The following is a 224,665-nucleotide window of genomic DNA, read 5'->3' as shown; positions in this document are numbered from 1 at the left end:
GTTAGGAGGGGCCCCCTGCTATGCAGAATGCGTTAACAGGGGGCCCCTGCTCACAGCAGGACCAGGTCGTCGCGGTGGACGACCTCGCGTTCGTACGCCGGGCCGAGCGCCGCGGCGAGCTCTCCGGTGGAGCGGCCGAGCAGCCCGGGCAGCTCCACCGCGTCGTAGTTGACCAGTCCCCGGGCGACCGGCGCGCCCTGCGCGTCGACCAGGTCGACCGGGTCGCCGGCGGTGAACGCGCCGTCCACGGCGGTGATCCCGGCCGGCAGCAGCGACTTGCGCCGGCCCACCACCGCCTGCACCGCCCCCGGGTCGAGGTGCAGCCGGCCGCGGGGGGCGGTGGCGTGCGCCAGCCAGAAGAGCCGCGCCGCCGGCCGTCGGCTGCTCGGGTGGAAGAACGTGCCGACCGGCTCGCCGGCCAGCGCGCCGCCGGCTAGCGGCGCGGCGGTGAGCACCACCGGGATGCCGAAGCCGGTGGCGATCCGGGCCGCCTCGACCTTGGTGACCATGCCGCCGGTGCCGACCCCGGCCCGGCCGGCGCCGCCGACGTCGACGCCGCTCAGGTCGCCGTCGCCGTGCACCTCGGCGATCCGGGTGCTGCCCGGCCGGGTCGGGTCGCCGGTCCAGAGCGCGTCGACGTCGGAGAGGAGCACCAGCAGGTCGGCGTCGACCAGGGCGGCGACCAGCGCGGCCAGCCGGTCGTTGTCGCCGAACCGGATCTCCTCGGTGGCCACCGTGTCGTTCTCGTTGACGATCGGCACCGCCCGCAGGTCGAGCAGCTTGCGCAGGGTCCGGTACGCGTTGCGGTAGTGCGCGCGGCGGGTCACGTCGTCGACGGTGAGCAGCACCTGCCCGACGGTCAGCCCGTGCCGGGCGAAGGCGGCCGCGTACCGGCCGATCAGCAGGCCTTGGCCGACGCTGGCGGCGGCCTGCTGGGTGGCCAGGTCACGCGGGCGGCGGGACAACCCGAGCGGGGCCAGCCCGGCGGCGATCGCGCCGGAGGAGACCAGCACCACCTCCCGGCCGTCGGCGGCGAGACCGCCGAGCGTGTCGACCAGCCCGTCCACCCGCGCGTCGTCCAGCCCGCCCCCGGCCGTGGTCAGCGAGGACGAGCCGATCTTCACGACGATCCGCCGGGCCGAGGTGACTGGTTCGCGCACCCGACCATTCTGCGCGCTCGGTCCCATCGGGCCCGTCGCCGTTCCCATACTCTGGCAGCTCGTGAGACCTGACGAGTACGTCGAGGCGGTGCTGGAGCTGGTCGAGCGGATCCCGCCCGGCCGGGTGATGTCGTACGGGGCGGTCGCCGACGCGCTGGCCGACCGCTCGGGACGGGCGTCCGCCCGGCTGGTCGGCTCGATCATGGCCCGGCACGGCGGCGGGGTGCCCTGGCACCGGGTGGTGAACGCGGCGGGGCGGCTGCCGCCGGGGCACGAGCGGGAGGCCCGGGCCCGGCTGCTCGCCGAGGGCTGCCCATTGCGGGGCGACCGGGTGGACGTGTCCCGGGCGGGCTGGCACCCAGGGCCCTGACCACGGTTGGGCCGATCTTCCGGTGCCGCCCAACCCGGGCGCGGCCCGAGACCGTCTTCGAGGTGACGGTTCACCGCTCACCCGGAGGAAGATGTGTCGTACCGATCCCGAAGTGCCGTGCTGGTCGCCGTGGCGGCGCTCTGCGCGCTGGTCCCCCCGCTGCTCGGTGGCCGTGGCCTGGCCGCCGCGGTTCCGGCTGCGGCTGCCGACGAGGTGGTCTTCCCGGCGCCCGGCGGTGGGCCGCGGGCGATCCAGTCGTACAGCAGCCTGGGCGGTGACGCGGCCTACCTGCTGGACGCCCGGGCCGGTGTGTACCGGAAGGTGCCGTACGTCAGCGTGCGGGTCTCGCCGGACGGCGCGAGCGTCGCGGTCGAGGACGTCGCCGGCCGGATCGGCGTCGCCCGCCGGGACGCGCTGCGCGGCGGCGGGGTGCGCTGGACCAGCCTGCCGCCCGGCTCGCCGGCCGGTTGGTCGCCGGACGGCACGGCGCTGCTCACCACCACCCTGGACAAGGAGACCCGGAGCTTCACCGCGCACCGGTACGACCTGCCGACCGGCCGGCTCCGGCACACGCCGATCGACCTGGACTGCGACACCTGTACCGCCGGCTGGGCGGCTGACTCGGTCCGCTACGTCGTGCAGGTGCGGGGCGACGACCCGGAACTGCCGACCGGGCCGATGCGCTACCTGAACCCGGACGGCACCCCCGGCCCGCTGGTGGGCGCCGAGGGCCACCTCTGGGACGCGAACGCCTACTCGCCCTCCCGCCGGTACGCGGTGGTCGAGCCGTCGCGGGGCGGCGGGTTCGAGGGAACCGATCCGGGCCGGCTCGCCGACTGGCAGCTGCCCCGGATCCTCGACCTGACCACCGGACGGACCCTCCGGTCGCTGCCCACCTCGTGGCCGGTGCTCGGCTGGTACGACGAGCGGCAGGTGGTCACCGTCGCGGTCGAGGACGGGACGACGGTCCTCCAGGTGGTCGACGTGCACACCGGCGCGGTCGGTAGGCGGGTGCCGGCGCCGGGGCTGCCGCCGGCGATCCTGGAGATCGGCTCGTCGACGTCGCTCACGGGGGAGGCGAGCCGGTTCGGCTTCTGATCACTGTCCGGAGGGTGTGACCGCCCGCACAATATGAGTAGCATTCGTGACCATGGACTCGTCGGGGCTGGCCGGGCCGCTGCCCCGGCGGGTGCACGTCGGCTACGCCACCGGCTCGCTGGTCACCGGCGCGTTCGGCACGGTGCCCGGGCTGCTGCTGCTGCCGTACCTCACCGACACCCTCGGCGTCGCCGCCGGCACGGCCGCCCTGCTGGTGCTCCTGCCGAAGGCGTGGGACGTGCTGGTCAACCCGGTCGCCGGGCGGATCTCCGACCGGACCCGGTCCCGCTGGGGGCCGCGCCGGCCGTACCTGCTCGGCGGCGGGCTGGCCCTCGCCGTGCTCTTCGCCGCCATCTTCGCCGCGCCGTTCGGCGCCGGACCGGCGGCCGGGGCGTACGTGGCGGTGGCGTTCCTGGCCACCGCGACCGCGTTCGCCTTCTTCCAGGTGCCGTACGTGGCGATGCCCGCCGAGCTGACCGGCGACCCGGCGGAGCGTACCCGGATGATGAGCTGGCGGATCGCGGTGCTGGCGCTGGCCATCCTGGTCTCCGGGGCGGTGGCCCCGGCCGTGGTGACCGCGGCCGGGGGCGGCCTGGCCGGGCACCGCTGGATGGGTGTCTTCGTCGCCGCGCTGATCGTGCTCGGCACGGTGGGCGCCTTCCTCGGCACCCGGTCCGCGGCAGCCGGCGCGGTGGGGGAAAGTGAACCGAGCCTGCGGGCGCAGCTCGCGGTGGCCGCCGGCAACCGCCCGTTCCGGGCGCTGCTGGCCTGCTTCGTGGTGCAGTCCGCCGGGGTGGCGACCGTCCTGGCCGGGGTGGCCTACTTCGCCGGCCAGGTGCTGCGCGACCCGGACACCGGGCCGACCCTGCTCTTCGCCTGCTTCGTCGGGCCGGCGCTGCTGGTCATGCCGGTCTGGGTCCGGGTCGGCGCGCGGGTCGGGAAGCGGGCCGCCCTGGTCGCCGCGTCGCTGCTCTTCGCGGCCGGCGCGCTGGCCCTGGTGGCCGCGCCGGCGCTGCCGGCCGCCGCGAGCTACGCGGTGGTCGCCCTGATCGGCGTCGGGTACGCCGGCCAGCAGGTCTTCGCGCTGGCCATGCTCCCCGACTGCATCGCGTACGACACCGCGCGCACCGGCCGGCGGCAGGCCGGCGTCCTCACCGGGCTGTGGACCGCCGGGGAGACCTTCGGGTTGGCGCTGGGTCCCGGCCTGTACGGGTTGGTGCTCCAGCTCAGCGGCTACGTCTCCTCCTCGACCGGCCAGGCGGCGGCGCAGTCGGCGACGGCCCGGCTCGGCGTCCTGCTCGGCTTCACCGTCCTGCCGGCCGTGCTGGTCGCCGCGCCCGTGCTGCTGCTGCGCGGCTACATACTCCCCCCGGCCCACCCGGCGCCCGCCGGTCCGGCCGACCGTCCCGAGAGGAAGCTGCCAGCCCGATGACCGACACGACGGCACCCACGGGCGCGCTGCCCGCCGAGGGGCTGCCCGCCGCGCGGGTGCTCGACGAGATCCGCGCGCTGCGGGCCGCCGACCGGCCCACCCACGGCGGCCGGCTCTTCGCCTACGTCTACGACCCCGGCGTCGCCGGGCTGGACGAGCTGGCGCAGGCCGCGTACGCCGAGTGCGCGCACGTCAACGGCCTCGACCCGACCGCCTTCCCGTCCCTGCTGGCGATGGAGAACGCGCTGGTCGGGGCGGCGGGCCGGCTGCTCGGCGGCGGCCCGGGCAGCGCCGCCCCGGACGTGGTGGGCAGCGTCACCGGCGGCGGCACGGAGTCGCTGATCCTCGCCGTCAAGGCCGCCCGGGACGCCCGGCCCGAGCTGACCGAGCCGCGGATCGTCGTCCCGGTCAGCGGGCACGCCGCCTTCGCCAAGGCCGCGCACTACCTGCGGGTGGCACTCGACCAGGTGCCGGTCGACCCGGAGACCCTGCGGCCCTCGGCCGGTGCCGTGGCCGCCGCGATCCGGCCCGAGACCGTGCTGGTCGCCTGCTCCGCCCCCTCGTACGCGCACGGCGTGGTCGACCCCGTCGCCGAGATCGCTGCGGTGGCGGCGGCGGCCGGGGTGCGCTGCCACGTCGACGCCTGCTTCGGCGGCTGGGCGCTGCCCTGGCTGCGCCGCCTCGGCGCGCCGGTGCCGCCGTTCGACTTCACCGTCGACGGGGTCACCTCCATCTCGGTCGACCTGCACAAGTACGCGTACGCGCCGAAGGGGGTGTCGGTGCTGCTGCACCGGGACGCCGCGCTGCGCGCCCCGCAATACTTCGGGTACGCCGACTGGCCCGGCTACACCATGGTCAACCCGGTGATCGCCTCCACCCGCTCCGGCGGCCCGATCGCCGGCGCGTACGCCACCCTGCGGCACCTCGGCGAGGACGGCTACCTGCGGCTGGCGGCGGCCACCCGGGAGGCGGTGGCCGGACTGGCCGACGCGGTCCGGCACACCGACGGGCTGCGCCTGATGACCGAGCCGGAGTCCACGGTGGTCTGCCTGACCGGGGACGGTGACCCCACGCTCGACCTGTTCGTGCTGGTCGACGAGCTGGCCGCCCGGGGCTGGCACACCCAGCCCCAGTTGTCGTACGCCGGCCTGCCGGCCAGCGTCCACCTGACGGTGACCGCGGCGGTGGCCCCCCGGGTGGCCGAGTTCGGCCCGGACCTGGCCGACGCGGTGGCGGCGGCCCGGGCGGCGGGCCCGGTCCGGCTCCCCGACGAGCTGCTGGCGCTGGCCCGGACGCTGACCCCGGCGGCCCTCACGCCGGAGCTGGTCGCCGGGCTGGCGGCCGGGCTCGGCCTGGCCGGTGGCGACCCGGCGGCGGGTCCGGTGCCCGGGCGGATGGCGGTGGTGAACACCCTGCTCGACGCCGCGCCGGTCGCGCTGCGTGAGCGGCTGCTGGTGGAGTTCGTCGGCCTGCTCCAGCGTCCCGCCTGGTAATCCCTGGGCCGACCGGCGACGCCCCGTCCGGCCCTTGGAGGCCGGGGGGACGTCCCGGCCTCGGAGGGCCGGTCCGACTGGATCAGCCGCCCGTCCGTACCTGCACCTTGTTGTCCACGGGGACCAGGTCCGACCAGCTCCGGTCCTGTGCGTCCCAGTGACCGACGCCGACCGGCGAGAACTCGGCCACGTCCGGGCCGACCAGGAAGGTGAAGGTCAGACTGCGCCGCTCCCCGGCCCGCAGTCCCGGCAGCAGGCAGAAGTACCCCACCGGCCCGTCCGGCAGGGTCCGACACCGGTCGAACTCGCCACCGGACGGCTGGCCGATCTGGCCCAACTCGGGGAAACCGAGCTGGGGTACGTCACCCGGACCCTTGTTGATCACGGTGACGGTCAGCGACCCGGTCCGCTTCCCGTCTGCGTCCGAGGTACCCAGCACGAGGTCGTCGGCGGTCAGAGTGAGGTCGGTACGCCGGTTGTCCGGCCCGAAGGCGACCGGCCCGCCGGTCTGCGTGAACTTCCCGCCGGACCACCGGTACGTCCGCCACTGGTCCCGGACCAGGTAGGTCGGGGTGTCACAGCAGGGCTGGATGTCAGCCACCCGGACCCGGACCGAGCCGGCCGAGGTGACCTGGTACTCCAGCAGGTTGCGCTGCCCCTCACCGGTCCGCACCACCCGACCGAGGGTGACGATCCGCCGGCTGGCGTCCCGGTCGAAGACCACCACCTGCTTGCCGACCGCCTCGCCGTACCGGCAGCCCAACAGGGCCACCGTCTCCTCGGCGCCGTCGCCATCGACGTCGCCGTGGGTGAGGGAGACCAGGGCCGGCTCGCCGACCTCCTTGTCGGACGTCCGCAGCCGCACCCGGCCGTCGGCCTGGCACTCCTCCGAGGACCAGGCCGGCAGTTCGACATCCACGGCGAGCAGCTGGGCCTTGCTGATCCGGCCGTCCGGCGCGGCCGGTGAGCTGCTCGCGCTGCCCGCCGGCTCCGGTGACCCGGTCGGCGTGGCCGTCGCAGTGGCCGGCGTGCTGGGCGTCGGGACCGACGACGGGTTGCCCGACGGAGTCACCGAGGGAGCCGGTTCCACCGACCGGGCCGGGCCCGGCACCGGCGGGCCGGGATCCCGGTCCAGCGCCGCCCGCCCGGCGACCGGTACGGCCACCGCGAGCACGACCGCCGCGGCGGTGACGACGGCCGTACGACGGCGGCGTCGGCGGACGGTGGCCCGGACGGCGCCCGGCCCCGCCGGCCGCACCGCCGGGACGACCGCCTCGCGGTACGCGGCGAGTTCCGCGCCGACGATCAGGTCTTCGGGCTCAATCACGGTGGTTCACCTCACTCGTCGCGGCCAGCTGGGTCGCCAGCGCCGCTCGTCCCCGGTGCAGCCAGGACTTGACCGTGCCCTCTGCGACGTCCTCCTGGGTGGCGATCTGGCTCACCGAGAGGTCCGCCAGGTAGTGCAGCACCACGGCCCGCCGGTGGTTCGGGGGCAGCTGCGCCAGGGCCGCGTCCAGCGCCACCCGGTCCGGCCCCGGACCGGGGACGTGCTCCTCGCGTTGCCGCCGCAAAAAGGACTGGGCGGTACGCAGCCGTCGCCACCTGCTGGAGGCGAGGTTCCACGCCACCCGGCGGACCCAGGCCACCGGGTCGTCGTACCGGGACACCTTCGACCAGCGGGCGAACGCCCGGCAGAACGCCTCCTGGACCAGGTCCTGCGCCTGGGACAGGTCGCCACAGTAGGCGGTGAGCTGGACGGTCAGCGAGCGGAAGTGCGCGTGGTAGAGCTGGTCGAAGTCCGCCCCGTCGCGACCGCCGCCACCCCGGCCGGCCGCCGTCGTCTCGGGTGGCGGCTCGTCGAGCCTCGGTTCCCTGGTCACCGTCACCTCGTCCTCCCCGTTGCGCCCGCGGTCCCCGCCGCGGACGCCGGTACCACGCGTCACCGAGGTCGCCGGTTGCAGCCGTCGGGCGTCCCGAACCCGACGCCCCCACCGGTTGCGCCGGTGGCCGCCGTGGCCCTGTGGTTGACTGTCGGTCGCAGGCAGAGCTGAGGGGGCGCGAGGTGCAGTTGCCGGCAGTGCTCGGCGAGCCGATCAAGTTCGTCCTCAACTGGGGCCGCCGCTACTCGCTCTGGGTGTTCAACTTCGGCCTGGCCTGCTGCGCCATCGAGTTCATCGCCACCAGCATGGGCCGGCACGACTTCATCCGGCTCGGGGTGATCCCGTTCGCCCACGGTCCCCGGCAGGCCGACCTGATGGTGGTCTCCGGCACGGTCACCGACAAGATGGCCCCGGCGATCAAGCGGCTCTACGACCAGATGCCCGAACCGAAGTACGTCATCTCGTTCGGCGCCTGCTCGAACTGCGGCGGCCCGTACTGGGACTCGTACTCGGTGACCAAGGGCGTCGACCAGCTCATCCCGGTCGACGTCTACGTGCCGGGCTGCCCGCCCCGGCCCGAGGCGCTGCTGCACGGAATCCTGCGCCTCCAGGAGAAGATCGCCGCCGAACAGTCCGGCCTCGGTGGGGTGTCCCGCCCGGACCCGCTGGCCCCGCCGGTGGACCCGCCGGCCCCCGCCGCCCGCTCGGTGGCGTCGTTGACCGCGCCGCCGGTCCGCCCACCCGCCAGCTGACCGGGCCGGCCGCGCCGACCGCCGGACCGCCGCGTCGGCGAGCCGACCGGGCAGCGCCGGGCGGTCGGTCGGAGGAGCCCCGCCAGTGGCCGGGGGGAACTAGCCTGCGCTTCATGAGCGACTCCGCGGACCGGCGGTCCGAGCACATCGTCCGCGTCCTCGTCGACGAGTTCGGCGAGTCGATGACGCGCGACCCCGCGGCGTTCCGCCGCAAGTTCCGCAAGATGGCGGCGTCACCGTTCGCCTTCTACCGGGGCAGCGCCTCCCTTTTCTACGCCGACCAGCTCGGCGACTTCGCCGACGACCGGTACCTCGACGAGCGGACCAGCCGGGTCTGGATCCACGGTGACCTGCACGCCGAGAACTTCGGCACCTACATGAACGCCTCCGGCCAGCTGGTGTTCAACGTCAACGACTTCGACGAGGCGTACGTCGGGCCGTTCTCCTGGGACCTGCGGCGCTTCGCCGCCAGCGTGGCCCTGCTCGGCTACGCCAAGGCGCTCTCCGACGCCACGATCAGTGAGCTGGTGGCCACCTTCGCCCGGTCGTACCTGGCCGAGCTGCGGGGCATCGCCGCCGGCGGGGACGACGCGATCGGCTCGATCACCCTGGACACCGCCGACGGGGTGCTGCTCCAGGTGCTCCAGCGGGCCCGGCTGAACACCCGGGTGGAGCTGCTCGCCGCGCAGACCACCGTCGACGACTACGACCGGCGCTTCTCCCGCCGGGACGGGGTCTTCGAGGTCGACGACGCCACCCGGGCGAAGGTCTGCGCCGCCTACCAGGACTACCTGGAGACCCGGCCGGAGTCGGCGCGCAAGCTGCGCCCGGTGGAGGCGCAGATCAAGGACGTGGTGCTGCGCAAGGGGGTGGGCATCGGCTCGGCCGGGCTGCCGTCGTACAACCTCCTCCTCGAGGGGCACACCCAGGCGCTGGAGAACGACGTCGTCCTCTACATGAAGCAGGCCCAGGTGCCGGCCGTGGCACGGCACGTCGACGACGAGCGGGTCCGCGGCTATTTCCGGCACCAGGGGCACCGCACGGCCGAGTCGCAGCGGGCCCTGCAGGCGTACGCCGACCCGTGGCTGGGCTTCACCGAGCTGGACGGGGTGGGGCAGCTCGTCGCCGAGGTCTCCCCGTACGCGGCCGACCTCGACTGGGCGGACGTGGACGAGCCGGTGGAGCTGGCCGGGGTGCTGTCGCACCTGGGCCGGGCGGTGGCCCGGATGCACTCGGTGGCCGACGACGAGTCCAGCCACGACCTGGTCGACTACTCCACCGAGGAGGCGATCGTGGCCGCCGTCGGCGCCGACGAGGAGGGCTTCGTGGCCTTCCTGGTTGACTTCGCCCACGCGTACGGGGTGCGGGCCCGGCACGACCACCAGCTCTTCGTCGACCTGTTCCGCAACGGCCGGCTGCCCGGCATCTGACCGGTCCCGCTCAGAGCTGGAAGTCCAGCACCACCTTGATGTCCTCCGGCCCGGCGGCGTACGCCTCGGCGTACGCCTCCACCGGCACCCGCCGGGTGATCAGCGACTTGAGCCAGTCCTGGTCGGCCCGGGCCAGCGCCTCGGCGGCCAGGTCCCAGTGCCGGCGGTTGGCGTTCACCGAGCCGAAGACGACGTTGTTCTCCAGCACCAGCTCGCGGTTGAGCGCCCCGGCGTCGAAGTCGATGGTCCGACCGCCGCTGGAGACCCCGGTCAGGCAGACGATGCCGGCCGGGCCGGCCTTGCACATGGCGTCGAACACCACCGACGGTGCGCCGGTGCACTCGACCACCACGTCCGGATCGAAGTCCAGCTGCCCCACCGGCACCGAGTGGTAGGTGGCGCCGAGCGCGGCGACCAGCTCCGGCTTCGGGCCACTGGTGGCCAGGTCGAGCACGTGCACCGAGAGGCCGCGCTGGGCGGCGAGGAGCGCGGCCAGCAGGCCGATCGGGCCGGCGCCGGTGACCAGGACGGTCTGCGGCTGCCACTCGGCCCGGCCGCCGATCCGCTCGATGTGGTCCCACGCCTTCGCCACCACGCTGGCCGGTTCCAGCAGCATGCCGACCGGGGCGAGGACCGGGTCCAGGCCGATGGCGAACTTGGGCTGCACCCGCCAGCGGTCCCGGGCGAAACCGGGCAGCGCCTTGATCCCGTGCTCGGTGTACTGCCCGTTGCGGCACATGTCCCACTCGCCGACCGCACAGTTCGGGCAGGGCACCGGGTCGGGGTGCCGGACGATGCCGGCGACCAGGTCGCCCTTCTGGAGGGTGCCGGTCGGGTCCTCCAGCACCCGGCCCAGCGCCTCGTGGCCGAGCACCAGGTCCGGGGTGCCGGGCGGGGCCTCGCCGTACTCGCCGGCGACGATCTCGTGGTCGGTGCCGCAGATGCCCACGGCGAGCGCCTCGACCAGGATCGCCCCCTCGTCGGTGGGTGGCTCCGGATGGTCCGGCACGAGGCGCAGCGAGTCACGGACACCGGGGGTCACAGTCACAGCGCGCACGGCCCTCATCTTTCCCCGCCACCGCGCTCCGCGCTCGTCAAAGCTGTAAGCAGGGGCCTCTTGTTGACAGACGTCCGTTAACAGGGGGCCCCTGCAATCACGCCCGGCGGCCGGCACGCGGGTGGGGCGCCGGGGCCGGGCCATAGGATCAGCGGCATGACTGCGGAAGAGGTCGGCCGGCGGCTGGCGACGCTGCTCGCGCCCGTCGAGGTCACCGCGTCGGTCTCCGGCGGCCAGGCGTACGCCCGGGCCACCGTCGACGTGCCGGCCGCGGCATGGGCCGACGCCCTCCGCGCGGCCCGGGACGACGCCGAGCTGGCCTGCGACTTCTTCGACTGGCTCTCGGCCGTCGACGAGCTGGCCGACGGCTTCGACGTGGTGGCCCACCTCTGGTCCACCACCCGCCGGCACGGCGTCCTGGTCCGCACCCGGATCCCCCGGGCGGCCCCGGTCGTCGCCTCGGTGGTGGCGGTCTACCCCGGGGCGGCCTGGCACGAGCGCGAGACGCACGAGATGTTCGGCATCGACTTCACCGGCCACGGTGAGCTGCGTCCGCTGCTGCTGCCGCCGGAGTTCGAGGGGAACCCGTTGCGCAAGGAGTTCGTGCTCGCCTCCCGGGTCGCCAAGCCGTGGCCGGGCGCCAAGGAACCGGGCGAGTCGGAGGCCGGTGGCGGCCGGCGACCGGTCCGCCCGCCGGGTGTGCCCGCGCCGGGGGAGTGGGGGACCACGCCCACCCCGGCCGGTGCCGGCGGTGTCGGGGAGGGGCCGCGCGGCGGTGTCCCCGCCCGCCCGGCCCGGGAGCGTCCCGCCAGGCCCGCACCGGGGGCCCGTCCGGGGCGTACACCCGGAAGCGCCGGCGGGGCCGACGGCCCGGCGCCGACCGGCGGGCCGTTGCCGGGCGCGACCGGTGGTCCCGGCGACGGGCCGGCGCGTTCCGGTCCGCCGGCCGACCGGCCGGCCGCCGCGGGGCCGGCGGCCACCGAGCGGGCCGACCGCGACCGCGACGGAGGGACGGACTGATGCCGCTCTGGTTGGAGCTGGTGCTCCGGGTCGGCGGGGTGCTGGTCGCCTTCCTCACCCTGCCGCTGATCGTCGGCCAGGCCGAGCACAAGGTGATGGCGCACATGCAGGGCCGGCTCGGCCCGATGTACGCGGGCGGCTTCCACGGTTGGGCGCAGCTCGTCGCCGACGGGGTGAAGTTCGTGCAGAAGGAGGACGTCACCCCGCGTGAGGCGGACCGGGCGGTGTTCCGGCTGGCCCCGGTGGTGGCGCTGGTGCCCTATCTGCTGGCCCTGCTGGTGATCCCGCTCGGGCCGGGCGACCTGGTCGGCCAGCCCCTGGACATCGGGCTGTTCTTCGTGCTGGCCGTGGTCGGCGTCGGTGTGGTGGCGGTGCTGATGTCGGCGTGGGCGTCGGCCAACAAGTACAGCCTGCTCGGCGGGCTGCGCGGCGCGGCCCAGCTGCTCGGCTACGAGCTGCCGCTGGTGCTCGCCGCCGCCTCGGTGGCGATGGCGGCGGGCACGCTGAGCCTCTCCGGGATCGTCGAGGCGTGGCGTCCGTGGTGGCTGCTCTGGCAGGCCCCCGCGATGATCGTCTTCTTCCTGGCCGGGCTGGCCGAGATCCGCCGCCCGCCGTTCGACATGCCGATCGCCGACTCGGAGCTGGTCTTCGGTTACCTGACCGAGTACACCGGCCTGCGGTTCGCGTTCTTCCTGCTCGCCGAGTACGTCGGCATCGTGGTGATCGCCGCGCTGACCACCGTGCTCTTCCTCGGCGGCTGGCAGGGCCCGTTCGCCGACGCGCAGCTCGGCTGGCTCTGGACCCTGGTCAAGGTCTTCGCCGTCTCGTTCGTGATCATCTGGCTGCGGGTGGCGTACCCCCGGCTGCGCGAGGACCAGCTCCAGCGGCTCTGCTGGCTGGTCCTGGTCCCGGTCTCCCTCGGCCAGCTGGTCCTCACCGCCGCCGTGCGGGTGGCGATGTAAGGAGGGGCCCCCTGTTAACGCCTCCGGTATAGCAGGGGCCCCTTTTTAACACCGACGCCTAGCGCAGCGGCGTGTGGGCGGGGTCGACCCGCTCCGCGGGGGACGGGGGCGGCGGGGGAGTGCCGTCGCCGAACGGACGACCGCCCAGCTCCTCGCGGTGGTGCGGGGTGAGCCAGTTCGACAGGTCCGGGCCGAGCGGCACCACGCCGGTCGGGTTGATGTCCCGGTGCACCTCGTAGTAGTGCCGCTTGATGTGATCGAAGTCGATCGTGTCCCCGAAGCCGGGCGTGGTGAACAGGTCCCGGGCGTACGCCCACAGCACCGGCATCTCGGACAGCTTCTGCCGGTTGCACTTGAAGTGGCCGTGGTAGACCGGATCGAAGCGGACCAGCGTGGTGAAGAGCCGCACGTCCGCCTCGGTGATCGTGTCGCCGACCAGGTACCGCTGCCCGGACAGCCGCTCGGTCAGCCAGTCCAGCCGGTCGAAGAGCCGGTGGTACGCCTTGTCGTACGCCTCCTGGCTGCCGGCGAACCCGCACCGGTAGACGCCGTTGTTGACGTCGGCGAAGACCACGGCGTTGACCTCGTCGATCTCGTCGCGCAGCGGCTCCGGGTAGAGCTGCGGCGCCCCCTCCCGGTGGTACGCCGTCCACTCCGTCGACAGGTCCAGGCTCATCTGCGCGTAGTCGTTGGTGACCACCTGCCCGGTCGGCACGTCCACCAGCGCCGGCACGGTGATGCCCCGCTCATAGCCCGGGAACCGCACGAAGTACGCGTCCTGGAGCCGTTCGATGCCGAGCACCGGGTCCCGCCCGTCCGGGTCCAGGTCGAAGGTCCAGCTCCGGGCGTCGTGGGTGGGCCCGGCGACCGCCATCGAGATGACGTCCTCCAGCCCGAGCAGCCGCCGGACGATGATCAGCCGGTTGGCCCACGGGCAGGCCCGGCTGACCGCCAGCCGGTAGCGGCCCGGTTCGACCGGCCAGCCGTCCCGGGCGTCGGCGGTGATCCGGGTGGCGATGTAGCGCTGGTCGCGGGTGAACTCGCCGCCCGACTCGACGTACTTCCCGCCGGTGGTCGTGCCTGCCTTCTCGCCCACGTCCGCCCCTCCCACGTCGCACCCCGTCGTCTCGACCCATCTTGGCCGATCCGACGCCGGTCGGCCCGGTGACTGGCGCTTCCCGCCGGCCGCCGGGCCACCCTCCCGGGGTGCGTCGGGTCCGTGGCTAGGCTGCGCGGATGACCGATCTCGAGGTGGTGGCCCGGCGGTTCGTCGCCGACGTGTGGAACGGCGGGCGCGAGGAATCGGCGTACGACCTGGTCGCGGCGGGCTGCCCGGGGCTGGGCGGCACCGGGCCGGAGGCGACGCTGGCCTGGCACCGGGACCGGCGGTCCGCCTTCCCCGACCTGCGCTACAAGATCGTGGACCTGGTGGCCTCGGCGGACCGGGTGGCGGTGCGCTGGCGGGCCGCCGGCACCCAGGCCGGGCGGTTCGGGCCGGTGCCGCCGACCGGGCAGGTGGCGAGCTGGTCGGGGGCGACGTTCCTGCGCTTCGACGCCGACGGGCTGATCGCCGACGTGTGGAGCGTCAACGAGCTGTTCCAGCTCCTCCAGCAGTTGGGCGTGGAGATGCTGCCGCCGCTCACCGGCCCCGGGGCGTGATCCGGGCCAGTGGGATGTCCATCTCCCACGGCTCCGGCAGCAGGATGCCGTCGGTCATCCGGGCCTGCTCGACGTAGACCTGCTTGACCGGGTCGAGCTTGTGGGCATGCACGACGATGCCCGACTCGGTCTCGATCCGCCAGAAGTAGGGGATGTCCGCCTCGGCGTACAGGGCGGGCTTGAGTACCCGGTCGATGCTCCGCGATCCCTCGGAGACGATCTCCACGACCAGCAGCACCTCGTTCGGCCGGTACTGCGACGGGTTGCGGACGGACGCGTCCAGCTCGGCGACCAGCAGGTCGGGGATGAAGGAGCGGCGGCGGGAGATGCGTACCTCGACGCCCTGGGTGACGTCGAGGTCGGCGGGGCAGGTTTCCTCCAGAGCAGCCATGAGTCGGCCAGCGATGGACTGGTGGAGTCGCGTGGGGGAGGGCGACATGAGCAGATTTCCGTCCAGGAGCTCGGGGCGGCGACGGCCGTCGCCGGGCAGGCGGTCCAGGTCGTCCGTCGTCCACTCGCCCGGCGGCGGAAACTCGTCGTGCAGTGCGGCGGTCATCGACGGGCCCTTTCCGGTGCGTCGTTCTCCCCACGGCCACGATACCGGCGCAATCCGCAGGGTGGTGGTCGCGCACGCCGGGGCCACAGGGCAGGATGAGCGGCATGAGCGAGCGCAGCGAGCGAATCAGCGGGCTCTGCGCGGTGGAGCCTCACGGCGTCGGTGAGCGAAGCGAGGCGACGGCGTGAGCGAGCGCAAAGGAGTGCCCGGCGAGGGGCTGGTGAAGGGGCTGGCGGTCACGCTGAAGACGATGACCCGCCGCTCGACCACCCAGCAGTACCCGGACGTGGCCCCCGAGCTGCCGCCCCGGTCCCGGGGCGTGATCGCCCTGCTGGAGGAGAACTGCACGGTCTGCATGCTCTGCGCCCGGGAGTGTCCGGACTGGTGCATCTACATCGACTCGCACAAGGAGGAGGTGGCGGTGCCCGGCGCCGCCCGCCCCCGGCAGCGCAACGTGCTCGACCGCTTCGACATCGACTTCTCGCTCTGCATGTACTGCGGCATCTGCATCGAGGTCTGCCCCTTCGACGCGCTCTACTGGTCCCCCGAGTTCGAGTACGCCGAGTACGACATCAAGGACCTGCTGCACGACAAGGACCACCTCGGCGAGTGGATGGCCACCGTCCCGCCGCCGCCCGCGCACGACCCGAACGGCGAACCGGCCAAGGAGGAGTCCGTGGCCGCGCGCAAGGCCGCGACCCCGGCGGCCCGCCCGGCCGTACGCCCGGCGCCCGCCGCCCCGGCCGACGGCGGCGAGGGTACGCCCCGATGACCGGTGCGGACGTGCTGCTGCTCGCCCTGGGCACGGTGGCGGTCGGTGCGGGGCTGCTGGTGGTCACCACCCGGCACCTGGTCCGGGCCGGCCTGCACCTGGTGGTCTGCCTCGGCGCGGTGGCCGGCATGTACCTCGTCCTCACCGCCGAGCTGGTGGCCTGGGTGCAGGTGCTGATCTACGTGGGCGCGGTGGTGGTCCTGCTGCTCTTCGCGGTGATGCTGACCCGGGCCCCGATCGGCGCCTCCGACGACCTGGACCGGCCCGGTTGGCCCGCCGTCCTGGTCGGTGGCGGTGCCGGTCTCGGGCTTTCCGCGCTGCTGGTCGACGCGTTCCGCTGGACCCGGGTGGAGCTGCCGGCGGCGGGCACCGCGGAACGCCTCGGCGAGCAGGTGTTCCGGTCCTGGGTGCTGCCGTTCGAGGTGCTCTCGGTGCTGCTGCTGGCCGCCCTGGTCGGGGCGGTGGTGCTGGCCCGGCCGGAGATCGGCCGGCGCGCCGGCCCGGAGCGGGAGGGCCGCCGGTGAGGCCGGTCATCCCGTACGTCACCGCCGCGCTCCTCTTCGGCCTCGGCGCGTACGGCGTGCTGCGCCGCCGCAACGCCGTGCTGGTGCTGATGGCCGTGGAGCTGATGCTCAACGCGGTGAACCTGATCCTGGTCACCGCGGACACCACCGTCCGGGCCCAGCTGCCACACGCCGGTCAGGTCTTCGCGCTCTTCGTGATCGTGCTGGCCGCCGCCGAGGTGGGCGTGGGCCTGGCGATCGTCCTCCAGCTCTACCGGCTGCGGGCCGACGTGGCCGTGGACGAGGTCCCGCTGACCGACGAGCCGGTGCCGGCCCTGGTCGGCGCGGAGACCGGTGCCGGCCGGGCGGGCGGGACCGGTGCTGTCCCGGAACCGGACGCGCCGGAGGGAGACCGGTGAGCGCGACGACGCTGCTCGGCGCGCTGCTGCCCGTGGTGCCGCTGGCCGCCGCACTGGTCGGCCTGCTGCTGCCCCCGGACGGCGGCGTCGGCCGGGAACGGTCCCGGCGGACGGCGGCCGGCCTCGGGGTGGCCGGGGCGGCCGTCGCGCTGCTGGTCGCGGTGGCCCTGCTGGTGACCCTGGACCGGCCGGTCGAGGCGTCCACCACCTGGGTGGACCTGGGCGGGCTGGCGGTCACCCTCGGGGTCCGGCTGGACGGTGCCGCCGCGCTGGTCGCCGTGGCGGTGACCGCGGTGGCCCTCGCCGTGCAGGTCTACTCGATCGGCTACCTGCGGCGCGGCCCGCACGACGACGTGGACGTCGACCACCGCTACCCGCCGTACGCGGCGCAGATCACCCTCTTCACCGCGGCCATGCTGCTGGTGGTGGTCAGCGGTGACCTCATCCTGCTGCTGGTCGGCTGGGAGGTGATGGGCCTCTGCTCCTACCTGCTCATCGCCCACGACCGGCGGCTGCCCGGGGCGCCGGCCGCGGCGATGAAGGCGTTCCTGGTCACCCGGGTGGGTGACGTCGGCTTCCTGCTCGGCATCGCCCTGCTCGGCGTCTCGGCCGGCAGCTTCCGGATCGCCGATGTGCTGGCCCACGACCACTCCACCGGCATGCTCACCGCGGCCTGCCTGCTGCTGCTGGCCGGGGTGGCGGGCAAGAGCGCCCAGTTCCCGCTGCACACCTGGCTGCCGGACGCGATGGCCGGCCCCACTCCGATCTCCGCGCTGATCCACGCCGCGACCATGGTCGCGGCCGGCGTCTACGCGGTGACCCGGCTCTACCCGCTCTTCGTGCAGGCGCCGGTGGCCCTGGCGGTGCTGGGGGTGATGGCCGCGATCACCCTGCTGCTCGGCGCGTTCGCCGCCACCGCCCAGGACGACATCAAGCGGGTGCTGGCCTGGTCGACGGTGTCCCAGATCGGCTACATGACCGGGGCGCTCGCCGTCGGCTCGCCGAGCGCGGCCCTGTTCCACCTGCTCACCCACGCCGCGTTCAAGGCGCTGCTCTTCCTCGCCGCCGGCGCGGTCATCCACGGGGTGGGCACCACGCTGATGTCCCGGATGGGTGGCCTGCGCACCACCATGCCGGTCACCTTCTGGTGCACGGCGGTCGGCCTGGGCGCGCTGGCCGGGGTGCCGCCGCTGGCCGGTTTCTGGAGCAAGGAGGGGGTGCTCGCCGCCGCCGAGTCCGCCGCGCTGGACGGCACCGGCCCCACCCCGGCCTGGGTGGGCTGGCTGGTCTGGCTGGCCGGGCTGCTCGGCGTGGCGGTGACCGCCTGGTACGCCACCCGCCTGCTGCTGCGTACCTTCTTCGGCGCCACCCGCATCCCGCTGGCGCATCCGCACGACCCGCCGGCGGTGATGCGCTGGCCGGTGCTGCTGCTGGCGGTGCCGGCCGCGCTGCTCGGGCTGGCCGGCTTCGACCACGGGTTCGCCCACCGGCTGCTCTTCCCCACCGTGCCGGTGCTGCCGCCGGGCGAGGCGCTGCTGGTGCACCTTGCGCCGGCGCTGCTGGTGCCGGTCGCTCTGCTGCTGCTCGGCGCCGGCCTGGCCTGGGCGGGTTGGCGGCGGGACCCGGCCGCCGACCCGGCCCGGGCGCTGGGCCCGCTGCGGCCGGTGTTCGCCCGCGCGTTCCGGCTCGACGACGTCCAGCACGCCCTGGTCGTACGCCCGGTGACGGCGCTGGCCACGGTCGTCCGGACCGGCGACGAGGTGGTGGTCGACGGGGTGGTCGAGGGCAGTGGGCGGGGCGCGTACCGGCTCGGTGGGGGGCTGGCCGCCCTGCACCGGGCGGCGCTGCCCCGGGCGGCGGTCGCCGTGCTCGCCGGTGCGCTGCTGATCGGCCTGGCCGCCGTGCTGATCGGAGCAGGGGCATGACGTACGGGCAGTTCCTGCTGGTGGCGGTGCTGGCGGTGCCGGCGCTGGGCGCGCTGGCGGTGGCCACCGTCCCCCGGGACCGGGCGGCCCGGCTGGTCGGCACGGTCGCCGCCGGGCTGGCCCTGGTGCCGGCGGTGCTGCTGGGCGTCGGCGACCACAACTGGTTCGGCTACGGGCCGTCGCCGGGTGTGCGGCCCTGGCACCAGCTCGACCTGCCCTGGGTGCCCGGACTGGACCTCCGCTTCCACCTGGGCGTGGACGGCATCTCCTGGCCGCTGGTGGTGCTGACCGCGCTGCTCACGCTGCTCTGCTGCGGTTACACGCTCTGGCGGGTGCCCGCGGGTGGCGGCAGCGGCCGGGCGCTGGTGGCGCTGCTGCTGGTGGTCGAGGTGGGCATCCTGGGCACCTTCCTCGCCCTCGACATGGTGCTGTTCTTCCTCTTCTTCGAGGTCGTCCTCCTCCCGATGTACGCGATCATCGCCGGCTGGGGTGGCGCGGACCGGCGTCGGGCGGCCCGCAAGTTCGCCCTCTACACGCTCTTCGGCTCGGTACTCCTGCTGGTCGGCGTGTACACCGTGGTCGCGGCCGCCGGCACCGCCGACATCGTCGCGCTGACCGGTGGCGCCGGGCTGTCCCGCAACACCCAGCTCGCCGCGTTCACCCTGCTGGCGGTCGCCTTCGCGGTGAAGAGCCCGCTCTGGCCGCTGCACTCCTGGTTGCCGGCCGCGCACACCCAGGCGCCGACGGTGGGCAGCGTCATCCTCGCCGGGGTGCTGCTCAAGATGGGCACCTACGGCCTGATCCGGGTGGCCGTCGGGGTGGCCCCCGAGGGGGCGCGCTGGGCGGCGCCGGTCCTCGGCGTGCTCGCGGTCGCCGCGATCATCGTCGGTTCCCTGGTCTGCCTGGCCCAGGACGAGCTGAAGCGGCTGATCGCGTACTCCAGCGTCGGGCACATGGGCTTCGTGCTGCTCGGGGTGGCCACGCTGACCACCACCGGCCTCCAGGCCGCGCTGATCGGCAACATCGCCCACGGGATCATCACCGGGCTGCTCTTCTTCCTGGCCGGGGCGGTCAAGGACCGGGCCCACACCGGCGCGCTCGACGAGCTGTCCGGGCTGCGGGAGACCGCGCCCCGGCTGGCCGGCCTGCTCGGCTTCGCCGCGGTGGCCTCGCTGGGGCTGCCCGGGCTGGCCGGCTTCTGGGGCGAGGCGTTCGCCGTGGTCGCCGCCGTGCGGCGGGGCGGCCCGCTCTGGACCACGTTGGCCGTGCTGGCCGCCGTCGGCGGGGCGCTGACCGCCGCGTACTTCCTGCGGCTGCTGCGTCGGGTCACCCACGGCCGGCCCAGCCCGGCCGTGGATCGGGTGGGGCCGGGTCTGGCCGCCGCCGAGCTGACCGCCTGGGTGCCGCTGGTGCTGCTGGCGCTGGCGGTGGGCCTGGTGCCGACCCTGGTGCTCGGCTACGCCACCGGCCCGGTCGAGGCCCTGCTGGAGGTGGTCCGGTGAGCGCGAGGAGTGAGCCGGGTCTGCGAGCCCCGCAGTCGCGAGCAGAGGTGGCGGCGTGAGCGTGGTGCAGAGCGTGGACAACGTGGCGCTGCTGCCGGCGTACCTGGCCGCCGGCACCGCGGTGTTCGTCCTCCTGGTCGACCTGGTGCTGGCCCGGGCCGGCGCGACGGTGGCGGCGGCCGGCGTAGGGGCGGTCGCCACGGCGGCCGGTGCGGCGCTGACCGGCGCGGGGGAGACCCGCCGGACGTTCTGCGTGGGCGCCGACTGCTCCTGGCTGGCCGACGACCGGGCGGCCCTGGTCGCGGTGGTCTTCGCGCTGCTCACCCTGGGGGTGCTGGCGATCTCCTGGCCGCTGCTGCGGTCCGGTCCGACGCCGGTGGGGGAGTACTGCTTCCTCCTCGCCTGCTCGATGACCGGTGGCGTGGTGCTGGGCGCCGCCGGTGACCTGATCACCCTGATCGTGGCGTTGGAGACGCTGACCCTCCCGCTCTACGTGCTGGTCGGCCTCCGCCGGGGCAGCGTGGCCAGCGCCGAGGCGGCGGTCACCTTCTTCGTGGTGAGCGTGGTGGCGACCACGCTCACCCTGCTCGGCGCCGCCCTGCTGTACGCGGTCACCGGCGGGGTCCACCTGGGCCGGCTCGGCGCGCTGTTCGGCGAGCGTCCGGAGCTGCTGGACGTGCCGCTGACCACGGCGGCGGTCGCCCTGGTGGTGCTCGGGTTGGCCTTCAAGGTGGCCGCGGTGCCGTTCCACGCCTGGGCGCCGGCCACCTACGACGGCGCCCCGCTGCCGGTGGCGGCCTACCTGTCCACGGCGTCGAAGCTGGGTGGGGTGGTCGCCCTGCTGGCGGTGGTCGAGCGGGCGTTGCCGGCGACCGTCACCGGGCCGGTGCTCGCCCTGCTGGCCGTGCTGACCATGACCGTCGGCAACCTGGTGGCGTTGCGCCAGCGCCGGACGGTCCGCCTGCTGGCCTGGTCCTCCGTCGCCCAGGCCGGCTACATCCTCGCCCCGCTGGGCGCGTTGGCGCTGGCCGCGGGACGCACCGACGAGGCGCGCGCCGCCGCGTACGCCGCCGCCGTCGCGTACGCGGTCTTCTTCGTGCTGCTGGAGCTGGCGGCGTTCGCCGCGGTGGTGACGTTGCGGCCGGCCGGCGCGGACGGCGGCACCCTCGACGACCTGCGCGGCGCGGCCCGCCGCCGGCCGTGGGTGGGGGGTGCGTTCGCGCTGGCCCTGGTCGGGCTGGCCGGGCTGCCGCCCGGGCTGGCCGGGCTCTTCGCCAAGGTGACGGTGGTCCGGTCGCTGCTCGACGGCGGCGCCGGCTGGCTGGCCCTGGTGGTGGCGGTCAACGCGGTGATCGGCCTGGCCTACTACCTGCGGCTGGCGGCGACCCTGTGGGCGGCGCCGACGGCCGACGGCGCGCCGGCGCCGGCCCGGCCGGCCGGCGCCGTGGCCGCGGCGCTGGCCGTCGCGACCGCCCTGGCCGTGCTGGTCGGCTTCGCCCCGCAGCTCGTGCTGGACCTCGCGGCGCGCTGACTCCGGCGGGCCGGTGGGCGGACTGACCGGAATCGGTCCCGGCGTCCGGTCGCTCCAGCCGGCTCACAGGGTTGTCCAGTCAACTCCCAGCCATGAGCAGGATGGTTGAGGGGAACCGGGTTGTTGAACCGGTCAGCGGGTCCCGCGCGACCCGCGCACCGAAGGAGTCATCGTGCATCACAACCGTCTGAAGACCGCAGCGCTGCTCGGCCTCCTGACCTCGCTGATCCTCGCGGTCGGCTACTGGTTCGGCGGCAGTGGCGGCCTCGTCGTCGCCGTCGTCGTCTCGTTGCTGATGAACGGCGTCACCTACTTCTTCTCCGACAAGCTCGCGTTGCGCTCGATGCGGGCGCAACCGGTCACCGAGGCACAGTTCCCCGAGCTGTACCGGATGGTCAGGGAGCTGGCCACCGAGGCGGGGCAGCCGATGCCCCGGCTCTACGTCAGCCCGACCTCCCAGCCGAACGCCTTCGCCACCGGTCGTAACCCGGCCAACGCGGCGGTCTGCGTGACGCAGGGGATCACCGAGATCCTCGACTACCGCGAGCTGCGCGGGGTGATCGGCCACGAGCTGTCGCACGTCTACAACCGGGACATCCTGATCTCCAGCGTGGCGGCCGGCCTGGCCGGCATCATCACCATGCTGGCCAACCTGGCCTGGTTCATCCCGCTGGGCGGTGGCGACGACGAGGACGCCCCGAACCCGGCGGTGTTGCTGCTCACCCTGATCCTCGGCCCGATCGCCGCCACGGTGATCCAGCTGGCGATCAGCCGCAGCCGGGAGTTCCAGGCCGACCAGTCCGGCGCCCAGCTCACCCGGGACCCGCTGGCCCTCGCCAGCGCCCTGCGGAAGATCCACATGGGCACCCAGAGTCGGCCGCTGCCCGCCCAGGGCCAGCTGACCAGCACCGCCCACCTGATGATCGACAACCCGTTCAAGCGGGGCGGCGGCATCGCGGCGATGTTCTCCACCCACCCGCCGATGGAGCAGCGGGTGGCCCGGCTGGAGCAGCTGGCCGCGAACAGCGGCCCGGTGCAGTTCCAGCGCTGACCTCCGCACCACGGACAGCCCCGGTCGCGGTGACCGGGGCTGTCCGCCGTGTCGGGGCTGGTCGCGCCAGCGCCCTGACGTGACCGGTGTGAGGAAGCCGACCGTCGTCGCCGCTCCGCCCCGGCGTTAGGGTCGAAAGGTCTTTGACCCGTTACCCCCAGGAGGTCCACCGGTGGCCGCACTGCGTCAGTACGCGGCCGTCTGGCGGATCCCCGGAGCGCCGATGCTGTTGGTCCTCGGCATCCTGGGCCGGCTCGGGATCGGCATGACGCCGTTGGCCCTGCTGCTGGTCGTCGCGCAGGTCACCGGCCGGTACTCGTTGGCCGCCGTGGCCGGTGGCCTCTACGCCCTGGCGGGAGCGGCGCTCAGCCCGGTCGCCGGGCGGATCGCCGACCGGATCGGCCCCTCGCCGGTGCTGCTGGCCACCGCCGTCGCCCACCCGCTGGCGCTGGCCGGGCTGCTCTGGGCGAGCCGCTCCGCGGACAGCCTGCCCATGATCTACCTGGCCGCCGCCGTCGCCGGTGCCACCTATCCGCCGATGTCCGCCGCCATCCGGGGCGCCTGGAACGACCTGACCGGCCCCGCCACCGGGCGGCAGCACCTGCGCAACACGGCGCTGGCCGCCGAGACCTCCCTGTTCGAGATCGTCTTCGTGCTCGGCCCACTGCTGGTGGCCGGTTTCGTGCTGGTCGCCGACGCCGCCGCCGCGCTGGTCGGCGCGGCGGTGGTGACCTTGGTCGGCACCGCCGGGGTGGCTCTCGGGCGGGTCATGCGGGGCTGGCGTCCGCACCCCCGGGAGCACCACACCCGGGGGCTCGGGCCGCTCGCCCTGGCCGGCTTCCCGGCGCTGCTGGTCTGTGTCGCCGGGCTGGGCATCGCCTTCGGCGCGGCCGGGGTGATCGTGCCCGCCTTCGCCGCCGGCCAGCCGACCGACGACCCGGAGAGCATGGCCGGCGTGCTGCTCGCCGTCTGGGGCGTGGGCAGCGCGATCGGCGGCCTCTGGTTCGGCGTACGCCGGCCCGCGCCGAACATGACCCGGCAGTTCGCCTGGCTGCTCGCGGCGGTCGCCACCAGCCTCGCCGTCTTCGCGCTGATCCCCGACCCGCTGGTGCTCGGTGTCGCGCTGACGGTCGGCGGGGCCACCATCGCGCCGGCGCTCACCCTGGAGAACACGCTGGTCGGGCGGATCACCCCGGGCAGCATGCTGAACGAGGCGTACACCTGGGTGGTCACCACCTCGGTCGGGGCGAGCGCGGCCGGTGGCGCGCTCGCCGGCCTGATCGTCGACCAGACCGGCGGGGTGCCGTGGGCGTTCGTCTTCTCCGGCGCCGCGGTCGCCGTCGGTGCGGTGGTCGCCGCGCTGCCCGCCGGCCCGATCGCCCGCGCCGAGGCCGCGGCGGTACGCGCGGAGCAGCCGGTCTCGGCCTGACCACCGACGCCAGCAGCGCCGCCCACCTGCTTGAACGGGCGGGCGGTGGTCTCAGCGGGCGGGCGGCGGTACCTCGTCGACCCCGGGGAGGGTCCGGACCGCCTCCCGGATCCGCGCGAGGACGGCCGGGTCGGTGCGGCGCAGGTGCACCTCGACGGAGTCGGGGAACTGGTCCGGGCCGATCCGGGCCAGGTCGGGGGAGCCGCAGTGGGTGGCGACGAAGCGTTCCCACCGGTCGACCGGGCTCACGGTCACCGCCCGGTCGATCTGGTGAAACTCCTTGAGCCGCACGAGCACCGCGCGCCGTTGCTCGTCGGTGACCTCCTGCTTGAAGAAGACCATCAGGACCCCTGGCTGCGGCGGCTGCTCCGGCGCGCAGGTCGGGGACGGTCGCGGGTCGCCGGCCACGGCGGTCGGCGGGTCCGCCGGCATCCGCCACACCGGCAGCGCCGCCGCACCGAGCACCACGGCGGTGGCCCCGGCCAACGCGCCGACCCGCCGCCGGGTCCGCGCCCGGCCCCGGGCCCGCACCGCGGCGGGCGGCGCCAGCCGCAGCCCGGACACGTCCCCCTCCAACTCCACCAGCGCCTCACGGATGCGTGACGACATCGGCGTCCTCCCTCTCGTCGTCGCCCAGCAGGGTGGCGAGCGCGGCCCGCGCCCGGGAGAGGTAGACCTTCACGGTCCCGGCCGGCATGCCGGTGCGTCGGGCGATCTCCGCCACCGGCAGGTCCTCGAGGTGGTGCAGGACGACGACCCGGCGCTGCGCCTCGGGCAGCCGGCGCAGCGCGTCCAGCAGGGCCACCCGGTCCGGGTTCGGCCCGGGCACGTCGGCGGTGCGGCCGAGCCGGGACCGCGCGGCGAACCAGCGCAGCAGGCCGCGGTGGCGGTTCGCCGACAACCGCCAGGCGACGGTACGCACCCAGCCCTCCGGGTCCTCGTAGTCGCCGACGGTCGACCACCGCTGCCAGGCCCGGGCGTACGCCTCCTGGGCCACGTCCTGCGCCTCGGCCAGGTTCCCGCAGTACGCGTAGACGTGGTGCACGACCCGTCTGGCCGTCGCCGTGTAGAAGGCGTCGAAGTCGTCCGCCGGGTCCATGCCACCTCGCTCCTGCCGCCGCTCTCTCCACCACCTGACACCCCGCAGGGGCGCGGCGGGTTACACCGGCGGCAGGGACGGGTGGGTCTGAGGATGCTTCAGCGGGGTAGGAGGGCTGTCATGTTCCTCTTCTTCTCGAACCGCATGGGCTGTCTCGGCTCCCTCCTGGTCAGCGCGATCATCACCGTGGTGCTGCTGTTGATCTTCTCGCGCTGACCGTCGGCCGTACGTGGTGAACGGCGGAGGTGCCACGGCGGGCGCCTGTCGCAGGCGACCCCTCAGACCCCCGGGACCACGTACGGCAGGTCCAGCAGGATGCGGTGGCCCACGATCTTCCACTCGCCGTCGATCCTGCGCAGGTCGGTGTCGTAGTACCCGGACTCGATCGGCTGCACGGTGCCCTGGGCGCCGAAGGTGCCGGCCGGCCAGCCGTTGGCCGGGCGGGCGGCGCCCTGGACGCGGAAGACGATGAACTGGGCGTTCATGTGGGCCTGGTCGCCGTCGACCTCGATGATGTGGTCGGTGGTCACGTGGTGACTGGAACCGCCCTCCGGGTGCGGGGCCATGTAGTTGTCGACGGCGTACGCGACGGCTGCCCCGCCGACCAGCGGCGGCGCGACCGGTTCGTAGCTGTCGGGGCCGGTCTTGGAGAGGCTCTGCACCACCGCGTCGTCGGTGAACAGGGCGCCCTGCGTCCTGCCGTCGCGCCGGTCGGTGGCCCGCACGTAGCGGGCCAGGATCTCCTGGATCTTCCGTTCATCGCTCATGACGATTCTCCCTCTTCCAGCACTTCGTAGCGATATGCCGGTGCCACCCTCGCCGCCGGCGAACCGGGGCGACGTGGCCCGGCCGGATTGCTACGCTAGAACCTGACGTTGACGTCAGAGACAAGTGCTTGTGAGTCAGGTCATCGGAGGGCCCATGCGTATCGGCGAGCTCGCCGCCCGTACCGGCGTCAGCGTCCGGGCGCTGCGCTACTACGAGGAGCAGAACCTCCTCGCCTCCGACCGCAGCGCAGGTGGCCAGCGGCGCTACCCCGAGAGCGCGGTCGAACGGGTGCAGTGGATCCAGCGGCTCTACGGGGCGGGCCTGCCGAGCCGAATGGTCCTGGAGCTGCTGCCCTGTGTCTTCACGCCCGGCTCGGACACCGGGCCGAGCATGCTCGGCAAGATGATGGCCGAACGGGATCGCATCGACGGGAAGGTCGCCGACCTGGTGACCACGCGCGACAAGCTGGACGGCCTGATCGCCGCGGCGCGCGAGTACATCGGTGAGGGCTCGGTGGCGGGGCCCAGCCCGGCCGCCGAGTCACGCACCGGTCAGCCGACACGGGCACACGGGGGGCCGTCCGGAGGGGCCGGGCAGCCGTAGAGGCGTCGGGGCCGGCGCCTTGACGGGGTAGGGCGGCGTGCCGCCGCCCTACCCCGGTTCGTGAGGGCCCCGCCAGTGGCACAGGGTGCGACCGCCGGCCGGGCGCTGGAGGCCCGCTTACCGGTAGTTGGTGAACTGGAGGGCGACGCCGAAGTCCTCGCCCTTGAGCAGCGTGATGACCGCCTGGAGGTCGTCCTTCTTCTTGCCGGTCACCCGCAGCTGGTCGCCCTGGATCTGCGCCTGCACGCCCTTCGGGCCCTCGTCGCGGATCTTCTTGCTGATCGCCTTGGCCTTGTCCGAGTCGATGCCCTGGATCACCTTGCAGTCGATCTTGAAGATCTTGCCGGAGGAGCGCGGGTCGCCCGCGTCCAGCGACTTCAGCGAGATGTTCCGCTTGACCAGCTTCTCCTTGAAGACGTCCAGCGCCGCGCTGACCCGCTCCTCGGTTTCCGCCTGGAGGCTGATCGCCTCCTCGCCCGACCAGGAGATCTCGGCGCCCGTGCCGCGGAAGTCGAACCGCTGCGCGAGCTCCTTCTCCGCCTGGCGGAGGGCGTTGTCGACCTCCTGCCGGTCGACCTTGCTCACGATGTCGAACGACGGGTTCGCTGCCATGATCATGCTCCTGCTGTCCGGCGGTCTGTCATGTTCTGTCCTCCGCTGACCAGCGGTGCGACCCCCTGACGGTACCCGGTTGCGCCGGGCCCGGGGGTGACCGCTATCCTTGCTTCCGCTGCCGCGTTGAACGTGGTGGCGATGCCCTGGCGGGTTGCCCGAGCGGCCAATGGGAGCGGACTGTAAATCCGTCGCGAAAGCTTCAGAGGTTCGAATCCTCTACCCGCCACCAGGCGTGAGAACGGCCCCCGAACAGCAGAGATGCTGATCGGGGGCCGTCGTCGTTCGGCGAGAGGCGGCAATCAGCCCTCGACGACCCCCGCAACCGCCGGCATCGGGTGGCCCGAAGTGGCGGTCGGCTGGAGGTGGTTCACCTCGCTCGTCACCCCGGCCTCGGAGAGCCGAGCGGTGATCCGGCGCCACTCCGGTTCGCTCTCGAGTCGGTCCGCGGCGAGGCCCCACCGTTCCCCATCCTCGAACATGGCCAGCGACACCACGAAGCGACCATCGCGTACCGGCAGCCGCGGGAAGGTGTTCTCCGCCGGCTCGGTCCGCCACATGGCCACCGGCACGCCGAAGGCCCGCTGAAGAACCGCGTGACCCGAGGTGGTCAGCCACGCCTCCAGGCCGGCGTCGGCCGGCAGCGCCCACACATGGGCGACGGCCCAGGTCGGGCTCGCCGTCGGTCCGGGCAACCCGGGCGTCGCCGGCGCGGCCGGGTGGTGTGCCGGCTCGGTCGGGCGGAGCAGGAGCACATCGTCGCTGTCGAGCATCGTGGCGTTGGCCGCGTCGCGGTGCGCCTGCCACACCGGCCCGTAGTAGAAGGACTCCAGCGCCTCGCGGCGCTGGTCCATGCCGGCGAAGCCGCGGAACCACACGAAGCGGTCCGGGTCCTCCCGGTCCCGGAACTGTCCACCGAGCCGCATTCCGGCCTGCTCCTGGCTCGCGACGAGCCAGGGCTGGAAGACCCGTTGCAGGTCGTCGAAGTGTCCGGGGCGCAGCGCGTACCGCCGCATCTCCACGACGGCGCAGCTGGCGAAGTCGGAAGGCTGCACATCAACCCCTTTCTGTAACAAACATTGTTACGAATTATCCTGACGGTGATCGAAAGCGCAACCGCCCGGACGGAGAAGCCATGGCCGGCAACAGTCGCCTCACCGTGGCCGTTCATGCCCTGTGCTGGCTCGCGCTGGCGCAGCGGCACGGTCACACCGGGCTGACCAGCGACCAGATCGCGGCCAGCCTGGACAGCAATCCGGCCGCGGTCCGTCGGGCCCTCGGCCCGCTGCGCGACGCCGGCATGGTCGCCGCCGGCCTCGGACCCGGCGGCGGGTGGTCGCTGTGTACGCCGGCCACCGGCATCACCCTCGCCGAGGTGTACGCGGCCGTCGAGCCGGGACCGGTGTTCGCGCTGCACCCGCACCAGCCACGGCAGGACTGCCCGGTCGGCTACGGGATCGCTCCCGTCCTGGACGACATCTACGACCGCGTGGGCCGAGCCGTCGCCGGTGAACTGTCCCGGCGGACGATCGCCGACGTGCTCGACACGGTGCTGCGGCGACACCCGCTGCCCGTGCCGTGGGCCGGTGTGCCGGCGCCGCGCGACTCATGACGCCTGCCCCGGGGGGTCCTCAAAGGACAGGGATGCTTTGCGGTAGCTGGGGAGTATTCGGCTGTTAGTTCGTTAGGTCAGAGTGATCAGCAGCTGAACCGCCCGTGATCGACGCGTGAGGGCGGGTATCACCCCGCCAGTCAAACGGTCCTGCCGATCGGTCGGACTTGCTGGCATCCAGGTGGAGTCAGGGCTGCGAGGGGTTTGTTGACTTCGTGGGTTGTGGCACCATCATGGAATCTTCACCCCCCTCGTGCTTACGTTCCCCGACAGGAGTCACACGATGCCTACTCAAAAGCTGGGTCGGCTGCTCGGCATGACCATGATGCTGCTCGCGCTCTTCGCCGGCGCTGCCGCTGGTGCCGGCCTCTCCGACGCCGGCAACCTCGCCACCCTCGAGTTCGAGTGGCACTAGACGTAGACGCCCTTCGCCGCAGGTGAGTCGAGGGTCTCACCGCTGGACCGAGGTGGTGCGGTCCGACCGCCCCGGAGCAGAGATCGGTGACGTAAGGGAGCGCAATGGCGACCCACACGGCGAAGGTCCGGCGTCCCACTGATCTCGCCTGGCTGATCACCGGGCCACTGACGCTTCTCGCTGTCCTGTGCTGTCTGTTGATGGTGGTCGCGGCGGAGAAGCCTGCCGGTGAGTGGGGGCTGGCCGCCCTTCTGCTCGTCGCCCTCGTGGCGGCGCAGTTCCCGGTGCTCAGCTTCGTGGTCCGTCGCCAGACCCTGGCCGCGACGATCACCGAGATCCCGCTCGTCCTGTCCCTGTTCTACCTACCCCCGCTGACCGTGGTCCTGGTGGCCACGGTCGCAGCCGTGGTGAGTCAGCTCCGCCGGCGACTCGGCACGGCGAAGCTCGCGTTCAACGTGGCTCGCGCCGCGGCCGCGACCTCGGTGGGCGTCCTGGTGCTGCTGGCGCTCCCCGACATCCGGGGCGTCGGCCCGGGCACCTGGGGCATCCTCTTCGCCGCGGTCAGCACCATCACCCTGGTCACCTTGGCGGCCGTCGTCGGTGTCATCACCCTGTTGCAGGGCTGGCAGGCCGGGCTGGAGGTGGTGCGAACGTCCACCGCCCCGTTGGTGGCGGCCGGGGTCAACGCCACGGTCGGCCTGATCATTCTCATCGCGGTCAGCGCCACCCGCTGGTCGCTGCTCCTGCTCGGCGCGCTCGCGCTCATCGTCGCCGTGGTCTACCGGGCGTACGCGAAGTTCCTTCGTCAGCACCGCACGCTCGCCGACATCTACGAACTGACCCAGGCCATGACGCGCAGCGGACAGGACGGGACTCTGCCCGACGCCCTGCTGGGGCGGGTGCGAGCACTCATGCAGGCCGAGTACTCCACGCTCTGGCTGCCGGCCCAGGGCCGTCACCCCGAGGTACTGCTCACCTCCCGGGTGGACGGGCGCGGCCTGCTCGACTTCGCCACCACCCCTGCCGAGCTGCGGGAGCAGGTCGTCAAGGACCGGCGCACATACGTGCTCGGCAGCGACCGCCAACGGCTCGAGGCGGTGCGCCAGACCGGGATCAAGGACGCGATCATCGTGCCGCTCCGATCCGGTGAGGCCGTGATCGGCACCCTGGAGGTGGTCAATCGACTCAGCGACGTCGGCCGGTTCTCGCCCGAGGACAATCCGGTCTTCGAGACGGTCGCCGCGCACGCCGCCGTCGCCCTGGAGAACTCCCGGCTGGTCGACCGGCTGCGCCACGACGCGTACCACGACACGCTCACCAAGCTGCCCAACCGGCGCCGGATCACCGGCGCGCTGGAGGAGGCGGTGAAGATCCGGGCGCCCGGTGAGGTGGTCGCCCTGCTGCTCTTCGACGTCGACGGACTGCGGCAGGTCAACGAGTCCCTTGGTCACGCGGCCGGGGACCGGGTCCTCGCCGAGGTGGCCGAGCGGCTGCGCACCTGCGCTCCCTCCTCGGCGCTGGTGGGGCGGGCCGGCGGGGACGAGTTCCTGGTGACGTTGCGGTGCGAGAGCGCGGACGCGGCCCTGGAACTGGCCGGCCAGCTGCGCGAGCGGATCCGCGGTGAGATGGCCTTCGACGCGCTCACCCTCGACGTGGACACCGCCGTGGGGGTGGCCGTACACCCGGAGCACGGCAGCGACGCGGCCACCCTGTTGCAACGGGTCGACCTGGCCGCCACGGCGGCGAAGTCGGTGCCGGGCAGCGTCCAGCTGTTCAACCCGGCGCTGGAGTCGCGGTCGTTGCGCCGCCTCGGCCTCGCCGGCGACCTGCGCCGGGCGTTGGACGACGGCGAGCTGGAGGTCTACTTCCAACCCAAGGTGACGCTGCGGGACCGTCGGCTGGTCGGCGTCGAGTGCCTGGCCCGCTGGGAGCACCCGGCGCACGGCACGGTGGCCCCCGAGGACTTCGTCGCGGTGGCCGAGCACACCGGACAACTGGGCCGGCTCACCGAGCTGGTCCTCCGGGAGGGGCTGCGGCGCAGTCGGGACTGGACGCACGCCGCGCAGCCGCTCGCCGTCGCGGTCAACCTCTCCGCGCGTACGCTCACCGACCGCGACTTCCCCGACCGGGTCCGGGACCTGCTCACGGAGTACGGCGTGCCCGCGCAGCGGCTCACCTTCGAGATCCGGGAGACCGGGCTGCTGGACGGCACCGACCGGCCGATCCCGACCCTGCGCCGGCTGCGCGACCTCGGCGTACGGCTGTCGGTGGACGACTTCGGCACCGGCTCCTCCTCGCTGGCGTACCTTCGCCGGCTGCCCGTGCACGAGGTGAAGGTCGACCGTTCCTTCGTGCAGGGGATGGCGACCGACCCGGGCGACCTGGCGATCGTCAACGCGGTGGTGACGCTCTCCCAGCAGTTCGGCCTGGCGGTGGTGGCCGAGGGGGTGGAGAGCGAGCTGACCCTGGAGCTGCTCCAGGACATCGGCTGCGAGATCGGCCAGGGCTTCCTGTTCAGCCGCCCGCTGCCGTACGAGCGTCTGGAGGCGTGGTTCGGCGCCCAGGTCGACCCGGAGTCGATCACCGTGGGCGAGCTGCCGCGCCTGCGTGTGGTGCCCTGAGCTGCGCGGATGGCATAGCAGGGGATCCGATTTCACGGCCGCCAGGAGGCCGTGTAATGTATCCCCTGCGCGACGCCCTCCGGGGTGATCGGGTAGGCCCCCTTAGCTCAGTCGGCAGAGCGTCTCCATGGTAAGGAGAAGGTCTACGGTTCGATTCCGTAAGGGGGCTCAAAGGGTCCGGCTGGACCCGCCACGGCGGTGTAGCTCAGATGGTAGAGCAAGCGGCTCATAATCGCTGTGTCGCCGGTTCAAGTCCGGCCACCGCTACTCTCGTCCTCCGGGCTCGTTCCCGGTGGTCGGTGGGACGGGCGCCACAGGCGCCCACTTTGCATGTCCACGTCATCAGCGCGTAGGCTCATGCGTCGTAGTTGTTGTCCGTTAGCGAGGAAGGCACTCCGCCGTGGCGAAGGCGACCGATGTCCGGCCGAAGATCACTTTGGCGTGTGTGGAGTGCAAGGAGCGCAACTACATCACGCGCAAGAACCGTCGTAACGACCCGGACCGCATCGAGCTGAAGAAGTTCTGCCCCCGGGACGGCAAGCACACGATCCACCGCGAGACCCGCTGACCTGCGGCCGGCACTGCCGGCCAGGTCCCCGAAGCAGCATCCGATCGCCGATCCGCACGGCTGACGGCCCCCAACGGCCGGCCTCCGTCCGGATCGGCGATCGTTTTTGCGTGTAGGTTCGGCGGCATGTCCCTGGACCCGTCCTTCGTCGGCCGGAGCTATCCGCCGACCGCCCCCTACCAGGTGGGCCGAGAAAAGATCCGCGAGTTCGCCACCGCGATCGGCGCCACCGACGCGGCGTACCACGACCCGGAGGCGGCCCGCGCGCTCGGCCATCCGGACGTGGTGGCCCCGCCGACCTTCCCCCAGGTGCTCACCATGGCCGCGAACGCCCGGATCGTCGAGGATCCGGCGCTCGGCGTGGACTACAGCCGCGTCGTCCACGGCGACCAGCGGTTCGCGTACACCCGTCCGGTGGTGGCCGGCGACGAGCTGGTCTGCGTGAGCAGCATCGACGAGATCACCAGCCGCGGCGGGCACGGTTTCCTGACCACCCGCACCGAGGTCGCCACGGTGGCCGGCGAGCCGGTGGTCACCGTCTGGTCCAAGATCGTCGTACGCGGGGAGGCCTGACATGGAGCTGCCCACCCAGACCTTCCGGGTGACCCGCGCGGACCTGGTCCGTTACGCCGGCGCCTCCGGTGACTTCAACCCGATCCACTGGAGCGACCGGATCGCCACCGGGGTCGGCCTGCCCGGCGTCATCGCCCACGGGATGTTCACCATGGCGCTGGTGGGCCGCGCGCTGACCGGCTGGGCCGGCGCGTCCGACGCGGTGGTCGACTACAACGTGCGGTTCGCCCGGCCGGTGGTCGTCCCGGACGACGATCAGGGCACCGAGATCGAGGTCTCCGCGGTGGTCCGTGAGGTCACCGAGGAGGGTCTGACCAGGCTCGATGTCACCGCGACCTGCCGGGGCGAGAAGGTCCTGTCGCAGGCTCGGGCGACCGTGCGCACACCGGCCTGACGGGCGTTCCGACGCGCTGGGGGTGGACCGGTTGGGAAAGTCGCACCACTACCCGTACACTGGTCCGCCGTGGGGCAAGTGACCCCTGCGCGGTCGTTCGCGACCGGGTGGGGTGAGAGTTGCCGCACAGGGGTGTAGCTCAATTGGCAGAGCAGCGGTCTCCAAAACCGCAGGCTGCAGGTTCAAGTCCTGTCACCCCTGCGCCTCAGGCCTGACCGTTCCCGTGGGTCGCGCCGCCGCCCGGCGGCGTCCGGCCCGTGGTGGTGGCATCGGCGGGGTGGTTCCGAGGCGATCGGGTCCGCCCTGGTCGATCCGCCGGCCGCGGCCCGTCGCGGGACGGTTGGTCCGGCCGGCGTGACCACACGCCGCGCATACCCCACCGGTGTGCGACCCGAGATCCCGCTACGGAGGGCGAAGTGGCCGAGAGCAAGCGGCGCGGCGAGGACGCCGGCGACGAGCTGCGCGACGAGCGCGACGAGGTCGTCGACGACGTGGCCGACGACGAGGCCACCGCCACCGACGAGCCGGTCTCCCGGGGTGGCACCGCCACCCGGGCCCGGGCCCGGGCCGAGTCGTCCGACGGCCGGAAGACCCGGAGGGACACCGAGCGGATCGGGCTCTTCGCCCGCATCGCGCGGTTCTTCCGCGAGGTCGTGGCCGAGCTGCGTAAGGTCATCTGGCCGACCCGCAAGGAGCTGTTGACCTACACCGCCGTGGTGGTCACCTTCGTCGCCGTGATGCTGACGATCGTCGGACTGCTCGACTTCGCGTTCGCGAAGGGCGTGCTGTGGGTCTTCGGCAACCCCAGCTGACCGGCCTGATGTGCCGATAGTGACGGAAGTGAGCGAGCGTGCCTGAGTACGACGAGACCGCCGAGACCACGGACGAGCAGTCCGCGGTGGCGACGGCGGCTGGTGACGAGTCGGTCGAGGCCGCCAACGAGTCCGAGTTCCCGACCAGTGAGCCGGTGGAGGAGGACTTCGACCCGGTCGCCGAGCTGCGCCAGAAGCTGCGCTACGCCCCCGGTGACTGGTACGTGGTCCACTCGTACGCCGGCTACGAGAACAAGGTCAAGACCAACCTCGAGACCCGGATCACCTCCCTCGACATGGAGGACTTCATCTACCAGGTCGAGGTGCCGACCCGGGAAGAGGTCGAGGTCAAGAACGGCAAGCGCTCCCAGGTGCAGGCCAAGGTCTTCCCGGGCTACATCCTGGTGCGGATGGAGCTGACCGCGGAGTCCTACTCCTGCGTCCGGAACACCCCGGGCGTGACCGGCTTCGTCGGGGCGACCGACCGGGCCGACCGTCCGGCGCCGCTGAGCCTCGACGAGGTGCTGAAGTGGCTGGCCCCGGCGGTCGAGACCGAGCAGAAGAAGGCCAAGCCCGAGGTCAGGGTCCTCGACTTCGAGGTCGGCGACTCGGTCACCGTCACCGACGGCGCGTTCGCCTCGCTGCCGGCGACGATCAGCGAGATCAACGCCGACCAGCAGAAGCTCAAGGTGCTGGTGTCGATCTTCGGCCGGGAGACTCCGGTCGAGCTGAACTTCAACCAGGTAACCAAGATCTGACGTTCCGGTTCGCCGGCGGAGGGCTGTCCAGCCCGCCGCCGGCGTACTCGTTCCGGGCCCGCCGCAGCTTCGACGGGCCTCGGCGGACGGGGCGGCCGGACGCTGCGCTACCCTAGAATGTCGCCGCTGTCGCATCGCGCTGACCGTGCGCGCCCGCGGCCGGCACATATCCCAGTTCCAAGCCCCAGGAAGTGACATGCCTCCGAAGAAGAAGCTCGTCAAGACGTTCACGCTTCAGCTGAAGGCCGGCCAGGCCACCCCGGCTCCGCCGGTCGGCCCGGCGCTCGGTCAGCACGGCGTGAACATCATGGAGTTCTGCAAGTCGTACAACGCGCAGACCGAGTCCCAGCGGGGCGACATCGTCCCCGCCGAGATCAGCGTGTACGAGGACCGGACCTTCACCTTCGTCCTGAAGACCCCGCCCGCCGCCCGGCTGCTGCTCAAGGCCGCCGGCGTGGACAAGGGCTCCGGCGTCCCGCAGAAGGACAAGGTCGGCTCGGTCACCATGACCCAGGTGCGCGAGATCGCCGAGAAGAAGATGGTCGACCTCAACGCCAACGACGTGGACCAGGCTGCGAAGATCATCGCCGGCACCGCCCGGTCGATGGGCATCGTCGTCAACGACTGACGTCGTCCACCTTCCTTCAGATCAGTTCGTGGGAGGGCGCGCGGTCGCCGCGGCCCGCCAGCAACCACAGGAGTATCGAGAAATGCAGCGCAGCAAGAGCTACCGCAAGGCCGCCGACGTCATCGACCGGTCGAAGCTGTACACCCCCGCCGAGGCCGTCAAGCTGGCCAAGGAGACCACCAACGTCAAGTTCGACGCCACGGTCGAGGTCGCGATGCGCCTCGGCGTCGACCCCCGCAAGGCGGACCAGATGGTCCGCGGCGTGGTCAACCTGCCGCACGGCACCGGCAAGACCGCCCGCGTGATCGTGTTCGCCGCCGGCGCGAAGGCCGAGGAGGCCGCCGCCGCCGGTGCCGACGAGGTGGGCACCGACGAGCTGGTCGCCCGGATCCAGGGCGGTTGGCTGGACTTCGACGCGGCGATCGCCACCCCGGACCAGATGGCCAAGATCGGCCGGATCGCGCGGATCCTGGGCCCGCGCGGCCTGATGCCGAACCCGAAGACGGGCACGGTGACCATGGACGTCACCAAGGCCGTTCAGGACATCAAGGGCGGCAAGATCACCTTCCGGGTGGACAAGCACTCCAACCTGCACCTGATCATCGGCAAGGCCTCGTTCGGCGAGACCCAGCTGATCGAGAACTACGCCGCCGTCCTCGACGAGGTGCTCCGCGCCAAGCCGTCGGCGGCCAAGGGCACGTACCTGAAGAAGGTCACCCTGACCACCACCATGGGCCCGGGCGTCCCGGTCGACCCGAAGGTGGTCAAGAACTTCCAGGAGACCGGCGCCGAGGGCTGAGCGCCGCCTCCCGCGAAGGGGCCCCGCCACGGTTGTGGCGGGGCCCCTTCCGTCTGCCGGTTGTGGCACGCTCACGGGATGCGAGTGGAGGACGTCTGGCTCCGGTACCGGCGTGGCGGCCCCTGGGTGCTGCGGGCGGCGGCGGTGTCCATCGACCCGGGCGAGGTGGCGGTGGTGCTGGGCCGGAACGGCGCCGGCAAGTCCACCCTGCTGCAACTCGCCGCCGGCGTGCTCAGCCCGACCCGGGGCCGGGTGCTCGACCGTCCCCGGCGGGTGGGCTGGGTGCCGGAGCGCTTCCCCGCGGACCAGCCGTTCACCGTGACCGCCTATCTCACCGCCATGGGACGGGCTGCCGGCCTGCCGGCGACCGACACGGCCGCGGCGGTGGACCGCTGGACGGAACGGCTGGGCCTGACCCGGTTCCGGGGTGTCCGGCTGGCCGAGCTGTCCAAGGGGACGGCGCAGAAGGTCGGCCTGGCCCAGGCGATGCTCCGCCGCCCCGGCCTGCTGGTGCTCGACGAGCCGTGGGAGGGGCTGGACGCGGCGGCCCGCGAGCTGGTCCCCGGCCTGGTCGACGAGGTGCTCGCGGCGGGCGGCTCGGTGCTGGTCAGCGACCACCGCGGGGAGACGGTCCGACTGCCGGGCGCCGCCCGGTGGACGGTCGCGGACGGCACGGTCGGCACCGAGCCGCCGGCCGTCGCGCCGGCGGCGGCGCACGCGGTGGTCGAGGTCTCGGTGCCGGCAGCGCGGGTGGCGGGCACCGTCGCCCGGTTGCGCGCCGACGGCCACCACGTCCTGCGGGTACGCACCGACTCCTCCCCGCCCGACGCCCCGGCGACCCCAGGTGAGGTGGCGGCCCGGTGAGCGGCCTGGTCCGGATGCGGCTGGCCGGCTTCCTGCGTACCGGCCGGGCGCTGGCCCCGCTCCTCGCCGGCCTGCTCGCCCTCGCCGTGCTGTACGGCGGCGGCCGGGCCCGGCCGGCGGAGGCGTACGGCGTCTCGGCCGTGGTGCTCTTCCCGGTGCTGGCCTGGCAGACCAAGATCCTGCTCGACGTCGAGCCGGACGTGCAGCGCCGGCTGGCCCTGGTGCTGGTCGGCCCGGCCCGGGAACGCGCGGCCGGGCTGCTGGCGGCGGCCCTTGCCGGCGCCGGCACGGTGGCCGTGGCGCTGGTCTTCCCGTGGCTGGTGGGCGGGGTGGTTGCCCCGTCGGGAGCCGGGGAGCAGTCGTTGCCGGTGGGGCTGGCCCTGGGCCTCTGGGCGCACCTGCTCGCCCTGCCGCCCGCGGTGGCGCTCGGCGCCCTGGCCAGCCGGGCCGTGACCGGTTCCGCCGGGTACGGCGTCGCGGTGCTGGCCCTCGGCGCGGTCGGCACCCTGGCGCTGGGGTTGAGCGGCTCGGCGGTGCCCTGGCTGGTGCCGCCGCTGCTGGCGACCGCCCGGGCGCTGGGCGGGGGAGTGGCGCCGGCCACCGGCGGACTCCTGTCGGCGTGGGCGGTGGCCTGGACGGCGGTGGTGCTGGCCGGCTACCTCCGGTGGCGACGGGTTCGTCCCTGACGGCGGCCCGGCGCGGTGACCGGGCGCACTTCGAGGGCGATTTGGCGATCACGCGCCGTGTCGCGTAACCTTCTGCTCGAAGTTCCACCCAGAGACCGCTGGTCACCGTGCTCCGGCACGGTCGAAGGTCCCGCGATGACGGGCGACCCGCGCAGGGCGGTAAGCGAAACTCGGCTGTGTCACCCGCGGTCCACCGACCGCGATGCGACCGGCCGGCCCTCGCCCCGTGCGCCCTGCGCCGGGGCTTTTCTCGTTGTCGCGTCGCCTCCGCCACCGTCGCGAGCCACCGCTCGTCGACGGTGACCAGCCTCGAGCAACGAGAGAGGAGGGACATGGCGGACAAGCCGATCCGGTCCGACAAGGCCACGGCCGTCGCTGAGCTGACCGAGAGCTTCCGTAACTCCGGTGCCACGGTGTTGACCGAGTACCGCGGTCTGACGGTTTCCCAGCTCACCCAGCTGCGGCGCTCGCTCGGCAAGGAGACCAGCTACACCGTCGCGAAGAACACGCTGGCGAAGCGTGCGGCGAGCGACGCGGGCATCTCCGGCCTCGACGAGCTGTTCACCGGTCCTACCGCGCTGACTTTCGTTTCGGGCGACGTCGTCGAGGCGGCGAAGGGCCTTCGCGACTTCGCGAAGGCCAACCCGAAGCTCGTCATCAAGGGCGGCGTCTTCGAGGGCAGGGCCATTTCCGCGGCCGAGGTCACGAAGCTTGCCGACCTGGAGTCCCGTGAGGTGCTGCTGGCCAAGCTGGCCGGCGCCATGAAGGGCAACCTGAGCAAGGCCGCGGCCCTGTTCCAGGCTCCGCTCTCCAAGGCCGCCCGTGCGGCGGCCGCCCTGGCGGACAAGAAGCGCGAGCAGGAGGGCGCCGAGGCGGCCTGAGGCCCCCCGGCGCACCAGATTCTTACCTAACAGTTTCAGGAAAGGACGCCAGACATGGCGAAGCTCAGCACCGACGAGCTGCTCGACGCGTTCAAGGAGATGACGCTGATCGAGCTCTCCGAGTTCGTGAAGCAGTTCGAGGAGACCTTCGAGGTCACCGCGGCCGCTCCGGTCGCCGTTGCCGCCGCCGGCGGCGCCGCCGGCCCGGCCGCCCCGGCCGAGGAGGAGAAGGACGAGTTCGACGTCATCCTCGAGGCTGACGGCGGCAAGAAGATCCAGGTCATCAAGGTCGTGCGTGAGCTGACCGGCCTGGGCCTCAAGGAGGCCAAGGACCTGGTCGAGGCCGCTCCGAAGGCCATCCTGGAGAAGGCCAACAAGGAGACCGCCGACAAGGCCAAGGCCAAGCTCGAGGGCGAGGGCGCCAAGGTCACCCTCAAGTGACCTTGCGTTGACCTGACGCGTGTCCGGCTCACGTGAGTCGGGGCACACCGCGTTCGTGGCGGGCGGTGATCCGGGAACGGGTCACCGCCCGCTGTGGTTGTTACGACACGGTGAGCAACGGCCTGAGCAGGGCGGCTGTCGTCGGCGTGGAGCGGTCGGGGGGCCCGTGGCGGTAGTCCGCCGGAGGGAAAGACCCCGGCGAGCCGAGACCGGCCCTTGACGCGGGAGCACGCTGCCAGGCACGCTGACACCAGCAAGACCTTCCGCGCTTGCAACGGCCACCTCTTGGGTAATGGCAGCGGCACCACGCCGCTTCGCGACCCGAGCGGCCCGACAGGAACGTTGCGTTCCGAGCGGCCCGGCAGGCCCCGTTCTGAGGGGCTCCGAGGCAAGTTCCGCAACGACCTGCGGGGTGGACTGGACAGCGGTTAGCCTCTCGGCTACACTGCTAGTTTGCGCTGCCTTCCGACTTGACCCCTGCTCGGAAATGTCCGTTTACGGATAATTCTGGTGGGGTCATTGGAGTGCACGCGTACCAGCCGTTCTGCAGCACCGGTCCTCGGAAGGACGCATCTTGGCAGCTTCCCGCCCTGCGAAGACCAGTCGTACGTCGAGTGCTTTCGCTCCCCGCCGAGTTTCATTCGGTCGGATCACCGAACATCTCGAGGTCCCCAACCTCCTTGCCATCCAGAACGAGTCCTTCGACTGGCTCGTCGGCAACGAGGCTTGGCAGGGCCGGTCGGCGGACGACCCGCACGCACGATCGGGTCTCGCGGAGATCCTCGACGAGATCAGTCCCATTGAGGACTTCTCCGGCACCATGTCGCTGTCCTTCTCCGCTCCGCGCTTCGACGAGGTCAAGGCCTCGATCGAGGAGTGCAAGGAGAAGGACCTGACCTACTGCGCTCCGCTCTTCGTGACCGCGGAGTTCACCAACAACACCACTGGCGAGATCAAGAGCCAGACGGTGTTCATGGGTGACTTCCCGATGATGACGCCCAAGGGCACCTTCATCATCAACGGCACCGAGCGCGTCGTGGTCAGCCAGCTCGTCCGGTCCCCGGGCGTGTACTTCGACAAGCAGCCGGACAAGACCTCCGACCGCGACCTCTCCAGCGTCAAGGTCATCCCCAGCCGGGGTGCCTGGCTGGAGTTCGACATCGACAAGCGCGACACGGTCGGCGTCCGCATCGACCGCAAGCGCCGCCAGGCCGTCACGGTCCTGCTCAAGGCCATCGGATGGTCGGCCGAGCAGATCCGTGAGAAGTTCGGCTGGTCCGAGCTGATGATGACGACGCTCGAGAAGGACCACATCGCCGGCCAGGACGAGGCGCTACTCGACATCTACCGGAAGCTCCGCCCTGGCGAGCCGCCGACCCGTGAGAACGCCCAGACCCTGCTCGACAACCTCTTCTTCAACCCGAAGCGGTACGACGTCGCCAAGGTCGGGCGTTACAAGTTCAACAAGAAGCTCGAAGTCGACGTGCCGATCACCACCGGCACGCTGACCGAGGACGACATCGTCGCCACGGTGGAGTACCTCTGCCGGCTGCACGCCGGTGAGGACGGCTACGAGGCCGACGACATCGACCACTTCGGCAACCGGCGCCTGCGTACCGTGGGCGAGCTGATCCAGAACCAGGTGCGGGTCGGCCTGTCCCGGATGGAGCGGGTCGTCCGCGAGCGGATGACCACGCAGGACGTCGAGGCGATCACGCCGCAGACCCTGATCAACATCCGCCCGGTGGTGGCGGCGATCAAGGAGTTCTTCGGTACGTCGCAGCTGTCCCAGTTCATGGACCAGACCAACCCGCTGGCGGGCCTGACCCACCGGCGCCGGCTGAGCGCGCTCGGCCCGGGTGGTCTGTCCCGGGAGCGGGCCGGCTTCGAGGTCCGTGACGTGCACCCGTCCCACTACGGCCGGATGTGCCCGATCGAGACGCCGGAAGGCCCGAACATCGGCCTGATCGGCGCGCTCTCCACCTTCGCCCGGGTCAACCCGTTCGGCTTCATCGAGACGCCGTACCGGAAGGTCATCGACGGTCGGGTCACCGACCAGATCGACTACCTGACCGCGGACGAGGAGGACCGGTTCGTCAAGGCGCAGGCCAACGCCCCGCTGAAGTCGGACGGCACCTTCGCCGAGGATCGGGTCCTGTGCCGTCGTAAGGGCGGTGAGACCGAGGACGTCGTCCCCAGCGCCGTCGACTACATGGACGTGTCGCCGCGGCAGATGACCTCGGTCGCGACCGCGATGATCCCGTTCCTCGAGCACGACGACGCCAACCGCGCCCTGATGGGCGCGAACATGCAGCGGCAGGCCGTGCCGCTGGTGAAGGCGGAGTCGCCGCTGGTCGGCACCGGCATGGAATACCGCGCCGCGGTCGACGCCGGTGACGTGGTGGTGGCCGAGGTCGGGGGTCTGATCGAGGACCTCTGCGCCGACTACATCACCATCCACCAGGACGACGGTCACCGCCGGACGTACCTGCTGCACAAGTTCCGCCGCTCCAACGCCGGCTCCTGCGTCAACCAGAAGCCGGTCGTCTTCGAGGGCGACCGCGTCGAGGCCGGTCAGGTCATCGCCGACGGTCCGTGCACCGACGAGGGCGAGATGGCGCTCGGGCGCAACCTGCTCGTGGCGTTCATGTGCTGGGAGGGCCACAACTACGAGGACGCGATCATCCTGTCGCAGCGCCTCGTGCAGCAGGACGTGCTCACCTCGATCCACATCGAGGAGCACGAGGTCGACGCCCGGGACACCAAGCTCGGCCCGGAGGAGATCACCCGCGACATCCCCAACGTCTCCGAGGAGATGCTGGCGGACCTGGACGAGCGGGGCATCATCCGGATCGGCGCCGAGGTCGTCCCCGGCGACATCCTGGTCGGCAAGGTCACGCCCAAGGGCGAGACCGAGCTGACCCCGGAGGAGCGGCTGCTCCGCGCGATCTTCGGTGAGAAGGCGCGTGAGGTCCGGGACACCTCGCTGAAGGTGCCGCACGGCGAGACCGGCACGGTCATCGGTGTGCGTACCTTCTCCCGCGAGGACGGCGACGAGCTGCCCCCGGGCGTCAACGAGCTGGTCCGGGTCTACGTCGCCCAGAAGCGCAAGATCCAGGACGGTGACAAGCTCGCCGGCCGGCACGGCAACAAGGGCGTCATCTCCAAGATCCTGCCCGTCGAGGACATGCCGTTCCTCGAGGACGGGACGCCGGTCGACATCGTGCTCAACCCGCTGGGTGTGCCTTCCCGGATGAACATCGGGCAGGTGCTGGAGACCCACCTCGGCTGGGTGGCCAAGACCGGTTGGAAGGTCGAGGGCGACGACGAGGAGTGGAAGCGTCAGCTTCGCTCGATCGAGGCGCACGAGTCCGAGCCGGACACCAACGTGGCCACCCCGGTCTTCGACGGTGCCCGCGAGGAGGAGATCTCCGGTCTGCTCGCGTCGACCCTGCCCAACCGGGACGGCAAGCAGCTGATCGGGCGTACGGGTAAGGCGCAGCTGTTCGACGGTCGCTCCGGTGAGCCGCTGCCGGACCCGATCGCGGTCGGGTACGTCTACATCCTGAAGCTCAACCACCTGGTCGACGACAAGATCCACGCGCGGTCGACCGGTCCGTACTCGATGATCACGCAGCAGCCGCTGGGCGGTAAGGCCCAGTTCGGTGGCCAGCGCTTCGGTGAGATGGAGTGCTGGGCCATGCAGGCGTACGGCGCCGCCTACGCCCTGCAGGAGCTGCTGACCATCAAGTCCGACGACGTCCTCGGCCGGGTCAAGGTCTACGAGGCCATCGTCAAGGGCGAGAACATTCCCGAGCCGGGCATCCCGGAGTCGTTCAAGGTGCTGCTCAAGGAGCTGCAGTCGCTGTGCCTCAACGTCGAGGTGCTCTCCAGCGACGGTGTGGCCCTGGAGATGCGCGAGACCGACGACGAGGTGTTCCGGGCCGCGGAGGAGCTGGGCATCGACCTGTCCCGGCGCGAGCCGAGCTCGGTCGAAGAGGTGTAAGTGGTGTGGGTTGGGGGCCGGCCGGCCCCCAACCCCGCCCATGATTTAGCTGTAAAGACGACGACATAGGGGACATAGTGCTCGACGTCAACTTCTTCGACGAGCTGCGCATCGGCCTCGCCACCGCCGACGACATCCGTCAGTGGTCGCACGGTGAGGTCAAGAAGCCCGAGACGATCAACTACCGCACACTCAAGCCGGAAAAGGACGGGCTCTTCTGCGAGAAGATCTTCGGTCCGCAGCGGGACTGGGAGTGCTACTGCGGTAAGTACAAGCGGGTCCGCTTCAAGGGCATCATCTGCGAGCGCTGCGGCGTCGAGGTGACCCGTTCCAAGGTCCGTCGTGAGCGGATGGGGCACATTGAGCTGGCCGCTCCGGTGACCCACATCTGGTACTTCAAGGGCGTGCCGAGCCGGCTGGGCTACCTGCTGGACCTCGCCCCCAAGGATCTCGAGAAGATCATCTACTTCGCCTCGTACGTCGTGACGAGCGTGGACGCGGAGTCGCGTCACCGTGATCTCTCGACCATCGAGAACGAGATCCTCGCCGAGAAGCGGCAGTCCGAGAACAGCCGCGACTCGGAGATCGAGAAGCGCGCCGCCAAGCTCGAGGCCGACCTGGCCGAGCTGGAGGCCGAGGGTGCCAAGGCGGACGTCCGGCGCAAGGTCAAGGAGGGCGGAGAGCGCGAGATGCGCCAGATCCGCGACCGGGCCCAGCGCGAGATCGACCGCCTGGACGAGGTGCTCGACACCTTCCGCAAGCTGGAGCCGAAGCAGCTGGTCACCGACGAGCTGCTCTACCGCGAGCTGCGCGACCGGTTCGGCGAGTACTTCACCGGCGGCATGGGCGCCGAGGCCATCAAGGCCCTGGTCCAGAACATGGACCTGGACGCCGAGGCCGAGAGCCTGCGCGAGACCATCCGCTCCGGCAAGGGCCAGCGGAAGATCCGCGCGCTCAAGCGGCTGAAGGTCGTCGCGGCGTTCCTGAACACCCGCAACTCGCCGCTCGGCATGGTGCTGGACTGCGTTCCGGTCATCCCGCCGGACCTGCGCCCGATGGTGCAGCTCGACGGTGGCCGCTTCGCGACCTCCGACCTGAACGACCTGTACCGCCGCGTGATCAACCGGAACAACCGCCTCAAGCGGCTGATCGACCTCGGCGCGCCCGAGATCATCGTCAACAACGAGAAGCGGATGCTCCAGGAGGCCGTCGACGCGCTGTTCGACAACGGCCGTCGCGGCCGGCCGGTCACCGGTCCGGGTAACCGTCCGCTGAAGTCGCTCTCCGACATGCTCAAGGGCAAGCAGGGCCGGTTCCGCCAGAACCTGCTCGGCAAGCGCGTCGACTACTCCGGCCGTTCGGTCATCGTCGTCGGCCCGAAGCTGAAGCTGCACCAGTGCGGCCTGCCCAAGCAGATGGCGCTGGAGCTGTTCAAGCCGTTCGTGATGAAGCGGCTGGTCGACCTCAACCACGCGCAGAACATCAAGTCCGCCAAGCGGATGGTCGAGCGGCAGCGCCCGGTCGTGTGGGACGTGCTGGAAGAGGTCATCGGCGAGCACCCGGTGCTGCTCAACCGCGCGCCGACCCTGCACCGCCTCGGCATCCAGGCCTTCGAGCCGCAGCTGGTCGAGGGCAAGGCGATCCAGATCCACCCGCTGGTCTGCACCGCCTTCAACGCCGACTTCGACGGTGACCAGATGGCGGTCCACGTGCCGCTGTCCGCCGAGGCCCAGGCCGAGGCGCGGATCCTGATGCTGTCGTCGAACAACATCCTCAAGCCGGCCGACGGCAAGCCGGTCACCATGCCCACCCAGGACATGGTCATCGGTCTCTACCACCTCACCCACCTCACCCCCGGTGAGAAGGGCGAGGGCCGGGCGTTCAGCTCGGACGCCGAGGCCCGGATGGCCTTCGACAACGGCGAGCTGAGCCTGGGCGCCACCGTCAAGATCCGTCTGCACGGCGTGGTCGGGGTCGACAACGGCCGCGGCGCCGAGCCGTGGGTCGCGCCGGAGGACTGGGTCGAGGGTCAGCCGCTGACCGTGGAGACCACGCTCGGCCGGGTGCTGTTCAACGAGACGCTGCCGCAGGGCTACCGCTTCGTGAACTACGAGATCCGCAAGGGCCAGCTCTCCGCGATCGTCAACGACCTCGCCGAGCGCTTCCCGAAGGTGGCCCTGGCGGCCACCCTGGACGGCCTCAAGGAGGCCGGCTTCCACTGGGCCACCTGGTCCGGCGTCACCATCGGCATGGAGGACGTCATCGCTCCGCCGCGCAAGCGGGAGATCCTGGAGCGGTACGAGAAGGAAGCCGACCGGATCGACAAGCAGTACCAGCGTGGTCTGATGACCGCCGAGGAGCGTCGCGGCGAGCTGATCGAGATCTGGACCAAGGCGACCAACGAGGTCGCCAAGGAGATGGACACCGCGCTGCCGCAGGAGAACCCGCTGTGGAAGATGATCAACTCGGGTGCCCGCGGTAACCTGCTCCAGCTCCGGCAGATCGCGGCGATCCGTGGTCTGGTGGCCAACCCCAAGGGCGAGATCATCCCGCGACCCATCAAGGCGTCGTACCGGGAGGGTCTGTCCGTGCTGGAGTACTTCATCTCCACGCACGGTGCCCGTAAGGGTCTCGCGGACACCGCCCTGCGTACCGCCGACTCGGGTTACCTGACCCGGCGTCTGGTGGACGTCTCGCAGGACGTCATCATCCGCGAGGAGGACTGCGGCACCGACCGGGCCATCCCGATGCAGATTGGTCAGCGGGTCGACGCGAGCGGTCAGGCGGCCGCCGGAGGCGGCACTCTGGTCGTGCACGAGCACGCCGAGACCAGCGTGCACGCCCGTACCCTGGCCGACGACATCAAGGGGCCGGACGGCACCGTCGTCGCCCACCGGGGCGAGGACATCAACTCCATCGGGGTCGACAAGATCGTCGCCGCCGGGGTGGAGACGGTGCGGGTGCGCAGCGTGCTCACCTGCGAGTCGAAGCTGGGCGTCTGCGGTGCGTGCTACGGCCGCTCGCTGCCGACCGGCAAGACCGTGGACGTCGGCGAGGCGGTCGGCATCATCGCCGCCCAGTCGATCGGTGAGCCGGGTACGCAGCTGACGATGCGTACCTTCCACACCGGTGGTGTCGCGGGTGAGGACATCACCCAGGGTCTGCCCCGTGTCCAGGAGATCTTCGAGGCCCGTATCCCGAAGGGCAAGGCGCCCATCGCCGACACCCCCGGCCGGATCCGGATCGAGGACGGCGAGCGGTCGCGGAAGATCATCGTGGTGCCGGACGACGGCAGCGACGAGATCGTCTACGACAAGATCTCCAAGCGGGTGCGGCTGCGTACCCACGACGGGGACCACGTCGAGGTCGGCGAGAAGCTCACCGAGGGCACCATCGACCCGCACGAGCTGCTGCGCATCCTCGGCCCGCGCGCGGTCCAGGTCCACCTGACCCAGGAGGTCCAGGAGGTCTACCGCTCGCAGGGTGTGCTCATCCACGACAAGCACATCGAGATCATCATCCGCCAGATGCTCAAGCGGGTGACGGTGATCGACTCCGGCTCGACCGAGTTCCTGCCGGGCGTGCTGGTCGACCGGGCGCTCTTCGAGTCGGAGAACCGCCGGCTCGTCGGCGAGGGTGGCGAGCCCGCCGCCGGTCGCCCGGTGCTGATGGGTATCACCAAGGCCTCGCTGGCCACCGACTCCTGGCTCTCGGCGGCCTCCTTCCAGGAGACCACCCGGGTGCTGACCGACGCTGCGATCAACTCGCGCAGCGACTCGCTGGTCGGCCTCAAGGAGAACGTGATCATCGGTAAGCTCATCCCGGCCGGTACCGGCATCAGCAAGTACCGCAACGTCCGGGTCGAGCCGACCGAGGAGGCGAAGGCCAAGGTCTACTCGATGACCGGTTACCCGGAGACCGACTACGGCTTCGGACCGGCCAGCGGGCAGGCGGTTCCGCTGGACGACTTCGACTTCGGGTCGTACCGCTAAGCATTGCCACGAACGAAGCCCCCGGCCCATCGGCCGGGGGCTTCGTCGTCTCCTGGGTCGGGGGAGAACAGGCATGATGGAGGGCATGACGACCGCGCCCGGACAGGTGCCCCTCGGGTACGCCGGCACCCGCCACCCCCTGGACCCGGATCCGGCCCGGGCGACGAAGGCCCGGGCGGTCTTCGCGTTGGGGCTGATCGCGGCGTTGACCGGGCTCTTCGTCGGCGGGGTGGTGCCCGCGACGATCGCGCTCCAGCTGTCCCGGCAGGCCCGGCGGGAGGCGTACGCCTCGGGCGGGTTCCTGACCGGCGCCGCCTGGCTGCGCCGGGGCGAGCGGCTGGCCTGGATCGGGCTGGTGCTCTGCGCGGTGGCCGTGGTGACCGCGGTGGTGATCGGCGTGGTGCGGATGGCGGACGCGCCGTTCGGGCACGACTACGCGCCGAACATGGACTGACCCCCGGTGGATCGTTTCTCCGGTGGGCCCGGCCGGCGGGCGCCGCGGCGGTAGCCTGGCCGGTGTCCGTCGCGTGGGCGGTGGGTGTGACTGGAGGAGGGGCTCGTGACGGAACCGGTGCCACCGGCGGAGGGTGACCCGGGAGGTCCCGGCCGGGCCGCCGGGCCGCCCGATCCCGACCGGCCCGGCTCGCGCTGGGAGGAGCCGGCCAGCCTGCCCCCGGAGACCAGCTCCGTCGGGTACGCCCCGCCACCCGTCTCCGCGCCGTCCGCCCCGGTGTCCGGCTCGAGCCCCTGGCCCGCGCCGGCCCCGATGCCGGCGGCGAACCCGTGGGGCGCCCCCGCCCCGCCCGTCGCACCGGGCACCCCCGCCCCGGATCGGACCGGGGGAGCGGCGCAGCCCCAGTTCGGGTGGCCAGGGGGTGCGGCGCAGCCCGGGTCCGGTTGGCCAGGTGGTGCGGCGCAGCCCGGGTCCGGTTGGGCCGCGGCGGCGGCCCCGCACGCCCCGGGGTGGCCGCCGGCCGGGGCGCAGCCCGGCTGGGGCGGTGGTCCCCGGCCGCCGCGGGAGCCGGTCCGGCCGCCGAAGCGGGTCGCCCCGGTTCCCGGTACGCCCTTCGGCGTGGTCCACCTGGACGTCGCGCCGGTCACCTCCGGCCTGGCCACCGCGTCGCTGGGCGTCGGCGTGGTGTCGATCCTGATCTCCGTGCTGGTGCTCTGTTTCGGCATCGGCGGGCGGAGCTGGGGCGGCGGCGCCTGGGCGGCCGGCGCGTTCACCGTGCTCGGGACGATCGCCGGGACGGCCGGGATCGTGACGGGGCTGCTGGCGCTGCGGCAGATCCGCCGGCCGGTCTCGCCGCCGGAGGTCCGGTTCTCCGGCCGTGGCCTGGCCCGGGCCGGGCTGACCTGCGGTGCCGTCGGGGTCGGGCTGAGCCTGCTCGGCCTGCTGCTGGCCCTGGCGTTGCAGTTCGCGTGACGGCGGTCGCTCCGGGGCCGAGCGGTCGCTCGTCGGGTGAGCCGGTACACTTGACGCTGTAGGTGCCCATCGTGGGCGTACGGGGACGAGGGATGAGGCAACGGGGGCTGCGACGCAGCCCACTCGAGCCGTTCCGTTTTGACCTGTGCGGCTGTGGTAGGTACTCTTTCCCCTTGTGCCCGGGCTTGCCCGGGCAACTCGTGCGTGCGCTGGACCCGGTTCCACCGGTGATCGAGCGGCAGCACGACACAGGCCCCAAGACCCGGCGCGCGGTGCTCCGCGTGCCGGTGACAGAAATCCGGTGACCCGCGCAAGCGAGGACATCGGGCCGCGATCCGGGCGACACGCCCGACCGCGGGTACTGGGACCGCCGTGAGGTGGCCCTGGTTGGAATGTAGGAGAGCCGTCCATCCGGCCGGCTAGAGCAGACGGCGCGGCCGCTTCGCAGCGGCCGAAGGGAGCGGAGAAACCCGGTGCCCACCATTCAGCAGCTGGTCCGAAAGGGCCGACAGGCCAAGACGACCAAGACCAAGACCCCGGCCCTGAAGGGGTCCCCCCAGCGGCGGGGTGTGTGCACCCGCGTGTACACCACCACCCCCAAGAAGCCGAACTCGGCGCTCCGCAAGGTCGCGCGTGTCAAGCTCAGCAGCCAGATCGAGGTGACCGCCTACATCCCCGGCGTGGGTCACAACCTGCAGGAGCACTCGATCGTGCTCGTCCGCGGCGGCCGGGTGAAGGACCTCCCCGGCGTGCGGTACAAGATCGTCCGCGGTTCGCTGGACACCCAGGGTGTCCGCAACCGCAAGCAGGCTCGCAGCCGTTACGGCGCGAAGAAGGAGAAGAGCTGACATGCCGCGTAAGGGACCCGCTCCGCGGAAGCCGCTGGTCGCTGACCCGGTGTACAACTCGCCCCTGGTCACCCAGCTGGTGAACAAGATCCTGCTGCGCGGCAAGCGTCAGCTCGCCGAGCGCATCGTGTACGCCGCCCTGGAGGGCTGCCGCGAGAAGAGCGGCACCGACCCGGTCGTCACCCTCAAGCGGGCGATGGACAACGTCAAGCCGACCCTCGAGGTCCGCAGCCGCCGTGTCGGTGGCGCGACCTACCAGGTGCCGGTCGAGGTTCGCCCGGCCCGCGCGACCACTCTCGGTCTGCGCTGGCTGGTGACCTACTCCAAGGCCCGTCGCGAGAAGACCATGATCGAGCGGCTGATGAACGAGCTGCTCGACGCGAGCAACGGTCTGGGTGCCGCCGTCAAGCGGCGCGAGGACACGCACAAGATGGCGGAGTCCAACAAGGCCTTCGCGCACTACCGCTGGTAACACCCTGGTTCCGGCGCCGGACCGGCGCCGGAACCGCCACCAGTTGTGTCGAGACGACGATAAGTAGGGATTGAAGTGGCCGCCGCAGACGCGCTCGCCAACGTACGCAACATCGGCATCATGGCGCACATCGATGCCGGTAAGACCACGACCACCGAGCGGATCCTCTTCTACACCGGTATCACGTACAAGATCGGTGAGGTCCACGAGGGCGCCGCCGTCATGGACTGGATGGAGCAGGAGCAGGAGCGTGGTATCACCATCACCTCCGCTGCTACCAAGTGTGAGTGGAAGGGCCACACGATCCAGATCATCGACACGCCCGGCCACGTCGACTTCACGGTCGAGGTCGAGCGTTCGCTGCGGGTGCTCGACGGTGCGGTCGCGGTCTACGACGGTGTCGCCGGCGTGGAGCCGCAGACGGAGAACGTCTGGCGCCAGGCCGACAAGTACGACGTCCCCCGGATGTGCTTCGTCAACAAGCTCGACCGGACCGGCGCCGACTTCTTCCGCTGCGTGCAGATGATGATCGACCGGCTGAACGCCACCCCGCTGGTGCTCCAGATCCCGATCGGGCTCGAGGGCGACCACATCGGCGTCGTGGACCTGGTCAACATGAAGGCGCTCACCTGGCGCGGGGAGACCCAGAAGGGTGAGGACTACGCGATCGAGGAGATCCCGGCCGACCTGGTCGACTCCGCGAACGAGTGGCGCGAGAAGCTCATGGAGACCCTGGCCGACGTCGACGACGCGGTGATGGAGAAGTACCTGGAGGGCGAGGAGATCTCCGTCGAGGAGATCAAGGCCGCCATCCGTCGGGCGACCATCGCCAGCAAGGCCAACCCGGTCCTCTGCGGCTCGGCGTTCAAGAACAAGGGCGTCCAGCCGATGCTCGACGCGGTGATCGACTACCTGCCGTCGCCGCTGGACATCCCGGCCATCGAGGGCACCGCCACCGACGGCGAGACCCCGCTGCTGCGGAAGCCGTCCAAGAGCGAGCCGTTCTCCGGCCTGGCCTTCAAGATCCAGACCGACAAGCACCTCGGCAAGCTCACCTACGTCCGGGTCTACTCCGGCGTGGTCGAGTCCGGGTCCCAGGTGGTCAACTCCACCAAGGACCGCAAGGAGCGGATCGGCAAGATCTACCAGATGCACGCCAACAAGCGGGAAGAGCGCGGCTCGGCCCAGGCTGGCGACATCATCGCGGTGCAGGGCCTGAAGCAGACCACCACCGGTGACACCCTGTGCGACCCGGCGAACCCGGTCATCCTGGAGTCGATGACCTTCCCGGAGCCGGTCATCGAGGTGGCCATCGAGCCGAAGACCAAGGCCGACCAGGAGAAGCTCAGCACCGCCATCCAGCGGCTGGCCGAGGAGGACCCGACCTTCCGCGTCAAGCTGGACGACCAGACCGGTCAGACGGTCATCTCCGGCATGGGCGAGCTGCACCTGGACATCCTGGTCGACCGGATGCGCCGCGAGTTCAACGTCGAGGCGAACATCGGTAAGCCGCAGGTGGCGTACCGCGAGACCGTCCGCCGCAAGGTGGACAAGATCGAGTACACCCACAAGAAGCAGACCGGTGGTTCCGGCCAGTACGCCCGCGTGATCGTGAGTCTCGAGCCGCTGCCCCTGGGCAACGACGCGCCGACCTACGAGTTCACCAACGCCGTCACCGGTGGCCGCATCCCGCGGGAGTTCATCCCGTCGGTGGACGCGGGCGCCCAGGACGCCATGCAGTACGGCATCCTCGCCGGCTTCCCGCTGGTGGGTGTCAAGCTGACCCTGCTGGACGGCCAGTACCACGAGGTCGACTCGTCGGAAATGGCGTTCAAGATCGCCGGCTCGATGGTGATGAAGGAGGCGGCCCGCAAGGCCGACCCCGCGCTGCTCGAGCCGATGATGGCCGTTGAGGTCACCACCCCTGAGGAAAACATGGGTGACGTCATCGGCGACCTCAACTCCCGGCGGGGCATCATCCAGGCGATGGAGGAGCGCAGCGGCGCTCGCGTCGTCCGGGCCCTGGTGCCGCTGTCGGAGATGTTCGGCTACGTCGGCGACCTGCGGTCGAAGACCCAGGGCCGGGCTAGCTACAGCATGCAGTTCGACTCCTACGCCGAGGTTCCGCAGAGCGTGGCCAAGGAGATCATCGCCAAGGCGACCGGTGAGTGACGCTCACCTGAGCTGAGTTCGATGAGCCGGGGACGGTCGCGGGAGGGATCTCCCGCCCGCGGCCACCTCGGTCGGGTTGTGTGAATCCGGGCCTGTAGGCTTCATCGCCGCAGAACCCACAAAGGCTCTCCGGCCGCCAGGCCGGAAAGGCTGTCGACAGAGTCCTAAGCGCCGACCGGCGCGCCGGGGCGAACGAACCAAGAAGTCCACAGGAGGACACCAGTGGCGAAGGCTAAGTTCGAGCGGACTAAGCCGCACGTCAACATCGGCACCATTGGTCACATCGACCACGGTAAGACGACGCTGACGGCGGCCATCACCAAGGTCCTGCACGACCAGTACCCGGACCTGAACCCGTACACGCCGTTCGACGAGATCGACAAGGCGCCGGAGGAGAAGGCCCGCGGCATCACGATCTCCATCGCGCACGTCGAGTACCAGACCGAGGCGCGGCACTACGCGCACGTCGACTGCCCCGGGCACGCCGACTACATCAAGAACATGATCACCGGTGCCGCGCAGATGGACGGCGCGATCCTGGTGGTCGCGGCGACCGACGGCCCGATGCCGCAGACCCGCGAGCACGTGCTGCTGGCCCGTCAGGTCGGTGTGCCGTACATCGTCGTGGCGCTCAACAAGAGCGACATGGTTGACGACGAGGAGCTCCTGGAGCTCGTCGAGCTCGAGGTCCGCGAGCTGCTCTCGGCGCAGGAGTACCCGGGTGACGACCTGCCGGTCGTCCAGGTGTCCGCGCTGAAGGCGCTCGAGGGCGACCCGGTCTGGACCGAGAAGCTGCTCGAGCTGATGAACGCGGTCGACACCGCGATCCCGCAGCCGGAGCGCGAGACCGAGAAGCCGTTCCTCATGCCCGTCGAGGACGTCTTCACGATCACCGGTCGCGGTACGGTCGTCACCGGCCGTGTCGAGCGTGGCGTGCTGCTCCCGAACGAGGACGTCGAGGTTGTCGGCATCCGCGAGAAGGGCTTCAAGACCAAGGTCACCGCGATCGAGATGTTCCGGAAGACCCTGGAAGACGCCCGCGCAGGTGAGAACGTCGGCCTGCTGCTGCGTGGTACCAAGCGCGAGGACGTCGAGCGCGGCATGGTGGTCATCAAGCCGGGCACCAACACCCCGCACACGGAGTTCGAGGCGACGGTCTACATCCTCTCCAAGGAGGAGGGCGGCCGGCACACCCCGTTCTTCCAGAACTACCGCCCGCAGTTCTACTTCCGCACCACGGACGTCACCGGCGTCGTCACGCTGCCCGAGGGCACCGAGATGGTCATGCCGGGCGACAACACCACGATGTCCGTGAAGCTCATCCAGCCCATCGCGATGGAGGACAACCTCAAGTTCGCGATCCGCGAGGGTGGTCGTACGGTCGGCGCGGGTCGCGTCACCAAGATCGTCAAGTGAGCTAGGTAACCCGATTGGCGTTGCCGTGCAGTCGTACGGCATACTGGTCAGGTTGCGTAACGACGGTTAGTCGCCCGTGTCCGGTGAGAGCTGGACCTCCGGGACAGACCAACAGTCGCGCGTAGGGTGGTTGATCGCCCCTGGCGGTCAACCACCCTCGCACGGCGTCCAGATCGCTGTGATGCGATCGGCGCCTTGACCCACCGCGCGGTCAGCGAATCGCTCCGGAGTCCCGGGGCGGAGCCTGGTCCGAGGGCGCGACACGCCCGACCGCGGGGGTCGGCGAAGTGGGCCTGCGCCAGCCGGTGCAGGCGCCCGCAACACAGCGGCATCGAGAGAAGGAACAGAAGCCACCATGGCGGGACAGAAGATCCGCATCCGGCTCAAGGCCTATGACCACGAGGTCGTCGACTCCTCGGCGCGGAAGATCGTCGAGACGGTGACGCGTACCGGGGCGCAGGTCGCGGGCCCGGTGCCGCTGCCCACGGAGATCAACCGTTTCTGCGTTATCCGCTCGCCGCACAAGTACAAGGACTCGCGCGAGCACTTCGAGATGCGCACGCACAAGCGGCTGATCGACATCATCGACCCGACCCCGAAGACGGTCGACTCGCTCATGCGCCTCGACCTGCCGGCTGGCGTCGACATCGAGATCAAGCTGTAGGGATCGGACAAATGGACAGGCAAGTCAAGGGGATCCTGGGCGCCAAGCTCGGTATGACCCAGGTCTGGGACAACAACAAGGTTGTTCCCGTGACCGTGGTTCAGGCCGGCCCGTGCGTCGTCAGCCAGGTTCGTAGCGCCGAGAAGGACGGTTACTCCGCGGTCCAGCTGGCGTACGGCAAGATCGACCCGCGCAAGGTGAAGAAGCCGGTCAGCGGGCACTACGCGAAGGCGGACGTGGCGCCGCGCCGGCACATCGTCGAGCTGCGCACCGCCGACGCCGGCGACTACTCGCTGGGCCAGGAGGTCACGGTCGAGGAGTTCCCGGCGGGCGTCGTCATCGACGTCACCGGCAAGACCAAGGGCAAGGGCTACGCCGGCCCGATGAAGCGGCACGGCTTCCACGGTCTGCGCGCCAGCCACGGTGTGGAGCGCAAGCACCGCTCGCCGGGCTCCATCGGCGCCTGCGCCACCCCGGGTCGTGTCTTCAAGGGCACCCGGATGGCCGGCCGGATGGGTGGCGTGCGCTACACCGTCCAGAACCTGACCGTCCAGGCGGTCGACACCGAGAACAACCTCCTGCTCGTCCGTGGCGCCATTCCCGGCCCCAAGGGCGCGCTGGTCCTGGTCCGTACCGCGGCCAAGACCAAGGCGAAGAAGGGCGGTGCGGCCAAGTGACCACCGTTGACGTCCTCAACGTCGAAGGCGCCAAGAGCGGCTCCGTCGAGCTGCCCGGCGACATCTTCGACGTCCAGGCGAACGTCGCCCTGATGCACCAGGTCGTGGTGGCCCAGCTCGCGGCGGCCCGGCAGGGCACGCACAAGGCCAAGACCCGCGGCGAGGTCTCCGGCGGCGGCAAGAAGCCGTACAAGCAGAAGGGCACCGGTCGTGCCCGCCAGGGCTCGACCCGCGCGCCGCAGTTCGCCGGCGGTGGCGTGGTCCACGGCCCGGTGCCGCGCGACTACAGCCAGCGGACCCCGAAGAAGATGAAGGCCGCCGCCCTGCGTGGCGCCCTCTCCGACCGGGCCCGCGCCGGCCAGGTGCACGTCGTCGAGGCTTTCGTCTCGGGCGAGAAGCCGTCCACCAAGGCGGCGCTCACCGCGCTGGCGAAGTTCACCGGGGCCCGCCGGGTCCTGGTCGTGCTGAGCAGCGCCGACGAGCTGAACTGGGTGTCGCTGCGCAACGAGCCGCGGGTGCACCTGATCGAGGCCGGCCAGCTCAACACGTACGACGTGCTGGTGGCCGACGACGTGGTCTTCACCAAGGACGCCCTGGACGAGTTCCTCGGGCTGCCGACGGAGGTCGGCCCGGTGGCCGGATCCGCCGAGACCACCGAGGAGGGTGGCAAGTGAGCACGATCGCCGATCCGCGGGACGTCATCGTCGCGCCGGTCGTCTCGGAGAAGAGCTACAGCGAGCTGAACCGGAACTGGTACACCTTCCTGGTGCACCCGGACGCGAACAAGACCGAGATCAAGATCGCTATCCAGCAGATCTTCAACGTCCGCGTCCTGACGGTCAACACGCTCAACCGCCAGGGCAAGCGCAAGCGCACCAAGACCGGCTTCGGTCAGCGCAAGGCCACCAAGCGGGCGATCGTGAAGCTGGCTGACGGAGACCGTATCGAGGCCTTCGGCGGCCCGGTCAGCTGAGGGGTGTAGACAATGGCTATCCGCAAGTACAAGCCGACGACGCCGGGCCGCCGTGGCTCCAGCGTCGCCGACTTCGCCGAGATCACCCGGTCCACGCCGGAGAAGTCGCTGCTGGCTCCGCTGCCGAAGAAGGGCGGGCGTAACGCCCACGGCCGGATCACCACGCGGCACCACGGTGGCGGCCACAAGCGCCAGTACCGTCTGATCGACTTCAAGCGGGTCGACAAGGACGGCATCCCGGCCAAGGTCGCCCACATCGAGTACGACCCGAACCGCACCGCGCGCATCGCGCTGCTGCACTACGCCGACGGCGAGAAGCGTTACATCCTCGCGCCGAAGGACCTGAAGCAGGGCGACGCGGTCGAGTCGGGCCCGAGCGCCGACATCAAGCCGGGCAACAACCTGCCGCTGCGCAACATCCCGGTCGGTACGACGATCCACAACGTGGAGCTTCGTCCCGGCGGTGGCGCCAAGCTGGCCCGTTCGGCCGGCGTCGGCATCCAGCTGCTCGGCCGTGAGGGCGCGTACGCGACCCTGCGCATGCCGTCCGGCGAGATCCGGCGGGTCGACGTCCGCTGCCGCGCGAGCGTCGGCGAGATCGGCAACGCCGACCAGTCGAACATCAACTGGGGTAAGGCCGGCCGCATGCGGTGGAAGGGCAAGCGCCCGACCGTCCGTGGTGTCGCGATGAACCCGGTCGACCACCCGCACGGTGGTGGTGAGGGTAAGACCTCCGGTGGTCGCCACCCGGTCAACCCGCAGGGTAAGCCCGAGGGCCGCACCCGTCGTAAGGGCCAGCCGAGCGACCGGCTGATCGTCCGCCGCCGCTACGCCACGCGTAAGCGCGGCTGAGGGAGATAGAGCATGCCTCGCAGCCTGAAGAAGGGCCCGTTCGTCGACGACCACCTGCTCAAGAAGGTGGAGACGCAGAACGACAAGGGCTCGAAGAACGTCATCAAGACCTGGTCGCGGCGCTCGACGATCATCCCCGAGATGCTGGGGCACACGATCGCCGTGCACGACGGACGTAAGCACGTCCCCGTGTTCGTGACCGAGGCCATGGTCGGGCACAAGCTCGGCGAGTTCGCGCTGACCCGCACGTTCAAGGGTCACGAGAAGGACGACCGGAAGAGCCGCCGGCGCTGACGCCGCGGGCATACGGATAGAGGAACAAGGGGTTACAGCGATGCCAGGAAAGGGCGACGCTCCGGTGCTTCCGGGCGCGCGGGCGGTTGCGCGACACGTGCGCATCTCGCCGATGAAGGCGCGCCGGGTGGTCAACCTCGTCCGCGGCCTGCCCGCGAAGGAGGCGCTCACGGTGCTGCAGTTCGCGCCGCAGGCTGCGAGCGAGCAGGTGTACAAGGTGCTCGCGAGCGCGATCGCCAACGCGGAGAACAACGAGCGGCTGGACCCTGACGCGCTGCTCGTCAGCGAGGCATTCGTCGACGAGGGCCCGACCATGAAGCGGTTCCGGCCGCGTGCGCAGGGCCGGGCCTACCGGATCCGCAAGCGGACCTGCCACATCACCGTGGCGGTCGAGGCGGTCGCGCCGGCTGCGCCGAAGAAGTCGGCGAAGAAGGCCACTCCGGCGAAGCAGGCCGAGGCCGCCGACACGCAGAGCACGACGGAGGGTGCCGAGTAATGGGTCAGAAGGTTCACCCCACTGGGTTCCGGCTCGGCATCTCGACCGACTGGAAGTCCCGCTGGTTCGCGGACAAGCTCTACAAGGACTACATCGGCGAGGACGTCAAGATCCGCCGGATGATGTCCAAGGGCCTCGAGCGCGCCGGGATCTCCAAGGTCGACATCGAGCGCACCCGGGACCGGGTCCGGGTTGACATCCACACCGCCCGTCCGGGCATCGTGATCGGCCGTAAGGGTGCCGAGGCGGACCGGATCCGCGGCGAGCTGGAGAAGCTCACCGGCAAGCAGGTGCAGCTGAACATCATCGAGGTGAAGAACCCCGAGTCGGACGCGCAGCTGGTCGCCCAGGGCGTTGCCGAGCAGCTCTCCAGCCGGGTCAGCTTCCGTCGGGCGATGCGCAAGTCGATGCAGTCCGCGATGAAGAACCCGGTCTGCAAGGGCATCCGGGTGCAGGTCTCGGGCCGTCTCGGCGGCGCCGAGATGAGCCGGACCGAGTTCTACCGCGAGGGTCGGGTTCCGCTGCACACGCTGCGGGCCAACATCGAGTACGGCTTCTTCGAGGCTCGTACGACCTTCGGCCGGATCGGCGTGAAGGTCTGGATCTACAAGGGCGACGCCGTTCCGGGCCGGGAGGCTCCGGCCGAGGCGGCTCCGTCCCGCGGCCCGCGCCGTGACCGTGGCGACCGGCCCGAGCGGCCGCGCCGTGGCCGGTCGGGTTCGTCCGGCACGACCGCCGGTGGCACCGAGGCCGGCCGCGCTGCCGCGACCACCATCGCGCAGCAGGCGGAGACGCCGGCCGGCGACCCGGTGGACGCCGGCGCTGTCGCCGCGGCCGCCACTCAGCCGGCAGAAACGCAGCAGGAGGGCTGACAGATGCTGATGCCGCGCAAGCCCCCGAAGGGCTTCCGCAAGCCGCACCACCCGGACCGCCACGGCGCGTCCAAGGGTGGTAACCGGGTGGTGTTCGGCGAGTTCGGGATCCAGGCTCTCGAGCCGGCGTACGTGACCAACCGGCAGATCGAGTCGGCGCGTATCGCGATGACCCGTCACATCAAGCGTGGCGGCAAGGTCTGGATCACGATCTTCCCGGACCAGGCTCTCACCAAGAAGCCGGCGGAAACCCGCATGGGTTCCGGTAAGGGTTCGCCCGAGTGGTGGGTCGCCAACGTCAAGCCGGGGCGGGTTCTCTTCGAGATGTCCTTCCCCAACGAGCAGATTGCGCGAGAGGCGATGCGTCGCGCGATCCACAAGCTCCCGATGAAGTGCCGCATTGTTACGCGCGAAGTGGGTGAATCCTGATGGCAGCGGGCGTCAAGCCTTCCGAGCTGCGTGAGCTCTCCGAGGAGGAGCTGGTCACGAAGCTGCGTGAGGCCAAGGCGGAGCTGTTCAACCTCCGCGTGCAGGCCGCAACCGGGCAGCTGGACAACAACCGGCGGCTGCAGGTCATCCGTCGGGAGATCGCCCGGATCTACACGATCATGCGTGAGCGCGAGCTGGGTCTCTCGGCCGCGCCGACTGAGGTGACTGCATCATGAGCGAGAACACCACCGCCACCGCGCGGGCCCGCCGTAAGGTGCGTGAGGGCCTCGTGGTCAGCGACAAGATGGAAAAGACCGTCGTGGTCGAGGTCGAGGACCGGGTCAAGCACGCGCTGTACGGCAAGATCATGCGCCGGACCAGCAAGCTGAAGGTCCACGACGAGCAGAACGCTGCCGGCATCGGTGACCGGGTCCTGATCATGGAGACCCGGCCGCTGTCCGCCACCAAGCGTTGGCGGATCGTGGAGATCCTCGAGAAGGCCAAGTAGCGAAGGCTCGAGCTCGGCCGGCGAAACGGTCGGGCGAAGTTCCGCCAGGCTCCGGCCGCCCCCGGGCGGCCGGAGAACCGGCAGACATAGGAGATAGACGTGATTCAGCAGGAGTCGCGACTGCGCGTCGCCGACAACACGGGTGCCCGGGAGATCCTGTGCATCCGGGTTCTCGGTGGCTCCGGTCGGCGCTACGCGAGCATCGGCGACGTCATCGTGGCGACCGTCAAGGACGCGATCCCGGGTGCCGGTGTCAAGAAGGGCGACGTCGTCAAGGCGGTCGTCGTCCGCACCGCCAAGGAGCGGCGTCGGCCGGACGGTTCGTACATCCGCTTCGACGAGAACGCCGCCGTCATCATCAAGGACGGTGGAGACCCGCGCGGTACCCGCATCTTCGGCCCGGTGGGTCGGGAGCTGCGGGACAAGCGGTTCATGAAGATCATCTCTCTCGCGCCGGAGGTGTTGTGACCGTGAAGGTCAAGAAGGGCGACACGGTCGTCGTCATCGCCGGCAAGGACAAGGGTGCCAAGGGCAAGGTCATCGCGGCCTACCCGCGGCAGGACAAGGTCCTGGTCGAGGGCGTGAACCGGGTCAAGAAGCACACCCGCATCAGCACCACCCAGCGTGGCGCCAAGACCGGTGGCATCGTCACCCAGGAGGCCCCGATCCACGTCTCGAACGTGCAGGTCCTGGACTCCGACGGGAAGCCGACCCGCGTCGGTTACCGGATCGACGACAACGGCCAGAAGGTCCGCATCGCGCGTAGCACCGGTAAGGACCTGTGATGACCACGGCTACCGAAACCAAGACCATGCCGCGCCTCAAGGAGCGGTACCGCAACGAGATCGTGGCCAAGCTGCAGGAGCAGCACAACTACGGCAACCCGATGCAGGTGCCGCGGCTGGTCAAGATCGTCGTCAACATGGGTGTCGGCGAGGCCGCTCGCGACGCCAAGCTGATCGACGGCGCGGTCCGCGACCTCGCCACGATCACCGGCCAGAAGCCGCAGGTGCGGCGGGCGACCAAGTCCATCGCGCAGTTCAAGCTCCGCGAGGGCATGCCGATCGGCGCGAAGGTGACCCTCCGCGGCGACCGGATGTGGGAGTTCCTGGACCGGCTGCTGTCGATCGCGCTGCCGCGTATCCGCGACTTCCGCGGTCTCGACGGTCGCAAGCTCGACGGCCACGGCAACTACACGTTCGGTCTGACCGAGCAGTCGGTGTTCCACGAGATCGACCAGGACCGGATCGATCGCCAGCGGGGCATGGACATCACGGTGGTCACCACCGCCACGACCGACGACGAGGGCCGGGCGCTGCTCAAGCTCCTGGGCTTCCCGTTCAAGGAGAACTGAGATGGCCAAGAAGGCGCTGATCATCAAGGCGGCCGCGAAGCCGAAGTTCTCGGTTCGCGCGTACACCCGCTGCCAGCGGTGCGGGCGTCCGAAGGCGGTCTACCGCAAGTTCGGTCTCTGCCGGGTGTGCATCCGGGAGATGGCCCACCGCGGTGAGCTGCCCGGCGTGTCCAAGGCTTCCTGGTAATAGCCCGGCGCGCTCAGCGCGTCAGCTGAACTGTCTCTTCGCCGTAGGCCCCGGGCCCAGCCCGGGGAACCCCGGCGAGAAAGGTTGACGAATTTCATGACGATGACCGACCCGATCGCAGACATGCTCACGCGTCTGCGTAACGCCAACCAGGCGTACCACGATCAGGTGACGATGCCCTACTCGAAGATCAAGGCGAACATCGCCGAGGTCCTCAAGGCCGAGGGTTACATCGCCACCTGGTCGGTCGAGGAGCCCGAGGAGGGTGCCGTCGGCAAGCGACTGGTCGTCGAGCTGAAGTACGGCCAGAACCGCGAGCGGAGCCTGGCCGGCATCAAGCGCGTGTCCAAGCCCGGTCTCCGGGTGTACGCCAAGTCGGACGGGCTCCCGCGGGTGCTCGGCGGGCTGGGCGTGGCGATCATTTCGACGTCCCAGGGACTGCTGACCGACCGGCAGGCCCGCAAGCGGAGCGTTGGCGGGGAAGTCCTCGCCTTCGTCTGGTAACGGGAGACTGGTAGAAATGTCGCGAATTGGACGTAAGTCGATCCCGGTGCCTGCCGGCGTCGACATCACGATCGAGGGCCAGACCGTCAAGGTCAAGGGTCCGAAGGGCGAGCTGTCGCACACGCTCGCCGAGCCGATCAAGGCGGAGCGGGCCGAGGACGGCCAGCTGAACGTCAGCCGGCCGAACGACGAGCGCAAGGCCAAGGAGCTGCACGGCCTGAGCCGTACCCTGGTCGCCAACATGATCGTCGGCGTGACCGAGGGCTACCGCAAGAGCCTGGAGATCGCTGGCACCGGTTACCGCGTGACCGCCAAGGGCAAGGACCTGGAGTTCGCGCTCGGGTTCTCGCACCCGGTGCTGGTCCCGGCGCCCGAGGGCATCACCTTCACGGTGGAGCGGCCGACGCTGTTCCACGTGGCCGGCATCGACAAGCAGCAGGTCGGCGAGGTTGCCGCCAACATCCGGAAGATCCGCCCGCCGGAGCCCTACAAGGGCAAGGGCGTCAAGTACCAGGGCGAGGTCATCCGCCGCAAGGCTGGAAAGGCAGGTAAGAAGTGAGCGCCACGCTGCTCAAGCGCCGCCGCGGCGTCGCCGCCAAGCGTGCCGTCGGGCGTGCGCGCCGGCACTTCCGGGTCCGCAAGAACGTCAACGGCACCGCCGAGCGTCCCCGCCTGGTCGTCACCCGGTCCCTGCGGCACATCACCGCTCAGGTCGTCGACGACGCCAAGGGTCACACCCTGGCGTCGGCCTCGACCCTGGACGCCTCGCTGCGCGGCACCGAGGGCGACAAGAGCGCCCTGGCCGGCAAGGTCGGCGCCCTGCTCGCCGAGCGGGCCAAGGCCGCCGGCGTCTCGAAGGTCGTCTTCGACCGCGGTGGCAACCGGTACGCGGGGCGGGTCGCCGCGCTTGCCGACGCCGCCCGCGAAGCCGGGCTCGAGTTCTAGAAACCCCGTCACGAGAGATAAGGAAGGCTGCTGATGCCAGGTCAACAGCGCCGTGGCGGCGGGTCCGGTGGCAACGAGGGTGGTCGCCGCGACAACCGCCGTGAGGGCGGCCGCGGAAACGCGCCCGTCGAGAAGACCCCGCACCTCGAGCGGGTCGTCGCGATCAACCGCGTCGCCAAGGTCGTGAAGGGTGGTCGTCGCTTCAGCTTCACCGCCCTGGTGATCGTGGGCGACGGCGACGGCACCGTCGGTGTGGGCTACGGAAAGGCCAAGGAGGTGCCCGCGGCGATCGCCAAGGGTGTCGAGGAGGCCAAGAAGCACTTCTTCAAGGTGCCGCGGATCGGTCAGTCGATCCCGCACCCGATCACGGGCGAGGACGCCGCCGGTGTGGTGCTGCTCAAGCCGGCCTCGGCCGGTACGGGTGTCATCGCCGGTGGCCCGGTGCGTGCCGTGCTGGAGTGCGCGGGTATCCACGACGTGCTCTCCAAGAGCCTCGGCTCGTCGAACCCGATCAACATCGTGCACGCCACGGTGGCGGCCCTGAAGGGGCTCGAGTCCCCGGAGCAGGTCGCGGCCCGTCGTGGTCTGCCGGTCGAGGACGTCGCGCCGGCCGCCATGCTGGCGTCGCGGGCGGGGGTGGCTTCCTGATGGCTCGCCTGAAGGTCACCCAGGTCCGGTCCGAAATCGGGGCCAAGCACAACCAGCGGCACTCGCTGCGTTCGCTCGGTCTCAAGCGGATCAATGACGTGGTGGTCAAGGAGGACCGTCCGGAGATCCGCGGCATGATCTTCACGGTCAACCACCTCGTGAAGGTCGAGGAGGTCGAGTAATGACGATCAAGGTCCACCACCTGCGCCCGGCGCCCGGTGCCAAGACCGCGAAGACCCGTGTGGGTCGCGGTGAGGGCTCCAAGGGCAAGACCGCCGGTCGCGGTACCAAGGGTTCCAAGGCCCGCAAGAACATCTCGGCCGCGTTCGAGGGTGGGCAGATGCCCATCCACATGCGCCTGCCGAAGATGAAGGGCTTCAAGAACAAGTTCAAGGTCGTCTTCCAGGTGGTCAACCTGGACCGGCTCGCCGAGCTCTTCCCGAACGGCGGCCAGGTCGGCCCGATCGAGATGGTCGAGGCCGGTGCGGTCCGCAAGGGCCAGCCGGTCAAGGTGCTCGGCACCGGCGACCTCGGTGGTGTGGCGCTCCAGGTGTCGGCGCACGCGTTCAGCGCGTCGGCCAAGGAGAAGATCACCGCCGCCGGTGGCTCCGTCACCGAGCTGTAGGCAGAACCACGGCGCCCGCTCAGTTGTCGCAACTGGGCGGGCGCCGTGGTCTCACCCGGGCCGTGTGCGCCGGGTAACATCGGATCCGGTTTATGTAGCCGGGCGCACCTGCCCGGACCGGGATCGGGCTGTTAGAGTCCCATCCCAGCTATGGATATCGGGCACTCGCCCGGCACCAACCCCGCCCCGCCAGGGTTCACCGGCGGCCCGCCTCGCGCAGGAGGAAGAAGTTGCTGTCCGCCTTTCTCAGTGCGTTCCGTACGCCTGACCTGCGCAAGAAGCTGCTGTTCACAGTAGGCATCATCGCGGTCTACCGGCTGGGTGCCACGCTCCCCAGCCCGGGCGTCTCGTACGCGAACGTGCAGAAGTGCCTCGACAGTCTCCAGGGTGACACCACCGGAGTGCTGAGCCTGCTCGACCTCTTCTCCGGCGGGGCGTTGCTCCAGCTGTCGGTCTTCGCGCTGGGCATCATGCCGTACATCACCGCGTCGATCATCCTGCAGCTGCTGACCGTGGTCATCCCGCGGCTGGAGCAGCTCCGCAAGGAGGGTCAGGCCGGTCAGGCCAAGATCACGCAGTACACCCGCTACCTGACGCTCGGCCTGGGCATCCTCCAGTCCTCGGCGTTCGTGGCGCTGGCCCGCTCCGGGCAGCTCTTCCAGGGCAAGTGTGACCAGTTCCCGATCATCCCCGAGGGCACCGGCATCCCGGACTGGCTGACGCTGACCCTCCTGGTCATGACGATGACCGCCGGCACCGGTGTGGTGATGTGGCTCGGTGAGCTGATCACCGACCGCGGCGTCGGCAACGGCATGTCCGTGCTGATCTTCACCTCGATCGCGGCCCGGCTCCCCAGCGAGGGCTGGAAGATCAAGACCCAGCAGGGTTGGGGCAAGTTCGCCCTGGTGCTCGCGCTGGTCCTGCTGGTCATCACCGCGGTCACCTTCATCGAGCAGGCGCAGCGCCGGATCCCGGTCCAGTACGCCAAGCGGATGATCGGCCGGCGGATGTACGGCGGCACCTCGACCTACATCCCGCTGAAGGTGAACCAGGCCGGTGTCATCCCGGTCATCTTCGCCTCGTCGCTGCTCTACCTGCCGCAGCTGGCGCTGCAGTTCTTCGACCAGAACAACCCGGGCAAGACCCAGGCCTGGATCCAGAACAACATCGTCGCGCCGGCCAGCCCGCTGCACATCGCGATCTACTTCCTGCTGATCATCTTCTTCACGTACTTCTACGTGTCGATCACGTTCAACCCGACCGAGGTCGCGGACAACATGAAGAAGTACGGCGGCTTCGTGCCGGGCATCCGCCCGGGCAAGCCGACGGCTGAATACCTCGACTTCATCCTCAGCCGGATCACCCTGCCGGGTGCGCTCTACCTGGGCATCGTCGCGGTCCTGCCGAACTTCTTCTTCATCTGGCTGAACAACCAGCAGTTCCAGAACTTCCCGTTCGGCGGCACCGCTGTGCTCATCATGGTCGGCGTCGGTCTGGAGACCGTGAAGCAGATCGAGAGCCAACTCATGCAGCGGAACTACGAAGGGTTCCTGCGGTAGATGCGACTCGTTCTGGTTGGCCCGCCGGGCGCGGGCAAGGGCACACAGGCGGAGTTCATCGCCGCTCACCTCTCGGTGCCGAAGATCTCGACCGGTGACATCTTCCGGGCGAACGTCTCGCAGGGCACGCCGCTGGGCGTCGAGGCCAAGCGGTACATGGACGCCGGCAAGCTGGTCCCGGACGAGGTGACCATCAACATGGTCCGGGAACGGCTCGCCGAGCCCGACGCGGCCGAGGGCTTCCTGCTCGACGGTTTCCCGCGGACCACGCCGCAGGCCGCCGCGCTGGACAAGCTCCTCGCCGACCTGGGCACCGCGATGGACCTGGTGCTGGAACTGGTCGTCGACGACGACGAGGTGATCCGGCGGCTCGCCGGTCGGCGTACCTGCCGCGGCTGCGGCAAGATCTGGCACGTCGAGTTCGACGCCACCACCCGGGACGGGGTCTGCGACCGCTGCGGCGCCGAGCTGTTCCAGCGCGACGACGACAAGCCGGAGACCATCGCCGCCCGGCTCCGCGAGTACGCGGAGAAGACCGCGCCGCTGGTGGACTACTACGGCGCCCAGGGCAAGCTGGTGGGCATCGACGCCACCGGCCCGGTGGAGGACGTCACCGTCCGCGCCATCGACGCCCTCCGCTCGTACGGCGGCTGACGTACCGCCGGTCCGCCGGCGGATAGAGTGCGAACAGCGGGGTACGCGAGACGTGCCCCGCTGTTCCGCGCAACGAAAGGTATCGCCTCCATGCGTCGTCACCAGCTGGACATCCAGCTGAAGACCCCGGACCAGATCGAGAAGATGCGCGCCGCCGGCCTGGTGGTGGCCGAGGCGCTGCGCCGGATGCGGGAGGCGGTCGCCCCGGGCGTCAGCACCGCCGACCTGGACGCGATCGCCGAGTCGACGATCCGTGAGGCCGGGGCCGTTCCCTCCTTCAAGGGCTACCACGGCTTCCCGGCGTCGATCTGCTCGTCGGTCAACGAGCAGGTGGTGCACGCCATCCCGGCGGCCGACCAGGTGCTTCGCGACGGCGACCTGATCTCGATCGACTGTGGGGCGATCCTCGACGGCTGGCACGGCGACGCGGCCATCACCGTCGGGGTGGGTGAGGTCGACCCGGCGCTGCTGAAGATGACCGCGGTGGCCGAGGACGCGATGTGGGCCGGTATCGCCGCCGCCGCGCGGGGCGCCACCAACGGCCGGGGCCGGTTGACGGACATCTCGCACGCGGTGGAGAAGGCCGTCCGGCGCGGCGGCCGGTACGGCATCGTCGACGGCTACGGCGGGCACGGCATCGGCACCGAGATGCACCAGGACCCGCACGTGCTCAACCACGGTCGCCCGGGTCGCGGGCCCCGGCTGGTGCCCGGTCTGGCGCTGGCGATCGAGCCGATGATCACGATGGGCTCGCCGCGCACCGTGGAGCTCTCCGACGGCTGGACGGTGATCACCCGCGACCGGTCGATGGCCGCGCACGTGGAGCACTCGATGGCGCTGCTGGACGACGGCGTGTGGGTGCTGACCGCGTTCGACGGCGGCCGGGGCCGGCTGGGTGATCTGGTCACCGCACGCCAGCCCGTCGGTTCCCCCGCGATCTGACCCGTCCCCCCATCGCCTCCAGGACCCGACTCCGGGGACAGCAGGGGCGGCTGGGCCTCACCTGCCGCATCCCGAGCCGATCAAGCCGTGGTGAGCCCCCTCGGCGCGACGGTCACCCCCGGCTGCTCGAGGACGGCCGGTGGTGCCCCCGCCGTCGCGGGGGGCCACGAGTGGCGCTCCGGTGGCATGCTGGGCGGCATGGACGCGCGGGACGGGATGCGGGCGGCCGACGCTGACCGGCAGGAGACGGCGGATCGGCTCCGGGTGGCACTGGAGGAGGGCCGGCTCGACCTGCACGAGTACGACGAGCGCCTCCAGAGGGCGTACGCGGCGAAGACCTACGGCGAGCTCGACGGCGTGCTGGCGGACCTCCCCGGCGCCGGCGCGGTCGGCGGTCCGGTTCCGGTCCAGCCCGGCGCCCACCGGCCGGGTACGGTCGTCGGGGCGGAGCCGGAGCCTCCGGTGGCCCAGGTCACGTCCGGCACGCGGGAGGTCGCCACCGGCACGGGTCACTGGCTGCTCGACGAGTGGTCGTCCTGGCTGCGGGTCGCCGCCATCCTGACCGCGATCTGGCTGCTCTCCTCGCTCGGTGACCGGGACATCGACGGCTACTGGCCGGCCTGGGTGCTCGGGCCGTGGGGCGCGGTGCTGTTGTTCCGGACCGCGGGCGGGCTGGCCACCGGGGAACCGGCCCGGGCGGCGGCGCGCCGCGTGGAACGGCGCCGGCGGCGGCAGGCCCGGCGGGGCCGCGGGCACTGACCGCGACGGCCCCGACGAGGGCAGGTTCGCTCCGGCGGGTGACAGGCCGGGTGGCCGGTTTGGCGACGGCCCGCGGGCGGGCGTACACTTTCAGATCGGCGCACAGCGTCCACTCCGGCATGCCCACCCTGCGCTTCGGTGGGAGCTGGAGCCGCGGCTGGCGCGGACTGTCCGATCTTGGTCGGGCGGTCCGTGTAAGGCGTTGTGAGCCGTCCGGAGCAACCGACGTCAGGACAGCGGAGGACATGCCGAAAAAAGACGGAGCCATCGAGATCGAGGGTCGGGTCATCGAGCCCCTGCCGAACGCCATGTTCCGGGTGGAGCTCGCGAACGGTCACAAGGTGCTGGCTCACATCAGCGGCAAGATGCGGCAGCACTACATCCGCATCCTGCCGGAGGACCGTGTCGTCGTCGAACTCTCGCCGTACGACCTGACCCGCGGGCGCATCGTCTACCGCTACAAGTAATCCTGACGGCGGCCGGGACGTCCCCGTGTCCGTCTTCGACGTCCGGCGTCGCGCGTGATCGTGCCTCCGGGCCAGATGGGAAGTAAGGCAACCGTGAAGGTCAAGCCGAGCGTCAAGAGGATCTGCAACAAGTGCCGGGTCATTCGCCGGCACGGCCGGGTCATGGTCATCTGCACCGACCCGCGCCACAAGCAGCGCCAGGGCTGAACCATTCGCACCGGTCGTGACAACGGCCGGTCGGACCGGTCCGGGCCGCAGGTCCAGCACACATCACCAAGCTCGTCCCAGCCGCGAGCGGTACGCAGTGCGTACTCCCTCGTGGTTGACCCCCGGTCGGAGGCCGGGGCCCGCTCGGGCAACGACCACTCCCGGTCGCCGGCGCCACATGCGTCGGAAGGACGGGACGGTCGGTAGCGGGATGGGACGGGTCCACACCTCCGCCACACATCACGAGGAGTACGCCCGCACATGGCACGTCTAGTCGGCGTCGACCTCCCCCGCGAGAAGCGGATGGAGATCGCGCTCACCTACATCTTCGGCGTGGGCCGCACCCGCGCCCTGGAGACGCTCGCCGCGACCGGCATCTCGCCGGACAAGCGAGTCCGGGACCTCACGGACGAGGAGCTGGTCGAGCTCCGAAACCACATCGAGGGCAATTTCAAGGTTGAAGGCGACCTGCGCCGCGAGGTCGCCGCTGACATCCGCCGCAAGGTCGAGATCGGCTGCTACGCCGGCATCCGCCACCGCCGTGGCCTGCCCGTGCGTGGCCAGCGGACCAAGACCAACGCGCGGACCCGCAAGGGCCCGAAGCGGACCGTCGCCGGCAAGAAGAAGCCCGGCAAGAAGTAACTAGGAGCGCACAGACTTATGCCACCGAAGGCTCGTGCCGGAGCCGCTGTCAAGAAGGTCCGGCGCAAGGAACGCAAGAACGTCGCCCACGGGCAGGCGCACATCAAGAGCACCTTCAACAACACCATCGTGTCGATCACCGACCCGACCGGTGCCGTCATCTCCTGGGCCTCCTCCGGCCAGGTGGGCTTCAAGGGCTCCCGCAAGTCGACTCCGTTCGCCGCGCAGCTGGCCGCCGAGGCCGCCGCGCGTCGGGCCATGGAGCACGGCATGCGCAAGGTCGACGTGTTCGTCAAGGGCCCCGGCTCCGGCCGGGAGACCGCCATCCGTTCGCTGCAGGCCGCCGGCCTCGAGGTCGGGCAGATCTCCGACGTCACGCCGCAGCCGCACAACGGATGCCGTCCGCCCAAGCGTCGTCGGGTCTGAGAGGTAGAGAGAGATGGCTCGTTACACCGGTGCTGACTGCCGCCGTTGCCGGCGGGAGAAGATGAAGCTGTTCCTCAAGGGCAGCAAGTGCGATGGTCCGAAGTGCCCGTTCGAGTCCCGGCCGTTCCCGCCCGGGCAGCACGGCCGCGGCCGCACGAAGGAGACGGAGTACCTGCTCCAGCTCCGTGAGAAGCAGAAGGCCCGTCGTGTCTACGGCGTGCTGGAGAAGCAGTTCCGCGGCTACTACGAAGAGGCCGTGGGCAAGAAGGCCAAGACCGGTGAGGTTCTGCTCCAGATCCTCGAGTCGCGGCTGGACAACGTGGTCTACCGGGCCGGCTACGCCCAGTCCCGGGACATGGCCCGCCAGCTGGTCAAGCACGGCCACTTCACCGTGAACGGCAAGAAGGTCGACATCCCGTCGTTCCGGGTGAAGGAGCACGACATCATCGAGGTCCGGGGCAAGAGCAAGGAGCTCACCCCGTTCATCGTGGCGCAGGCCCAGGCCGGCTCGAAGACCGTCCCGGCGTGGCTCGAGGCGATCCCCAGCCAGATGAAGGTTCTCGTGCACTCGCTCCCGGCCCGCCAGGTGATCGACACCCAGGTCCAGGAGCAGCTGATCGTCGAGCTCTACTCCAAGTAAGGGCTCGTTGCGGTGGCCCGTCCTCACCGGGGCGGGCCACCGGAACAGTTTGTGTCGTGGGCGTCAAATAGCGGGCGCCCCGGAAGAGAAGAGAAAAGATGCTCATCAGCCAGCGACCGTCTCTCTCCGAAGAGTCGATCAACGAGACCCGCTCCCGGTTCACCATCGAGCCGCTGGAGCCGGGCTTCGGCTACACCCTCGGCAACTCGCTGCGGCGCACGCTGCTGTCGTCCATCCCGGGCGCGGCGGTCACCTCGATCAAGATCGACGGTGTGCTGCACGAGTTCACCACGATCCCCGGGGTCAAGGAGGACGTGGTCGAGCTCGTCATGAACATCAAGGAGCTGTGCGTCAGCTCCGAGCACGACGAGCCGGTCAGCATGTACCTGCGCAAGCAGGGCCCGGGCGACGTGACCGCCGGTGACATCCAGCCCCCGGCCGGTGTCTCGGTGCACAACCCGGACCTGAAGCTCGCCACCCTCAACGGCAAGGGCCGGCTCGACATGGAGCTGACCGTCGAGCGGGGTCGTGGCTACGTCACGGCGGCGCAGAACAAGCAGTCGGGCGCCGAGATCGGCCGGATCCCGGTGGACTCGATCTACTCGCCGGTGCTGAAGGTGACCTACCGGGTCGAGGCGACCCGTGTCGAGCAGCGTACCGACTTCGACCGGCTGATCATCGACGTCGAGACCAAGCCGTCGATGGGCCCGCGTACCGCGCTGGCCTCCGCCGGTTCGACGCTGGTGGAGCTCTTCGGGCTGGCCCGGGAGCTGGACGAGACCGCCGAGGGTATCGACATCGGGCCGTCCCCGCAGGACGCCCAGCTCGCGGCGGACCTGGCCCTGCCGATCGAGGAGCTGGACCTCACCGTCCGCTCCTACAACTGCCTCAAGCGCGAGGGCATCAACTCCGTTGGTGAGCTCATCGGGCGTACCGAGGCCGACCTCCTCGACATCCGGAACTTCGGGCAGAAGTCGATCGACGAGGTCAAGATGAAGCTCGCCGGGATGGGTCTGGGTCTGAAGGACTCGGCTCCGAACTTCGACCCGGCGCACGTCGTGGACGCCTTCGGTGAGGCCGACTACGACACCGACGACTACCGCGAGACCGAGCAGCTCTAACCCCGGCTGCCGCCACATCTGAGGAGCACCAACAATGCCCACGCCCACCAAGGGCCCCCGCCTCGGCGGCAGCCCCGCGCACGAGCGGCTCATGCTGGCCAACCTGGCCACTGCGCTGTTCCAGCACGGCAAGATCCAGACCACCGAGACGAAGGCCCGGCGGCTGCGTCCGCTGGCCGAGCAGCTCATCACCAAGGCCAAGCGCGGCGACCTCGCGTCCCGTCGGCGGGTGGCGGGCGTCGTCAAGGACAAGGACGTGGTCTACGCCCTGTTCGACCAGATCGCGCCCCGGTACGCCAACCGCAACGGTGGCTACACCCGGATCGTGAAGACCGGTCCGCGCAAGGGTGACGCCGCTCCGATGGCGGTCATCGAGCTGGTGGAGGAGCTTCAGGTCGCCGAGCCCAAGGCGAACAAGAAGACCGCCGCCCGCAAGGCCGCGCAGCAGGACAAGGTCGAGGCCCTGGCCCCGGCCGAGGAGACCCCGAAGTCGACCTCGGCCGACGCCGAGACCGACCAGGACTCCGAGGCTCCGGTCTCCGCCTCCGGTGACACCGCCGCCGCCCGCGAGGACAGCGACGAGGCCACCGAGAACGAGAACAAGGCCTGAGCGCAGGCAGCAGCATCGTCGGGCCCGGCATCCCCCACGGGGTGCCGGGCCCGACGCATGACAGGGGGTACGAGGTGGACGAGCGGATCCGGCTGCGGCTGGACGTCTCCTACGACGGCACCGACTTCTCCGGCTGGGCCGTCCAGCCGAACCGGCGCACCGTGGCCGGGGTGCTCGTCGAGGCGCTGGACCTGGTGCTCGGCGCCGGTACGGCGAGCGGGCTGACCGTGGCCGGCCGGACCGACGCGGGGGTGCACGCCACCGGTCAGGTCTGCCACCTCGACCTGCCCGCCGCCGTCTGGCGGGAGCACGACGGGCTGCTGCTGCGCCGGCTGGCCCGGCTGCTCCCCGGCGACGTCCGGGTACGCGCCATGACCGAGGTGGCGACCGACTTCGACGCCCGCTTCTCGGCGACCTTCCGCCGCTACGAGTACCGGGTGACCGACGCGCCGTGGGGCGCCGAGCCACTGCGCCGCCGGGACACCCTGGCCTGGCCGAAGCCGCTGGACCTGGCCGCGTTGAACGCCGCGGCGGCCGGCCTGGTGGGGGAACACGACTTCGCCGCGTACTGCCGGCGCAAGGAGAACGCCACCACGGTGCGCGAGGTGACCCGGTTGGACTGGCGGCGGGACCCGGACGGGATCCTGGTCGCCACCGTGCAGGCCGACGCGTTCTGCCAGAACATGGTGCGCAGCCTGGTCGGGGCGATGCTGGTGGCCGGGGACGGTCGACGGCCGGTCCAGTGGCCGGGGAGCCTGCTCAGCCGTCGGGAGCGGTCCAGCGAGGTGACGGTCGCGCCGGCGCACGGCTTGGCCCTGGTCGAGGTGGGCTATCCCACCGACCCGGCCGGGTACGCCGGCCGCGCGGAGGTCACCCGCCGACTGCGGGTGCCGGTCGCCGAGGGCTGATTCCCGGCCCGGGTGCCACGCCGGGTGGACGTCCAGCCGGTAGGCACCGGCCCGGTCATCCGGGGGGAGCCGCGCGGTCGTCCGGGCGTCCCGTCGCCGGTCAGGTGCCGCCGTCGGTGCCGGTGGAGGAGCCGCCGTCGGGTTTCGTGCCGCGGTCGCTGTCGGAGGTCGCCGAGGGCTCATCGATGGCCGAGGGCTCGCCGGTGGGTCGACTCGCCGTTCCGCCGGCCGCCCGCCGCTCCAGCACACCCTGGTTCAGGTACAGCTCGATCATGTCGTAGAGGATCTCCCGGGCGGTCGGGTCGCCGGCCTTGACCGGCTTGCCGTCGGCCCGGGTGACCAGGCAGTAGGCGATGTAGTGGCCGCGTACCTGCCAGCCGACCCGGGCGGCGGCCCGGACGACCGCCTCGGTGCCGTCGCCGGCCAGCAGGCCGCGGAAGCGGCCCTGCCGCTCGTCGAGCATCGGCCGGATCCGGTCCCGGGTCCGCTCGGCGCTGGCCCGGTCGGTCAGGTTGAACAGCCCGGTGGTGAGCAGGTGGTCGCCGTCCGGGGAGCGGAGGGTCGCGCGGACCACCTGGTTGCAGCCGAGCCGGACCAGCAGGTCGGCGACCTCGCCGGTGGCGGCCACCGCGCAGCCGTTGCTGGCCTGCGCCTTCAGCACGCGGTAGGCCGGCCGGCCGTCGGCGACGACGAGGGCCCGGCCGGGGAAGACCTCCTTGACCGTCAGTGGCGACTGGTCGGTGTCCCGGGAGTCGAGGTCCTGGCGATTGTCGGGGCTGGTGTCGGGGGACGGCAGCGCGGCCGGTTGGTTGGTCCGGGTGGGCTGCGGGTCGGCGGTCCGGTCGGTGAGCAGCGCCGCGGCGCCGAGGCCGCAGAGCGCGAGCAGCACCAGCACCGCGGCGCCGCCGACCAGCGCCTGCCACAGCCGCCCGCCGCCGCGGGCGTCGGTCGCCCGGCGGGACCGGGGCAGGTCCAGCGGTTCGATGGTGGCGTAGCCGCGGACGCGCGGGGCCTCCACCGGCTCGGCGGCGTACCCGTGGACGTGGTCCGGCGGCCGGGGGGAGGAGACCGGTCCCGGCAGGGCGGCCCGGCCGGTCGGCGCGGGAGTCGGCCCGGACTGCGGGAGGGCGAGTCGGTCGGCCCGGGGCAGCGAGGGCGTCGGGAAGCGGGACGGCGAGGGGCCGGCGGTCGGTGGGCGACCCGCCACTGGCCCGGCCGGTTCACCGTCGGGGAGTGGGTACTCGTAGCCGTCCTCGTCGGACTCGTGCCGATACACCATGGGGGACAGCGTAGGGTTCATTGTCCCTTTAGAGGTTAATATCCGTAAATTGCGGTGCGAGTCCTTCCAGAGGGTACGCCCGTACCGTCCGGGGAGCGTCGCACCGGCGGTGCGAGAATGAGGCGTGACCGGGGACCACTACTTCAGCACCGCACCCTCGACCGCCGGGAAGCCCCGCGAGGTCGAGTTCTCCGTCGCCGGGCGCGACTACACGCTGCACTCCGCCGGCGGGGTCTTCTCCGCCGACCGGCTCGACCCCGGCACCGCGGTGCTGCTGCGCAAGGCGGAGCTGCCCGACCCCGACACCACCGGCGCCCTGCTCGACCTCGGCTGCGGTTTCGGACCGATCAGCTGCGTGCTGGCCAGCACCGCCCCCGCCGCCACCGTCTGGGCGGTCGACGTCAACGAACGGGCCCGGGCGCTGACCGCCGCGAACGCCGAACGGGTCGGCGCCGCCGGACGGATCCGCGCCGTCGCCCCCGACGACGTACCGGGCGACGTGACGTTCACCCAGCTCTGGTCGAACCCGCCGATCCGGATCGGCAAGGCCGAACTGCACGAACTGCTGCGCCGCTGGCTGCCCCGGCTCGCCCCGGACGGCGTCGGCTGGCTGGTCGTCGCCCGGCACCTCGGCGGGGACTCGTTGCAGCGCTGGCTCGTCGACGAGCAGGGCTGGCAGGTCGACCGGACGGCCAGCCAGAAGGGCTACCGGGTGCTGCGCGTCACCCGTAATTGAATGTCGCTCCCGGCGGCGGTTCGGGCACGATGCCGGCGTGGGATACGTGGACGTGGCAGGGGTCGGGCACATCCTGCCCGACGGTCGGGAACTCCTCACCGACGTGTCGTTCCGGGTCGGTGAGGGCGCCAAGGTCGCCCTGGTCGGGCCGAACGGCGCCGGCAAGACGACCCTGCTGCGGATGGTCGCCGGCGACCTGCCGGTGACCACCGGCGCCATCGCCCGCTCCGGCGGGCTCGGCGTGATGCGGCAGTTCATCGGCATGATCGGCGACGAGTCCACCCTCGCCGACCTGGCTCTGTCGCTGGCCCCACCCGCGCTGCGCGACGCCGGCCGCCGGCTGGTCGACACCGAGACGGCCATGCGGTCGGCCGAGATCCGCGGCAGGTACAGCACCGCCGCCGGCAAGGCCCAGCTGGCGTACGCGGACGCGCTCGCCGCCTGGGGCGAGGCCGGCGGGTACGACGCCGAGGTGCTCTTCGACACCGTCACCACCATCGTGCTCGGCCTGCCCTGGGACGCCGCCCGGGACCGGCCGGTGCGGACCCTCTCCGGTGGGCAGCAGAAGCGCTTCGCGCTGGAGCTGCTGCTCCGCGGCCCCGACGAGGTGCTCCTCCTCGACGAGCCGGACAACTTCCTCGACGTGCCCGGCAAGCGCTGGCTGGAGGCTCGGCTGCGCGAGTCCGCCAAGTCGGTGCTCTACGTCTCGCACGACCGGGAGCTGCTGGCGCGTACCGCCGACCGGGTGGTCGCCGTCGAGGGCGGCAGCGCCTGGGTGCACCCGGCGGGCTTCGCCAGCTGGCACTCCGCGCGGGTGGCCCGGCACGCCCGCCTCGACGAGCTGCGCAAACGCTGGGACGAGGAACACCAGAAGCTGCGCGAGCTGATGCTGATGTACAAGCAGAAGGCCGCGTACAACTCGGACATGGCGTCGCGCTACCAGTCGGCGCAGACCCGGCTGCGCCGGTTCGAGGAGGCCGGGCCGCCGCCCGTACCCCCGAAGGACCAGGACATCCGGATGCGGCTGACCGGCGGGCGGACCGGCAAGCGTGCGGTGATCGCCGAGCAGCTGGAGCTCGACGGCCTGACCTACCCCTTCGACCTGGAGCTCTGGTACGGCGACCGGCTCGCCGTGCTCGGCGCCAACGGGACCGGCAAGTCGCACTTCCTGCGGCTGCTGGCCCGCGGCGGCACCGACCCGGACCCGGCCCACACCCCGGTCGGCGCCGCCGCCCTGGCCCCGGTCGCCCACGCCGGGGTGGTACGCCTCGGCGCCCGGGTCCGCCCCGGCCACTTCTCCCAGACCCACGACCGGCCGGAGCTGACGGAGAAGTCGCTGGTCGACATCCTCTGGCGGGGCGACGAGCACCGGGCCGGGATGGACCGGCACGCGGCGATGGCGGCGCTCGGCCGCTACGAGCTGGCCGGCCAGGGCGACCAGCGGTTCGGCAGCCTCTCCGGCGGCCAGCAGGCCCGGTTCCTGGTCCTGCTGCTGGAGCTCTCCGGGGCGACCCTGCTCCTGCTCGACGAGCCCACCGACAACCTGGACCTGGCCTCCGCCGAGGCCCTGGAGGCGGGGCTCGCCGCATTCGCCGGCACGGTGGTCGCGGTCACCCACGACCGCTGGTTCACCCGCACCTTCGACCGGTTCCTGCTCTTCCGTGGCGACGGGGACGTGGTGGAGGTCCCCGAGCCGGTCTGGGACGTGGCGTGATCGACGCGGAGCTGGCGGCGCGGATCTGCGACCTCGACCGGGTACGCCGTACCTGGGCCGACTGCCGCGCCGGCCGCTACGAGGTGGGGGTTCAGCCGGGGCACCCGCTCGGCTTCTACTCCCACGCGTACGCCGGCGAGGTGGCGCTGTGCCGGGTGCTGGCCGACCCGACCGGCGAGCTGGCCGCGCTGCGCGCGGAGACGGCGGCGTACCCGCCGGCGCTGGGCGAGGCGCTGCGGGGCGGCGGCTGGGAGGCCGGTTTCCTGGTCGACAACGCCGCCAAGGCGGCCTCCGCCGGGGACAGCGGGTACGTGGCCGGCTGCCTGTTCCGGGCGGTCGGCGTGCTCGTCCAGGCGTTGCACGGGCGGGCCGGGCGTTGGCTGGTCAACGAGAAGGGCATGATCGCCTCCGCCGGCCGGCTGCCCGGTGCGCCACCGGACTTCACCTCCCGGGCGCAGGCGCTGCTCGGTTCGGTCGGCCGTACGCCGGAGGAGCTGGCGGCGACCGTCGACGCCGCGCGGCGGCTGGTCGCCGACGTGCTCGGCTGAGCCGCCCCGTTTCGGCGCCCGGCCTGGCCACGGCGCGGTCCGGCCCGGCGTGGTCCGGTGGCCCGCTGCGGTGCGGCCTGGTCGGCGTGGCCGGGCTGGCCGGCCGGGGGCCGGCATAGGGTGGGACGCGTGACTGAGATGACCTACCGCCGGCTGGGCGACTCCGGGCTCGTGGTGTCCGTGGTCGGCATCGGCTGCAACAACTTCGGCCGCAAGCTCGACCTCGACGGCACCCGGGCGGTGGTCGACGCCGCCCTCGACGCCGGCATCACCCTCTTCGACACCGCCGACATCTACGGCGAGCCGCAGGGCGGCTCCGAGGAACTGCTCGGCCAGGCGCTCAAGGGCCGCCGGGACGACGTCGTGCTCGCCACCAAGTTCGGCATGGACATGCACGGCCTCAACGGGCCGGACTTCAACGCCCGCGGCTCCCGCCGCTACATCACCCGCGCGGTGGAGGCGTCGCTGCGCCGCCTCGGCACCGACCACATCGACCTGTACCAGATGCACGAGCCGGACCCGGAAACGCCGATCGAGGAGACCCTCGCCGCGCTGGACGACCTGGTCCGCGCCGGGAAGGTCCGCTACCTGGGCAACTCCAACTTCGCCGGCTGGCAGATCGCCGACGCCGACTGGGTGGCCTCCTCCACCGGACGGTCCCGCTTCGTCAGCGCCCAGAACCACTACTCGCTGCTGGAACGCTCCGTCGAGGCCGAGGTGATCCCCGCCTGCGAGCGCTTCGGGCTCGGCATGCTGCCGTTCTTCCCGCTCGCCAACGGGCTGCTCACCGGCAAGTACCAGCGCAACTCCGCCCCGCCCGCCGGCAGCCGGCTCGCCGGTGGTGGCCGGTACGCCCAGCGCCTCGCCGCCGCCGACTGGGACACCATCGAGGCCATCGAGGCGTACGCGGCCGAGCGCGGGATCGGCATGCTCCAGGTGGCCATCGGCGGGCTGGCCGCCCGGCCCGCGGTGACCTCTGTCATCGCCGGCGCCACCACCCCCGAGCAGGTACGCGCCAACGCCGAGGCTGGCACCTGGCAGCCCACCGACGAGGACCTGGCCGCCCTCGACGCCATCCTCTGACCGCACGCCCCGACGCCCCGACGCCCCGACACCGCCGCGGTGCCGGGGCGTCGGTGTGCGCAGGAAGGAATGTCAGGCGGCGCGGAACCCGGGCGGACGAGGGCATCCGGACAGCATGGCGTGACGACCCGGCCACCGTCAGTCCCGAAGTTCCACTCGGGACGGTGGGTGGGAAAAACGTCACCCGGTCTTCCGCCGGCCACGGGGGACGTCGTACGGTAGGCCCGCAAGTGACCCACGGGAGCCCGGTGCACCGGGCTGAGAGGGGGGCTGAAGCCCCCGACCGTCGAACCTGATCCGGGTAATGCCGGCGCAGGGAGGAGCGTTGCCGTGCCGTCCCTGGGGCGACTGCATCTGATCACCGACACCCGGCCCGGCCGGAACCCGCTCGCGGTGCTCCGCGCCGCCCTGCCGGTCGCCCGCTCCGAGCTGGTCGTCCAGGTCCGCGTCGAGGACACCGCCACCGACCGGCAGGCGTACGACCTGGCCCGTCGGGCGGTGACGCTCTGCGCCGCGTACGGGGCGACCTGCCTGGTCAACGACCGGTTGCACGTGGCCCTGGCGGTCGGCGCGGCGGGCGGCCACGTCGGCGCGCACGACCTGCCGGTCGGGGCGGCCCGGCGGGTGCTCGGCTCGACCGCCGTGCTCGGCGCCACCGCCCGGGAACCGGCCACCGCGGCCGCGGCGGTCGCCGCCGGTGCCAGCTACCTGGGCGTCGGCCCGTGCCACCTGACCAGCACGAAGACCGGGCTGCCCGACCCGATCGGGCCGGCCGGGCTGCGTGCGGTCGCCGAGGCGGTGGCCGTACCGGTGATCGCCATCGGCGGGGTGACCGTGGCGGCGGTGCCGGGGTTGCGGGCCGCCGGCGCGTACGGGGTGGCGGTGGTCGGGGCGGTCTCCGGCGCGGCCGACCCGGCGCGCGCCACGGCGGAGCTGCTCGGGGCCCTGACGTGTTAAGAGGGGGCCCTTCCTATACCGGAGGCGTTAACAGGGGGCCCTTCCTTGCGGACGTGGCGGTGGTGGGGGCGGGGCCGGTGGGGGCGGCGATCGCCTGGCGGTGCGCGCAGCGCGGGCTGCGGGTGGTGGTGCACGATCCGGCGCCCGGCTCGGGGGCGTCGCGGGTGGCGGCGGGGATGCTCGCGCCGGTCGCCGAGGCGTACTTCGGCGAGCACGAGCTGACCGGTCTGCTGACCGCGTCGGCGGCCCGCTGGCCCGGCTTCGCCGCGGAGCTGGCCGAGGCGGCCGGGATGCCGTTCGGCCACCGGACCGAGGGCACCCTCGTGGTCGGCCTGACCGCCGACGACCTGGCCGAGGCGCGACGGCTCTGGTCGTACCAGCAGGAGCTGGGGTTGCCGATCACGATGCTGCGCCCGTCGCAGCTGCGCGACCGCGAGCCGGCGCTGGCCCCCCGGGTGCGCGGCGGCGCGGTCGCCCCCGGCGACCACCAGGTCGACCCGCGCCGGCTGGTGACGGCGCTGCGCACGGCGGCCGAGCGGGCCGGCGCGCGGTGGTCGCCGGCCGCGGTCGGCGCGCTCGGCGAGGTGGACGCCCGGGTCACCGTGGTCGCCGCCGGCTGCGGCGCCGCCGCGCTGACCGGGCTGCCGGTCCGGCCGGTGAAGGGCCAGGTGCTCCGGCTGCGTGCGCCCGGTCGCGCCGCGCCGGGCTTCCGGCACGTGATCCGCGGGTACGCCGACGGCGAGCCGGTCTATCTGGTGCCCCGCACCGACGGGGAGGTGGTGGTCGGGGCGACCGTCGAGGAACGCGCCGACACCGAGGTGACCGCCGGGGCGGTGCTGCGGCTGCTCCGCGCCGCCGTCGACCTGGTCCCCGAGCTGGCCGAGTACGACCTGGTCGAGGCGGCGGCGGGGCTGCGCCCGGGTACGCCGGACAACGCGCCGATCCTCGGGCCGCTGCCCGGCCGGCCCGGGGTGCTCGCCGCCACCGGCCACCACCGGCACGGCATCGTGCTCACCCCGCTCACCGCCGACCTGATCACCCAGCTGGTCGTCACCGGGGTGGCGGACCCGCTGCTGGCCCCCTTCGCCCCCGACCGCTTCACCGCCGGGCCGAGAACGCAGGAGAAGACGTGGAACTGACGGTCAACGGCGCCGGGCGGAGCCTGCCCGACGCGTCGACGGTCGCGGACCTGGTCCGTGTGGTCACCGACCAGCGGCGCGGCCTGGCGGTCGCGGTCAACGGCGAGGTGGTGCCGCGCGGCGGCTGGCCGGCGACGGTGCTGCGCGACGGCGACCGGGTCGAGGTGCTCAGCGCCGCCCAGGGCGGGTGAGCCGGATGTCCCTGGAGATCGGCGGCGTGACCCTCGGGTCGCGGCTCATCCTCGGCACCGGCGGCGCCGGCAACCTGCACGTGCTGGAACAGGCGATCCGTGCCTCCGGCACCGAGCTGGTCACCCTGGCGCTGCGCCGGGTCGACACCGGGCCGGCGGCCGGCGGCGGGCTGCTCGACCTGCTCGACCGGTGCGGGGTGCGGCTGCTGCCGAACACCGCCGGCTGCCACACCGCCGCCGAGGCGGTGAAGACGGCCCACCTGGCCCGGGAGGCGTTCGACACCGACTGGGTGAAGCTGGAGGTGATCGGCGACGAACGCACCCTGCTGCCCGACGGGGTGGAGCTGCTGCGGGCGGCGGAGGAACTGGTCGCGGACGGGTTCACCGTGCTGCCGTACACGTCGGACGACCCGGTGCTGGCCCGGCGGCTGGCCGACGTGGGCTGCGCCGCGGTGATGCCGGCCGGCGCCCCGATCGGCTCCGGCCTGGGGGTGGGCAACCCGCACCACATCCGGCTGATCCGGCAGGTCGTGGCCGTGCCGGTGATCCTGGACGCGGGGATCGGCACCGCCTCCGACGCGGCGCTCGCCATGGAGCTGGGCTGCGACGCGGTGCTGCTGGCCAGCGCGGTCACCCGGGCCGCCGACCCGGTGGCGATGGCCACCGCGATGCGGTACGCCGTCGAGGCCGGTCGGCTGGCGTACGGGGCGGGCCGGATCGCCCGGCGCTTCCACGCCCTCGCCTCCACCCCGGACGAGGGGCGGCCCGAGCTGTGACCCGTTCGGAGCGGGTCCTCGACGGGCGGTGGGCCGGCTCGGGGCGGCCCACCGCGTCGGGGGCCGCGGAGGTGCCGCCGCCGGTCGGCCAGGCCGGTCCGACAGTGTCGCCGGGTCCGGCGGTGCCGTCCGGGCCGGTGGTGCTCACCGACCGGTGGCAGGCGCGTCGGCCGCTGGTCGAGGTGGTCGCCGCGGCGGTGGCCGGGGGAGTGCGCTGGGTGGTGCTGCGGGAGAAGGACCTGCCCCGCGCCGAGCGGGTAGCCCTCGCCGCCGACCTCCGGGCCGTCCTCACCGAGACCGGCGGCACGCTGATCGTCGCCGGGCCGGACCCGCTCGGCGGCGACGCCGTCCACCTGCCCGCCGCCGGGCCCTATCCGCCGCCCCGGCACACCCTGGTCGGCCGCTCCTGCCACGACGCGGCGGAACTCGACCGGCTCACCAGCGAGGACTACGTGACGCTCTCGCCGGTCCACCCCACCCGAACCAAACCGGGGTACGGCCCGCCGCTGGGCGTCGCCGGGCTGCGCCGGCTGGTCGCGGTCAGCCCGGTCCCGGTCCTGGCCCTGGGCGGCGTCGAGACCGCCGCCCAGGCCCGCGACTGCGTCGCGGCCGGCGCCGCCGGTGTCGCGGTCCTCGGCGCGATCATGCGCGCCCCCGACCCGGCCCACACCGCCGCCACCCTCACCCACGCCTTCGACCGCGCACTCACCACCAAAGGACAGCCGTGACGCCGCAGACAGTCCTCACCATCGCCGGATCCGACTCCGGAGCGGGCGCCGGCATCCAGGCCGACCTGAAGACCTTCGCCGCCCTCGGCGCGTACGGCACCAGCGTCCTCACCGCAGTCACCGCCCAGAACACCCGGGGCGTCGACGCCGTCCTTCCGCTGCCGCCGCAGACCGTCACCGACCAGCTCGACAGCGTGCTCGGCGACTTCGCCGTACGCGCGGTGAAGACCGGCATGCTCGGCACCCCGGCGGTCGCCGACGCGGTGGCCGCGGCGGCCCGGGACGGCCGGCTGCCCCGGCTGGTCGTCGACCCGGTGCTGGTCGCCACCAGCGGACACCGGCTCGGCGTGGTGGACGCGGTCGAGCGGCTGCTCCCGTACGCCGAGGTGGCGACGCCGAACCGCGCGGAGGCCGCGGCCCTCACCGGAGGCCCGGTGACCACGGTCGAGGAGATGGTCGCGGCGGCCGAGGCCCTCGCCGCGGGCGGCCCGGCGCACGTGGTGGTGACCGGCGGCGACGTGGACGCGGCCGGCGAGTCGGTCGACGTGCTGGTCTCCGGCGGCACGACCACGCTGCTGCGGGCGCCCCGGGTGGCCACCCGGCACAACCACGGCACCGGCTGTTCGTTCTCGGCGGCGATCGCCGTCGGGCTGGCGGCGGGCCACCCGGTGCCGGTCGCGGTGGCCGCCGCCAAGGAGTACGTCACCCGGGCGCTGACCGGCGCCCGGGGTTGGGAGCTGGGCGCGGGACGCGGCCCGCTGGACCACTTCGGCTGGTCCCGTTGACCATCAGGGAGGCTGTCATGCAGGCACGTCGCAAGGTCTACGTCGAGGGGTCCCGGCCGGACGTCCGGGTGCCGTTCGCCGAGGTGGAGCTGACCGGGGAGAACCCGCCGCTGCGGCTCTACGACACCTCCGGCCCGGGCTCCGACCCGGAGGTGGGGCTGCCCGCGCTGCGCGGGCCGTGGATCGCCGAGCGCGGTGACGTGGCGCCGGTACGCGGCGCCGGCACCCCGCTGGCCGGGGAGCGCCCCACCCAGCTCGCGTACGCGCGGGCCGGGCGCGTCACCCCGGAGATGGAGTTCGTGGCGGTCCGGGAGGGCGTCGCGCCGGAGTTCGTCCGGGACGAGATCGCCGCCGGGCGGGCGGTGCTGCCGCTCAACGTCAACCACCCGGAGTGCGAGCCGGCGATCATCGGCAAGGCGTTCCTGGTGAAGGTGAACGCCAACATCGGCACCTCGGCGGTCACCTCCTCGGTCGCCGAGGAGGTGGAGAAGCTGACCTGGGCCACCCGCTGGGGCGCGGACACGGTGATGGACCTGTCCACCGGGAGGCGGATCCACGAGACCCGCGAGGCGATCGTGCGCAACTCGCCGGTGCCGATCGGCACCGTGCCGATCTACCAGGCCCTCGAAAAGGTCGGCGGGGACCCGGTGAAGCTGAGCTGGGAGGTGTTCCGGGAGACGGTGATCGAGCAGGCCGAGCAGGGCGTGGACTACATGACCGTGCACGCCGGGGTGCTGCTGCCGTACGTGCCGCTGGCCGTGGACCGGGTCACCGGGATCGTGTCGCGCGGTGGCTCGATCATGGCGGCCTGGTGCCTGGCGCACCACGAGGAGAACTTCCTGTACACCAACTTCCGGGAGCTCTGCGCGATCCTGGCCCGCTACGACGTCACCTTCTCGCTCGGCGACGGGCTGCGGCCCGGCTCGATCGCCGACGCCAACGACGAGGCGCAGTTCGCCGAGCTGCGTACCCTCGGCGAGCTGACCAGGGTCGCCTGGGAACACGACGTCCAGGTGATGATCGAGGGCCCCGGGCACGTGCCGATGCACAAGATCAAGGAGAACGTGGACCTCCAGCAGGAGTGGTGCCACGAGGCCCCGTTCTACACCCTCGGCCCGCTGACCACGGACATCGCGCCCGCGTACGACCACATCACCTCGGCGATCGGCGCCGCGATGATCGGCATGTTCGGCACCGCGATGCTCTGCTACGTCACCCCGAAGGAGCACCTGGGGCTGCCGGACCGGGACGACGTGAAGGCCGGCGTGATCGCGTACAAGATCGCGGCGCACGCGGCGGACCTGGCCAAGGGGCACCCCGGCGCGCAGGCGTGGGACGACGCGCTGTCGAAGGCGCGGTTCGAGTTCCGTTGGGAGGACCAGTTCAACCTCTCGCTGGACCCGGAGACCGCGCGGTCGTACCACGACGCGACGCTGCCCGCCGAGCCCGCGAAGACGGCGCACTTCTGCTCGATGTGCGGGCCGAAGTTCTGCTCCATGAAGATCACCCAGGAGCTGAAGGAGTACGCGGCGCGCGGGATGAAGGACAAGTCCGAGGAGTTCCTCACCTCCGGCGGCCGGGTGTACCTGCCGCTGGCCTGACCGCCCGGGCCGTCCGGCACCCGGCCCGGGGCGGTCAGTCGCGGTGGTGCCGGCCGGTGGAGCGCAGCGACCGGCGCTCGGAGCCGGACTCGGCCTCGGGCGTCGGGTTGGCCAGCCCGGTGACCCAGTCGACGTACTCCTCGTCCTTGGCCGGCAGCGGCTCGTCCGCCGGCGGGGCGGCGGCCGGCTCGGCGGCCCGGGGCCGGTTGCGCCGGAACAGGCCGCGCTTCCGGCGCGGCTTCTCGGCGGCCGGCTCGTCGGTCGTCGGCCCGGCGGTCGTCGGCTCGGTGGTCGTCGGCTCGGTGGTCTCCGCCGGGCCCTCGGCCTGGCGGGGGACCGCCGGCTCCTCGCCGGCCGGTCGGGCCGGGACGCCCGGGGTCGCGGCCTCGGGCGCGGTCCGCCGGAAACCGTTGCCGAACGCGTCCCAGCTCCCCGCCCGGTCCAGGTCGGGCAGGGGTGCCCGGTGCCGGGGACGGGGGGCCGGCGCGTCGCCGGACGGCTCGGTGCGCTCCACGCGCGCGCCCCGCTCGGCTTCGGGAGCGGCGGGCGGCTGCGGCGCCGGCGCGGGAGTGACCGGCCAAGCCGGCAGCGGTCCCGGACGTCCGGCGCTCTGCTCGGGGAACCCGGAGAAGGCGACCGTGGGTGACGTCGGAGCCGGCGTCGTGGTGTTCGGGCCGACCGGCTCGCGGCCGACCTGATCGGCCGCCTCACCGGTGGCCGGTCCCACCGTGCCGCCGGTCGGTCCGGCCGCCACGCCGGCCCGCGAGCCGCGCGGTCGCCTCGGGCGGGTGGCGGCCACCGGCGCGGCCTCGGGTACGGCGGGAGCCGTCCGCGGGCCGGTCCCGTCGGCGGTGGCGTCCGGGCCGGTCGTGTCCGTGGTGGCGTCCGAGCCGGTCGCGTTGGTGGTGGCGTCCGGACTGGTCGCGTTGCTCTCCCGGCCGGCCGTGCTGGTGACGGTGTCCGGGGCGGAGGCGTCGCCTTCGCGGCCGGTCGCGCTGGCCACGACGTCCCGGTTGAGCGCCTTCGCGGTCGCGTCCTGGCCGGTCGCGTCCGGGTTGGTCGCGTCCTGGCCGGTCGTCGCGGCTGCCGCCGGTGGCGTGGCGGGGCCGGAGGCGGCGCGGTCGGCGGCCCTGGCCCCCTTCCGGGGCCGCGCCGCCGCGACCGGCGGGGTCGCCTTGGACAGCTCCTCGACCGGAGCAGCCGGGGTGGGGCCGTCCGCCGTCGCGCCGTCCGGGCTCGGGGCCTTCCCGCCGGAGCCGGCTGCGGCCGTGCCGCCCGCGGTCGGGCCGTCCGAGGCGGTGCCGCCCGCGATCGGGGCAGCTGCGGTCGGGGCAGCCGCGGTCGGGGCAGCCGTGATCGGGCCAGTCGCGGTTGCGCCGTCCGTCGCACCGGCGCTCCGGGACCGAGGGACGGCACGCCCGGGCGTAACGGCGGGTGCCGGGTCGCCGGACGGTGCCGCCGAGCCGCCGGCCACCTCGGTCTGCGCCCGGGTCGCCGACGTGGTGCGGTCCGACCGGCGGCGCGCGGCGCTGGGACGCCGGGTGCTGGTGGATGCCGCTGCCGTCCCCGCGACAGCGGTCTCCGCGCCGGTCGGCTGCGGGCCGGTCGTCGTGCCGGGATCCGTCCCGGCCGGGCTCTCCACCGCCGCCCGCGCAGCGGCCGGCTCGTCGGTGTCGGCGACCGGGCCGGTAGCCGGGGCGGTCGGCGTCGAGGACGGGTCGTTCGCCACCGACGTCGGCGTCGCGGCCGGCGGTCGCGCTCCGCTCGGGGTTTGCCTCCCTCGGCCGGCCGGGGCGGCGGACCCGTCGACCGTGTTCGGGCCGGGGGCGGGCGGATCGTCGACCGACCGGAGGACGGCAGCCGGATCGGCGGCGGCCGGATCGGCGGCGGCCGGGGCCGTGGCGGTCGGAGTCGCGGTGACCGGGGCGGCCGGGCTGCCCGGGCTCGTGGTGGTGGCCGGGCGGGCAGCCGGCGTAGCGGCCTGCGTGTCCGTCGCCGGCCAGTCCCAGTGCGGCGGAGTGGCCCCGGAGGCCGGCCGGGCGGACGCGAACAGGTCGGTGGCGGCCGGGGCGACGGCGGTGCCGGGGGCGGCCGCGGTCTCGGTGGCGACCGGGAGCCCCGTCCCGGTGGGCAGCGGGCGGAGGATGTCGGTCGGTTCGAGGGCGTCCCGACGCGTACCGGCGGCGGGGATGAGCGGCCAGCGCAGCAGGGTGGCCGCTGACGAACCGAGCACCCCGGCGGCGACCGCGATGAGGGCTCCGTAATAGGGGGCGAGCTGGTAGCGGTCGGCGGTCTCACCCGGGCCGGCCGACAGGTAGGCGAACGCCACCAGCACCGGCCCGGCCGCCCCGCTGCCGCCACTGACCAGCGGCGGCTCTCCCCGCCAACGGGCCAGGGCGCCGGTGGCCGCGCCGCCGAGCAGCGCCACCGCCGGCAGGATCAGCATGGCCAGCCGCTCGGCCGCGTCGGGCGCGAGCCAGGACGGTTCGAGCACCCCGAGGCGTACGGTGGGCAGCGGTCCGCTGCCGGCCAGCGACGGTGCGACGGAGACCACGGCGAGCAGCCAGACCGCGGCGGCCACCAGCGCCATGTTCCAGCCCAGCGGCGGCCGGAGGAGCACGGCGAGGGCCGCGGCCGCGCCGGCCACCGCGCCGAGCATCGCGCAGATGCCGACGGCCCAGACCGGGTCCACGGTGAGCAGTTCCGCGGCCCGGGCGGGCTGCATGCAGAGCGGGGCGACGACGGTCGCGCCCAGGGCGGCGGCACCGGCCACGGCGAGCTGCTGCGCGGTCTGGGTCGGTGGCCCGTCCCGGCGGCCCAGGCGCTCGGCGATGACCGCCCCGGCCACCGCCGCGATCGCCGCGAACCAGCCCACCCAGACCAGCTGCGCCGGCCACCGGTTGACCGAGCCGTCCGTGAACGCGCCGGTCAGCCGGACGATGCCGAAACCGTACGCGATCCCGAGCTGGCCCGCCCCGGCCAGCACGCTCGCCCCGAGCGCCGTGAGCAGCGGTCTGCTCCACGTCCGATTGGCCATGTCGCGCACGTTACGGGCCGGTGCGCCCGATCGCCACCTTGGCACCGCGCGGCGCGGCGACCGGGCCCCAGCTGCGGCTATCCGGTGCGCCGGAGGGGCTCGCCGGGTCGGGTCCCCGACACTTCGCCGACAGGGCGGGGCCGGGCCGGCCGGTGGCGCGGGCGGGGACGCCCACGGCCGCCCGACGCCTTGGGCAGTGACCAATGCCGATCTGCTGCGTACGCGACGATGATTGCTCATTCTTCGATGTACGGCGTCCGTGCGGCCCGCTATTCCGCCCGACTCGCCACCCGGTGTCGGAATGGCGTACGCGGCCCCGCCGAGGGGCGCCGGCCGCCCCTCGGGCCCTCCTGCGGCTCGTCGTGCGGGGGCGCCTACTCAACGCCCTCGGCGACGCCGATCCTGAGTGGAGGATCACTCAACGGTCGCGTACCGTGTGGCCGGAGCGGGGATGGGCCTCGGAACACCTCGCCACATGGCGGGACGGCCGTCCCGCATGGTGAGGATACTCACTGTTAACAAATGCTCACCTTGAATAAGCGGGTGACCACTCTGGAGTTACATGCCCTGTTCAGGGACTCGGGAAGATGGCGGTATTCGGTGACCGGATCACACGTTGAATGCCGAGCGACCGATCTCGGCCTCACCGCCGCTTCCCAAACAGGATCTTGTCTGATGAAATCGCGGCCGTGCCGCGCGTGGCGGTGTCCGCTGCACCAGGCACGGGTCAGCGGGTCGGGCGCGGATGAAACGACGGAGGCGATGTCGTGAGCACCGGACCTTCCACCCTGCCCGAAAGCGGTGGCCCCGGCCAGCTCAGCCGTCGTCGCGGGCTGCCCCGGCTGCGCGACGCCCGGATCCGGACGAAGCTGGCGCTGATCCTCGTCGTGCCGATCGCGGCGGTGATCGCGCTCGCCACGGTCCGCCTGGTCACCGTCGCCGCCGGCGCCGAGGACGCGACCCGGATCCGGTCGATGACCGCGATCTCCATCGACGTCTCCCGGCTGGCCGAGGACCTGCACGCCGAGCGGATGGCCGCGGTCTCCTTCCTCGCCGACCCGCGCAGCCGCCCCGACGAGTACCGCAAGCTGTTCCGGGCGACCGACGAGCGGATCACCACGTACCGGACCGGACGCGAGGGGCTCGACGAGCCGCCGGCGGCCGTCCGGGACCTGCTCGCCGAGATCGACAAGCGGTTGGACACGTTGCCCGACGTCCGGCGGCAGGCGCTCGGCCGTCAGCAGTCGGCGGCCGGTGACGCCACCGAGCGGTACGCCGACGTGCTCGGCGAGCTGAGCCGGTACGGCGATGCGCTGTCCCAGGCGGCCCCCGAGGAGAGTGGCGCCGAGAGCCGGCGGGCGGTGGCGGCGTACGGGCGGGCCCGGGCCGCGGTCGCCGAGCAGGAGGCGGTCGCCTTCTCCGCGCTGTCCCGGGGGCGGTTGACCGAGGCCGACTACTTCGCCTTCGTGTCGACCCTGGCCCAGCGCAACGACGCTCAGCTCACCTTCTCCGAGGCCGCCGACCAGGCGCAACGCGACATCGTCTCCCGTACGGTGACCGGCGACCCGGTCCGCCGCGCCGACCTGGCCGCCGCCGACATCAGCCGCTCGATCGGCAAGCGGCCCGTGGTCCAGGCCTCCGACGCCGCCACCGCGATCGGCGCCGTCGACGCCCTGATGCGCAAGGCCGAGGTGGAGCTCCAGGACCGGCTGCTGGCCGACGCCGAGAGCGCCCGGGTCGACGCCACCCGGCAGGCCGCCATCGAGTCGGTGCTCGTGCTGCTCAGCCTCCTCGTCGCGATCACCCTGGCGGTGGTGCTCGCCCGGTCGCTGAACTTCTCGCTGCGGCGGCTGCGGGAGGGCGCCCTCGCGGTGGCGAACCACGACCTGCCCGAGGCGGTGAGCCGCCTCCAGAACATGGGCAGCGTCGGCGACAGTCAGGTCGAGGAGATCGTCCGCGAGGTACGCGACCCGATCCAGATCACCAACCGGGACGAGGTCGGCCAGGTCGCCCTCGCCTTCAACGTGGTGCACCGGGAGGCGGTCCGGGTCGCGGCCGAGCAGGCCGCGCTGCGTACCAGCGTTTCGACGATGTTCCTCAACCTGGCCCGCCGCAGTCAGACCCTGGTGGACCGGATGATCGGCGAGCTGGACGCGATCGAGCGCGCCGAGGAGGACCCGAAGCGGCTCGCGCAGCTCTTCGAACTCGACCACCTGGCGACCCGGATGCGCCGCAACGACGAGAACCTGCTGGTGCTCGCCGGCGCGGACACCGGCTCACCCCGGCGCGACGACGCCCTCCTGGTGGACGTGCTGCGAGCGGCGCAGTCCGAGGTGGAGCAGTACAACCGGATCGAGTTCGGCAGCATCGACACGGACATCTCGATCGTGGCCAATGCGGTCAACGACGTGGTCCGGCTCGTGGCCGAGCTGCTCGACAACGCGACCCGGTTCTCCCCGCCGAACACCACGGTGCTCGCCGACGCCCGGCGGATCCGGGACTACGTGCTGATCCAGGTGGAGGACCGGGGTCTCGGGCTGAGCGACGAGCAGCTGGACTCGCTCAACCGCCGGCTGGCCGCCCCGCCGACGGTCGACGTCTCCGCGTTCCGGCTGATGGGTCTCGCCGTGGTGAGCCGGCTCGCCAGCCGGTACGGCATCCGGGTCGAGCTGCGCCGCAACGCCGACGGCGGCACGGTGGCACAGGTGACCCTGCCGAACGCCACGGTGGTGCTGCCGGCCGACTCCGGTCCGGAGCCGCTGCCGACCCGTAACCGGCCGTCGCTGGGCACCGAGCCCGGCCCGTACGCCCCGGCCGGGCTCGGCGAGGCTCCGGTGGCGGGCCGTACGGCGACGCTCTCCGACGCCTGGCGCACCTCGGTGCCCGCGCCGGCGGTCTGGCAGGGGCCGGCCGACGCCCGCGACCTCGCCTCCGACGTGCGGGCCGCCGGCGCCGCGCCGGTGTCGGCCGCGCCCTTCTCGGCGCAGCCGATGTCGGGTGCCCCGGTCTCGGCGCAGCCGATGTCCGCGGCGCCCTACTCCGCGCAGCCGTTCTCCGCGCGGCCGGTGTCGGGGGCCCCGGTGTCGGCGCAGCCGTTCTCCGCGCAGCCGGTGTCCGCGGCGCCCTTCTCCGCGCAGCCGGCGGCTCCGGTCTCCACTCCGTCGATGTTCACCCCGAGCGCGGGGGCGGCCGGGTCGCTGCCCCGCCGGGGCGAGGCAGAGTCGGCCGGGTCGCTGCTGTCCGGCGGTCCGACGGCCGGCACGTCCCCGACCGCCGGCACGTCGCCGCCGCCGGTTCCGCTGCCGCCCGTCGCGCCGCCGCCGTTCCCGGTGGCCCCGCCGGCACCGCCGGCGGTCGCCGCCTCCGCGGCGCCGCTGATCGCCCGCCCGGACCGTCCGGCCGACTCGCCGATCTTCCGGGAGATGGAGGCGGTCTGGTTCCGGTCCCACGGCAACGACGCCACGGCCATCTTCACCCGGCCGCGCTTCGACGAGGAGCGGCCGGCCCTGCCTCGGCGGGAACCGGTCCCGGCGCCCCCGGCCGCCGCCGCGCCCCCGGCCGCCGCCGCGCCGCCGGTGGCACCGGCACCGCCCGTGGCACCGGCGCCGCCGGTGGCCGCCGCGCCACCCCCGCCGCCGTACGTCCCACCCGCCGCGGTCCCGCCCGCCGCCGTACCGGTCGCCCCGGCCGAGTCGGCGACGCCCACGGCGCCACCGGTCGAGCCGGCAGCGTCGGTGTCCGAGGGCCTGTCGGTCTCCGCGCCGCCCGCCTACTCGGCGCCGGAGCCGGCGGTGAGCGCCGAGGAGCCGGCCGCGGGGTCCGAACCCCCGCCGCTGGTCGAGCCGGAGGCCTGGCGTACCGCAGCCGACGACGGCTGGACCCGGGCGTCGAAGGCGGCCGCTCCCGCGGCCGCCGGCACGACCCGGTCCGGGCTGCCCAAGCGGGTACCCCAGGCGCAACTGGTGCCCGGCGGCATCGAGGAGAAGGGTGGCCGGGACCGTACCCGGCGCACCCCCGACGAGGTACGCGGCCTGTTGTCGGCCTACCACCGCGGCGTGCAGCGCGGGCGGTCGGCCGGGGCGGACCTGAACAGCACCCCCACCAAGGAGACGACTCGATGAACAGGCCCGCAGCGATGCAGGACATGGGTTGGCTGCTCACCAACTTCGCCGACAGCGTCGCGGGGATCGCGCACGTGGTGGCGGTCTCCGCGGACGGGCTGCTGCTGGCCTCGTCCCGGGACCTGCCGCAGGACCGCGCCGACCAGCTGGCCGCGATCACCTCCGGGGTGGTGAGCCTCACCGAGGGCGCGGCCCGGATGTTCAGCGCCGGCGGGGTGCTCCAGACGGTGATCGAGATGGACAGCGGCTATCTGTTCCTCATGTCGATCAGCGACGGCTCGTCGATGGCGGTGCTCGCCGCCCGCAGCTGCGACGTGGGTCAGGTCGGGTACGAGATGGCGTTGCTGGTGGAACGGGTCGGCGCCGCCCTGGTGCCGCTGCCCCGCGACGCGGTGCGCTCGTAGACGGACGGGTTGATCCGGCGCCGGCAGGCTCCGGTCGGGAGGAGGTGATCGCGAGATGGACCAGCGGCGTGAAGACCCGCGGGGCGCGCTGGTGCGGCCGTACGCGGTCACCCGGGGCCGTACCGAGGCTCGGATGGAGATCGCCATCGAGGCGGTGCTGACCGCAAGCCCCACCTCGGTCGTCGAGTCGCGGTTCGCCGGGCACGACAAGCACCGCATCGCCACGGTCTGCGAGGGCCGGGCACAGTCGCTGGCGGAGATCGCCGCGTACACCCGGATGCCGTTGGGGGTCACCCGGGTGCTGGTCGCCGACATGGTGGCCGAGGGCCTGCTGACGCTACACACTGCCGCTCCGGCCGAGGGGTTCGACGAGCGGATGGAGATCCTTGGAAGGGTGCTAAGTGGACTTCGCAGGCTATGACCCCGCCCCCGCGGCCGGTCGGAACCGGGGAATCGTCTCCGCGAAGATCGTGATCGCGGGCGGCTTCGGCGTGGGCAAGACGACCCTGGTCGGCGCGATCTCCGAGATCACCCCGCTGACCACCGAGGCCCTGATGACCTCCGCCGGCATCGGCATCGACGACCCGTCGAAGGTGCCCGGCAAGGAGACCACCACGGTCGCCATGGACTTCGGCCGGATCACCATGGCGCAGGACCTGATCCTGTACCTCTTCGGCACGCCCGGACAGACCCGCTTCTGGTTCATGTGGGACGAGATCATCCGGGGTGCGGTGGGCGCCGCCGTGCTGGTCGACACCCGCCGGATCGCCGACGCGTTCGCCGCGCTGGACTACTTCGAGAACCGGAACCTGCCGTACGTGGTGGCGCTCAACCACTTCGACGGCGCCCCGCAGTACGAGCTGGACGAGGTGCGGGAGGCCCTGGCGATCTCCCCCGACGTCCCGCTGGTGATGATCGACGCCCGGCGCCGGGAGTCGGTGAAGCGGGTGCTGGTGACCGTGGTCGAGCACGCCATGATGCGGCTGCAGTCCGAGCAGGGTCGCGGCTACCCGGCCCCGGTCGGCTGAGGCGTCCCCCCGCGCAGGCGCGGTGTTAAGAAGGGGCCCCTGCCATACCGGAGGCGTTAACAGGGGGCCCCTGCTTTCACTCCACCCGCAGGCGGTAGCCGCGCTTGACGACGGTCTGCACCACCCGGGGGGCGTGCAGGCCGACGCGGAGCCGGGCCACCGCCATCTCCACGGCGTGCTCGTCGGCCCCGCGGGGCAGGGTACGCAGCAGCGCGGTGCGGGAGAGCACCTTGCCCGGCGCCCGGGCCAGCGCCCGGAGCACCGCCATCGGGGCGGGGGCGAGCGGACGCAGTTCGCCGTCGACGACGGCGGCGTGCCCGCGCAGCGTGAGCAGGTGCCCGGCGGCCTTCACCGTGGTCGTCCGGCGGGGCAGCTCGTCGACGATGGTGCGGACCAGCGCGCCCAGCCGGGCCCGGCCCGGCGCGCTCACCGGCACGCCCCGGCGGACCAGGGGTTCGGCGGTGACCGCGCCGACGCAGCTGGCCAGTACGTCACCGCGGAGCGCGGCCAGCACCGTCTCGGTCCGGTCACCGGCGGCCCGCAGCAGCGCCTCGGCGGCCGGGGCGGAGGTGAAGGTGACCGCGTCGACCAGCCGGCCGGCGACCAGGTCGATGAGCCGGTGCAGCGGGGCCGGGTCGGTCGGTGGCGCCCAGCGGTAGACGGGCACCTCGATCACGGTGGCCCCGGCGGACTCCAGCGCCTCGGTGCACTCGGGTTGGCGGTCGCCGTGCAGCTGCATGGCGACGACCTGCCCGGCGACCCCACGCCGGCAGAGGTGCTCGACCACCTCCTCGCAGCTCTCCGACTCCGGGGACCAGTGGTCGTGCAGGCCGGCGGCCCGGATGGCGCCCCGCGCCTTGGGCCCTCGGGCCACCACGTACGCCCCGCCGAGCACGCCGCGCAGCGGCTCGGCCAGCCCCCAGCCCTCGGCGGCCTCCAGCCAGCCGCGCATGCCGATGCCGGTGTTCGCCATCAGGACGTCCGGCGGCCGGTCCAGGCAGGCCCGGGTGGCCTCGCGCAGGTCCGTGTCGTCGGCCAGCGGAACGATCCGCAGCGCGGGGGCGAGCACCACCCGGGCGCCGCGCCGCTCCAGCAGCGCGGCCAGCTCGTCGCGCCGCCGGTCGGCGGTCACCCCGACGGTGAAGCCGGCCAGTTCGTCGGCCATCAGTCCGCCGGCCGCAACCGCACCTCGACCAGTCCGTCCCGGCACCGGACGTCGTGCCGGCGCAGCGACACGTCGGGCCGTTCCAGGCAGCGTCCGGTGCGCAGGTCGTAGACCTGCTTGTGCAGGGGGGAGGCGACGGTCGGTACGCCGGCCCGGCTGCCCACGATGCCGCGGGACATGACGTACGCGCCGCCGACCGGGTCGAGGTTGTCCACGGCGTACAGGTCGTCGCCGGTGCGGAAGAGGGCCACCTGCACGCCGTCGACCAGAGCGGCGGCCCCCCGGTCGGGGTCGAGCCGGTGCAGCTGGCAGACGGCGGTCCAGTCGAGGGTGCTGGTCGGGTTCATCGGCGTACCTCCGGAAGGCCGAGCGTGACGGGTTGCCGGCGGCGTCCGTCGCCGGCCGGGGTGGAGCCGCCGGCCGGTGCGGCGGAGTCGCGGGCCGGTATGGGCTGGCCGCGTTCGACCGCGAAGCTGATCGACGGGTCCGGTACGTCCGGGGCGTTGACGAAGGAGGTGAACCGGCGCAGCCGTTCCGGGTCGTCGAGGACGTCGCGCCACTCGTCGGAGTAGCCGGCCACGTGCCGGGCCATCGCCGCGTCGAGTTCGGCGCAGAGCCCGAGCGAGTCGTCGACGATCACCGCCCGCAGATGCTCCAGGCCGCCCTCCAGCGCCTCGATCCAGGCGGCGGTGCGCTGCAACCGGTCGGCGGTGCGGACATAGAACATCAGGAAGCGGTCGATGAGGGTGACGAGTTCCGCTGTGGACAGATCAGTGGCGAAGAGGTCGGCGTGCCGGGGGCGGAAGCCGCCGTTGCCGCCGAGGTAGAGGTTCCAGCCGGTCTCGGTGGCGATGATGCCGAAGTCCTTGCTGCGCGCCTCGGCGCACTCGCGGGCGCAGCCGGAGACCGCCGACTTGAGCTTGTGCGGGGCGCGCAGTCCCCGGTAGCGCAGCTCCAGCGCGACGGCCAGCCCGACGGAATCCTGCACCCCGTACCGGCACCAGGTCTCGCCGACGCAGGACTTCACCGTGCGCAGCGCCTTGCCGTACGCGTGGCCGGACTCGAAGCCGGCGTCGACCAGCCGGCGCCAGATCTGCGGCAGCTGCTCGACGCGGGCGCCGAACAGGTCGATCCGCTGCCCACCGGTGATCTTGGTGTAGAGCCGGAAGTCCCGGGCCACCTCGCCGATCACGATCAGCTTCTCCGGGGTGATCTCACCGCCGGGGATCCGGGGCACCACCGAGTAGCTGCCGTCGCGTTGCAGGTTGGCCAGGAAGTGGTCGTTGGTGTCCTGCAACGAGGCCTGCTCGCCGTCGAGGACGTGGCCGGTGCCGAGCGAGGCGAGGATCGAGGCGACCACCGGCTTGCAGATGTCGCAGCCCCGGCCCCGCCCGTGCTCGGCGATCAGCTGCGAGAAGGTGCGGATGCCGCGGACCCGGACGATGTCGAAGAGTTCCTGCCGGCTGACGTCGAAGTGTTCGCAGAGCGCCGTCGACTGCCGCACCCCGGCCGCGTCGAGGAGCTGCTTCAGCATCGGCACGCAGGATCCGCAGCTGGTGCCGGCCCGGGTGCAGGCCTTGAGCGTCGGCACGTCGGCCGCCCCGCCGGCGATCGCCGCATCGACGTCGGCGCGGGTGACCGCGTTGCAGGAGCAGACCTGAGCGGTGGCCGGCAGGGCGCCGGCCCCGGCGCCCGTGCCGCCGGCCGGGGCCAGCAGCGCCAGCGGGGGAGCGGGCAGCGGCCCGCCGACGCTGGCCCGCAACGTCGGGTAGGCGCTCGCGTCCCCGACCAGCACGCCGCCCAGCAGCGTCCGCGCGTCGTCGGAGAGGACCAGCTTCGCGTACGACCGGGTGGCCGGGTCGGTGAAGGTGACGTCCAGGCAGCCGGGGGTGGTGCCGTGCGCGTCGCCGAACGACGCCACGTCCACCCCGAGCAGCTTGAGCTTGGTGGCGCTCTCCGCCCCCGGGAAGGTGGCCGACCCGCCGAGCAGCCGGTCGGCGACCACCTCGGCCGTGGCGTACCCGGGGGCGACCAGGCCGTGGCAGGTGCCGTCCACCGCCGCGCACTCGCCGACCGCCCAGATCCGCTCGTCGACGGTCCGGCAGGTCACGTCGACCAGCACCCCGCCGCGCGGTCCGACGGGCAGCCCGGCCGCCCGGGCCAGCTCGTCGCGGGGCCGGATGCCGGCGGCCACCACCACCAGCTCCGCGTCGACCGTGCGGCCGTCGGAGAGTTCCAGCGCGCCCACGGTCCCGTCCGGGCCGGGCCGCAGCGCGGTGGTCGCCACCCCGAGGTACGTCCCGACGCCCAACTCCTCGACGTAGCGGCGCAGCATCGCCCCACCGGCCTCGTCGACCTGCACCGGCATCAGCCGGGGCGCGAACTCGACCACTCCCGTCGCCAGGCCCAGCAGCCGCAGCGCGTTCGCCGCCTCCAGGCCGAGCAGGCCGCCACCGATCACCGCGCCGGTCCGCCGGCCCTCGGCGTGCGCCCGGATCGCCTCCAGGTCGTCCAGCGTCCGGTAGACGAAGACGCCGGGCAGGTCCGCGCCGTCGACCGGCGGCACGAAGGGGTACGACCCGGTGGCCAGCACCAGCGCGTCGTACGGGTGCTCACCGACCGCCGTGGTCACCACCCGCCGCGCCCGGTCGATGCCGGTGGCCGGTTCGCCCAGGCGCAGCTCCACCCCGTCGTCGGGGGTGTGCAGGTTCAGCTCCTCGGCGCTCACCCCGTCGAAGAACGCCGACAGCCGCACCCGGTCGTACGCGGGCCGGCTCTCCTCGGCGAGCACGGTGACCCGCCAGTGCCGGTCGGTGTCGCGGGCGCGCAGCGCCTCGACGAACCGCTGCCCGACCATGCCGTTGCCGATGACGACCAGTTCGCCGCCGCTCATCCCGTCCACCTCCACCAGGTCACCGTCCATCCGTGCGTCATCGGGCCGGCACCGGTTCGGCCGCTGCGGGCCGGTCGGCCCCGGTCGCCACCGGGTCGGCCTCGGCGAGCCAGTCGGCGATGCCGGCGAGCGCGTCCCGGCAGCCGCCGCAGCCGGTGCCGGCCCGGGTCGCCGTGGACAGCTCGTCGACCGTCCGCGCGCCGGACCGCCAGCAGGCGACCAGCGCGCCCTTGCTGACGTCGTTGCACTGGCAGACGGTCGCCGCGTCGGGCATCAGTGCCGGGGAGGCGGCGGGGCTCGCCGGCACCGTCCCCACAGCCCGCCCGAGCAGCAACGACCGGCGGTCCGCCGGAACCCGGGCACCCCGGTCGAAGAGCTGCACCACGGTGCCGACCGTCGGGTTGTCGCCGAGTAGGATCGCGCCGGTGAGCCGCTGGTCGCGGATCCGCAGCCGGGCGTACGTGCCCCGGGCCGGGTCGGCGAAGGTCAGCTCCTCCACCGGCCCGTCGGCCGGCACCGGCTCCCCGGCGGCGTCGCCCATCGCGGCCAGGTCGATCCCGGCCGCCTTGAGCCGGGTCACCACCGGGCGGGGCCGGTAGCGGGCCAGCGGGTCCCCGCCGGTGAGCACGTCGGCCACCACCCGGGCCTGCGCCCAGGCCGGGGCGACCAGGCCGGTCAGCGTGCCGTCGTGCTGGGCACAGTCGCCGATCGCCGAGATCCGCCGGTCGCCGGTACGCATCCGGTCGTCCACCAGCACACCCCGCTCCACGGTCAGCCCGGCGGCGGCCGCGAGCGCGGTGTCGGGGCGTACGCCGCAGGAGAGGACCAGCAGGTCGGCGTCGAGTCGACGGCCGTCCGCGAGGTCGAGGCGGACCCCGTCGGTGTCGGCTACCACCCCGGCCGCCGGGACCGCCAGCTCGGTCCGTACGCCCAGCCCGGCGAGGGTGCCGGCGAGCACCGCTCCGGCCGCCGGGTCGAGCTGGCGTTCCATCAGCCAGCCGGTCGGATGGACGACGGTCACGTCCAGTCCCCGGGCGGCCAGCCCACGGGCCGCCTCCAGGCCGAGCAGCCCGCCGCCGAGCACCAGCGCGCTCCGGGCGCCCCGGGCGGCGGCGAGGATCCGCCGGCAGTCGTCCAGGGTGCGGAACGGGACGACCCGCTCGGGCAGCGGGTCGAGGCCGGGCAGCGGCGGCACCACGGCCCGGCTGCCGGTGGCGAGCACCAGGTGGTCGTACCCGATCAGCTCGCCGGTGCCGGTGTGCAGCTCGCGGGCGGTCCGGTCGATGCCGGTGACGGGGACGCCGGTGCGGACGTCGACTCCGTGCCCGGCCACCTCGGCCAGCTCCACGTCCGGCTCGGTGATCTTCCCGGCGAGCAGGGTGGAGAGCATGATCCGGTTGTACGCGCGGTGCGGTTCCGCCCCCAGCACGGTGACCTTCCGGTCCCCGGGCCGGGCGTGCAGTTCGGCGGCGAGCCGGCAGCCGGCCATCCCGTAGCCGACGATCACGATCCGCTCGGTCATCGCTTCTCCACCCGGACGGCGCAGATCTTGAATTCCGGCATCCCGGAGACCGGGTCGACGGCGTCGTTGGTGACGGAGTTGGCGCGGGCCGCGCCCGGCCAGTGGAACGGCGCGAAGACGGTGTCCGGCCGGATGCCGGGGCTGAGCCGGGCGGCGGCGCACAGCTCGCCCCGGCGGGACACCACCCGCACCTGCTCGCCGTCGGCCACGCCCAGCCGGTCGGCCAGGTCGGGGTGCAGCTCGACGAAGGCGTCCGGCGCGGCCCGGCGCAGCGCGGCGACCCGTCGGGTCTGGCTGCCGGACTGGTACTGGGCGAGGACCCGACCGGTGGTGAAGTGCAGCGGGTAGTCGGCGCAGACCTGCTCGGCGGCCGGCCGGTGGGTGACCGGATGGAACCGGGCCCGCCCGTCGGGAGTGGGGAAGGAGTCGGCGAAGAGGCGGGGGCTGTCCGGGCCGTCGACGTCCGGGCAGGGCCAGAAGACGCCCTCGGCACCGTCGATCCGGTCCCAGGTCACCCCGGCGTAGTCGGCGGGCCCGCCGGCCGAGGCGCGGCGCAGCTCCTCGAACACCTCGCGCGGGTCCGTCGGGAACCCGGCGGCAGGTGTTAAGAGGGGGCCCCTGCTATGCGAAAGGCGATAAGAGGGGGCCCCTGCTTGCAGGCGGTGGGCGAGGGCGGCGAGGACGGCCAGGTCGGTGCGGACGCCGGGAGGTGGCTCGCGCAGCGCCCGGCGGCGCAGCACCCGACCCTCCAGGTTGGTCATCGTGCCGTCCTCCTCGGCCCACTGGGCCACGGGCAGCACCACGTCGGCGAGGGCGGCCGTCTCGGAGAGCAGGAAGTCGGCGACGACCAGCAGGTCCAGGTCGCGCAGCCGGGATTCGACGTGCGCCGCCCGGGGCGCCGAGACGACCGGGTTGGAGCCGAACACCAGCAGCGCCTTCGGCCCGTCCGCGGTACCCAGCGACTCCAGCAGTTGGTACGCGGGCACGCCGGGGCCGGGCAGCTCGTCGGGGTCGACGCCCCAGACCCCGGCCACGTGCGTGCGGGCCGCCGGGTCGTCGATGCGCCGGTAGCCGGGGAGCTGGTCGGCCTTCTGCCCGTGCTCCCGGCCGCCCTGGCCGTTGCCCTGCCCGGTCAGGCAGCCGTACCCGGAGCCGGGGCGGCCGGGCAGGCCGAGGGCGAGGGCCAGGTTGACGAAGGCGCTGACCGTGTCGACGCCCTTGGCGTGCTGCTCGGCGCCGCGCGCGGTGAGGATGACGGCGCTGCCGGCGGTGCCGAGGGCCCGGGCGGTCGCCTCCAGGTCGGCCACCGGCACCCCGGAGAGCCGTTCCACCTCGGCCGGCCAGTACCCGGCGACGGTCCGTCGTACGTCGTCGAAGCCGGTGGTGCGGGCGGCCACGTACTCCCGGTCGACCCAGCCCTCGGTGAGGGCGATGTGCAGCAGCGCGTTGGCCACCGCCAGGTCGGTGCCGGGCAGCGGTTGCAGGTGCAGGTCGGCCTGCCGGGCGGTGGCGGTGAGCCGCGGGTCGACCACGATCAGCCGGCCACCGCGGCGGCGCTGGTCGGCGAGGTGGCGCATCAGCGGCGGCATGGTCTCCGCCGGGTTGGCGCCGACCAGCAGCAGGGTGTCGGCCCGGCCGAGGTCGGCCAGGGGGAAGGGCAGCCCCCGGTCGACGCCGAAGGAGCGCAGCCCGGCGGCCGCCGCCGAGGACATGCACCAGCGGCCGTTGTAGTCGATGTGCCGGGTCCGCAGGGCCACCCGGGCGAACTTGCCGAGCGCGTACGCCTTCTCGTTGGTCAGCCCGCCGCCGCCGAAGACGGCGACCGCGTCCCGGCCGTGTCCGGCCTGGACGGTACGGATGCCGGCGGCGATCCGGTCCAGCGCCTCGTCCCAGCTCGCCGGGCGCAGCTCGCCGCCCGGTCGGTCCCGCAGCAGCGGGGTGGTCAGCCGGTCGGGGTGGTCCAGGAGCTCGGCGGCGGTCCAGCCCTTCTGGCACAGGCCGCCCCGGTTGGTGGGGAACTGCCGGGGGAGCACCTCGATCCCCGCGGCGGAGTGGCGGAGGGTCATCGCGCACTGGAGGGCGCAGTACGGGCAGTGGGTGGCCACCTCCGGGCTTCCCGCCCCGGGTTGCGTCGCCGTCCGCACACCGTCTGTCATGTCGGGAAAGCGTGCCGTCGGGCGGTTTCCGGTCCGGGTCCCTTCTGTTTCGGTCCTGTCAAGAGCGGCTCACACCGCGCGGGGGTACCGGGCCGGATCGAACGGGCCTAGAATGTGGGAAACGAATCCTAAAGTATGGGAGGCGCGGTATGACCGTGACCGAGGCGTTCGACGCGGTGGCGGGGTCGTACGACGAGGCCCGCAGGCGGCTGGTGCCCTGCTTCGACGCCTTCTACGGCACGGCGGTCGAGGTCGCCGCCCCACCGTTGCGGGCGGCGCTGGCGGCGGGGCGTACCCCGGAGGTGCTGGACCTGGGCGCGGGCACCGGCCTGCTCTCCCTGCTGATCGCCGCGGCCCTGCCGGGGGTCCGGGTGACCCTGGTCGACGGCGCATCGCGGATGCTCGCGGTGGCCGCCGAGCGGCTCACCGCCCGGGGCGTGCCGCATCGGACGGTGGTGGCCGACCTGGCCGACCCGTTCCCCGCCGGCCGCTACGACGCCGTGGTCTCCGCCCTGGCGATCCACCACCTCGACGACGACGGCAAGCGGACGCTCTACCGGCGGGCCGCCGGGGCGCTCGCCCCCGGCGGGGTGTTCGTCAACGCCGAGCAGGTGGCCGGCCCGACCCCGGCGCTCGAGCGGCGTTACGACGAGGTCTGGCTGGCGCAGATCACCGCGCTCGGCTCCGACGCCGCGGAGATCGCCGCCTCCCGCGAGCGGATGCGGTACGACCGCCCGGCCTCCGTGCCCGAGCAGTGCCGCTGGCTCGCCGAGGTCGGCCTGGTGGACGTCGACTGCTTCTTCAAGGCGTGGCGGTTCGCGATCTTCGGCGGGGCGCGCCCACTGGCCCCGTCCGGTTTGGCCCCTTCGCCAACGGGCGCGAGCAGGGATGACTATCGGTCATACCGTGGGTAATCTCAGCGGCATGACTGCCAAGGTGACGCTGTCGTTCTCGGATGAGACGATCGAGGAGGCGCGCCGGTTCGCCCGGCGGGAGGGGCTGTCGCTCTCCGCCTGGATGGACCAGGCCGCCCGGGAGAAGGCGCTGCGCGAGGTCTTCACCGCGCACGCCGCCGCCGTCGGCCGGGCCGGCCTCGACCTGGAGGCCGCCGCCCTCGCCGACGCCGACGAGGTGGGCATGGTCGACGACGTCCTCTTCGGCGGTCGCCCGCGTGCTGCGTAGGGGCGAGGTCTGGCGCATCGAGGGCGCCCGCGCCCGGCTCGGGCTGGTGGTCAGCTCCGACGTCTACAACTCCACCGACGTGCCCATCGTGATCGTCGCCGAGGTGGTCGACGAGTCGTTGCTGCGCGACTCGCCGCTCGCGGTGCCGATGGGGCGCTGGGTGGTGATGCCCGACCGGCTCTCCGCCCCGATGAAGAAGTGGTTCACCGAGTGTGTGGACGTGGCCGACACCGAGACCATGCAGCGGGTCGGCCGGGCGCTGCGCATCCTCCAGGAGCTCTGAGCCCACCTCACCGCCGGTCCGGCGCCGTCGTGCGATCTCCGTCTCCGGAACGACCCGCGGCGGGCACGCCCGGGTAACCGCCCGTTCCTAGCGTCCCCCTCGTCACCGACGAGGAGGAGTCGCCCGTGAGTACGCTCGTTTCCAGCCTGGCCCCGGCCACCACCGCCGGACGCCGCCGGCCGATCACCGACTGGCGCCCCGAGGACCCCGAGTTCTGGCGTACGACCGGCGCCCCGGTCGCCCGCCGCAACCTGTACGTCTCGATCTTCGCCGAACACGTGGGCTTCTCGGTGTGGAGCCTCTGGTCGGTGACGGTGCTCTTCCTCGGTCCGGCGTACGGCATCGACCCGGCCGGGAAGTTCCTGCTCACCGCCGTACCGGCCGCGCTGGGTGCGGTGCTGCGGCTGCCGTACACCCTGGCGGTGGCCCGCTTCGGCGGCCGGAACTGGACGATCGTCAGCGCGCTGCTGCTGCTGGTCCCGGCGGTGCCGATGGCGCTGCTGCTCGAACCGGGGGTCTCCTACCCCACGCTGATGGTGCTGGCCTGCCTGACCGGGGTGGGCGGCGGCAACTTCGCCTCCTCGATGGCGAACATCAACCTCTTCTTCCCGGACCGGCTCAAGGGCCGGGCGCTCGGGCTCAACGCCGGCGGCGGGAACCTCGGCGTGCCGGTGGTGCAGCTGGTCGGCCTGGCGGTGCTGGCCACCGCCGGCGCCGCGTACCCCCGGCTGGTGCCGGCGGTCTACCTGCCGCTGATCGTGCTCGCGGCGCTGGCCGCTGCGCGCTGGCTGGACAACGTGCCCGGCGCCCGCAACGAACCGGGGGCGCTGCGGGCGGCGGCCCGCGACCGGCACACCTGGGTGATGTCCCTGCTCTACGTCGGCACGTTCGGCTCGTTCATCGGTTTCGGCTTCGCCTTCGGTCAGGTGCTCCAGCTCCAGTTCCACGACCGGTTCCCGACCCCGGTCGACGCGGCCTGGTTGACCTTCCTCGGCCCGCTGGTCGGCTCGCTGGTCCGGCCGTTGGGCGGGCAGCTCGCCGACCGGCTCGGCGGCGCCCGGGTGACGTTCTGGAACTTCGTGGCGATGGCCGCCGGCGCCGGCCTGGTGCTCTACGCGGCCCGGGACCGGTCGCTCCCGCTCTACCTGGCCGGCTTCCTGTCGCTCTTCGTCTTCTCCGGGATCGGCAACGGGTCGACGTACAAGATGATCCCGGCGATCTTCCGGGCCCGGGCGGCGGCCGAGGCGGAGTTGACCGGCGACCCGGAGGCGGCGCAGCGGCGGGCCCGGCGGCGCTCCGGGGCGCTGATCGGCATCGCCGGCGCGGTCGGGGCGTCCGGCGGGGTGCTGGTCAACGTCGCCTTCCGGCAGTCGTTCCTGACCTCCGGCACCGCCGACGCGGCGTACCTGGCCTTCATCGCTTGGTACGCCCTCTGCTTCGCGGTGACCTGGGTGGTCTACCTGCGTCCGGCGCCGGGCCGGCTGCCCGGCGTGTGACCTCGGTCATCGGATGAGCCCCGGCCACGCGGGGCGACCCCCCGTTTTGACCTGCCGACCGGGCGGCGGGTATCGTTGCCTGCTGTTGTACGACATCCAGAGGCGTGCCGCATCAGGTACGCTTGGTCGTTCGTGCGCGCTGGTCCGACCCGGTAAGCCTGGTCACCTCGGCGCGCGACCCCAGACCGACGACGAGACAAGGTAGACCTGTGCGTACGTACAGCCCGAAGCCGGGTGAGATCGAGCGTCAGTGGCACGTCATCGACGCCTCTGATGTCGTGCTGGGCCGCCTGGCCACCCACGCCGCCACGCTGCTGCGCGGCAAGCACAAGCCGACTTTCGCGCCGCACGTCGACACGGGCGACTTCGTCGTCATCGTGAACGCGGGCAAGGTCGCGCTGACCGGCAACAAGCGGCAGACCAAGGTTGCCTACCGCCACTCCGGTTACCCGGGTGGTCTGAAGCAGGTCGGCTACGAAGAGCTGCTGACCAAGCGCCCCGAGCGGGCCATCGAGCTGGCCGTGAAGGGGATGCTCCCGCACAACAAGCTCGGCCGTCAGCTGATCAAGAAGCTGAAGGTCTACGCCGGTGCCGAGCACCCGCACGGCGCGCAGCAGCCGGTGCCGTTCGAGATCAAGCAGATCGCGCAGTGAGCGCGGGCGAAGGAAGCAGCATGACCGACATCACCGAGACCGAGGTCGCCCCCGAGGCCACCGAGGCCCCCGTGGCCACCGAGGCGCCGGCGCCTGTCGCTCGCGCGCCGCGTGGTGACCGCCCGATCCAGACCGTGGGTCGGCGCAAGGAGGCCATCGTCCGGGTGCGCATCGTCCCCGGCAGCGGCAAGATCACCTGCAACGGTCGCGACCTCGAGGCGTACTTCCCGAGCAAGGTGCACCAGCAGCTGATCAAGGACCCGCTGGTCACCGCCGAGAAGCCCGAGCAGTTCGACGTCATCGCCAACCTGCGTGGCGGTGGCACCACCGGCCAGGCCGGTGCGCTGCGGCTGGCCATCGCCCGCGCGCTGATCGTCAACGAGCCGGACGACCGCCCGGCCCTGAAGAAGGCCGGCTTCCTCACCCGGGACGCCCGGGTCAAGGAGAGCAAGAAGTACGGCCTCAAGAAGGCCCGTAAGGCTCCTCAGTACTCGAAGCGCTGACCTTCAGCGGCACGTTGTACTTCTGACGGACGGCCGGTCCGCCTCCCCGCGAGGGAGGTGGTCCGGCCGTCCGCTTTTCCCCCTGGAACAGGTTCATCGGAGGTTGGCGGGTATGGGTCGGTTGTTCGGCACGGACGGCGTACGCGGGCGGGCGAACGCGGATCTCACTCCGGAGTTGGCGCTCGCGGTGGCGGTGGCCGCCGCGCACACCCTCGCCGAGACCGACAGGAGTCATCCCCCGCTGGCCGTGGTCGGCCGGGACACCCGGGCCAGCGGCGAGATGCTGGAGGCCGCCGTGGTGGCCGGTCTCACCAGCGCCGGGGCCAACGTGGTCCGGGTGGGCGTGCTGCCCACCCCGGCGGTGGCGTTCCTCACCGCCGAGACCAAGGCGGACCTGGGCGTGATGCTCTCCGCGTCGCACAACCCGATGCCCGACAACGGCATCAAGCTCTTCGCCGCCGGTGGGCACAAGCTCCCCGACGAGCTGGAGATGCGGATCGAGGCGGCCGTCGAGGCGAACGCCACCACCGCCTGGGACCGGCCGATCGGCGCCGGCGTCGGGCGGGTGCACGATCTGCTCGACGGCGCCGACCACTACGTGCAGCACCTGGTCGGGTCGGTCCCGCACCGGCTGGACGGGATCAAGGTCGTGGTCGACTGCGCCAACGGCGCGGCCGCGGACGTCGCCCCGGTGGCGTACCGGGAGGCCGGCGCCGAGGTGATCGCGATCCACGCGGAGCCCGACGGCCTGAACATCAACGACGACTGCGGCTCCAACCACATCGACAACCTCCGCGAGGCCGTGGTCGCGCACGGCGCGCACCTGGGGCTCGCCCACGACGGCGACGCCGACCGGTGCGTGGCGGTGACCGCCGACGGCGAGGAGGTCGACGGCGACCAGGTGATGGCGATCCTGGCGCTGGCGATGCGGGAGGCCGGCACGCTCACCGGCGACACCCTGGTCGCCACCGTGATGAGCAACCTCGGCCTGCGCCTGGCGATGTCCCGGGAGGGCATCCGGCTGCTCGAGACCAAGGTCGGCGACCGGTACGTGCTGGAGGAGCTGCGCGCCGGCGGGCTGGCGCTGGGTGGCGAGCAGAGCGGCCACATCGTGATGCCCGCCTACGCCACCACCGGCGACGGGGTGCTGACCGGACTGCACCTGATGGCCCGGATGGCCGCCACCGGCCGGTCCCTGGCCGACCTGGCCGGGGTGATCACCAAGCTGCCCCAGGTGCTGATCAACGTCCCGGTCGGCGACCGCACCGTCGGCGCCAACGCGCCCTCGGTCCGCGCCGAGGTCGAGCGGGCCGAGGCCGAGCTGGGCGAGACCGGCCGGGTGCTGCTGCGCCCGTCGGGCACCGAGCCGCTGGTCCGGGTGATGGTCGAGGCCGGCACCGAGGCCACCGCCCGCGAGGTCGCCGAGCGGATCGCCGCGCAGGTGCGTACCGCCAGCCCGGCGGCCTGACCGGCCGCTTCCGAGACGAACCGCGACGGGGCCGGGTCCCGGGGAGCTGCGGCGGGACCACGCCGCCGGCTCCCGGACCCGGCCCCGCCGCCGTCACAGCCGCAGCCGACTGGCGCGGTCGAAGGTGTCCGCCGGGTCCTCGCCCCCGGTGAGGTCCTCGTCCTCCACCACCCGTCCGTCGCCCAGCCGGACCAGCCGGTCGCACCGCGCCGCGACCGCCCGTTCGTGGGTGGCGAGCACGATGGTCATGCCGTGCCGGTCGCGCAGGTCGAGCAGCAGATCGAGGATCTGCGCGCCGGTGGCGGAGTCGAGGTTCCCGGTGGGTTCGTCGGCGAGCAGGAGTCGCGGCGCGCCCATCAGCGCCCGGGCAATCGCCACCCGCTGCTGCTGGCCGCCGGAGAGCTGGGCCGGCAGCGCCCGTTCCCGGCCGGCCAGGCCGACGGCATCGAGGAGTTCCCGGGCCCGGGCCGCGTGGTCGGCGCGTCCCCGGCGGGGGAGCATCGGCGCGACCACGTTGTCCAGCACGGTCAGCGCGGGCAGCAGGTGGTAGCGCTGGAAGACGAAGCCGACCCGCTGCCGGTAGCGGGCCAGGTCCGCCCGGCCCAGCGCGGTGACCTCCACGTCGTCCACCGTCACCGTGCCCTGGTCGGCGCGTTCGATGGCGCCGATCAGGTGCAGCAGCGTCGACTTGCCCGATCCGCTCGGCCCGGTCAGCGCCACCACCGAGCCCGGCGCGATCGTCAGGGACACGTCGTCGACGGCGGTCAGCCGTTCGCTGCCGGTGCGGAACTGGCGGACCAGCCCGGCGGTGCGGACGGTGCTGCCGGTGGTCGGATCCATGGTCACTCCTCTGCGAGCAGACGCGCGGTGGGCAGGCGGTGCAGCAGCGCGGCCGGGACCAGCGCCGCCAGGCAGGTGGTCAGCACGCCGGCCAGCGCCACGGCGGCGGCGACCAGCAGCAGCGCCGACGGCAGCTCGCCGATCAGCCAGCCGGCCGCGCCCAGGCCGAGGGCCGCGCCGAGGCCGGCCCCGAGCAGGCCGAGGAGCGCGCCCTCCCAACCGATCAGCCGGGCCAGGGCGGCGTCGGTCCAGCCGGTGGCGCGCAGGGTGGCCAGCTCGGCGGCCCGGTCCCGGATGTTCAGGTAGAGCACGTCGGCGACGGCGGCGGCGCCGAGCAGCACGGTGGCGAGGGCGGCGAGGGTGTCCGCGCCGCGCACGCTGAGCGACACCGTGTCGCCGAGCAGGGTGCCGACGATGGCGCCCCGGAAGGCGTAGGCGGCGGCGGTCACCAGGGTCAGGGCGGCGACCCCGATGGCGAGGGCGCCGGCGGCCACCACGGTGCGGCCGGGGGTGCGGAGCAGGTTGCCCAGGGCCAGCCCGGCCAGGGTGCGGGGCCGGCGTACCCAGCGGGCGGTGGCCACCGGTGGGCGTAGCGCGGCGGCCGGGTGGGCGCGGGCGGCCCGCAGCGCCGGCGCCAGGCCGGCGACCAGCGCCAGCGACAGCGCCACGGGTACGGCGAGCAGCGCCCGCCGCCAGTCGACGTCGATGCCGAGCGCGGCCCCCAGCGGCAGGGCGAGCCCGACCGAGAGCAGCCCGGCGGCGAGGCCGAGGGCGGCGACCTCGCCGAGGATCAGCGCGCCGATCCGGCGGGCCGGCCAGCCGAGGCAGGCCAGCACGGCGAGTTCGGGGCGGCGGTCCCGGACGGCGGCGGAGACCGCGTTGGCCAGGAAGAGCACGCAGACCACCAGGACCAGCAGGAAGAGCACCGCGCTCTTGCGGTCGACGGCCTTGGTGATGGCCGAGGCGACGCCGAGCGCGGACCAGTTCTCGGTCAGCCGCAGCTCGGGGCGGCCGAACTTCCCGGCCGGCAGCGCCACGGTCTGCGGAGCGGGGGAGGAACCCAGGGTGATGTCCACGTCCAGGCCGGTGACCTGGTTGATCCGTTCGGCGACCAGCCGGACCCGCTCGGCGGAGCGGTCGCTGTAACCGTCCACGTCGGTCACCCGCACCCGGATCGCGCTGATCGGCGCGGTGCGCTGCGGGCTCATGCTGTCCGCCAGCAGCTTTGGCACGCTGGCCAGGTTGGTCAGCAGCAGCGGCGGGGCGGAGAGGTAGCCTGCCGGGTTGCCGCTGGGCTGCAACGGCCGCCCACCCAGCGCGGCCCGGCTGCGCTCGTCGGCGCCGGGCGCCGCCGGCGGCTCATACGTCTCCAGCGGCACCTTGCCGAGGTCGCTGAACCCGGCCAGCTTCTCCGGGTCGAAGACGCCGACCGCCTTCCACTGGTGGTACCGGGTCAGCGCGCCCCCCTCCGCCCGGGGGATGGCGCTGACCGGCCGGGAGCCGGAGTCGTCGGCCAGCCACGGCCGGGGCAGGAAGGAGACGGTCGACTGGGTGCCGTAGACGCGTGAATCGGCCGGGGGCGTCTCGCCGGCCCCGAGGGTGCCGTCCGGCAGCTCCCGGTAGTCGACCGGACCGGCCTGGATGATCCGGTCGAGCTGCCCCCAGCAGCACCCGTCGACGCCGACGCCACGGTCCAGCTGCTCCCGGTAGGCGGCGGCCCCGTCGACCTCACCGGTGCCGGCCGGGATCCCCGGGGCCCGGGTCAGGGCGCGTTCCAGGTCGATGGCGGGGGTGGCGATCGGCCGGGCGTCCAGCAGTCGTTCGTAGCGGGCCTTCACCGTGCCGTCGAAGAAGGGCCGGCCGGTGGCGAGCACCGGGGCGGTACGAGTGACCAGGTTCGGCTGGCGTTCCTCGGTGACCGCGTCGCCGGCCCGCAGGCCGCGCCCGCCCACCACCGCCGCGTCCAGGCCGACGAGCCGGTTCTCGGCGGCCGGGTCGACGGCGGCGAGCAGGAACGGCACGGTCAGGTCACGGGTCAGGACGAGTCGGTCGGTGGCGGCGCGCCGACCGGAGTCGGCGGCGGTCACCGTCTCGGCGGTCTCGAACTTCCCGTTCGGCAGCATCCGCACGGCGTCGATGGTCCAGAAGTCGCGTTCGGAGAGCGTCGCGGTGTTGCCGAGCAGCCCGAACTGCGGGGCGCAGATCACCCGGGTGCTGCCGTCCGGCAGCACCTCCCGGGGCGCCGGTCCGCAGACCTCGTCCGGCGGGTAGGACCGGCCGTCGGAGTAGGGCACATCCTTCGCGGAGCCCCACTGGTCCAGCCGGGCGTGCAGCACCGGGTGCCGGGTGACGTACACGTAGCTGGGTTTGGCCCGCGTGGTGGAGAGGCCGCGTTCGGCCACGTAGGTCGGCTCGACCCGGATCAGCTGACGGTCCAGCCGTGGGTCCACGGCGTCGGTGACGTCGAAGTCCAGCGGCACCCGCGAGGTGGAGTAGCCCAGCATGGCGATCGGGGCCGCCACCTCGACGCCGCCCAGCTCCTTGACCTGGTCGTACTGGGTGGTGGTGATGCCGCCGAAGAGGCCGGAGAGGTAGTTGGGGCGGACCAGCCGGCGCTGCGCCTCCAGCGGGCTGCGGGCGCCGGCCGGACGGACCAGGATGTCGTACGCGGCGCGGGTGTTCCGTTCGACCGTGCCGGTGACGGCGAGCCGGGAGGTGGTGGTGGCGCCGGTCAGGACGACGAACCCGGTGGTGGCCACCAGTACGCCCGACAGCAGCGCCACCGACCGACCGGCACGGCCGCGCAGTTGTCGCCAGATGAACTCGAACATGTCGCGCCTCCCCGTGTGCTGAGCACACTGTGCGCGATACATTGTCACAATGCAAGACCCGCCGGGCGGACGTCGTCCGGACCGGAATGGAGGAGACGGTGGCGATCCAGCACGCGGTCCTGGCCCTGCTCGCGCGCGGACCCAGCTACGGCTACGAGCTGAAGGGCGCCTTCGAGGCGGCCGTCGGCCCGCAGTGGGGGCCGCTCAACATCGGGCACCTCTACCAGATCCTGGAGCGGCTCTCCCGCGACGGCCTGGTGGTCGCCGAGCGGCACCCGCAGGCCGTCAAGCCCGACCGGGTGGTCTACGAGATCACCACCGACGGCCGGGCCGAGCTTGACCGCTGGCTCACCGAACCCAGCCCGCGCAGCGGCGGCTTCCGCGACGACTTCTTCCTCAAGGTCACCGCCGCGGCGCGATCCGGTGAACCGGCCACCGTCCGCACGGTGCTCGGCAACCAGCGCGGCCACCTGATGCGCGAGCTGCGCAACCTCGACGGGCTGCGCCGCCGCTCCGACGACCCGGTGGTCCGGCTGCTGCTCTCCGCCGCGACCCGGCACGTCGAGGCCGACCTCGCCTTCGTCGACGACGCCGAGGCGGCGCTGCTCACCGACGGCGGCGCGGCGCTGCGTACCCTGGCCGCCGCGGCCACCGACGGCGTGGCCGGCGGACCGGCGGACCGCAGCGGCGACGGCCCGGCCCGGGCCGCCGGCTGAGCGTCGACCCGCGCGGACGGCCGGACCGCAGCGGCAACGACCCGGCCCGCGCGGCCGGCGCAGCGTCAGCCGGCGGCGACCCGGCGCAGGAAGCGGTCGGCCAGCTCGGCCACCTCGGCGGCGGTCAGCTCCAGCGCCGGCCCGGCGACCGTCACCTCGGCCATCGCCGTGCCCGGCAGCTCGGTGTCCCGCCAGCCACCCACGAACCACACCCGCTCGTCCTCGGCGAGGGCGAGGTTCGCCTCGTCCAGCAGGCGCGCCGGATGCGGCAGCCAGAGCCGGAACTGATGGGTGTGCGGCGGAGCGGGGTGCACCCGCGCCCCCGGCAGCCCGGCCAGCACCTCGGCCACCGAACGGGCGTGCGCCACCTGCCCGGCGAGTCGGGGGAGCGCGTCGTCGAGCCCGGCCAGCGCCGCCGCGGCCGCCGGCCACTGCTGGAACAGCCGGCCGCCGTAGCGGTGCTGCCAGGCGCGGGCGTACCGGGCCAGGTCCGCCGGGCCGGCCAGCGCCGCCCCGGAGATGCCGCCGAGAGACTTGTAGAACGAGACGTACGTGCTGTCGGCGAGGGCCACGACCTCGGGCAGGGGACGCCCCAGGTGCGGGGTGGACTCCCAGAGCCGGGCGCCGTCCAGATGCACCCGGGCGCCCCGGTCGCGGGCCGCGTCGACCACCGCCACCAACTCGTCCCAGGTCGGCAGGACGAAGCCGGCGTCCCGCAACGGCAGCTCCAGCAGCAGGGTGCCGATCGGCTCGTCGAGGCCGGTGACCTCCTCGGCGGTCGGATTGCGCGGGGCGTCGGTGACCCGTACCGGGCGCAGGCCGGCCAGCAGCGGGAGGGCGTCCCGCTCGTGCACCATCGGGTGGCTGAGCGGGTGCAGCCCCACCCCCGCGCGGCCGGTCAGCTCCGCGCCGTACCGGAGGGCGACCTGCTGGGCCATGGTGCCGGACGGGAAGAACACCGCCGCCTCGGCGCCGAGCAGCCCGGCGACCCGCTGCTCCAGCGCCTCGACCGCCCCGCCCTCGCCGTAGACGTCGGCCACCGGGTCGGCGCCCAGCGCCGCCCGGATCCGGTCCAGCTGCTCGTCCGGCGGGACCGGCCGGGCGCCGGAGAGGATCCGGTCACAGCCGTGCTGCGCCGCCAGGCGGCGGGCCCGTTCGGCGCTCACCGGCCGCCGGCCAGGGTGCGCAGCCGGGTCACCGCCTCGGTCAGCACCTCGGGCCGCTTGCAGAAGGCGAACCGGATCAGCCGCCGGCCCGCCGCCGGGTCGTCGTAGAAGACCTGGGTGGGCACCGCCACCACCCCGCACCGCTCCGGCAGCGACCGGCAGAATTCCATCCCGTCCCGGCCGCCCAGCGGCGTCACGTCGGCGGTCACGAAGTATGTCCCCTCCGGGGCGAGCACCCCGAAGCCGGCGTCGGTCAACCCGGCGACGAGCAGGTCACGCCGGGCCTGCATGTCGTCCCGGAAGCCGGTGAAGTAGTCGTCGCCCAGCCCGAGGGCCACCGCCACCGCCGGTTGCAGCGGCGCGGCGTTGACGAAGGTGAGGAACTGCTTGACCCGCAGCACCGCCGAGACCAGCGGCGCGGGCCCGCTCACCCAGCCGACCTTCCAGCCCGTGCAGGAGAACGTCTTGCCCGCCGAGGAGATCCGCAGCGTCCGCTCCCGCATCCCGGGCAGCGTGGCCAGCGGCACGTGCGGCGCGGCCGCGTCGGTGAAGACCAGGTGCTCGTACACCTCGTCGGTGACCGCGTACGCGCCGTGCTCCTGGCACAGCTCGGCGACCAGGGCCAGCTCCTGCGGCGTGAAGACCTTGCCGGTCGGGTTGTGCGGCGAGTTCAGCAGCACCAGTCGGGTCCGCGGCCCGAACGCGGCGCGCAGCTCGGCCGGGTCGAAGGCGTACCGGCCGTCGGCCGCGGGGCGCAGCGTCACCGGCCGGCGGACCGCGCCGGCCAGGGCGATCGAGGCGGCGTACGAGTCGTAGTACGGCTCGAAGCAGAGCACCTCGTCACCCGGCTCGCAGAGGGCCAGGATGCTGGCGGCGACCGCCTCGGTGGCGCCAGCGGTGACCACGATCTCGCCGTCCGGGTCGTACTCCAGTCCCCAGAACCGGTGCTGGTGCGCGGCGACCGCCGTGCGCAGCGCGGGGACGCCCGGGCCGGGCGGGTACTGGTTCTGTCCGCCGCGCAGCGCCTCGGCGGCGGCGGCGAGCATCTCCGGTGGGCCGTCGCTGTCCGGGAAGCCCTGGCCGAGGTTGACCGCGCCGGTGCGGACCGCGAGCGCGGACATCTCGGCGAAGACGGTCGTCCCGAACGGGCGCATCCGGGCCACCAACGGATCGACATTCGCGGTCGTCGTCACGCCGGCCAGCCTACGGGCCAGGGCTCACCCGGTCATCCTGGCGCTGCAGTCGGCGACCGGCACGGCCCCGCCTGCCGTGTCCCGGGCCCGCTCCACCCCGTCCACCAGCAGCCGGCAGCGGATCGTCCCACCGCCGCGTTCCCGGCTGGCCAGCATGGTGGCGCCGACGCCCGCCGCCGCGCCCAGCTCCGCCCGCCAGGGCAGCCGGCGGGTCTCGACGTTCTGCGGTGTGCCGCCCTCGACCCAGTAGAGGACGCTGGCCGGTCCCTCGCCGGTCAGCTCGAAGACCACGGTGTGCGCGGCGGAGCCACTCGGCGCCGCGCCGCCACCGCCCAGCACCGGGCCGCCGCCGCCCGTCGGGCCGGGCAGGGGGTCGGCGGTGACGGCCGGGGCCGGCTCCGCCGCAGGGGTGGTCCAGACGCCCTGCCGGTGCAGGAAGGTGATCGCGGCCACGGCGGCGGCCAGGCCGGCGACCAGGCCGCGCAGGACCCGGCGCGCGGAGGTTCGCGCCGGTCCGGTGAAGGGGTGTTCGGTCGATGAGCCGCGCAGGTCGGCCCAGTCGTCCCGGGGGCCCTCGGCCGGTGGCCGGCGGGACGGTGGCGGGGTGGGGTCGGACATCGGGCGGCCTTCCGGACGTGCACGGGGGAACCGGGACATCCTTCCGCATCCGACCCTCGCTCGACCACCCCGTTGCCGGTTCCCCGACCGGACCGTTTTGCCCCGGAGATGCCCACCGACGCCCCCATCGCTCAAATGCTGTGATCGATACCCCCGCTTTTGCGCACCACGCGTGAGCGAAACTCGGTTACGCTGGCGACCATGTGTGGAATCGTGGGTTACGCCGGCGCGCGCCCGGCGCTGGGCATCGTGCTCGACGGGCTGCGGCGACTCGAGTACCGCGGCTACGACTCGGCCGGCGTGGCGGTCGTCTGCGACGACGTGCTGCTGACCGAGAAGAAGGCCGGCCGGTTGGCCAACCTGGAGAAGGTGCTCGCCGAACGCGCCGCCGCCGATCCCGAGTCCTGCGCGGCCAGCCCGATCAACATCGGCGACGGCACCACCGGCATCGGCCACACCCGCTGGGCCACCCACGGCGGGCCCACCGACCGCAACGCCCACCCGCACGTCGCCCCGGACGGGCGGGTCGCGGTGATCCACAACGGCATCATCGAGAACTTCGCCAAGCTCCGCGCCGAGCTGGAGGCCGATGGCGTGGAGTTCACCAGCGACACCGACACCGAGTGCGCCGCACACCTGCTCGGCCGGGCGCTGGCCGACCTCCGGGCCGCCGGCGAGGTCGACGGCCCGCAGCTGCTCGTCTCCGCCATGCGGCGGGTCTGCCAGCGGCTGGAGGGCGCCTTCACCCTGCTCGCCGTGGACGCCGGTGTCCCCGGCGCGGTGGTCGGCGCCCGGCGCAACTCGCCGCTGGTGGTCGGCCGCGGCGACGGCGAGAACTACCTGGCCAGCGACGTGTCCGCGTTCATCGAGCACACCCGCGAGGCGGTCGAGCTGGGCCAGGACCAGATCGTCCTGATCACCCCGGACGCCATCGAGATCACCGACTTCGCCGGGCAGCCCGCCGCCGGCAAGGACTTCCACATCGACTGGGACTCGTCGGCCGCCGAGAAGGGCGGCTACGACTGGTTCATGCTCAAGGAGATCGAGGAGCAGCCGCAGGCCGTCGCCGACACCCTGCTCGGTCGGCTCACCGAGACCGGTGAGATCGCCCTCGACGAGGTCCGCCTCAGCGACCAGGACCTGCGCGACATCGACAAGATCTTCATCGTCGCCTGCGGCACCGCCTACCACTCCGGCCTGGTCGCCAAGTACGCCATCGAGCACTGGACCCGGATCCCCTGCGAGGTGGAGCTGGCCAGCGAGTTCCGCTACCGCGACCCGGTCCTCGACCGGTCCACCCTGATCGTGGTCATCTCGCAGTCCGGCGAGACCATGGACACCCTGATGGCGCTGCGGCACGCCAAGGAGCAGAAGGCCCGGGTGCTGGCCATCTGCAACACCAACGGCTCCACCATCCCCCGCGAGTCCGACGCCGTCCTCTACACCCACGGCGGGCCGGAGATCGCGGTCGCCTCCACCAAGGCGTTCCTCACCCAGCTCGTCGCCTGCTATCTGATCGGCCTGCACCTGGCCCAGGTGCGTGGCATCAAGTTCGCCGACGAGGTGGGCGCCGTCGTCGCCCAGCTTCAGGAGATGCCGGGCAAGCTGCGGGAGCTGCTGGACCGCATCGAGCCGGTCCGCGAGCTGGCCCGGGAGCTGGCCGCCGAGCCGACAGTGCTCTTCATCGGCCGGCACGTCGGCTACCCGGTGGCCCTGGAGGGCGCGCTGAAGCTCAAGGAGCTGGCGTACATGCACGCCGAGGGCTTCGCGGCCGGCGAGCTGAAGCACGGCCCGATCGCGCTGATCGACCAGGGCACCCCGGTCATCTGCATCGTGCCCTCGCCGGTGGGCCGGGGCATGCTGCACGACAAGGTCGTCTCCAACATCCAGGAGGTACGCGCCCGCGGCGCCCGCACCATCGTGATCGCCGAGGAGGGCGACGAGTCGGTGGTCCGGTACGCCGACCACCTCATCTCCGTGCCCCGTACCCCGACGCTGCTGGCCCCGCTGGTCACCACCGTGCCGTTGCAGGTGCTGGCCGCCGAGATCGCCGCCGCCCGCGGCCACGACGTGGACCAGCCGCGCAACCTGGCCAAGTCCGTCACCGTCGAGTAGCCCGCCCTCGCCTGAGGGACGGTCACCGGCCGAGGACGATCCGGGCCATGCCGTCCAGGGCCGGGTTGTCCGCCTCCCAGTAACCGGTATGGCCGTACCGGCCGCTGGGAAAGCGGCGGGCGCCGAAGCCGGGGTCGCTCGGATCGCGCCCGAACCACAACTCGTGCCGGTCCCCGCCGAGCAGCCGCGCCACCGGGCCGACCGGTGTCCGGTCCAGCACCGCCCCCCGGGCCAGGTCGTCGAGCGGCCGGGCCAGCCGGATCACGTCGTCCGGGGCGGTGGACGCCCAGACCTGGCCGGGTGGCACCCGCAGCTCCCGGGCCTCGGAGACGCCCACTCCGGGCGAGCCGACGAAGACCAGCGCGTCCGCGCCGAGACCGTGCTCCCGGGCCGCGACGCCCACCACCAGTGAGCCGTAACTGTGCCCGAGCACGGTCTGCCGGGCGGGTGGGCCGTCGTGGCTGGCCCGCAGCCCGTCCTGGAACCGGCTCAACGCCGGGCCCGCGTCGCCCGCCTGGCCGGAGCGGGTCGCCTCGGGCAGGAAATCCGGTGCGTCGTAGTCCAGCCAGAGCACCGCCGCCGTGCCGGCCCCCGGGGCGAGCGCCGCGCAGCGGGACAGCACCCGCGCCGCGCGGCCCAGCTCACCGGCCGCCCCGGCCAGGTCGGAGGTCATCCCCGGCACGTACGTCAGCACGTTGTCCGCGTGGTCCGGGTCGCCGAGCGCCACGACCGCCCGCCCGTCCCCGGTCGGATCGAGGCCGAGCAGGTACGCCCGCGGTGGTCCCGCCGCCAGCCGGTCGGCCAGCGCGTCCAGCCCGGCCAGGGCCGCCGCGGCCCGGCGCTGCCCGACCGCCGCCACCGTCCCGCGCAGCGCCCCGGCCCGGGACCGTCGACACCGGTCCAGCAGCACCGCCCGGTGCGCGCCGAGCAGCAGCCGGTTGGCCTGGTCGCGGGCGGCGACCGGCACCCCGTCGAGGCGCCCCACCAAGCGGGCCTCGTGCAGCACCAACCACCGCCGTTCGGCCGGGGTGAGCCCGCCCCACCAGCGGGCCACCAGCGCCGGTCCCGCACCCGCGGGCGGGCGCCACAGCGGGGGCGCCGCCACCCAGCCCGCCCCGGCGGAGACGGCCAGCTCCGACAGCCGGCCGGTCGCCTCCCGGTCGGCCGCCGCCGCGGCGGCCAGCGCGCCGCCGATCGCCCCGGACACCTGCGCCACGGTCGGCCCGAGCCGCTCCGGTGGACGGGGGACGGCCGGATCGGCGCCGACCCGACCGGTCCGGTCGACCGCCACCCCGGCCCGACCGGCCAGGGCCACCGCCTCGGCCAGCCGGGCCTTCGCCGCGGCGAGCCGGGCGGCGAGCACCGCCAGGGTCTGGTCCACCTCGATCAGGGCCGGCCGGATCACGGCCAGCTCTGCGCCGAGCCCGTCCAGCCGGGTCCGGGCCGCCCCCGCCGCCGCCCCGGACCATCCGCCGCGCAGTGTCGCCGCCGCCTCGACCAGCTCGCCCACCCGCGCATCCACCTGCCCGGTCAGGCCGGCCCAGGCCGCCCCGGTCGTCGCCCACGCCGCCGGGTCGGTGGACCAGAGCCGTTCGTAGGCGGAGACCGGCCCGCCGGTCGGGGCCGCCCGACCGGGAGACCCGGTGCGCAGGCCGCCCCGGGCGGTGGGCGACACCGGCCCGGCCCGCCGACCGCCCGACGCCGCTGGTCGGCGGCCCGCCGGGGACGGGGTGTGCCGGTCGGTGCGGGACACCGGTGGCCGGGCGGTCGGGAGTGCGGCACGCCGGCCGCCCGGCCCGGAGGAGTTCGGCCGCCACCGGGCCGGGACGGCCGTCCCGGGGCGTACGCCGGTCGGGTCGGTCACCGGCCCACACCGGCGAGCCGGCCCGCCGCCCGGTCGTCGGCCGCCCGGTATCCGTCGGCGGCGGACCGCAGCGCGCCGGCGGTCTCCGCGAGTCGGGCACCCCGGGCACCGGCCCAGGTCCGCACCGCCGCCGTCAGGTCGGCCAGCGCCGCGTCGATCTGCCACCCGTCCGGCGCCGGCCCGGGCGGCAGCCCACCGGCCAGCCCCCCGACCAGCCGGTACGCGTCGCCGTCCAGGTCACCGGCCACCTCGTGCAGCACGTCGGGGTGGACGTTCAACGGCTCCTCGCTCATCGCCTGCTCCTCACCTCGCGGAACTCCGCCGGACATCGACGGAGCCGACGCTAGGCGGCGTCCGCGTACCCCGGAACGGGCTGTGGACGGCGAGCGACCGGCGTACGCGCTGGTCGTCCACAGGCGTTGCCCACGGTGGACCCGGCGGCTAATCTCCGGCCCCGCCCGCCGGTAGGGTGAGTTCGTGATCGTGGCGGTCGGCATCGACGTGGTCCTGGTGGAACGGTTCGCCAAGGCCCTGGCACGGACGCCGCTGCTGGCGGACCGGCTCTTCACCGAGGCCGAGCGGTTCACCCGCTCCGGCAACCCGCGCTCGCCGGAGTCGCTGGCCGCCCGGTTCGCCGCCAAGGAGGCGGTGGCCAAGGCGTTGGGCGCGCCGGCCGGGTTGCGCTGGCACGACTGCGAGGTCGTGCCCGACCCGGACGGCCGGCCCTGGCTGACCGTCTCCGGCACGGTGGCCGCCGCGGCGACCGAACGCGGGGTTAACCGCTGGCACCTGTCGTTGTCCCACGACGGCGGGATCGCGTCGGCGATGGTGGTGGCGGAACGCTGAGTCGACCGGCGGGCCGGCCGGTCCGGGGCGGGAGAGGGGACGGGTGGCATGAAGCCGGTGTGGCGGGTGGCGGACGTACGCGCGGCGGAGGCGGGCCTGATGGCCACCCTCCCGCCGGGGACGCTGATGCAGCGGGCCGCGGCCGGGCTGGCCCGGCGGTGCGGGCTGCTGCTCGCCGAGCGGGGCGGCGTCTACGGCGCCCGGGTGCTGCTGCTGGTCGGCTCCGGTGACAACGGCGGCGACGCGCTGTACGCGGGCGCCCGGCTCGCCGGTCGGGGCGCCGCGGTGTCGGCGCTGCTGCTCAGCCCCGGTCGGGCGCACGCCGAGGGGCTGGCCGCGTTCCGGGCCGCCGGTGGGCGGCTGGTGGACCGGCCGCCGGCCACGGTCGACCTGCTGCTGGACGGCATCGTGGGCATCGGCGGCCGGGGTGGCCTGCGGGAGACCGCCGAGCAGCTGGCGGCGAGCCCGGTCGAGCACCGCGGGCGGGACGGCGACCGGGCCACGGTGGTGGCGGTGGACGTGCCGAGCGGCGTCGCCGTGGACACCGGGCACGTGCCGCTCTCCGCCTCCGGCCGGCCGAGCGCGGTCCGGGCCGACGTGACGGTGGCCTTCGGCGCGCTGAAGCCGGCCCTGGTGGTGGGTCCGGCGGCGGCGCTGGCCGGGCAGGTCGAGCTGGTGGACATCGGTCTCGGGCCGTGGCTGCGCGGGTCGCCGGCGCTGCGGGTGGTCGAGTGGTCCGACGTCGAGCAGTGGTGGCCGGAGCTGGGGCCTGCGTCGGAGAAGTACAGCCGGGGCGTGGTGGGGGTGGCGACCGGCTCGGCGACGTACCCGGGTGCGGCGGTGCTCTCGGTGGGCGGTGCGCTTGCCGGCCCGACCGGGATGGTCCGGTACGCCGGTGGGGCCCGGGCGGAGGTGGTGCACCAGCACCCGTCGGTGATCGCCACCGGGCGGGTCGCCGACGCCGGTCGGGTGCAGGCGTGGGTGTGTGGTTCCGGGCTGGGCACCGGTGAGGACGCCGCCGCCGAGCTGCGCGCGGTGCTGGCCGCGCCGGTGCCGGTGGTGCTGGACGCCGACGCGTTGACCCTGATGGTGGACGGCAAGATGGCCGAGCGGCTCCGGGACCGGGACGCCCCGATCGTGGTCACCCCGCACGACCGTGAGTTCGCCCGGCTCTGCGGGGAGGAGCCGGGCGCGGACCGGGTCGGCGCGGCGCTGCGGCTGGCCGCCTGGATGAACGCGGTGGTCCTGCTCAAGGGGGACCGCACGATCGTCGGCACGCCGGACGGCCGGGCGTACGTCAACCCGACCGGCACCGCCGCGCTGGCCACCGGGGGCACCGGGGACGTGCTGGCCGGGCTGCTCGGCTCGCTGCTCGCCGGTGGGGTGCCGGCGGACCGGGCGGCCGCCGCGGCGGCGTACCTGCACGGGCTGGCCGGCCGGGAGGCGGCCCGGGGCGGTCCGGTGACCGCGCCGGACGTGGCGGCGGCGCTGCGCCCGGTGGTGGGCCGGCTGGGCGCTACGACCGGGTAGCGGTCGAGGTGATCTACCTGGAAGTAGGCTGGGTGCATGTGGCAGGCCGAGGTGCGCGTCGATCTCGACGCGATCCGTGACAACGTGGCCCGGCTCCGGTCGGGCACCAGCGCCGAGTTGATGGCGGTGGTCAAGGCGGACGGCTACGGCCACGGCATGGTCCCGGCGGCCCGGGCCGCGCTCGACGCCGGGGCGGACTGGCTCGGCGTCTGCACCCTGGACGAGGCGCTCGGGCTGCGCCGGGCCGGGATCACCGCGCCGGTGCTGGCCTGGCTGCTCAGCCCGGGGCTGCCGCTGCACGAGGGGGTGACGGCCGGCGTCGACCTGGGCGCCGCGAGCCTGTCCCAGCTCGACGAGATGATCGAGGCGAGCCGGCTGGCCGGCCGCCCGGCGCGGCTGCACCTCAAGATCGATACCGGGTTGTCGCGCGGTGGCGCGACCGTGGCCGACTGGCCGACCCTGCTGGAGGCCGCCGCGAAGGCCCAGGCCGACGGCCTGGTCGAGGTGGTCGGCGTGTGGAGCCACTTCGTGTACGCGGACCTGCCCGGCCACCCCACCACGGACCGGCAGCTCGCCGTCTTCCACGAGGGGCTGGCCATGGTCGAGCGGGCCGGGCTGCGCCCCCGCTACCGGCACCTGGCCAACTCCGCAGCCACGCTGACCCGCCCGGACACCCACTTCGACCTGGTCCGCCCGGGCATCGCCACCTACGGCCTGTCGCCGATCGCCGGTGAGCGGTTCGGGCTGCGCCCGGCGATGACCGCGCGGGCCCGGGTGATGCTCACCAAGCGGGTCCCCGAGGGCACCGGCGTCTCGTACGGCCACACCTACCTCACCGAGCGGGAGGCGAACCTGGCCGTGGTGCCGCTCGGCTATGCCGACGGGGTGCCCCGGCACGCCTCGAACGTCGGCCCGGTGCAGCTCGGCGGGGTCCGCCGGACCATCTCCGGCCGGGTCTGCATGGACCAGTTCGTCCTGGACTGCGGCGACGACCCGGTCGCGGCCGGGGACGTGGCCACCCTCTTCGGCGACGGCGCCGACGGCGGTCCCACCGCCGACGACTGGGCCGAGGCGGCCGGCACCATCAACTACGAGATCGTCACCCGGTTCGGCGGCAGCCGGGTGCCCCGGGTCTACGACGGCGAGCGGGCATGACCAGGTCTCCACGGCTGCGCATTCCTCGGCCGCGGACCGCCGCCGGGCGGGTCGCCGGCGTCGTCGGGGCCGCGGTCGGCGTGGCCGCCGCCGGGCTCGCGGCGGGCGTGGTCAGCGAACGCGCCCTGGTCCGCCGGCTCAAGGCCGACCCGACCGACCCGTACGCGCACGAGGTCTTCGGCGACCTGCCGTACGACGAGTCGTACCGGCTGGAGATGCCGGACGGCACCGACATCCACGTCGAGGTGGTGGAGCCGAAGCGACCGGTCGACGGGCACCCGACCGTGGTGTTCGTGCACGGCTTCTGCCTGGACATGGGGACGTTCCACTTCCAGCGCAAGTTGCTCACCGAGCGCGGCGAGCACCGGATCGTCGCGTACGACCAGCCCGGGCACGGCCGCTCGGGCCGGCTGGAGACCGGCGAGTACGACCTCGAGCGGCTCGGCCGCACCCTGCGCCGGGTGATCGACGCGACCACCCCGGAGGGGCCGCTGGTGCTGGTCGGGCACTCGATGGGCGGCATGACCATCATGGCGTTCGCCGAGCTGTTTCCGGAGATGTTCGGCGACCGGGTGGTCGGCACGGTGCTGATGGCCACCTCCGGCGGTCTGCTGGCGGAGAGCAAGCTGGTGGCTCCCGCCCTGCTCAACCGGGTCGGCGGCCCGGTGCTCTACATGGTCAACAACGCCACCCGGTACGGCGGCACGGTCATCGAGCACGCCCGGAGATCGACCCAGAACGTGGCCTGGCTGCTCACCCGCCGGCTCGGCTTCGGCACCGCGAAGCCCAGCGCGGCGCTGGTCTCGTACGTCGAGACGATGAACTCGCGGACCTCCGCCGACACGGTGACCCGCTACCTGCGTACCCTGGCCACCCACTCGCGGCTGCCCGCGCTGGCCGCGCTGGCCGGCACGCCGGTGCTGGTGGTGGTCGGCGACAAGGACCTGATCATCCCGGCCACCCACTCCGACGAGATCGTCCGGCGGCTGCCGCACGCCGAGGCGGTCCGGATCCCCGACAGCGGGCACGTGGTGATGCTGGAGCACGCGGAGCTGGTCAACGCGGCGCTGACCAGGTTCCTGGAGGGCTTGTGAGTCACGTCGTCGAGCTGTCCACCGCGGCCGACACCCAGGCGTTCGGGCGCCGGCTGGCCCGGCTGCTTCGCCCCGGTGACCTGCTGCTGCTCACCGGCCCGCTGGGGGCCGGCAAGACGGCGCTGACCCAGGGCATCGGCGCCGGGCTGCACGTGCGGGGTGACATCACCTCGCCCACCTTCGTCATCGCCCGGGTGCACCAGCCGGACCCGCAGCGGGGTGGCCGGGTGCCGCTGGTGCACGCCGACGCGTACCGGCTGGGCGACGCGGCGGACCCGCGGGCCGAGATCGACGACCTGGACCTGGACGCCTCGGTGGACGACTCGGTGACCGTGGTCGAGTGGGGCGAGGGCATGGTCGAGCAGTTGGCCGACACGCACCTGCGGGTCCGCATCGACCGCCGCGACGACGACACCCGGGTGATCGCGTTGGAGCCGGTCGGCGGCGACTGGGCGGCCCGGCTCACCGCCCTCGACTAGGCCGAGGGGTCACCGCAGCAGGTCGAGAAACTCCGCTGGCGTCAACCCGGCCTGGCGGAGAATCGAGGCGAGCGTGCCCCGCTTCACGGTGCCGTGCTGGGGCACCACCACGACGTTCCCTGCCGGGTTCCGGTAGACGGCGTGGCTGCCCTTGGTCCGGACATGGTCGAAGCCGGCCTTCTTCAGGGTGTCCAGCACCTTGCGCAGCGGCAGGTCGGCCAGCGCAGGGCTCATGCGGCTCGTCCGACCTGGAACGACGTCACCAGGGGAGTGGTCTCGATCGTCGGATTCTGAACCTCGTCGAGGTAGACCTCGACTGCCTCCCGCAGGTTGCTGAGGGCCTCGTCAAGCGTCTCGCCCTGGCTGGCGACGTCGAGTTCCAGGCAGCGGGCGACGTACCAGTCGTCCTCCTGGTGGACCGCCGCGGTCAAGGTGCGAGTCATGCCGCCTCCAGAAGTCGTGCTCCGACCTCCCATCCTAAAGAGGGCCGAGCCACCCGACCGGTACTGTCGTTCCTCGTTGTCGGTGTGGGCTGATAGGAAGAGAGCCAAGTCGCCCTCCTGGAAAGGTTGCCGATGCCCGACGACGCCCCCACCCTCGACCTGCTGGCCATGCTGCCGGAGGCGTGGCGTGCCGTGCTCACCCCGCACCTCGACCCGGCCCGCACGGCCGCGCTGGCCGAGTTCGTCGCCCGGGAATACGCCACCCAGACGGTCTTCCCGCCGGTGGCGGACCTCTTCTCCGCCTACCGGCTCTGCGGGCCGGAGCAGTGCCGGGTGCTGATCCTCGGGCAGGATCCCTACCACAGGGCGGGGCAGGCGCACGGGCTGAGCTTCAGCGTCCGCGACGGGGTGACCGTCCCGCCGTCGCTGCGCAACGTCTTCAAGGAGCTGGGCGAGGACCTGGGCGTGCCCAAGCCGCGCAGCGGCAACCTGGACGGCTGGGCGGCGCAGGGCGTGCTGCTGCTCAACGCGGTGCTCACCGTCCGCCAGGCCACCCCGGGCTCGCACGCCAACAAGGGGTGGGAGGAGTTCACCGACGCCACCATCCGGGCCCTCGACGCCCGGCCGGAGCGGGTGGTCTTCCTGCTCTGGGGCGGGTACGCCCGCAAGAAGGCGGCCCTGGTGACCAACCCGCAGCACGTGGTGCTGGAGGCCGGTCACCCCAGCCCGATGAACCCTCGTGGCTTCCTGGGCAGCCGTCCGTTCAGCGCGGCCAACAAGGCCCTCGCCGATGCCGGCCTGCCCACCGTCGACTGGGAACGCTCAGCGGGCTGACCCCGCCGGTGCTGGGCTCGCCGGACGGCTGGCTCCTCAGCCGGCTGGGGCCTCGGCGGCCTGCTGTCGCTGCCGGTGGCGGCGCAGCAGGTCGGCCGCCCGGGGGTCGGTCGCCTCCACCTGGACGAGCGGCACCACCCGGTAGCTCCGGTCGCCGTGCCGCACCTTGATGCCCGCCGGCAGCTCGTCGCACATCTGGGCCCTGAGCTCACCGTGCCGGGTCAGCCACCGGTGCTCGCCCGGCTCCTCCGGCTCGATGTGCACCCCGCCGTACTCGCCCCACCGGGCGTTCCACCGCTGCGCGTAGGCGGCGTTCAGCCATTCGGTGAGGCGTGCCGAGTCCCGCCACCGCACCGCGATCTCGACCGCGTCGGTCGGCAGGGGAGCGCCCTGGAGCAGCGCCGCGGTGCTCCCCGTCAGCAGGTACGGCAGGTCACCGAGCCGGTCGACGATCCGGTCCAGCCCGAGACCGTCCAGCACCTCGGCCAGCGGGCGCGCGGCCTGCTCGGTGAGCCGGGCGTCGAGATGCGCGTCCAACTCCTCGACGCCGATGGTGAGCTGCAGATCCATGGCGGCCAGCAGCCGTTCGAGCGCCGGCAGGCTGGGGGAGCGGTCGCCGCGTTCGATCCTGGCCACCGTGGCCTGGCTGACCCCGGCCAGTTCCGCCAGCCGGCGCTGGTTCAGCTCGTGGAGCTGCCGCTGCCGGCGGATCACGTCACTCAGGAGGGCGGCCAACCGGGTCTCGGGCATCCCCGGATGGTGCCGCAGAGGTTTGTGAGCGTGATACCTCAGAGTCATCAAGATGACTCTGAGGTATCAGGCTCGTCGCGGTTGTTCGATTCGGGCGGGCAATGACGCAGGGTGATCCCACCCGCCGCGCCCGGGCGGCGCGGCGAGGTCCAGCAACGCGGGCCGGGTGGGGGCGTCACGGCTGGTGACCGAGCGGCCGACTACGCTGGCATATCGTGCTCGTACTCGTGGTGGACTCCTCGACCCCCGCGGTGACCGCGGCGCTGGCGGAGGTCTCCGCCGACGGCGTCGCGCTCCGCGCCCAGCGGTGCACCGTCGACGCCCGGGCGCACGGTGAGCTGCTCGCCCCGCAGGTCGAGGCGGTGCTGGCGGACGCCGGGGCCCGCGTCGCCGACCTCACCGCGATCGTCGCCGGGCTCGGCCCGGGCCCGTTCACCGGGCTGCGGGTGGGGCTGGTCACCGCCGCCACCATGGGCCAGGTCCTCGACGTCCCCACGTACGGCGTCTGCTCGCTGGACGCGATCGGCCACCCGGCGGCGGCCGGCGAGCCGGTCCTGGCCGCCAGCGACGCCCGCCGCCGGGAGATCTACTGGGCGGTCTACGACGGCGCCGGCCAGCGGATCGCCGGCCCGAACGTCGACCTTCCGGCGGTCGCCGCCGAGCGGGCCCGCGACCTCGCCGTCACGGCCACGGTCGGCGACGGCGCCCACCGGTACGCCGACGTCCTCGGGCTGCCGGTGCGGGCCGAGCCGCGCTACCCGGACCCGTTGGCGCTGGTCGGGCTGGCCGCCGAGCGGATCCGTGCCGGCGCACCCGGGGAGCGGCTCACCCCGCTCTACCTGCGCCGCCCCGACGCGGTGGCGGCCACCGGCCACAAGCCGGTCCTGCCGTGACGGCTCCCGCCCGGCTGGAGCGGTTCCGGTGGTGGCACATCGACCAGGTGCTCAGAATCGAGGCCGACCTCTTCGGCGCCGAGCAGTGGTCGCCGGGAATGTTCTGGAACGAGCTGGCCAACGGGCACTTCTACCTGGTCGCCACGGACGCCGACGGTGCCGTGCTCGGCTACGCGGGGTTGACCGTGCAGGCCGACGAGGCGTGGGTGCAGAACATCGCGGTCCGCCGGGACGCCCAGCGGCACGGCCTGGGCCGGGCGCTGCTGGAGGCGCTGCTCGCCGAGGCGGCCCGTCGCCGCGCGCCCGCCGTGCTGCTGGAGGTGGCCGCCGACAACGCGCCGGCCCAGCGGCTCTACGCCAGCTACGGCTTCGAACCGATCGGCGTACGCCGGGGCTACTACCAACCGAGCAACACCGACGCGCTGGTCATGCGGCGCGGGACGGACTGAGAGGCGATGGCTGACGAACCGCTGATCCTGGGCATCGAGACCTCCTGCGACGAGACCGGTGTGGGGATCGTCCGCGGGCACACCCTGCTCGCCGACGCGCTCGCCTCCAGCGTCGAGGAGCACGCCCGGTTCGGTGGCGTGGTGCCCGAGGTGGCCAGCCGGGCCCACCTGGAGGCGATCGTGCCGACCATGGACCGGGCGCTGAAGGAGGCGGGGGTGACCCTCGCCGACATCGACGCCATCGCCGTCACCTCCGGTCCCGGCCTGGCCGGCGCGCTGCTGGTCGGCGTGGCGGCGGCGAAGGGCTACGCGCTGGCCGCCGAGAAGCCGGTGTACGGGGTCAACCACCTCGCCGCGCACGTGGCCGTCGACACCCTGGAACACGGGCCGCTGCCCGAGCCGGCGATCGCCCTGCTGGTCTCCGGCGGCCACTCCTCCCTGCTGCGGGTCGACGACCTGGCGACCGGGGTGACGCCGCTCGGCGCCACCATCGACGACGCCGCCGGGGAGGCCTTCGACAAGGTGGCCCGGCTGCTCGGCCTGCCGTTCCCCGGCGGACCGTACATCGACCGGGAGGCCCGGGCCGGCGACCCGGCGTCGATCGCCTTCCCGCGCGGCCTCACCGCCGCCAAGGACCTCGCCGCCCACCGCTACGACTTCTCCTTCTCCGGCCTGAAGACGGCCGTCGCCCGCTGGGTGGAGGGGCGGCAGCGGGCCGGCGAGGCGGTGCCGGTGGCCGACGTGGCGGCCTCCTTCCAGGAGGCGGTCTGCGACGTGCTCGTCACCAAGGCGCTGGCCGCATGCCGGGCCGACGGCATCGACACGCTGGTGATCGGCGGCGGGGTGGCGGCGAACTCCCGGCTGCGGGCGATGGCCGAGCAGCGGGCCGGCAAGCACGGCATCCGGGTCCGGGTGCCCCGGCCGAAGCTCTGCACCGACAACGGCGCGATGGTGGCCGCGCTCGGCTCGCACCTGGTCGCCTCCGGTGTCGCACCGAGCCGGCTGGACCTGCCGGCCGACTCGGCGCTGCCACTGACCACGGTGAGCGTGTGACGGCGAGGGAGGGGTGGCGGCTGTGATCGTCCGGATGTGGGAGGCGCGGGCCGAGTCGTACGGCCTCGCCGACCTGGTCACCTGGGTCTGCGACACGGCGCTGCCCGAGTTCGAGCACGACCCGCTGCACCTGTCCAGCGAGGTCTTCTCCTCCACCGACCACCGGGTGGTGGTGATCTCCAAGTGGCGGAGCAGCCCGCGCGAGCTGCCCGACCCGCCGGCCACGCTGCTCGCCCGCCCGCCGCACTCCTGGGACTTCACCCAGGTCGACCGCTGACCCCGGCGGCCCGCCCGGGCCGGAATTCGTTCGCGTCGAGGCAGGCCGGGGACCTAGCGTCGAGGAGTCATGCGCTTCTCACCGGCCGGTGATCCCGGCACCCCCGACGACCGGTCCGCCACCCGCTACCTGGTGTGGCTGGCCGGCCGGCACCCCATGCTCTTCGGCAGCGGCATCGCGCTGGGTGTCGTCTGGATGGTGGCCCAGGCGCTGATGCCCGCGGCCGTGGGTCGGGCGATCGACGCCGGCCTCACCCACCGCGACCCGGATGCGCTGGTCACCTGGGCCGCCACCCTCTTCGGGCTGGGCGTGCTCCAGGCGGTCGCCGGGGTGTTGCGGCACCGCTGCGCGGTGCACAACTGGCTCGCCGCCGCGTACCGGACGGTGCAGCTCACCGTGGAGGCGACCAACCGGCTCGGCGCCGCGCTGCCCCGCCGGGTCGCCGCCGGTGAGGTGGTCGCCATCGGTACGGCCGACATCGGCCAGATCGGCCACGCCGTGGACATCACCGCCCGGGGCACCGGTTCGGTGGTCGCCATCGCCACCGTCGCGGCGATCCTGCTCACCGCGTCGGTGCCGCTCGGGCTGGTCGTGGTGCTCGGCGTACCGCTGCTGATGGGGCTGGTCGGGTTGCTGATCCGGCCGCTGCACCGGCAGCAGCAGGCGTACCGGGACTCCGAGGGGCGGCTCACCGCGCGGGCCGGGGACATCGTCTCCGGGCTGCGGGTGCTGCGCGGGGTGGGCGGCGAACCGGTGCTGTCGGCCCGGTACCGCGAACAGTCCCAGCGGTTGCGCGCCGACGGCCTGCGGGTGGCCCGGGTGGAGGCGCTGCTCCAGGCGGCGCAGATCCTGCTCCCCGGTGCGTTCCTGGTGCTGGTGACCTGGCTGGGGGCCCGGTTCGCGTTGCGCGGTGAGCTCAGCGCCGGTCAGCTCGTCGCCTTCTACGGCTACACCGCGTTCCTGGTCAGCCCGCTGCGCAACCTCACCGAGGCGGCCGACAAGCTGACCCGGGGCCACGTGGCCGCCCGCCGGGTGGTCCGGCTGCTGCGCCTCGCCCCGGAGCTGGCCGAGCCGGCCCGGCCGGTGCCGCTGCCCGACGGGCCGGGCGAGCTGGTCGACGAGCGGTCGGGGCTGGTGCTGCGCCCCGGCACGTTCACCGCGCTGGCGGCGACCGACCCGGCCGACGCCGCCGAGATCGCCGACCGGCTCGGCCGGTACGTCGACGGCGACGTCACGCTGCACGGCGTACCGCTGCGGGAGGTGGCGCTGGCGACGGTGCGCGAGCGGATCCTGGTGGCCGACAACGACGCGCACCTGTTCACCGGCCCGCTGCTCGCGGAGCTGGACCCGCACGACCGCGGCGACCGGGCCGCCGTCGAGGCGGCGCTGGTCGCGGCGAGCGCCACCGACGTGGTGGCCGGCCTGCCCGACGGCCTGGACAGCCGGGTGGCCGAGCGGGGCCGGGAGTTCTCCGGCGGCCAGCGGCAGCGGCTGCGGCTGGCCCGGGCGCTGGTCGCCGACCCGGAGACGCTGGTCCTGATCGAGCCGACCAGCGCGGTGGACGCGCACACCGAGGCCCGGATCGCCGACCGGCTGGGTGCGGCCCGGCGCGGCCGGACCACGCTGGTCTGCACCACGTCCCCGCTGGTGCTGGGACGGGCCGAGCACGTGATCTTCGTGGAGGACGGCAAGGTGGTGGCCGAGGGCCGGCACGACGAGCTGCTCGCCGCCGAGCCGCGTTACGCGGCCGCGGTGAGCCGGGAGGAGGAGGCGTGAGCACCGCGCTGCCCGTCGCCGACGCCGACCAGGTGCGCCGGTACGCCCGCACGCTGGTGCGCCGGCATCCGCGCGCCCTGGTCGGGGCGCTCGGCCTGCACGCGCTGGGCGCGGCGGCCGGCCTGGTCGCGCCCCGGCTCCTCGGCGACCTGGTGGAGGGGATCTCCCGGGGCGTGTCGACGGTGACCGTGGACCGGGTCGCGCTGGCCATCGCGGGTTTCGTGGTGGCCCAGGCGGTGCTGGTCCGCCTCGCGCACCTGGCGTCGGCCCGGCTCGGCGAGCGGGTCCTCGCCGAGTTGCGCGAGGAGTTCGTCGACCGGGTGCTCGCCCTGCCGCTGTCCACCGTGGAGCGGGCCGGCACCGGTGACCTGCTGACCCGGACCTCGCGGGACGTCGCCGCGCTCTCCAAGACGGTGCGGTTCGCGATGCCGGAGACGCTGATCGCGGCGGTGACCGTGGTGCTGATCGTCGGGGCGCTGCTGGTCACCGGCCCGCTGCTGGCGCTGCCCTGCCTGCTGGCGGTGCCGGTCCTCTGGGCCGGCACCCGCTGGTACCTGCGCCGCGCCCCCGCCGGTTACCTGCGGGAGAACGCCGCCTACTCGGACATCACCGACGGGATCAGCGAGGCGGTGGAGGGGGCCCGGACCACCGAGGCGCTGCGCCAGCAGGCCCGCCGCCGGGCCCGCGGCGACGCCGACATCCGCCGGTCGTACGCGGCCGAGCGCTACACGCTCAACCTGCGGACCGTCTTCTTCCCGGTCGCCGAGATCGGGTACGTGCTGCCGGTGACGGCCACCCTGCTGATCGGCGGCTGGTTCCACCTCAGGGGCTGGGTCAGCCTGGGGCAGGTCACCGCGGCCACCCTCTACGTGCAGCAGCTGGTGGACCCGATCGACCGGCTGCTCTCCTGGCTGGACGAGCTGCAGGTGGGTGGCGCCTCGATGGCCCGGCTGCTCGGGGTCTCCGCCGCCGACCCGGTACCCCCGGCGCCGGCCGGTGCCGCGCCGGCCGACGGGGACCGCCGGGTCGCCGCCCACGACGTCCGGTACGCCTACCGCGACGGTCACGACGTGCTGCACGGGGTGACCCTGGTGCCCCGGCCGGGGGAGACGCTGGCCATGGTCGGCCCGTCCGGCGCCGGCAAGTCCACCCTGGGCCGGCTGCTGGCCGGGGTGCACGCCCCCCGGTCCGGTTCGGTGACCGTGGACGGCCGGCAGCTGGCGGGGCTGCCCCTGGCCGAGCTGCGTACCCACGTGGCGCTGGTCAGTCAGGAGCACCACGTCTTCATCGGCACGCTGGCGGAGAACGTGGCGATGGTCCGCCCGGACGCGGACGACGCGGCCGTCCGGTCGGCGCTGGCCGCGGTGGACGCCCTCGATTGGGCGCAGGCCCTGCCCGACGGGGTGCGGACCGTGGTGGGCGCGGGCGGGCATCCGCTCTCCCCGGCGCAGGCGCAGCAGCTGGCCCTGGCCCGGCTGGTGCTCGCCGACCCGCACACGCTGGTGCTGGACGAGGCGACCTCGCTGATCGACCCGCGGGCGGCCCGGGCGCTGGAGCGCTCGCTGGCCGCGGTGCTGCGCGGGCGCACGGTGATCGCCATCGCGCACCGGCTCTTCTCGGCGCACGACGCGGACCGGGTGGCGGTGGTGGAGGACGGTCGGATCGCCGAGCTGGGCAGCCACGACGAGCTGGTCGCGGCGGACGGCTCGTACGCGGCGCTCTGGCGCTCCTGGCACGGCTGAGCCGGGCGGGGTCGCGGTCCCGCCCGGCTGTCCGGCCGCGTGGGTCGGGTCGGCTCGGTCAGCTGCGGCGCAGCACCCGGTAGGTGGCCAGGCCTGCGGTGCCGAGGGCGGCGAGGAAGACCAGCCAGACCACGGTGGTGCTGACCCCGGTGGAGGGGCCGATCGGGGCGCCGGCCCGGGCGGCGGCCAGCAGCGAGTCGCTCTGCGCCGGGGGCATGGCGGCCGGCGGCAGCTGCTGCCAGCGGACCAGCCCGGTGCTCTCCAGCATCTGCATGTGGTCGGAGACGAACTTGTTGGCCTCGTCGGCGAGCTTGCGGACGATCGGGTCGCGGGTGCTGGCCCGTACCGCGCCGATCACCGGGAAGATCTTGCCGTGGGCGACCCGGAGGCGGGTGACGAAGATCTGGTCGAACTGGGCGCCGCGGGCCTCCTGCATCTCCGACAGCCACCCCTTCTGCTCGACGGTGGGGTCGGTCGGCAGGGTGGTGCCGAGGCGGTTGGCGGCCTCCACCACCAGCTGGTCGAGGACGCCGTGCTGGCGGGAGATCTCCGCGCCGACCTCCCGGACCCGCTTCGACCGGCCCTTCTCGGCCGCCATCTGACCGGCCGGCATCTCCCAGAGCCCGGCCAGGCGTACGCCGTTGAGCAGGGTCATGTCGGCGGCGTTGAGCTGGTTGCCGGGCGCCGGGGCGGCGGAGGCGGCGCCGGGCAGCGGCGCCAGCCCGGCCAGCACGGCGATGAGCAGGACGGCGACCCGGCGGGCCGGGAGCCCGGACCGGCGACGTACGGATTCCAGCGGTGCCATGCTGCGGTGCCTCCTCCTGGCGGACCTGACCCGGTTCGGGCCGCCGGCACCGGCCGGCGACCCGTCGTCGTCTGGTACGGCCCGACGGCCCGAACAGTTCACCGACGCTCCCAAGTGATCGTCTCCCGCAAAGAAGCCGTTGCAAAGGAAACTTTGCAACGATAGCTTTGCAGTCATGACACCCCGCGAGATCCGACCCGACGCCACCTCCCTGCGCGGCCTGGCACATCCGCTGCGGGTGCGCATCCTCAACGTGCTCCGCGAGCAGGGCCCCGCCACCGCCACCCTGCTCGCCGAGCGGCTCGGCCAGTCCACCGGCGCCACCAGCTACCACCTGCGCCAACTCGCCCAGTACGGCTTCGTCGTCGACGACCCGCAGCGGTCCGCCGGCCGGGAACGCTGGTGGCGGGCGGCGCACCGCAACACCGTGCTCGACAGCGACCTCGGCGAACAGGCGTCCGCCGACACCGAGGCCTACCTGCGCGCCGTCGCGGCCGCGTACGCCGAGCGGGTCGACCGCTGGCTCGGCGAGTGGGCCGCCCTGCCGCGCGAGTGGGCGGCCACCGGCACGCTGAGCAACTGGCGGCTGCGGCTCACCCGGGCCGAGGCCGCCGAGCTGCACGAACGGCTCTTCGCGCTGCTGGACGACTACCGGCGGGACGACCCCGAGGTCCCCGCCCCGCCCGGCACCGAGTCGGTGGTGCTCCAGGCGCAGATCCTGCCCTTCCTGCGCCGGCCCGGCACGGCGGAGGGGGAGCGGTGAGCCGGCGACGGGGCCCGCTGACCGGGCTGCTCGCCGCCGAGCTGATCTCGCTGACCGGCACCCGGATGAGCATGGTGGCGCTGCCCTGGTTCACCCTGGCCACCACCGGCAGCGCCGCCCGCGCCGGCGTCGTCGCGTTCGCCGAGATGCTGCCGTACGTGCTGGCCTGCGGGCTCGGCGGCCCGCTGCTGGACCGGCTCGGTCACCGGCGGGTGAGCGTGGTGGCCGATGTGGCCAGCGCCCCGGTGCTGCTGGCGGTGCCCGTGCTGCACCACGCGGGGCGGCTCGACTTCGGCCTGCTGGTCACCCTGATCGCCCTGGTCGGCATGCTGCGCGGCTTCGGCGAGACGGCGAAACGGGTGCTCTTTCCCGAGGCGGTGGCCGCCTCCGGGATGGCGCTGACCCGGGCCACCGCGCTGCACGACGGGCTGGGCCGGCTGGCCACCCTGCTCGGGGCGCCGCTGGCCGGCGTGCTCATCCTGGCCCTGGAGGCCCCGGCGGTGCTGGCGCTGGACGCGGTGAGCTTCCTGCTCGCCGGCCTGGTCGTGGCCGCCCTGGTGCCGGCCCGCCCCCGCAGGGTGCCCCCGGCGGTCGACGGGCCCACCGCGCCGGACGCCGTCCGGGACGGGTCACCGGACGGAGGTCGGCCGTCGGCCCGGCGAGCGGGCTACCTCGCCGCGCTCGGCGAAGGGCTGCGCTTCCTGTTCCGGGACCCGCTGGTCGGCTCGGTGACCGTGCTGCTGCTCGTCACCAACCTGGCCGACGCCGCGTACTCCTCGGTGCTGGCCCCGGTCTGGGCGCGGGAGGTGGCCGGCTCCCCGGCCGCGCTCGGCGCCCTCTCCGCCGCGTTCGCCGTCGGCGCGGTGCTCGGCAACGTGGTCTTCACCGCGCTCGCCCCGCGCGTCCCGCGCTTCGCCACCTTCGCCGTCGGCTTCCTGGTCGGTGGCGCGCCGAGGTTCCTGGCGCTGGCCCTGGTCGACCGGCTCTGGGCGGTCTACCTGATCTCGTTCGTGGCCGGGTTGGGTCTCGCCGCGATCAACCCGATCCTCGGCGCGATCACCTACGAGCGGATCCCCGAGGCGCTGCGCGCCCGGGTCCTCGGGCTCGGGCACGCGATCTCCTGGGGCGGCATCCCGCTCGGCGGCCTGCTCGCCGGCTACTGCGCCGACCTGGCCTCACCGGCGGTGGCGGCGCTGGTCTTCGGCGGCGCCTACCTCGCGGTGACCGTCTGGCCGCTGCTCAGCCCGACCTGGCGCCGACTGGACGGCCCACCGCCCACCCCGGCGCCGCAGGCGGTCGACGACCGTCCCCGGGACCGCTCAGCCGGCGTCGAGCGGGTCGGCCAGTAGCCGTTCGAAGGCCAGCTCGGCGGCGCCGACCAGCGCCGCGTCGTCGCCCAGCTTGGGGGTACGCAGCCGGACGTGCTCCAGGCAGGCGGGCAGCGCCATCGAGTTGAGCCGGCTGCGGACCTGGGCCGCGGCGGCCAGGTAGAGGTCGCGCATGGTGCCGCCGAAGATGACCATCTCCGGGTTGAAGATGTTGACCAGGTTGGCGACGCCGAAGCCGAGCCAGTCGCCGGCCTGCCGGACGGCCTTCTGGGCCCGGGCGTCGCCCCGGTCGGCGGCGTCGAAGAGCCCGAGCAGCGCCTCCCGGCCCCGGGCGTCGTCCCGGCCGGCGGTGCGCAGCAACCCGTGCTCGCCGATCTCGGTCTCCCAGCAGCCGCGGGAGCCGCACTCGCAGCGGACGCCGTCGCGGACCACCACCATGTGGCCGACCTCGCCGCCGTACCCGCCGTGGCCGGTGAGCCGCCGGCCGCCGGCGATGATGCCGGCGCCGACGCCGACGTCGCCGTACAGGTAGATCACGTTGTCGCAGCCGGCGGCGGCGCCGCGGGCGTGTTCGGCGAAGGCCGCCACGTCGGCGACGTTCCCGACCGTGATGGGTACGTCGATGCCCAGCTCGGCGGCGAGCGCGGCGCCGATCGGCTCGTCCACCCAGCCGGTGGTGGGACTGAGCCGGACCAGTCCGTCCTCGCGCCGGACCATGCCGCAGACCGCCACGCCGGCGCCGACGCAGACGGCATCCGCGGGCACCGCGTGGTGCATCTCCTTGACCGCGCCGGCCAGCAGTGGGGCGGCCTCCCCGGCCAGCAGGTTGCGCGGCCGGTCCAGTTCACGGCGGTCGAGCACCGCGCCGCCGAGACCGACCCGCGCGGCGCGCAGCCGGTCCACCTCCACCGAGTACGCGTACGCGTAGACCCGACCGGACTCGGGCCGGACGACCAGTGACGGTCGTCCGGCCCGGCCGGTCTCCTTCGGCGTCCCCTCGCTGACCAGCCCGGCGCCGGCCAGGTCGGCGGTCAGCGCGCCGATGGTGCTCCGGTTGAGCCCCAGCGCGGTGGTGAGTTCCGCGCGGGTGGTGGCCCCGCGGACGTGCACGTACCGCAGCAACGCGCCCAGGTTCTGCCGCCGGATCTCGTCCTGGCTGGGTCCCGCACGCATCGCCACCGCCACCTGCTCGGGCCGGGTCAGCGGGCGCCGGTGGCGGCGGAACGCCGCCGCGACAGCGCGTCCACGCTCGCGGCGAGGAGCAGGACCAGACCGGTGACCACGTACTTCACTCCCGAGCTGTAACCCATCAGGCCCATGCCGTTGTCGATGACCGCGACCACGGCGCCGCCGAGCACCGCGTCCAGGACGCGGCCCTTGCCACCGAAGAGGCTGGTGCCACCGATCACGGCCGCACCGACGGCGTAGAGGAGCACGTTACTGCCGCCGGTGTTCGGGTCCACCGAGTTGGCCCGGCTGGCGGCCACGATGCCGCCGACGGCGGCCATCGCGGAGCAGATCACGAAGACCGAGATGCGGATCTTGTCGACGTTGATGCCGGCCCGGCGGGCGGCTTCCTTGTTGCCGCCGACCGCGTAGATGTGCCGGCCGTAGCTGGTGCGCTGGAGCACGAAGGTCCAGATGACCAGGAGTACCGCGATGATCGGCACCACGATCGGCACGCCCTTGAGCGAGGTGACCAGCACGTTGCGGCTGCGCTCCTGGTTGAGCAGGGCGACGGCCAGGCCGAGGAGGACGGCGAGGATGCCGATCCGGGCGGCGACCACGGCGATCGGGTCGGTGAGCAGACCCCGGGCGACGCGGTTGCGGTGCCGCAGCAGCTGCACGGCGGCGTAGCCGGCGATCGCGAGGCCGGCGAGCAGCCAGCCCAGGGCGGGGGAGAGGTTGCGGTTGGCGATCGCGACCAGCGTGTCGTCCCGCACCGAGATGTTGGTGCCCGACTTCATGAGCATCAGCACGATGCCCTGGAAGGCGAGGAAGCCGGCGAGGGTGACCACGAAGGACGGGATGCCGACCTTGGCCACCAGGACGCCGAGGATCGTGCCGATCAGCACGCCGGTGGCGATGGCGGCGAGCACCGCCACGTACCAGGGGTAGCCGAGGACGGTCACGACGTTGGCCAGGATGGCCGCGCAGACGCCGCTGGCGAAGCCCGCGGAGAGGTCGATCTCGCCGAGCAGCAGCACGAAGACCAGGCCCATGGCGATCAGCGTGGTCGCGGCGCCCTGGGTGAAGAGGTTGGCGAAGTTGCCGGCGCTGAGGAACGACGGCCGCATGATCGAGAAGACCGTGCAGAGCACGATCAGCCCGAGCACGGCGGGCAGCGCGCCGATGTCGCCGCCGCGTACCCGGCTGACGTAGTTGCGGACGTGGCTGCCGACGGTCGGCGCCGGCGCGACGGCGGCCGGGCCTTCCTTCTTGACGACGGTGGTGGTCATCGGACGGCTCCCGGGTTGGTGTCGGCGGACTCGGCGCCGCTGCCGGTGGTGCTCAGGGCGGGCTCGGCGACCAGGCCGAGGTTGCCGGAACGCCCGGCGGTGATCAGCTCCACCACCTGCGAGTGGGTGATGTCGGTGGTCTTCACCTGGGCGACCATCTGGCCGAGGTAGAGCGCGGCGATCCGGTCGGAGACGGCGAAGACGTCGTTCATGTTGTGCGAGATCAGCACCACGGCCAGGCCGTTGTCGGCGAGCCGGCGGACCAGTTCGAGCACCTGGGCGGTCTGCGCGACGCCGAGGGCGGCGGTCGGCTCGTCCAGGATGACCAGCCTGCTGTTCCAGAGCACGGCCTTGGCGATGGCGACGGTCTGCCGCTGGCCGCCGGAGAGGCTGGAGACGTGCTGGCGCAACGACTTCACGGTGCGGACGCTGAGCCCGGCGAGGGTCTCGGCGGCCATCTGCTCCATGGTCGGCTCGTCGAGCACGATGCCGCTGCGCTTCTCCCGACCGAGGAACATGTTCTGCACGATGTCGAGGTTGTCGCAGAGCGCGAGGTCCTGGTAGACGACCTCGATGCCCAGCGCGGAGGCGTCGCGCGGGCTGTTGATGGTGACCGGGCGACCGTCGAAGAGGAACTCGCCGGAGTCGGCCGGGTAGATGCCGCTGATGCACTTGACGAGCGTCGACTTGCCGGCGCCGTTGTCGCCGACGAGGGCGGTCACCTCGCCGGGGTGCGCGGCGAAGGCGACGTCACGCAGGACCTGGACGGGACCGAAGCTCTTGTCGATCCCGCGCAGCTCCAGCAGGGGGGTTGCGGACACTGGGGGTCTCCTTCGGATGGAGGGGAGATCTCGGGTCCCGTCCGGCGTGGGCGCCGCCCGGCACGGAGGTCCGTGCCGGGCGGCGCCGCGTGCAGCGGGTACGACCGTTGGCGTGGGTCAGCTGATGCCGGCGTCGGCGCAGAGCTTCGCGTACGCCCCGGTGCAGAGCTCGTCCTTGGTCACGAAGCCGTCGGTGACGACGTCCTTGACGTTCTCCTTGTAGATCGCCTTCGGCTCGAGCAGGACGGCGGGGACATCCCGGCCACCCTCCGGGTCCTTGACGGTCTGGCCGGTGTCCTTCTTCTCGCCCTTGGCGACGGCGATGGCCAGCTCGGAGGCCGCGTCGGCCTCCTTCTTGATCGCCTTGTAGACGGTCATGCACTGGTCACCGGCGAGGATGTTCTGCAGGCCCTGCGGGGTGGCGTCCTGGCCGGTCACCGGGACCTTGCCGTTGAGCTTGTTCTTCTTCAGCACCGAGATGGCGGCGTTGCCGAGGCCGTCGTTGGCGGCGAGCACACCGTCGATCTTGCCGTTGGCCTTGGTCAGCTGCTGCTCGAAGATCGTGGCGGCCTGGGCGTTGTCCCAGTCCGGCACCGAGTCGTCGGCGACCTTGGTGTACTCCTTCGAGTCGAACTTCGGCTTGAGGACCGAGTCGTACCCGTTCTTGAACAGGGTCGCGTTGTTGTCCGTCGGCGAGCCGTTCAGGTAGGCGATCGCCGGGTTCTTGGCGCCCTTGTCGGACAGGCACTTGCTCAGGCCCTCGCCCTGGAGCTTGCCGACGGCCTCGTTGTCGAAGCTGACGTAGTACTGTGCCGAGCCGCCCAGCGTGAGCCGGTCGTAGTCGATGGTGGCGATGCCCTGCGACTTGGCCTTGTCGAGCACGGCCTTGCCGGTGCCCGAGTCCAGGTTGACGATCATCAGGGCGGTCACGCCGCTGGTGATCATCTGGTCGGCGATGGTCTGGAAGGCGCTCTTGTCGCCCTGCGCGTTCTGGATGTCGGACTCGACACCCGCGGCGTCGAACGCCTCCTTGAGGAACTTGCGGTCCGCGCCCTCCCAGCGGGCGGAGGACTTGCTGTCGGGCAGGATCACGCCGATCTTCGGCTTCTTGTCGTTCGAGCCGCCGGCCTGGTTGTCGGACGAACCGCCGTTGTCACCGCAGGCGGCCATGCTGCCGGTGGCCAGCAGGCCCACGGCGGCGAAGGTGAGGAAGCCCTTGCGCATCTGCACGGGTCCTTTCGGGGGTGGGGGAGTGTTGTCGATGTTTTGTTGTGCCCGGCAACGTATTCCCGCACGCCGCTCGACCGCAAGGGTGTCGAGGTCGGAAGTTTGTTGGCAGCGGTAACAATTCCGCAACGCGGCGGACATGCCCTGGTCACCGGCTCGGAAACCGCTCTCCACGGCCGGCGGACGGCGGCCCGGGCGGCCGCCCGACGGTCAGCCGCCGCCGGCGATCGGGGCGGTCGCGGCGTCGGTGAGGGCGACCAGGTCTTCGGGAGCCAGTTCGACCTGGAGACCCCGGCGGCCCGCGGAGACGTACACCGTCGGGTGGTTCAGGGCCGACACGTCGACCACCGTGGGCAGCCGGCGGCGCTGGCCGAGCGGGCTGATCCCGCCGCGCACGTAACCGGTGGCCCGCTCGGCTACCGCCCGGTCCGCCATGGCGGACCGCTTGCCGCCCACCGCCGCGGCGAGCGCCTTGAGATCCAGCTCGCCGGTGACCGGGACGACGGCCACCGTCAGCGCGCCGTCGACCTCGGTGACCAGCGACTTGAACACCCGCTCCGGCGGCACCCCGAGGGCCGCCGCCACCAGGGCGCCGTAGTTCGCGGCGTCCGGCGACACGTCGTACGGGTGGGTGCGGTGGACGATCTTGCGCTTCGTCAGCAGCGCCGTCGCCGGAGTGCCCTGTCCCGCCATGTCCGACAAGCTAACCTGCCGCGACCGGTCCGGCGAGCCGGAAACCGACCAGCGGGCGCAACCGTCAGGCCGGCGCCGGCCGGCCGATCAGCACCGTCGGCGCGCCGGCCACCCGGGTCAGCACCAGGCTCGCCCCCGCGCCGCCGGCCAACCGCAGGTCCCGGCGGAGCTTCTCCGGCTCCAGCGCCGAGCCGCGCTTGAGGATCTCCACCCGGCCGACCCCGCGCTCCCGCAGCAGGGCGCGCAGCCGCTTCAGCGAGAACGGCAGCACGTCGGTGATCTCCAGGCAGCGGGCGAACGGGGTCGGTCGCGCCTCGTCGGCGTAGAGGTAGGCGATGTCCGGGTCGGCGAGGGTGGCGTCCAGCTCCGTCGCCAGCTCGGCGACCAGGTGTGCGCGGACCACCGCCGGGTCGGGGTCGTACAGGAACCGCCGGACCGGTCCGACCGGCGCCTCTCGGTCACCGGTGCCGGTCAGCTGGCGGACGTCGTCCCCGCGCAGCAGGGTGGCGCGGCGCGGGACCTCGGCGAGGCGGCCGCACCAGAGCGCCGCCTCCACCAGGTCGCCGTCCACACCGACCCACTCCGCCTCGGCCCCGGCCGGGATCAGCGCGTGGTCCAGGCCGGGGGCCACCTTGACCACGGTGTACGGCACCCGCTCGGCCAGCCCGGTGACGAAGTCCCACGGCGGCGAGTAGGCGTTCGGGTCGAAGATCCGCCGCCCGGTGCCGGCCCGACGCCGGGCCGGATCGCAGAAGACACCGTCCACCCCGGACACGTCGAACGCGGTGGCGTCCCCGCACTCCACCGTGAACAGGTCGGCCAGCCCGGCCGCCTCGGCGTTCGCGGCGGCCAGCGCCGCGGTCACCGGGTCGGCCTCCACGCCGTACACCCGGATGCCGGCGCGGGCGGCGGCCAGCGCGTCCGCGCCCAGGCCGCAACCCAGGTCGGCCAGGGTGCGCACCCCGGCGTCGCGTAGCCGCCGGGCGCGGCGGGCGGCGACCGGGCCGCGGGTCGCCTGCTCCAACCCGGCCCGGGTGAGGAACATCCCGGCCGCCGTCGACCCGAACTTGCCGACCGCGCGTCGGCGCAGCTCCGCCTGGGTGAGCGCGGTGGCGGCCAGCCCGGCCGGCACCCCCGACGACCGGAGCGCGGCCGCCGACGCCAGCGGGTCGCCGCCGGCCAGCTCGGTCGCCGCGGCGAGCGCGGCCGACCCCTCGGGGGTACGCAGCGCGGCGAACTGGTCGAGATCCACCGCGCCATTCTCCCGGTCGGGTGGGAGCCGCCCCGCGCCGGCCACCGGTGACTCGCCGGGCGGTTGGTTGGCACTCTCCTTGACGGAGTGCTAGCCACGGCATAACCTGCGATTAGCACTCTCCCATCGAGGGTGCCAGCGTTCGGGTCCTGCTGGACCCGGTGCGCGACGCCAGGCGGACCGGCACCCGCGACGACGGCCCCGCCCGGTGGCATGTGGCAGATTGACGCCGGCGGCTCGCCGTCGGTAACGACACCAAGTACCCCAGGAGGGTATGCCCGTGACTACCGCGACCAAGGTTGCGATCAAGCCGCTCGAGGACCGGATCCTGGTCCAGGCGAACGAGGCTGAGACCACCACGGCGTCGGGCATCGTGATCCCCGACACCGCCAAGGAGAAGCCGCAGGAGGGCACCGTCCTCGCTGTCGGCCCGGGCCGCATCGACGACAAGGGCAACCGGATCCCGGTTGACGTGGCCGTCGGCGACACCGTCATCTACTCGAAGTACGGCGGCACCGAGGTCAAGTACGCCGGCGAGGAGTACCTGGTGCTCTCCGCCCGCGACGTCCTCGCGGTCATCGAGAAGTAAGCAACCGATCAGTGTCGTTGCCCCGGTCCGGCTCGCCGGGCCGGGGCAACGTCGCTTCGAAGGGATACAGATGGCGAAGATCCTGAGCTTCTCGGACGACGCCCGGCACCTGCTGGAGCACGGTGTCAACGCCCTCGCGGACGCGGTCAAGGTCACCCTCGGCCCGCGCGGGCGCAACGTCGTCCTGGACAAGAAATTCGGTGCGCCGACGATCACCAACGATGGTGTGACCATCGCCAAGGAGATCGAGCTCACCAACCCGTACGAGAACCTCGGCGCGCAGCTGGTCAAGGAGGTGGCGACCAAGACCAACGACGTCGCCGGCGACGGGACCACCACCGCGACCGTGCTCGCCCAGGCCATGGTCCGCGAGGGCCTGCGCAACGTGACCGCCGGCACCAACCCGGCCGGCCTCAAGCGCGGCATCGACGCGGCGGCCGCCAAGGTCTCCGAGGCGCTGCTCGGCAAGGCCGTCGAGGTCTCCGACAAGGAGTCGATCGCGCACGTCGCCACGATCTCCGCGCAGGACGCCACCATCGGTGAGCTGATCGCCGAGGCGATGGAGCGGGTCGGCCGCGACGGCGTCATCACCGTCGAGGAGGGCTCCGCGCTCACCACCGAGCTGGAGGTCACCGAGGGCCTCCAGTTCGACAAGGGGTTCATCTCGCCGAACTTCGTCACCGACCTGGAGAGCCAGGAGGCGGTCCTCGAGGACCCGTACATCCTGATCACCACCCAGAAGATCTCGGCGATCGAGGAGCTGCTGCCGCTGCTGGAGAAGGTCCTCCAGGACAGCAAGCCGCTGCTGATCATCGCCGAGGACGTCGAGGGCCAGGCGCTCTCCACGCTGGTCGTCAACGCGCTGCGCAAGACCGTCAAGGTCTGCGCGGTCAAGGCGCCCGGCTTCGGTGACCGCCGCAAGGCGATGCTCCAGGACATGGCGGTCCAGACCGGCGCCGAGCTGGTCGCCCCCGAGCTGGGCTACAAGCTCGACCAGGTCGGCCTGGAGGTGCTCGGCACCGCCCGGCGCGTCGTGGTCGACAAGGAGAACACCACGATCGTCGACGGCGGTGGCCAGGCCACCGAGGTCGCCGACCGGGTCTCCCAGATCCGCAAGGAGATCGAGGCCTCGGACTCCGAGTGGGACCGGGAGAAGCTCTCCGAGCGGCTGGCCAAGCTCTCCGGCGGCGTCGCCGTCATCAAGGTGGGCGCGGCGACCGAGGTCGAGATGAAGGAGCGCAAGCACCGCATCGAGGACGCCATCGCGGCGACCAAGGCCGCGGTCGAGGAGGGTACGGTCCCCGGTGGCGGCGCCGCCCTGGCCCAGATCCTCCCGGTGCTCGCCGACGACCTCGGCTTCACCGGTGACGAGAAGGTCGGTGTCTCGATCGTGCGCAAGGCGCTGGTCGAGCCGCTGCGCTGGATCGCCCAGAACGCCGGCCACGACGGCTACGTCGTGGTGCAGAAGGTCGCCGCCCAGGAGTGGGGCAACGGCCTGGACGCCGCCAAGGGCGAGTACGTCGACCTGGTGAAGTCCGGCATCATCGACCCGGTGAAGGTGACCCGCAACGCGGTCACCAACGCCGCCTCGATCGCCGGCCTGCTGCTCACCACCGAGAGCCTGGTCGTCGAGAAGCCGGAGCAGGCCGACCCGGCCGCCGCCGGTGGTCACGGCCACGGCCACGGGCACAGCCACCAGCACGGCCCGGGCTTCTGACCCGACGTCGTACGCCTGGACAGGGCGCACCGCCTCCGCGGCGGTGCGCCCTGTCGCGTCCGGCGGGTGTTACGGAACCCTGACGTGGTTGGCGGCCGGTCCCGCCGGGCGGCGACACTGGACGCCATGACCACCCTCTCGCGGCGTGACGCCGCCCTGGCCGGGATCACCGCCGCCGTCGTGGCGGTCGGCGCGGCCGAGCCGGTGGCGGTCCTGACCGGTCCGCGCTCCGCCCCGCTGATCGCGGTCGGCGGGCTCGTCGTCGACGTCGTGCCCGAGCCGCTGAAGCAGTTCGCCATCTCCGTCTTCGGCACCTACGACAAGATCGCCCTACTGGTCGGCACGGGGGTGCTGCTCGCGGCCTTCGCCGCCCTGCTCGGGATGCTGGCCGTACGCCGGCTCTGGATCGGGCTGGCCGGCATCGCGGCCTTCGCCGCGCTGGGGGTGGCCGCCGCGCTGACCCGGGCCGGCGCGAACGGCTTCGACGCGCTGCCCTCGCTGATCGGGGCGGCCCTGGGCGCCGGCGTGCTCTGGGCGCTGCTGGCCGGCCCCCTGCGTCCGGACATCTGGGCTTGGTCCCCGCCGACACCCGCCGGGTCGCCCACGCCCGCCGGACCGGCCGAGCCCGCCGGACCGGCCGAGCCCGCCGGACCGGCCGAGCCCGTCGGTCGGCCCGGGCCCGTCGCGCCGGCCCGGCGTGCCGCACCGGCGGGGGAGGTGGACCCGGACGGGCGAAGGCGGTTCCTGGCCGGGGTGGGCTGGCTGACCGGGTCCGCGGCCGTGGTCGGCCTGGGCGGGCACTGGCTGGCCGGACAGCGCGGGGTCTCCTCGGCCCGCTCGGCGGTCACTCTGCCCGCCCCGGCCTCCCCGGCCCCGGCGGTGCCGCCCGGCGCCGACCTGCGGCTGACCCAGCTCGCCCCGTACACGACGCCGAACAGGGCGTTCTACCGGATCGACACCGCGCTGGTGGTGCCGCAGGTGGATCCGGAGACCTGGCGGCTGCGCATCCACGGCCGGGTCCGCAACCCGATCGAGCTGAGCTTCGCCGACCTGCTGGCCCGGCCGATGGTGGAGCGGTACGTGACGCTGGCCTGCGTCTCCAACGAGGTGGGCGGGGACCTGATCGGCAACGCGCTCTGGCTGGGCGTACCGATCAAGGAGCTGCTGGACGAGGCGCAGCCGGAGCAGGACGCCGACCAGGTGGTCGGCCGCTCGGTCGACGGCTGGACCTGCGGCACCCCCACGGCGGTGCTGAGCGACGGTCGGGACGCGCTGCTCGCGGTCAGCATGAACGGGGAGCCGCTGCCGGTCGAGCACGGCTTCCCGGTCCGGATGGTGGTTCCGGGCCTCTACGGGTACGTCTCGGCCTGCAAGTGGGTGACCGAGCTGGAGCTGACCCGGTTCGCGGACTTCGACGCGTACTGGGTGCCGCGGGGCTGGTCGGCGCAGGGGCCGATCAAGACGCAGTCCCGGATCGACACCCCGGGCCGGCGCAACCGGGTGGCCGCCGGTCCGGTGCCGGTGGCCGGGGTGGCCTGGGCGCAGCACCGGGGGATCCGCAAGGTGGAGGTACGCGTCGACGAGGGGCCCTGGCAGGAGGCCACCCTGGCGCCGGCGGTGTCGGACGACACCTGGGTGCAGTGGTCGTGGCGCTGGAACGCCACCCCGGGCGAGCACAGCCTCCAGGTCCGGGCCACCGACGCCGACGGCGAGACGCAGACCGCGCGGTCGGCGCCGGTCGCACCGGACGGGGCGACCGGCTGGCACACCGTCCGGGTGCGGGTGGACTGACACGCGCCGAGGCCACGCCCGGTCGGGCGTGGCCTCGGTGACGTCGATCGGTGCCGGTCAGGCGATCTTGCGCTGGTCGGGGACCGTCTTGGGCTGCTCGGTCAGGGCGCCGCGCTGGTCCGGGACGGTCGACTTGTGCGGCCGGCCCAGGCGGGCCTCCAGGCGGGCGACGTCCACCCGGCTCTGCCGGCGGTCGGCGGCGTCCTCCCAGCCGACGGCGAGCAGCCGCAGCCGCTCGGACTCGCTGAAGCCACCCCACACGCCGTACGGCTCGCGGACGGCGAGGGCGTGGGCGGCGCACTCGGCCCGCACCGGGCAGGCCTTGCACACTGCCTTGGCGCCGGACTCACGACGCAGTCGAGAGGATCCCCGCTCGCCGTCCGGGTGGAAGAACTGGGCGCTGTCCCGGCCCCGGCAGGCGCCGAGCCGCTGCCAGTCCCAGAGGTCGACGATAGGTCCGGGCAGTCTGCGTACGTTGGACATCAGCACCCCTCCTCCCGCGCGGCACCGCGGAGATCTCGTGAATCGACCCGGGCGGCTAGCCGCGCAGGCTCACCGTTTCCGGCCTGGCTGGTCGGTACCCTGCCCTCCCGCTCCTCACACTTCTGTGATCGAAAAGGTTGGACAACCTGCGGCATATGCCCCATCTGTCGGAAAAGTTCGGAGGATTGCCCGGAACCTCCTCCCGGAGCTGGCCCCTCATGGTCTGCTCTGAGGCGGAGAGGAGAGCAACTGTGCGTACGGTTCTCGTGTGCGTTCGGACCCCGGTCGCCGCCCAGCAGCTGACGTCCGCGGCGGCCCGGCTCGGTCTGTCCGCGGTCATCCGCACCGCGGCCTCCGATCCCGAGGTGATGCTGCGGCTCGCCGAACGTCCCACCGACGTGGTGCTCGCCGACACGGCGCTCACCCGGCCGGACAGCGCCGGTTTCGTGCGCCGGGTGCTCGCCCGGGCGCCGCAGGCCGCGGTGCTGCTGTTCGGGGCGGAGGAGTCGGAGGCGGCGGCGGCGACCATGAGCGCCGGGGCCCGCGGCCTGATCCAGGGCGCCGACCACGACCTGACCAGCGCGGTGGCCAAGGCTTTGCTGCTCCTGTCGGCCCCCGGCCGGGCGAACCGCGCCCGGGTGAGCGACCCGGCCCGGGACACCGCCACGGTCGGTGGCCAGGCCCGCTCGGGCACGCCTGGGCGCACCCCGCAGGCGCCCGCCCCGGCCTGGCCCGCCGGTCCGGAGCTGAACGGCAACACCCCGGCCGTGGTGCCCGTGCAGCGCGGCGACGACGAGGTCGACGCCGAGGAGGAGACCGACGGCGACGCCGGGGCGCAGCGTCCGCCGGTGCCGGCCGAACGGAGCTCGGTGGGGCTCACCGAGCGGGAACTCCAGGTGCTGCTCGGCATGGCCGAGGGGAAGAGCAACGCCGAGATCGGGCGGGAGCTGTTCGTCTCGGAGGACACCGTCAAGACGCACGCCCGCCGGCTGTTCCGCAAGCTCGGTGCCCGGGACCGCGCGCACGCGGTGGCCGCCGGCTTCCGGGCCGGCCTGGTGGCCTGAAGCGGTCAGCCCGCCGATCCGGCGCCCTCGTCGGTGCCCTCGGTGAGCGTGTCGTGCACCCCGTCGGCGTAACCGCGGGCGTAGTCCCAGGTGACGTAGTGGTCCGGGTCCGGGTCGTACGCCGGCTCGTGCACCCGGGGGCGGCCTGAGCTGAGCAGGTGGCGCAGGTTGCCGCGGAGCAGGTCCCAGTCGAAGTAGTGCGGCTCGCGGCAGTCCTCGCACTCGATCACCAGCCCGCGCACCCCGATCGGGGCCAGCAGGGCCTGGTAGATCTCCAGGTCGGCCAGGTCCTCCAGCACGTCCTGGCGCTCGACGTCGGTCAGCGGATCGAGTTCGGCGTCGTCGCCCGGGTCGTGCAGGCCCGCCGCCGGGTCGGCGGGGTCACCGTTGAACGGGTCGATGGGCTCCTCGTGCACCCCCTCACCGTAGTCCCAACCCCTGGCCCAAGTCCGCCCCTGGGCCGCCCGGAGGGCCGGTCGGCGGTCGGCGTGGCCCGGCCCGGCACCGGCGGGGGCTCCCCAGCTCAATGGGTACGATGAAGCCACGCGCCGTGCCTGCCGGCGTACGCCGGTGCGCGCACGCGCCGCCTCGCTGAAGCCCGTCCGAGCAGCTCAGGGGAGCAATCGTGGAGAATTCGCCCAGCACCGACCTTCCTGCCGGCCTCGACACCGGCGAGTTGGGCGGCCACCTGCCGGAGCTGCCGGCCGGCTCGGCCCGCGTGGTGCCGCTCGGGCTGACCTTCGACGACGTGCTGCTCCAGCCCGGCGAGTCGGACGTCGTGCCCAGCCGGGTGAACACCCGGACCCGGCTCACCCGCAACGTCGAGCTGACCGTGCCGCTGCTGTCCAGCGCGATGGACACCGTCACCGAGGCCCGGATGGCGATCGCCATGGCCCGCCAGGGCGGCATCGGTGTGCTGCACCGCAACCTCTCGATGGAGGACCAGGCGCTCCAGGTGGACCTGGTCAAGCGCTCCGAGTCCGGCATGATCACCAACCCGGTCACGGCCAGCCCCGACGACACGCTGCGCGACGTGGACGAGTTGTGCGGGCGCTACCGGATCTCCGGGGTGCCGGTGGTCGACCGGGACGGCCAGTTGGTGGGCATCGTCACCAACCGGGACATGCGCTTCGTCTCCGACCCGGCCACCCCGGTGCACTCGATCATGACCCGTACCCCGCTGGTCACCGCCCGGGTGGGGGTCAGCAAGGACGACGCGCTGGACCTGCTGCGCCGGCACAAGGTCGAGAAGCTGCCGATCACCGACGAGTCGGGCCGGCTGCGCGGCCTGATCACCGTCAAGGACTTCACCAAGAGCGAGCAGTACCCGAACGCCACCAAGGACGCCGCGGGCCGCCTGCGGGTCGCCGCCGCGGTCGGCGTCGGCGAGGACTCCTACAAGCGGGCCCGGACGCTTGTCGACGCGGGCGTCGACGTGCTCATCGTGGACACCGCGCACGGGCACCAGCGGGCCGTGCTGGAGATGGTCGCCCGGCTGAAGAAGGACGTCGCCATCGACATCGTCGGCGGCAACGTGGCCACGTACGCGGGGGCGAAGGCCCTGGTCGACGCGGGCGCCGACGGCGTCAAGGTGGGTGTCGGCCCGGGCGCGATCTGCACCACCCGGATCGTCGCCGGGGTGGGCGTACCGCAGATCACCGCGATCATGGAGGCGGCCCGGGCCGCCCGCCCGGCCGGCGTGCCGGTGATCGGCGACGGCGGCATCCAGTATTCCGGCGACATCGCCAAGGCCCTGGTGGCCGGCGCCGACACGGTGATGCTCGGCAGCCTGCTGGCCGGCTGCGAGGAGAGCCCCGGCGAGCTGATCTTCATCAACGGCAAGCAGTACAAGGCCTACCGGGGGATGGGCTCGCTCGGCGCGATGCAGTCCCGCGGCCAGGCCAAGTCCTACAGCAAGGACCGCTACTTCCAGCAGGACGTGCTCGCCGAGGACAAGCTGGTCCCCGAGGGCGTCGAGGGTCAGGTGCCCTACCGGGGCCCGCTCTCCGCGGTCGCCCACCAGCTCACCGGTGGCCTCCGCGCCGCCATGGGGTACGTCGGCGCCGAGAGCATCCCCGAGCTGCACCGGCGCGGCCAGCTCATCCGGATCACCGCGGCCGGGCTCAAGGAGAGCCACCCGCACGACATCCAGATGACCGTCGAGGCGCCGAACTACCACTCCCGCTGACCCACCACCCCCCAACCACCTGGAGTCCCCATGCGTGACGTGGTCGAGATCGGGCTGGGCAAGACCGCGCAGCGCGGCTACCACCTGGACGACATCGCCATCGTGCCGAGCCGCCGCACCCGGGACGTCGACGACGTCTCCACCGCCTGGCAGCTCGACGCGTACCCGTTCGGCATCCCCTGCGTCGGCCACCCGTCGGACGCCACCATGAGCCCCTCCTCGGCGGTGCGGCTCGGGCAGCTCGGCGGCCTCGGCGTGCTCAACGTGGAGGGCCTCTGGACCCGCTACGAGAACCCCGCCAAGATCCTGGAGGAGCTGGCCGGGCTGGGCGAGGACGCCCGGGCCACCAAGCGGCTCCAGGAGGTGTACGCGGAGCCGATCCGCCCCGACCTGATCGCCGAGCGGGTCCGTGAGCTGCGCGCCGGTGGCGGCACGGTGGCGGTGCGGGTCTCCCCGCAGCACACCCTGGCGCTCGCCCCGGTGATCCTCGACGCCGGCGTGGACATCCTGGTCATCCAGGGCACCATCGTCTCCGCCGAGCACGTCTCCACCACCGACGAGCCGCTGAACCTCAAGGAGTTCATCGCCGACCTCGACCTGCCGGTCATCGTCGGCGGCTGCACCGACTACAAGACCGCGCTGCACCTGATGCGCACCGGCGCGGCCGGCGTGATCGTCGGCATCGGCGGCGACGACTGGTCGACCACCGAGTCGGTGCTGGGCATCCGGGTGCCGATGGCCACCGCGATCGCCGACGCCGCCGCGGCCCGCCGGGACTACCTGGACGAGACCGGCGGCCGGTACGTGCACCTGATCGCCGACGGGGACATGCAGACCTCCGGCGACATCGCCAAGGCGCTGGGCTGCGGCGCGGACGCGGTGATGCTCGGCGAGCCGCTGTCGCTCTGCGAGGAGGCCCCGGCCGGCGGCGCGTGGTGGCACTCGGCCGCCAGCCACCCGTCGCTGCCGCGCGGCGCCTTCGAGGTGGCCGGCGAGCCGATCGGCTCGATGGAGCGGCTGCTCTTCGGGCCGGCCGACGAGCCGGACGGCCAGCTGAACCTCTTCGGCGGCCTGCGTCGGGCGATGGCCAAGTGCGGCTACCGCGACCTCAAGGAGTTCCAGAAGGTCGGCCTGGTCCTGGACCGCTGAGCGAGGCACGACGTCGCGACGGCGCGGGTGCGGATTCCGGTCCCACCCGCGCCGTCGCGCCTCTACGCTCGGCGGATGACCCGCAGGCGGTGGTACGCGGCGGCGCTGGCGGCAGCGCTGCTGGCCGCTGGCTGCACACGTTCCGACGACGGGTACCGGGCGGGCGCGGCCGACGCCGGCGACCCGTACGTCCCCGGGGCCGGCAACGGCGGCTACGACGTCGCCGACTACCGGCTGCGGGTGCGCTACGACCCGGCCACCGACCGGCTCACCGGGCAGGCCACCGTCACCGCCACGGCGACCGCGAAGCTCTCCCGGTTCAACCTCGACCTCACCGGCCTGACCGTCGACTCCGTACGCGTCGACGGGGCCGACGCCCGGCACCGCCACGACGGCGCGGAACTCGTCGTCACCCCCGCCCACCGGCTCGACCCGGGGAAGCGGTTCACCGTCGACGTGGCGTACGGCGGGGTGCCCACCTCGGTGGTCGACGGCGAGCTGGGCAGCGGCGGCCTGCTGGCCACCCCGGACGGGGCGATCGCCCTCGGCCAGCCCACCTCGGCGAGCACCTGGTTCCCGGTGAACGACCACCCCTGCGACAAGGCCACGTACGACATCGAGGTGACCGTCCCCGAGGGGTTGGCCGCGCTGAGCAACGGGGTGCCCCGGGGGGAGCGCACCAGCGGTGGCTGGACCACCTGGCGGTGGGTGGAGGGCGCGCCGATGGCCAGCTACCTGACCACCCTGGTGATCGGTGACTACCAGGTCACCACCGTGACGCACGCCGGGAAGCCGATGGTGACCGCCGTCGCCGACGCGCTGCCCGCCGACGGTCCGGCGGCCGCCTCGGTGGCGCGTACCGGGGCGGTGGTGGACTTCCTGGCCAGCCGGTTCGGGCCGTACCCGTTCGACGCGTACGGGGGGATCGCGATCGCCGACGAGCGGATCCGGTACGCGCTGGAGACCCAGTCCCGGCCGGTCTACGGGCCGGGCTTCTTCCGGTCCGGCCCGAACACCGTGGTGATCGCGCACGAGCTGGCCCACCAGTGGTTCGGCGACAGCGTGTCGGTGGCCCGGTGGAGCGACATCTGGCTCAACGAGGGCTTCGCGACGTACGCGGAATGGCTCTGGCAGGAGCACGACGGTGGGCCGACCGCGCAGCGCACCGCGGAGCTGCGCTACGCGGCGACCGACTGGTCGAAGCCGTCGGTGGACCCGGGCCGGGCGGCGATGTTCGGCGAGGGCGTCTACCAGCGCGGCGCGCTGGCGCTGCACGCGCTGCGCCGGGCGGTCGGCGACGACGCCTTCTTCCGGATCCTGCGCGGCTGGGCCGCGCAGCGGCGCGGCGGCAACGCCACCACCGCCGACTTCGTCTCCTACGCCGGGCAGGTCGCCGGCCGCGACCTGAAGCCGCTGCTGGACACCTGGCTGACCGGCACGACCCCGCCCGGCCTGCCGTGACGTGACCGTGATCGATCCCCGGTAGTCTGCCGCGAGCGACGGACCCGACGGTGGCGGTCCGACGTGGACACACGGGGGAAGGACCTCACGCATGACCTGGTGGGAGCCGCGTCGCGCGGCCGCGACGCTGCTGGCCGGAGCACTCGGATTGACCGGATGCTCGGCGGCCGACGACAACGACGAGCCGCGGGCCGCGGCGAGCGGGACGCCGGCGGCGACGCCGTCGCCGACCCCGTCCCGGGACTTCGAGCCGGGGGCGGCCGGCGTCGGGGACGCCTACTTCCCGAAGTACGGCAACGGGGGCTACGACGTCGGGAAGTACACCGTGAAGGTGCGCTACGACCCGGCGAAGGACCAGCTCACCGGCACGACCACGGTGCAGGCCACGGCGACGGCCGACCTCTCCTCGTTCAACCTCGACCTGGCCGGGCTGACCGTGCGGAAGGCGACCGTGGACGGCGCGCCCGCCACCGCCGCCCGGCAGGGCAACGAGCTGGTCGTCACGCCGAAGAGCGGGTTGACCAACGGCAACGGCTTCGTGGCCGAGATCGACTACGCCGGCAAGCCGAAGCCGCTGGAGAACAAGACGCTCGGCTCGGGCGGCTTCTTCCACACCCCGGACGGGGCGATCGCCCTCGGCCAGCCGGAGTCGGCCAGCAGCTGGTACCCGGTCAACGACCACCCCTCCGACAAGGCGACGTACGACTTCGAGATCACCGTCCCGAAGGACCTGGTCGCGGTCAGCAACGGTGTGCTGGACGAGAAGCGCACCGAGGGTGACTGGACCACCTGGAAGTGGTCGGAGTCGGCGCCGATGGCCAGCTACCTGAGCACCGTGGTGATCGGGAAGTTCCGGGTCACCGAGGGCACCCACAAGGGACGGCCGGTCTACAGCGCGGTCACCACCTCGCTGCCCAAGGGCGCCGCGGACGCGTCGATCAAGCAGACCGTCAAGGTGGCCGACTACCTGGAGACCGTCTTCGGGCCGTACCCGTTCGACGCGTACGGCGGGGTGGTGATCTCCGACGACCGGATCCGTTTCGCACTGGAGACGCAGAGCCGGCCGGTCTACTCCGGCGGCTTCTTCCGCCGGGGCGAGAACACCGAGGTGGTCGCGCACGAGCTGGCTCACCAGTGGTTCGGCGACAGCGTGGCGCTGGCGAAGTGGCAGGACATCTGGCTCAACGAGGGGCTGGCCTCGTACGGCGCCTGGCTCTGGATGGAGCACAGCGGCGAGTACACCGCGCAGCAGGCGTTCGACGTGCGCTACCAGCGGGCCCCGCAGTCGATGTGGCAGGTCCCGCCGGGCAGGCCGGGCATGAAGGAGATGTTCGGTGAGTCGGTCTACGAGCGGGGCGCGATGACCGTGCACGCGCTGCGGCTGACCGTCGGCGACGCCGCCTTCTTCAAGATCATGAAGACCTGGGCGGCGGAGAAGAAGAACGCCAACGCCACCACCGCCGAGTTCGTGGCGCTCGCCGAGCGGGTCTCCGGCAAGCAGCTCGACAAGCTCTTCGACGCCTGGCTCTACGGCAAGAAGCGCCCCGCCCTGCCGAAGAAGGCGTAAGGAGGGGCCCCCTCTTAACGCCTCATGCATAGCAGGGGCCCCTTCTTAACACTCCGGTGTTGAGAAGGGACCCCTGCTTCAGCTGCGGACGCGGAGCTGGGGGTGGGCGGCGAGGTAGGCGTCCGCCCTGCCCGCGCGCAGCGCCGGCAGGAAGCCCCGGCCCAGCGGCGACAGCTGCTCACCCCGGTAGGCGCTGCCCGAACCGACCCCACCGCCGGGCAGGCCGACCAGGGTGAACGCGGTCGGCGGCAGCCCGCCCAGGGCGTACGCCAGGTCGACCAGCTTGAGCCCGCCGCCGGCGAAGAGCACGGTGTCGCCGAGCGCCCGGGCCACCCGCTGCACCCGGTCCGGGTCACGGGCCAGCCGCTGGCTCAGGATCTCCCGGGCCAGCGCCCGGATCAGCTGCTGCTGGTGCCGCTGCCGGGCGTAGTCGCCACCGGGGATGTAGCGCTGGCGGGCGTAGTCCAGCGCCTGCCAGCCGTTGAGGTGCCGGTTGCCCTTCTCGTACACCATCTGCGGGCCGACGTAGCCGCCCGGGCCCGGCGGCCGGTGCTTCCCGTCCGGCCGCCGGTGCTTGGAGGGGACCCGCTGGTCGACGTAGAGGTCCACGCCGCCGAGGCTGTCCACCACGTCGTCGAAGCCGTTGAAGGTGATCACCGCGCCGGCGTCGATCCTCAACCCGGTGTACCGGCTCACCGTGGTGCGGAGGAGTTCGTAGCCCTGCGCCGTACTGGGCCGCTTCGGCCGGCCGGGCACCCGGCTGCCGTAGCTCATCGAGTGGGTGAGCTTGGTCCGGCCGCCGCGGTAGCCGGCCTTCGGGAACGCCGGGATGTCCACCAGCAGGTCGCGGGGGAGGGAGAAGAGGTACGCCCGGCGCAGCCCCTTCGGCACGTGCAGCACCAGCACCGCGTCGGAGTGCGGTTCCCAGCCGGGGATGTTCACCCGGGTGTCCACCCCGACCAGCAGCAGGGTCAGCGGTCCCTTGATGTCCGCGCCCGGGGGCCGGGTCGGACTCGGGCTGGGCGGCGCGACGGTCACTGTCGGGCTCGGGCTCGGGCTCGGCGTGGCGCTCGACGGAGCGGCGACCGGCGGCGGCGCCTCTACGGTCGACCGGCCGACCAGCCGGGTGACCACCACCGAGCCCGCCGCGATCAGGACCACGGCGGCGAGCACCGCCCAGCCCCAGTGCCAGCGTCGGCGCGGCGCCGCTGTCTGCTCAACCATTCCGGTTCCCTCTCCCCGTGGCGGCCGGTGGACTGCGGCGCACCGGCCGGTGCGCCGCAGCATGATCGCGCGAAAACGGACCCTGGCGCGACCGCTACCCGTCGGTAATGATGCGTGCATGCGGTACGACGTGCTCGTCATCGGGTCCGGCTTCGGCGGCAGCGTCACCGCGCTGCGGCTGGCCGAGAAGGGCTGGACCGTCGGGGTGCTCGAGGCCGGCCGGCGGTTCGCCGACGACGAGTTCCCGCAGACCTCGTGGCGGCTGCGCCGCTTCCTCTGGGCGCCGAGACTCGGCTGCTACGGCCTGCAACGGATCACCCTGCTCCGGTCGGCCGACCGGCGGGCCGGCGGCGGCGTCATGGTGCTCTCCGGCGCCGGGGTGGGCGGCGGCTCGCTGGTCTACGCCAACACGCTCTACGAGCCGCTGGACGCCTTCTACGCCGACCCGCAGTGGCGGGACGTGACGGACTGGCGGGCCGAGTTGGCCCCCCACTACGACCAGGCGAAGCGGATGCTGGGCGTCACCACGTACCCGATCCACACCGGCGCGGACCGGGCGATGCGGTCGGTGGCCGAGCGGATGGGGGTGGGGCACACCTTCCACGCCACCCCGGTGGGCGTGCACATCGGCCGGCCCGGGCAGCGGGTCGCCGACCCGTACTTCGGCGGGGCCGGGCCGGAGCGCACCGGCTGCTCACACTGCGGGTCGTGCATGACCGGCTGCCGGCACGGCGCCAAGAACACCCTGGTCAAGAACTACCTCTGGCTGGCCGAGAAGCTCGGCGTCCTGGTCCACCCGCTGACCACGGTGACCGCGGTCCGCCCCGCGGCCGGCGGCGGGTACGAGGTGCACACCGAGCGGACCGGCGGCTGGCTGCGCAGGCGCCGCCAGGTGCTCCACGCCGACCAGGTGGTCTTCGCGGCCGGCGCGCTCGGCACCCAGCGGCTGCTGCACGAGATGAGGGCGACCGGCGCGCTACCCAGCCTCTCGCCCCGGCTCGGCGAGCTGACCCGGACCAACTCCGAGGCGATCCTCGGCGCGTCGGTGCCCCGGCAGCGCGCCCGGGCCGCGGGGACCGACTTCACCGAGGGCGTGGCGATCACCAGCTCGTTCCACCCCGACCCGCAGACCCACATCGAGCCGGTCCGCTACGGTCGCGGTTCCAACGCGATGGGGCTGCTCCAGTCGCTGCTGGTCGACGGCGGCCCGCACCGGGTCCGGCGCTGGCTGGGCAGCATCCTGCGGCAGCCGGGCCTGGCCGCCCGGATGCTGTCGGTGCGCGGCTGGTCCGAGCGGACGGTGATCGCCCTGGTGATGCAGTCGGTGGACAACTCGCTCACCACCCGGCTCCGGCGCGGCCCGCTGGGCCGGCGGCTGGTCTCCGGCCCCGGTCACGGCGCGCCCAACCCGACCTGGATCCCGGCCGGCAACCAGGCCGTCCGGCTGCTCGCCGACGAGATCGGCGGTACGCCCGGCGGCGCGCTCACCGAGCCGTTCAACATCCCGATGACGGCGCACATCCTCGGCGGCGCGGCGATCGGCGCCACCCCGGCCGACGGGGTGGTCGACCCGTACCACCGGGTGTTCGGGCACCCGGGTCTGCACGTGGTGGACGGGGCGGCGGTCTCGGCGAACCTGGGCGTCAACCCGTCGCTGACGATCACCGCGCAGGCGGAGCGGGCGATGTCGTTCTGGCCGAACAAGGGCGAGGAGGATCCGCGACCGCCGCTCGGTGGGGCGTACCGCCGGCTGTCGCCGGTCCGCCCGCGCCGCCCGGCGGTTCCCGTGGACGCCCCTGCCGCCCTGCGTTGAGGCCGGGCCGGTCAGCCGGCGGCCGGACGCCGCCGGTCCAGCCAGGCGACCACCGCGGAGTGCGGCACGGTCAGCGCCGCGAGCGTGGCGACGGTGCCGGGCAGCGGATCGAACCCGGGTCCGGGCCATCCCGCCATCACCACCGGCACGGCCGCCGCGGTGAGGGTGGGCAGGGCCGCGGCGCGGGCGAAGCGGCGCAGCGGCGCCCGCCACCGCCCGGCGGCGAGGTCGTTCCGGTTGGCCGGGTGCGCCCGGAGCAGCCGGGTCACGTGCCGGGCGGAGTGCCAGGCGGCGAAGTAGGCGCCGACGGCGAGCGCCGGCGGCACGGTGGCGAAGAGGGCGACCAGCAGGACCGGTTCGACCGCGTCGAGGTGCCGCCCGGCCCGGAGGTCCCGGACGGCGGTGAGCGCGACGGCGACCAGGAGGCAGCCGGCCGCCAGCAGCCGCGGTCCGGCGGTGAGCAGTGCGGGCACGCCGGGCGCGACCGCCGCCAGCAGCGGGTCCACCGTGTGCGGCCAGACCAGCAGGGGTACGACCACCGGCGGCCCACCCCGGGCGAGTACGCCGGTCGGGTGGTAGCGGACGGACCGGCCGTCCCGTTCGGCGTGGAACGCCTCGTCGGCGGCGCCGAAGTGGGCCACCGACAGGGCGAGGAAGGCCAACAGCGCGGGGCCTGGCGCGGACCGGAACCCCGCGAGGATCACCACCGCGACAGCGGCGTAGCCGAGCGGCACGGCCACCCGGGCTGCCGGTGACCGGGCCGCCGCCGACGACCAGCCGGGCACCAGGTGGTCCACCGCACCGTGCGGGAGGCCGACGAGGAGGCCGGCCACCAGGTACGCGGGCGAGGCGCCGACGCCCGTGTGGCGGATCAGCGGGGCCAGCGCGAGCAGGGCGGCGACGGTCAGCGTCGACGCCACGCTGATCCGCGCGGCCGGCGTCGTTCCTGCCCACTCCGGGGGCACGGCCCCCGGAACCGCTGACGCCGGGCCGCCGGACGGCCCGGTCACCGGGATCCGGGCGGCACGAGTTCACCCCGTGGGGCGATGCTGCGCAACCTGGCCAGGTCGAAGATCCCCCAGCCGACCTTGGAGGCGATGGAGAGCAGCACGAACAGGGCGGTGTCCGTGGTCGGGCCGAACAGCCCGGCGCCGGACGGACCGGCGAGCCAGAGCAGCGGGTACCCGGTCCAAAGCAGGGTGAGCAGCACCGCGGATTCCCGGTACGCGTGGTACGGCCCCTCCGGCTGACGGCGGGCGACGGCGCGCAGCGGTCCCCAGATCACCGCGAAGATGCCCAGCAGCGCCGCCGTGCCGAGGGCGAACAGCAGATACCGCCCCGCCGGCTCGGCGGAGAGGTCGGCGAGCAGGCCGGCGCCGATCATCGTGACGTTCAGGGCGACCAGCGTGGCCACCAGCCGAGGGTGCCGCCCGGGGACCGCGTGGGTGGCGGTCAGCGCCAGGGCGGTGAGCAGGAGCGCGGCGCTGACCGTCCAGTCGGCGTACCGGGCCCAGTAGACCGTCTGGTCGGCGGCGTCCGCCACCCGCCCGCCGCCGAGGGCGAGGACGGTGTACCAGGAACCGGACCAGACGGGAACGGCGATCGCGACCAGGTACTCGACCGTGGGCACGCCGCGGGGCCGGATCCACCAGGCGAGGAAGAAGAGCGCTCCGGCCGCCATGGCGATGACGTAGAGCCACAGCCACCACCCCGTCACGCCGCTCTCCCGGTCTCAGGATCGGCCGATTCCCGTCGAGCCCCTGTCCACCGGTCTACCGTAACGGGCATAAACGGGTAAAATAGCTATTGCCGACATTCAGGCGGAGTGGCGGATGAACTTCGAGAACACCTTCTCCTACAACGTGGACCAGTTCACGTTGATCAGCCACGTGCTCAGCCTGGGCTTCGCCGTGATGGCCGCCGGACTGGTGTACTTCCTGGTGACCCGCGGTTCCCTCGCCCCGCGCTACCAGTTCTCCTCGGTGCTCTCGGCCGTGGTGATGGTCTCGGCCTTCTTCGAGCTGTTCCTGCTCTATCAGCGGTGGGTCGGCGCGTTCCGCTGGGACGGTACGGCCTTCGTCCAGTCCGACACCCTCTTCTCCAACGGTTACCGGTACGTCAACTGGTCGATCGACGTTCCCGTGCTGCTGATCCAGCTGCTGGTGGTGATGGGGGTGACCGGTCGCCGGTTCCACCTGAGCTGGGTCGCCTTCGTCGTCGGTGGGCTCGCCATGATCTACACCGGCTACGCCGGTCAGTTCTACGAGATCGAGCGGTCGGCGCCCTACTGGATCTGGGGACTGGTCAGCACCGCGTTCTTCCTCCTGCTGCTCGTCCTGGTCGCCCGGACCGTCTACGGCAATCTGGGCCGCCTGCCGGCCAGCGCCCGCCCGCTCGCCCGCGGCGTGTGGTGGCTGCTGCTCGGCTCGTGGCTGCTGTACCCGGGCGCGTACCTGATGCCGGCGTACTGGGACTCGGCCGACGGTGTGGTCGCCCGGCAGATCACGTACACGGTCGCGGACATCACGTCGAAGGTCGTCTACGGGGTGCTGCTCGGCATCATCGCCCGCCGGGTCAGCGCGGCCGAGGGGTACGCCCCCGCCGTCGCCGACGAGGTGGCGCTGCCGCGCGGCGGCATCACCGACGCGACCGTGCGCAGCGACCGGGGCGGGCGGAGCGGGGGCCGCGGCGCAGCCGGTCGCGGTCGGTAGGATCGTGCACCATGACCACGCCTCGCCCCGTCCTCGTGGTGGACTTCGGAGCCCAGTACGCCCAGCTCATCGCGCGCCGGGTGCGCGAGGCGAAGGTCTACTCGGAGATCGTCCCGCACTCGATGCCCGTCGCCGAGATGCTGGCGAAGAACCCGGCCGCGATCATCCTGTCCGGCGGCCCGTCCAGCGTCTACGCGCCGGACGCCCCGCAGATCGACGCCGGCATGTTCGACTCCGACGTCCCGGTCTTCGGCATCTGCTACGGCTTCCAGGCGATGGCCCAGGCCCTCGGCGGCACGGTGGCCCGCACCGGCAACCGGGAGTACGGCGGCACCCCGCTGCGTCCCCGCCTGACCGAGCCCGGCGTGCTGCTGCGCGACCTGCCGGCGGACCTGCCGGTCTGGATGAGCCACGGCGACGCGGTGACCGAGGCGCCGACGGGCTTCACGGTGACCGCCGAGTCGGCGGGCGCGCCGGTGGCCGCGTTCGAGGACGTGGCCGGGCGGCGGGCCGGGGTGCAGTTCCACCCGGAGGTCGGGCACACCGCGCACGGCCAGGAGATGCTCACCCGGTTCCTCTACGACATCGCCGGCATCGAGCCGACCTGGACGCCCGAGAACATCATCGAGGAGCAGGTCGCCCGGATCCGGGCGCAGGTCGGTGACAAGGAGGTCATCTGCGGGCTGTCCGGCGGGGTGGACTCGGCGGTCGCCGCGGCGCTGGTGCACGAGGCGGTCGGCGACCAGCTCACCTGCGTCTTCGTCGACCACGGGCTGCTGCGGGCCGGCGAGGCCGAGCAGGTGGAGAAGGACTACGTCGCGGCCACCGGGATCAAGCTCAAGGTGGTCGACGCCCGGGAGCGGTTCCTCGGCGCGCTGGCCGGGGTGACCGACCCGGAGCAGAAGCGCAAGATCATCGGCCGGGAGTTCATCCGGGTCTTCGAGGCCGCCGCCCGGGAGGTCGCCGCGCACGGTGACGTCGAGTTCCTGGTGCAGGGCACCCTCTACCCGGACGTGGTGGAGTCCGGTGGCGGCACCGGCACCGCCAACATCAAGAGCCACCACAACGTCGGCGGCCTGCCGGAGGACCTGAAGTTCGCCCTGGTCGAGCCGCTGCGCACGCTCTTCAAGGACGAGGTCCGCACGCTCGGTCTCCAGCTCGGGCTCCCCGAGGCGATGGTCTGGCGGCACCCGTTCCCGGGCCCCGGCCTGGCCATCCGGATCATCGGCGCGGTCGACGAGGAGCGGCTCGCCGTACTCCGCCGCGCCGACCTGATCGCCCGCGAGGAGCTGACCGCCGCCGGCCTGGACCGCGGCGTCTGGCAGTTCCCGGTGGTGCTCCTGGCGGACGTGCGCAGCGTCGGGGTGCAGGGTGACGGGCGCAGCTACGGGCATCCCGTGGTGCTGCGCCCGGTCTCCAGCGAGGACGCGATGACCGCCGACTGGTCCCGGCTGCCCTACGACGTGGTAGCCCGGATCTCCACCCGGATCACCAACGAGGTGGCCGAGGTGAACCGGGTGGTGCTGGACGTGACCAGCAAGCCGCCGGGCACCATCGAGTGGGAGTGAGCCCGGCTCACCCGGCCGGCGGCGTGGGCGCCGGCCGGGGCTCCGGTGCCGGTGTCGGCAGCGGCCCGGTGGCCGGCGCCGGCCAGGCCACGGGCGCGGCGGTGGCGGCCGCGGGGTGCGGCCAGGCGGGGGCGCCGGCCGGCTCCTCGGGCATCAGGAACCACATGATCGGGTACGCCAGCGCGGCGAACCCGCCGGTGAGCAGCGTGCTCACCGCGAACACCACCCGGACCAGGGTGGGGTCGACGTCGAGGTAGCGGCCGACGCCGCTGGCCACGCCGGCCAGCATCCGGTCGGTCGTGGGTCGGCGGAGCTGCTTGTACGGGGCCTGGGGAGGGATCGTGGAGGTCATGTCCCCACGGTCCCTCGCCGGTCGCGGGCCGACCTCGGTGACCGCCCGGACTCCTACCCTGATCGATCCCTGAGACGCCAGCAAAGAGTCAGGAATCTGACTCTTTTCGATGGAGGTAACCCGGTCGGGGGAGAATTTGCACCCGTGACCACCTTGCTGGAGCCGCTCCGCAGGATCGCGGCATACGCAGTTTGTGCTGACTCAGTCGGCCGAGTGTTACTGGTCCGCGCATCGGAGCGCTCCGGCACCCCCGGCACGTGGTCCCTGCCCGGTGGGGCGGTCGACCACGGCGAGGACCCGAACCACACGGTCGTCCGGGAGACCGCCGCCGAGACCGGCCTCTCGGTCGCCGTCTCCGGCCTGCACGACGTCCTCGCCGACATGCGGGCCCTGCCCGAGCGGGGCATCACCATCCACACCGACCGGCTGCTCTACCGGGTGACGGTGCGCGGCGGCACGCTGACCGAGCGGGTCGACCGCCCGACCGACCTGGCCCGCTGGTTCACCCTCGACGAGGCGCGCGGGCTGCCGCTGCGCTCGTTCACCGCCCGGGCCCTCGGGTTGCCCGCCTCCTCCGCCGACATCGTCCCGGACGAGGCGCCGGAGTTCCCCTCCTTCTACGCCGTGCCCGGCCCCGACGGGCTGCACCGGGCCCAGCGCTTCGCCGCGTACGCCGTGGTGACCGATCCGGCCGGTCGGGTGCTGCTGACCCGGGTCTCCGACGGCTACCCGGGCGCCGGCTGCTGGCACCTGCCGGGCGGCGGCACCGACTACGGCGAGCAGCCCGGCGCGGCGTTGATCCGCGAGCTGGTCGAGGAGACCGGGCAGACCGGCCGCCTGGTCGAGCTGCTCGGGGTGGCCAGCCACCGGGACGCCGCCTCGTTGGGCCCGGAGGGCTACCCGATCGACTGGCACGGCGTACGCGCCTTCTACCGGGTCGTGGTCGACCAGCCCGCCCCGCCCACGGTGGCCGACATCGGCGGCTCGACCTGCGAGGCGCGCTGGTTCGCCCGGGACGAGCTGGGCGCCCTGCCCGCCGACCGGCTGACCGAGGTGACCGCCGAGGCCGTGCACGCCGCCCAGCTCACCTGAGCCCCTTCTCCCGTACGCTCATGATCGACGAGGCGCTACGGGAGGCGGGGGGAGCGGTCGATGCGGCAGGAGCGGCGGGTCGGCGCGTACGGGGTGCTGCGCGAGGGTGAGCGGGTGCTGCTGACCCGGGGTTCGGCGGCCGGCCCGGTCCCCGGGGTGTGGCAGCTGCCCGGTGGCGGGCTGGAGCACGCCGAGCACCCGACCGACGCGTTGGTCCGTGGGTTCGCCGAGGAGACCGGGCTGACCGTCGCCCCGACCGGGCTGCGGGCCGCGGTGGCCGACGTGCTCACCTTCCCCGACGCGGGCGTGGCGCTGCACGTCGACCGGCTGCTCTTCGACGTCGAGGTCCGCTCCGGCGAGCTGCGGCCGGAGGTCGACGGTGGCACCGACGAACTGGCCTGGGTGACCCCGGCCGAGGCCGCCGGGCTGCCGCTGATGCCGTTCACCGCCGAGCTGCTCGGGCTGCCGGTCACCCCGCTCCCGGGAGACCTGCCCCGGACCGCCCCGGCCTCGGTGACCGATGCGCCGCCGGTCGACCGGCGGCTGCGCTTCGGCGCGTACGGGCTGGTCACCGACCCGGGCGGTCGGGTGCTGCTGACCCAGATCGCGCCCGGCTATCCGGGAGCCGGGCGGTGGCACCTGCCCGGCGGCGGCACCGACCACGGCGAGCAGCCGGCCGCCGGGTTGCTCCGCGAGCTGGTCGAGGAGGCCGGCCAGTTGGGTCGGGTGGTCGAGCTGATCGGCGTGGACAATCTGCACAACCCGGCAGCGTGGGGGCCGGAGGGCCGCCCGCTGGACTGGCACGGCGTGCGGGTGATCTACCGGGTGGTGGTGGACGACCCCACCGAGGCGCGGGTGACCGAGCTGGCCGGGGGTTCCACCTCCCGGGCGGCCTGGTTCCCGCCCGCCGAACTCGACACGTTGCGGCTGACCGAGGTGGCCGCGCTGGCAACCGGACGTCGGGGGCGATAGATACCGCTCGCCGGGCCGACATCGGTGGCCTCCGGTACAGTCAGCGGTGAGGGCTGGCGAAGAAAACGGGCGATGGAGCCCGGGATGGGAATAAGAAGGCGGTTCGCGCGGTTTAAGCCTGATATAAGTACCGCCGGCAGCTATCGCCAAGCCCCGTTCCCCTGTGCAATGGTGTACTCCGCTAACGGCTGCCGGGCCAAGAGCGGTCCGGCACGAGACAGCCGGACACCCGCCCTCGTGGCGGCCAGTCGATCCGGTGATGGAGGAAACGTGCCGAGAGCCCCATGGCGCCGGCGTCGTACGACTGACAGTCCGCGCCCCGCAGGGCGTCGCTGGGCGGGCCCGTTGCGCCGCAGCAGCACGTTCGCCCGCCAGGTGCTGCTGGTCCGGGTGGGCCGCCGCGACGGCGACCTGATGCCCGGGACCGACCTGGTCCTGCCCGAGCCCCGCTACGTCGACCGGCAGCTCCGCCGGCGCGGGCGCGCCCGCTACGAGCGTGCCGAGGTCGAGGCCGTCATGCCGGTCAGCCCGGCCCTCGCGCCGAGCCTCCCGGTGGACGACTCGCCCGCGATGTCGATCCCGCTGCTCCCGGGTGAGCGCACCGCGTCCCGCCGGATGAAGTTCGCGCTCGTCCAGGCGTGCACCCTGGCCAGCCTGATGCTCGGCATCAACGCGATCTTCGTGGCGATGAACGGCCAGGCCCGGATCGCGGCTCTCTTCCTCATCGCCTGCGTGATCTTCGACGGTCTGGACGGCGCCCTGGCCCGCAAGCTCGGGGTGGCCAGCCCGTTCGGCGCCCAGATGGACTCGCTGGCCGACATGTGCTCGTTCGGCCTGGCCGCGCCGGTGGTGGTCTACGCCTCGCTGGCCGGTTCGGCCCCGCCGGCCGCCGCCGCGGTGGCCTGCGCACTGGTCGCCTCCTGCGCCGCCATCCGGCTGGCCCGGTTCAACGTCTCACCCAAGGACGGCCGGTTCTTCTGCGGCGTACCGACCACCATGTCGGCGGCGGTGCTCGCCCTGACGGTCGCCATCGGGCTGCCCGTCCCCGGCGCGGTCCTGGTGGCCGGGGTGGCGCTGCTCGCCTTCGCGATGGTCTCCAGCTTCCCGTACGCCAAGCTCGCCCGGCTGGTCAAGCTCCCGCCGTGGCTCTGGCTCGCCCCGGTCGTCGGCGCGCTGGTCGACATCCGGCTCACCTTCGCCCTGGTGGTGGTGGGTTACCTGGTCAGCGGCCCGCTGCTCTGGCTGCACCAGCGCCGGACGGTCTGATCCGAAGCACGAAGAAAGGGGCGCCGCGACCAGCGGCGCCCCTTTCTCGTGTCTCCTTGGTCAGCTCCAGCGGGCGATGACGGTCGAGCCGCCCACCACCTTGTCCCCGGGGCCGACAAGCGGCTCGGCCGACTCGGCCGGCAGGTAGACGTCGGTGCGTGACCCGAACCGGATCAGCCCGAAGCGCTCACCGCGGGCCAGCAGCGAGCCGATCGGCGCCCGCTGCACGATGCGCCGGGCGATCAGCCCGGTCCGCTGGGCCACCACCACGGTGCCGTGCTCGGTGTCCAGCACCGTGTACGCCGCGACGTTGTGCTCGGCGTCCGGCTTCATCGCGTTGACGAAGCCGCCGTCGGCCACGAAGTAGTCGACCACCTTGCCGGCCACCGGGGAGCGGTTGACGTGCACGTCCAGCACCGAGAGGAAGACGGCGATCCGCAGCCACTCGCCCTCGCCGAACCGCTCGTCGCGCAGCCGCTGCACCGAGAGGACCTGCCCGTCCGCGGAGGCCACCACGGCCGACGGGTCCTCCGGCACGTCCCGCTCCGGGTCCCGGAAGAAGGCGGCCACCGGGGCGGCGGCCAGGGCCGGCAGCAGCCAGAGCCTGGACTTCGGCCGGGTGATCCGGGCCAGCGCGGCCAGGCCGAGCGTGATGCCGGCCGCGGCCACACCGTTGGAGTCGATGTGCATGCCCCGGGTCAGCGGCACGCTCGACGGCCGGTACGCGGGCGCCAGCCGGCCGGCCAGCGCCGCGCTCGCCGGGGTGAAGCGCAGGTGGTGGACCCGCACCGGCGGGGTGTTGCGCAGCACCAGGTCGGTGCGGAACCCGTACAGCACGCCGTGCCGGTCCAGCTCGGCGCTCGCCCCGGCGGTCCGGTGCAGCGGGGCGGCGACGCTGAGCACCGCGCCGTCGGTGAGGTACTTCGCGAGACCGTCCACGGCCGCGCGGGTCTCCTCCGCGGTGCCGGCGAACGGCTCGGCCGCGATCACCACCTCGGCGGCGTCGGCCTCGGCGAGCGAGTCCACGACCCGGACCCGGTCGGCTACCCAGCGTCCCTGGGCCGTCACGTGTTCACGCAGCGCGGCCGAGGTGGCCGCCTCGGCCGGCACGACGGTGAGCGTGTCACCGGGCAGCAGCGCGTCGACCGCCGCGGCGAGCACGGCGGACTCCGGCGTCACCCCCACCAGCAGGGCGGACTTCGGGTCGTTGCGACGGGCGAGTTCGCTGACGAGGGTACGGGCGGCGCGCTCGCCGACGCGGACCGGGCCGGGCCGGCCGGAGATCCGCACGGCGGGTGTCTGGGTCATCTCGGAAGGACTCCTGACGAGGTAGGGAGGGAATCGCGGCGGACCGGACGCACGGGCCGAGCGGCTCGGCGGCGGTCGGGGCCCGGGCGGCGCGGGCCGGCCGGCGGAGCGAGTTCTCCACGGCCAGCATAAGCGCCGGACCGCGGGCCGCCCACCGCCGCGCTCAACCGTCCCGGGCCGGTGGTTCGGCGGGCTCGGCCGGGTCCGCCGGCGGTGCCGGGGCGGACCAGCCGGTCGGGCCGGCCGGCTCGTCGGCCACCCGGTCCTCGACCGCCGTACGCGGCTCGTCCGTCGACGCCCCGGTACGCCACTCGTCGGCGTCCGGCCGCTGCGGCGGGAACTCGGCCGTGGGCCGTTCGTCGCCGGCCGGCCGGGCGGCGTCCGGGTTCCCCCAGCCGGTCGCCGCCGAGTCGACCGGTGGCACCTCCCCGGGCGGCCAGCCCTGTTCCGTGGTGCCGGGCGCGGCCGACCAGCCCTGTTCGGCGGCGGCGGGTGCGGCCGGGTCGGGCCGGGCCGAGCGCAGGGCGCCGACCAGCCCGAGCACGCCGACCAGGAGCAGGCCGCCGGCGAGGAACCAGCCGACCGGCGGCAGGGCCAGCCCGAGCAGCTGGGCGAGCAGCCACCAGGCCGACAGCATGAGGAAGACCAGTCCGAAGCCGAGCGAGACGACGTCCGTGCGGTGCGCCTTCACCGGGTCACCTCCAGGTTGCCCGCGTTGACGTGGACGACCAGCCGCAGCCGGCCACCGCCCGGTCCGTCCCTGCCCAGGTCGGTCACCTCCTTCCGGGGCTGGCCACCGAGTCCGGTGGAGCGTTCCCCGAAGACCACCGCCTCGCCGGCGCGGACCTCGGCGACCGTGGTCACGTCGACGTCCGGCGGCACCACCACGGTGGCGTTGCCCAGGTTCACCGTCACGTCGACCGTCGTCTCCCTCTTGTCGAAGTCCACCGCGCGCAGGTCCAGCACCGCGTTGCCGAGGTCGTTGCGATAGCGCACGGCGAGCTCCTGGTAGCTGGCCGGGGCCCAGGTCACGTCACCCTCGAGGCCGCCGACCCCGTCGTAGGAGTCGGCCACCGTGGCGACGCCCAGGGCGGCGGCGGTGACCAGGCCGAGCGCCACCAGCCAGCGGGCCCGGCCGAACCAGGCGCCGACGAGCAGGCCCAGGCCGATCACCGTGAGCGCCGCCGCGAAGTACGCGGCCGCCCCGATGGGGAAGACGTCCAGCAGGTCCAGCAGCGCCACCACACCCAGCGCCAGGAAGATCAGCGAGAAGGTGACCGCACCGAGCGGGGACCGCTCCCGGGGCCGCTTCGGCGGTTTCCTCGGCGGGGCCGTCGGTCCGGCCGGTGGCCGGGGACCGCCCGCCCAGGGACCGCCGGGGGCGAACGGCGGGCGGTAGCCGGCCGGCGGCAGCGGTGCCACCGGCGGTACGCCGACCGGCGGCGCCGACGCCGGCCGGTATCCCGCCAGGGGATCGGCGGCCGGTGGGTAGCCGACCTCGGGCCGGGCGGCCGGTGGGTAGCCGACCTCAGGTGGGGCCGCCTGCCGGTAGGCCACCGGACCGCCGGAGACCGGCTCCGCCGGCACGACGGACGGTTGCGCGACGGTGGCAGCCGGCGCCGGCCAGGCGACCGGCGGGACCGGACCGGGTGGTGCGGCCGGCGGACCCGGCGGGACCGGGCCCGGGGCCGGCCCGGCGACCGGGCGTCGGTCGTCCCGGTTGAGCAGCAGGGCGCCGCCGACCAGGATGGCCGCGCCGAGCAGCACCGCCCGGAAGGCGTCGGTGACGATGTAGCCGAAACTCACCGCCACCAGGATGCCGAGCACGATCACCGTGACCGGCGACATGCTCGACCGGCCGCGTCCCAGCATCGACTCGACCGGGGAGGCGGTGTCCCCCTCGCCGGGGATGATCAGCCAGGCGGAGACGTAGACCAGGACGCCGATGCCGCCGAAGAAGCCCAGCACCGCGAGGATCACCCGCCAGAGCACCGGGTCGGTGTTGGTGGCCCGGCCGATCGCCGCGCAGACACCGGCCAGGTAGCGGCCCTCGCGGGGCCGGACCAGGCCGTACCGGGAGGTGAAGCCGGCGCCGGGCGGCGGAGCGTACCCGGGTGGGGGTTGCGGGCCGGCGTCCGGCGGCGGGCCGGCGGAGCCCCCGCCCGACCAGGTCGGGCCGGGCGGCGGTGGCGTGGCGGAGTCCGCTGCGGGCTGGGGGCCGGCGGGGGTGGCCGCCGCCGGCGGTGGCGCGTCCTGCGGTGCCGCCCCGGGCAGGGGCGGACGGGCGGCGTCGTCGGTCATGCGTCGATCCTGCTGCGCGATCCGCCCGAGCGTCCTCAGGACCCGACCCTGACCCCACCCTGAGATCGCCGGGTGGCGAATGTCGGGGGCGTCCCCGTGGTCCGTGGGGTGCACCGCGTGTGACGATCGGTACCGGCGCCGCCACCCCGCGACGGCACCGTCCGTCGACCGCAACCGGGAGCCTCCGATCAGCACCGTGACCCAGCCACCCCGCCTCTACCGGGCGCCCGAGCACCGGATGGCGGCGGGCGTCGCCGCCGGCATCGCCGAGCACCTCGGCATCTCGGTGGTGCGGGTACGGATCGCCTTCATGGTCCTGCTCGGGCTGAGCGGGCTGGGCCTGCTGCTCTACGCCGCCTTCTGGGCGGTCGTCCCGCTGCGCCCCGGTGACACCGCCGCCCCGGCCCGGCGGGACGTTGCCGAGCTGCTGCCCTTCGTGGCGATCGGGCTGGGCGTGCTGCTGGTCCAGATGATGGTCTTCCACTCGGTGGGCGCGGCCGGCACCGCCGGCTGGCTGGTCGCGATCATCGCGGTCGGGGCCGGGGTGATCTGGCACCAGTCCGCCCCGGAGCGCCGCCGGCAGTGGGGCGATTCGATGCCGGTGCCCTGGTTGGGTGCGGTGGTGGAGGAGAGCGACCGGCGGGCCTTCGTGCTCCGGTTCATCGGCGGCGGGGTGCTCGTCGCGGTCGGCATCATCGGCGTCGTCGCCGTCTACTCCCCGGTGCAGAACTTCGACGTCGTGGTCAACGGCGTCATCTTCGCCCTGGTCGGCCTGGCCGGTGTCGGGGTGGTCGCGGCGCCGGTGCTGTGGCGCACCTGGAACCAGCTCCGCTCCGAGCGGGAGGGGCGGATCCGTGAGCAGGAGCGCGCCGAACTGGCGGCGATGGTGCACGACCAGGTGCTGCACACGCTGGCGCTGATCCAGCGCAACGCCGCCGACGTGAAGACCGTGCAACGGCTGGCCCGGGGCCAGGAACGGTCCCTGCGCAACTGGCTCTACCGGCCCACCGCCTCGCCCAACGAACGCTTCGCGGCCGCCCTGGAGCAGGCCGCCGCCGAGGTCGAGGACACCTTCGCGATCACCGTCGAGGCGGTGGTGGTCGGTGACCGGGAGACCGACGAGCGGGTCGGCGCGCTGGTCGCCGCGGCCCGGGAGGCGCTGGTGAACGCCGCCCGGCACGCCGAGGTGCAGACCGTCTCGCTCTATGCCGAGGTGGAGCCCGACCAGGTCAGCGTCTTCGTCCGGGACCGGGGCAGGGGCTTCGATCCGGATACGGTGGAGGACCACCGGCACGGGGTACGAGGTTCCATCATCGGCCGGATGAAGCGGCACGGCGGCCGGGCGGAGATCCGCTCCGGTCCGGGTGAGGGCACCGAGGTCCGGTTGATCCTGCCGATCACCGGCAACGGCGGCGGCACAGCGGAGAGGGACAGATGACCATGGCCGAGCACGGGTCGGGACCGGTCGAGGGCGCGTCGGCGCCGGCCGGGCGCCTTCGGGTCTTCCTCGTCGACGACCACGCCATGTTCCGCGCCGGCGTCCGGTCGGAGCTGGGCGGTCACGTCGAGGTGGTGGGGGAGGCGAGCACCGTCGCCGAGGCGGTCAGCCGGATCGCCGCCACCGGTCCGGACGTGGTGCTGCTGGACGTGCACATGCCCGACGGCGGCGGCCGGGCGGTGCTGGAGGCGATGCGACGTACCCACCCGCAGGTGCGGTTCCTGGCGTTGAGCGTCTCCGACGCCGCGGAGGACGTGATCGGGCTGATCCGGGCCGGTGCCCGGGGGTACGTCACCAAGACCATCTCGCCGGACGAGCTGACCGACGCGATCCGCCGGGTGGCCGACGGGGACGCGGTGTTCAGCGCCCGGCTGGCCGGGTTCGTGCTGGACGCCTTCGCCGCCCGGCCGGACGCGCCGGTGGCCGACCCCGAGCTGGACCAGCTCACCAACCGGGAGCGCGAGGTGCTGCGCCTGCTGGCCCGGGGGTACGCGTACAAGGAGATCGCCAAGGAGCTGTTCATCTCCATCAAGACGGTGGAGACGCACGTGTCGAACGTGCTGCGCAAGCTCCAGATGTCCAACCGGTACGAGTTGTCCCGCTGGGCGGCGGACCGCCGGCTGGTCTGACCGCTTCTGATCGTTTTCGGTCGGGGATCGGGTCGGCGCGGTGAACCGATCCTGCCCCTGTGCGACCGGAGGGCGGCTCGGTCCGCACGGGCGAGGCGAGCATCGTCCGGACGGGTGGATTCCGGCTCCAGGCGGCTGACCTGCGGCGACCGGACACGGCTTGCCCTGATCCGGCCGCTGAGGGCCTTCTTGTCCGGTGCGCTGCCGGGTCTTACCTGCTCAGAACGGTGCGACCGCGATGTTTCATGATCTTTTCTCAAGTATCGGCAACGTGCCAGCCAACTAACGGCTTGATAACGGCACCTTCACGGAAGCGGCCGGTGGGTGTCACAGTGGCAGCACCTCACCCCCGGTGTGAGGCACCCCGTTCGGCCCGAGCACCATGGGACCTCGCCCCTGAGCGTGGCTCCGTGGTCATCGGCCCTGCGCGGTGCCGATCGCGGAGGTGCGGCAGCCCGGCGGATCGGTACATCAGGGGTGTCCCGATTTCACTGCGGTAAACCGGCGGTCCCGTGGGGCCACCGGCGGTGTCACCCCCCTTCACGTGCGTGAAACCCACGACGGAACCAGGTCAGAAAGAGGAGGCCCCTCGGAATGAGAGTCTCGAAGCGGGCGAGCGCCGTTGCGCTGAGCGCGGCAGTCGCGCTCATCGCGTCCGGCTGCTCGAGCGGCGACAACGGCGGCAACGAGGGCGGCAGCGGCAGCGCCGACGGCGCGGTCACCATCAACGGCGTGCAGCCGGAGAACCCCCTGGTGCCGTCGAACACCACCGAGACCGGTGGCGGCAAGATCGTCGACTGGCTGTGGACCGGTCTGGTCGAGTACCCGAACAACGGTGGCGCCCCGCAGAACGCGGTTGCCGAGTCGATCGACACCACCGACTCCAAGGTCTTCAAGATCAAGATCAAGGAGAACACGAAGTTCCACGACGGCACCGTCGTCAAGGCCAAGAACTTCGTCGACGCCTGGAACTGGGCCGCCTACTCGCCCAACGGCGCGGCGAACTCCAGCTTCTTCTCTGACATCGCCGGCTTCGCCGACGTCAACACCACCGACCCGGACGAGGACGGCCCGAAGAAGGCCCCGACTCCGAAGGCCGACAAGATGTCCGGTCTGAAGGTCGTCGACGACTGGAACTTCGAGGTCACGCTGAGCGCGCCGACCGCCGTGTTCCCGACCAAGCTGGGCTACAGCGCCTTCATGCCGCTGCCGGACGCCTTCTTCACCCAGAAGGCCGAGGACTTCGGCAAGAAGCCGATCGGTAACGGCCCGGTCAAGTTCGTGTCGTGGGAGGACGACGTCGCGGTCAAGCTGACCCGCTTCGACGACTACAACCTGCGCGACAAGATGAAGATCAAGGACGTCACCGTCAAGATGTACCAGGACGAGGGGGCGGCCTACAACGACCTGCTCTCCGGCAACCTGGACTTCCTGGAGACGATCCCGACCTCCGCGCTGGCCGGTGAGAAGTGGAAGTCCGACCTGGGCGACCGCGCCATGAACACCGTCACGCCGTCGACCGCGTTCATCGCGTTCCCGATCTACGACAAGCGCTTCCAGAACGAGAAGCTGCGCAAGGCCGTCTCGCTGTCGATCAACCGCCAGGAGATCTCCGACAAGATCTTCTTCGGTACCCGCAAGCCGGCTGACAGCTGGGCCAACCCGCTGACCCCGGGCGCCAAGCCGGGTAACTGCACCGTCTGCAAGTTCGACCCGACGCAGGCCAAGCAGCTCCTCCAGGAGGCCGGTGGCTTCCAGGGCGAGATGGTCTTCTACTACAACGCCGACTCCAGCCACAAGGAGTGGATGGACGCGGTCGCGCAGCAGGTCAAGACCAACCTGGGCATCAACGCCCGCGCCGAGGGTGTGCCGACCTTCGCGGTGTTCCGCCAGAACATCAACGCGTACAAGATGAAGGGCCCGTACCGCGCGGCCTGGCAGCAGGACTACCCGGACGTGGAGAACTGGGTCAACCCGCTCTTCGTGACCGGTGGTTCCTCGAACGACGGCAAGTTCAGCGACCCGCAGGTCGACGCCCTGGCCAAGGAGGCCTCTGGCGCGCCGAGCCTGGAGGCTTCGCACGAGAAGTTCGCCGAGGCCGTCGCGGTCGTCGACCAGAAGGTTCCGACCATCCCGATCTACTTCTACGGCCAGCAGTCCGGCCACTCGGAGAAGATCAAGAAGATGGAGCTGAACAACGTCGGCGAGGCGGACATCACCTCGATCGAGCTCTGATCAACACGGCATGACCCCCGGGTCGGGCTCACCACCTCTGGTGAGCCCGACCTGGGGCCGTTCCGCGAGAGGGTGTAGCTTCCCTCGCGTTCCGCGAGACGGCTTCCCTCGCGTTTGTCGCCACCCCCGTGTCGGCCGCCCGACGCGCCCCCTGTCAGGAGGACCACCCCATGGGCCGTTATCTGTTGAGACGGCTACTGCAACTCGTGCCGGTCTTCATCGGTACGACGTTCTTGATCTACTGGCTCGTCTGGTCGGTGCCGGGTGACCCGTTCGCCGGCAAGTGCGGCGAGCGACGCTGCCCGCAGCAGTACGTCGACTTCATGACCGACAAGTACCAGCTCGACCAGTCGATCTTCGTGCAGTACGCCACCTACATGAAGAACCTGTTCCAGGGGGACTTCGGGCAGACGTTCGGCGGCCGGTCGATCAACGACATCATCATGACGTCGTACCCCAACACGCTGAAGCTGGCCGTGGTCGCCCTGCTGATCGAGGCCGTGATCGGACTCGGTGCCGGCGTGCTGACCGGCCTTCGCCGCAACGGCTTCCTGGACAACCTGGTCCTGGTGTCCACGCTCTTCCTCCTGGCGCTGCCGATCTTCGTCATCGCCTTCGTGCTCCAGTGGCTGCTCGGCGTGAAGTGGGGCATCGTGACCCCCACCGTCTCCAGTGAGATGCGGATCACCGAACTGCTCGTGCCCGGCTTCGTGCTCGGTAGCGCCTCGATGGCGTACATCGCCCGGGTGGCCCGGACGAGCATCGCCGAGAACCGGCGCGCCGACTACGTCCGCACCGCGATCGCCAAGGGCCTGCCCATGCGGCGGGTCGTCGGTGTGCACCTGCTGCGCAACTCGCTGATCCCCGTGGTGACCCTGCTCGGCACCGACCTCGGCGCCCTGATGGGCGGCGCGATCGTGACCGAGGGCATCTTCGGCATCAACGGCATCGGCCGGCAGGTCTACCGGGCGATCGTCACCAAGGAGAGCGCTACCGTTGTCTCCATCGTGGTGGTCCTGGTGCTCGTCTACCTGCTGATGAACCTGCTGGTGGACCTGCTCTACGCCGCCCTGGACCCGAGGATCCGTTATGAGTGACCCGAGCACCGCCTCGATCGTCAGCACCCCCCGCGCCGAGCAGCCCACCGAGACCGTCTCGCCGGTCGGGGCGCCGCAGGGTGACCGCAAGGAGAAGCCCCGCGGGCTCCTCGGCGACGCCTGGCTGGACCTGCGTCGCAAGCCGCTGTTCTGGATCTCGGCGCTTTTCATCCTGCTCTTCCTGCTGATGGCCGCCTTCCCGCAGCTGTTCACCTCCGGTGACGCGGTGAACGGCTCGCTGGACCGCAGCCTGGGCAAGCCCTCCGGGGACGCCTGGTTCGGCTACGACTTCCAGGGCCGCGACGTGTACGCCCGGGTGATCTACGGCGCCCGTGCGTCGATCGTGGTCTCGGTGCTCTCCGTGCTCGGCACCCTGCTGGTCGGCGGGGCGATGGGCGTCATCGCCGGCTACCGCGGCGGCTGGGTCGACGCGGTGCTGAGCCGGGTCGCCGACGTCTTCTTCGGCCTGCCGTTCGTGCTCGGTGCGATCGTCATCCTGACCACCTTCAACGGCTCCGGCACCAGCAACAGCCAGTGGAAGATCATGGGGCTGGTCACCGTCTCCCTGATCGTGCTGAGCTGGCCGGTCGTGATGCGGCTGATGCGGTCCTCGGTGCTCTCCACCAAGGAGGCGGACTACATCGTCGCCGCCCGGGCGCTCGGCGCCGGCACCGGCCGGATCGTCCTCAAGCACCTGCTGCCGAACTGCCTGGCGCCGCTGCTGGTCTACGGCACGATCATGGTCGGCTCCTTCATCGGCGCCGAGGCGACGCTCTCGTTCCTGGGCGTCGGCCTGAAGAGCCCGGTGGTCTCCTGGGGCATCATGATCAGCGAGTCGCAGAGCTTCATCCGGGTCTCGCCGTCCCTGCTGTTCTTCCCCTCGCTGTTCCTCGTTCTCGCCGTGCTGAGCTTCGTGATGCTCGGTGAAGCGGTCCGCGAGGCCCTCGACCCGAAGCTCCGATAGGGGAGACTGAAGTGTCCGACATTCTCGTGTCCGAGCAGTCCGCACCGGGCGCCGACGGATCCGGCCGCCCCTCGGGTCGGCTGCTCGAGGTGGAAGACCTGCGAGTCGAGTTCCGTACCCGGGACGGCGTCGCCAAGGTCATCAACGGGGTCACGTACCACGTCGAAGCGGGGGAGACCCTCGCCGTGCTCGGCGAGTCCGGCTCCGGCAAGAGCGTGACGGCCCAGACCATCATGGGCATCCTGGACACCCCGCCGGGGTTCGTCACCAACGGCCAGGTCCGCTTCCACGGCAAGGACATGCTCAAGATGTCCGCCGAGGAGCGGCGGCGGATCCGTGGCGAAGGCATCGCCATGATCTTCCAGGACTCGCTCTCCGCCCTCAACCCGGTTTTCACCGTCGGTTTCCAGATCGCCGAGCAGTTCCGCATCCGTCGCGGCATGAGCCGCGCGGACGCGAAGAAGCGCGCGGTCGAGATGCTCGACCAGGTGAAGATCCCGAACGCCAAGGGTCGGTACAGCAACTACCCGCACCAGTTCTCCGGCGGTATGCGGCAGCGCGCGATGATCGCGATGTCGCTGGCCCTCGACCCCGAGGTGCTGATCGCGGACGAGCCGACCACCGCGCTGGACGTGACCGTGCAGGCCCAGATCATGGACCTGCTCGGTGAGCTTCAGCGGGAGCGGCAGATGGGCATGATCCTGATCACCCACGACCTCGGCGTGGTCGCCGACGTCGCGGACCGGATCGCGGTCATGTACGCCGGCCGGATCGTCGAGGAAGCCGACGTGTTCGAGCTGTACCGCAAGCCGGCGCACCCGTACACGCTCGGCCTGCTCAACTCGATCCCGCGGATGGACGAGCGGGGCCAGGAGCTGCGTACGATCAAGGGCCTGCCGCCGAACCTGATGAACATCCCGCCGGGCTGTCCGTTCAACCCGCGCTGCCCGATGGCCCAGCCGGTGTGTAGGGAGAAGGTGCCGCCGCTGCTGCAGGTCGGCGCCGGTCGGGCCAGCGCGTGCCACTTCGCCGAGGAGCTCGTGAACCGTGACTGAGAACATCATCGAGGTCCGTGACCTGGTCAAGCACTACCCCGTGACCAGCGGTGTGGTGTTCAAGAAGACCATCGGTCAGGTCAAGGCGGTCGACGGCGTCTCCTTCGACCTGAAGGCCGGCGAGACGCTCGGCGTGGTGGGCGAGTCCGGTTGCGGCAAGTCGACGCTGGCCCGGGTCCTGATGAACCTGGAGAAGCCGACCGCCGGCAGCGTGCTCTACAAGGGCCAGGACATCTCCCGGCTCTCCGGCGGCGCGCTGCGTCGACTGCGCCGGCAGATCCAGCTGGTCATGCAGGACCCGTACACCTCGTTGAACCCGCGGATGACGGTCGGTGACCTGATCGGCGAGCCGTTCGAGATCCACCCGGAGGTGGCCCCCAAGGGCAGCCGGCGGAGCAAGGTCAAGGAACTGCTCGACCTGGTCGGCCTGAACCCCGAGCACATCAACCGGTACCCGCACCAGTTCTCCGGCGGTCAGCGCCAGCGCATCGGCATCGCCCGGGCGCTCGCCCTGCGGCCCGAGGTGATCGTCTGCGACGAGCCGGTCTCCGCGCTCGACGTGTCGATCCAGGCGCAGGTGATGAACCTGCTGGAGAAGCTCCAGTCGGAGTTCGGCCTGTCGTACGTGTTCATCGCGCACGACCTGTCCGTGGTGCGCCACCTCTCCGACCGGGTCGCGGTGATGTACCTGGGCAAGATGGTGGAGATCGGCACCGAGGACGAGATCTACGAGCGGCCGACCCACCCGTACACCCAGGCGCTGCTCTCGGCAGTGCCGGTGCCGGACCCGACCCTGCGGGAGAACAAGACGATCATCCGGCTCACCGGTGACGTCCCCTCGCCGATCAGCCCGCCGTCGGGCTGCCGGTTCCGCACCCGGTGCTGGAAGGCGCAGGACGTCTGCGCCCAGGAGGTCCCGCTGCTGGAGATCCGGCCGGGCTCGGACCACCCGAGCGCCTGCCACTTCGCCGAGAAGCGGGAGATCGTCGCCAGCTACGAGGGGTGACCCTCGCCGGACCGCCTGCCTGCGTCAGCACGACGCCGGCAGGCGGTTCGTCGTTTCCGGGCCCGGGCCGTGGGCCGGCGGCGTCCGCCCGCCGGGCCCGGGCCGTCCCACCCGCGGCAGCCGGCCCGGGTACGCCGCCCGACGGGTCCACCGGGCGTGCCGCCCGGCTGCCGGTGTGGGCGGTACGCCTCACAGCGGTCCGCGGCCGGCCCGCAGCAGCAGCAGGGCCAACTGGGTGCCGTCGGCGCCCAGGGCCTCCCGGAACCGCTCCAGGATCTGCCGCTCGCGGGAGAGCACGAGCCGGGTGCCGCCGGAGGCGATCCGGGTGGCACCCACCTGCTGGGAGAGGGCGGCCCGCTCCTGCCAGAGGGCGATCATCGTGCGGTCGATCTCGTCGATCCGTTCCCGGATGGCGACGATCCGGGCGGCGGCCGCCGAATCCTCCGTGCCCGTGCCGCTGCCGGTGCTGGTGTCGCCGGTGCCGTTGGCGCTGCCGGTGGGCCGGTCGCCGTCCGCGCCGCCGTCCACCGCGCCGGGCCGGTCACCGGCCGCCCGCTGCGCGCCGTCGGACTGCATCACATCTGCCATCATCGCCGTACTCCTCGCCGAGATCGGGCCCGGTGCCGGGAACCGGGACGAAAAAGCCCCGGGCTCCTCGAGCCCGGGGCTTTTCGTAGGTCTGGTTGATCAGGCGCGACCCACGGCTGCCGGACTCCCGGTGCCGTAGTAAAAGTAGAAGCGCTGACCGAACACGTCGTCGAGTATGCCGGCAGCTCGACGGCGCTCGCAAGGATTCCGCCAACCAGTGGGATGACGCCTTCGTCTCCCCGGCGCGTACGCGGGCGGGAAGTGTCCGGCCGGCGGCATAGACTCGCCGTGCGATGCATCCTCTCTTCGACATCCCCGCGTCCCCGTCCGCGCCCGAGCCCGCCCGCCCCGCGCCGCACCGGCCCGGGCCCGCCCGCGGCCACCTCGACCCGCAGCAGTTGGTCGAGGGCCTCAACGGGCCCCAGCGGGACGCGGTGACCCACGCCGGCTCCCCGCTGCTGATCGTGGCCGGCGCCGGCTCCGGCAAGACCCGGGTGCTGACCCATCGGATCGCCTACCTGCTCGCCGCCCGGGACGTGCACCCCGGCGAGATCATCGCGATCACCTTCACCAACAAGGCCGCCGGTGAGATGAAGGAGCGGGTGGCCCACCTGGTCGGCCCGCGGGCCCGGCTGATGTGGGTGTCGACGTTCCACTCGGCCTGCGTGCGCATCCTGCGCGCCGAGCACGAGCACGCCGGGCTGAAGTCCACCTTCTCGATCTACGACGCGGACGACTCCCGGCGGCTGATGCAGCTGGTGACCCGCGAGCTGGACCTGGACCCGAAGCGCTACCCGGCCCGCGGGCTGGCCGCGCAGGTCTCCAACCTGAAGAACGAGCTGACCGACCCGGAGACGTTCGCCGCCGGGGCGAAGGGCCCCAACGAGCGGGCGCTCGTCGAGGCGTACACGCTCTACCAGCGGCGGCTGCGCGAGGCGCACGCGCTGGACTTCGACGACCTGATCATGACGACCGTGCACCTGCTCCAGTCGCACCCGCACGTCGCCGAGACCTACCGCCGCCGGTTCCGGCACGTCCTGGTGGATGAATACCAGGACACCAACCACGCGCAGTACACCCTGATCAAGGAGCTGGTCGCCGGCACCGAGGGGCTGGCCCCGGCGGAGCTCTGCGTGGTCGGCGACGCCGACCAGTCGATCTACGCGTTCCGCGGCGCGACGATCCGCAACATCCTGGAGTTCGAGCGGGACTTCACCGACGCCCGGACGATCCTGCTGGAGCAGAACTACCGCTCCACCCAGACCATCCTCAACGCCGCCAACGCGGTGATCGACCGGAACACCTCCCGCAAGCCGAAGCGGCTGTGGAGCGACGCCGGTGCCGGCGAGCGGATCGTCGGCTACGTCGCCGACACCGAGCACGCCGAGGCGGACTGGGTGGGCCGGGAGATCGACCGGCTGGTCGACGCCGACGAGACCCGCCCCGGCGACGTGGCGGTCTTCTACCGCACCAACGCCCAGTCCCGGGTCTTCGAGGAGGTGTTCATCCGGGTCGGCCTGCCCTACAAGGTGGTCGGCGGGGTGCGCTTCTACGAGCGCAAGGAGGTCCGGGACGCGCTGGCCTACCTGCGCGCCGTGGTCAACGACGACGACACGGTCAGCCTGCGCCGGGTCCTGAACACCCCGCGTCGGGGCATCGGCGACCGGGCCGAGGCCTGCGTCGAGGCGCTCTCCAGCCGGGACCGGATCTCCTTCGGCGCCGCGCTGCGCCGGGCCAAGGACGCGCCGGGCATCTCCACCCGCGCCGCCAACGGCATCGCCGACTTCGTGGCGCTGCTCGACGGCGCCCGGGAACTCGCCGAGACCGGCACCCCGGAGGAGGTGCTGGAGGCGCTGCTGACCCGCTCGGGCTACCTCACCGAGCTGGAGGAGAGTCTCGACCCGCAGGACGCCGGCCGGGTGGACAACCTCCAGGAGCTGGTCAGCGTCGCCCGGGAGTACACCGAGCGGATCGAGGCGCTGGGGGAGGAGGGGGAGCGGGCCACCCTGGCCGGCTTCCTGGAGCAGGTTGCGCTGGTCGCCGACGCCGACCAGATCCCCTCCGACGACCCCGACCACCAGGGCGTGGTCACCCTGATGACGCTGCACACCGCCAAGGGCCTGGAGTTCCCGGTGGTCTTCCTGACCGGCCTGGAGGACGGGGTCTTCCCGCACCTGCGGTCGCTGGGCGACACCCGCGAGCTGGAGGAGGAACGCCGGCTGGCCTACGTCGGCATCACCCGGGCCCGGGAACGGCTCTACCTGTCCCGGGCGGTCACCCGGTCGGCCTGGGGGCAGCCGGCTTACAACCCGCCGTCCCGGTTCCTGGAGGAACTGCCGCCGGAGCTGGTGCGCTGGGAGCGCACCGAGGGGTCGTACACCTCGTGGGCGGGCGGGGGTGGTGGCGTCGGCGGCCGGGCGGACCGGGTGCCGCGCGGCGGCTTCGCCGGGGGCACCCCCAAGGCGGCGGAGCTGGCGCGCAAGCTCGGCGTCGACGGCAGCCGGCTGGCCACCGCCAGCGAGCTGCCGCAGGCCCCGAAGGTCGCCGCCGGGGACCGGGTCAACCACCAGCGGTACGGCCTCGGCCGGGTGCTCGCGGTGGAGGGGCACGGCCCGGGCGCCCGGGCGCAGATCGACTTCGGCGACCAGACGATGTGGCTGGTGCTGCGGCACGCCCCGGTCGAGAAGATCTGAACGGACGACGGCCCGGTCGCCGGCGAACCGCCGGCGGCCGGGCCCTGTGCTGTCCGGGCGGTCAGCAGGCCACGTCGATGCCCCGGGCGCGCAGGAACGGCGCCGGGTCGATCTGGTTCCACATCTGGCCCTGGTGCACCTCGAAGTGCAGGTGCGGGCCGGTGGCGTCGCCGGTGGCCCCCTCGTAGCCGATCACCTCACCGGCGGCGACCTTGTCGCCCACGCTCACCTCGAGGCTGCTCTGGTGCGCGTAGTGGGTCAGGTAGCCGTTGCCGTGGTCGATGAAGACCGAGTTGCCGTACCCGTCGCCGGCGTCGCCGGCCTTGACCACGGTGCCGGCGGCGGCGGCGTGGATCGGGGTGCCGGCGGGCATCGCGAAGTCGATGCCGGCGTGCAGGGTGCCCCACCGCTGCCCGTAGCAGGAGGTGATCTCGGCGCCCCTCATCGGGGCGACCCAGCTGGGCTTGGGCTTCACCGTGCGCTTGGCGGCGGGCCTGGCCGTCGTCCTGGGCTTCGGCTCGGTCCGGGGCTTCGTGCTGGCGGTACGGGTGGGCCGCGGGGAGGGGCTGGCGGTGGTGGCGGTCGGGCTCGGTGCGGTGGTCGCGGACGGGCTGGCCGGCGCGGCGGACTCGCGGGTGGACCGGTCGGCCCGGGCGGCGGCCTCGGCGCGGGCCTGGGCGTCCAGCGAGACCGCGGCGGGTTCCGGGGCGTCGTGGCGGCTCAGGGTGGCGGCCGAGACCCCGGTGACGCCCACGGCGACCAGGGCGACCGCGCCGACGAGCAGGCCCCGTCCGCCGCGCCGCCGAAGCCGGTGGCGGACGGGGGCGATCCGGGTGTTGCGGTTGTTGCTGTCTTCCTGCACGGGGACCTTCGCAGATTCTCGGGGCACTTGACCCCGCAAATACTGGTGTGCGAAAGGTGACCGGCGGGTAGGGGTCCCGGGGCGAAGCTGAGGAAACGGTTGCCCTCAGGTCCGATTCGTGCCGCTCTGGCCCGTTGGGCTGGATAAGTGATCACGCAGGGCGGTGGTCCTGGCCACATCCCGGGCTGTGACCCGGCAGACATCCAGCCGGTGCCGGCCACGAAAAACCGCCCGGATCGATCGATCCGGGCGGTCAACGGGCGGTACGCAGCGTCAGGACGCGGCTACCTCGCTGTAGATTGCCTCCACCTGGAGCTTGATGTCCACTCCGCGCTGGGCGAGCCACGGCACCGGGTCCAGCGGCTGGCCCTTGACGTGGATCTCCAGGTGCAGGTGGGAGCCGTAGGAGTGGCCGGTGTTGCCCACCAGGCCGAGCTGGTCTCCGGCCTTGACCTGCTGGCCCTCCCGCACGGTCACCTGGGAGGAGTGGCCGTAGATCGCCTCGCTGCCGTCGGCGTGCTGGACGATCACCGCGTAGCCGTAGCCGCCGAACCAGCCGGCCTTGGTGACCTTGCCCTCGTGGATGGCGACGAACGGGGTGCCCTCCGGGGCGACCAGGTCGATGCCGCTGTGCAGCTTGCCCCAGCGCATGCCGTAGGGCGAGTTGAAGTCGTAGCCCTGGAGCGGGAGGAGCCAGACCTCCTCCCGGCTGGCCTCACTGTCCCGGGAGGAACGGTTGGCCCGGTCGGCGGAGTCGGCGCGGTCGGCCGCGTCCTGACTGGTGACCGAGGCCTGCTTGAGCTCGTCGAGGACCGACGGGCTGACGCTCTTGGCGTCGGGCAGGGCGCCGGCGCCCAGCGCGACGACACCGGCGCCGACGAAGGCGGTGGTGACGACGGCGGCGTAGCGGCTCCGCGGTGGGGTGGGTACGCGGCGGCGACCGCGATATCTATCGGGCTCAGACGACAGGCGCTGGCGCACGCACACCCTCCGTTGTCGGGGATCCGATGCGACGTCCGGCCGTTCGGTGAAGTTCTGCCGAACGTCCGGGGCCGCGTCGTCACCCGTCCGTGGACCTGATGACAACCGTGGACACGTTAGCCAACCCCTGCCCCGGTCACAAGCGGAAGCGCCGAACCGGTGTTTCTTTCTGTCCATTTCCGTCCGGCATTGTCATAGCTTGGGCCGCCGGATGGCCGTCCCCGATACTGCCCGTTCGTCGCCCAGAGTGACCGAACGGCGGAGCTGTCCGGCTTCGCGTCCGGGGGTTGCCACGGTAGTGACGCAGCCCCGATTTCCCGGCCCGGGCCTGGCGGGTTACCGTTCGTTCAGGTGAAGAGTCGCGGAGCCCGTGAAAGGTAGTGCGCTGATGAGCTCTCGTATCCGGGTCGTCGTCGCGAAGCCGGGCCTGGACGGCCACGACCGGGGCGCCAAGGTGGTCGCGCGCGCCCTGCGGGACGCCGGCATGGAGGTCATCTACACCGGCCTGCACCAGACCCCGGAGCAGATCGTGGAGACCGCGATCCAGGAGGACGCCGACGCGGTCGGCCTCTCCGTCCTCTCCGGCGCGCACATGACGCTCTTCCGCCGGGTGCTCGAGCTGCTCGGTGAGCGCGACGCGCGGGACATCGTGGTCTTCGGCGGGGGCATCATCCCCGAGGCCGACATCCCCGAGCTCCAGCAGCTCGGCGTCGCCAAGATCTTCACGCCGGGCGCCACCACCCGGTCGATCGTCGAGTGGGTCCGGGCGAACGTGGCCCAGGCCGTCGCCTGACCGGCGGAACCTGCCGCGGCTGAGCCGGCGGCGGCCGTCGGTTTTTGGGCAGGGAGAAGGGCCGGACGCACCCCTCACACGCCCGGCCCTTCTATGCACGATGCCCCGCCGCCACCCCTCGACCGACAGGGCATCGGCCGCTCCCGCCCTCGCGCTGCATCAGCGCTCCGACATCACACTCAACGACGCCCCTCGGCGGGGGTTACGCACCCGCCCCGGAACTCTGCGCCCGTCCCCCGAACGGGTGCCCACCGGGTGCAAGGAGGGGCCCCGTCTCGACGCCTCGCGTTGTAGCGGTGCCCCCTCTTGACGGACGGGCCCGAGCGGGCGGGCGCCTGCGGGCGGCGGGTCCGTCACCACGGCGCGGTGACGACGGGTCACCAGACATTGACGTACGGTTCTATCCTGCGGAGGTCGGTCCCACCCGTCCCGCACCCGGAGGCCGTCGTGACCAGCCCACCGTCGCCCGTCCCGGACGTCGCCGTCGCCCGCCGGATCCCGGCGGGCCAGCCCTTCGTGGTGCGCCCCGACGTCCGTCCTCGGGCCGTCCGGGCCGCGACCCTGCTCGCGGCACCGCCGGCCGGGCTCGCCGGTGCCGGTGCGGTCGTCGGCGGGCCACAGGGCCCCGCCCTCGGCCCGCTCGCCGCCACGGTCGCCGGTTGCTGCCTGCTGCTGGCGCTGCTGTTCTGGCTGTCGAACCCGGACACCCCGACCCTCGCGGCCGGACCGGACGGACTCTGGGTCCGGGCCCGCGTCTTCCGCGGCCGGGCGGTCCGGTTGCCCTGGTCGGAGGTCGCCCTGGTGCACCTGCGCTGGTACGGCGGTGAGCGGGTGCTCTGCGTCGAACCCCGGGACCGCGGCCTGTTCCGCCGATTGGGCGTACTCGCCTGGCTGGACGCGTACTCGCCCGGGCCGGCGGGGCGGGGCGCACCGCCGCACCCCGGGTTCACCGCCCGGCTGCGCCACACCGACCGGTCGACGCCGGAGGTGGTGGCCGCCCTGCGCCGGTACGCCCGCGGACGCGCTCCGATCGACTGACCAGACCTCCGGTGGCTGTGCATTACCGCACACCCCGCACCCGCTCGGTTGCCGCCGGTCCCCGTCTCGTTAGGCTGCGGCAAATGACCTGTCTCATCTGATGACAGGCGTCAAACTGTTATCTCAACGCTGGTGGCGGCGCGACGGCGCGCCGCGGAGACGGGACGGGACGCGCAATCGTGGACCTGTACGAGTACCAGGGGCGGGACCTGTTCGAGCGGCACGGTTTGCCCGTGCTGGCCGGCGGCGTCGCCACTACCCCGGAGGAGGCCCGCGCGATCGCCGAACGCCTCGGCGGTCGAGTGGTCGTCAAGGCGCAGGTGAAGGTCGGTGGCCGCGGTAAGGCCGGCGGCGTCAAGCTGGCCGAGGGCGCGGAGGAGACGGTGGCCCGGTCCACCGACATCCTCGGCATGGACATCAAGGGCCACACCGTCCACAAGGTCATGATCACCGTGACCGCGGACGTGGCCGAGGAGTACTACTTCTCGTACCTGCTCGACCGGGCGAACCGCACCTTCCTCTGCATCGCCAGCGTCGCCGGCGGCATGGACATCGAGCAGGTCGCCGCGGAGACCCCCGACAAGGTGGTCAAGGCCCCGATCGACGCCGTCAAGGGCGTGGACGAGGCGAAGGCCCGCGAGATCGTGACCGCCGCGAACTTCCCGGCCGAGGTCGCCGACCAGGTCGTCGACGTCGCGGTGGGCCTGTGGAAGGCCTTCGTCGCCGAGGACGCCACGCTGGTCGAGGTGAACCCGCTGGCCAAGACGGGCGACGGCAAGCTGCTGCTGCTCGACGCCAAGATCACCCTGGACGAGAACGCCGGCTTCCGGCACCCGGACCACGAGGCCCTGGTCGACCAGGCGTCGGTGGACCCGCTGGAGCAGGCCGCCAAGTCCAAGGACCTCAACTACGTCAAGCTCGACGGCGAGGTCGGCATCATCGGCAACGGCGCGGGTCTGGTCATGTCGACCCTCGACGTGGTCGCGTACGCGGGCGAGCGACACGGTGGCGTCAAGCCGGCCAACTTCCTCGACATCGGCGGTGGCGCGAGCGCCGCGGTGATGGCCAACGGCCTGGAGATCGTCCTCTCCGACCCGGCGGTGAAGAGCGTCTTCGTCAACGTCTTCGGCGGGATCACCGCCTGCGACGCCGTCGCCAACGGCATCGTGCAGGCGCTCGACCTGCTCAAGCAGCGCGGCGAGGAGGTCACCAAGCCGCTCGTCGTCCGCCTCGACGGCAACAACGCCGAGGCCGGCCGGGCGATCCTCGACGACGCGAACAACCCGCTCATCCAGCGGGTCGACACCATGGACGGCGCGGCCGAGCGGGCCGCCGAGCTGGCAGCTGCGGGGGTCTGACAATGGCTATCTGGCTGACCAAGGACTCCAAGGTCATCGTGCAGGGCATGACCGGCTCCGAGGGTTCGAAGCACACCAAGCGGATGCTCGCCGCGGGCACCAACGTGGTCGGCGGCGTGAACCCGCGCAAGGCCGGCACCACAGTCGACTTCGACGGCACCGAGCTGCCGGTCTTCGCCTCCGTCGCGGACGCGATGAAGTCCACCGGGGCGGACGTGACGGTCATCTTCGTGCCGCCGCAGTTCACCAAGGGCGCCGTCGTCGAGGCGATCGACGCCGGCATCGACCTGGCCGTGGTGATCACCGAGGGCGTGCCGGTGCACGACACCGCCGCGTTCTGGGCGTACAACGTCGCCAAGGGTGAGCAGACCCGGATCATCGGCCCGAACTGCCCGGGCATCGCCTCGCCGGGCGCGTCCAACGCCGGCATCATCCCGGCCGACATCACCGGCTCCGGCCGGATCGGCCTGGTCAGCAAGAGCGGCACGCTGACCTACCAGATGATGTACGAGCTGCGCGACATCGGCTTCTCCACCTGCGTGGGCATCGGCGGTGACCCGATCATCGGGACCACCCACATCGACGCCCTCGCCGCGTTCGAGGCCGACCCGGAGACCGACGCGATCGTGATGATCGGCGAGATCGGCGGCGACGCCGAGGAGCGGGCCGCCGAGTTCATCAAGGCCAACGTCACCAAGCCGGTGGTCGGCTACATCGCCGGCTTCACCGCGCCGCCCGGCAAGACCATGGGTCACGCCGGCGCCATCATCTCCGGCTCGGCGGGCACCGCCGACGCGAAGAAGGAGGCGCTGGAGGCGGTCGGCGTCAAGGTCGGCAAGACGCCGACCGAGACCGCCAAGCTGATGCGGGAGATCATGTCGGGCCGCTGAGCGGCCGGACTGGATCACGGTCGGCCGCTGAGCGGCCGGCTGGATCTCCATCGGCCGTTCCGGCGGCCGGGGGATCACCACGGGCCGCGCAGCGGCCCGTCGACGAGCCGAGGGGGTCGACCGGTCACCGGTCGGCCCCCTCGGGCTTCTCAGCGGTACCAGTACGGGTAGTAGTAGCTGCCCCGGGCCCGGACCACCAGGCTGATGATGATGTTGAGCACCCCGGCCGCGATGGCCAGCCAGCCGAGCAGCGGGGACTTCCCGAAGCGTCGGGCGTCCCGGATCGACAGGTAGCCGAAGACGATGCCCAGGATGCCGCAGCAGATCAGCCCGAGCACGATGCCGAGGACCCCCCACAGGGTGGTGCGGTCCCGGCCCGCGGCCGGCGGCGGTGGTGGCGGCGGATACGGAGCGTTCACAGCTTCCTCCGAGCGGTCGGTGCCGCGACGGGAAGGTCGCGTCCCTGGCCCGAGGCTAGACCGGATCGGGGGGCCGGATCCGTGGATCACGGAACTCGCCGCCGGTCGGGGGCGGTACCGGACTGCTCCGGCCCGTCCGGCATGCCAGAGTAGACGCGATGTCCTCCGTCACCCCTGACCAGCCGCGCCGCCCCAGCGCCGGCACCCGGCCGCCCGGTCGTCCCGGCGCGGGCCCGAGGGTGCCCGCGCCGCGGGCCGGCGAGCCGCCCCGCAGCCGGGCGCCGCTACCCGTCGCCGCCGGTGTCGCGGCGCTCTGGGCCGCCCTCACCGGCTGGCTGCCGGTGGTCGTGGTGCTGGCCCTGGTGCGGCTCGGCGACGACACCGGATCCCTGTGGGGCGCGCTCGGCGCCGGGGGAGCGGGTTGGCTGCTCGGTCACGGCGTCCCGCTGGAGACCGCCGCCGGCCCGCTCGGGCTCAGCCCGCTGGCGCTCACCGGGCTCAGCCTCTGGCGGCTCAGCCGGGCCGGCGTGCACGCCAGCCGGGCCGTCGGCGCCCGCGGTGGCCGGTCACCCCGGGCGGCGCTCACCGTGGCCGGCGCGGTCGGGATCGCGTACGCCCTGGTCGGGGCCCTGGCCGCCCTGCTGGTCGGGATCGCCGGCACGCACGTCTCCCCGCTCCGGGCCGGGCTCACCTGCCTGGCCGCCGGCGTGCCGGGCGCGCTGCTCGGCGCGCTGGGCACCACCGGCGTCGGCGCCCTGCTGGGCCGGGCGACGCCGGGGTGGCTGGCCCACGGCGCCCGCGCCGGCGTGGTCGCCGTGCTGCTGCTGCTCGGGGCGGGCGCCGGCGCGGCCGGGCTGGCCGTGGCCACCGGGGGCGGGGACGCCGCGGACATGATCGGCGCGTACCGGACCGGGGTGGCCGGTCAGGCGGGGATCACCCTGGTCAGCCTCGCCTACGCGCCGAACGCCGCGATCTGGTCGGCCAGCTACCTGCTCGGGCCGGGCTTCGCCGTCGGCGTCGACACGGCCGTACGCACCAGCGAGGTCTCCCTCGGCGCGCTGCCGGCCGTACCCCTGCTGGCCGGGCTGCCGCGCGGCCCGGTCGACGGGGTGGGCGCGGCGCTGCTCGCCGTCCCGGTGCTGGCCGCCATGGCCGCCGGTTGGCTGCTCGGCCGCCGGCTGCTGCGGGACGCCGCCGAGCGTCGGGTCGAGGTGGGCTGGCGGGCGCTGGTCGGGCCGGCGGCGCTCGCCGGCCCGGTGGCCGGGCTGCTCCTCGGCGCCGCCGCGGCGGCCTCGGGCGGGCCGGTCGGCGGTGGCCGGCTGGCCCAGGTGGGCCCGGTGCCGTGGCAGGTGGCGGCGGTGGCGACGGCCGTGGTCGCGGGGGGCGCGCTGCTCGGCGCGGCCGCCGCCAAGGTGCTGGCCCCCCGCCCCGCGCCCCGCTGACCAGCACGCGGGTGCCGGAGAGGGCGAAGGGGCGCCCCGGCCGTGGCCGGGACGCCCCTTCGGAGGGCCGGTGGATCAGGGGTTGGTCGGCATCTTCAGGCCGCCGGCCACCGCCAGGATGAGCAGCACGATGCCGAGGACCGCCGCGATGGCGCCGCAGATGATGCCCGCCTTGGCCTGGCCACCGTTGTTGGCCACGCCCTGGGCGACCTTCTGCTGACCCAGGTAACCGGTGATCACCGCGGCGATGCCGATCGGGATGCCCAGGTAGACGCAGCAGAGCATCGGGATCGCGGCGATGCCGAGGATCATCGACACCAGACCGAGGGTGTTGTTCTGCGCCTGCGGCTGCGGGTAGCCGGCGCCCGGGTAGGACGGCGCGCCGAACGGCGGCTGCTGCTGGGCGTACGGGTCCTGGTAGGGCTGCTGCTGGCCGTAGGGCTGACCTGAGGTGGGCTGGCCGTAGGGCTGCCCGGAGGTCGGCTGGCCGTACGGCTGGCCCGAGGTGGGCTGCTGGCCGTAGGGCTGGCCGTACGGGGCCTGCGGCGGCGGGGCGTACGGGTCCTGCCCGGCGGGGGGCTGCTGACCGTAGGGCGCCTGCGGCGGCGGCGCGTACGGGTCGGCGGGGTAGTGGGGGGCGGTCGGGTCCTGGTTGGGCTGCTGGCCGTACGGGTCCTGTCCGGGCTGTCCGGGCTGCATGCGGCGTACTCCTCGTTGGCGACGGCGGTCCCCGGGCCGGGCGTACGCCGGACACCGAGCGATCGGCAGCGTATCGCGTCCACGCGACCGTTGATCGAGACGAACACCGCGCCGCCCACCCACCGGACGCCGCGCCGCAGGCCCCGGGGCGTGCCGTACCGCCCGTCCGCCGGCCGTCCGGGGCAGCCCGATAGGGTTGCCGCGTGACCGAGCCCGCGTCCGCCGCCCGCCTCGTCGTCCTCGTCTCCGGTTCCGGCAGCAACCTCCAGGCGCTGCTGGACGCCGCCGCCGACCCCGGGTACGGCGCCCGCGTGGTGGCGGTCGGCGCGGACCGGGACGGCATCGCCGGCCTGGACCGGGCGGCGGCGGCCGGGGTGCCGACCTTCGTGGACCGGCTGAAGGACCACCCGACCCGCGAGGACTGGGACAAGGCGCTGACCGCCCACGTCGCGGAGCACCGGCCCGACCTGGTGATCAGCGCCGGTTTCCTGAAGCTGGTCGGCCCGCACTTCCTGGGCGCGTTCGGCGACCGCTACCTGAACACGCACAACACCCTGCTGCCGGCGTTCCCCGGCATCCACGGCCCCCGCGACGCGTTGGCCTACGGCGTCAAGGTCACCGGGGCCACCCTCTTCTTCGTCGACGCGGGGATGGACACCGGTCCGATCGTCGCGCAGGTCGCCGTGCCGGTCCTCGACGGCGACGACACCGAGGCGCTCACCGAGCGCATCAAGGAAGCCGAGCGGCGCCAGCTCGTCGAGCAGGTCGGCCGCCTGGTCCGTGAAGGTTGGACGATCACCGGGAGAAAGGTCACCATTCCGTGAGTGCCACTGGGGACGAGCGCCGCCCGATCCGGCGGGCGCTGGTCAGCGTCTACGACAAGAGCGGCCTGGTCGAGCTGGCCGGGGCGCTGCACGCCGCCGGGGTGGAGATCGTCTCGACCGGCAGCACCGCCTCGACGATTGCCGGGGCCGGCGTGCCGGTGACCGCAGTGGAGCAGGTGACCGGCTTCCCGGAGATCCTCGACGGCCGGGTGAAGACGCTGCACCCGAAGATCCACGGTGGCCTCCTGGCCGACCTGCGCAAGGACTCGCACGCCGCCCAGCTCGACGAGCACGGCATCGGCGGGATCGACCTGCTGGTCTCCAACCTCTACCCGTTCCAGGCCACCGTCGCCTCCGGCGCGAGCCAGGACGAGTGCGTCGAGCAGATCGACATCGGTGGGCCGGCGATGGTCCGGGCCGCTGCCAAGAACCACGCCTCGGTGGCCGTGGTGACCGACCCGGCCGCGTACCTGGAGCTGGTGGCCGCCCTCGGCGAGGGCGGTTTCACGCTGGCACAGCGCCGGGCGCTCGCGGCCCGCGCCTTCGCCGACATCGCCGAGTACGACGTGGCGGTCGCCGACTGGTTCGCGCGGGAGCTGGCGTCCGACGGCGACGCCTGGCCGCGGTTCACCGGTTCGGCGCTGCGCCGGCAGGCGGTGCTGCGCTACGGCGAGAACCCGCACCAGGGCGCGGCGGTCTACGTGGACCCGGCCGCCCCGGCCGGGCTGGCCCAGGCCGAGCAGCTGCACGGCAAGGAGATGTCCTACAACAACTACGTCGACGCGGACGCCGCCTGGCGGTCGGCGAACGACTTCACCGGGCAGCCGGCGGTGGCGATCATCAAGCACGCCAACCCGTGCGGCATCGCGGTCGGCGCGGACGTGGCCGAGGCGCACCGCAAGGCGCACGCCTGCGACCCGGTCTCCGCGTTCGGTGGTGTCATCGCGGTCAACCGGCCGGTCACGGTGGAGTTGGCCCGGCAGGTCGCGGAGATCTTCACCGAGGTCGTGGTGGCCCCCGGGTACGACGAGGGCGCCCTGGAGGTGCTCCGGGCGAAGAAGAACGTCCGGCTGCTGCGCGCCCCCGCGTACGCCCCGCCGCCGGTGGAGTCGCGGGAGGTCACCGGCGGCCTGCTGGTGCAGACCCGGGACCGGATCGACGCCGAGGGTGACGACCCGGCGAACTGGCGGCTGGCGGCCGGCGAGGCGGCGGACGAGGCGACCCTGGCCGACCTGGTCTTCGCCTGGCGGGCGGTCCGTGCGGTGAAGAGCAACGCCATCCTGCTCGCGCGGGACGGCGCCTCGGTCGGGGTGGGCATGGGCCAGGTGAACCGGGTGGACTCGGCGCGGCTGGCGGTCGACCGGGCCGGCGCCGACCGGGCCCGGGGCGCGGTGGCGGCCTCGGACGCGTTCTTCCCGTTCGCCGACGGGCCGAAGATCCTGCTCGACGCGGGCGTCACGGCGATCGTGCAGCCCGGTGGTTCGATCCGCGACGAGGAGACCATCGCCGCCTGCAAGGAGGCCGGCGTGACGATGTACTTCACCGGCACCCGGCACTTCTTCCACTGAGGTCGCGGCGCGGGACGCGGTCTTGGCGTCCCGCGCCTTCTCCTCCACTGCGGACGCCGGCGGCCCTGAGCAGCCGAAAGTACGGCGACCCGGCCGTTGCCGTGGGTCAAATGTTGTTGCTAGCGTGGTCGCGGCAGCAAGCGATCGACCCTCCCCGTTCTCCCCGCCGCCGCCTCCCGCCCCCGGCCCGTGCGGTCGCCGGCCCGAGCGGTTCCCCCCGATCCCCCCGGCAGGTCCGCCCATGCGCGTGTTCGAACGGCTGAGCGCCGTCGCCGTCGCGTTGGCGTTCGTCCTGGCCGGGCTGGGCGCGCCGGCGTGCGCGGAGACCCATCAGCCCGGCGCGGTGGTCACCGCCGCCCACCGGTCGATCGTCCACGACGCGTCGCACGTTCCCGACGGGGACGCACGGCGCGTCGACGCTGCGGTCACCACCTCATCCCGCACCACCCCGGCCACCGGCGACCCCCGTGCCGTCGTGGACCGCCTCGCGCGGCCCGGCGCACCGTCGGAGCTGCGGGAGGGTGCGCGTGGCGGGCCCTGTGGTGACCACCGCGCCGGCGTCGCCACCGGCGACGGACCGGACGATCCCCTCCTCGGCCCGCCCGTGTGCGCCGGTGGCCCGCCGGTCGCCGCCGTGGCCGCGCCGCGTTACCGGGCGCCGGCCGTCCCGCTGCCGCCCCGCGGCACGCTGCCCAGCCGGGCCCCACCCGCCGCCTGACCGGGCCACGCCGACCCACCCCACGACGCCCGTCACCCGGCTGCTGCACACGCCGTCCGAGGATCGCCGACGCACCGGCCCACGCCGCACGGCGCACCGGCCCCGGTCCCTGGCCTGGGCGTCCCGTCGCCGCCCGATCCGGCGTCGGCCACCACCGGGGACCGTCGTGTCCCGAGGCCCGTCCGTTTCCCCAGGTTCGTGGGCGGCCATCCGCCGTCCCGGATCCCCCTTCCCCGGGCCACAGCCGCCCGGGATCCCCCTGAATCCCGGAGGATTCACATGTCGAAGTCCCGCTGGCGCAAGCCGGCGACAATCGCGGGCGCGCTGGTGCTGACCGCCGCGCTCGGTGGCGTGGTAGCCACCAACCACGAGGTGCAGGAAGCCCTCGGCCTAGCCGACGAGCCGGGCGCCAACATGCCCTGGCACCCTCGGGAGTTCATGGAGATGGCGGCCGGGGAGAACTCGGCCGAGGCGGGCGAGGAGGCCTTCGAGGCCCGGGTCATCGCCGAGCAGTTCGCCCAGGCCCGGTCCGCGCCGGGCATCGTCGCCCCGGGCGCGTACGCCAACGCGTTCAGCCAGCTGGGCAGCGTGCCGGCGACCGCGGGCAACTGGCGCGAGGTCACGAAGATCAGATACGACGGTGACGACCCCCGCTACCGCGACTACGCCTCCAACTCCTCCGGGGGCGCCGGCCTGCAGACCGGCCGGATCACCGGCCTCGCGGCCGACAACAGCGGTCACGTGTACGCGGCCGGCGCCGACGGCGGTGTGTGGCGGTCGAAGATCGGCGGCGGGAGCTGGACGCCGATCACCGACAAGCTGCCCACCCTCTCCAGCGGCGACGTCGTGCTCGCCACCGACGGTTCCCTCTGGTACGCCACCGGCGAGGCGAACACCGGCGCCACCTCCTTCGTGGGCGCCGGCGTCTACCGGCTGGCCGACCCGACGACCGGCACGTTCAGCCCGAGCGACCGGGTCGGCGGCACCGAGCTGGAGAGCTCGGTCATCAACAAGCTGCGCTTCTTCGACGGCAAGGTCTGGGCGGCCACCAACCGGGGCCTGTACTCGCACTCGATGACCAGCGCCGCGGGCGCGTGGAAGTTCGAGTGGGCGCCGAACCCGTCGTACCTGCCGGGTGCGGCGAACGCCGGGGCGGCGAACGCCGCGTACAAGAACATCGTCAACGACGTGGCCGACGACCCGCGCAACCCGAAGCACGTCGTGGTGGCCTCCGCCTGGCGCTCCGGCGACACGTACAACGGCTTCTACGAGACCACCGACTACACCGCGGGCGGCTGGACGAAGGTCAACCCGACCGGCGCCATGCCGGCCGACGACATCGGCTACGTGACGTTCGCGTTCTCCGCCGACGGCGGCAGGCTGTACGCGATCAACCAGTCGCCGAGGCAGCTGAACAAGCCGGCCGGCAACGTCAACAGCTACCTGGACGGCATCTACGTCTCCAACACCGGCAACCCGGCCGGCCCGTGGAACAAGATCGCCGACTCGGCGAAGCTGGGCAACTCCGGTTCCGCGCTGAAGCAGGCGGTCGGCGGAAAGGGCTACGGCCCCGGCATCCAGGCCTGGTACAACCAGTTCCTCACCGTCGACCCGGCCAACCCGAACCACGTCTGGGCGGGTCTGGAGGAGGTCTACGAGTCGACCGACGCGGGCGCCAACTGGAAGACCGTCGGGCCGTACTGGAACTTCAACTTCGCCTGCTGGAACATCTACGACGCGCAGAACACGTGCAGCAGGACCACCCACTCCGACCAGCACTCGGTGGCGGTCGGCAACGGGTTCGTCTACGTCGGCAACGACGGCGGCATCTACCGTCGCCCGGTCAACGGAAAGACCGACAAGGACGGCCACGCCACCGACTGGCAGAGCCTGAACGACGGCACCATCGACGCACTCCAGTACTACGCGGTGGCGGTCGGCAAGGACCCGGCGAAGGCCGGCAACGTGGTCAGCGGCGGTCTCCAGGACAACGGCGTGTCGAACCTGCGCGCCGGCGACTCCGTGATGGGTTCCAACTTCGGCGGTGACGGCGGCGACTCGCTGGCCGACCCGGCCAACGGCTGCCGCCAGGTGCAGGAGTACACGAACCTGGCCATGCGGCTGACCGAGAACTGCAACGCCAACCCGGGTCCGGGCACGGCGGAGACCTCCACCTCGCGGGACATCCAGCCGTACACCTCGGCGCCGGGCGACGAGCCGGCCCGGTTCATCGCGCCGTTCGCCGCCGACACCCGGGACGTCAACGTCTGGGTGGCCGGTGGCCAGCACGTCTGGGTCAACACCAAGGGCTGGTCGCTGGCCGACGGCAAGGGCTGGAGCAACGTGTTCGACCTGGGCGCTGGGCACACCGCCACCTCGGTCGGCGTCTCCGGCGGCACCGCGTACGTCGGTTGGTGCGGGCCGTGCAACAACGCCGGCTTCACCCGCGGCGTCGCGGTCGGCAAGGTGAACGACCCGGCCAGCTGGCACCAGCTGACCCTGCCGGCGGAGTTCCCGAACCGGTTCGTGCAGGGCGTCGGGGTCGACCCGGCGAACGCCTCGCACGCCTTCCTCGCGGTCAACGGCTTCTCCCGCCGCTTCACCGAGGGGCCGGGGGCCGGCTTCGGCCACGTCTTCGAGACCACCGACGCGGGCGCGACCTGGAAGGACGTCTCGGCGAACCTGCCGGACGTGCCGGCCAGCTCGGTCAAGGAGCTGTCCAACGGCGCGCTGGTGCTCGCCACCGACCTGGCCACCTTCTACCGGGCGCCGGGGGCGACCACCTGGCAGCGGCTCGGCACCGGCCTGCCGCTGACCGTCGGGATGGACGTCGAGTACGACGCGGCGACCAACTCGCTCTACGTCGCCACCCACGGTCGCGGCATCTGGGCGTTCGACCTGGCCCAGCTGTAGCAGACGTCGTCCGGTCCGGACCGGTCCCGCGGCCCGGGCCGGACGGCGGAGGCCCCGCCCCCTCTTCCTCCAGGGGGCGGGGCCTCTCGCGTCCGGGCGGTCAGCCGGCGCGCAGGGTGATGGCGCCGCGGGTGCCGTCGGCGCGTTCGGCGTGGATGGTCCAGCAGCCGGGCGCGGGGAAGACCCAGTAGGAGCCCCACTCGTCGCCGGGGCGGGCCCAGGTGCTCGCGCCGTGCGGATCGAACCCCTCGGGCTCGACGGTCGCGTCGCCCGGTCCGACGGCGCGCAGGTTCAGCGCGCCGGAGCCGGTCATCTTGAGCGCGATCTTGAGCTGTCTGCCCGGGCGCAGCCGTTCCTCGGCGGGGAAGAGCAACGCCCAGAACACCCCGGGGTTGCCGACCAGTTCGCCACCGCTGTCGGCCATGAGCGTGTCGAGCCGGTTGTCGGGCGGGCAGGTCGCTGCGGGTGCGACCGTCGTGGTGGCGGCCGGGGCCGGGTCGGCGGAGGCCGCCGCCGCGCCGGTGCCGGACCGGCCGGGGCTCGGCCCGGCCGACGGGACGCCACCGTCGCATCCGGCGAGCAGCAGGCCGGCCGCCGCCAAGCCGAGAACCGTTCGACCCGTGTCCATGTCCCGAGTGTGCCGCACGGGTCAACCCCGGGGCGGTGGGGCGGTCAGGCGACCGGGCGGAGCTCGGCGAAGTGGCAGGCCGACGGGTGCGGGTCGGCGGCCCGGGGCACGGTCGCCGGGTCCTGGGTCGCGCAGATCTCCTGCGCCTTCCAGCAGCGGGTGCGGAAGTGGCAGCCGGACGGCGGGTCGGCGGGGCTGGGCACGTCGCCGGTCAGCCGGATCATGTTCCGGTTCTCCCGGGCGTCCGGGTCGGGAACCGGCACGGCGGAGAGCAGGGCCTGGGTGTACGGGTGGGTGGCCCGCTCGTAAATCTCGTTCTCGGTGCCGATCTCCACGATCCGGCCCAGGTACATCACGGCGACCCGGTCGGAGATGTGCCGGACCACCGACAGGTCGTGGGCGATGAAGATGTACGACAGCCCGAACTCGTCCTGGAGCTGCTCCAGCAGGTTGATCACCTGCGCCTGGATGGAGACGTCGAGGGCGGAGACCGGCTCGTCGCAGACGATGATCTCGGGACGCAGGGCGAGCGCCCGGGCGATGCCGATGCGCTGCCGTTGGCCGCCGGAGAACTGGTGCGGGTAGCGGTTGATGTGCTCCGGGTTGAGCCCGACCACGTCCAGCAGCTCGCGTACCCGCTTCTGCTTGCTCCCCTTCGGGGCGGCGTCGGGGTGGATCTCGAACGGTTCGCCGATGATGTCGCCGACGGTCATCCGCGGATTCAGCGAGGTGTACGGGTCCTGCATCACCATCTGCATGTTGCGGCGCAGCCGGCGCAGCTCGCCGCCCTTCGCGGCGAACAGGTCCCGGCCCTCCAGGACGGCCCGCCCGGCGGTCGGCGTCTCCAGCCGCATCAGCAGCCGGGCCAGGGTGGACTTGCCGCAGCCGGACTCGCCGACGATGCCGAGGGTCTCGCCGCGGCGCAGTTCGAAGCTCACCCCGTCGACGGCCTTGACCGCGCCGACCTGCCTCTGGAGCAGCACTCCCCGGGTGATCGGGAAGTGTTTGACCACGTTGTCGACCGCGAGGATCGTCTCGCCGCGGACCTTGGCCGGGTTAGCGGGCGCTGTCATCGCGGACCTCCTGGGCGAAGTGGCATGCGCTGGTCCGGCCGTCGTCGAGGACCAGGTCGTGCGGCACCACGTCCACGCAGACCTGCTGCGCGTACGGGCACCGGGGGTGGAACGGGCAGCCGGAGGGGATCCGCATCAGGTTCGGTGGCAACCCCCTGATCGTCGAGAGCGCCTGGCCGCGCACGTCGAGGCGCGGGATCGACTCCAGCAACCCCTTCGTGTACGGGTGGGCGGGCGCCCGGTACAGCGAACGCACGTCGGCGTGCTCGACGATCCGGCCGGCGTACATCACGGCGATCCGGTCGGCGACGCCGGCGACCACCCCGAGGTCGTGGGTGATCAGGATCATCGCCATGTCGAGGTCGCGCCGCAGGTCGGCCAGGAGGTCCATGATCTGGGCCTGCACGGTGACGTCCAGGGCGGTGGTCGGCTCGTCGGCGATCAGCACCTTCGGGTTCATCGCCAGCGCCATCGCGATCATGACCCGTTGCCGCATGCCGCCGGAGAACTGGTGCGGGTAGTCGCCGAGCCGGCCGGCCGCCCCGGGGATGCGGACCAGGTCCATCAGCTCGACGACCCGGGCCCGGGCGTCGGCGCGGGACATCCCCTCCCGCTGGCGCAGCGTCTCGCCGATCTGCCAGCCGACCGGGAAGGTCGGGTTCAACGCGGAGAGGGCGTCCTGGAAGATGATCGCGATCTCCTTGCCGCGTACCTGCCGGCGTTGCTCCTCGGGCAGGGTGAGCAGGTCCCGGCCCTGGTAGCGGATCTCGCCGGAGCGGATCACCGCCGGGGGAGTGTCCAGGATGCCCATGATCGCCTGGGCGGTCACCGACTTGCCGGAGCCGGACTCGCCGAGCACGGCCAGGGTCTCCCCGGCGTCCAGGTGGTACGACACCCCGTTGATCACCTTGGCGACGCCCTCGCCGGTGCGGAACTCGATGTGCAGGTCCCGTACCTCCAGCAGGTGCCCGCCGGGCGGGGTGGGGGAGGCCGGGGTGGGTCGGACGGCAGCGTGCGTCACGGTGCCTGCCTTTCGCTCACGACTGCGGGGCTCGCTGCGCTCACTCCTCGCGCTCGCACGGTTCTCACCGCAGCTTCGGGTCGAAGGCGTCGCGGATCGCGTCGCCCAGCATGATGAAGGCGAGCACGGTCAGCGCCAGGAACACCGACGGCACCACCAGCGGGGTCGCGCTCTCGCGCATGTGCACCCGGCCGGCGTCGATCTCGATGCCCCAGGAGATCGTCGGGGCCTTGAGGCCGATGCCGAGGAAGCTCAGCGTCGCCTCGGCGGCGATGAACGAGCCGAGCGCGATGGTGAGCACCACGATCGCCGGGGCGAGCGCGTTGGGCAGGATGTGCCGCCACATGATCCGGCCGTTGCCGGCGCCGAGCATCCGGGCGGCGGCCACGTAGTCCTGCTCCTTGGCGGTGATCACCGAGGAGCGGACCACCCGGGCGGCGGTGGTCCAGCCGAGCACCGCCAGCACGAAAATGACGGCGAGGAGCCGGACGTTGTCGCTGGCGGTGCTGACCCGCTTGAGCAGCACGATCGCGGCCAGCAGCAGCGGGATGCCGAGCACGATGTCGATCACCCGGGAGAGCACCGCGTCGACCCAGCCGCCGAAGAACCCGGCGACCATCCCGACCACCAGCGCGATCACGCCGGTGAGCAGCGCCGAGAACGCGCCGACCAGCAGTGACGCGCGGGCGCCGTAGACCGCCCGGGCGTACGTGTCGCAGCCCTGGAAGTCGTACCCGAAGATGGCCCCGCCGGACGGCCCGGCGTGCTGGCGGGAGAGCAGGCAGTCGCGCGGGTCGTTGGCGGTGAACAGCGACGGCACGGCGGCCATCGCGGCGACCAGCACGACCAGCACCAGGCTGATCCAGAAGACCGGCTTGCGGCGCAGGTCGCGCCAGGCGTCCCCGGCCAGGCTGCGCGGCCGTTGGGTGGCGGCCGGCGTGCCCGGCTCCCCGGAGACCCCGCGCCGTGCCGACTGGTCCTCCGTGGCTGCGACGGTTTCGAAGTCACTCATGCCCGCACCTCTCCGCGCTCACTCATAGCGGATCCTCGGGTCGAGAACGGCGTAGAGCACGTCCACCACCAGGTTGGAGATCAGGTAGACCACGACCAGCACGCTGACGATGCCCACGACCAGCGGGCCGTCCTCGGTGCGGATGCCGCGGAACAGGTTGAAGCCGACGCCGGGGATGTTGAACACGCCCTCGGTGATGATCGCGCCGCTCATCAGGTTGCCCAGCTCGACGCCGAGGAAGGTGACCACCGGGATGAGCGAGTTGCGCAGCACGTGCACGCCGACGATCCGGCGCTTGACCAGCCCCTTCGACCGGGCGGTACGCACGTAGTCGGCGCGCAGGTTCTCCGCCACCGAGGTCCGGGTCAGCCGCAGCGCGGTGGCCAGCGACAGCGAGCCGAGCACGATGCCGGGCAGCAGCAGCGCGTACAGGTCGGGCTGGGCGCCGGCGGTGGGCGGGAAGAGCTGCCACCGCACGCCGAGGAAGTACTGGGCGAGCGGGGCCAGCACGATGGTCGGGATGCCGAGCACCAGCAGGGTCAGCACCAGCGTCGAGTTGTCGAAGATGCTGGCCCGGCGGATGCCGGCGATCACCCCGGCGGTGACCCCGATCAGGACGGTCACGGCCATCGCGATCAGCGCCAGCTTGACGGTGACCGGCCAGGCGGCGACCAGGATGTCGCCGATCGACCGGCCGGTGAGCGACTGGCCCAGGTCTCCCTGGAGCAGGTTCTTGAGGTAGTCGAAGTAGCGGTATAAGAAGCCGCCGACCCCGGTCGCGTCGAGGTGGTACTTCTGCGTCAGGTACGCCCGCTGGGCCGCGGTGACGGGTCGTTCGCCGGCGAGCGCCTGGATGGGGTCACCCTGGCCGGCGAACATCAGCGCGTAGACGATCAGCGTGGTCCCGAAGAAGGCGAGGACCATCTGGAGCAGTCGCCGCAGAACGAACCTGAGCATATTGAGCATTCTTCCGGAAAAGGTGCGAAGCGCGTGGCGGGTCGGGCCACCCGGGGTGACCCGACCCGCTCCGCCGCGCTGATGTCCCGCGGTGTCACCTCACCTCGGTGTTACTTCACGGCCTCGATCTTCAACAGGTTGATCCGGTCGAAGAGGTCCATCTCGACGTTCTTGACCTTGGTCGAGTGGCCGAAGTTGTTCTGGCCGTACCGCAGCGGGATCACCGGCAGGTCCTTGGCCAGCAGGTCCTCCGCGGCCTGGTACTTCTTGATCGCCTCCTCCTCGGTCGGCGCCTGGGCGCCCTCCGTGAGGAGCTTGTCGAACTGCGGGTTGCTGTAGCCGTAGTAGTTCGACGAGCCGTTGGTGCTGTACAGCGGGCCCAGGTAGTTCTCCATGGACGGGTAGTCCATGACCCAGCCCATCCGGAACAGGCCCACCGGCTGCTTCTGCTTGAGCTTGGTCAGCAGGTCGGCGAACTTCGGCTCGGCGGTGCCCACGCAGTCCACGCCCAGGTTGGCCTTGAGCTGGTTGCAGGTCGCGTCGATCCAGTCCTTGTGGCCACCGTCGCCGTTGTAGGACAGCTCGATCTTCTTCGGGCCGCCCGCGGCCTCGTACATCGCCCTGGCCTTGGCCGGGTCGAAGGTGCCGGCCTCGCCGATGGTGTTCTCCCGGTAGCCGGCGACGACCGGGGAGACGAACGAGCGGGCCGACTTCTGCGAACCCTTGAAGATCGACTTGCTGATCTCGTCCCGGTCGATCGCCATCGAGATCGCCTTGCGCACCTCGGGCTTGCTGAACTCCTTCTGGAAGGTCGGGAAGGAGAGCACCTGGAGCGACGAGGCGGGGCTCTGCTGGAACCGGTCACCCAGGTCGTCGGCGGCGGTCGACAGGTTCTCGGTCGGGATCGTCTTGATCACGTCGAGGTTGTCCGAGAGCACGTCCGCGTACGCGGCGGTGGGCTGCTGGTAGATCCGGAACTCGACGCCGGCCACCTTGGGCTTCTCGCCCGGGAAGGCGTCGTAGCGCTCGACGTCGACCTTGGCGTCGTGCTGCCAGGTGCCCTTCATCCTGAACGGGCCCTGCCCGATCGGGGCCTGCTCGTAACCGTCCTTCAGCACCCCGGGGGCGGAGAAGGCGGCCTTGGGCAGCGGGTAGAAGGCCGTGTAGCCGAGCATGGTCTTGAACTCGGAGTACGGCTGGGAGAGCGTCACGGTGAAGGTGAGGTCGTCGACCTTCTTCAGCCCGGACAGCGTCTTCGCCTTCGGCGTCTCGCCCTGGAGGTCGTCGTACCCGGCGATCTTCTCGAAGAAGTAGCTGGAGTTCTGCCCGTTCGGGGCGTACGCGCCGTAGTTCCAGGCGTCGAGGTAGCTGTCGGCGGTGACCTTCTCGCCGTTGTGGAAGGTGTAGCCGTCCTTGAGCTTGATCGTCCAGACCTTGTTGTCCGACGACTCGACCGACTGGGCCGCCACCTCGTAGGGCTTGTTGGCCTCGTCGTAGTCGACCAGCGGGCTGAACAGGGCGCTGAGCACCTGCGAGCCGTTGGTCTCGTTGGTGTTGGTGGGCACGAGGTGCTGGGGCTCGGCGATCTCGATCCGCACGGCCGCGTTGGGGTCGCTCTGGCCACCGCCGTCGCCGCCCGAGCCGCAGGCCACCAGGCCCAGGGTCACCGCGAGCGGGAGGGCGGTCCAGGCGGCAAGCCTACGAACACGCATGGGGGGTCTCCTCATCTCCTCACGCTGCGCAGTCAGGCCCGGCGTTGGGTGACGCTGCGCAACGATCCGCAACGGTAAGTCGCCGGGTGGGCTTCGACAACGCGAGGGTTGCGAACGGATAACGTTCCGGGGTCGCCGGTCTTGTCGGCCGCCTCGTCGTCTGCTAGCGATCAGGCCGCCCAGTGGCAGCTCAGAGCCGATCCGGCACCGGAGCCGCCGGAGGGTCGTCCGGTTTCGCGCCGGCAGCGTACCGCCCGACCAGGAGGCGGAAATGTCCGGCTTCGTGGTGCCGCGTCCCGGTCGGGCTGTGGCCTGCTCCACAAAACGTCACTCTCGGTGACGAAGAACACGTCACGCAAAGTGATGAGGCGTTCCGTTCGGACCGGCGGCGGCCGGACGTGAGACGATCGCTTCGTGACGGCGATCATCCTGGACGGCAAGGCGACCGCGGCCGAGATCAAGGACGAGCTGCGGACGCGGGTGAAGGCACTGGCGGAGCGCGGCATCACCCCCGGGCTCGGCACCGTCCTGGTCGGGGCCGACCCGGGCTCCCAGGCGTACGTCAACGGCAAGCACCGGGACTGCGCCGAGGTGGGCATCGCCTCGATCCGCCGGGAGCTGCCCGCCGACGCCACCCAGCAGCAGGTCGACGACGTGCTCGCCGAGCTCAACGCCGACCCGACCTGCCACGGCTACATCGTCCAGCTGCCGCTGCCCGCGCACCTGGACACCCAGCGGGCGCTGGAGATGATCGACCCGGCCAAGGACGCCGACGGCCTGCACCCGGTCAACCTGGGCCGGCTCGTCCTCGGCTACGAGGGCCCGCTGCCCTGCACGCCGCGCGGCATCGTCGAGCTGCTGCGCCGCCACGAGGTGCCGCTGCGCGGCGCCCGGGTCGTCGTGGTCGGCCGGGGCAACACCGTCGGCCGGCCGCTCGGCCTGCTGCTCACCCGGCGCAGCGAGAACGCCACGGTGACCCTCTGCCACACCGGCACCCTGGACCTCGCCGCGCACACCCGGGCCGCGGAGATCGTCATCGTGGCAGCCGGCGTGCCCGGCCTGCTCACCGCCGACATGGTCACCCCCGGCGCGACAGTGGTGGACGTCGGCATCACCCGGGTGATCGGCGCCGACGGCAAGGGCCGCTACACCGGCGACGTCGACCCGGAGGTCAACGAGGTCGCCGGCCGGGTGGTCCCGATGCCGGGCGGCGTCGGCCCGATGACCCGCGCCATGCTGCTCACCAACGTGGTGGAGCGCGCCGAGCGCGGCTGACCGGCCGCCGACGGGCGGAATCGCCCGCCGGTGACGTTCGCCCCATCCGGCCGATGGTCGCCGCCCCTGGCCGGTTCGGTGCCACGATGACTGATACGGTCCGGAAAACCGACTGGTATCAGGGAGTGGGACGACCATGGGTAAGAAGGTCACTGTCGTCGGGGCCGGCTTCTACGGCTCCACCACCGCACAGCGCCTGGCCGAGTACGACGTCTTCGACACCGTCGTGATCACCGACATCGTGGAGGGCAAGCCGGCCGGCCTGGCCCTGGACCTCAACCAGTCCCGTGCCGTCGAGGGCTTCGAGACCCAGGTCGTCGGCGTCACCACCGGCCCGAACGGCGAGGGCTACGAGGCCATCGAGGGCTCCGACGTCGTCGTGATCACCGCCGGCCTGCCCCGCAAGCCGGGCATGAGCCGGATGGACCTGCTGGAGACCAACGCCAAGATCGTCCGTCAGGTCGCCGAGAACGTCGCCAAGTACGCCCCGAACGCCGTCGTCATCGTCGTGTCGAACCCGCTCGACGAGATGACCGCGCTGGCCCAGCTCGCCACCCAGTTCCCCAAGAACCGGGTGCTCGGCCAGGCCGGCATGCTCGACACCGCCCGGTTCACCAACTTCGTCGCCGAGGCGCTGAACGTGCCGGTGAAGTCGGTCAAGACCCTCACCCTCGGCTCGCACGGCGACACCATGGTGCCGGTGCCGTCGAAGAGCACCGTGGGCGGCAAGCCGCTGCGCGACGCCATGCCGGCCGAGCAGATCGAGGAGCTGGTCGTCAAGACCCGCAACGGTGGCGCCGAGGTCGTCGCGCTGCTCAAGACCGGCTCGGCGTACTACGCCCCGTCCGCCGCCGCCGCCCGGATGGCCAAGGCCGTCGCGGAGGACTCCGGCGAGACCATGCCGGTCTGCGCCTGGGTCGACGGCGAGTACGGCATCTCCGGCGTCTACCTGGGCGTCGAGGCCCAGATCGGCGCCGAGGGCGTCAAGAAGGTCGTCGAGACCGACCTGGACGCCGACGAGCTGGCCGCCCTGAAGGAGGCCGCCGAGGCCGTCCGCGCCAAGCAGGCCGACGTGGCCAGCATGTGACCCACCCTTTGACCCGCCGGGAGGGGCGGGGCGGCTCCCGCCGCCCCGCCCCTCCCGCACTCCCACCCCACCCCACCCCACCCCCACCCCACCCACCCACCCACCCACCCACCCACCCCACCCCCGCCCCCACCGGTCCGCCCCGTTGATCATGAAGTTAGCGGCGATGTTGATCGCGTTTACTGCCGCTAACTTCATGATCAACGGAGTTGGCGCGGGTGGGGTGGTTGGTGGGGTGGGTGGGTGGGTGGGTGGGTGGGTGGGGTTAGAGGGGGGTGAAGGGGGTGCCGAGGTGGGGGGTGGCCAGGTGGGTGGGGGTCGGGTGGGTGGCGAGGGTGCGTAGGAGGGTCAGGCGGGAGTGGCGGGCCGTGGGCGGGTCCTCCTCGTGGGCGTAGGCCAGCTCCGGGTCGACCAGCTGGACCATGTGGACCAGCAGGTCCCCGGTGAGCAGGAGGCGTTCGTCGCCGGAGTCGACCAGCACGCACTGGTGGCCGGGGGTGTGGCCGGGGGTGCTCAGGGCGCGTACCCCGGGGGTGAGGTCGGTGTCGCCGTCGAGCACCCGGAGCCGGCCGGCGGCGCGCAACGGCGCGACCAGGCCGGCCGGCAGCCCCGGGTTGATCGACTCCATCGTGGCCAGCTCGGCCCGCTGCACCAGGTAGTCGGCGTTGGTGAAGTACGGGCGGCCGGGGGAGCCGGTCACCGCCCAGCCGATGTGGTCGCTGTGCAGGTGGGTGAGGACGACCGTGCGGACGTCGGCCGGGTCGATGCCGGCGGCGGCCAGCTCGGCGGGGAGCCGTCCGGGCACCGGCGCCCAGCTCGCGGCGGGGGAGTCCGCCGGGCCCACGCCGGCGTCGACCAGGGTGACCGGCCCGTCCCCGGTACGCAGCGCGAAGGCGCGGAACGGCAGCCACCATTCGCCGCCGGGGGTGACCGTGGCCGGGTCGCGCCGGTCCGCCTCCCGCCACTGTGCCGGGGTGGCGTCCGGGAACGCCTCCGCGCGGGGCTGGAAGAACGGGCCCTCCGCGTCGGTGAGGGCGGTGACCGTGATAGACCCGAGGGTACGGCTCAGTGGCATCGGCCGATGATGCCAGTGATCTCCCGCGCCGACCGCCCGGTTTTCCCACCCACCGAGGCCGGCTGGGGGGTGCCGGCCCGTTTGCAGTACGCTCGTACTGCTTGAGCACGTGTCCCCCGAGAGGAGCGCCGGCCGATGGCGAAGATCAAGGTAAACAACCCGGTCGTTGAGATCGACGGCGACGAGATGACCCGGATCATCTGGAAGCAGATCCGGGAGCAGCTGATCCAGCCGTACCTCGACGTCGACCTGCACTACTACGACCTGTCGATCGAGAACCGCGACGCGACCGACGACCAGGTCACCGTCGACGCCGCCAACGCCATCAAGGAGCACGGCGTCGGCGTCAAGTGCGCGACCATCACCCCCGACGAGGCCCGGGTCGAGGAGTTCGGCCTGAAGAAGATGTGGCGGTCGCCGAACGGCACCATCCGCAACATCCTCGGCGGCGTCGTGTTCCGCGAGCCGATCATCATGTCCAACGTGCCGCGGCTCGTCCCCGGCTGGACCAAGCCGATCGTCATCGGCCGGCACGCCCACGGCGACCAGTACAAGGCCACCGACTTCGTGGTCCCCGGCCCGGGCAAGGTGACCATCACCTACACCCCGGCCGACGGCGGCGCCCCGATGGAGATGGAGGTCGCCAACTTCCCCGGCGGCGGCATCGCCATGGGCATGTACAACTACGACGAGTCGATCCGGGACTTCGCCCGCGCCTCGTTCCGGTACGGGCTGGACCGCAAGTACCCGGTCTACCTGTCCACCAAGAACACCATCCTCAAGGCGTACGACGGCCGGTTCAAGGACCTGTTCGCCGAGGTCTTCGAGAGCGAGTTCAAGGCCGAGTTCGACGCCGCCGGCATCACCTACGAGCACCGGCTGATCGACGACATGGTCGCCGCCGCGCTCAAGTGGGAGGGCGGCTACGTCTGGGCCTGCAAGAACTACGACGGTGACGTGCAGTCCGACACCGTCGCGCAGGGCTTCGGCTCGCTGGGCCTGATGACCTCCGTGCTGCTCTCCCCGGACGGCCGTACCGTCGAGGCGGAGGCCGCGCACGGCACCGTCACCCGGCACTACCGGCAGTACCAGAAGGGCGAGAAGACCTCGACCAACCCGATCGCGTCGATCTACGCCTGGACCCGGGGCCTGGCCCACCGGGGCAAGCTGGACGGCACCCCGGAGGTCACCGAGTTCGCCAACACCCTGGAGAAGGTCATCGTCGACACCGTCGAGGGCGGCCAGATGACCAAGGACCTCGCGCTGCTCATCTCGCGGGACGCCCCGTGGCTGACCACCGACGAGTTCATGAACGCGCTCGACGAGAACCTGGCGCGCCGCATCAACGCCTGATCCTCGCCCGCGTCACCGACCGAGCCCGCCGGCCCCGCGCCGGCGGGCTCCGTCGTTCCACCGACGGGTGACCCGGTTGCGCCCGGGGGCGGGGCGGCGTCACCGGGGCGACCGGCGGTCGTTGTACCAGGTGGACGTGGTGCCAGTCGCGTCCCGGAAGGTTGACCCGTCGCCTCGCGACGCGAGTGCCGACCAGTCGGCCTTCCCGGCTGTCCTGGACAGCCAGCCGTCCCTTCCCTGCGGGGGGCCCTGTCCCGGGCCCCCCGCGCCCTGTTCAGGGCCCGGTCAGATCGCGCGGAGCTGCTCGGCGGCCCGTTCCGGGGCGATGTCGTTGATGAACACGCCCATCCCCGACTCCGAACCGGCCAGATACTTCAGCTTGTCCTTGGCCCGCCGGATGCTGAACAGCTGAAGGTGCAGGTGGCCCAGCTCGCGGTCGACGCGTACCGGGGCCTGGTGCCAGGCGGCGATGTAGGGCATCGGCAGGTCGAACAGGCCGTCGAAGCGGCGCAGCACGTCCAGGTAGAGCGGCCCGAAGGCGGCCCGCTCGGCGTCGTCGAGGGCCGGGATGTCCGGCACCGGCCGGTGCGGGGCCAGGTGCACCTCGAACGGCCAGCGGGCGGCCGCCGGGACGTACGCCGTCCAGTGCTCGTTGGCGGCGACCACCCGGTCGCCGGCGGCCCGCTCGGCGGCGAGCACGTCGGCGTAGAGGTTGCGGCCGCCGGTGCGCTCGGCGTGCCGGCGGGCGGCGGCGAGCAGCGACCGGGTGCGCGGGGTGACGAACGGGTACGCGTAGATCTGCCCGTGCGGGTGGTTCAGGGTCACCCCGATCTCCACGCCCCGGTTCTCGAACGGGAAGACCTGCTCGACGCCGGGCAGCGCGGACAGCGCTGTGGTCCGGTCGGCGAGCGCCTCCACGACCAGGCGGACCCGTTCCGGGGAAAGGCCGGCGAAGGAGGCGTCGTGGTCGTCGGTGAAGCAGACCACCTCGCACCGTCCCTGCCCGGGGCGGACCGGGGTGAACGGGGTGATCTCGGCCGGTTCCTCGGCGATCCGCTGGCTGAGCGAGGGGAAGCGGTTCTCGAAGACCGCCACGTCGTAGTCGGGCGCCGGGATCTCGGTGTGCCGGTCCCCGCGGGACGGGCAGAGCGGGCACTGGTCGGCCGGGGGGAGGAAGGTGCGGGTCTGCCGGTGCACGGCGACGGCCACCCACTCGTCGGTGAGCGGGTCGTACCGCAGCTGGGAGGCGGGCGGCGGCGGGGGCAGCTCGCGCCGGTCCGGCTGGTCGCGGACCGCGTCGTCCCGCTCGTCGAAGTAGATCAGGTCACGGCCGTCGGCCAGTTCGATCTGCGTACGCTTCACTGCTCCCCCTCGGTGCCCGGCACGATGACCAGTTCGCCCACGTGTTCGCCGAGTACCCGGCGGGCCTCGGGTGCCAACCGGTCGTCGGTGACCAGTACGTCCGCCGCGGCCAGCTCGACGATGGAGGAGATGCCGACGGTGCCCCACTTGGTGTGGTCGGCGATCACCACCAGCCGGTCGGCGGCGGCGACCAGCGCCCGGTCGGTCTCCGCCTCCATCAGGTTCGGGGTGGTGTAGCCGGCCCGTTCGGTGATCCCGTGCACGCCCAGGAAGAGCAGGTCCAGGTGCAGGGACCGGACCGCGGCCACGGCGAGCGGCCCGACCAGGGCGTTCGACGGCGTACGCACGCCGCCGGTGAGCACCACGGTCTGGTCCGGCCGGCCGGCGGTGTGGAAGACCTCGGCCACCGGCAGCGAGTTGGTCACCACGGTCAGCCCGGGCACGTCGACCAGCCGGCGGGCCAGTTCGGCGGTGGTGGTGCCGGCCGAGAGGGCGATCGCCGCTCCGGGGCGGACCAGCTCGGCGGCCCGGGTGGCGATGGCGGCCTTCTCGGCGGGCTGCCGGACGGACTTCGCGTCGAATCCCGGTTCGTCGGTGGAGCCGGGACCGGCGGCGGTGGCGCCGCCGTGCACCTTGGCGAGCAGCCCGCGTTCGTGCAGGGTCTCCAGGTCACGCCGGATGGTCATGTCGGAGACGCCGAACTCGGTGGCCAGGTCGGTGACCCGGACGCCGCCGGTGCTCCGGACCCGGTCCAGGATGGCCGCCTGCCGCTGCCGCGCGAGCACGCGATGCACCTCCGGCTCCCCGCGCAGACTCCCACGCGGTCGAACGTGTTCCAACAAGAATGAACACTAGCGCGCAGCCGGGCGCGGCGGAAGCCGGCCTGCGGACGACCGTCAGGTGGACTGGAGGCGGGGCTCCACCCAGCCGTGCTCGGTCAGGTGCTCCATCACCCTGCGCACCGCCTCGTCGACGGTCAGGTCGGTGGTGTCGACCACCACGTCCGCGTCGACCGGCGCCTCGTACGGGTCGTCAATGCCGGTCATCCCGGTGAGCAGGCCGGCGCGGGCGCGTGCGTACAGGCCCTTGCGGTCGCGCTGCTCGCACACCTCCAGCGGGGTGGCCACGTGCACCAGCAGGAACCCCGCCCCGACGGTCAGGGCCATCTCCCGGGCGGTCGCCCGGGCCTGCGCGTACGGGGCGATCGGGCAGCAGATGCCGACGCCCCGGTGCTTCGCGATCTCGGCGGCCACCCAGCCGATCCGGCGCACGTTGGCGTCCCGGTCGGCCTTGCCGAACCCCAGCCCGGCGGAGAGCTCCCGGCGCACCACGTCCCCGTCGAGCAGGGTGATCGTCCGGTCGCCCTGCTCCCGCAGCACGTCGGCCAGCCCACGGGCGATGGTCGACTTACCGGAGCCGGAGAGCCCGGTCAGGAAGATCACCAGGCCCCGGTGCCGGCGGGCCGGCCGGGCCCGGGCCAGCTCCTTGGCCACCGCGGGCGGGGTGTGCCACTCGGGCAGCGGGAAGCCCCGGTCCAGCAGGTCGTCGATCTCGGCCTGGCTGAGCGCCAGCCGCCGGTTGCGCGGCGGGATGTCCTCCCGCCACCGCCACTGGCCGTCCCGGTTGTCGTAGGCCAGCTCCCGGGGCACCAGCACCCGCAGCCCGGCCCCGGAGAGCATCTCGCCGGTGGTGAGCAGGTGGGTCACCCCGTACGCGGCGGAGACCCGGGCCCGCAGCAGCGCGTCGCTGATCTCGTCGGCCCGACGGGACAGCGGCACCGCCACGATGGTGGCCGGCGGCATCCGGTCCCGGGCGGCGAAGACGCTGCGGACCAGCGCCTCCGAGGGCAGCGCGCTCGCCACCCCGTCACCCACCGGGATCATCACCAGCAGGTGCGCGCCGAGGGTCCGGGCGGCGTGCGCGATCTGGGCGAGCTGCGGCCGGTGCAGCGGCCGGTCGGCGATCACCCCGAGGACCCGGCCGGGTGGCAGCAGCGCCCGCACCTCGTCGGCGTTGCGGCGCAACCGCTGGAACGGCCCGTGCCCGCCGTCGCCGATCCGGCGTACGCCGCCGCCGACCCCGACCAGCCCGTCCCGGGCCGGCCAGAGGTCGGTCACCTCCAGCCCGGCCACCGGCGCGCCCTCGCCGTCGGTGAGCAGCAGCCCCCGCCGCTGCGGATCGTGCGGGTCCAGCCCCTCGGCGAGCGCCGCGGGCACGTGCAGGGTCACCGGCACCGGCCACGGGGTGCCGTCGGCCAGCCGGCCGCGACGGGCCAGCGAGGTCAGGTCGGCGCGGGTCATGAAGCCGGTGAGCGGCGCGTACGCCCCGGACAGCAGCAGCTCCAGATCGGCCAGCTCCGTCGGCCGGGGCGTGTACGCCTGCGCGCCCCGAAGCACGTCGTCGGGCAGCACCCATCCGTTGCTCATCGAACCCCCCACTCCCTGGCCGGCACACAGTTTCGCAGCCGGCCGCCGATCGGTCGAGACCGCCACTCCACCGGTTCCCGACCCGATGGGCGCCGGCGGCGGACCGGTCGGCGGGGCGGGTCAGCCCGTCGGCGTCAGCTGCGCGGCCCCGAACGAGACAGCGAACCGCTTGCACCAGATCGACACGCTGGTCAGTCGGGTGAGGTCGGTGCCGGCGGGGATGGCGTACGCCTGGTCGCCGCGGTTGCCCTTGAGCCGGCCCAGCTCGACCCAGCGGCCGTCGTCGAAGGCCCCCCAGCCGGCCCGGCCGGCGCGGACCGGTTGATCGCTCAACCAGACCCGCAGATCGGGGCCGTTGGAGGTGGCCAGCCCGACCAGCTCCAGCCGATGGCCGCCGTCGGCGGCCCGGACCACCCGGGCGGTGCCGGAGGTGTCGTGCTCCTGGGTGACGAATTCGCCCCGGCTCACCAGTGCGGGTGCGGCGGGGCGTGCCGAGGCGGCCGGTCCCGCGCTCCCGGTGGGCCCGGCGCCGACCGGCGGCGGCACGGTCTCCACCACCTCGGAGAGCCGCTCGTCCACCCGGGTGTCGGTCACCGCCTTCCAGGGCTGGAACCACCACAGCCCGAACACCGCCCCGGCGGTGAGCGCGACGACGACGGCCCAGGACACGGGGGTGCGCGGCAGGCGGATCGGCATGTCGACCATTCTGCGCGGCGACGCGGCCGGGCAGCCTTACGGAACCCTTACCGCACGGGCAGCTGCCCGGAGAGATGTCAGGGGGCTACCCGGGCGATTCCTGATACCCGTGCTGGCGCGGACTCCATACGCTGACCGTCGTGACGCTGATAGCGACCGAGTCGCTGACCAAGACGTACGCGGGCCGGGTCACCGCCCTGAACGACCTGACGGTCGCCGTCGAACCCGGCATCGTCGGTCTGGTCGGCGCGAACGGCGCCGGCAAGTCCACCCTGATCAAGATCCTGCTCGGCCTGCTCGCCCCGACCGGCGGCCGGGTGAGCGTGCTCGGCCTCGACCCGACCACCGACCCGGCGGCGGTGCGGGCGCGGGTCGGCTACATGCCGGAGCACGACGCCCTGCCGCCGGACCTCTCCGCCGCCGAGCTGGTCACCCACCTCGGCCGGATCAGTGGGCTGCCCCGCACGGTGGCCCGGGAACGGGCCTCCGAGGCGCTGCGGCACGTCGGGCTGCACGAGGAGCGGCACCGGGCGGTCGGCGGCTACTCCACCGGCATGAAGCAGCGGGTCAAGCTGGCCCAGGCCCTGGTGCACGACCCGGACCTGCTGCTGCTCGACGAGCCGACCAACGGCCTCGACCCGGCCGGCCGGGACGCCATGCTCGCGTTGATCCACCGGATCGGCACCGAGTTCGGCATCTCGGTGGTGGTCTGCTCGCACCTGCTCGGCGAGGTGGAACGGATCTGCGACACGCTGGTCGCCATCGACGGCGGCCGGCTGCTGCGCGCCGACCGGATCTCCGCCATGACCACCACCACCGACGTGCTCGCCGTCGAGGTCAGCGAGGGTACGGACGAGCTCGCCGGCCGGCTGGCCGCGCTCGACCTGCCGGTGACCCGGGACGGCCGGACGCTGCTCGTCCCGCTCGCCGACGAGGGCACCTACGACCTGATCCTCGGCGCGGTGGCCGAGCTGGACCTGCCGCTGCACCGGCTGGACCAGCGCCGGCACCGGGTGGCCGAACTCTTCGCCGCGAGGGAGCCCAGCCATGTCTGAGCCGACCGGAGTCATCCACGACATCGGCTACCAGCGCTACACCGGCCCCCGGCTGGGGCGCGGACACGTGTTCGGCGCGCTCTACCTGCACGGCGTACGGACCGCGTTCGGGTTGGGCCGCAGCGCCAAGGCCAAGATCTTCCCCTGGCTGGTGGTCGGTGTCCTCACCGTCGTGGCCGCCGGGGCCACCGCGGTACGCGCCCAGTTCGGCCAGGTCGTCATGACGTACGCCCAGTTCGCCGACGCGATGGCCTGGCTGGTCATCTTCTTCGTCGCGGTGGCCGCGCCGGAGCTGGTCTCCCGCGACCTGCGCAGCGGCGTGCTGCCGCTGTACTTCTCCCGGCCGCTGCCCCGCGGCGACTACGCGCTGGCCAAGCTGGCGGCCCTGGTCACCGCGCTCTGGCTGCTGCTCGGCGGCCCGCAGCTGCTGATGTTCCTCGGCGCGGCGTTCAGCACCGGCGACGGGATGCGCGGGGTCTGGAACGAGCTGCTGGACCTGCTGCCCGGGCTGCTCTACGCCGGGCTGTGGGCGGTGGTCTTCGCCTCGATCGGGCTGCTGGTCGCCTCGCTGACCGGCAAGCGGGCGTTCGCCGCCGGCGGCATCGTGGCGGTCTTCCTGATGACCACCCCGATCGTCGGCACCCTGTCGATCATGCCGTCCGCGACGGTCAACCAGCTGGCCTTCCTGGCCTCCCCGTCGACCCTGGTCGGCGCGGTGGGCTCCTGGGCCCTCGGCGACCTGCTGGTGCCCGAGGGGCAGCGCGGCGGCACCATGCCGATCGGCGGCTTCGGCCCGCTCTACGCGGTCGCCGCCGCGGTGCTCGTCGCCGGCTGCGTCACCCTGCTGCTGCTGCGATACCGGAAGGTGGCTGCCCGATGACCACGATCAGCGCGGAGCCGGCGGCTCCCAGCACCCCCGCCGCCGCCCTCGACCTGGCCGGCGTCTCCCGCTGGTACGGCAACGTGGTGGCGGTCAACGACGTCACCATGCGCCTCGGCGCCGGGGTGACCGGCCTGCTCGGCCCGAACGGCGCCGGCAAGACCACCCTGCTGCACATGATGGCCGGCTTCCTCGCCCCGTCCCGGGGCACGGTGACCCTCGCCGGCGAGCCGACCTGGCGCAACCCGGCCGTCTACCGGCGCCTGGGCCTGGTCAGCGAGCGGGAGGCGGTGCACGGCTTCCTCACCGCGTACGAGTTCGTGCTGGCCAGCGCGAAGCTGCACCGGCTGGCCGACCCGGAGGCGGCGGCCCGGCGGGCGATCGCCCTGGTGGAGATGGCCGATGCGCAGGACCGGCGGATCGGCACGTACTCCAAGGGCATGCGGCAGCGCACCCGGGTCGCCGCGGCGCTGGTGCACGACCCGCAGGTGCTGCTGCTCGACGAGCCGTTCAACGGGATGGACCCGCGCCAGCGGCTGCACATGATGGGACTGCTGCACTCCCTGGGCGACGCCGGCCGGACGATCCTGTTCAGCTCGCACATCCTGGAGGAGGTCGAGCAGGTCTCCGGCACCGTGCAGGTGATGGTGGCCGGGCGGCTCGCCGCCTCCGGCGACTTCCGGACCATCCGCCGGCTGATGACCAACCGGCCGCACGTGTTCGCCGTGCACTCCACCGACGACCGGGCGCTGGCGGTGGCGCTGATGGCCGAACCGTCGGTCACCGGGGTGGAGCTGGGCCGTACCGGCCTGACCGTCAAGGCCGGGGACTACGGCGCCTTCACCCGGAGGTTGCCGAAGATCGCGTTGCGGGAGGGGATCCGGGTGCGGCAGCTGCTGCCCGAGGACGAGTCGTTGGAGAGCGTCTTCTCCTACCTGGTGGAGGCCTGAGGATCATGTCGACCGTCTCCTGGATCACCGCGCGCGGGCTCTTCGGCCGCCGCCGCTTCCTGCTGCTCCTGCCGCTGCCGCTGCTGCTGGTGGGGCTCGCCGTGCTCTGCCGGGCGCTGGACGTGCAGCCGGCCGACTGGGGGCCGCCGGTGCTGGTCGGCCTCGGCCTGGCCGTGGTGCTGCCGGTGGTGGCGCTGGTCATCGGCACCGGCGTGCTCGGCGCCGAGATCGACGACGGCACGGTGGTGCACATCCTGACCAAGCCGCTGCCCCGCTGGCAGATCGTGCTGCCGAAGCTCGCCGTGGCCACCGGGGTCACCGCGGCCACGGTGGCCGTCCCGCTGCTCGTCGCCGGGGTGCTCGCCGACTCGGTGCGGCTCGGGCTGGGGCTGGCCGTCGCGGCGGCGCTCGGCGCGCTGGCGTACTCGGCGCTGTTCCTGGCGCTCTGCCTGCTCACCCGGCGGCCGGTGCTGCTCGGCCTGGCCTACGTGCTGATCTGGGAGGGCCTGCTGGGCAACTTCATCGACGGCACCAAGGTGCTGTCGATCCAGCAGTGGGTGATCGCCATCGCCGACCGGGTCGCCCCCACCGACCTGCTGACGGGCAGCGTCTCCGTCCCGGTCGCCGCCGTGCTCACCGCCCTGGTCAGCGTCGGCTTCACCGTCCTCGCGATCGACCGCCTGCGCTCCTTCTCGGTCGCCGGCGAAACGAGCTGAGGTGTAAGCAGGGGCCCCTTCTTAACGCCTGCCGGATAGGAAGGGGCCCCTGTTAACAACGTCCGCCGCCTCCCCGGTGTGCCAGCACCGGCGCACCGGGCTCCGCCGCCCGTTCGTCAGACGGTCACGGAGACGGTGACCGTGCCGATGAGGATCCGGTGGTCGGAGCAGGGGCCGCCGCAGGCGGTCGAGATGGACAGCGAGTCGCCGCTGTACGGGCCGGTGATCCGGTCGTCGCGGACGAAGATGAGGTCGATCTTCTTGCCCTGACCGCAGAGCCCTTCGGTGTTGCCGTCGTACACGGTGGTTTCGCCGTATCCGAGGCACCGGGTGTCGGTGTCGTCGAGCTCCCGGTGATGCCCGGTGTTGCCACCGTTGTACGCCGTGTTCAAGCTGGGGGAGTACCAGGCGTCCAGACGTCCGTAGTGTGGCTGGGCGTTGAAGTCGCCCGCGATGAGGACGGTGTCGCCGGCGGCGGCGAAGCTGTCGAGCCGGCTCCGCACCTCGGTCAACTGGGTCACGTTGATGCTCTGACCGTTGATCACCGAGTTGGACGGGGTGATGTGGGTGGTGCAGAACCGCAGGTGCGGCCGGGCTGCGAGGGGAGCGCAGAGCAGCTTGCGCCGCTCGCTGGTGCCGTCCTCGGCCAGGGCGTAGCGGTTGGCCGGGCCGAGGGGTGCCTTGCTGAAGATGGCCACCCCGAACGGCTCACCACCGCAGGCGGTGTCGTTGTGCGCCTCGAACCGGGAGAAGTTGGTGTCGTCCGCGGGCCAGCCGGAGGCGAGCAGGTTCGCCTGTACGGCCTTGTACTGGTCCCAGCAGAGTTCGTTGAGCGCGGCGAAGTGGGCGGCCCGGTTCCGGATGGAGTCGGCCAGCGCCGGAATCAGGCCGTCGTTGGTGGCACCCCGGTGCATGGTCCAGCCGGCGACGTTCCACGTCCAACTGGTGTAGCTGGCGTTGACGGTGGCCGCCCGGGCGGGTCCGGCCAGTCCGATGGCGACGAGCAGACCGGCGGTGAGGCCGGCCACGAGCGTACGGATACGCATGATCCCCCGTATTCACTGTGATGAATCCTGGTCGGAGATCGTCGCACGAGTCGATGGACGGGTCCACCCCGTCGGTGGACCGGGCCACTCCGTCGCTCGGGTGTTAAGAGGGGCCCCCTGCTATACGCCAGGCGTTAACAGGGGGCCCCTCCTTACACCTCAGAAGGCGCAGGCGATCACCAGTTCGGGGGTGCGGTCCGGGAGCAGGTCCAGCCTGGCGACCCGGCCCGCGGCCCGGACGTCGTCGGCGATCAGGGTCAGCTGGTCGAGCAGGGCGGCCGGGCCGAGCGCCTCGGCCAGCGGCACGTCCACCTTCATCGACAGCTTCCGCTCCGACTTGGCCCGGCGGATCTGGCCCAGCGCATCGGAGGCCAGCCGCAGCAGCTCCGGGTCACCGGGCGCCTGGACGGCCCGTCCGACCTCGTAGGTGGTGGGCCAGGTGGCCCGGTGCACCGAGCCGTACCGCCACCACGACCAGACCTCCTCGGTGACGAACGGCAGCACCGGCGCGAAGAGCCGCAGCTGCACCGACAGGGCGGTGGCCAGCGCCGCCCGGGCCGAGTCGGCGCCCGGCCCGGTGCCGTAGGCGCGTTCCTTCACCAGTTCGATGTAGTCGTCGCAGAACCGCCAGAAGAACGCCTCCGTGGCCATCAGCGCGGCGGTGTGGTCGTACCCGTCGAAGGCGGTGGTGGCCGCCGCGACCACGCCGGAGAGTTCGGTGAGCATGGCGGTGTCCAGCGGCTCGGTGACCGGCGCCCGCAGGGCGTCGGCGGCGCCCGGCCCGAGGGCGAACCGGGAGGCGTTGAGCAGCTTGGTGGCCAGCCGCCGGCCCACCTTGATCTGCGCGGGGTCGAACGCCAGGTCGGTGCCGGGTCGGCCGTTGGCCGCCCAGTAGCGCACCGCGTCCGAGCCGTTCTGCTCCAGCAGGGCCATCGGGGTGACCACGTTCCCCTTGGACTTGGACATCTTCTTCCGGTCCGGGTCGAGGATCCAGCCGGAGAGCACCGTGTCCCGCCAGGGCAGCACGCCGTGCTCCTGGTGGGCGCGGACCACCGAGGAGAAGAGCCAGGTCCGGATGATCTCCTGCCCCTGCGGGCGCAGGTCCATCGGGAAGACCCGGGCGAACAGGTCCGGGTCGGTCTCCCAACCGCCGACGATCTGCGGGGTCAGCGACGAGGTGGCCCAGGTGTCCAGCACGTCCGGGTCGCCGACGAAACCGCCCGGTCGGCGGCGCTGTGCCTCGTCGAATCCGGGCGGCGGCTCACTGGACGGGTCGATCGGCAGTGCCGCCTCGTCCGGTGTGAGAGGGTGGGTGAAGTCCGGCTCGCCAGCGTCGTCGAGCCGGTACCACACCGGCACCGGCACGCCGAAGAAGCGCTGCCGGCTGACCAGCCAGTCACCGGTCAGCCCGCCCACCCAGTGCTCGTAGCGGTGTCGCATGTGCTCCGGCACCCAGCGCAGCTCCCGGCCCCGGGCCAGCAGCTCCTCGCGCAGGCCGGCGTCCCGGCCGCCGTTGCGCAGATACCACTGCCGGGTCGAGACGATCTCCAGCGGCCGGTCGCCCTTCTCGTAGAACTTCACCGGATGGGTGATCGGGCGCGCCTCGCCCACCAGGTCACCGGCCGCGGTCAGCAGCTCCACCACGGCCCGCCGGGCGGCGTTCACGGTCTGCCCGGCCAGCGCCGCGTAGGCCCCGGCCGGCACGCCGGCCGGCGGCTCGGGCAGCAGCCGGCCGTCCCGGCCGATCACCACCCGGGTCTCCAGCTCCAGGTCGCGCCACCAGGTCACGTCGGTCAGGTCACCGAAGGTGCAGACCATCGCGATGCCGGTGCCCTTGGCCGGGTCCGCCAGCGGGTGCGCGCGCACCGGCACCTCGACGTCGAAGACGGGGGTACGCACAGCCGAGCCCACCAGGTCGGCGTACCGCTCGTCGTCCGGGTGGCAGACCAGCGCCACGCAGGCCGGCAGCAGCTCCGGCCGGGTGGTGTCGATCAGCACCTCCCGCCCGCCGGAGCCGTGGAACCGCAGCCGGTGGTACGCCCCGGGCCGCTCCCGGTCCTCCAGCTCCGCCTGCGCCACGGCGGTGGCGAAGCCGACGTCCCAGAGCGTCGGCGCGTCCGCCTGGTACGCCTCGCCCCGGGAGAGGTTCCGCAGGAACGCCCGCTGGCTGGCCGTCCGAGCCGCCCGCCCGATGGTGGTATACGTCAGCGACCAGTCCACCGACAGCCCGAGCCGCCGCCACAGCGCCTCGAACACCTGCTCGTCGTCGGCCGTGAGCAGCTCGCACAGCTCGATGAAGTTGCGCCGGGAGATGGCTGTCGGGTTCTTCCGGGCGTCGTCGCCGACCGGGGTGGCCGGCGGCCGCCAGTCCGGGTCGTACGGCAGGGCCGGGTCGGGGCGCACCCCGTAGACGTTCTGCACCCGGCGTTCGGTGGGCAGGCCGTTGTCGTCCCAGCCCATCGGGTAGAAGACCGCCCTGCCGCGCATCCGCTGGAACCGGGCCACCGTGTCGGTGTGCGTGTACGAGAAGACGTGCCCCATGTGCAGCTCGCCCGATACGGTCGGCGGCGGCGTGTCGATCGCGTACACGTCCCGCCGCTCCTTGCTGCGGTCGAAGGTGTACGTGCCCTCCTGCTGCCAGTGCCGCGCCCAGGTCTCCTCGATGCCGTCCAGGGTCGGACGTTCGGGGACGCCGGCGCGGGCCGTCCTCGCCGTGTCGGTCATCGCTCGATCGTAGGCACCACCGGCCGGCGCGACCACGTGGTTTGCCCCGCACGGCCGGCCGCTCAGAGCAGGGACTCGCGCCACTGCCGGTGCAGGGCGGCGTACCGGCCGTCGGCCGTGGTGAGCCGCTCGGGCGAGCCGTCCTCGACGATCCGGCCGCCGTCGACGACCAGCACCCGGTCGGCGATCTCCACGGTGGAGAGGCGGTGCGCGATCACCAGCGCCGTCCGGTCCCGCAGCACGGTGGCCAGCGCCCGCTGCACCAGCCGTTCGCTCGGCACGTCCAGCGACGAGGTGGCCTCGTCGAGGATGAGCACCCGCGGGTCGGCCAGGAACGCCCGGGCGAACGCGACGAGCTGCCGCTGCCCGGCGGAGAGCCGGCCGCCGCGCCGGTGCACCTCGGTGGCGTACCCGTCGGGCAGGGCGGCGATGAAGTCGTGCGCGCCGATCGCCCGGGCGGCGGCCTCGATCTCGGCGTCGTCCGCGTCCGGCCGGCCGAACCGGATGTTCTCCGCCACCGAGCCGCTGAACAGGTGGTTCTCCTGGGTGACCAGGACCACCGCCCGACGCAGCTCGGCGTCGGCCAGGTCGCGCAGGTCGACCCCGTCGAGGTCGACCGTGCCGGTGACCGGGTCGTGGAACCGGGCGACCAGCTTGGCGATGGTGGACTTGCCGGCGCCGGTCGGCCCGATCAGCGCGACCGTCTGCCCCGCCGGGACCAGCAGGTCCAGCCCGGCCAGCACCGGCGCGTCGGCCCGGTAGCCGAAGCCGACCCCGGCGAAGCGCAGCCCGCCCCGGCCCGGGCCGGCGGGCAGCGGCACCGGCCGGGTCGGCTCGGGCACCCCGGGCGGCTCGTCGAGCACCCCGGCCAGCTTCTCCAGCGCGGCCGTCGCCGACTGCAACGAGTTGTAGAACTGGCTCAGCTCCTCCATCGGCTCGAAGAAGCGACGCAGATAGAGCAGGAACGCGGCGAGCACCCCGACCGCCATCCCGCCGCCGAGCACCCGGGCGCCGCCGTAGCCGAGCACCACCGCCACGGTGACGTTGCCGATCGCCCGGATCCCCGGCGAGAAGATCGCGATCAGCCGGAACGCCCGCAGGCTCGCCTCCCGGTAGTCGTCGTTGACCGCCTCGAAGATCCGCTGGTTGCGCCGCTCCCGCCGGTACGCCTGGACCGCGCGGATCCCGCGCAGCGACTCGACGAAGTGGACGATGACCAGCGCCACCGCCTCCCGGGTGCGCCGGTAGGCCGCCGCCGACGAGCGGGCGAACCAGCGGGACAGCAGCAGCAGGAACGGGAAGGCGAGCAGGGTCGCCCCGGCCAGCGGCGGGTCCAGCCAGAGCAGGATGCCCGCGACGGTGAGCACCGACAGCGCGGAGACGACCAACCGGTCGACGCCCCCGTCGACGAGTTCGGCGATCGAGTCGAGGTCACTGGTCAGCCGGGCGACCATCCGGCCGGAGGTGTACCGCTCGTGGAAGCCGACGGAGAGCCGCAGGAAGTGGTCGTACACCCGGCGGCGCAGCTCCAGCAGGACGGCCTGGCCGATCCGGGCGGAGAGGGTGAGGAAGCCGCGGCGGGCCGCGTACTCGACGACGGCGGCCAGGCCGAACGCGGCGGCCAGCGCGACCAGCGGTCGCGGGTCGCCGGCCCGCAGCGGCGCGATGCCCCGGTCGATGCCGAGCATGACCAGGTACGGTCCGGCCATCGCGGCGGCGTTCTGGGCCAGCAGCAGCGCGACGGCGCCACCGAGGCGGCGGTGGTGCGGGCGGAGCAGGTCGCGCAGCAGCACCCGGCTGCGGGCCCGCAGCCGGGCCATCGCCTCGGGGGAGCCGTCCTCGGCCCGGCTGCGGTCGGCGTCCGGGTCGGTGGCCCGGCCCCGCCACCGGGCCAGCTCGGCCGCGTCGCCGGTGGCCGGCCCGGCGTGGTCGGCGGTCACGACCGCACCAGCCCGGCCCCGTTGGGTTTCCGGGGCGGCGGCACCGCCGGCCCGGTCCCCCCGGGGCCGGCGGAGAGCACCGCACGGTACGCCGGGACCTGCGCCAGCAGCTCGGAGTGGGTGCCGGTGGCGACGATCCGGCCCCCGTCGAGCAGCGCCACCCGGTCGGCCAGCGCCACCGTGGAGGGCCGGTGCACCACCAGCAGCGCGGTGGTGTCCGCCAGCACCCGGCGCAACGCCCCCTCTACCAGCGCCTCGGTCTGCACGTCGAGCGCGGAGAGCGGGTCGTCGAGGACCAGCAGCGCCGGCCGGCCGAGCACCGCCCGGGCCAGCGCGAGCCGTTGCCGCTGCCCGCCGGAGAGGGACAGCCCCTGCTCACCGACCCGGGTGGCCAACCCCCACGGCAGGTCGTACGCGAAGTCCGCCTGGGCCAGCGCCAGCGCCGCCCGGACGTCGTCCTCAGCGGCGTCGGGGCGGCCGAGGGTCAGGTTCTCCCAGACCGACATGGAGAAGAGGGTGGGCTCCTCGAACGCCACCCCGACCAGCCGGCGCAGCGAGCCGAGCCGCAGGTCCCGCACGTCGTGCCCGTCGACGGTGATCCGCCCACCGGTGACCTCGTGCAGCCGGGGGACCAGGGACAGCAGGGTGCTCTTGCCGCTGCCGGTGGCGCCGACCAGGGCGAGCGTCTCGCCGGGCTCGACGGTCAGGTCGATCTGGCGCAGCACCGGTGCGGTGGTGCCCGGGTAGCGGAAGGCGACCTGTTCGAAGGTGAGCCGGCCGCGCACGGCGGCCCGGGGCAGCTCGACGGCGTGCGGGGCGTCCACGATCGACGGGGCGGTGTCGAGCACCTCGTGGATCCGGTCGGCGGCGGTGGCGGCCTCCTGCCCGTTGGCGATGATCCAGCCGAGCGACTGGACCGGCCAGATCAGCATGAGCTGGAGGCTGACGAAGGCGACCAGCTGGCCGACGGTGAGCCGGCCGCCCGCCACGGCGGCCGCCCCGAGCACCAGCACCGCGCCGAGGGTCAGGTTGGGCACCAGGTCGAACAGCGCCGACGTGCGGGCCAGCAGCCGGGCCTTGGCCACCCCGGTGTCGTGCAGCGTGCGGGCGCTGCCGGCGAACCGCTCGGCCAGCTGCGGCCCCCGCCCGTACGCCTTCATGGTGCGCAGTCCCTGGGCGGTCTCCTCGACCAGGGTGGCCACGTCGCCCTGCTGGTCCTGCATCCGGCGGGACGCGGCGTGGTAGTGCCGGGCGAACCGGCGGCTGATCAGGAACAGCGGGACGGCGCTCGCGGCGACCAGCAGCCCCAGCCCCGGGTGCAGCCGGATCAGCAGCACCACCACCGCCAGGTAGGTGGCCACGTTGAGCACCAGGAAGAGCAGGCCGAAGGAGAGGAACCGGCGGATCACCGAGAGGTCGCTGGTGATCCGGGACAGCAGCTGACCGGACTGCCAGCGATCGTGGAAGCCGGCGGGCAAGCGTTGCAGGTGGGCGTAGACGTCGGCGCGGATCGCCGCCTCCATGCCCACCGACGAGGAGGACTGGGTCCACCGCCGGATGAAGATCAGCACGGCCTCGGTGAGCCCGAGCAGCAGCGCCAGCCCGCCGAGGCGGAGCACCCCGGCGGTGTCGTGCCGGGCGATCGGCCCGTCCACCACCTGCTGGGTGAGCAGCGGAACGGCCAGGCTCGCCGCCGTGGCCGCCAGGGCGGCGGCCAGCAGCCAGCAGAACTGCCCGGCGTACGGGCGCAGGTAGGGGCGCAGCCGCAGCAGGTTGCGCAGCGGACGGGGGCGGGCGTCGCGGGGGACGCGGTCACCGTCGCTGGACGCAGGCACTACCCGACGGTAGCGGCAGTAGCCGACAGTTTCGGTGTCAGCTTGGCGTCATCGCGGGCACCCTGCCCTGCTCGTGGGCGAGCAGCCACGACTTGACCGGCAGCCCCCACCGGTAGCCGCCGAGCGTCCCGTCGGTGCGCAGCACCCGGTGGCAGGGGACGAAGAGGGCGACCGCGTTGCGGGCGCAGGCCGCGGCCGCCGCGCGTACCGCCAGGGGCCGTCCGGCGCGGGCGGCGAAACCGGTGTACGTCACCGGTCCGCCCGGTGGCACCTCGCGGAGCACCGCCCAGGCGTGTCCCATGAACGGCCCGCCGGTGTGCTGGCGGACCGGGACGGTGTCGATCGCGGTCAGCTCGCCGTCCAGGTAGGACGCGACCGCCCGGCCGACCGGGCCGAGATCGGTGCGGGGGTGCAGGTCGCCGCGCAGGCTCGGGTGCATCAGCGGGAGCAGGGTGGCCGGGTCGGCGGTGAAGCCGGCGGCGCGTACCGCCCCGTCGGGGTCGGTGAGGACGCTCAGCGGGCCGGCCGGGGTGTCGATGACGGTGCTGTCCAGGGTGGTCATGCCGCTCTCCAGAGTCGGATGGTCGCGTAGGACCGCCAGGGGCGCCAGCGGTCGGCGTACGTGTCGAGGGTGGACGGGTGGTCGGGCAGGCCGAGGGCGCGGGCGCCCCGGCGTACCGCCAGGTCGGTGGCGAGCAGGACGTCGGGGTCGCCGAGGGCGCGCATGGCGATGTAGCCGGCGGTCCACGGCCCGATCCCGGGCAGCGCGGTCAGCCGCCGCACGGTCTCCGCCCGGTCCCCGGCCCCGTCGAGGTCGACCTCCCCGGCCGCCACCGCCCGGGCCAGCCCCCGGATCGTCTCCCGCCGCCCCACCGGCATCCGGAACCCGTCATCGGCCACCCCCAGCACCTCCGCCGCACTCGGAAACCCCCGCAACCCACCCGCCCTCGCGCTCGGCTCGCGTTGATCATGAAGTTTGCGGCGGTTTTGGAGATCCACATCGCCGTCAACTTCATGATCAACGAGGGCGGAGGGGGTGGGGAGGTGGGTGAGGAGGTGGGAGAGGGTGCTGCGGGCGGAGGCCAGGGAGACCTGTTGGGTGGTGATGGCGCGCAGGGCCATCTCGAAGCCGTCCACGGCTCTCGGGAGGCGGATGCCGGGGTCCGCCGTCACCTGCGCCGCCAGGGTGGGGTCGGTGGCCAGGGTGGCGTCGACGGCCTCGGGGTCGGCGTCGAGGTCGAGCAGGCGGCGGCAGCGGGCCACCGCGGGGGCCAGGTCGCGCATGTCGGTCAGCCGCAGGGTGGCGGCCACGTGACCGTCCGCCGGGGTCAGGGCCGCCTCGCCGGTGCCGTGCGGCAGCCGCAACCCCCGGCGGTACGTCCCGTCGCGTACCTCCTCCACGCCGGGCAGCGCCCGCACCGCGAGGAAGTCCAGCAGCGCGTCGGCGTGCAGCGGCGGCCGGTACGCCAGGCGCAGCGTGATCGTGCCCGCCCCGCCGGCCGCCGGTCGCCGCCCGCGCGCCGTGCGCAGCTCCGACGGGGGTACGCCGTACACCTCCCGGACCGTGTCGTTGAACTGCCGGACGCTGCCGAAGCCGGCGGCGAACGCGATCTCCGCCATGCCCATGGCGGTGGTCTCGATCAGCGTGCGGGCGGTCTGCGCGCGTTGTGCCCGGGCCAGCGCGAGTGGCCCGGCGCCCAGCTCGGCGTGGAGCATCCGGTGCAGGTGCCGCTCGGTGTAGCCGAGCCGCTGGGCCAGCCCCGGTACGCCGTCCCGGTCGACGGTCCCGTCGGCGATCAGCCGCATCGCCCGGCCGACCACGTCGGCGCGGACGTCCCACTGGGGTGAGCCGGGGGCGGCGTCGGGCCGGCAGCGGCGGCAGGCCCGCAGCCCGGCGCCCTGCGCGGCGGCGGCCGACGGGAAGAACCGGACGTTGCGCCGCTTCGGGGTCATCGCCGGGCAGGACGGCCGGCAGTAGATTCCGGTCGACGTCACGCCGGTGTAGAACCAGCCGTCGAACCGCTGGTCACGGCTGTCGACGGCGCGGTAGCAACGCTCGAAGTCCAACTCCACGCCAACGATGATGCCCCCTGCTCAGCACCGGTGGCTGGCGGGATTCGGACCTGGCCGTGGCGGCTGCCGGTCGGGGCGGGACGCGAGAAAGTGTCGGTAGTGGTGGCTACTGTCCCGTTCACCAACGTCAGAAAAGGTGCGGGGATGGCGAGCGTGGCCGGGCGAGGTGCCCGCTGATGCGGTCGGGGCGGACACAGCTGGACCGCGCGGTGGTGCAGGGCCTCTACGACCGGATGCGGGTGGTGGCGTCGGCGGCGTACGGCGCGATCGAGCGGGACCGGGCCGGCGACCCGGAGCTGCCCTTCGCGGAGACGGCCTGCGGCCGGCTGGCCGGCTCCCTCGACGGTCCCGGGCTGCGGGCGCTCGGCATGTGGGCGCACCACTGGTGCATGCGCTTCTACGACGACGACACCCGGGTCGGCCTGCGCCTGGTCCGGGAGATCGCCGGCCGGTCCGGGCTGGGCTGGACGGCCGACGAGGCGCGCTGGCTGCTCGAACGGTCCCACGCGGCCGGCCCGGCCGCCGCCCACCGGTTCACCCTGCCGCTCGCCGCGGCGGCGGAGCTGCCGCCGGGCACGCTGCCGCCGCCGGTCGACCCCGGGCGGCCGGCGGCCGGCGCCGGGGACATCCCGGGTGGCGTGGAGGACGCGGCAGCCGGTGGCGGCGAGGTGGGCTGGCGTCTGGCCGGTTGACCCGGCGGGTCGGCCGACGGTGGCGCAGGATGATCACTGACCCGACGGAGAGGAACGACATGCCCGCCAGCGAACCCACCATCGTCGCCACCAGCATGGGCTTCTCGTCGCGCGGGCGCGGCCCCTGGGTGGCCGCTCCCGGCCCGGTCTTCGACCTGCTGGCCGACCTGTCGGGCGCCGCCGAACCGAGGATCTGCTACCTCAACCAGGCCGTCGGCGACCAGCCCACCTCGCTCACCGTCTGGTACGCCGCCTTCGCCGGCACCCGCTACCGATCGTCGCACCTGGCGCTCTTCCCGATGCCCAACGTCGACGACGTGCGGGCCCACCTGCTCGCCCAGGACGTCGTCTGGGTCGGTGGCGGCAGCGTGGCCAACCTCTGCGCGGTGTGGCGGGCGCACGGTCTGGGGGAGATCCTCCGCGAGTGCTGGGAGGCCGGGGTGGTGCTCGGCGGCGTCTCCGCCGGCTCGATCTGCTGGCACGTCGGCGGGGCCACCGACAGCTACGGCCCGGAGCTGCGGTCGTTCACCGACGGGCTGGGTTGGCTGCCGTACGGCAACGGGGTCCACTACGACAGCGAGGCGCAGCGCCGGCCGCTGATGCACCGGCTGGTGGCCGACGGGACGCTGCCGGTGAGCCACTGCACCGACGACGGGGTGGGGCTGGTCTACCGGGGCACCCGGCTGGCCGAGGCGGTCGCCGAGCGGGCCGGGGTGGCGGCGTACGAGCTGCGTCGGGGCGACGACGGCACGGTGACCGAGACGGTGATCACGCCCCGGGTGCTCGGCTGAGCGGTCTTCGGCCCGCCGGCGGCTGTGCTGGTCGGAGTCGGGCGGGGTCGGCCGCGTAGACTGGCCGCCCGTGAGCCTCACCATCGGGATCGTCGGCCTGCCCAACGTCGGCAAGAGCACCCTGTTCAACGCGCTGACCAAGAACGACGTGCTCGCGGCGAACTACCCGTTCGCCACGATCGAGCCGAACGTCGGCGTGGTCGGGCTGCCGGACGAGCGGCTGGGCAAGCTGGCCGAGATCTTCTCCTCGCAGAAGGTGCTGCCGGCGCCGGTGTCGTTCGTCGACATCGCCGGCCTGGTCCGGGGCGCCTCCAAGGGGCAGGGCCGGGGCAACGCGTTCCTGGCGAACATCCGGGACGCCTCGGCGATCTGCCAGGTGGTGCGCGCCTTCTCCGACCCGAACGTGGTGCACGTCGACGGCAAGGTCTCCCCGGCCGACGACATCGAGACGATCAACACCGAGCTGATCCTCGCCGACATCCAGACCCTGGAGAAGGCGCTGCCGCGGCTGGAGAAGGAGGCCAAGCTCCGCAAGGACCGGGCCGCCGCGGTCCAGGCCGCGAAGCAGGCCGTCCAGGTGCTCGACGGCGGCACCACCCTCTACTCCGGGGCCGCCGCCGCGAAGATCGAGCTGGAGCACCTGCGCGAGCTGCACCTGCTCACCACCAAGCCGTTCCTCTACGTCTTCAACGTCGACGAGGCCGAGCTGGGCAACGCCGGGTTCCTCGACGAGCTGCGCGCGCTGGTGGCGCCGGCCGAGGCGGTCTTCATGGACGCCAAGATCGAGTCCGAGCTGGTGGACCTGCCCGAGGAGGAGGCCCGCGAGCTGCTGGAGTCGATCGGGCAGTCCGAGCCGGGGCTGGACCAGCTGGTCCGGGTCGGGTTCCGCACGCTGGGGCTCCAGACGTACCTGACGGCCGGCCCCAAGGAGGCGCGGGCCTGGACCGTGCCGGTTGGCGCGACCGCGCCGGAGGCCGCCGGGGTGATCCACAGCGACTTCCAGCGCGGCTTCATCAAGGCCGAGGTGGTCTCCTACGACGACCTGGTCGCGGCCGGATCGATGGCGGCGGCGAAGGCCGCCGGCAAGGTCCGGATCGAGGGCAAGGAGTACGTCATGCAGGACGGCGACGTGGTGGAGTTCCGCTTCAACGTCTGAGTCCGGCCCGTTGTGGCAGGTCAGGGCGTTGGGTCTTGGCTCGGGGGCACACCTGGGGCACAACCCCATGCCTCATCGACCGCGCGGCGGGTGCGTTCCTCCGAGTCCGGCATCAGGTGCCCGTAGGTCGACAGGACCAGAGTCGCGTTCTCGTGCCCCAGCCGTTCGGCGACCACGATGACCGACTCACCCTGCAGTCGGCGGTGGAGACGACCGGGTTGAAGTGCGTCCCGGACATCGGCCCGAAGGTCAGGATCAGCGCGCCCAGGGCCAGGGCGGTGGCGATCGCGTTTTCCAGGAGCTGGAGCCCGACGTCGGTGGGGGAGAGCTGGGAGGCCGCGATGCCGGAGCCGA

Annotated in this window: 218 protein-coding genes, 4 tRNA genes, 1 pseudogene and 1 riboswitch (1 of these 224 cut by a window edge); of the genes and pseudogenes, 156 read left to right on the top strand and 67 right to left on the bottom strand. The window is 73.0% G+C overall.

Translation table 11 applies throughout. From position 1 onward, the window contains the following. Window positions 1-50: 50 nt before the first annotated feature. A complete protein-coding gene (gene proB / locus GA0070564_RS14330; RefSeq protein WP_176730670.1) occupies window positions 51-1,160 on the bottom strand; it encodes a glutamate 5-kinase in 1,110 nt (369 codons plus the stop codon). Window positions 1,161-1,221: 61 nt separating this feature from the next. On the opposite strand from proB, the gene GA0070564_RS14325 reads away from it, so the two are divergent. The 4 genes from GA0070564_RS14325 (at window position 1,222) to GA0070564_RS14310 (ending at window position 5,553) form a co-directional block, all read left to right on the top strand. After that, window positions 1,222-1,530 carry an MGMT family protein gene (locus GA0070564_RS14325; protein ID WP_091608970.1) on the top strand — a complete coding sequence of 103 codons (309 nt, stop codon included), beginning with the start codon at window positions 1,222-1,224 and terminating at the stop codon, window positions 1,528-1,530. Window positions 1,531-1,623: 93 nt separating this feature from the next. Then, window positions 1,624-2,628, top strand: coding sequence for a hypothetical protein (locus GA0070564_RS14320; protein ID WP_141714771.1), 1,005 nt, complete (start codon window positions 1,624-1,626; stop codon window positions 2,626-2,628). Between the two features lie 52 nt (window positions 2,629-2,680). Continuing rightward, window positions 2,681-4,060, top strand: a complete 1,380-nt coding sequence (locus tag GA0070564_RS14315; RefSeq protein ID WP_091609179.1) for an MFS transporter — start codon at window positions 2,681-2,683, stop codon at window positions 4,058-4,060. Continuing rightward, window positions 4,057-5,553, top strand: a complete 1,497-nt coding sequence (locus GA0070564_RS14310; protein ID WP_091608965.1) for a pyridoxal phosphate-dependent decarboxylase family protein — start codon at window positions 4,057-4,059, stop codon at window positions 5,551-5,553. The genes GA0070564_RS14315 and GA0070564_RS14310 overlap by 4 nt, the downstream gene beginning before the upstream one ends. 82 nt (window positions 5,554-5,635) lie before the next feature. On the opposite strand, the gene GA0070564_RS14305 is transcribed toward GA0070564_RS14310, so the two are convergent. Beyond that, window positions 5,636-6,880, bottom strand: coding sequence for a hypothetical protein (locus GA0070564_RS14305; RefSeq protein ID WP_091608962.1), 1,245 nt, complete (start codon window positions 6,878-6,880; stop codon window positions 5,636-5,638). Then, complete coding sequence (locus GA0070564_RS14300; protein ID WP_091609178.1) at window positions 6,873-7,439, bottom strand: SigE family RNA polymerase sigma factor; 567 nt, start codon at window positions 7,437-7,439, stop codon at window positions 6,873-6,875. The genes GA0070564_RS14305 and GA0070564_RS14300 overlap by 8 nt, the downstream gene beginning before the upstream one ends. A gap of 176 nt (window positions 7,440-7,615) precedes the next feature. On the opposite strand from GA0070564_RS14300, the gene GA0070564_RS14295 reads away from it, so the two are divergent. Then, the gene (locus GA0070564_RS14295; protein WP_091608960.1) at window positions 7,616-8,185 is read left to right on the top strand and encodes an NADH-quinone oxidoreductase subunit B; all 570 of its coding nucleotides are present in this window, start codon (window positions 7,616-7,618) and stop codon (window positions 8,183-8,185) included. A 113-nt stretch (window positions 8,186-8,298) separates the two neighbouring features. After that, window positions 8,299-9,615, top strand: coding sequence for a DUF2252 domain-containing protein (locus tag GA0070564_RS14290; RefSeq protein ID WP_091608957.1), 1,317 nt, complete (start codon window positions 8,299-8,301; stop codon window positions 9,613-9,615). 10 nt (window positions 9,616-9,625) lie between these two features. Here the strand turns inward: GA0070564_RS14290 and GA0070564_RS14285 are convergent, their stop codons facing one another. Continuing rightward, window positions 9,626-10,672 (bottom strand): glucose 1-dehydrogenase, encoded by a 1,047-nt coding sequence (locus GA0070564_RS14285; protein ID WP_176730669.1) that lies wholly within the window; start codon window positions 10,670-10,672, stop codon window positions 9,626-9,628. A gap of 156 nt (window positions 10,673-10,828) precedes the next feature. Between GA0070564_RS14285 and GA0070564_RS14280 the strand changes: the two genes are divergently transcribed. Both GA0070564_RS14280 and GA0070564_RS14275 read left to right on the top strand, forming a co-directional pair. Beyond that, the gene (locus GA0070564_RS14280; protein ID WP_091608951.1) at window positions 10,829-11,692 is read left to right on the top strand and encodes an NADH-quinone oxidoreductase subunit C; all 864 of its coding nucleotides are present in this window, start codon (window positions 10,829-10,831) and stop codon (window positions 11,690-11,692) included. Further along, complete coding sequence (locus tag GA0070564_RS14275) at window positions 11,692-12,654, top strand: complex I subunit 1/NuoH family protein (protein WP_091608949.1); 963 nt, start codon at window positions 11,692-11,694, stop codon at window positions 12,652-12,654. Before GA0070564_RS14280 ends, GA0070564_RS14275 begins: the two co-directional genes overlap by 1 nt. A 58-nt stretch (window positions 12,655-12,712) precedes the next feature. Here GA0070564_RS14275 and GA0070564_RS14270 read toward each other — a convergent pair whose 3' ends face one another. Further along, window positions 12,713-13,765: a glutathione S-transferase family protein gene (locus GA0070564_RS14270; RefSeq protein WP_425412466.1), complete on the bottom strand. Its 1,053-nt coding sequence runs from the start codon at window positions 13,763-13,765 to the stop codon at window positions 12,713-12,715. 125 nt (window positions 13,766-13,890) lie between these two features. Here GA0070564_RS14270 and GA0070564_RS14265 point away from each other — a divergent pair, with 125 nt between their 5' ends. Continuing rightward, window positions 13,891-14,313 carry an ester cyclase gene (locus tag GA0070564_RS14265; protein WP_091608943.1) on the top strand — a complete coding sequence of 141 codons (423 nt, stop codon included), beginning with the start codon at window positions 13,891-13,893 and terminating at the stop codon, window positions 14,311-14,313. On the opposite strand, the gene GA0070564_RS14260 is transcribed toward GA0070564_RS14265, so the two are convergent. Then, window positions 14,294-14,869, bottom strand: a complete 576-nt coding sequence (locus tag GA0070564_RS14260) for a Uma2 family endonuclease (protein ID WP_091608941.1) — start codon at window positions 14,867-14,869, stop codon at window positions 14,294-14,296. The genes GA0070564_RS14265 and GA0070564_RS14260 overlap by 20 nt on opposite strands. Window positions 14,870-15,053: 184 nt before the next feature. On the opposite strand from GA0070564_RS14260, the gene GA0070564_RS14255 reads away from it, so the two are divergent. The 8 genes from GA0070564_RS14255 (at window position 15,054) to GA0070564_RS14220 (ending at window position 24,001) form a co-directional block, all read left to right on the top strand. Further along, window positions 15,054-15,641 carry a NuoI/complex I 23 kDa subunit family protein gene (locus GA0070564_RS14255; protein ID WP_091608938.1) on the top strand — a complete coding sequence of 196 codons (588 nt, stop codon included), beginning with the start codon at window positions 15,054-15,056 and terminating at the stop codon, window positions 15,639-15,641. Then, the gene (locus GA0070564_RS14250; RefSeq protein ID WP_091608936.1) at window positions 15,638-16,165 is read left to right on the top strand and encodes an NADH-quinone oxidoreductase subunit J family protein; all 528 of its coding nucleotides are present in this window, start codon (window positions 15,638-15,640) and stop codon (window positions 16,163-16,165) included. The genes GA0070564_RS14255 and GA0070564_RS14250 overlap by 4 nt, the downstream gene beginning before the upstream one ends. Beyond that, entirely contained in the window at window positions 16,162-16,563 is a 402-nt protein-coding gene (gene nuoK, locus GA0070564_RS14245; RefSeq protein WP_091608933.1) for an NADH-quinone oxidoreductase subunit NuoK, read from the top strand. Before GA0070564_RS14250 ends, nuoK begins: the two co-directional genes overlap by 4 nt. Further along, the gene (locus GA0070564_RS14240; RefSeq protein WP_091608931.1) at window positions 16,560-18,488 is read left to right on the top strand and encodes an NADH-quinone oxidoreductase subunit 5 family protein; all 1,929 of its coding nucleotides are present in this window, start codon (window positions 16,560-16,562) and stop codon (window positions 18,486-18,488) included. The genes nuoK and GA0070564_RS14240 overlap by 4 nt, the downstream gene beginning before the upstream one ends. Continuing rightward, window positions 18,485-19,990 (top strand): complex I subunit 4 family protein, encoded by a 1,506-nt coding sequence (locus tag GA0070564_RS14235; RefSeq protein ID WP_091608929.1) that lies wholly within the window; start codon window positions 18,485-18,487, stop codon window positions 19,988-19,990. The genes GA0070564_RS14240 and GA0070564_RS14235 overlap by 4 nt, the downstream gene beginning before the upstream one ends. A gap of 55 nt (window positions 19,991-20,045) precedes the next feature. Beyond that, complete coding sequence (locus GA0070564_RS14230; RefSeq protein ID WP_091608927.1) at window positions 20,046-21,521, top strand: NADH-quinone oxidoreductase subunit N; 1,476 nt, start codon at window positions 20,046-20,048, stop codon at window positions 21,519-21,521. A gap of 172 nt (window positions 21,522-21,693) precedes the next feature. After that, a complete protein-coding gene (gene htpX / locus GA0070564_RS14225; RefSeq protein ID WP_091608924.1) occupies window positions 21,694-22,572 on the top strand; it encodes a zinc metalloprotease HtpX in 879 nt (292 codons plus the stop codon). A gap of 172 nt (window positions 22,573-22,744) precedes the next feature. Then, on the top strand, window positions 22,745-24,001 hold the full coding sequence (locus GA0070564_RS14220) for an MFS transporter (RefSeq protein WP_091608920.1): 1,257 nt from the start codon (window positions 22,745-22,747) through the stop codon (window positions 23,999-24,001). Between the two features lie 51 nt (window positions 24,002-24,052). On the opposite strand, the gene GA0070564_RS14215 is transcribed toward GA0070564_RS14220, so the two are convergent. The 3 genes from GA0070564_RS14215 to GA0070564_RS14205 form a co-directional block, all read right to left on the bottom strand. Continuing rightward, window positions 24,053-24,610, bottom strand: a complete 558-nt coding sequence (locus GA0070564_RS14215; RefSeq protein ID WP_091608918.1) for a permease-like cell division protein FtsX — start codon at window positions 24,608-24,610, stop codon at window positions 24,053-24,055. Beyond that, window positions 24,591-25,100 (bottom strand): SigE family RNA polymerase sigma factor, encoded by a 510-nt coding sequence (locus tag GA0070564_RS14210; protein WP_091608915.1) that lies wholly within the window; start codon window positions 25,098-25,100, stop codon window positions 24,591-24,593. Before GA0070564_RS14210 ends, GA0070564_RS14215 begins: the two co-directional genes overlap by 20 nt. A gap of 278 nt (window positions 25,101-25,378) precedes the next feature. Further along, window positions 25,379-25,867 (bottom strand): nuclear transport factor 2 family protein, encoded by a 489-nt coding sequence (locus tag GA0070564_RS14205; protein ID WP_091608913.1) that lies wholly within the window; start codon window positions 25,865-25,867, stop codon window positions 25,379-25,381. Between the two features lie 154 nt (window positions 25,868-26,021). Between GA0070564_RS14205 and GA0070564_RS14200 the strand changes: the two genes are divergently transcribed. Next, window positions 26,022-26,471 carry a MerR family transcriptional regulator gene (locus GA0070564_RS14200; protein ID WP_091608911.1) on the top strand — a complete coding sequence of 150 codons (450 nt, stop codon included), beginning with the start codon at window positions 26,022-26,024 and terminating at the stop codon, window positions 26,469-26,471. 117 nt (window positions 26,472-26,588) lie between these two features. Here GA0070564_RS14200 and GA0070564_RS14195 read toward each other — a convergent pair whose 3' ends face one another. Further along, the gene (locus GA0070564_RS14195; protein ID WP_176730668.1) at window positions 26,589-27,083 is read right to left on the bottom strand and encodes a YajQ family cyclic di-GMP-binding protein; all 495 of its coding nucleotides are present in this window, start codon (window positions 27,081-27,083) and stop codon (window positions 26,589-26,591) included. Between the two features lie 148 nt (window positions 27,084-27,231). Here GA0070564_RS14195 and GA0070564_RS14190 point away from each other — a divergent pair. Continuing rightward, window positions 27,232-27,315 (top strand) — tRNA-Tyr (locus tag GA0070564_RS14190). 70 nt (window positions 27,316-27,385) lie between these two features. On the opposite strand, the gene GA0070564_RS14185 is transcribed toward GA0070564_RS14190, so the two are convergent. Beyond that, window positions 27,386-28,138, bottom strand: coding sequence for an NIPSNAP family protein (locus GA0070564_RS14185; protein WP_091608906.1), 753 nt, complete (start codon window positions 28,136-28,138; stop codon window positions 27,386-27,388). Between the two features lie 80 nt (window positions 28,139-28,218). On the opposite strand from GA0070564_RS14185, the gene GA0070564_RS14180 reads away from it, so the two are divergent. From GA0070564_RS14180 to truA, 58 genes are all read left to right on the top strand, one after another. Continuing rightward, entirely contained in the window at window positions 28,219-28,695 is a 477-nt protein-coding gene (locus GA0070564_RS14180) for an Rrf2 family transcriptional regulator (protein ID WP_091608903.1), read from the top strand. 283 nt (window positions 28,696-28,978) lie between these two features. Beyond that, on the top strand, window positions 28,979-29,110 hold the full coding sequence (locus GA0070564_RS30210) for a hypothetical protein (protein WP_281182152.1): 132 nt from the start codon (window positions 28,979-28,981) through the stop codon (window positions 29,108-29,110). A 104-nt stretch (window positions 29,111-29,214) separates the two neighbouring features. Beyond that, window positions 29,215-31,731: a putative bifunctional diguanylate cyclase/phosphodiesterase gene (locus GA0070564_RS14175; RefSeq protein WP_091608901.1), complete on the top strand. Its 2,517-nt coding sequence runs from the start codon at window positions 29,215-29,217 to the stop codon at window positions 31,729-31,731. 96 nt (window positions 31,732-31,827) lie between these two features. Continuing rightward, window positions 31,828-31,900: transfer RNA gene (locus GA0070564_RS14170), tRNA-Thr, on the top strand. 25 nt (window positions 31,901-31,925) lie between these two features. Then, window positions 31,926-31,998, top strand: a tRNA-Met gene (locus GA0070564_RS14165). Between the two features lie 133 nt (window positions 31,999-32,131). Beyond that, entirely contained in the window at window positions 32,132-32,299 is a 168-nt protein-coding gene (gene rpmG / locus GA0070564_RS14160) for a 50S ribosomal protein L33 (protein WP_067301359.1), read from the top strand. A gap of 126 nt (window positions 32,300-32,425) precedes the next feature. Further along, complete coding sequence (locus GA0070564_RS14155) at window positions 32,426-32,872, top strand: MaoC family dehydratase N-terminal domain-containing protein (protein ID WP_091608898.1); 447 nt, start codon at window positions 32,426-32,428, stop codon at window positions 32,870-32,872. 1 nt (window position 32,873) lies between these two features. Beyond that, window positions 32,874-33,266 carry a MaoC family dehydratase gene (locus tag GA0070564_RS14150; RefSeq protein ID WP_091608896.1) on the top strand — a complete coding sequence of 131 codons (393 nt, stop codon included), beginning with the start codon at window positions 32,874-32,876 and terminating at the stop codon, window positions 33,264-33,266. 128 nt (window positions 33,267-33,394) lie between these two features. Then, window positions 33,395-33,467, top strand: a tRNA-Trp gene (locus GA0070564_RS14145). A gap of 215 nt (window positions 33,468-33,682) precedes the next feature. Continuing rightward, the gene (secE, locus tag GA0070564_RS14140; RefSeq protein ID WP_091608894.1) at window positions 33,683-34,078 is read left to right on the top strand and encodes a preprotein translocase subunit SecE; all 396 of its coding nucleotides are present in this window, start codon (window positions 33,683-33,685) and stop codon (window positions 34,076-34,078) included. 38 nt (window positions 34,079-34,116) lie between these two features. Continuing rightward, window positions 34,117-34,836 (top strand): transcription termination/antitermination protein NusG, encoded by a 720-nt coding sequence (nusG, locus tag GA0070564_RS14135; RefSeq protein WP_091608892.1) that lies wholly within the window; start codon window positions 34,117-34,119, stop codon window positions 34,834-34,836. A gap of 196 nt (window positions 34,837-35,032) precedes the next feature. Further along, entirely contained in the window at window positions 35,033-35,464 is a 432-nt protein-coding gene (gene rplK / locus GA0070564_RS14130) for a 50S ribosomal protein L11 (RefSeq protein WP_091608889.1), read from the top strand. An 82-nt stretch (window positions 35,465-35,546) separates the two neighbouring features. Further along, on the top strand, window positions 35,547-36,263 hold the full coding sequence (rplA, locus tag GA0070564_RS14125) for a 50S ribosomal protein L1 (RefSeq protein WP_091608887.1): 717 nt from the start codon (window positions 35,547-35,549) through the stop codon (window positions 36,261-36,263). 78 nt (window positions 36,264-36,341) lie between these two features. After that, entirely contained in the window at window positions 36,342-37,127 is a 786-nt protein-coding gene (locus GA0070564_RS14120) for an ATP-binding cassette domain-containing protein (RefSeq protein WP_091608885.1), read from the top strand. Beyond that, a complete protein-coding gene (locus GA0070564_RS14115; protein ID WP_091608883.1) occupies window positions 37,124-37,813 on the top strand; it encodes a hypothetical protein in 690 nt (229 codons plus the stop codon). Before GA0070564_RS14120 ends, GA0070564_RS14115 begins: the two co-directional genes overlap by 4 nt. A 332-nt stretch (window positions 37,814-38,145) precedes the next feature. Next, the gene (gene rplJ / locus GA0070564_RS14110; protein WP_091608880.1) at window positions 38,146-38,694 is read left to right on the top strand and encodes a 50S ribosomal protein L10; all 549 of its coding nucleotides are present in this window, start codon (window positions 38,146-38,148) and stop codon (window positions 38,692-38,694) included. Window positions 38,695-38,748: 54 nt separating this feature from the next. Beyond that, the gene (gene rplL, locus GA0070564_RS14105) at window positions 38,749-39,135 is read left to right on the top strand and encodes a 50S ribosomal protein L7/L12 (protein ID WP_091608878.1); all 387 of its coding nucleotides are present in this window, start codon (window positions 38,749-38,751) and stop codon (window positions 39,133-39,135) included. A 574-nt stretch (window positions 39,136-39,709) separates the two neighbouring features. Then, window positions 39,710-43,141, top strand: a complete 3,432-nt coding sequence (gene rpoB / locus GA0070564_RS14100) for a DNA-directed RNA polymerase subunit beta (RefSeq protein WP_091608875.1) — start codon at window positions 39,710-39,712, stop codon at window positions 43,139-43,141. Window positions 43,142-43,218: 77 nt separating this feature from the next. After that, a complete protein-coding gene (locus GA0070564_RS14095) occupies window positions 43,219-47,133 on the top strand; it encodes a DNA-directed RNA polymerase subunit beta' (RefSeq protein WP_091608872.1) in 3,915 nt (1,304 codons plus the stop codon). 85 nt (window positions 47,134-47,218) lie between these two features. Then, on the top strand, window positions 47,219-47,587 hold the full coding sequence (locus GA0070564_RS14090; RefSeq protein ID WP_091609177.1) for a hypothetical protein: 369 nt from the start codon (window positions 47,219-47,221) through the stop codon (window positions 47,585-47,587). A 618-nt stretch (window positions 47,588-48,205) separates the two neighbouring features. Beyond that, window positions 48,206-48,559: a hypothetical protein gene (locus tag GA0070564_RS14085; RefSeq protein WP_091609176.1), complete on the top strand. Its 354-nt coding sequence runs from the start codon at window positions 48,206-48,208 to the stop codon at window positions 48,557-48,559. A gap of 473 nt (window positions 48,560-49,032) precedes the next feature. Continuing rightward, window positions 49,033-49,407, top strand: a complete 375-nt coding sequence (rpsL, locus tag GA0070564_RS14080; protein WP_007465318.1) for a 30S ribosomal protein S12 — start codon at window positions 49,033-49,035, stop codon at window positions 49,405-49,407. Window position 49,408: 1 nt separating this feature from the next. Then, complete coding sequence (gene rpsG, locus GA0070564_RS14075; RefSeq protein ID WP_088973247.1) at window positions 49,409-49,879, top strand: 30S ribosomal protein S7; 471 nt, start codon at window positions 49,409-49,411, stop codon at window positions 49,877-49,879. Between the two features lie 75 nt (window positions 49,880-49,954). After that, window positions 49,955-52,051 (top strand): elongation factor G, encoded by a 2,097-nt coding sequence (fusA, locus tag GA0070564_RS14070; RefSeq protein WP_091608870.1) that lies wholly within the window; start codon window positions 49,955-49,957, stop codon window positions 52,049-52,051. A 222-nt stretch (window positions 52,052-52,273) separates the two neighbouring features. Beyond that, entirely contained in the window at window positions 52,274-53,467 is a 1,194-nt protein-coding gene (gene tuf / locus GA0070564_RS14065) for an elongation factor Tu (protein WP_091608867.1), read from the top strand. Window positions 53,468-53,822: 355 nt separating this feature from the next. Further along, the gene (gene rpsJ / locus GA0070564_RS14060) at window positions 53,823-54,131 is read left to right on the top strand and encodes a 30S ribosomal protein S10 (RefSeq protein ID WP_007073037.1); all 309 of its coding nucleotides are present in this window, start codon (window positions 53,823-53,825) and stop codon (window positions 54,129-54,131) included. A gap of 11 nt (window positions 54,132-54,142) precedes the next feature. Continuing rightward, window positions 54,143-54,808: a 50S ribosomal protein L3 gene (gene rplC, locus GA0070564_RS14055; protein WP_091608865.1), complete on the top strand. Its 666-nt coding sequence runs from the start codon at window positions 54,143-54,145 to the stop codon at window positions 54,806-54,808. Further along, window positions 54,805-55,482 carry a 50S ribosomal protein L4 gene (rplD, locus tag GA0070564_RS14050; RefSeq protein WP_091608864.1) on the top strand — a complete coding sequence of 226 codons (678 nt, stop codon included), beginning with the start codon at window positions 54,805-54,807 and terminating at the stop codon, window positions 55,480-55,482. Before rplC ends, rplD begins: the two co-directional genes overlap by 4 nt. Next, the gene (gene rplW / locus GA0070564_RS14045) at window positions 55,479-55,781 is read left to right on the top strand and encodes a 50S ribosomal protein L23 (protein ID WP_067301418.1); all 303 of its coding nucleotides are present in this window, start codon (window positions 55,479-55,481) and stop codon (window positions 55,779-55,781) included. Before rplD ends, rplW begins: the two co-directional genes overlap by 4 nt. Window positions 55,782-55,793: 12 nt before the next feature. Continuing rightward, window positions 55,794-56,633, top strand: a complete 840-nt coding sequence (gene rplB / locus GA0070564_RS14040) for a 50S ribosomal protein L2 (protein WP_091608862.1) — start codon at window positions 55,794-55,796, stop codon at window positions 56,631-56,633. 12 nt (window positions 56,634-56,645) lie between these two features. Beyond that, window positions 56,646-56,927, top strand: coding sequence for a 30S ribosomal protein S19 (rpsS, locus tag GA0070564_RS14035; protein ID WP_007073032.1), 282 nt, complete (start codon window positions 56,646-56,648; stop codon window positions 56,925-56,927). A 40-nt stretch (window positions 56,928-56,967) separates the two neighbouring features. Next, entirely contained in the window at window positions 56,968-57,423 is a 456-nt protein-coding gene (gene rplV / locus GA0070564_RS14030; RefSeq protein ID WP_091608860.1) for a 50S ribosomal protein L22, read from the top strand. Beyond that, on the top strand, window positions 57,423-58,295 hold the full coding sequence (gene rpsC, locus GA0070564_RS14025) for a 30S ribosomal protein S3 (RefSeq protein ID WP_091608857.1): 873 nt from the start codon (window positions 57,423-57,425) through the stop codon (window positions 58,293-58,295). Before rplV ends, rpsC begins: the two co-directional genes overlap by 1 nt. A gap of 3 nt (window positions 58,296-58,298) precedes the next feature. After that, entirely contained in the window at window positions 58,299-58,724 is a 426-nt protein-coding gene (gene rplP, locus GA0070564_RS14020) for a 50S ribosomal protein L16 (protein WP_073834927.1), read from the top strand. Further along, a complete protein-coding gene (gene rpmC / locus GA0070564_RS14015; RefSeq protein WP_013288628.1) occupies window positions 58,724-58,960 on the top strand; it encodes a 50S ribosomal protein L29 in 237 nt (78 codons plus the stop codon). Before rplP ends, rpmC begins: the two co-directional genes overlap by 1 nt. Beyond that, window positions 58,957-59,232 carry a 30S ribosomal protein S17 gene (rpsQ, locus tag GA0070564_RS14010; RefSeq protein ID WP_091608855.1) on the top strand — a complete coding sequence of 92 codons (276 nt, stop codon included), beginning with the start codon at window positions 58,957-58,959 and terminating at the stop codon, window positions 59,230-59,232. Before rpmC ends, rpsQ begins: the two co-directional genes overlap by 4 nt. Before the next feature lie 99 nt (window positions 59,233-59,331). Then, a complete protein-coding gene (gene rplN / locus GA0070564_RS14005) occupies window positions 59,332-59,700 on the top strand; it encodes a 50S ribosomal protein L14 (protein ID WP_007465279.1) in 369 nt (122 codons plus the stop codon). Next, window positions 59,697-60,017 carry a 50S ribosomal protein L24 gene (gene rplX / locus GA0070564_RS14000; protein ID WP_007465276.1) on the top strand — a complete coding sequence of 107 codons (321 nt, stop codon included), beginning with the start codon at window positions 59,697-59,699 and terminating at the stop codon, window positions 60,015-60,017. Before rplN ends, rplX begins: the two co-directional genes overlap by 4 nt. Further along, window positions 60,017-60,586, top strand: coding sequence for a 50S ribosomal protein L5 (gene rplE / locus GA0070564_RS13995; protein WP_091608851.1), 570 nt, complete (start codon window positions 60,017-60,019; stop codon window positions 60,584-60,586). The genes rplX and rplE overlap by 1 nt, the downstream gene beginning before the upstream one ends. A gap of 1 nt (window position 60,587) precedes the next feature. Further along, on the top strand, window positions 60,588-60,773 hold the full coding sequence (locus GA0070564_RS13990) for a type Z 30S ribosomal protein S14 (protein WP_007465272.1): 186 nt from the start codon (window positions 60,588-60,590) through the stop codon (window positions 60,771-60,773). A gap of 96 nt (window positions 60,774-60,869) precedes the next feature. Continuing rightward, complete coding sequence (gene rpsH, locus GA0070564_RS13985; RefSeq protein WP_073828943.1) at window positions 60,870-61,277, top strand: 30S ribosomal protein S8; 408 nt, start codon at window positions 60,870-60,872, stop codon at window positions 61,275-61,277. 16 nt (window positions 61,278-61,293) lie between these two features. Continuing rightward, window positions 61,294-61,836 carry a 50S ribosomal protein L6 gene (gene rplF, locus GA0070564_RS13980; protein ID WP_091608849.1) on the top strand — a complete coding sequence of 181 codons (543 nt, stop codon included), beginning with the start codon at window positions 61,294-61,296 and terminating at the stop codon, window positions 61,834-61,836. Continuing rightward, window positions 61,833-62,222: a 50S ribosomal protein L18 gene (gene rplR, locus GA0070564_RS13975; protein ID WP_091608846.1), complete on the top strand. Its 390-nt coding sequence runs from the start codon at window positions 61,833-61,835 to the stop codon at window positions 62,220-62,222. The genes rplF and rplR overlap by 4 nt, the downstream gene beginning before the upstream one ends. A 33-nt stretch (window positions 62,223-62,255) precedes the next feature. Beyond that, a complete protein-coding gene (gene rpsE, locus GA0070564_RS13970) occupies window positions 62,256-62,870 on the top strand; it encodes a 30S ribosomal protein S5 (RefSeq protein ID WP_091608844.1) in 615 nt (204 codons plus the stop codon). Continuing rightward, window positions 62,870-63,052, top strand: a complete 183-nt coding sequence (gene rpmD, locus GA0070564_RS13965) for a 50S ribosomal protein L30 (protein ID WP_091608841.1) — start codon at window positions 62,870-62,872, stop codon at window positions 63,050-63,052. Before rpsE ends, rpmD begins: the two co-directional genes overlap by 1 nt. Further along, window positions 63,052-63,495 (top strand): 50S ribosomal protein L15, encoded by a 444-nt coding sequence (gene rplO / locus GA0070564_RS13960; protein WP_088973234.1) that lies wholly within the window; start codon window positions 63,052-63,054, stop codon window positions 63,493-63,495. Before rpmD ends, rplO begins: the two co-directional genes overlap by 1 nt. Window positions 63,496-63,725: 230 nt before the next feature. Continuing rightward, window positions 63,726-65,054: a preprotein translocase subunit SecY gene (gene secY / locus GA0070564_RS13955; protein ID WP_091608838.1), complete on the top strand. Its 1,329-nt coding sequence runs from the start codon at window positions 63,726-63,728 to the stop codon at window positions 65,052-65,054. Further along, the gene (locus tag GA0070564_RS13950; RefSeq protein WP_091608836.1) at window positions 65,055-65,708 is read left to right on the top strand and encodes an adenylate kinase; all 654 of its coding nucleotides are present in this window, start codon (window positions 65,055-65,057) and stop codon (window positions 65,706-65,708) included. It begins immediately after the preceding gene. A gap of 90 nt (window positions 65,709-65,798) precedes the next feature. Beyond that, the gene (gene map, locus GA0070564_RS13945; protein ID WP_091608833.1) at window positions 65,799-66,650 is read left to right on the top strand and encodes a type I methionyl aminopeptidase; all 852 of its coding nucleotides are present in this window, start codon (window positions 65,799-65,801) and stop codon (window positions 66,648-66,650) included. A gap of 198 nt (window positions 66,651-66,848) precedes the next feature. Continuing rightward, on the top strand, window positions 66,849-67,409 hold the full coding sequence (locus GA0070564_RS13940; RefSeq protein ID WP_245669969.1) for a DUF1707 SHOCT-like domain-containing protein: 561 nt from the start codon (window positions 66,849-66,851) through the stop codon (window positions 67,407-67,409). A 245-nt stretch (window positions 67,410-67,654) separates the two neighbouring features. Then, window positions 67,655-67,876 carry a translation initiation factor IF-1 gene (gene infA, locus GA0070564_RS13935; RefSeq protein ID WP_007073013.1) on the top strand — a complete coding sequence of 74 codons (222 nt, stop codon included), beginning with the start codon at window positions 67,655-67,657 and terminating at the stop codon, window positions 67,874-67,876. A 93-nt stretch (window positions 67,877-67,969) separates the two neighbouring features. Further along, window positions 67,970-68,083: a 50S ribosomal protein L36 gene (rpmJ, locus tag GA0070564_RS13930; RefSeq protein WP_012184307.1), complete on the top strand. Its 114-nt coding sequence runs from the start codon at window positions 67,970-67,972 to the stop codon at window positions 68,081-68,083. Window positions 68,084-68,344: 261 nt separating this feature from the next. Further along, window positions 68,345-68,725, top strand: a complete 381-nt coding sequence (gene rpsM, locus GA0070564_RS13925) for a 30S ribosomal protein S13 (protein ID WP_091608831.1) — start codon at window positions 68,345-68,347, stop codon at window positions 68,723-68,725. 18 nt (window positions 68,726-68,743) lie between these two features. After that, entirely contained in the window at window positions 68,744-69,151 is a 408-nt protein-coding gene (rpsK, locus tag GA0070564_RS13920; RefSeq protein WP_014440747.1) for a 30S ribosomal protein S11, read from the top strand. Window positions 69,152-69,164: 13 nt separating this feature from the next. Then, on the top strand, window positions 69,165-69,791 hold the full coding sequence (gene rpsD, locus GA0070564_RS13915; protein WP_088973230.1) for a 30S ribosomal protein S4: 627 nt from the start codon (window positions 69,165-69,167) through the stop codon (window positions 69,789-69,791). Between the two features lie 98 nt (window positions 69,792-69,889). After that, window positions 69,890-70,912, top strand: coding sequence for a DNA-directed RNA polymerase subunit alpha (locus tag GA0070564_RS13910; RefSeq protein WP_091608828.1), 1,023 nt, complete (start codon window positions 69,890-69,892; stop codon window positions 70,910-70,912). 34 nt (window positions 70,913-70,946) lie between these two features. Continuing rightward, window positions 70,947-71,522, top strand: coding sequence for a 50S ribosomal protein L17 (rplQ, locus tag GA0070564_RS13905; RefSeq protein WP_091608825.1), 576 nt, complete (start codon window positions 70,947-70,949; stop codon window positions 71,520-71,522). Between the two features lie 74 nt (window positions 71,523-71,596). Then, entirely contained in the window at window positions 71,597-72,430 is an 834-nt protein-coding gene (gene truA / locus GA0070564_RS13900) for a tRNA pseudouridine(38-40) synthase TruA (protein ID WP_091608822.1), read from the top strand. A gap of 100 nt (window positions 72,431-72,530) precedes the next feature. On the opposite strand, the gene GA0070564_RS13895 is transcribed toward truA, so the two are convergent. After that, window positions 72,531-73,709 (bottom strand): hypothetical protein, encoded by a 1,179-nt coding sequence (locus GA0070564_RS13895; RefSeq protein ID WP_091608820.1) that lies wholly within the window; start codon window positions 73,707-73,709, stop codon window positions 72,531-72,533. Between the two features lie 124 nt (window positions 73,710-73,833). On the opposite strand from GA0070564_RS13895, the gene GA0070564_RS13890 reads away from it, so the two are divergent. From GA0070564_RS13890 to thiC, 11 genes are all read left to right on the top strand, one after another. Beyond that, on the top strand, window positions 73,834-74,445 hold the full coding sequence (locus GA0070564_RS13890) for a class I SAM-dependent methyltransferase (protein WP_091608818.1): 612 nt from the start codon (window positions 73,834-73,836) through the stop codon (window positions 74,443-74,445). Window positions 74,446-74,482: 37 nt separating this feature from the next. Then, on the top strand, window positions 74,483-76,159 hold the full coding sequence (locus GA0070564_RS13885) for an ABC-F family ATP-binding cassette domain-containing protein (RefSeq protein ID WP_091608816.1): 1,677 nt from the start codon (window positions 74,483-74,485) through the stop codon (window positions 76,157-76,159). After that, entirely contained in the window at window positions 76,156-76,707 is a 552-nt protein-coding gene (locus tag GA0070564_RS13880) for a hypothetical protein (protein ID WP_245669968.1), read from the top strand. Before GA0070564_RS13885 ends, GA0070564_RS13880 begins: the two co-directional genes overlap by 4 nt. A gap of 138 nt (window positions 76,708-76,845) precedes the next feature. After that, window positions 76,846-77,790, top strand: a complete 945-nt coding sequence (locus GA0070564_RS13875) for an aldo/keto reductase (protein ID WP_091608814.1) — start codon at window positions 76,846-76,848, stop codon at window positions 77,788-77,790. Window positions 77,791-78,017: 227 nt separating this feature from the next. Continuing rightward, window positions 78,018-78,126, top strand: a riboswitch (TPP riboswitch). Then, on the top strand, window positions 78,121-78,747 hold the full coding sequence (gene thiE, locus GA0070564_RS13870; RefSeq protein ID WP_091608812.1) for a thiamine phosphate synthase: 627 nt from the start codon (window positions 78,121-78,123) through the stop codon (window positions 78,745-78,747). Its footprint overlaps the riboswitch before it by 6 nt. Further along, the gene (gene thiO, locus GA0070564_RS13865) at window positions 78,741-79,886 is read left to right on the top strand and encodes a glycine oxidase ThiO (RefSeq protein ID WP_176730667.1); all 1,146 of its coding nucleotides are present in this window, start codon (window positions 78,741-78,743) and stop codon (window positions 79,884-79,886) included. The genes thiE and thiO overlap by 7 nt, the downstream gene beginning before the upstream one ends. After that, window positions 79,877-80,077: a sulfur carrier protein ThiS gene (gene thiS, locus GA0070564_RS13860; protein ID WP_091608808.1), complete on the top strand. Its 201-nt coding sequence runs from the start codon at window positions 79,877-79,879 to the stop codon at window positions 80,075-80,077. Before thiO ends, thiS begins: the two co-directional genes overlap by 10 nt. Before the next feature lie 5 nt (window positions 80,078-80,082). After that, window positions 80,083-80,853 (top strand): thiazole synthase, encoded by a 771-nt coding sequence (locus tag GA0070564_RS13855; protein ID WP_176730666.1) that lies wholly within the window; start codon window positions 80,083-80,085, stop codon window positions 80,851-80,853. Window positions 80,854-80,975: 122 nt separating this feature from the next. Next, the gene (locus GA0070564_RS13850) at window positions 80,976-81,581 is read left to right on the top strand and encodes a thiamine phosphate synthase (RefSeq protein ID WP_091609174.1); all 606 of its coding nucleotides are present in this window, start codon (window positions 80,976-80,978) and stop codon (window positions 81,579-81,581) included. Then, on the top strand, window positions 81,578-82,366 hold the full coding sequence (gene thiD / locus GA0070564_RS13845; protein WP_091608802.1) for a bifunctional hydroxymethylpyrimidine kinase/phosphomethylpyrimidine kinase: 789 nt from the start codon (window positions 81,578-81,580) through the stop codon (window positions 82,364-82,366). Before GA0070564_RS13850 ends, thiD begins: the two co-directional genes overlap by 4 nt. 17 nt (window positions 82,367-82,383) lie before the next feature. Continuing rightward, window positions 82,384-83,967, top strand: a complete 1,584-nt coding sequence (gene thiC / locus GA0070564_RS13840; protein ID WP_091608800.1) for a phosphomethylpyrimidine synthase ThiC — start codon at window positions 82,384-82,386, stop codon at window positions 83,965-83,967. A gap of 34 nt (window positions 83,968-84,001) precedes the next feature. On the opposite strand, the gene GA0070564_RS13835 is transcribed toward thiC, so the two are convergent. Beyond that, window positions 84,002-87,004, bottom strand: a complete 3,003-nt coding sequence (locus GA0070564_RS13835) for a hypothetical protein (RefSeq protein ID WP_091608798.1) — start codon at window positions 87,002-87,004, stop codon at window positions 84,002-84,004. A 767-nt stretch (window positions 87,005-87,771) separates the two neighbouring features. On the opposite strand from GA0070564_RS13835, the gene GA0070564_RS13830 reads away from it, so the two are divergent. The 4 genes from GA0070564_RS13830 to GA0070564_RS13815 are packed head-to-tail and all read left to right on the top strand — an operon-like array spanning window position 87,772 to window position 92,557. After that, window positions 87,772-91,125 carry a sensor histidine kinase gene (locus GA0070564_RS13830; protein ID WP_091608796.1) on the top strand — a complete coding sequence of 1,118 codons (3,354 nt, stop codon included), beginning with the start codon at window positions 87,772-87,774 and terminating at the stop codon, window positions 91,123-91,125. Beyond that, the gene (locus tag GA0070564_RS13825) at window positions 91,122-91,529 is read left to right on the top strand and encodes a roadblock/LC7 domain-containing protein (protein WP_088973213.1); all 408 of its coding nucleotides are present in this window, start codon (window positions 91,122-91,124) and stop codon (window positions 91,527-91,529) included. Before GA0070564_RS13830 ends, GA0070564_RS13825 begins: the two co-directional genes overlap by 4 nt. 55 nt (window positions 91,530-91,584) lie before the next feature. Further along, window positions 91,585-91,950: a DUF742 domain-containing protein gene (locus tag GA0070564_RS13820; protein ID WP_091608793.1), complete on the top strand. Its 366-nt coding sequence runs from the start codon at window positions 91,585-91,587 to the stop codon at window positions 91,948-91,950. After that, entirely contained in the window at window positions 91,931-92,557 is a 627-nt protein-coding gene (locus GA0070564_RS13815; RefSeq protein ID WP_091608790.1) for a GTP-binding protein, read from the top strand. Before GA0070564_RS13820 ends, GA0070564_RS13815 begins: the two co-directional genes overlap by 20 nt. 76 nt (window positions 92,558-92,633) lie before the next feature. On the opposite strand, the gene GA0070564_RS13810 is transcribed toward GA0070564_RS13815, so the two are convergent. From GA0070564_RS13810 to GA0070564_RS13790, 5 genes are read right to left on the bottom strand one after another with little or no spacing between them, the layout of a single operon-like run. Continuing rightward, entirely contained in the window at window positions 92,634-93,722 is a 1,089-nt protein-coding gene (locus GA0070564_RS13810) for a uroporphyrinogen-III synthase (protein ID WP_091608787.1), read from the bottom strand. Beyond that, on the bottom strand, window positions 93,722-94,069 hold the full coding sequence (gene nirD / locus GA0070564_RS13805; protein WP_091608785.1) for a nitrite reductase small subunit NirD: 348 nt from the start codon (window positions 94,067-94,069) through the stop codon (window positions 93,722-93,724). The genes GA0070564_RS13810 and nirD overlap by 1 nt, the downstream gene beginning before the upstream one ends. Then, the gene (gene nirB / locus GA0070564_RS13800) at window positions 94,066-96,615 is read right to left on the bottom strand and encodes a nitrite reductase large subunit NirB (RefSeq protein WP_091609173.1); all 2,550 of its coding nucleotides are present in this window, start codon (window positions 96,613-96,615) and stop codon (window positions 94,066-94,068) included. Before nirB ends, nirD begins: the two co-directional genes overlap by 4 nt. 37 nt (window positions 96,616-96,652) lie before the next feature. Then, window positions 96,653-98,137: an FAD-dependent oxidoreductase gene (locus GA0070564_RS13795; RefSeq protein WP_091608784.1), complete on the bottom strand. Its 1,485-nt coding sequence runs from the start codon at window positions 98,135-98,137 to the stop codon at window positions 96,653-96,655. Next, entirely contained in the window at window positions 98,134-100,203 is a 2,070-nt protein-coding gene (locus tag GA0070564_RS13790) for a molybdopterin oxidoreductase family protein (protein ID WP_245669990.1), read from the bottom strand. The genes GA0070564_RS13795 and GA0070564_RS13790 overlap by 4 nt, the downstream gene beginning before the upstream one ends. A 239-nt stretch (window positions 100,204-100,442) precedes the next feature. On the opposite strand from GA0070564_RS13790, the gene GA0070564_RS13785 reads away from it, so the two are divergent. From GA0070564_RS13785 to glmM, 7 genes are all read left to right on the top strand, one after another. Beyond that, entirely contained in the window at window positions 100,443-101,207 is a 765-nt protein-coding gene (locus GA0070564_RS13785) for a class I SAM-dependent methyltransferase (protein ID WP_091608780.1), read from the top strand. Window positions 101,208-101,217: 10 nt separating this feature from the next. Next, the gene (locus tag GA0070564_RS13780) at window positions 101,218-101,475 is read left to right on the top strand and encodes a DUF6364 family protein (protein ID WP_091608778.1); all 258 of its coding nucleotides are present in this window, start codon (window positions 101,218-101,220) and stop codon (window positions 101,473-101,475) included. After that, a complete protein-coding gene (locus tag GA0070564_RS13775; protein WP_091608776.1) occupies window positions 101,465-101,758 on the top strand; it encodes a hypothetical protein in 294 nt (97 codons plus the stop codon). The genes GA0070564_RS13780 and GA0070564_RS13775 overlap by 11 nt, the downstream gene beginning before the upstream one ends. A 125-nt stretch (window positions 101,759-101,883) precedes the next feature. After that, window positions 101,884-103,254 carry an MFS transporter gene (locus GA0070564_RS13770; protein WP_091608774.1) on the top strand — a complete coding sequence of 457 codons (1,371 nt, stop codon included), beginning with the start codon at window positions 101,884-101,886 and terminating at the stop codon, window positions 103,252-103,254. Window positions 103,255-103,463: 209 nt separating this feature from the next. Then, window positions 103,464-103,907, top strand: coding sequence for a 50S ribosomal protein L13 (gene rplM / locus GA0070564_RS13765; RefSeq protein WP_088973205.1), 444 nt, complete (start codon window positions 103,464-103,466; stop codon window positions 103,905-103,907). A 20-nt stretch (window positions 103,908-103,927) separates the two neighbouring features. Beyond that, the gene (gene rpsI / locus GA0070564_RS13760; RefSeq protein WP_091608772.1) at window positions 103,928-104,410 is read left to right on the top strand and encodes a 30S ribosomal protein S9; all 483 of its coding nucleotides are present in this window, start codon (window positions 103,928-103,930) and stop codon (window positions 104,408-104,410) included. A gap of 112 nt (window positions 104,411-104,522) precedes the next feature. Next, a complete protein-coding gene (gene glmM, locus GA0070564_RS13755) occupies window positions 104,523-105,878 on the top strand; it encodes a phosphoglucosamine mutase (RefSeq protein WP_091608769.1) in 1,356 nt (451 codons plus the stop codon). A gap of 93 nt (window positions 105,879-105,971) precedes the next feature. Here the strand turns inward: glmM and GA0070564_RS13750 are convergent, their stop codons facing one another. Further along, window positions 105,972-106,718 (bottom strand): ABC transporter ATP-binding protein, encoded by a 747-nt coding sequence (locus tag GA0070564_RS13750; RefSeq protein ID WP_091608767.1) that lies wholly within the window; start codon window positions 106,716-106,718, stop codon window positions 105,972-105,974. Window positions 106,719-106,720: 2 nt separating this feature from the next. Continuing rightward, window positions 106,721-109,549, bottom strand: a complete 2,829-nt coding sequence (locus tag GA0070564_RS13745; protein WP_091608764.1) for an FtsX-like permease family protein — start codon at window positions 109,547-109,549, stop codon at window positions 106,721-106,723. 98 nt (window positions 109,550-109,647) lie between these two features. Between GA0070564_RS13745 and GA0070564_RS13740 the strand changes: the two genes are divergently transcribed. After that, window positions 109,648-110,265: a PadR family transcriptional regulator gene (locus GA0070564_RS13740; protein ID WP_176730665.1), complete on the top strand. Its 618-nt coding sequence runs from the start codon at window positions 109,648-109,650 to the stop codon at window positions 110,263-110,265. A gap of 65 nt (window positions 110,266-110,330) precedes the next feature. Here GA0070564_RS13740 and GA0070564_RS13735 read toward each other — a convergent pair whose 3' ends face one another. The 3 genes from GA0070564_RS13735 to GA0070564_RS13725 are packed head-to-tail and all read right to left on the bottom strand — an operon-like array spanning window position 110,331 to window position 113,242. Further along, window positions 110,331-111,431, bottom strand: coding sequence for a threonine aldolase family protein (locus tag GA0070564_RS13735; protein WP_091608759.1), 1,101 nt, complete (start codon window positions 111,429-111,431; stop codon window positions 110,331-110,333). Beyond that, complete coding sequence (locus tag GA0070564_RS13730) at window positions 111,428-112,624, bottom strand: pyridoxal phosphate-dependent aminotransferase (protein WP_091608756.1); 1,197 nt, start codon at window positions 112,622-112,624, stop codon at window positions 111,428-111,430. The genes GA0070564_RS13735 and GA0070564_RS13730 overlap by 4 nt, the downstream gene beginning before the upstream one ends. 24 nt (window positions 112,625-112,648) lie before the next feature. Beyond that, entirely contained in the window at window positions 112,649-113,242 is a 594-nt protein-coding gene (locus GA0070564_RS13725) for an MmpS family transport accessory protein (protein WP_091608754.1), read from the bottom strand. Window positions 113,243-113,443: 201 nt separating this feature from the next. Here GA0070564_RS13725 and glmS point away from each other — a divergent pair, with 201 nt between their 5' ends. Continuing rightward, complete coding sequence (gene glmS, locus GA0070564_RS13720; protein WP_091608752.1) at window positions 113,444-115,357, top strand: glutamine--fructose-6-phosphate transaminase (isomerizing); 1,914 nt, start codon at window positions 113,444-113,446, stop codon at window positions 115,355-115,357. Window positions 115,358-115,379: 22 nt separating this feature from the next. Here the strand turns inward: glmS and GA0070564_RS13715 are convergent, their stop codons facing one another. Continuing rightward, window positions 115,380-117,221 carry an alpha/beta hydrolase gene (locus GA0070564_RS13715; RefSeq protein WP_245669966.1) on the bottom strand — a complete coding sequence of 614 codons (1,842 nt, stop codon included), beginning with the start codon at window positions 117,219-117,221 and terminating at the stop codon, window positions 115,380-115,382. Beyond that, window positions 117,218-117,514: a hypothetical protein gene (locus GA0070564_RS13710; RefSeq protein ID WP_091608750.1), complete on the bottom strand. Its 297-nt coding sequence runs from the start codon at window positions 117,512-117,514 to the stop codon at window positions 117,218-117,220. The genes GA0070564_RS13715 and GA0070564_RS13710 overlap by 4 nt, the downstream gene beginning before the upstream one ends. A 184-nt stretch (window positions 117,515-117,698) precedes the next feature. Between GA0070564_RS13710 and GA0070564_RS13705 the strand changes: the two genes are divergently transcribed. From GA0070564_RS13705 to tsaE, 5 genes are read left to right on the top strand one after another with little or no spacing between them, the layout of a single operon-like run. Beyond that, window positions 117,699-118,067 (top strand): holo-ACP synthase, encoded by a 369-nt coding sequence (locus tag GA0070564_RS13705; protein ID WP_091608748.1) that lies wholly within the window; start codon window positions 117,699-117,701, stop codon window positions 118,065-118,067. Window positions 118,068-118,115: 48 nt separating this feature from the next. Next, window positions 118,116-119,597, top strand: coding sequence for an NAD(P)H-hydrate dehydratase (locus GA0070564_RS13700; RefSeq protein ID WP_091608746.1), 1,482 nt, complete (start codon window positions 118,116-118,118; stop codon window positions 119,595-119,597). A gap of 36 nt (window positions 119,598-119,633) precedes the next feature. Further along, complete coding sequence (alr, locus tag GA0070564_RS13695; protein ID WP_091608744.1) at window positions 119,634-120,752, top strand: alanine racemase; 1,119 nt, start codon at window positions 119,634-119,636, stop codon at window positions 120,750-120,752. Then, on the top strand, window positions 120,749-121,846 hold the full coding sequence (locus tag GA0070564_RS13690; protein ID WP_091608742.1) for an alpha/beta fold hydrolase: 1,098 nt from the start codon (window positions 120,749-120,751) through the stop codon (window positions 121,844-121,846). Before alr ends, GA0070564_RS13690 begins: the two co-directional genes overlap by 4 nt. Continuing rightward, on the top strand, window positions 121,843-122,325 hold the full coding sequence (gene tsaE / locus GA0070564_RS13685) for a tRNA (adenosine(37)-N6)-threonylcarbamoyltransferase complex ATPase subunit type 1 TsaE (RefSeq protein WP_091608740.1): 483 nt from the start codon (window positions 121,843-121,845) through the stop codon (window positions 122,323-122,325). Before GA0070564_RS13690 ends, tsaE begins: the two co-directional genes overlap by 4 nt. Before the next feature lie 9 nt (window positions 122,326-122,334). On the opposite strand, the gene GA0070564_RS13680 is transcribed toward tsaE, so the two are convergent. Both GA0070564_RS13680 and GA0070564_RS13675 read right to left on the bottom strand, forming a co-directional pair. Then, window positions 122,335-122,559 (bottom strand): type II toxin-antitoxin system HicA family toxin, encoded by a 225-nt coding sequence (locus GA0070564_RS13680; protein WP_091608738.1) that lies wholly within the window; start codon window positions 122,557-122,559, stop codon window positions 122,335-122,337. Then, entirely contained in the window at window positions 122,556-122,768 is a 213-nt protein-coding gene (locus tag GA0070564_RS13675; protein WP_091608733.1) for a type II toxin-antitoxin system HicB family antitoxin, read from the bottom strand. Before GA0070564_RS13675 ends, GA0070564_RS13680 begins: the two co-directional genes overlap by 4 nt. A 132-nt stretch (window positions 122,769-122,900) precedes the next feature. Here GA0070564_RS13675 and ung point away from each other — a divergent pair, with 132 nt between their 5' ends. Next, a complete protein-coding gene (gene ung, locus GA0070564_RS13670) occupies window positions 122,901-123,602 on the top strand; it encodes a uracil-DNA glycosylase (RefSeq protein ID WP_091608730.1) in 702 nt (233 codons plus the stop codon). Between the two features lie 36 nt (window positions 123,603-123,638). On the opposite strand, the gene GA0070564_RS13665 is transcribed toward ung, so the two are convergent. Beyond that, a complete protein-coding gene (locus GA0070564_RS13665; RefSeq protein WP_091608728.1) occupies window positions 123,639-124,352 on the bottom strand; it encodes a helix-turn-helix domain-containing protein in 714 nt (237 codons plus the stop codon). A gap of 215 nt (window positions 124,353-124,567) precedes the next feature. Between GA0070564_RS13665 and tsaB the strand changes: the two genes are divergently transcribed. From tsaB to GA0070564_RS13635, 6 genes are all read left to right on the top strand, one after another. Next, the gene (gene tsaB, locus GA0070564_RS13660; RefSeq protein ID WP_091608726.1) at window positions 124,568-125,245 is read left to right on the top strand and encodes a tRNA (adenosine(37)-N6)-threonylcarbamoyltransferase complex dimerization subunit type 1 TsaB; all 678 of its coding nucleotides are present in this window, start codon (window positions 124,568-124,570) and stop codon (window positions 125,243-125,245) included. After that, window positions 125,242-125,694: a ribosomal protein S18-alanine N-acetyltransferase gene (gene rimI, locus GA0070564_RS13655; protein ID WP_245669964.1), complete on the top strand. Its 453-nt coding sequence runs from the start codon at window positions 125,242-125,244 to the stop codon at window positions 125,692-125,694. Before tsaB ends, rimI begins: the two co-directional genes overlap by 4 nt. 6 nt (window positions 125,695-125,700) lie before the next feature. Next, window positions 125,701-126,747 carry a tRNA (adenosine(37)-N6)-threonylcarbamoyltransferase complex transferase subunit TsaD gene (gene tsaD / locus GA0070564_RS13650; protein ID WP_091608724.1) on the top strand — a complete coding sequence of 349 codons (1,047 nt, stop codon included), beginning with the start codon at window positions 125,701-125,703 and terminating at the stop codon, window positions 126,745-126,747. Between the two features lie 22 nt (window positions 126,748-126,769). After that, window positions 126,770-127,024 carry a hypothetical protein gene (locus GA0070564_RS13645; RefSeq protein WP_091608722.1) on the top strand — a complete coding sequence of 85 codons (255 nt, stop codon included), beginning with the start codon at window positions 126,770-126,772 and terminating at the stop codon, window positions 127,022-127,024. 69 nt (window positions 127,025-127,093) lie between these two features. After that, window positions 127,094-128,800 carry an ABC transporter ATP-binding protein gene (locus GA0070564_RS13640; RefSeq protein WP_091608719.1) on the top strand — a complete coding sequence of 569 codons (1,707 nt, stop codon included), beginning with the start codon at window positions 127,094-127,096 and terminating at the stop codon, window positions 128,798-128,800. After that, window positions 128,797-130,542, top strand: coding sequence for an ABC transporter ATP-binding protein (locus GA0070564_RS13635; protein WP_091608716.1), 1,746 nt, complete (start codon window positions 128,797-128,799; stop codon window positions 130,540-130,542). Before GA0070564_RS13640 ends, GA0070564_RS13635 begins: the two co-directional genes overlap by 4 nt. 58 nt (window positions 130,543-130,600) lie before the next feature. On the opposite strand, the gene GA0070564_RS13630 is transcribed toward GA0070564_RS13635, so the two are convergent. Next, on the bottom strand, window positions 130,601-131,347 hold the full coding sequence (locus tag GA0070564_RS13630; RefSeq protein WP_091608713.1) for a DUF4142 domain-containing protein: 747 nt from the start codon (window positions 131,345-131,347) through the stop codon (window positions 130,601-130,603). Window positions 131,348-131,522: 175 nt separating this feature from the next. Between GA0070564_RS13630 and GA0070564_RS30345 the strand changes: the two genes are divergently transcribed. Together GA0070564_RS30345 and GA0070564_RS13620 are read left to right on the top strand one after the other, a co-directional pair. Next, a complete protein-coding gene (locus tag GA0070564_RS30345; protein WP_091608711.1) occupies window positions 131,523-132,110 on the top strand; it encodes an ArsR/SmtB family transcription factor in 588 nt (195 codons plus the stop codon). Beyond that, window positions 132,107-133,459 (top strand): MFS transporter, encoded by a 1,353-nt coding sequence (locus GA0070564_RS13620; protein ID WP_091608709.1) that lies wholly within the window; start codon window positions 132,107-132,109, stop codon window positions 133,457-133,459. The genes GA0070564_RS30345 and GA0070564_RS13620 overlap by 4 nt, the downstream gene beginning before the upstream one ends. Here GA0070564_RS13620 and GA0070564_RS13615 read toward each other — a convergent pair. The 6 genes from GA0070564_RS13615 to GA0070564_RS13590 form a co-directional block, all read right to left on the bottom strand. Beyond that, entirely contained in the window at window positions 133,430-134,611 is a 1,182-nt protein-coding gene (locus GA0070564_RS13615; protein ID WP_091609170.1) for an ROK family protein, read from the bottom strand. The two genes, GA0070564_RS13620 and GA0070564_RS13615, sit on opposite strands and share 30 nt — an antisense overlap. A gap of 26 nt (window positions 134,612-134,637) precedes the next feature. Next, window positions 134,638-135,897, bottom strand: a complete 1,260-nt coding sequence (locus GA0070564_RS13610) for a sugar ABC transporter permease (protein ID WP_091608707.1) — start codon at window positions 135,895-135,897, stop codon at window positions 134,638-134,640. Then, a complete protein-coding gene (locus tag GA0070564_RS13605; protein WP_091608705.1) occupies window positions 135,894-136,718 on the bottom strand; it encodes an ATP-binding cassette domain-containing protein in 825 nt (274 codons plus the stop codon). The genes GA0070564_RS13610 and GA0070564_RS13605 overlap by 4 nt, the downstream gene beginning before the upstream one ends. A gap of 117 nt (window positions 136,719-136,835) precedes the next feature. Continuing rightward, window positions 136,836-137,942: a sugar ABC transporter substrate-binding protein gene (locus GA0070564_RS13600; protein ID WP_091609169.1), complete on the bottom strand. Its 1,107-nt coding sequence runs from the start codon at window positions 137,940-137,942 to the stop codon at window positions 136,836-136,838. 213 nt (window positions 137,943-138,155) lie between these two features. Beyond that, a complete protein-coding gene (ybaK, locus tag GA0070564_RS13595) occupies window positions 138,156-138,638 on the bottom strand; it encodes a Cys-tRNA(Pro) deacylase (protein WP_091608702.1) in 483 nt (160 codons plus the stop codon). Between the two features lie 64 nt (window positions 138,639-138,702). After that, the gene (locus tag GA0070564_RS13590; protein WP_091609168.1) at window positions 138,703-139,890 is read right to left on the bottom strand and encodes a THUMP-like domain-containing protein; all 1,188 of its coding nucleotides are present in this window, start codon (window positions 139,888-139,890) and stop codon (window positions 138,703-138,705) included. A gap of 274 nt (window positions 139,891-140,164) precedes the next feature. On the opposite strand from GA0070564_RS13590, the gene groES reads away from it, so the two are divergent. The 3 genes from groES to GA0070564_RS13575 all read left to right on the top strand — a co-directional run bounded on the left by groES (window position 140,165) and on the right by GA0070564_RS13575 (window position 143,987). Then, window positions 140,165-140,479 carry a co-chaperone GroES gene (groES, locus tag GA0070564_RS13585; RefSeq protein ID WP_088973172.1) on the top strand — a complete coding sequence of 105 codons (315 nt, stop codon included), beginning with the start codon at window positions 140,165-140,167 and terminating at the stop codon, window positions 140,477-140,479. A gap of 70 nt (window positions 140,480-140,549) precedes the next feature. Then, window positions 140,550-142,196: a chaperonin GroEL gene (groL, locus tag GA0070564_RS13580; protein WP_091608700.1), complete on the top strand. Its 1,647-nt coding sequence runs from the start codon at window positions 140,550-140,552 to the stop codon at window positions 142,194-142,196. 126 nt (window positions 142,197-142,322) lie between these two features. After that, window positions 142,323-143,987 carry a molybdopterin-dependent oxidoreductase gene (locus tag GA0070564_RS13575; protein ID WP_091608699.1) on the top strand — a complete coding sequence of 555 codons (1,665 nt, stop codon included), beginning with the start codon at window positions 142,323-142,325 and terminating at the stop codon, window positions 143,985-143,987. Between the two features lie 57 nt (window positions 143,988-144,044). On the opposite strand, the gene GA0070564_RS13570 is transcribed toward GA0070564_RS13575, so the two are convergent. Further along, window positions 144,045-144,470 carry a WhiB family transcriptional regulator gene (locus GA0070564_RS13570; RefSeq protein WP_091609167.1) on the bottom strand — a complete coding sequence of 142 codons (426 nt, stop codon included), beginning with the start codon at window positions 144,468-144,470 and terminating at the stop codon, window positions 144,045-144,047. 251 nt (window positions 144,471-144,721) lie between these two features. Between GA0070564_RS13570 and GA0070564_RS13565 the strand changes: the two genes are divergently transcribed. After that, window positions 144,722-145,534, top strand: coding sequence for a helix-turn-helix transcriptional regulator (locus tag GA0070564_RS13565; RefSeq protein WP_091608695.1), 813 nt, complete (start codon window positions 144,722-144,724; stop codon window positions 145,532-145,534). A 5-nt stretch (window positions 145,535-145,539) separates the two neighbouring features. Here the strand turns inward: GA0070564_RS13565 and GA0070564_RS13560 are convergent, their stop codons facing one another. After that, window positions 145,540-145,950: a DUF5319 domain-containing protein gene (locus GA0070564_RS13560; RefSeq protein WP_091608691.1), complete on the bottom strand. Its 411-nt coding sequence runs from the start codon at window positions 145,948-145,950 to the stop codon at window positions 145,540-145,542. Window positions 145,951-146,159: 209 nt separating this feature from the next. Between GA0070564_RS13560 and guaB the strand changes: the two genes are divergently transcribed. From guaB to GA0070564_RS13540, 4 genes are all read left to right on the top strand, one after another. Continuing rightward, the gene (guaB, locus tag GA0070564_RS13555; RefSeq protein WP_091608686.1) at window positions 146,160-147,722 is read left to right on the top strand and encodes an IMP dehydrogenase; all 1,563 of its coding nucleotides are present in this window, start codon (window positions 146,160-146,162) and stop codon (window positions 147,720-147,722) included. Window positions 147,723-147,752: 30 nt separating this feature from the next. After that, the gene (locus GA0070564_RS13550; protein WP_091608682.1) at window positions 147,753-148,871 is read left to right on the top strand and encodes a GuaB3 family IMP dehydrogenase-related protein; all 1,119 of its coding nucleotides are present in this window, start codon (window positions 147,753-147,755) and stop codon (window positions 148,869-148,871) included. A gap of 75 nt (window positions 148,872-148,946) precedes the next feature. Further along, a complete protein-coding gene (locus GA0070564_RS13545) occupies window positions 148,947-150,332 on the top strand; it encodes a M1 family metallopeptidase (protein ID WP_091608678.1) in 1,386 nt (461 codons plus the stop codon). Between the two features lie 91 nt (window positions 150,333-150,423). Then, a complete protein-coding gene (locus GA0070564_RS13540) occupies window positions 150,424-151,899 on the top strand; it encodes a M1 family metallopeptidase (protein ID WP_091608675.1) in 1,476 nt (491 codons plus the stop codon). 78 nt (window positions 151,900-151,977) lie between these two features. On the opposite strand, the gene GA0070564_RS13535 is transcribed toward GA0070564_RS13540, so the two are convergent. Next, on the bottom strand, window positions 151,978-153,123 hold the full coding sequence (locus tag GA0070564_RS13535) for an LCP family protein (protein WP_091608672.1): 1,146 nt from the start codon (window positions 153,121-153,123) through the stop codon (window positions 151,978-151,980). A 118-nt stretch (window positions 153,124-153,241) separates the two neighbouring features. Between GA0070564_RS13535 and GA0070564_RS13530 the strand changes: the two genes are divergently transcribed. Beyond that, entirely contained in the window at window positions 153,242-154,936 is a 1,695-nt protein-coding gene (locus GA0070564_RS13530) for an FAD-dependent oxidoreductase (RefSeq protein ID WP_091608669.1), read from the top strand. 11 nt (window positions 154,937-154,947) lie between these two features. Here the strand turns inward: GA0070564_RS13530 and GA0070564_RS13525 are convergent, their stop codons facing one another. Together GA0070564_RS13525 and GA0070564_RS13520 are read right to left on the bottom strand one after the other, a co-directional pair. Continuing rightward, a complete protein-coding gene (locus GA0070564_RS13525) occupies window positions 154,948-155,856 on the bottom strand; it encodes a Brp/Blh family beta-carotene 15,15'-dioxygenase (RefSeq protein ID WP_176730664.1) in 909 nt (302 codons plus the stop codon). An 86-nt stretch (window positions 155,857-155,942) separates the two neighbouring features. Beyond that, a complete protein-coding gene (locus tag GA0070564_RS13520; protein WP_091608658.1) occupies window positions 155,943-156,653 on the bottom strand; it encodes a bacteriorhodopsin in 711 nt (236 codons plus the stop codon). A gap of 115 nt (window positions 156,654-156,768) precedes the next feature. On the opposite strand from GA0070564_RS13520, the gene GA0070564_RS13515 reads away from it, so the two are divergent. After that, on the top strand, window positions 156,769-157,647 hold the full coding sequence (locus tag GA0070564_RS13515) for a bacteriorhodopsin (protein WP_091608655.1): 879 nt from the start codon (window positions 156,769-156,771) through the stop codon (window positions 157,645-157,647). Between the two features lie 11 nt (window positions 157,648-157,658). Further along, window positions 157,659-159,215, top strand: coding sequence for a glutamine-hydrolyzing GMP synthase (gene guaA / locus GA0070564_RS13510; RefSeq protein WP_091608652.1), 1,557 nt, complete (start codon window positions 157,659-157,661; stop codon window positions 159,213-159,215). Between the two features lie 7 nt (window positions 159,216-159,222). Here the strand turns inward: guaA and GA0070564_RS13505 are convergent, their stop codons facing one another. Next, the gene (locus GA0070564_RS13505) at window positions 159,223-159,567 is read right to left on the bottom strand and encodes a PspC domain-containing protein (protein WP_091608649.1); all 345 of its coding nucleotides are present in this window, start codon (window positions 159,565-159,567) and stop codon (window positions 159,223-159,225) included. Between the two features lie 144 nt (window positions 159,568-159,711). Here GA0070564_RS13505 and GA0070564_RS13500 point away from each other — a divergent pair, with 144 nt between their 5' ends. The 3 genes from GA0070564_RS13500 (at window position 159,712) to GA0070564_RS13490 (ending at window position 162,897) form a co-directional block, all read left to right on the top strand. Further along, window positions 159,712-160,659, top strand: coding sequence for an NUDIX hydrolase (locus tag GA0070564_RS13500; protein ID WP_091608646.1), 948 nt, complete (start codon window positions 159,712-159,714; stop codon window positions 160,657-160,659). A gap of 60 nt (window positions 160,660-160,719) precedes the next feature. After that, complete coding sequence (locus GA0070564_RS13495) at window positions 160,720-161,631, top strand: NUDIX hydrolase (protein WP_091608643.1); 912 nt, start codon at window positions 160,720-160,722, stop codon at window positions 161,629-161,631. Between the two features lie 345 nt (window positions 161,632-161,976). After that, window positions 161,977-162,897, top strand: a complete 921-nt coding sequence (locus GA0070564_RS13490) for a CDP-alcohol phosphatidyltransferase family protein (RefSeq protein ID WP_091608639.1) — start codon at window positions 161,977-161,979, stop codon at window positions 162,895-162,897. A gap of 60 nt (window positions 162,898-162,957) precedes the next feature. Here the strand turns inward: GA0070564_RS13490 and GA0070564_RS13485 are convergent, their stop codons facing one another. The 3 genes and pseudogenes from GA0070564_RS13485 to GA0070564_RS13475 all read right to left on the bottom strand — a co-directional run bounded on the left by GA0070564_RS13485 (window position 162,958) and on the right by GA0070564_RS13475 (window position 166,506). Next, complete coding sequence (locus GA0070564_RS13485; RefSeq protein WP_091608635.1) at window positions 162,958-164,205, bottom strand: phosphatidylserine decarboxylase; 1,248 nt, start codon at window positions 164,203-164,205, stop codon at window positions 162,958-162,960. 427 nt (window positions 164,206-164,632) lie between these two features. Continuing rightward, window positions 164,633-164,896 (bottom strand): annotated as a pseudogene (locus tag GA0070564_RS13480) (hypothetical protein); the annotation flags it as partial. Beyond that, complete coding sequence (locus GA0070564_RS13475) at window positions 164,893-166,506, bottom strand: PspC domain-containing protein (protein ID WP_091608631.1); 1,614 nt, start codon at window positions 166,504-166,506, stop codon at window positions 164,893-164,895. The gene GA0070564_RS13475 and the pseudogene GA0070564_RS13480, both read right to left, overlap by 4 nt. Before the next feature lie 238 nt (window positions 166,507-166,744). Between GA0070564_RS13475 and GA0070564_RS13470 the strand changes: the two genes are divergently transcribed. The 7 genes from GA0070564_RS13470 to GA0070564_RS13440 all read left to right on the top strand — a co-directional run bounded on the left by GA0070564_RS13470 (window position 166,745) and on the right by GA0070564_RS13440 (window position 174,990). After that, a complete protein-coding gene (locus tag GA0070564_RS13470; RefSeq protein WP_245669988.1) occupies window positions 166,745-167,944 on the top strand; it encodes an ATP-binding protein in 1,200 nt (399 codons plus the stop codon). Between the two features lie 2 nt (window positions 167,945-167,946). Then, window positions 167,947-168,633, top strand: a complete 687-nt coding sequence (locus tag GA0070564_RS13465) for a response regulator (protein WP_091608626.1) — start codon at window positions 167,947-167,949, stop codon at window positions 168,631-168,633. Between the two features lie 594 nt (window positions 168,634-169,227). Continuing rightward, the gene (locus tag GA0070564_RS13460) at window positions 169,228-170,868 is read left to right on the top strand and encodes a peptide ABC transporter substrate-binding protein (protein ID WP_091608621.1); all 1,641 of its coding nucleotides are present in this window, start codon (window positions 169,228-169,230) and stop codon (window positions 170,866-170,868) included. A 170-nt stretch (window positions 170,869-171,038) separates the two neighbouring features. Beyond that, a complete protein-coding gene (locus tag GA0070564_RS13455; protein ID WP_088973147.1) occupies window positions 171,039-171,965 on the top strand; it encodes an ABC transporter permease in 927 nt (308 codons plus the stop codon). Continuing rightward, a complete protein-coding gene (locus tag GA0070564_RS13450) occupies window positions 171,958-172,929 on the top strand; it encodes an ABC transporter permease (RefSeq protein WP_091608616.1) in 972 nt (323 codons plus the stop codon). Before GA0070564_RS13455 ends, GA0070564_RS13450 begins: the two co-directional genes overlap by 8 nt. 26 nt (window positions 172,930-172,955) lie before the next feature. Then, window positions 172,956-173,984 carry an ABC transporter ATP-binding protein gene (locus GA0070564_RS13445; protein WP_091608611.1) on the top strand — a complete coding sequence of 343 codons (1,029 nt, stop codon included), beginning with the start codon at window positions 172,956-172,958 and terminating at the stop codon, window positions 173,982-173,984. Further along, window positions 173,977-174,990, top strand: a complete 1,014-nt coding sequence (locus GA0070564_RS13440) for an ABC transporter ATP-binding protein (protein ID WP_091608608.1) — start codon at window positions 173,977-173,979, stop codon at window positions 174,988-174,990. Before GA0070564_RS13445 ends, GA0070564_RS13440 begins: the two co-directional genes overlap by 8 nt. 189 nt (window positions 174,991-175,179) lie before the next feature. Here the strand turns inward: GA0070564_RS13440 and GA0070564_RS13435 are convergent, their stop codons facing one another. After that, window positions 175,180-175,566: a chorismate mutase gene (locus tag GA0070564_RS13435; protein ID WP_425412473.1), complete on the bottom strand. Its 387-nt coding sequence runs from the start codon at window positions 175,564-175,566 to the stop codon at window positions 175,180-175,182. Between the two features lie 305 nt (window positions 175,567-175,871). Between GA0070564_RS13435 and pcrA the strand changes: the two genes are divergently transcribed. Further along, on the top strand, window positions 175,872-178,271 hold the full coding sequence (pcrA, locus tag GA0070564_RS13430) for a DNA helicase PcrA (protein ID WP_091608602.1): 2,400 nt from the start codon (window positions 175,872-175,874) through the stop codon (window positions 178,269-178,271). Window positions 178,272-178,332: 61 nt separating this feature from the next. Here the strand turns inward: pcrA and GA0070564_RS13425 are convergent, their stop codons facing one another. Next, on the bottom strand, window positions 178,333-179,133 hold the full coding sequence (locus GA0070564_RS13425) for a M23 family metallopeptidase (RefSeq protein WP_091608598.1): 801 nt from the start codon (window positions 179,131-179,133) through the stop codon (window positions 178,333-178,335). 273 nt (window positions 179,134-179,406) lie between these two features. Further along, a complete protein-coding gene (locus GA0070564_RS13420; RefSeq protein WP_091608593.1) occupies window positions 179,407-180,114 on the bottom strand; it encodes a M23 family metallopeptidase in 708 nt (235 codons plus the stop codon). Between the two features lie 388 nt (window positions 180,115-180,502). On the opposite strand from GA0070564_RS13420, the gene icmB reads away from it, so the two are divergent. The 4 genes from icmB (at window position 180,503) to sucD (ending at window position 184,193) form a co-directional block, all read left to right on the top strand. Continuing rightward, a complete protein-coding gene (gene icmB / locus GA0070564_RS13415) occupies window positions 180,503-180,907 on the top strand; it encodes a coenzyme B12-dependent isobutyryl CoA mutase small subunit (RefSeq protein ID WP_091608588.1) in 405 nt (134 codons plus the stop codon). Between the two features lie 447 nt (window positions 180,908-181,354). Beyond that, window positions 181,355-181,945, top strand: a complete 591-nt coding sequence (locus GA0070564_RS13410; RefSeq protein ID WP_091608583.1) for a hypothetical protein — start codon at window positions 181,355-181,357, stop codon at window positions 181,943-181,945. A 179-nt stretch (window positions 181,946-182,124) separates the two neighbouring features. Next, entirely contained in the window at window positions 182,125-183,303 is a 1,179-nt protein-coding gene (gene sucC / locus GA0070564_RS13405; protein ID WP_091608580.1) for an ADP-forming succinate--CoA ligase subunit beta, read from the top strand. A gap of 2 nt (window positions 183,304-183,305) precedes the next feature. Further along, window positions 183,306-184,193, top strand: coding sequence for a succinate--CoA ligase subunit alpha (gene sucD, locus GA0070564_RS13400; RefSeq protein WP_091608578.1), 888 nt, complete (start codon window positions 183,306-183,308; stop codon window positions 184,191-184,193). 149 nt (window positions 184,194-184,342) lie between these two features. Here the strand turns inward: sucD and GA0070564_RS13395 are convergent, their stop codons facing one another. Further along, a complete protein-coding gene (locus GA0070564_RS13395; RefSeq protein WP_091608574.1) occupies window positions 184,343-184,612 on the bottom strand; it encodes a hypothetical protein in 270 nt (89 codons plus the stop codon). Between the two features lie 158 nt (window positions 184,613-184,770). Between GA0070564_RS13395 and GA0070564_RS13390 the strand changes: the two genes are divergently transcribed. Further along, complete coding sequence (locus GA0070564_RS13390; RefSeq protein ID WP_091608570.1) at window positions 184,771-186,054, top strand: cell division protein PerM; 1,284 nt, start codon at window positions 184,771-184,773, stop codon at window positions 186,052-186,054. Between the two features lie 75 nt (window positions 186,055-186,129). On the opposite strand, the gene GA0070564_RS13385 is transcribed toward GA0070564_RS13390, so the two are convergent. Continuing rightward, window positions 186,130-186,753, bottom strand: coding sequence for a DUF4190 domain-containing protein (locus GA0070564_RS13385; protein ID WP_091608565.1), 624 nt, complete (start codon window positions 186,751-186,753; stop codon window positions 186,130-186,132). A gap of 203 nt (window positions 186,754-186,956) precedes the next feature. Between GA0070564_RS13385 and purN the strand changes: the two genes are divergently transcribed. The 4 genes from purN (at window position 186,957) to GA0070564_RS13365 (ending at window position 192,776) form a co-directional block, all read left to right on the top strand. Continuing rightward, window positions 186,957-187,577, top strand: a complete 621-nt coding sequence (gene purN, locus GA0070564_RS13380) for a phosphoribosylglycinamide formyltransferase (RefSeq protein ID WP_091608561.1) — start codon at window positions 186,957-186,959, stop codon at window positions 187,575-187,577. Then, window positions 187,574-189,145 (top strand): bifunctional phosphoribosylaminoimidazolecarboxamide formyltransferase/IMP cyclohydrolase, encoded by a 1,572-nt coding sequence (purH, locus tag GA0070564_RS13375; RefSeq protein ID WP_091608556.1) that lies wholly within the window; start codon window positions 187,574-187,576, stop codon window positions 189,143-189,145. Before purN ends, purH begins: the two co-directional genes overlap by 4 nt. A gap of 241 nt (window positions 189,146-189,386) precedes the next feature. Further along, window positions 189,387-189,863 carry a hypothetical protein gene (locus tag GA0070564_RS13370; protein WP_091608551.1) on the top strand — a complete coding sequence of 159 codons (477 nt, stop codon included), beginning with the start codon at window positions 189,387-189,389 and terminating at the stop codon, window positions 189,861-189,863. Between the two features lie 279 nt (window positions 189,864-190,142). Beyond that, window positions 190,143-192,776: a beta propeller repeat protein gene (locus GA0070564_RS13365; RefSeq protein WP_141714770.1), complete on the top strand. Its 2,634-nt coding sequence runs from the start codon at window positions 190,143-190,145 to the stop codon at window positions 192,774-192,776. Window positions 192,777-192,876: 100 nt separating this feature from the next. Here GA0070564_RS13365 and GA0070564_RS13360 read toward each other — a convergent pair whose 3' ends face one another. From GA0070564_RS13360 to GA0070564_RS13335, 6 genes are all read right to left on the bottom strand, one after another. After that, the gene (locus GA0070564_RS13360) at window positions 192,877-193,404 is read right to left on the bottom strand and encodes a hypothetical protein (RefSeq protein ID WP_141714769.1); all 528 of its coding nucleotides are present in this window, start codon (window positions 193,402-193,404) and stop codon (window positions 192,877-192,879) included. Between the two features lie 44 nt (window positions 193,405-193,448). After that, on the bottom strand, window positions 193,449-194,477 hold the full coding sequence (locus tag GA0070564_RS13355) for an ABC transporter ATP-binding protein (protein WP_091608543.1): 1,029 nt from the start codon (window positions 194,475-194,477) through the stop codon (window positions 193,449-193,451). Further along, a complete protein-coding gene (locus GA0070564_RS13350) occupies window positions 194,461-195,498 on the bottom strand; it encodes an ABC transporter ATP-binding protein (protein ID WP_091608539.1) in 1,038 nt (345 codons plus the stop codon). The genes GA0070564_RS13355 and GA0070564_RS13350 overlap by 17 nt, the downstream gene beginning before the upstream one ends. A 64-nt stretch (window positions 195,499-195,562) precedes the next feature. After that, window positions 195,563-196,510, bottom strand: coding sequence for an ABC transporter permease (locus tag GA0070564_RS13345; RefSeq protein ID WP_091608536.1), 948 nt, complete (start codon window positions 196,508-196,510; stop codon window positions 195,563-195,565). An 18-nt stretch (window positions 196,511-196,528) separates the two neighbouring features. Then, window positions 196,529-197,467 carry an ABC transporter permease gene (locus tag GA0070564_RS13340; RefSeq protein WP_091608533.1) on the bottom strand — a complete coding sequence of 313 codons (939 nt, stop codon included), beginning with the start codon at window positions 197,465-197,467 and terminating at the stop codon, window positions 196,529-196,531. Between the two features lie 110 nt (window positions 197,468-197,577). Beyond that, complete coding sequence (locus GA0070564_RS13335) at window positions 197,578-199,179, bottom strand: peptide ABC transporter substrate-binding protein (RefSeq protein WP_091608529.1); 1,602 nt, start codon at window positions 199,177-199,179, stop codon at window positions 197,578-197,580. Window positions 199,180-199,593: 414 nt separating this feature from the next. Here GA0070564_RS13335 and GA0070564_RS13330 point away from each other — a divergent pair, with 414 nt between their 5' ends. Beyond that, a complete protein-coding gene (locus GA0070564_RS13330; RefSeq protein ID WP_091608526.1) occupies window positions 199,594-200,454 on the top strand; it encodes a bifunctional methylenetetrahydrofolate dehydrogenase/methenyltetrahydrofolate cyclohydrolase in 861 nt (286 codons plus the stop codon). A 136-nt stretch (window positions 200,455-200,590) separates the two neighbouring features. Further along, on the top strand, window positions 200,591-201,541 hold the full coding sequence (locus tag GA0070564_RS13325; protein ID WP_091608521.1) for a malate dehydrogenase: 951 nt from the start codon (window positions 200,591-200,593) through the stop codon (window positions 201,539-201,541). Window positions 201,542-201,806: 265 nt separating this feature from the next. Here GA0070564_RS13325 and GA0070564_RS13320 read toward each other — a convergent pair whose 3' ends face one another. Then, the gene (locus GA0070564_RS13320; RefSeq protein ID WP_091608517.1) at window positions 201,807-202,616 is read right to left on the bottom strand and encodes an MBL fold metallo-hydrolase; all 810 of its coding nucleotides are present in this window, start codon (window positions 202,614-202,616) and stop codon (window positions 201,807-201,809) included. Between the two features lie 135 nt (window positions 202,617-202,751). On the opposite strand from GA0070564_RS13320, the gene GA0070564_RS13315 reads away from it, so the two are divergent. Beyond that, a complete protein-coding gene (locus tag GA0070564_RS13315) occupies window positions 202,752-203,969 on the top strand; it encodes an NADP-dependent isocitrate dehydrogenase (protein WP_091608513.1) in 1,218 nt (405 codons plus the stop codon). Window positions 203,970-204,254: 285 nt separating this feature from the next. Here GA0070564_RS13315 and galT read toward each other — a convergent pair whose 3' ends face one another. From galT to GA0070564_RS13295, 4 genes are all read right to left on the bottom strand, one after another. After that, window positions 204,255-205,331 (bottom strand): galactose-1-phosphate uridylyltransferase, encoded by a 1,077-nt coding sequence (gene galT, locus GA0070564_RS13310; RefSeq protein ID WP_091608508.1) that lies wholly within the window; start codon window positions 205,329-205,331, stop codon window positions 204,255-204,257. Further along, window positions 205,328-206,116, bottom strand: coding sequence for a DeoR/GlpR family DNA-binding transcription regulator (locus GA0070564_RS13305; protein ID WP_091608504.1), 789 nt, complete (start codon window positions 206,114-206,116; stop codon window positions 205,328-205,330). The genes galT and GA0070564_RS13305 overlap by 4 nt, the downstream gene beginning before the upstream one ends. 111 nt (window positions 206,117-206,227) lie before the next feature. Next, window positions 206,228-207,757, bottom strand: a complete 1,530-nt coding sequence (cysC, locus tag GA0070564_RS13300; RefSeq protein ID WP_091608501.1) for an adenylyl-sulfate kinase — start codon at window positions 207,755-207,757, stop codon at window positions 206,228-206,230. A gap of 120 nt (window positions 207,758-207,877) precedes the next feature. Beyond that, window positions 207,878-208,453 (bottom strand): DM13 domain-containing protein, encoded by a 576-nt coding sequence (locus GA0070564_RS13295; protein WP_091609164.1) that lies wholly within the window; start codon window positions 208,451-208,453, stop codon window positions 207,878-207,880. A gap of 140 nt (window positions 208,454-208,593) precedes the next feature. Here GA0070564_RS13295 and GA0070564_RS13290 point away from each other — a divergent pair, with 140 nt between their 5' ends. Genes GA0070564_RS13290 through GA0070564_RS13275 form a run of 4 tightly spaced genes read left to right on the top strand, consistent with a single transcriptional unit; the run spans window position 208,594 to window position 212,054 of the window. After that, window positions 208,594-209,508 (top strand): ABC transporter ATP-binding protein, encoded by a 915-nt coding sequence (locus tag GA0070564_RS13290; protein WP_091608497.1) that lies wholly within the window; start codon window positions 208,594-208,596, stop codon window positions 209,506-209,508. Then, a complete protein-coding gene (locus tag GA0070564_RS13285; protein WP_091608493.1) occupies window positions 209,501-210,388 on the top strand; it encodes an ABC transporter permease in 888 nt (295 codons plus the stop codon). The genes GA0070564_RS13290 and GA0070564_RS13285 overlap by 8 nt, the downstream gene beginning before the upstream one ends. Continuing rightward, window positions 210,385-211,338, top strand: coding sequence for an ABC transporter ATP-binding protein (locus GA0070564_RS13280; protein WP_091608488.1), 954 nt, complete (start codon window positions 210,385-210,387; stop codon window positions 211,336-211,338). The genes GA0070564_RS13285 and GA0070564_RS13280 overlap by 4 nt, the downstream gene beginning before the upstream one ends. 5 nt (window positions 211,339-211,343) lie before the next feature. Further along, window positions 211,344-212,054, top strand: a complete 711-nt coding sequence (locus GA0070564_RS13275; protein ID WP_091608484.1) for an ABC transporter permease — start codon at window positions 211,344-211,346, stop codon at window positions 212,052-212,054. A 116-nt stretch (window positions 212,055-212,170) separates the two neighbouring features. Here GA0070564_RS13275 and GA0070564_RS13270 read toward each other — a convergent pair whose 3' ends face one another. The 6 genes from GA0070564_RS13270 to GA0070564_RS13245 all read right to left on the bottom strand — a co-directional run bounded on the left by GA0070564_RS13270 (window position 212,171) and on the right by GA0070564_RS13245 (window position 221,672). Then, window positions 212,171-213,100: an endonuclease/exonuclease/phosphatase family protein gene (locus GA0070564_RS13270; RefSeq protein ID WP_091608481.1), complete on the bottom strand. Its 930-nt coding sequence runs from the start codon at window positions 213,098-213,100 to the stop codon at window positions 212,171-212,173. 159 nt (window positions 213,101-213,259) lie between these two features. Next, a complete protein-coding gene (gene valS / locus GA0070564_RS13265) occupies window positions 213,260-215,824 on the bottom strand; it encodes a valine--tRNA ligase (RefSeq protein ID WP_091608478.1) in 2,565 nt (854 codons plus the stop codon). A gap of 62 nt (window positions 215,825-215,886) precedes the next feature. Beyond that, complete coding sequence (locus GA0070564_RS13260; protein WP_091608475.1) at window positions 215,887-217,764, bottom strand: ABC transporter ATP-binding protein; 1,878 nt, start codon at window positions 217,762-217,764, stop codon at window positions 215,887-215,889. Continuing rightward, entirely contained in the window at window positions 217,761-219,599 is a 1,839-nt protein-coding gene (locus GA0070564_RS13255) for an ABC transporter ATP-binding protein (protein ID WP_091608471.1), read from the bottom strand. The genes GA0070564_RS13260 and GA0070564_RS13255 overlap by 4 nt, the downstream gene beginning before the upstream one ends. Window positions 219,600-219,636: 37 nt before the next feature. Further along, complete coding sequence (locus GA0070564_RS13250) at window positions 219,637-220,161, bottom strand: methylated-DNA--[protein]-cysteine S-methyltransferase (protein WP_091608467.1); 525 nt, start codon at window positions 220,159-220,161, stop codon at window positions 219,637-219,639. Continuing rightward, window positions 220,158-221,672 (bottom strand): DNA-3-methyladenine glycosylase 2 family protein, encoded by a 1,515-nt coding sequence (locus GA0070564_RS13245; RefSeq protein WP_091608463.1) that lies wholly within the window; start codon window positions 221,670-221,672, stop codon window positions 220,158-220,160. Before GA0070564_RS13245 ends, GA0070564_RS13250 begins: the two co-directional genes overlap by 4 nt. A gap of 176 nt (window positions 221,673-221,848) precedes the next feature. On the opposite strand from GA0070564_RS13245, the gene GA0070564_RS13240 reads away from it, so the two are divergent. The 3 genes from GA0070564_RS13240 to ychF all read left to right on the top strand — a co-directional run bounded on the left by GA0070564_RS13240 (window position 221,849) and on the right by ychF (window position 224,311). Beyond that, window positions 221,849-222,364 carry a hypothetical protein gene (locus GA0070564_RS13240; protein ID WP_245669961.1) on the top strand — a complete coding sequence of 172 codons (516 nt, stop codon included), beginning with the start codon at window positions 221,849-221,851 and terminating at the stop codon, window positions 222,362-222,364. A gap of 59 nt (window positions 222,365-222,423) precedes the next feature. Further along, complete coding sequence (locus GA0070564_RS13235) at window positions 222,424-223,155, top strand: Type 1 glutamine amidotransferase-like domain-containing protein (protein ID WP_091608458.1); 732 nt, start codon at window positions 222,424-222,426, stop codon at window positions 223,153-223,155. A gap of 70 nt (window positions 223,156-223,225) precedes the next feature. Next, window positions 223,226-224,311: a redox-regulated ATPase YchF gene (gene ychF / locus GA0070564_RS13230; RefSeq protein ID WP_091608454.1), complete on the top strand. Its 1,086-nt coding sequence runs from the start codon at window positions 223,226-223,228 to the stop codon at window positions 224,309-224,311. Between the two features lie 112 nt (window positions 224,312-224,423). On the opposite strand, the gene GA0070564_RS13225 is transcribed toward ychF, so the two are convergent. Continuing rightward, window positions 224,424-224,665, bottom strand: the 3' portion of a protein-coding gene (locus GA0070564_RS13225) for an aquaporin (RefSeq protein ID WP_245669960.1). Its footprint extends 13 nt past the window's final position; 242 of the gene's 255 nt are visible here — the last part of the coding sequence; its start codon lies beyond the right edge, outside the window — the gene reads right to left on this strand; the stop codon is at window positions 224,424-224,426.

The organism is Micromonospora mirobrigensis (assembly GCF_900091555.1).
Taxonomy (GTDB): domain Bacteria; phylum Actinomycetota; class Actinomycetes; order Mycobacteriales; family Micromonosporaceae; genus Micromonospora; species Micromonospora mirobrigensis.
The sequence above is the reverse complement of the archived record's forward strand: the minus strand, read 5'-3'. Positions and strand labels throughout refer to the sequence as shown.

What these genes read in the sequence shown, in the direction of transcription:
- valS (WP_091608478.1), bottom strand. Translation starts at nt 215,824, where the DNA reads ATGACCGACACGGCGAGGACGGCCCGCGCCGGCGTCCCCGAACGTCCG.
- GA0070564_RS13780 (WP_091608778.1), top strand. Translation starts at nt 101,218, where the DNA reads ATGACTGCCAAGGTGACGCTGTCGTTCTCGGATGAGACGATCGAGGAG.
- GA0070564_RS13690 (WP_091608742.1), top strand. Translation starts at nt 120,749, where the DNA reads ATGACCAGGTCTCCACGGCTGCGCATTCCTCGGCCGCGGACCGCCGCC.
- rpsQ (WP_091608855.1), top strand. Translation starts at nt 58,957, where the DNA reads ATGAGCGAGAACACCACCGCCACCGCGCGGGCCCGCCGTAAGGTGCGT.
- GA0070564_RS13435 (WP_425412473.1), bottom strand. Translation starts at nt 175,566, where the DNA reads ATGCAGTCCGACGGCGCGCAGCGGGCGGCCGGTGACCGGCCCGGCGCG.
- GA0070564_RS13515 (WP_091608655.1), top strand. Translation starts at nt 156,769, where the DNA reads ATGAACTTCGAGAACACCTTCTCCTACAACGTGGACCAGTTCACGTTG.
- GA0070564_RS13505 (WP_091608649.1), bottom strand. Translation starts at nt 159,567, where the DNA reads ATGACCTCCACGATCCCTCCCCAGGCCCCGTACAAGCAGCTCCGCCGA.
- GA0070564_RS13465 (WP_091608626.1), top strand. Translation starts at nt 167,947, where the DNA reads ATGGCCGAGCACGGGTCGGGACCGGTCGAGGGCGCGTCGGCGCCGGCC.
- guaA (WP_091608652.1), top strand. Translation starts at nt 157,659, where the DNA reads ATGACCACGCCTCGCCCCGTCCTCGTGGTGGACTTCGGAGCCCAGTAC.
- GA0070564_RS13370 (WP_091608551.1), top strand. Translation starts at nt 189,387, where the DNA reads ATGCGCGTGTTCGAACGGCTGAGCGCCGTCGCCGTCGCGTTGGCGTTC.
- GA0070564_RS14175 (WP_091608901.1), top strand. Translation starts at nt 29,215, where the DNA reads ATGGCGACCCACACGGCGAAGGTCCGGCGTCCCACTGATCTCGCCTGG.
- GA0070564_RS13345 (WP_091608536.1), bottom strand. Translation starts at nt 196,510, where the DNA reads ATGAGTGACTTCGAAACCGTCGCAGCCACGGAGGACCAGTCGGCACGG.
- GA0070564_RS14250 (WP_091608936.1), top strand. Translation starts at nt 15,638, where the DNA reads ATGACCGGTGCGGACGTGCTGCTGCTCGCCCTGGGCACGGTGGCGGTC.
- GA0070564_RS13450 (WP_091608616.1), top strand. Translation starts at nt 171,958, where the DNA reads ATGAGTGACCCGAGCACCGCCTCGATCGTCAGCACCCCCCGCGCCGAG.
- GA0070564_RS14235 (WP_091608929.1), top strand. Translation starts at nt 18,485, where the DNA reads ATGACGTACGGGCAGTTCCTGCTGGTGGCGGTGCTGGCGGTGCCGGCG.
- rplF (WP_091608849.1), top strand. Translation starts at nt 61,294, where the DNA reads ATGTCGCGAATTGGACGTAAGTCGATCCCGGTGCCTGCCGGCGTCGAC.
- GA0070564_RS14090 (WP_091609177.1), top strand. Translation starts at nt 47,219, where the DNA reads ATGACGACCGCGCCCGGACAGGTGCCCCTCGGGTACGCCGGCACCCGC.
- GA0070564_RS13640 (WP_091608719.1), top strand. Translation starts at nt 127,094, where the DNA reads ATGCGCTTCTCACCGGCCGGTGATCCCGGCACCCCCGACGACCGGTCC.
- GA0070564_RS13550 (WP_091608682.1), top strand. Translation starts at nt 147,753, where the DNA reads ATGCGTGACGTGGTCGAGATCGGGCTGGGCAAGACCGCGCAGCGCGGC.
- rplO (WP_088973234.1), top strand. Translation starts at nt 63,052, where the DNA reads ATGACGATCAAGGTCCACCACCTGCGCCCGGCGCCCGGTGCCAAGACC.
- GA0070564_RS13545 (WP_091608678.1), top strand. Translation starts at nt 148,947, where the DNA reads ATGACCCGCAGGCGGTGGTACGCGGCGGCGCTGGCGGCAGCGCTGCTG.
- GA0070564_RS13940 (WP_245669969.1), top strand. Translation starts at nt 66,849, where the DNA reads ATGGACGCGCGGGACGGGATGCGGGCGGCCGACGCTGACCGGCAGGAG.
- GA0070564_RS14205 (WP_091608913.1), bottom strand. Translation starts at nt 25,867, where the DNA reads ATGAGCGATGAACGGAAGATCCAGGAGATCCTGGCCCGCTACGTGCGG.
- rpmD (WP_091608841.1), top strand. Translation starts at nt 62,870, where the DNA reads ATGGCTCGCCTGAAGGTCACCCAGGTCCGGTCCGAAATCGGGGCCAAG.
- GA0070564_RS13855 (WP_176730666.1), top strand. Translation starts at nt 80,083, where the DNA reads ATGTCCCTGGAGATCGGCGGCGTGACCCTCGGGTCGCGGCTCATCCTC.
- GA0070564_RS13390 (WP_091608570.1), top strand. Translation starts at nt 184,771, where the DNA reads ATGTCCTCCGTCACCCCTGACCAGCCGCGCCGCCCCAGCGCCGGCACC.
- rpsC (WP_091608857.1), top strand. Translation starts at nt 57,423, where the DNA reads ATGGGTCAGAAGGTTCACCCCACTGGGTTCCGGCTCGGCATCTCGACC.
- rplE (WP_091608851.1), top strand. Translation starts at nt 60,017, where the DNA reads ATGACCACGGCTACCGAAACCAAGACCATGCCGCGCCTCAAGGAGCGG.
- rplV (WP_091608860.1), top strand. Translation starts at nt 56,968, where the DNA reads ATGCCAGGAAAGGGCGACGCTCCGGTGCTTCCGGGCGCGCGGGCGGTT.
- GA0070564_RS13270 (WP_091608481.1), bottom strand. Translation starts at nt 213,100, where the DNA reads ATGCGTATCCGTACGCTCGTGGCCGGCCTCACCGCCGGTCTGCTCGTC.
- GA0070564_RS13675 (WP_091608733.1), bottom strand. Translation starts at nt 122,768, where the DNA reads ATGACTCGCACCTTGACCGCGGCGGTCCACCAGGAGGACGACTGGTAC.
- GA0070564_RS14280 (WP_091608951.1), top strand. Translation starts at nt 10,829, where the DNA reads ATGACTGCGGAAGAGGTCGGCCGGCGGCTGGCGACGCTGCTCGCGCCC.
- icmB (WP_091608588.1), top strand. Translation starts at nt 180,503, where the DNA reads ATGAGCTCTCGTATCCGGGTCGTCGTCGCGAAGCCGGGCCTGGACGGC.
- GA0070564_RS13700 (WP_091608746.1), top strand. Translation starts at nt 118,116, where the DNA reads ATGAAGCCGGTGTGGCGGGTGGCGGACGTACGCGCGGCGGAGGCGGGC.
- GA0070564_RS13495 (WP_091608643.1), top strand. Translation starts at nt 160,720, where the DNA reads ATGCGGCAGGAGCGGCGGGTCGGCGCGTACGGGGTGCTGCGCGAGGGT.
- rpsM (WP_091608831.1), top strand. Translation starts at nt 68,345, where the DNA reads ATGGCACGTCTAGTCGGCGTCGACCTCCCCCGCGAGAAGCGGATGGAG.
- infA (WP_007073013.1), top strand. Translation starts at nt 67,655, where the DNA reads ATGCCGAAAAAAGACGGAGCCATCGAGATCGAGGGTCGGGTCATCGAG.
- rplP (WP_073834927.1), top strand. Translation starts at nt 58,299, where the DNA reads ATGCTGATGCCGCGCAAGCCCCCGAAGGGCTTCCGCAAGCCGCACCAC.
- GA0070564_RS13455 (WP_088973147.1), top strand. Translation starts at nt 171,039, where the DNA reads ATGGGCCGTTATCTGTTGAGACGGCTACTGCAACTCGTGCCGGTCTTC.
- rplL (WP_091608878.1), top strand. Translation starts at nt 38,749, where the DNA reads ATGGCGAAGCTCAGCACCGACGAGCTGCTCGACGCGTTCAAGGAGATG.
- GA0070564_RS13460 (WP_091608621.1), top strand. Translation starts at nt 169,228, where the DNA reads ATGAGAGTCTCGAAGCGGGCGAGCGCCGTTGCGCTGAGCGCGGCAGTC.
- GA0070564_RS13710 (WP_091608750.1), bottom strand. Translation starts at nt 117,514, where the DNA reads ATGAGCGAGGAGCCGTTGAACGTCCACCCCGACGTGCTGCACGAGGTG.
- GA0070564_RS30345 (WP_091608711.1), top strand. Translation starts at nt 131,523, where the DNA reads ATGACACCCCGCGAGATCCGACCCGACGCCACCTCCCTGCGCGGCCTG.
- GA0070564_RS13665 (WP_091608728.1), bottom strand. Translation starts at nt 124,352, where the DNA reads ATGCCCGAGACCCGGTTGGCCGCCCTCCTGAGTGACGTGATCCGCCGG.
- GA0070564_RS14265 (WP_091608943.1), top strand. Translation starts at nt 13,891, where the DNA reads ATGACCGATCTCGAGGTGGTGGCCCGGCGGTTCGTCGCCGACGTGTGG.
- GA0070564_RS13785 (WP_091608780.1), top strand. Translation starts at nt 100,443, where the DNA reads ATGACCGTGACCGAGGCGTTCGACGCGGTGGCGGGGTCGTACGACGAG.
- thiC (WP_091608800.1), top strand. Translation starts at nt 82,384, where the DNA reads ATGCAGGCACGTCGCAAGGTCTACGTCGAGGGGTCCCGGCCGGACGTC.
- GA0070564_RS13610 (WP_091608707.1), bottom strand. Translation starts at nt 135,897, where the DNA reads ATGACCACCACCGTCGTCAAGAAGGAAGGCCCGGCCGCCGTCGCGCCG.
- GA0070564_RS13570 (WP_091609167.1), bottom strand. Translation starts at nt 144,470, where the DNA reads ATGTCCAACGTACGCAGACTGCCCGGACCTATCGTCGACCTCTGGGAC.
- GA0070564_RS13825 (WP_088973213.1), top strand. Translation starts at nt 91,122, where the DNA reads ATGAACAGGCCCGCAGCGATGCAGGACATGGGTTGGCTGCTCACCAAC.
- GA0070564_RS13250 (WP_091608467.1), bottom strand. Translation starts at nt 220,161, where the DNA reads ATGACCACCCTGGACAGCACCGTCATCGACACCCCGGCCGGCCCGCTG.
- GA0070564_RS13950 (WP_091608836.1), top strand. Translation starts at nt 65,055, where the DNA reads ATGCGACTCGTTCTGGTTGGCCCGCCGGGCGCGGGCAAGGGCACACAG.
- GA0070564_RS14310 (WP_091608965.1), top strand. Translation starts at nt 4,057, where the DNA reads ATGACCGACACGACGGCACCCACGGGCGCGCTGCCCGCCGAGGGGCTG.
- GA0070564_RS13530 (WP_091608669.1), top strand. Translation starts at nt 153,242, where the DNA reads ATGCGGTACGACGTGCTCGTCATCGGGTCCGGCTTCGGCGGCAGCGTC.
- GA0070564_RS13535 (WP_091608672.1), bottom strand. Translation starts at nt 153,123, where the DNA reads ATGGTTGAGCAGACAGCGGCGCCGCGCCGACGCTGGCACTGGGGCTGG.
- GA0070564_RS13315 (WP_091608513.1), top strand. Translation starts at nt 202,752, where the DNA reads ATGGCGAAGATCAAGGTAAACAACCCGGTCGTTGAGATCGACGGCGAC.
- GA0070564_RS13470 (WP_245669988.1), top strand. Translation starts at nt 166,745, where the DNA reads ATGGCGGCGGGCGTCGCCGCCGGCATCGCCGAGCACCTCGGCATCTCG.
- GA0070564_RS14275 (WP_091608949.1), top strand. Translation starts at nt 11,692, where the DNA reads ATGCCGCTCTGGTTGGAGCTGGTGCTCCGGGTCGGCGGGGTGCTGGTC.
- GA0070564_RS13835 (WP_091608798.1), bottom strand. Translation starts at nt 87,004, where the DNA reads ATGGCCAATCGGACGTGGAGCAGACCGCTGCTCACGGCGCTCGGGGCG.
- ung (WP_091608730.1), top strand. Translation starts at nt 122,901, where the DNA reads ATGCCCGACGACGCCCCCACCCTCGACCTGCTGGCCATGCTGCCGGAG.
- GA0070564_RS13540 (WP_091608675.1), top strand. Translation starts at nt 150,424, where the DNA reads ATGACCTGGTGGGAGCCGCGTCGCGCGGCCGCGACGCTGCTGGCCGGA.
- rpsJ (WP_007073037.1), top strand. Translation starts at nt 53,823, where the DNA reads ATGGCGGGACAGAAGATCCGCATCCGGCTCAAGGCCTATGACCACGAG.
- GA0070564_RS14200 (WP_091608911.1), top strand. Translation starts at nt 26,022, where the DNA reads ATGCGTATCGGCGAGCTCGCCGCCCGTACCGGCGTCAGCGTCCGGGCG.
- GA0070564_RS13360 (WP_141714769.1), bottom strand. Translation starts at nt 193,404, where the DNA reads ATGGACACGGGTCGAACGGTTCTCGGCTTGGCGGCGGCCGGCCTGCTG.
- GA0070564_RS13680 (WP_091608738.1), bottom strand. Translation starts at nt 122,559, where the DNA reads ATGAGCCCTGCGCTGGCCGACCTGCCGCTGCGCAAGGTGCTGGACACC.
- GA0070564_RS13615 (WP_091609170.1), bottom strand. Translation starts at nt 134,611, where the DNA reads ATGCGTGCGGGACCCAGCCAGGACGAGATCCGGCGGCAGAACCTGGGC.
- groL (WP_091608700.1), top strand. Translation starts at nt 140,550, where the DNA reads ATGGCGAAGATCCTGAGCTTCTCGGACGACGCCCGGCACCTGCTGGAG.
- rpmC (WP_013288628.1), top strand. Translation starts at nt 58,724, where the DNA reads ATGGCAGCGGGCGTCAAGCCTTCCGAGCTGCGTGAGCTCTCCGAGGAG.
- GA0070564_RS13575 (WP_091608699.1), top strand. Translation starts at nt 142,323, where the DNA reads ATGACCACCCTCTCGCGGCGTGACGCCGCCCTGGCCGGGATCACCGCC.
- cysC (WP_091608501.1), bottom strand. Translation starts at nt 207,757, where the DNA reads ATGAGCAACGGATGGGTGCTGCCCGACGACGTGCTTCGGGGCGCGCAG.
- GA0070564_RS14215 (WP_091608918.1), bottom strand. Translation starts at nt 24,610, where the DNA reads ATGTCGTCACGCATCCGTGAGGCGCTGGTGGAGTTGGAGGGGGACGTG.
- GA0070564_RS13895 (WP_091608820.1), bottom strand. Translation starts at nt 73,709, where the DNA reads ATGGTGTATCGGCACGAGTCCGACGAGGACGGCTACGAGTACCCACTC.
- GA0070564_RS13320 (WP_091608517.1), bottom strand. Translation starts at nt 202,616, where the DNA reads ATGCCACTGAGCCGTACCCTCGGGTCTATCACGGTCACCGCCCTCACC.
- rplQ (WP_091608825.1), top strand. Translation starts at nt 70,947, where the DNA reads ATGCCCACGCCCACCAAGGGCCCCCGCCTCGGCGGCAGCCCCGCGCAC.
- rplB (WP_091608862.1), top strand. Translation starts at nt 55,794, where the DNA reads ATGGCTATCCGCAAGTACAAGCCGACGACGCCGGGCCGCCGTGGCTCC.
- GA0070564_RS14290 (WP_091608957.1), top strand. Translation starts at nt 8,299, where the DNA reads ATGAGCGACTCCGCGGACCGGCGGTCCGAGCACATCGTCCGCGTCCTC.
- GA0070564_RS14315 (WP_091609179.1), top strand. Translation starts at nt 2,681, where the DNA reads ATGGACTCGTCGGGGCTGGCCGGGCCGCTGCCCCGGCGGGTGCACGTC.
- rpsD (WP_088973230.1), top strand. Translation starts at nt 69,165, where the DNA reads ATGGCTCGTTACACCGGTGCTGACTGCCGCCGTTGCCGGCGGGAGAAG.
- GA0070564_RS13485 (WP_091608635.1), bottom strand. Translation starts at nt 164,205, where the DNA reads ATGACCCAGACACCCGCCGTGCGGATCTCCGGCCGGCCCGGCCCGGTC.
- GA0070564_RS14210 (WP_091608915.1), bottom strand. Translation starts at nt 25,100, where the DNA reads ATGGACCCGGCGGACGACTTCGACGCCTTCTACACGGCGACGGCCAGA.
- rpsI (WP_091608772.1), top strand. Translation starts at nt 103,928, where the DNA reads ATGACCGACATCACCGAGACCGAGGTCGCCCCCGAGGCCACCGAGGCC.
- GA0070564_RS13385 (WP_091608565.1), bottom strand. Translation starts at nt 186,753, where the DNA reads ATGCAGCCCGGACAGCCCGGACAGGACCCGTACGGCCAGCAGCCCAAC.
- rpsS (WP_007073032.1), top strand. Translation starts at nt 56,646, where the DNA reads ATGCCTCGCAGCCTGAAGAAGGGCCCGTTCGTCGACGACCACCTGCTC.
- sucD (WP_091608578.1), top strand. Translation starts at nt 183,306, where the DNA reads ATGGCTATCTGGCTGACCAAGGACTCCAAGGTCATCGTGCAGGGCATG.
- GA0070564_RS13340 (WP_091608533.1), bottom strand. Translation starts at nt 197,467, where the DNA reads ATGCTCAGGTTCGTTCTGCGGCGACTGCTCCAGATGGTCCTCGCCTTC.
- GA0070564_RS13285 (WP_091608493.1), top strand. Translation starts at nt 209,501, where the DNA reads ATGTCTGAGCCGACCGGAGTCATCCACGACATCGGCTACCAGCGCTAC.
- GA0070564_RS13990 (WP_007465272.1), top strand. Translation starts at nt 60,588, where the DNA reads ATGGCCAAGAAGGCGCTGATCATCAAGGCGGCCGCGAAGCCGAAGTTC.
- GA0070564_RS13295 (WP_091609164.1), bottom strand. Translation starts at nt 208,453, where the DNA reads ATGCCGATCCGCCTGCCGCGCACCCCCGTGTCCTGGGCCGTCGTCGTC.
- GA0070564_RS13600 (WP_091609169.1), bottom strand. Translation starts at nt 137,942, where the DNA reads ATGCGCAAGGGCTTCCTCACCTTCGCCGCCGTGGGCCTGCTGGCCACC.
- GA0070564_RS13355 (WP_091608543.1), bottom strand. Translation starts at nt 194,477, where the DNA reads ATGACAGCGCCCGCTAACCCGGCCAAGGTCCGCGGCGAGACGATCCTC.
- GA0070564_RS14180 (WP_091608903.1), top strand. Translation starts at nt 28,219, where the DNA reads ATGGCCGGCAACAGTCGCCTCACCGTGGCCGTTCATGCCCTGTGCTGG.
- GA0070564_RS14150 (WP_091608896.1), top strand. Translation starts at nt 32,874, where the DNA reads ATGGAGCTGCCCACCCAGACCTTCCGGGTGACCCGCGCGGACCTGGTC.
- GA0070564_RS13235 (WP_091608458.1), top strand. Translation starts at nt 222,424, where the DNA reads ATGCCCGCCAGCGAACCCACCATCGTCGCCACCAGCATGGGCTTCTCG.
- map (WP_091608833.1), top strand. Translation starts at nt 65,799, where the DNA reads ATGCGTCGTCACCAGCTGGACATCCAGCTGAAGACCCCGGACCAGATC.
- GA0070564_RS14120 (WP_091608885.1), top strand. Translation starts at nt 36,342, where the DNA reads ATGCGAGTGGAGGACGTCTGGCTCCGGTACCGGCGTGGCGGCCCCTGG.
- rplA (WP_091608887.1), top strand. Translation starts at nt 35,547, where the DNA reads ATGCAGCGCAGCAAGAGCTACCGCAAGGCCGCCGACGTCATCGACCGG.
- nirD (WP_091608785.1), bottom strand. Translation starts at nt 94,069, where the DNA reads ATGAACCCGACCAGCACCCTCGACTGGACCGCCGTCTGCCAGCTGCAC.
- tsaD (WP_091608724.1), top strand. Translation starts at nt 125,701, where the DNA reads ATGGCTGACGAACCGCTGATCCTGGGCATCGAGACCTCCTGCGACGAG.
- GA0070564_RS13795 (WP_091608784.1), bottom strand. Translation starts at nt 98,137, where the DNA reads ATGACCGAGCGGATCGTGATCGTCGGCTACGGGATGGCCGGCTGCCGG.
- GA0070564_RS13325 (WP_091608521.1), top strand. Translation starts at nt 200,591, where the DNA reads ATGGGTAAGAAGGTCACTGTCGTCGGGGCCGGCTTCTACGGCTCCACC.
- GA0070564_RS13280 (WP_091608488.1), top strand. Translation starts at nt 210,385, where the DNA reads ATGACCACGATCAGCGCGGAGCCGGCGGCTCCCAGCACCCCCGCCGCC.
- GA0070564_RS13240 (WP_245669961.1), top strand. Translation starts at nt 221,849, where the DNA reads ATGCGGTCGGGGCGGACACAGCTGGACCGCGCGGTGGTGCAGGGCCTC.
- glmS (WP_091608752.1), top strand. Translation starts at nt 113,444, where the DNA reads ATGTGTGGAATCGTGGGTTACGCCGGCGCGCGCCCGGCGCTGGGCATC.
- GA0070564_RS13475 (WP_091608631.1), bottom strand. Translation starts at nt 166,506, where the DNA reads ATGACCGACGACGCCGCCCGTCCGCCCCTGCCCGGGGCGGCACCGCAG.
- GA0070564_RS13745 (WP_091608764.1), bottom strand. Translation starts at nt 109,549, where the DNA reads ATGTTCGAGTTCATCTGGCGACAACTGCGCGGCCGTGCCGGTCGGTCG.
- GA0070564_RS14260 (WP_091608941.1), bottom strand. Translation starts at nt 14,869, where the DNA reads ATGACCGCCGCACTGCACGACGAGTTTCCGCCGCCGGGCGAGTGGACG.
- GA0070564_RS13790 (WP_245669990.1), bottom strand. Translation starts at nt 100,203, where the DNA reads ATGACCCTCCGCCACTCCGCCGCGGGGATCGAGGTGCTCCCCCGGCAG.
- groES (WP_088973172.1), top strand. Translation starts at nt 140,165, where the DNA reads ATGCCCGTGACTACCGCGACCAAGGTTGCGATCAAGCCGCTCGAGGAC.
- GA0070564_RS13910 (WP_091608828.1), top strand. Translation starts at nt 69,890, where the DNA reads ATGCTCATCAGCCAGCGACCGTCTCTCTCCGAAGAGTCGATCAACGAG.
- pcrA (WP_091608602.1), top strand. Translation starts at nt 175,872, where the DNA reads ATGCATCCTCTCTTCGACATCCCCGCGTCCCCGTCCGCGCCCGAGCCC.
- glmM (WP_091608769.1), top strand. Translation starts at nt 104,523, where the DNA reads ATGGGTCGGTTGTTCGGCACGGACGGCGTACGCGGGCGGGCGAACGCG.
- GA0070564_RS13365 (WP_141714770.1), top strand. Translation starts at nt 190,143, where the DNA reads ATGTCGAAGTCCCGCTGGCGCAAGCCGGCGACAATCGCGGGCGCGCTG.
- rplK (WP_091608889.1), top strand. Translation starts at nt 35,033, where the DNA reads ATGCCTCCGAAGAAGAAGCTCGTCAAGACGTTCACGCTTCAGCTGAAG.
- GA0070564_RS14195 (WP_176730668.1), bottom strand. Translation starts at nt 27,083, where the DNA reads ATGGCAGCGAACCCGTCGTTCGACATCGTGAGCAAGGTCGACCGGCAG.
- rpsG (WP_088973247.1), top strand. Translation starts at nt 49,409, where the DNA reads ATGCCGCGTAAGGGACCCGCTCCGCGGAAGCCGCTGGTCGCTGACCCG.
- nirB (WP_091609173.1), bottom strand. Translation starts at nt 96,615, where the DNA reads ATGAGCGGCGGCGAACTGGTCGTCATCGGCAACGGCATGGTCGGGCAG.
- rpsH (WP_073828943.1), top strand. Translation starts at nt 60,870, where the DNA reads ATGACGATGACCGACCCGATCGCAGACATGCTCACGCGTCTGCGTAAC.
- rpsE (WP_091608844.1), top strand. Translation starts at nt 62,256, where the DNA reads ATGCCAGGTCAACAGCGCCGTGGCGGCGGGTCCGGTGGCAACGAGGGT.
- rplJ (WP_091608880.1), top strand. Translation starts at nt 38,146, where the DNA reads ATGGCGGACAAGCCGATCCGGTCCGACAAGGCCACGGCCGTCGCTGAG.
- GA0070564_RS13875 (WP_091608814.1), top strand. Translation starts at nt 76,846, where the DNA reads ATGACCTACCGCCGGCTGGGCGACTCCGGGCTCGTGGTGTCCGTGGTC.
- GA0070564_RS13810 (WP_091608787.1), bottom strand. Translation starts at nt 93,722, where the DNA reads ATGGCCGACGAACTGGCCGGCTTCACCGTCGGGGTGACCGCCGACCGG.
- GA0070564_RS13820 (WP_091608793.1), top strand. Translation starts at nt 91,585, where the DNA reads ATGGACCAGCGGCGTGAAGACCCGCGGGGCGCGCTGGTGCGGCCGTAC.
- rpsK (WP_014440747.1), top strand. Translation starts at nt 68,744, where the DNA reads ATGCCACCGAAGGCTCGTGCCGGAGCCGCTGTCAAGAAGGTCCGGCGC.
- GA0070564_RS13750 (WP_091608767.1), bottom strand. Translation starts at nt 106,718, where the DNA reads ATGGATCCGACCACCGGCAGCACCGTCCGCACCGCCGGGCTGGTCCGC.
- GA0070564_RS13275 (WP_091608484.1), top strand. Translation starts at nt 211,344, where the DNA reads ATGTCGACCGTCTCCTGGATCACCGCGCGCGGGCTCTTCGGCCGCCGC.
- GA0070564_RS13725 (WP_091608754.1), bottom strand. Translation starts at nt 113,242, where the DNA reads ATGTCCGACCCCACCCCGCCACCGTCCCGCCGGCCACCGGCCGAGGGC.
- GA0070564_RS14155 (WP_091608898.1), top strand. Translation starts at nt 32,426, where the DNA reads ATGTCCCTGGACCCGTCCTTCGTCGGCCGGAGCTATCCGCCGACCGCC.
- rplC (WP_091608865.1), top strand. Translation starts at nt 54,143, where the DNA reads ATGGACAGGCAAGTCAAGGGGATCCTGGGCGCCAAGCTCGGTATGACC.
- GA0070564_RS13335 (WP_091608529.1), bottom strand. Translation starts at nt 199,179, where the DNA reads ATGCGTGTTCGTAGGCTTGCCGCCTGGACCGCCCTCCCGCTCGCGGTG.
- ybaK (WP_091608702.1), bottom strand. Translation starts at nt 138,638, where the DNA reads ATGGCGGGACAGGGCACTCCGGCGACGGCGCTGCTGACGAAGCGCAAG.
- GA0070564_RS30210 (WP_281182152.1), top strand. Translation starts at nt 28,979, where the DNA reads ATGCCTACTCAAAAGCTGGGTCGGCTGCTCGGCATGACCATGATGCTG.
- alr (WP_091608744.1), top strand. Translation starts at nt 119,634, where the DNA reads ATGTGGCAGGCCGAGGTGCGCGTCGATCTCGACGCGATCCGTGACAAC.
- GA0070564_RS13630 (WP_091608713.1), bottom strand. Translation starts at nt 131,347, where the DNA reads ATGGCACCGCTGGAATCCGTACGTCGCCGGTCCGGGCTCCCGGCCCGC.